Here is a 230686-nt window from a genome sequence, read left to right on the forward strand (position 1 = left end):
CACCTCCAGCGTGTTCAATACCGACCTGCTTTATACCATTGAGTTGGGTCATGGCCTGAACGTCGCTGAATGCATGGCGCACTCAGCCATCGCTCGTAAAGAGTCCCGCGGCGCGCATCAGCGTCTGGATGAAGGCTGTACCGAGCGTGACGATGTCAATTTCCTTAAACACACGCTCGCTTTTCGCGATGCTGATGGCACCACGCGCCTGGAGTATGGTGACGTAAAAATCACCACTCTACCACCAGCAAAACGTGTGTACGGTGCTGAAGCGGAAGCAGCCGAGAAGAAGGAGACGACGAATGGCTGATATGAAAAATATGAAAGTCGAAGTGGTGCGCTACAACCCGGAAGTGGACATTGCACCCCATAGCGCTTTCTATGAAGTTCCCTACGATGAGCAAACCTCGCTACTTGATGCCCTGGGCTACATCAAAGATAACCTTGCGCCTGACCTGAGCTACCGCTGGTCCTGCCGCATGGCGATTTGCGGCTCCTGCGGCATGATGGTGAACAAAGTGCCAAAGCTGGCCTGCAAAACCTTCCTGCGTGAATATACCAAAGGCATTAAGGTTGAGGCGCTGGGCAATTTCCCGGTTGAGCGCGATCTGGTGGTCGACATGACCCACTTTATTGAAAGCCTGGAAGCGATTAAGCCGTACATCATTGGTAACCCGCGCACAACTGACCAGGGGCCCAACAAGCAAACCCCGGCGCAAATGGCGAAGTATCATCAGTTCTCCGGCTGCATCAACTGCGGTCTGTGCTATGCCGCCTGCCCGCAGTTTGGTCTGAATCCGGAGTTTATCGGCCCGGCGGCGATCACCCTCGCCCATCGTTATAACGAAGACAGCCGAGACCACGGTAAAAAGGAACGTATGGCGCAGCTTAACGGTCAAAATGGCGTCTGGACATGTACCTTCGTGGGCTACTGCTCCGAAGTCTGCCCTAAACACGTCGACCCGGCGGCCGCGATACAGCAGGGTAAAGTAGAAAGCTCGAAAGACTTTCTTATCGCCACCCTGAAACCACGCTAAGGAGTGCAGTATGACGACTAAACGCAAACCCTACGTGCGGCCAATGCCGTCCACCTGGTGGAAAAAGCTGCCGTTTTATCGCTTCTATATGCTGCGTGAAGGAACAGCAGTACCCACGGTCTGGTTCAGCATTGTGCTGATTTACGGGCTATTCGCACTGAAGCATGGCGCAGAGAGCTGGGCGGGCTACATCGGTTTTCTACAAAACCCGATAGTGGTGATCCTGAACTTGATTACGCTGGCGGCCGCATTGCTGCATACCAAAACCTGGTTTGAATTGGCGCCGAAAGCCGCCAATATTATCCTGAAGGGCGAAAAAATGGGGCCAGAGCCGGTTATCAAAGGGCTTTGGGTGGTGACCGCAGTGGTCAGCGTGGTGATTCTGTTTATCGCCCTGTTCTGGTAAGGAGACTGGCATGATTAACCCTAATCCAAAACGTTCCGATGAACCGGTATTCTGGGGACTGTTTGGCGCAGGCGGCATGTGGAGTGCGATTATCGCACCAGTAATGATACTGCTGGTCGGTATTTTACTGCCGCTGGGCCTCGCACCCGGTGACACCTTCAGTTATGAACGCGTACTGGGCTTTGCCCACAGCTTTATTGGTCGCGCATTCATCTTCTTGATGATTGTTCTGCCGCTGTGGTGCGGACTCCACCGTATTCATCATGCGATGCATGATTTAAAAATTCACGTTCCCAACGGTAAGTGGGTATTTTACGGCCTGGCGGCGATTCTGACCGTCGTGACTCTGGTCGGTATCATATTCATTTAAAACCGAGAGTCGACTCCGCGTTCACCTCGACTCCGGCAAGCCCGGTAGCATTATGTTACCGGGCTCTCTTCTCAAGAAAATTCTTCCGCACTTTTCCTGCCGAAATCTACACTTAGCTTAAAAGCTGGCAAGGAAAATATTATGCGTCTGCTTCCCGTCATTGCAGTTGTTGCCGCTTCATTTCTGCTTGTTGCCTGTAGCACGCCCACGCCTCCACAAGGCGTGACTGTTGTGAGCCCATTCGCCACACAGCGATATCTGGGGACCTGGTATGAGATTGCTCGCTTTGACCATAATTTTGAGCGTGGCTTAGAGAAAGTCACCGCAACTTACAGCCTGCGCGAAGACGGTGGACTGGATGTAGTCAATAAAGGATATAACCCCGATCGGGGCATATGGCAAAAAACTGATGGCGTGGCTTACTTTACAGGTGAACCCACACGCGCCGCGCTGAAGGTCTCATTTTTTGGCCCCTTCTATGGCGGCTATAACGTGATTGCGCTGGACAAAGATTACCGTTACGCGCTGGTTTGCGGCCCAGACCGCGATTATCTCTGGCTACTGGCACGCACGCCGAAAATCCCACCGGAAGTGAAACAGCAAATGCTGGATATCGCTACCCAGCAGGACTTCGACGTGAGTAAATTGCTATGGGTCAATCAACACTATTAATGGGCGCTGATTTTCAAGCCAATAATGCCAATGACAATACACGCCAGGCTGGCAATGCGCATCGGGCTGGCGGATTCACCTAATAGCAGAATGCCGGTTATCGCCGCACCAACGGCGCCAATTCCCGTCCACACCGCATAGGCTGTCCCTACGGGCAGGCTTTTCATCGCCCATGACAGCAAGGCCATGCTGACAACCATCGCAACAATGGTAATCACGCTTGGCACCAGACGGCTAAAACCGTGGGTATATTTCAGTCCGACGGCCCACACAACTTCCAGCAGACCAGCGATAAACAACACTATCCAGGACATATGGCTCCTTGATGGGGCCGTCCCCAGATGTGAAACGCTTACGGGTCGTCCCGTAAGGTGGATGATAACTCGCAGAGAGTATACACAACGAGGATGAGTCGAGGAAGAACGGTACGACCGCTGGCCGTACCGTCATGGTCTATTGCTGAGCTTTGGTCGCGGCACCGGAAATCGCATCACCGCCATCGGAAATATCCTGACCTACACCGCGCGTGGTGTTACATGCAGTCAATACAGAAGAGAGAGCCAAAACCGTAAAGAACGCTGCAATCGCTTTTTTCACCATAATGTCATCCTTATTTACCAGTTTTAGTTATCGTGCTCTATAAGCATAGACAACCTGGCCCAGGATGAGGGGAGCTCAACGCTTTTTAAGAGAAAAAGAGATTACAGAAGTGAAGTAAGGAGGTTACAGAGATATGAATAAGAATTGCCTGATGAAATCAAATTAACCAGCAGCGTGAGAAATCGCATGTCCCAAACTCTGGATATCTTCACCAACGCCACGAGCCGTATTGCATCCAGCCAACAGCGAGCTACCGAGAGCTAACAGTACCAACAATTTGAGCGCACGATTCATCTACCCTACCAGCTATGTCGATTCGTAGAGGGCGCAGCCTAACGCTGCGCCAACCATCTCATTGCAGAATTACTTCACGCGGGATACGTATTCGCCGGAACGAGTATCCACCTTGATGACTTCGCCAATCTGCACGAACAGCGGAACTTTAACGACTGCGCCAGTGGTCAGAGTCGCTGGTTTACCACCAGTACCTGCGGTATCACCTTTCAGACCTGGGTCAGTTTCCACGATTTCCAGCTCAACAAAGTTCGGCGGAGTGACGGAAATAGGCTGACCATTCCACAGGGTTACGATGCACTCGGCCTGATCCAACAGCCATTTAGCGCTATCACCAACTGCTTTTGAGTCCGCAGCCAGCTGTTCGAAAGTGGAGTTGTTCATGAAATGATAGAACTCACCGTCGTTGTACAGATAAGTCAGGTTCATATCGACAACATCTGCACCTTCAGCAGAGTCCGTTGACTTGAAGGTTTTCTCAACGCGGGTACCAGTCAGCAGTCGGCGCAGCTTAACGCGCGCAAAAGCCTGGCCTTTACCAGGCTTAACGAATTCACTGGCTTCAACTGCATAAGGTTCGCCGTCCATCATGATTTTAAGACCGGCACGAAAATCGTTGCTATAGTAAGTCGCCATAAGGCCCTCTGAAATTTTGTTAATTGGTAGCTAAGCCACAAAATGGCGCATATTGTAACCCTAAATACCCCATCCAGAGAAGATTGGTTAGCGCAACTTGCAGATGTTGTGACCAGTCCAGATGAACTGCTGCATCTTTTAAATGTAGACGCTGATGCGAATCTATTAGCAGGACGTGATGCAAAGCGCCTGTTCGCACTACGTGTTCCACGAGCATTTATCGCTCGCATGGAACCAGGAAACCCTAGCGATCCTCTTCTTCGTCAGGTACTTACCTCTCAAGAAGAGTTTATTACTGCCCCCGGATTCTCCACCGACCCGCTGGAGGAACAGCACAGCGTCGTGCCTGGTCTGCTGCATAAATACAGTAACCGTGCGCTCCTGCTGGTTAAAGGCGGCTGCGCGGTAAATTGTCGCTATTGTTTCCGTCGTCATTTCCCCTACGCCGAAAATCAAGGCAATAAGCGCAACTGGCAGGCGGCACTGGAGTATATCTCAGCCCACCCGGAGCTTGATGAGATCATCTTTTCCGGCGGCGACCCGCTGATGGCGAAAGATCATGAGCTTGATTGGTTAATAACGCAGCTGGAATCTATTTCACATATAAAGCGTCTACGAATTCACAGTCGCTTACCCATTGTCATCCCAGCGCGTGTTACCGATGCGTTAGTTGCACGTATTTCTACATCATCGTTACAGGTGCTGTTAGTGAACCATATCAACCACGCCAACGAAATAGATGCAGAATTTCACGCAGCTATGAAGCGGCTTCGCATAGCGGGTGTCACGTTGTTGAACCAAAGCGTACTGCTACGCGGCGTAAACGATAACGCTCAGACCCTGGCAGACCTGAGTAACGCGTTATTCGATGTCGGAGTCATGCCTTATTACCTGCACGTTCTGGACAGAGTTCAGGGTGCAGCGCATTTTATGGTTAGTGATGATGAAGCCCGGTCGATCATACGAGAGTTACTCACCCTGGTATCCGGTTATTTGGTGCCAAAGCTAGCGCGGGAAATCGGCGGGGAGCCTAGTAAAACGCCACTAGACTTAGGTTTAAAGCAATGCTAGTTACATTCTCTGCCGAGCATCGCCCGGCAGAGATTGCCAATTAATCAGTTCATATCTGATCTAATGTACAGATATTTAATAAATGTTACATAACTACCAGAAAGTGAACCCAGTGGTATATTAGGTGTAAATATAAAAGAAAGTTATAAGCTTATTCATTAGTTATTACTTACAAAAAGAGAGAAAGTATGTTAGCTGCTGTCATCAACAATAGCAAAGGCAGGAGCCACTTAGGTAACTTAAACGCCGTATCAACATTTTTCATTTTATCCTCCTGAGCAAGCAAATTATTAACTTTATTTCTCTCTATCGGGGGCAAAGAGGCATTATTTATTACTTGAATATTTGAAGTATTTCCCGAGTCTTCCTCTTCCGTTTTGAAGAACGACGCGATATGCGATCCTGAAGCGAGAACAAACCCACGCTGCCTTACCGTCACTATAATATCTTGCGATAGTCCCGCCTTAAGTAACGATTTTCTTAGTAAGGATATATTTTGATAAAAGGTGTTTTGAGATACAACAACACCTCTGGTTTTCCACACCGTATCCAGAAACTCCTCTCTGGATATAATTTTTCCATTACTTTCAAGTAAAAGCTGGAGACAGCGTGCAGTAGGAGCGTTTAAGCTCACACCTTCCCCATTCTCACCCAGGGGCTGCAACTCATTCACATTTACATTAAAAATAACTTCATTATTAATGATATATTCATTGAATATCATAGTCCCTTTCCGCCCTCATTAACTATGTGAAATAACGATGAATTAAATTCAATTTCATCTTTAGAAATCAGGATACATCCCTATAAACCAACCAGATTAGATAATTTCAAGTATAAATTAACAACTCCAGACCTGGAGCAAAGATAAGATTATCATGATATTTGAATCGAATGGAAGACCGATTTTATCACTATCCATTTTATCCATAAACATTATTATCAACGTAATCATCATGTGAATTCCCCACCTTCAAAAAACAAGCTTTAAATTCAAACAAAATTCACATGCATTTTATCTGTCCTCGTTTTAGATTTGTCGTCGCTCCTGCCCATTAAGCCAGATGTATACAGATGTATGTACAACAGCACTGGCAGGAGAAAGAAAACGATAGAGCTCAGGCATAGATAGCGGAATGTTAGTTATTACCCACACAACTAATTAACAGCCGAGCCAAGCATCTATTCAGGACTTTAGTATCTATAAATGGATTAAATAAATGAAAAAAACAATCGTAGCTGTAATGGTCGCTGCATCTGCAGTTCTGAGCGCTCAGGCTTTCGCGGCAGGGAACAGTTCTCAACTAACAATTCTGGGCAACGTAACTGACACCGGTGAATCCTGTAACGTTACACCGTCGGCTCTGATCCTGGGTGGTTCATTAACTCTGGATGATGTCAAAGCCTCCGTACTGGATGCACTGGCAATTAACACCCCTTATATGGCTACAGCAAAAGACATCGAGTACAAAATCGAAGATTGCCAGAAAGGTGCAACCGCTTACACCGGTAATATCAACATTACCGTCACTGGTGACTATATCAGCGGTCAGGATAACATCCTGACTAACACCGCAGTTAGCCCGGCAACCAACGCAGCTGTGACTGTTGTTAACACCGATGGTTCACGTGTAAGCTTCACCGGCACCACACCTAAAGTTGTCGCTTATACCGCAGGTACCCCGTCTTTTATGCGCTACAAAGCAGCCTATGTTAAAACTGCTGCTGGCGTTACCGATGGCGCAGTTAAAGGTGTCGCTACCTTTACTATCAGCTACTAATACTCAATAGGGCTTGCCTCAGGCAGGCCCTATTTTTATTCAGGGAATGAATTATGTTGAAGTCATTATTAAAAATAGTGGCAGTTTTTTCGTTTTCAGTAAGCTTTGCCGCCTATAGCGGTGTGGTTGTTGACTCCACACGACATCTTTATAAAGAGGGAGCGCGTGAAATTAACGCTAACCTGGAAAACAAAGATAATATCCCTTATTTAATAAAGTCATGGGTTGAGCCTCGTGAAGGCAGCCAAACGTCCTTTTTTATGGTGACCCCTCCTCTTTTTCGCCTGGAAGCAAAACAGAAAAATACTGTGCGTATATTTCCTAATGCGAACATAACTAGCGCACCTAAAGACAGGGAAACTGTTTATTATTTCAACGTAATGTCGATCCCACCGACCAGTGATGCAGACTCGGATAAAAACAAAATCCAACTGGCTGTACGTCATAGAATGCGTCTTATCTACCGCCCAAAATCCTTACAGGATCTTTCGATCAACCAGGAAGCCAAGAAATTAGAATGGCGTAAAAGCGGTAATAAAATCACGCTAAAAAATACAACACCATTTTTCATCTATTTTAAGTCAATCAAAATCAATAACACAGAAGTGAGTAGTTTCATTAACAATATCGATGCATTCGCCACCAAAGAATTTACATTACCAGCGGGTGTAAATGGCTCAGAAATAGTATGGAAAGTCGCAACTGACAACGGAGGCATGGGTTCTGCCTACTCGTCATCAATATAATTTTTTGTTCTTTTTTGACCGACCAGGGTGAAAAGTATGTCTATTTTAATAAAAAAAAGGGATGGTGTTCTTTCTGGTGTGTCCCACACATTTTTCGTTCTTGTTCCTGCGTTAGCCCTCGGTTTTTGTAACAATGCCCTGGCGCGTGATTTTTTTGACCCTGATTTTATTAAATCAGTTGGTCAAAGCGACCCTTCCTCAATACCGGATTTATCGCTGTACGCAACGAAAGATGCGCAGGCCCCGGGAGAGTATCGTATTGATGTGGTGTTAAATAATAATCTGCAGGAAACAACTGATATTCGGTTTATCGAAAAAAAAGATCCGGCTACTGGCGATCTGAAACTAGTCCCCTGCCTGAGTATCGCTAAACTAACCAGCTATGGTTTACGTTCAGAAGCATTTCCTCACTTAAAAGAAGATGCTAATGGATGTGCTGATACCAGTGGGATACCCAACTTCACAACAGATTTTAACTTCAATACTCAGCAACTACTGATATCTATACCACAGGCTGCGCTATCAACTATTGCTCAAGGGTTAGTCCCACCTGAAGAGTTTGATGATGGAATTAACGCACTACTGACTAATTACCAGTTCAGCTCAGGGAAGGACTATGAGGCAAACAACGAATACTACAACCTTAACTTACAGTCCGGCCTGAATATTGGACCATGGCGTCTACGTAACCTGAGTACCTGGAATAAATCAGCCGGTAATCAAAGCGATTGGGAATCAGTATACCTTTATGCACAGCGCAGTATTATCCCGTTGAAAAGCACTCTGGTGATGGGGGAAAGCACCTCACTATCGAGTATTTTTGATAGCGTACCTTTCACCGGGATTCAGCTTGCAACCGATACCGACATGATTCCAGAAAGCCTACGCGGCTTCGCACCAATTGTTCGCGGTATCGCCCGGACTAACGCCCGCGTTGTTATCAAACAGAACGGCTACCAGATCTATCAAGCCTTTGTCGCTCCTGGTGCCTTTGAAATTACCGATCTCTACTCAACCGGCGGTAATGGTGACCTCTATGTCACTGTCGAAGAAGCCGACGGTTCCCGGCAAAACTTCGTTGTACCTTACGCCTCCCTGCCGCTAATGCTCAGAGAAGGTCAGATGGAATACGAAATCACCAGCGGTAAATATCGCCCATACGATGGTGATGTTGATGAAAAACCGTTTACTCAAGCGACCATCAGCTACGGCGTATTAAGCAACACGACTTTTTACACCGGCCTACAGGCCGCCTCCAATTATCAGGCACTGGCTTTAGGTGTTGGGCAAAACTTGGGCGATATCGGCGCGGTTTCAGCCGACGTCACCGGAGCCTGGTCGAAAAAGAAAGATCTGGATAAAACGTCGGGTCAGTCCTGGCGCATTCGCTATGGTAAAAATATTCTTGAAACTGGTACGAATATCACCGTCGCGGGCTATCGCTACTCCACCTCTGGGTTCAATACGCTTACCGATGTAATGAATACTTATAATAATAGCTACGGTAGTTATACCTCCCGTTCCTTACGTAATAGAACCAATATCACCGTAAGCCAAAGTCTGGGTTCAGGGCTCGGGAGCCTGTCCGTCTCCGGTATATTTGAAGACTACTGGGACAGCAATCGCCGTAACAATTCATTAAATATTGGCTATAACGGCGGGTTCCGTCGCTTTAACTATTACGCAGGTTATAGCTACAGCCGCTATTCTTGGGGTAGTAATGGCACAAGCCGCACCGTCGAAGACGATCACGTCGTTTCATTTAACATCACAGTGCCATTAGGCGACTGGATACCGAATACCTACGCAACGTATAACGTCACCAACAGCAGCCCAGGCTCTACCGACCAGTATGTTTCTCTCAGCGGCGTTGCGCTAGAAAACCATAATCTGGACTGGAACGTACAGCAAGGTTATAGCAATCGGGAAGATGCCAGCGGCGGGGTATATAGTAACTATCGTGGTTCAATGGGTTCCGTTAACGGCGGCTACAGCTATAGCAAGCATAGTCAGCTCATTAACTATGGTATGAGCGGCGGAGTCCTGGTTCACGCTGATGGTATTACACTGGGACAAGAAATGTCTGAAACTGCCGTCCTGGTTAAAGCGCCGGGCCTAAATAACGTCCGCCTCGAAAATGACGCGACGATTGAAACTGATTATCGCGGCTACGCCATTATTCCTTACGTAACACCTTACCATCGCACCAGCGTGGCATTAGATAACACCACTTTGAGCGATAATATGGAACTGCCGAATACCACGCAGAAAGTGGTGCCCACTCGTGCCGCAATTGTACGGGCAAATTTTGAAGGAAATATTGGTCGCCGCGCATTCCTGATCCTGAAAAGATCGTCGGGTGAGAACGTTCCTTATGGTGCGACGGTAACCTTAACCACGGATAAAAATGCTCAGGCCAGCATCGTATCCGACGGCGGCATGGTTTATATGTCCGGGCTGAAAGATAACGGTGAAGTTTATGCCCAGTGGGGAACTAAAAGCGGCCAGCAGTGTAAGGCAACTTATAGCTTAGCTGCGACAACCGAAGGCATTGCGCAGGCCACTGCGGTTTGCCGTTAACAGGGAAGTCAAATAATGAAAAGAATATTCGCTTTTGTTAGCTTACTCTTTATTAATCTGCCCGCGCTTGCAGACTGTAATTACGACGGAACTCATGCGGCAGTTAATGTTACATTCAGCCCAGCCAAAATTTTATCCGACACTAGCCTGGCTGCCGGCAGCGTACTGGCGGTAAGAACAGTAGGCGGTGCGGTGGCTGGCGCTAAAACTTTTTATAATTGTAAAGCCAATGATGTTTACGCCATTATTGCAACACCCAGCGTAAACCTGGCTGCTGGCGTTACTGGGGTCCTGGGCGGGCCAGTTTATGAAACCGGAATACCGGGTATTGGTTTTGAAATTTCAGAGGCAATAGCCGGTGCCAACGGCAGACCAGTTCCAGCCACGCTAGGCACTGTTTCCGCTTATGGCCTTAGCGACCCAGGCGTCAACCAGCTCACCGTGTGGCTGATAAAAACCAGGGACAATATTGATACTAGTTTCTCCGGGACAAAAGAAATTGCCGTATCATACCGGGCGGGGAGTGTTAACCAGGTAAATGCTAATTCATCTACCGCCCGACTGCTGCAAGCAAACCTTAAGATTGGGCCTTTTAGCTACAGAGAAACCTCTTGTAATGTGAACCCAAGGGGCGGTAGCACTATAAATTTATCCAATATTGAAGCTTCACAGCTCAAAGCCGTTTCCCAGGGAGGCGTCACAGGCAAGCAAAAGGACTTTACGCTGGACATTACCTGTCCTGACTCGTCCGTTGGAACTAAGTATATCTACTGGTTTAACCCGATAACCGACAACTCGCCATCAAAAGATGGCGTACTGCTTAACTCTATTCCTGATACCGCCGGGGGGGCCAAAGACGTTGGGTTTATTATTAAGAAAGGTTCCAGTCCCATTGTATTTTTTGATTATAAAAATTACACCATAGCCAGAGTGCAAAAAAGCCAGTCACTGACTTTTACGGCAGATTACTATAAATTTTCTGATAGATTAATGCCTGGCAGCGTTCGGGCCATATTTGAGATTATACTTCAGGAAGAGTAAATATCTGACATTATATATTTGGCACCATCTATCTTTTATGATGGTGCTAACTTCTCTTATGCACACCTCTCTGCCAACATGCCATTTACATACCTAAATAAAAAATACCTCTGCTGATATGCATCTAAACTCACATGCTCATGAAAAATTATTACATGAAGCACTAAAATTCAACATGAATTATAAAAAAGGATATTGCCAAATAGATTCCAATGATTAAAATCCTCATCGAACTTATGTTGTGAGCAGTTCTTTTATGCAAGCAATTTATTTCAAAACAAAATAACACACACTGAAAATAATCAAATAACATTGATTATTACGGATAATTATTATTAAGGAAAATACATGAAACAATTAACTGTTTTTGAAATGGAAGAGATCTCTGGTGGTTCTATCGATTTAATGGGTGCACTTGATTTTATTGTAAAAGAAATCGGTGCGATTGGATTGGGTGCATCACTTGGTGCAGCTTTCGGCTCGGGATATGCGGGTCGCTGGGGGGGAGTAGGTGGCGGTATCCTGGGCTTTGGCGCACTTGGTCAAGGTGTTGGCATGATCGCTGGTCTTTTCATTGGTGGCATAGGTTTTGGTGTTGCTGCTGGTATCGCTGGCTGGGATAAAACCTACGAACTCGCGCAGAAAGCTATTAACTCTATTTTAGATGGTACATTTAACCTCTGGAGCGACAACTAAGTTTCCTTGTAGAAAGTTCATTTTCTGAATTCAACATCAAAGAAATAAGCAAGGCCTGGATTTTCCGGGCCTTTATATCTCTTCAATAAAAAATATGGTTTTCTATGTTAAAAAAAATCTATCGCAAGGAAGCGATTGAGTACAAAAAACATTACTGGAGAGGAAAGGCCCTTCTATTAGCCGGTCTTCCGACATGGCTTATCTTTGCTTTATCATCCATATTTCTTTTATGCCTGATAACCACGGTAATTTTTTTTACTTTCACCCAACGTATCGATGTACGTGGTGAAGTTATCACCCTCCCACACTCTGTTAACGTCTTCGCCCCGCAGCAGGGCTTTGTTGTTAACCAGCACGTCAAAGTGGGTGATATCGTTCATAAAGGCCAACCGCTTTATGAACTGGATGTTTCACGTAATACCATTAATGGCAATGTCAGCACCGCACAGATTGAGGTCATCAATGAGAAAATAGCCAATGCTCAGGATATCATCAACAAGCTTTCGCATAATAAGGCTGAAACGCTAAGCGCTCTGGATAAACAAATAAAAACCACTCGTGACTCACTGGCCGAAACTAATCGTATGCTGGCAAATACTCAGGTTGGCTTGAAAAAAATGCATAATAACCTGGCCAGCTATGATAAATACCTGAAAGATGGTATGATCACCAAAGATCAGTATAACTATCAGCATTCGTTATATTTCCAGCAGCAAAGCGCTTATCAATCTCTGGTGAGCCAAAAGATGCAGCTGGAGTCCCAACTTACGCAAACGAATAGTGACAAAGTTACTAAAGCGGCGGATTTTGACAATCAGGTATCCAGCCAACATAACCAAATTAATGATTATAAAAACCAGCTAGTGGAGTCAAATGCTAATGGTAATATCATTATTAAAGCCACTACCGATGGAAAAATAGAATCACTAGCCGTTACCAAAGGTCAGATGGTCGAAAACGGCAGCAGCCTAGCCCAAATAAAACCGACCGGGGATATTGAATATTACCTTATCCTTTGGCTGCCCAATAATACCATTCCCTACGTAAGGCCAGGTGACACGATAAATATTCGCTATGATGCATTTCCGGCGGATAAGTTTGGTCAGTTCCCTGGAAAGGTGCTAAGCATCTCGTCAGTTCCGGCATCACGTCAGGAGATGGCCGAATATACTAACGTTAATAATGGTACTAATCAGCAGGAACTGGCGCTGTACAAGGCCATTATAAAAATTAAAGATAAAACGTTTAGTTACAATGGAAAAACGCTCACCCTCTCTAATGGCCTTAAGGCTCAGGCGGTCGTTTTCCTCGAAGAACGCCCGCTTTATATGTGGATGTTTACCCCTTTCTATAAAATGACGCAAAGCGTGAGTGGTCCGATCGATGAATAAAGTACTGTTTAAAACCATTACGGATAAACTCAATTTTTCGCTCCGCCATAAAACACCGGTCATTTTACAGTCAGAGGCTGCCGAATGCGGCATCGCCTGTCTGGCAATGGTGTGTGGCTTTTACGGCCTCAATATCGATCTATTTAACTTCCGTCATCGCTACGGCAGCCCCTCTCAGGGCGTCACGCTGATGTCATTAAGTAAAACGGCGGAACATGCCGGACTAAAAAGCCGGGCACTTTCTCTCGACCTCGATGAAATAAAACAGCTAAAGCTCCCCTGCATTATCCACTGGGGTATGAACCACTACGTTGTACTGACTAAAGTACGTAAAAGTAGCTTTATCGTTCATGATCCGGCGTTGGGGAAACGGGTTATTGGCATTCAGGAGATGTCCAATAACTTTACCGGCGTTGCGCTGGAACTGTGGCCAGATCAAAACTTCCAACAGGAACAGGCAAAGTCACGCCTGCGCCTACTGGACCTGATGCGTAACATTGTCGGTCTCAAATCCGTCCTGCTAAAGATCTTTGCCTTTTCAGTAGTTGTTGAAGCCATTGGTTTGTTACTACCTATTGGTACGCAACTGGTAACTGACCATGTCATCATGGCCCACGACCAGAGCCTACTTTCGGTCATCTGTATTGGCCTGGTGTTCTTTACGCTCTTTCGCACCTTTATCAGTATGCTGCGGGCATGGACCTCATTAACGTTAAATACCCTGACCAATATTCAATGGAAAACCACGCTGTTCGATCATCTGGCGAGCTTGCCGCTATCCTTTTTTGAAAAGCGCCATTTAGGCGATATTCAGTCTCGTTTTTCATCACTGGATACTATTCGCTCGACGTTTACCAATAGCATTGTTACCGGCATTATCGACTCAATCATGACGATTGGTCTGCTGGTTATGTTAACCCTATACGGCGGCTGGCTGGTTTGGGTCGTGGTAGGCTTTACGTTATGCTACGCCATCATGCGTTTTGCCACCTACAGCTTCTACCGTCGCGTTGCCGAAGAGCAGGTTATCAAAGGCGCGCGCTCCAGTTCGCACTTTATGGAGTCGCTGTATGGTATCTCAACGATTAAAGCACTGAACTTAAAAGAGCGTCGCTCGCAGCACTGGTTAAATATTAATATTGACGCCTGTAATGCCGGGATTAAACAAACCCGCTTCGATATGATGTTTGGCGGTATCAATACCTTTATTACCTCAATCGACCAGGTCGCCGTACTCTGGCTGGGTGCGATGATGGTTATTGATAACAATATGACCCTCGGTATGTTTATGGCCTTTAACGCCTATCGCGGGCAATTCTCGCAGCGTGCATCTAGCCTGATCGACCTCGTCATGCAGCTACGTATGCTGTCGTTACATAATGAGCGTCTTTCCGAAATTGTCTTTAGCGAGCCAGAAAAAGAGCTGCCTTCACGGCGCGTTTTTGCTGAAAATTCTGGCGTTAAATTAGAAGTGAAGAATCTCAGCTATCAGTACGATCCGTTCTCACAGCCTATTTTTTCTAATTTAAACATTACCGTTGAACCAGGGGAATCAGTGGCACTGATCGGCCCTTCAGGCGTCGGTAAGACCACCCTGTTGAAAGTGATGTGCGGACTGCTCGCTCCGACTAGCGGCGATGTAATAGCCGATAACCTCGATATTCAAAAAATTGGCCTTAATAACTTCCGTCTTGGAACGGCCTGCGTCCTCCAGGAAGACCGCCTTTTTTCTGGCTCACTTATCGATAATATCAGCGGTTTTGAAGATAACGCCGATATGGATTTCATCATCGAATGTGCGCGCAGGTGCAATATTCATGATGAAATTATGAAAATGCCCATGGGTTACGAAACGATTGTCGGTGAACTGGGTTTAGGTATCTCCGGCGGGCAAAAACAGCGAATCTTAATCGCCCGCGCGCTCTATCGTAAACCCAGCATTCTGTTTATGGATGAAGCCACCAGCCATCTCGACCTTAAAAATGAATCGGTCATTAACCAATCTATATCTGGTTTAAGTATTACCCGCATTATTGTTGCTCATCGGCCATCCACCATTGCCTCAGCCGATCGCATCATTGATTTATCTCAGCCCAGAACATTAGCAACAGCGTAATCACCCAGGAAAAGGAGAACCATATGCAAGGAACATTTATTGGTTTTAATACCGCAGGGATAAAATATGAAGATAGTTTTTTAGCTTTAATGCTTAAAACTAAACAGCAAGATCATCTCTGCCAGACCTATTATCTCCAGGCTCAGGTGCTTGCTGACCTACTGCTAGTGCTGCAACACAGAATGATGATCGTACTGCAGCGCTTAAAGAATGAAGGTGAAAGCTATCAGGCTGAGCTGGTTGCATTCAATGAACAACTTCTCGCCAATACGCCAACGGTTGAAATGTCAGAACTGGAGCAACCCAATCCAGAGCGGCGTATTATGTCGATCACGCTAAAACCCGGCGAGAGCTGGTCAATGCTTATTCTTGTTCTACAAAACGAACAAATCGCCTCGCTGCGCATTGACGACATGCAAGTTGAAGCGCTGCTGATTGGAATTCAACAGGCGTTAAAAAACACCGGCGATGATGCAGTAATTGAGTATTTAGGCTCATCGCTGGATTTTCTGATGTTGTATGCCGTGGATTTAACTAATACCCAGAGCGTCGATTACCAACAATACATTCAGGATGAGTGGAAACTGAATCTCTTTTCGCACTATCTGGGCGTACTATTCTGTTGTGATACAGATGAAGGTAAGAAGATTGTCTCCGGAGCAGTCATTAAAACCAGCGTTCCGCATCCATCAGAATATGAAAATAGCATCGTGATGCGCTTAATCGAGAGAAGTCCAAAACTAAAAGAAATTCATGCACAACATCAACCCAGCCAAATATTTAGCCAAATCATTCCGTCTCAGCCGGGGAAAATGATGACGCTGGAAGAGTGTTTACGTCCTTTGCATGCCTTCTACCTTGAAACCAAGGCACAAATCAACGCTTAGCCCTGAAAGCAGTGCCTCACTTCACGAAAGAGAGGCACCTGTTAAATCAGTTCGGGCACTTATAAACCTGGCCATTCATTTGGCTATCGGTCGGGACAAAGCTCGACAGCAGGTTCTGCGTCGGGCTGCTGACACCGTAAATCACGTTGCCGCCCATTTCTGCCGCCTGGTTACGCAGGGCGTTTGCTGCACCGCGCATAGAGCCGCCTTCATCGCCATTCTGCCCGGATAACCAGTTACTTTGCGTACCCGTCGCGGTTCCTAACAGCTGGCATTCCGAACCCGGTTTATCTTCGACGAAGCGGACGTTCTGGCCCCCAGAGCTCAGTTCGTTGCTGGAGCTGCAACCTGCTAACAATAATGCTGCGCCGACAATCCCTGCTAAATATTTTACCTGCATGTTATTCCCCACGATCAATGAGCTGGACGCGCTGGCCCGGATGTACAACCTTATACTAAAAAGTCGACAAAAAGAAAAACCCCCGAGCATTTCTGCCCGAGGGTTTCTTGGTATCTAAGGGGTATAGCGCACGATTACATCATGCCGCCCATACCACCCATACCACCCATACCGCCAGCGCCACCTAAATCAGGTGCGTCGCTTTTCGGCAGGTCAGTGACCATGCACTCGGTGGTGATCATCAGACCAGCAACAGAGGCCGCGTACTGCAGAGCAGAACGGGTCACTTTAGTTGGGTCCAGGATACCCATGTCGATCATGTTGCCGTATTCTTCAGTTGCAGCGTTGTAGCCGTAGTTGCCATCGCCCGCTTTCACGGTGTTAGCCACTACAGACGGCTCTTCGCCACAGTTCAGCACGATCTGACGCAGCGGAGCTTCCATTGCGCGCAGCGCAACTTTGATACCCACGTTCTGATCTTCGTTCTGGCCACGCAGTTCGCTCAGTTTGCTTGCCACGCGAATCAGCGCAACACCACCACCGGCAACCACGCCTTCTTCTACCGCAGCACGGGTCGCATGCAGAGCATCGTCAACACGCGCTTTTTTCTCTTTCATTTCAACTTCGGTAGCAGCACCGACTTTGATTACCGCAACGCCGCCTGCCAGTTTAGCAACGCGTTCCTGCAGTTTTTCACGGTCGTAGTCAGAAGTTGCTTCTTCGATCTGCTTACGGATCTGAGTCACGCGACCCTGAATTGCAGCTTCCTCACCCACGCCATCAATAATGGTGGTGGTGTCTTTGTTGATCAGAACACGTTTCGCCTGACCCAGGTCTTCCAGCGTCGCTTTTTCCAGCTCCATACCAATCTCTTCAGAGATAACGGTACCGCCGGTCAGAGTTGCGATGTCCTGCAGCATAGCTTTACGACGGTCGCCGAAGCCCGGTGCTTTAACTGCTGCCACTTTCACAATGCCGCGCATGGTGTTAACCACCAGAGTTGCCAGCGCTTCGCCTTCAACATCCTCAGCAATGATAACCAGCGGTTTGCCAGCTTTTGCTACTGCTTCCAGAACCGGCAGCATTTCGCGGATGTTGGAGATTTTTTTATCAGCCAGCAGGATGAACGGGCTTTCCAGCTCAACAGCGCCAGTTTCCGGCTTGTTGATGAAGTACGGGGACAGGTAGCCACGGTCAAACTGCATACCTTCAACTACGTCCAGTTCGTCTTCCAGACCGGTACCGTCTTCAACGGTGATCACGCCTTCTTTACCGACTTTATCCATCGCTTCCGCGATCAGTTTACCTACGGTTTCGTCGGAGTTAGCGGAGATGGTACCAACCTGAGCAATAGCTTTAGAGTCGGAGCACGGTACGGACAGCGTTTTCAGTTCTTCAACAGCAGCAACGACAGCTTTGTCGATACCACGTTTCAGATCCATCGGGTTCATGCCCGCAGCAACGGCTTTCAGGCCTTCAGCGATGATAGCCTGCGCCAGTACGGTTGCGGTGGTGGTACCGTCGCCAGCAGCGTCGTTCGCTTTAGAGGCAACTTCTTTCACCATCTGTGCGCCCATGTTTTCGAACTTGTCTTCCAGCTCGATTTCACGTGCTACAGAAACGCCATCTTTAGTGATGGTCGGCGCACCGAAGGATTTGTCCAGAACCACGTTACGGCCTTTCGGGCCCAGGGTTACTTTAACTGCGTCTGCCAGTACGTTTACGCCGCGCAGCATTTTCACACGAGCGTCGTTACCGAATTTTACGTCTTTAGCTGCCATTTTAATCTTTCCCTTAAATTCGTATGTTCAGTGTCGTTCGCGGATTACGCTTCAACAATTGCCAGGATGTCGCTTTCGGACATGATCAACACTTCTTCATTGTCGATCTTCTCAGATTTCACGCCGTAGCCATCGTTGAAAATCACGATATCGCCAACTTTAACGTCCAGCGGCTGCACGGTTCCGTTTTCCAGGATGCGGCCCTTACCGACAGCGATGATTTCGCCACGAGTTGATTTGGCTGCCGCAGAACCGGTCAGAACGATGCCACCAGCAGATTTGGTTTCAACTTCTTTACGTTTGACGATCACACGATCATGTAACGGACGAATACTCATTTGATAGCTCTCCTTTGAGAAAGTCATTATCAGTTATGGATGACGCCGGTCCGCACACTGTTTTCCGGCTAGTGCCCTGAGAGATGGGGATGGGGATTTCCCGCTTCAAGGGGAAAACTAAAAAAAAATTTGCCGTCGTGCTCTTACGCACACAAAAATGCGGCTGCAGCCAGCCGTCATAAGCAAAAGCGATTGTGATACCATTCATTTTTTGCCGGGCGCAAGGTTGAATCATGAGTGGTTTGAAACAGGAGTTGGGGCTTGCTCAAGGAGTAGGGTTACTTTCCACATCATTACTGGGAACCGGTGTCTTTGCCGTTCCGGCACTGGCCGCGTTGGTCGCCGGTGACAATAGCCTGTGGGCCTGGCCTGCGTTGATCCTTCTGGTGTTCCCGATAGCTATCGTCTTTGCCATCCTTGGTCGCCATTTTCCCAGCGCAGGCGGCGTCGCGCATTTTGTTGATACGGCCTTTGGCCCGCGCCTGGCTCGCGTTACCGGCTGGCTATTTTTATCGGTGATCCCGGTAGGACTGCCTGCTGCGCTGCATATTGCCACCGGCTTTGGTCAGGCGCTTTTTGGCTGGCATGATAGCCAGTTACTGCTGGCCGAGCTGGGAACGCTGGCGATTATCTGGTGGGTCGGCTCACGCGGTGCCAGCTCCAGCGCCAATCTGCAAACGTTGGTTGCGGTCCTCATTGTCGCGTTAATCGTCGCTATCTGGTGGCGTGGCGGAATCAACCCAACGCAGATCCCCTTTCCTGCCGCTGCTGATATCGACAGTTCACAGCTTTTCTCTGCGCTCTCGGTGATGTTCTGGTGTTTTGTCGGCCTTGAGGCTTTCGCTCATCTGGCGTCTGAATTTAAGCAACCGGAACGTGATTTCCCTCGCGCGTTGATGATTGGCTTATTGCTCGCAGGTTCCGTCTACTGGGCCTGTACCGTACTGGTTCTGCATTTTCATGCCTTTGGCGAAGAGATGGCCGCCGCTGCGTCATTGCCCAATATCGTCGTGCGTCTGTTCGGCGTTCAGGCACTGTGGATTGCCTGCGTTATTGGCTACCTCGCCTGCTTCGCCAGCCTCAACATTTATATTCAGAGCTTTGCCCGCCTGGTCTGGTCGCAAGCGCAATACAAACCAGATAGCTATCTGGCCCGGTTGTCGCCACGGCAAATTCCGCACAATGCATTGAATGCGGTGCTGGGCTGTTGTGTGATCAGCGCTCTGTGCATTTATGCACTCAATATCAATCTCGATGCCCTGATCGTCTACGCTAACGGCATTTTCATCATGATCTATCTGTTGTGCATGCTGGCGGGCTGTCGGTTACTTCAGGGGCGTTATCGCGTACTGGCGGCGATTGGCAGCGTGCTGTGCCTGCTGCTGCTGGCGATGGTTGGCTGGAAGAGCCTGTACGCATTTATCATGCTGGCGGTGCTGTGGCTGTTTTTACCAAAGCGCAGATTAGCCGAGAGGATACGATAGGCCGGGGCTGCCCGGCCTGAGGAATCTTAGTCGCGGCGATCGTCTTTATGATCCAGACGGTCGCGCTCGTCGTCTTTACGCTGATACTCACCTTCAAAAGTATCACCGCCGCCCGTTCCGGCGCTAAATCCACCGCCCGGCATCCGGCTAAAGCGCAGGTGCGGCATCAGCTTCAACGTCAGGTGTTTCTGTACCGGCGGCAACAGCAGCAGCAGACCCAGGAAGTCGGTGAAGAATCCCGGCAACAGCAGCAGCAAACCCGCGATAATCAGCGATACGCTTTTGATCATCTCAGCAGCCGGACTCTCCCCTGCCGCCATTTTCTGCTGCATCAGCATGAGGTTTTTAAAGCCCTGGTTTTTCACCAGCGATATCCCCACCACCGAGCTAAAGATCACCAGAATCAGCGTCAGCAGTACCCCAAGCACATGGGCGACCTGGATAAAGATCGATATCTCAATGTAAACGTATAAAAAAACGGCAATTAACGGAATCCAACGCACCGGCGTCTCCTTCATTAACAGACGCCGATGTCGGCGCCCGTAGTCATAGATGTGCTATTCGCATTGGTAAGATGTTGGGCCAAAGCGCCATTTTTCAATCGTAAAAAAAGCTTATTTTTTTCAAGAATGGAAAAGCGGTGATTCATTTCACAAATTAATAATTCTTATAGAATTCACTACATAATAAGTGATCAGGATGACTGATATTCGCTATCATCAGCATATGATCGTGGGCACCGGGCCGGTTAAAGAAATAATCTGCGGCTAGAAAATGCGCGAGATCTCATAAATTCTGCGTATTGGGTGAATTCATATAGCAGCTTGAAAAGAAGGTTCACATGTTAAACAACATTCGTATCGAAGAAGATCTGTTGGGTACCAGGGAAGTTCCAGCTGACGCCTACTACGGCGTTCATACTCTGAGAGCGATTGAAAACTTCTACATCAGCAACAGCAAAATCAGCGACATCCCTGAATTTGTCCGGGGCATGGTGATGGTGAAGAAGGCCGCAGCGCTGGCTAACAAGGAACTTCAAACTATCCCCAGGAGCGTAGCGAACTCGATTATCGCCGCCTGCGACGAGGTGCTGAATAACGGTAAATGCATGGACCAGTTCCCGGTTGACGTATTCCAGGGCGGCGCAGGTACCTCCGTTAACATGAACACCAACGAAGTGCTGGCGAACATCGGCCTTGAGCTGATGGGTCACCAGAAAGGTGAATACCAGTACCTCAACCCTAACGATCACGTTAATAAATGCCAGTCCACCAACGATGCCTACCCGACCGGTTTCCGCATCGCGGTCTACGCCTCAATCCTCAAACTGATCGATGCCATCAACCAGCTTGGCGAAGGTTTCCAGCATAAAGCCGTTGAATTTCAGGACATTCTGAAAATGGGCCGTACCCAACTGCAGGATGCGGTACCGATGACCCTCGGCCAGGAATTTCATGCATTTAGCGTTCTACTGAACGAAGAAACCAAATGCATTCTGCGCACTGCTGAACTGCTACTGGAAGTGAACCTCGGCGCGACCGCCATCGGTACCCGCCTGAACACCCCGGATGGCTATCAACAGTTGGCGGTACAAAAGCTGGCAGAAGTCAGCGGCCTACCGGTTGTACCGGCAGAAGATCTGATTGAAGCCACTTCAGACTGCGGTGCCTACGTGATGGTACACAGCTCCCTGAAGCGTCTGGCGGTCAAAATGTCCAAAATCTGTAACGACCTGCGCCTGCTCTCTTCTGGCCCACGCGCTGGCCTGAACGAAATCAACCTGCCAGAACTGCAGGCGGGTTCTTCCATCATGCCAGCCAAGGTTAACCCGGTGGTGCCGGAAGTTGTGAATCAGGTCTGTTTCAAAGTTATCGGCAACGACACCACCGTCACCATGGCTTCCGAAGCCGGTCAGCTACAGCTGAATGTCATGGAACCAGTCATTGGCCAGGCAATGTTTGAATCTATCCATATCCTGACCAACGCCTGCTACAACCTGCTGGAAAAATGCGTGAGCGGCATCACCGCCAACAAAGCGGTATGTGAAAGCTACGTCTATAACTCGATTGGCATCGTCACCTATCTCAACCCGTATATCGGCCACCACAATGGCGATATCGTCGGCAAAATTTGCGCCGAAACGGGCAAGAGCGTCAGGGACGTGGTGCTTGAGCGCGGACTACTGACCGCAGCCGAGCTGGATGACATCTTCTCTGCGCAGAACCTGATGCATCCGGCCTATAAAGCGAAGCGATACACCGATGAAAGCGAACAGTAAGCTTTCAGATTAAACTAACCACAGGCATGTCAGCGATGACATGCCTTTTTTGTTCTTACAGCTCCACCAAATTACAACAATCCAATATCAACTTGTTAATAAAACAAGGAAGGCATATATGTTTAGTGCAGAACTCGTTATTGTCCTGCTGGCTATTTATCTGGGAGCCAGACTCGGGGGCATCGGCATTGGTTTTGCCGGTGGCCTGGGCGTCCTCGTCCTGACCCTCGTCTTTCAAATTCAACCCGGCGCGATACCCTTCGACGTCATCGAAATCATTATGGCGGTCATCGCCGCTATCGCTGCCATGCAGGTCGCCGGGGGGATGGACTATCTGGTCAGCCTCGCCGAACGAATGCTCCGGCGTCATCCTAAATACATCACCTTTCTCGCCCCGTTGGTCACCTGGTTTATGACCGTGCTGGCGGGAACCGGGCATACCGCATTCTCCACTCTGCCGGTTATCACCGAAGTGGCGAAAGAGCAGGGTATTCGTCCCTCACGCCCGCTCTCTATCGCCGTGGTGGCCTCGCAGATTGCGATTACCGCCTCGCCGATTTCCGCGGCAGTGGTGTTCTTTGCCGGGATCCTCGAACCGCTGGGTGTGAGCTACCTGACCCTGCTGGCGATCTGTATTCCGGTAACCCTGGTTGCCGTCATGCTCACCGCCATCGTGTGTAACTTCCTCGGCTGTGAGCTTAAAGATGACCCTGTCTACCAGGAGCGTCTGGCAAAAGGGGAAGTCAAACTGCGCGGTAGCCAGGTGTTTGAGCTTAAGCCACACGCCAGACGCTCCGTATTGCTGTTCCTGGTCGGTATCGTGGCGGTGATGTTCTACGCCACCGCCATCAGCGATACCGTTGGCCTGATTCAAAACCCGGTCCTGCCGCGTAATGAAGCGATTGTGGTGTTTATGCTGACCATCGCCACGCTGATTAGCATCACCTGCAAAATCGATACTGGTGAAGTGCTTAACGCCAGCACGTTTAAATCAGGGATGAGCGCCTGCGTCTGCGTGCTCGGCGTCGCCTGGCTGGGGGATACCTTCGTCAAAGCGCACATTAGCGATATCCAGACCGTCGCGGGCGACCTGCTGCACAACTATCCGTGGCTGCTGGCGGTGGTGTTATTCTTCGCCGCGACGCTGCTTTACTCTCAGGCCGCCACCACCAAGGCGCTGATGCCCGCCGCGCTCCTGCTCGGCGTGACGCCGCTAACCGCCATCGCCTCGTTTGCCGCCGTCTCCGCGCTGTTCGTCCTGCCGACTTACCCGACGCTGCTGGCGGCGGTCGAAATGGATGACACCGGCTCGACCCGCATTGGTAAATACGTCTTCAACCATGCTTTCCTGATCCCCGGCGTGATCGCCATTACGCTGTGCGTGATCCTCGGGTTTATCTTTGGTGGCATCATGCTGTAAATCTCTTCAAATTCGGGCCAGATCCTGGCCCGTTTCGTTAATCCCCTTTATCTTGCGTGCTATAGTGCCTCTTTTCGCTGATACGAGGTTCGCGATGACTACGCCTGATGCTGTTGTTGTACTCTGTACCGCGCCGGATGAAGCAACCGCCCAGGATCTGGCGGCCAAGGTGCTGGCGGAAAAACTCGCCGCCTGCGCCACTCTCCTGCCGGGAGCGACTTCGCTCTACTATTGGGAAGGGAAACTGGAGCAGGAGTATGAAGTGCAAATGCTGCTGAAAACCGACCTCGCCCACCAGCAGGCGTTGCTGGACTGCCTGAAGTCCCATCACCCGTATCAAACCCCTGAACTTCTGGTTCTGCCCGTCATTCATGGAGACAACGATTACCTCTCATGGCTCAACGCATCATTACGCTGATCCTGCTGCTTTGCAGCACATCAGCCATTGCCGGACTGTTCGACGCACCTGGCCGTTCGAACTTTGTTTCTGCTGATCAGGCTTTCGCCTTTGATTTTCAGCAGAACCAACACGACTTAAATCTGACCTGGCAAATCAAGGATGGTTACTATCTCTATCGCAAACAGATCAAACTGACGTCCGCCGATGCGACGTTTACCGAACCCTCCCTGCCGCCAGGCGAATGGCATGAGGATGAGTTCTACGGCAAAAGTGAAATTTACCGCCAGCGCCTGAGCGTACCAGTAACGCTGACTCAGGCAGCCGCAGGCGCAACCCTTACCGTGACTTATCAGGGCTGTGCGGATGCCGGTTTTTGCTATCCGCCAGAAACTAAAATCGTGCCGCTCGGCAAGGCGCTCGCACTCTCCAGTAGCGATGCTGTAGCCCCGAAGCTAAACCCGCCTCTGCCACTGGAAACTATCCCGGCGCTAACGGTAAAGTCGCCGTCTGATCTTTCTCCCCCGGCCCCAGATAACAAAGACTCCGACCTGCCCTTTACCGCGCTATGGGCGCTGTTAATTGGTATTGGCATCGCGTTTACCCCCTGCGTGCTGCCAATGTACCCGCTGATTTCCGGCATCGTGTTGGGCGGTAAGCAGCGGCTTTCCACTGCCCGCGCCCTGCTGCTGGCGTTTATTTACGTTCAGGGGATGGCGTTAACCTATACTGCGCTGGGACTGGTGGTCGCCGCCGCAGGCTTACAGTTCCAGGCCGCGTTGCAACACCCTTATGTGTTAATCGGCCTATCGGTGGTATTTATCCTGCTGGCGCTATCGATGTTTGGTCTGTTTACGCTGCAACTCCCTTCGTCGCTGCAAACGCGTCTGACGCTGATGAGCAACAAACGTCAGGGCGGTTCGCCGGGTGGCGTGTTCGCTATGGGGGCGATTGCCGGACTCATCTGCTCGCCTTGCACGACCGCCCCGCTGAGCGCCATTCTGCTGTACATTGCTCAGAGCGGTAATCTGTGGCTGGGCGGAGGAACGCTGTATCTCTATGCGCTCGGTATGGGACTACCGCTGATCCTGGTGACCGTATTCGGCAACCGCCTGCTGCCAAAAAGCGGCCCGTGGATGGCTCACGTCAAGACCGCCTTTGGTTTTGTGATCCTCGCCCTGCCAGTATTTTTACTGGAACGTATCATCGGCGATCTCTGGGGCCTGCGGCTTTGGTCTCTGCTTGGTGTCGCCTTCTTTAGCTGGGCGTTTATTACCTCGCTTGGCGCCACCCGTCCATGGCTGCGCATTGTGCAGATTGTGATGCTTGGAGCCGCGCTGGTCAGCGCTCGTCCGTTACAGGACTGGGCTTTCGGCACAGCGGTCGCCCAACAGCAGGCGCATCTGGAATTTACCCGCATCAATAATATCGCCGAGTTCAACCAGGCGCTGACGCAGGCCAAAGGCAAACCGGTGATGCTCGATCTGTATGCCGACTGGTGCGTGGCCTGCAAAGAGTTCGAGAAATACACCTTTAGTTCGCCTGACGTACAGCAGGCCCTAAAAGATACCGTTCTGTTGCAAGTGGATGTCACAAAGAACAGCGCTGAAGACGCGGCTCTGCTGAAGCACCTGCAGGTGCTCGGCCTACCCACGATTCTGTTCTTCAACGAACAGGGAGAGGAACAGCCCGCACAGCGCGTCACGGGTTTTATGGATGCTGCGGCATTCAGCGCCCATTTGCGCGATCGACAACCGTGAGCGACACTTTAGGAGGAAAAATGGAGGAGAAGACCGTGCAACGTGAAGATGTCCTGGGTGAAGCCATCCAAATCCTCGAAATCGAGGGTATCGCCAACACCACGCTGGAAATGGTCGCCGAACGCGTGGCTTACCCGCTCGATGACCTCAAACGTTTCTGGCCCGACCGTGAAGCGCTGCTGTATGACGCGCTACGCTACCTCAGCCACCAGGTTGACGTCTGGCGCCGCCAGCTATTGCTGGACGAATCGCTAAGCGCGGAGCAGAAACTGCTGGCACGTTACGCTGCGCTGACCACCTGCGTGAGCAATCATCGCTATCCGGGCTGCCTGTTTATTGCCGCTTGCACGTTCTATCCGGACGCCCAGCATCCGATCCATCAACTGGCAGAGCAGCAAAAGCAGGCTTCACTGGCCTATACCCATGAACTGCTTAGCCAGCTCGAAGTTGACGATCCGGCAATGGTCGCGAAGCAAATGGAGCTGATCATCGAAGGCTGCCTGAGCCGCCTGCTGATCAAACGCAGCCAGACCGATGTTGATACCGCACGCCGCCTGGCGGAAGACATTTTGCGTTTTGCTCAGTGTCGAATGGGCGGGGCTCTAACCTGATTCCGATATCTTAACCGATACATCACGCATATAATTTCCCCCTCATCGATATGCTGACAGGGTTTTATATGCGTTCTCTTCTTTGGGTTGCCATCATGGGGCTGTGTTCGACACCGCTTCTGGCAGCTTCCCCGCAAGGTTTTTCTTTCGCGCACAAAGACTGGGAACTTGCCTGCGACAACACCGGCACCTGTCGGGCTGCGGGCTATGGCACGACAATGGGTGAAGTCAGCGTCTTGCTGACCCGTAACGCGGGCGAGGCACAGCACGTCATCGCCCTCGCCACCTTCGCCCAGACCGAGCACGATATTCCGCCCGATGCGACGGTGAATTTATTCATCGACGGTCAGGATAACGGCGGGCTTGATGCCAACGACGAGAGCCATTTTCGCTTTGACGATACCCAGACCGCCGCGCTAATTCAGGCTCTGGAGCACAGCGGCAAAATTGAGCTGGCACTTAACGACGAGCGCAAGCAGCTCTCCAGCACAGGCAGCAGCGCAGTATTTCTGAAAATGGATGAGTTCCAGCAACGTCTGGGCACCGCCGATGCGCTAGTGCGTAAAGGCGATGCCGGTGATGATAACATCCTGGCGGCAACGCCTGCGCCGGAAATTATCGCCGCGCCTGTCATTCACAATGCAGCCTCCACGGCGCTCACGACAAAGCTACGGGAGAAACTCCTGCCACAATTGACGCCAGCGCTTAACAGCCATTGTGATGACTGGCAAAACGCAGATATCCCGGCGACGGAACGACAACTTACCTCAACTCCATTGGATAAAAGTCACATGCTGATTGAGGCACTGTGCTGGCGCGCGGCCTATAACGACGGCTACGCCATGTGGGTCGTGGATAAAACGCTGCTAACCCAGCCTCAACTGGTAACCACCGACGCCTCCAGCTATGCCGATGGCGTTATCACCTTTTTCCACAAAGGCCGCGGTATCGCCGACTGTATTAGCGGAGAAGAGCGCGTTTGGGATGGCAAAACGTTTGTCCAGAGTCTGAAATACACCACCGGCGACTGCCGTGAAATCGCCCCCGGCGGTGCGTGGATGCTACCAACGTTCGTTAGCCAGGTGATCCCAAAGCAGCAGAAAGATATCGATAATAGCGCACTGAAGGCGTTGTACAGCGCCGTGTTAAAAGAGCAAAAGGCCAACCCGGAACTGGATCTAAATAAAATCGCCGAACAGTTTCCCCTCAGCGGCCATGTCAACCATTTTACGCTGGCCTACGCGGATGACTCTCTGGTCTCGACGACGAAGCCTTCCGCCGATATCAGCGATGATGAGTGGCAGGTGTTTCTCCAGTCCGATATCAGCGCCGACTCCGAAAACGGCAAAGTCAGCTTTACGCTAGTGGACCTCGACGGCGACGGCAAACGAGATTTAATCATCGACAGCTACGTCGGCGGCACGGGCCTCTTTAGCTACACCGGCGTATTAAAACGCGGGGATGATGCTTTTGATGCGGTCAATAACGACGACAGCGGCAACGGCGATGACTTTGACGCAGGCGTCCCTGGCGCGCTCTATTCCCTGAACGGCCGCGGCGCGAACCAGTGGAGCCACTGGGTAAGAATTAACGGCCAGGTTTACGCGCTTTGGTACAACGGCCAGTTTGGCGAAGATAATCTCTATCTATTGCGCCCTTTTAGCCCCTCCAGCAGCACCCCGGCGGTGACAATTCGCTATCGCTACACCCTCGACGACATCAGCTCGCCGGAGAAAGATCAGCCGCTGACGCCTGCACTGAGCGACGGGGAAAAGTCAGATCTGCTGAAGTCGCTGGAAGTGATGCAGAGCAGCCTGCTGAAGGATAAGCCACAGAGCGACAGCGACGCGCCGATTTGCCCTATTCCCCCAGGTACGTCAGCCGACGATGCGGATAACTACTACAGCGGCGTGGCATCTAATTATATTTATGAAACCGTGGCTTACATTCCGGTTTGGCTGAACGAAAAATGTTTTATCGGTACCATCTTTAGCCACCACGGTGCATACCGTCACGGCGTTGATGCGGAAATCACCATCAGCTCGCCGCGCGATGATGAAGAGGTCATTGGCGACTACACGATATCCGGATTACGCCACGCCATCTCGGTGACCAGCGGCTGGAAAACCCGCGAAGGCGATAACGGCATGATGTGATTTTAAGCAAAAAAGCGCCTTCGGGCGCAGAATTGCCGCAAAGTTAAGCAACCAGTAGATAAATCGAGAAATTTGATTGACGGAGCGTACGGATTACGGTTTAATGCGCCCCGTTGCCCGGATAGCTCAGTCGGTAGAGCAGGGGATTGAAAATCCCCGTGTCCTTGGTTCGATTCCGAGTCCGGGCACCAAATTCATATCAACGGACCTCCACGGAGGTCCGTTTTTGCATTCTAAGCCCTCAAAAATCAACACTTCTACAATCCCTTAACTCCACCCAACTCAATCAACTTCAACCCGCATCAAGTCCCTTGTGAGGGTACAACTGAGGGTATAGTCTGATTCGATAAAATTTATACCCCTTTTACTATCAGGAGATACCGCCAATGGCGCTCACTGACGCTAAAATCCGTGCAGCTAAACCGGATGAAAAACCTTATAAACTTGCCGACAGCGGCAACATGTTTTTGCTTGTTCACCCTAACGGTTCCCGCTACTGGCGGCTCCGCTACCGGTTTCTGGGCAAAGAGAAAACGCTCGCTCTGGGTGTTTACCCTGAAGTCTCGTTATCAGAAGCAAGGGAAAAACGCGATGCGGCAAGGAAGCAGATAGCTGAGGGAACTGACCCGTGCGAACAGAAACGTATCAAAAAGTCTGTACCCGAAACAGCTCAGACATTTGAAGGCATCGCAAGACAGTGGCATAAGAGCAATAAAAAATGGTCTGCCTCACATAGTGAGAAGATACTGAAAAGCCTCGAAACTCATGTGTTTCCCTTCATCGGCTCACGCGATATTACCTCACTCAGGACGCCAGATTTGCTTATCCCCGTTAAAGCAGCCGAAGCCAGAGAGATATACGAGATAGCCGCCCGCCTTCAGCAACGTATCACTGCAATCATGCGCTATGCTGCCCAGTCCGGCATCATCAGCTATAACCCCGCTGTCGATATGACTGGTGCATTAACAACAGTGAAACGACAGCACCGCCCCGCCCTGGCCCTCAACCGCATTTCAGAACTCCTTGAACGCCTGGATACATACCGGGGTCAGCCTCTGACACGGCTGGCAACAAAACTCACCCTGCTTATCTTCATCCGTTCCAGTGAACTCCGTTTCGCCAGATGGTCTGAGATCGACTTCGAAAAAGCCATGTGGACGATCCCTCCGGAGCGGAAACCTATTGACGGGGTCAAGTACTCGCATCGTGGCTCCAAAATGCGGACAGAACATCTGGTACCACTCTCTACTCAGGCGCTGGATATTCTGAAGCAGATCCACACTATCAGTGGAGAGCATGAACTGATTTTCACCGGCGACCATAATCCATGGAAACCCATGAGTGAAAATACGGTAAATAACGCACTGCGGCTTATGGGTTACGATACGAAGGTCGAGGTCTGTGGCCACGGCTTCCGGACAATGGCCTGCAGTTCATTGATTGAATCAGGATTATGGTCGAGAGATGCGGTTGAACGTCAGATGAGCCATCAGGAGCGTAATGGCGTACGGGCGGCTTACATTCACAAGGCGGAGTTTCTGGATGAACGAAGACTGATGCTGCAATGGTGGGGGGATTTTATCGACGCAAACATTCACGAGGTTGTTTCTCCTTTTGACTACGCCAGAGTCAATAATCCACTGAGATAATCAGGATTTCACTTATAAGCCCCGTAATCAGCCATCCAGCCTTTACGGTTGGCTGGCTTCACCTTCTGGATTTTTTTTTGTAAAGACTGACGGCAAACCGTACGAAACAGAATCAGATAAATACCCGGCTTTCCATTAACCATTTAACCAATTAAATTAAAACAACAAACATATAATGTTACATTTACAGAATTTTATAATTTAGTAAAATTTGTAAATTGTGCAGTATCTGATATCAATCCAGAGGCTACTGACCATGAAGATCCCCGTTTATCTGAAACATAAACCTGTCATTACTGTCGAAAATTATGATCGTATTGATGGTCCATACGCTGACGACAGTGATGCCAAAGGCCTGTCAGTCGGCATCGCGCAGTGGAATTCCCCCGGCTGGACAGAGTTGTCAGCTAAAGTCTGGCGCAATACCGGAGAAAAATGGTCAAGGCAGTCAGAAGAACTTCCTCTGCACAGGGTGATAGACCTTGCAACCCTAGTCTGTATCGTGATGGATTACAGCAGGAATGGGCGTCTGTCTTCTGATGATGATTTTCCGGTCAGTCGGGCGGGAGATAACCCGGACCTGGAACATCACACGGAACTAATGAAAAAAGAGCTGAAGCAGAATCACAGATATCTGGATGAGAGTCTTAAACGACTTGCTGTCGAATTAAAAAGGGCCGGCTACTGACCGTTGTGGAAGCATCCGGCTGGTTAAACACCTTCCCGGTTGTCATCAAATATTGGTAAGATGTGAGTTTCCCCCACAGGTTAGGAGGTAAAATGACCCCAAGGCTGCCGTTTGCGTTTGCTGTATTTCTGGGCTCATATTTGCCACTTAGTATGATCCTGCTCATTCAGGATTTTGATGACAGTAAATATAAAAGGCATCTTTGCTTTGATTTATTGACATCTGACTCCTGTAACCTGCCGTTTAAGGAACCATTACTGTCCGTCAGTTTATTTCTCATCTGCCTGGTATGTTTTCTTCTTTCATGGCTTATATTAAAACTGGCTAAAAGCGATGAGCAAAAAATCAGGATTCTGGAAGTAAAGTATACGCCGTCAGACCTGATGAACTATGTTCTCCCTTACATTGTTTCGTTCATGAGCATTAATTACCAGGAGACCAACAAATTTTTGGGGTTTATTGTATTTCTTCTCTGGCTCTTCTGGCTGTCTTATAAGACCGGACAAATAATACTTAACCCTATACTTATCGTATTCAACTGGAAAATGTATGAAGTAACTTATCGACATCCAGGTAGCAAAAAGACACACTCAGGTGTGGTATTATCAAACCTGAGTATTTCCCCTGATTCTGATTACGAATATCAGACAATACAGTCTGTCATTATTATTAGTGGAGATAAGGATGAAACTTAAAGAATTACAGGATTTTGATATCCAGAGTGCAACACTTTCTGTCTGGGTGTTCAGGAAACAGACAGTAAAAAGTAACTCGGTATACAGGGGGAAATGGATCACTGTTGTTCCTGAACTCAAAACTGAACTGACGGAATTTATTTGTGCTGAAAGAGGAAAATACACGGAGACTATTGAGTATTCACTGCTGGCCCAGAACAATGAAGCCAGCCTGATGCTGATTGGTTCCGGAGAAACCTCTGCGGTTGCAATTACAGCACTATCTGCGGACCAGACACAGGCCAGAAAAGTAAAAGAAATCAAAGAACTGGCGAACTGTGATTTTTACTCTGTGAAACTGGTGTCCGGAGATACTGTACTACATTGTGTCAAAAAAACAGATCCATCATGGGCAACGAAAAAACAATCCGGATTACGATCTGTTGTTTTCAAAAACAATAAATTAAAAATAGATGACACCCCTCGTTTTAACATAGCAAAAGATTTTGATTTTTATATTCTTGGTGACAATGTTTTCATCAAAAACAAAAAAACGTTTGAATCCCTTCTGAGTTATAAAAAAGCTCACCTTACTAACTTTAACGATCTCGTTGATGAACCAGAATTCAGTCAGCTCTTTACCGATGCCGAGCCACTAAAAAGATATGTCGGAACAAACGCAATGCAGCTAAGAAGAGCATCGGCCATAAAAGAAAAAGGATTCTATAAGTTACCGGAGTTTATGGCAAGCCTCAGGGAACATGCCTCGCGGTTCCGGCTGAATCTTCAGTTTGATGAACAGGGCAGGATTATTGCCAGTGATGCCTGCTGTGCCGATATATTTCAGGCCCTGCTTGACCATCGCCTGCAGTCACACTTTGCCGCACATATCTACGATGTTCCGAATGCGTCACCAATTCAGTAAAAAAGTCAGGGATGAATTTTCCATCATCCCTGATTCAATACCTGCTAAATCAACCCCCACCTCATTTTTCTGCGGATATATCAGTTATAATACCTGTCTCAGCCTCACGGAATCCTTCCTGTATAATTCTTTTATATCTGGCCAGTGCCCTATCCCTGCGTTCTTCTTTACTCAATGTGGGAACGCCATAATGAATAACATCGCCATCAAACCGGAAATCTTCCAGGTCTTTCCAGGCAAATTGAGTCCAGAAAGTAACGACAGAACCATGGACAACCCCCACCTCTCCCAGGGTCTTTTTAAGAGGGACTTTTTTGCCATCAAAGACCAAAGAATGATTAAGCGATACCTGAATGTTTTCGTCTGAAAATGTCGCTGGTTTCGGAAGGCGGAAAAAATTCCGCAGAATGTTGATTACATCTCCCGCAGTAAAGCTCCCCGCCACAGGGATCCGAAACACGGAATCCTGTCGACTGGAATACAAAAAAATATCAAAAGGTGAATCTTCCAGTTGTTGCCGGAGCTCTTCGGTATAGCGTACTGAAAAGGTATTACTAATGGCTGAAACAAATCTGTTTTGAGGAACATCGAGAAGCTTTCTGAAATTACGTTCAACGTCAAGGGGATGCTTTTCACACAGAGACAACCATACCGATTCGCTCATGACATCAATGTCAGGCAGGACCTCTTTCAGCCTCTTTTCCGCCCCCCCGGTAACAGGGACGTTGACGCACAAAACATACTTTTCCCAGCCCAGCACATGCCGGGCCGCTTTGGCTGATATGACTGACTCAATAGCTTTTGTAACATTGAAATCACCAGCCTTACCGGATTCCACACACTTGCACTGATAAGCTATTCGGGCGGAGGGATACCAGAGATCAATCCCCTGCTCAGGAGGATTTCGGACATAAATTTCACTGGTACCATGCTGAAGATTCAGCAACTTACAACAAAAATGCTCCCAGACATCCGGAAAATTATGCTTTTCAGGAACACAGAGGAATGGTGGATACAGGCGATAATGTGTGCTCATTAGTCAGAAGACCCTGGGTAAAAAGAATATCGACCCATGGTCTATCATGAACAGCACTGAACTGACAACTCTCCCCCCTGAAAAACACCGTTATTCGGCGATCCAGCGAAATGTTATCAGCCGTACTTCGGTAATGTTATTAGGCGGTCTCTGTGAGTGGTAATACGCAATAGGTGTTTTCATAAGAAATGCCACTGCCATTTTTTTAATTTTCACATCTCAGACTTAAAAAATCCCCCTACAAGAAAATAGAATTATATTTAAAGTGATAATTAAACAAGCAGGTATCATCATAACCAATGAGGCCTGCCTATTTTTACTCCGATCACCTGCGTATTTTCATGAACGGAGATCACCCAATAACATCCATCGAGATCGGGTAATAACATTTGAGCAGATCGCTGAATAACATCGATGGAGATCACTTTTGACTCACTTTGTTATTCGGTGATCTCCATCAATGTTATTGGAACTTCACAGGTGTGTTGATCTGTATCTTTTGCCATTCCGGTGAAGGATACCTATGCCGACAGCTCCAATCTCTATGAGAAAACTCAAAGAAATACTTAGACTTAAATATGGTGCCGGACTCAGCCATCGTCAGATTGGCCGGAGTCTGGCGATCTCACCTTCTGTCGTATCCCGCTACGCCAATCGGGCGGCTCAGCTTGGTATTAAACAGTGGCCGTTGCCCGCAGAATGGGATGATGCAGCGCTAATGCATACGTTCCTTCAAACGCAGGTGAAGATGAAGAAACACTCCCTGCCAGACTGGGCTACGGTATACAAAGAGCTGCGTAATAAATGCGTGACGCTTCAACTGCTCTGGGAAGAGTACGGAGAACGCAATCCTGGCGGCTCTTACAGTTATAACCATTATTGCCGGATGTATCGCGAATGGCTGAAAACCACCTCGCCATCAATGCGCCAGGTCCATAAAGCTGGCGAAAAACTCTTCGTTGATTACTGTGGGCCAACCGTTGACATTACCAACCCTGATACCGGGGAAATAAGAACCGCGCAGATCATCGTGGCCGTTCTCGGGGCGTCAAGTTACACATGGGCAGAGGCCACCTGGTCCCAGCAGCTTGAGGACTGGGTTATGAGCCATGTTCGTTGCTTCCGGTGGCTTGACGGTGTTCCTGAGCTTGTTGTTCCGGACAATCTGAAAAGCGCCACGTCACGGGCCTGTAAATATGATCCTGACGTTAATCCAACCTACCAGCAGATGCTTGAGCACTACAATGTTGCCGTGATACCAGCGCGGCCGCGTAAACCAAAAGATAAAGCCAAAGCAGAAGTGGGCGTTCAGATCGTCGAACGCAGGATCCTGGCCCGGCTCCGTCACCAGGTCTTCTTCTCGCTTGCTGAGCTGAACCACTGTATCCGTACGCTGGTAACCGGGCTCAACGAACGTCCCTTCAAAAAACTGCCGGGCAATCGCCGTGAGGCCTTCGAAAGGCTGGACAAAACTGTGCTCAGGCCATTACCGGTGCAGCAGTGGCGCTACCGGCACATCAAAAAAGCGAAGGTGAATATCGATTATCACGTGGAATATGAACAGCATCACTACTCAGTCCCCCATCAGCACGTCGGTAAAACTGTGGAGCTTCATGCCTTCGACAACCAGCTTGAAGTCTGGTCTGACGGGCAGATGATCGCCAGTCACCCGCGGCGTCTTCATCCGGGCAACAGTACGGCAGCAGAACATATGCCGGAGCGCCATCGTCATCATCAGCAGTGGACGCCAGAGCGGCTGAAAAGCTGGGCGGCCGGTGTGGGCTCCGACACCTTCACGTGGGTCAGCGAGCGTCTGGCTGAAAAAGCGCATCCGGAACAGGCCTATCGCCTGTGTCTGGGGCTGCTGAGCCTGACGCGTGAATATCCTTCTGAGCGCGTCAATAACAGCTGTCGGCTGGCCAATGCAGAGGGATTAACCCGGCTGAAGCAGATAAAGTCGATCCTGAAGAATAACCGCGACCTGGTTCCGGCGGACAAAGATCTGCACCCGTCCCAGGAGCTTCCTCAGGAACATGAAAACATCCGTGGCCCACGCCACTTCCACTGAAACAAGGGATCCGATAATGCCACATACGCTGATGAAACAGCTGACAGAAATGAAACTGACGGGAATGGCGGCCGCGCTGTCCTCACAGATGTAGCAACCCGGCACTTACGAAGAGCTCTCCTTCAGGGAAAGACTGGCGTTGCTGGTCACGCGCGAATCACTCGAAAGGGATCAGCGTAAACAGAAACGTCTGCTACAAAAAGCCCGCCTGAGGCTTGAAGCCTCGGTCCAGGACATCGACTACCAGCCAGCGAGAAACCTAGAACGTTCTCGGATCGCTCAGCTAAGCCAGAACGAATGGGTGGTCAGGGGGCAGAACCTGCTGATAACCGGCCCCTGCGGTTGCGGCAAAACCTATGTGGGCTGCGCCCTTGGCAACAACGCCTGCCAGCAGGGTTACAGCGTACAGTACTGGAGACTGAACCGGTTGCTGGTTGAACTGACGCACAGCCGCGCAGACGGTAGTTACCGAAAGCAGCTGGCTCAGCTGTCAAAAACGCAGCTGCTTATCCTGGATGACTGGGGCCTTGAGCCGTTGCTGCCAGCGCAGCGTAACGATCTGCTGGAACTGATGGATGGCAGATACGGAAAGAACGCCACGGTGATGATAAGCCAGCTGCCAACGGATGAGTGGTATGGCTGCGTTGGCGATAACACGCTGGCAGACGCGATCCTTGATCGTCTGATGCATAACTCCCACCGGCTGGAAATGAAGGGTGAGTCGATGAGAAAACGACTGGCACAGGTTGACTGAAAGTGAACGGTCGGTGTAATAAAAAGAAGTTAGGGCGCGTTAGGGAATAACGCGTTCACGTTCCTCCGGAATAACCGTTCAACTTCGCCAGAATACGCACGCGTACTTAATCAGTAGCCATAACATCATAAACCCTCACTAATCCTGTAAGTTAACTTGCCCTGCACCGACCTATCTCCCCAGCGCAATCCCGGTTTCGCGGTGTCTGTTACGGCCGTATTTTCTCATTTCTCGTCAGCCACGGTGAGGCTCTTTCAAGAGCTGGGTTGTATGAAAACGACAAAAACACAGCCGACAATAATTTACAAAATAACTTGTTGACCCTGTATTTACCACAGGGTTTTTAATACACATCAACAGGTGAGACGGCGATGACGCCGGTATCACCAGATGACCAGATAACCCAAGGAATATGACCATGAAAAACATCAAACTGCTTGCTGCTGCCGGTATGCTCTCCGTAGTTTCTTTCTCCGGCTTCGCCCAGTCCGTCAGCGTTACTGCTGACACCCTGAACAACGCGGAAGCGAAAATTGCCGCTATCGCCCAGGAATCCGGTGCTTCGTCCTACCGCATCACCAGTGCTGACCAGAAAAACGTTGCCCGCGTGACTGCAGTACTTGATAAGTAATCCGGGACGGTATTACCCTGAACCTGAGCAGTAAACGCGTGAGATGGTCGCAGAGGGAACTGCCGGACTGACTGCCACTATAGTGGGGGTCACCTCCGGTTCCGCCGGCGACCTCACATGCGGACACACCCTCCAGGACAACCCTATCCCTGTTGTCCGTTTTCCTTGATGACTGTTTTAGTCAGGTTACCCCCAGGTAGCCTTTTTTTTGTCCTTATCCCACCAGAAAAAACAGCGTAAGGGTGTTGACCCTGTATGAACCACAGGGTTTTTAATACACATTAACAGGTGAAACGGCGATATCTGATGAAGAGGAATATACAGATGAAAAAATTTAGCGTGACTGCAGTACTGATTCTGAATGGCATGCTCTCATCCGGAGCTATGGCAACCTCGTTCCTGCCGGAAACTTGCTCGGATATGGACATCTCTGTCCGGACAGACTATGTCAACCATGAAGACGTGAGCCACGTCTTTGACTGTCAGCCAGTGATCTGATGTAAAAAAACGGTCGGATTAATTTTCCTTTTAAGTGCGTTAGTGCCTTTGAATTTTTTTCGGGTCCAGAACTTCACCGCGGTCAGACCCAGCGGGAGCCCTGATGTCGTCACTGCCAGGCTCGAATGCATCAGGATCCCACAATTGACACCTGCATCATTCCCCGTCTTGATTAGGTGTGATTGCCTGCAAATCCTACTGCATCAGGGTTATCCCGGTGGTAGCCAAATGTTGTGGTGTCCTGAAGCAGTAGAATCTTCTCACCTTGCAGCGCATATATCCTTTGACTGGTAGCCTCGGAATGTCCCTGCAGCAGGTGCTGCTCATCAATCCTGTCACTGGAAAGGAACCGGTAAGCGGCTTTTGTTGCTGCATTATCCTGGCAGGCAAAAGGGAGGCTGTTGCCCATCCCCCGCCAGAGTTTTTGCATGAGACTTTTAAAACGACTGGCACGGCGGCGATCGCTAAAGACAGAAGAATTAATTTCCTCATCGAGCCATGAAAGCGAAGTCTGTTCCTGATTAATCATTCAACCATCCCTGAAAGTAATTTAGCTGATTATCATAATGATTACCTTAATATAATTGTGGGTAGTTGCAAGTCTCGCTGGACGCTTACAATTAACCCAATTCGCTTGATACATCAGATTGATTCCCTCCCTGAAAACAGTGCCGGTCTAAACGGAAGTCTCCTGTCTTACAACCAGCAGAAACACGGTGCATAGGGCCAATCCATGGTATAAGCAGTCAGTCTGAAAAAAAGTCTTGACCCTGTAGCCACTTCATGGTTTTTGATATGAAATGGATTCGTACTTAGTGCAGCGGTAAACAAATACCTCATTATTTTCTGCCATTTTCCCTTCGTGTTACCGCGTATATTGATATCAGGCAAGCTAAAGGAATTACCTGAATGAGAATAGTTACACTCGTAATATCTGCTGTAGCTTTGATGCCGGGAGTTACAGTCCCTAATGCGATAGCCGGTTTTATTGAAGACAGTAAGGCCAATCTCACACTCCGCAATTTCTATATTAATACAGATAATCGCAGTGGGGACGGGTTCAGTAAACAGGAAGAATGGGGACAGGGGTTCATCCTCAATTACGATTCAGGTTATACTGAAGGGCCAGTGGGATTCGGACTGAGCACTCTGGGGCTACTGGGCATCAGACTTGACGGAGGAGGTAAAGCAGGCTCACCGGCGTCAGGTCGGCAACCCGGTACAGTATTTCCGCTAGACAATGATGGCAGAGCGGTTCATCAGTTCGGTAGCCTGGGGGTTACCGGCAGGGCAAAAATATCTGATACGGAACTCCGTTATGGAACGCTTCAGCCCAAAAATCCCGTCGTTATATACAACGATGCCCGCCTTTTGCCCATGACATATCAGGGAGGACAAATATCATCAACAGATATCGACGATCTGAGTCTGACCGGCGGCGTTCTCACACATACAAAAGGACGTAACTCCACAGATATGCGCGGAATGTCCATTGCCGGAGCCAATGGAAGTGGTCCCACTTCACGGAGCAGTAATCGTTTTTATTTCGCCGGTGGTGACTATACTCTTATGAAAGACATGACTCTCTCATACTATTACGGTGAGCTGGATAATTTTTACAGGCAAAACTATATCGGACTGGCACATAACCTGAAAATCGTTTCCGGGAACCTGAAATCAGATATTCGTATATTCATCAGCGATGCAGACGGAAAGAACGGAAGTGCTGCAGGACGGAGTGCCGGATATGTAAGTACTGGTTATTACGGAAATAATCGCACAAAGGGAGAAGTGGACAACAATGTTTATAGCGGTCAGTTGACATGGTCTTCTGGAAGTCACAGTGTGAGCAGTGGTTATCAGTGGCTGACGGGGAAAAGTGACTTTCCATATCTGAATCGTGGTGATGGAGAAGGAACAAGCACCTGGTTAATTACTGATGCACAATTGCTAAAATTCAGCAGGGCGGGGGAGCGAACCTGGCTGGCACGGTACGCCTATAATTTTGCTGATGCAGGGCTCAAAGGGCTGAATCTAAGTATCCTCTATCTGAACGCCGATAATATTGATACCGGGGATGGGCGAAAGGGGGAATGGGAACGGGATATTGCCCTGAGTTATACTATCCCCGAGGGAATACTTAACGGACTTGGCATCTCCGTAAAAAATGCCACAATGCGCAGCGCTCTGCCTGACACAAGTAGAAAAGGCTCTGCTGGACAGCGTGACCAGGATGAAACCCGGGTTACAGTCAGTTATACCCTTCCTCTTCTCTGATATAGTGTTTCCGGTCTTTTGTGCTGTTGAGCAGGACAGACCGGAATGACGTTCGCAGGCAGCAGAAAATTTATATCTGGCTGTCAGTCCAGTAGTTATTTCTGTCCCGGTTCTCCACTCAGGTCCGACTTAAAACATATCGTTTTTACTGCCATTTAAATAAAGAGTAGCCTTGCATGTCATTATTATCAGTTTTAAAGTATCCGGATCCCAAATTGAAGATCATTGCAATGCCCGTCGAACATATTTCACCGATAACCCGGCAATTTATTAAGGATATGATTACCACTATGTACGGTACATCCAGTGTAGGTTTAACAGCAACCCAGGTTGGTGTTCACCAAAGGATTGCTGTAATTGATGTCCCTGAATCGCTGGTGCAACCAATAGTATTAATTAATCCGGTAATTGCTGAGAGTAAGGAAGAAAAAAATATCACGGAGGAAAAATGTCTTTCTATACCAGGAACCAGTCGTTTTGTATACCGTGCAGAGAAAATAAATGTCACCGCTCTTGATGCTTTTGGGAATACAATAAATTTTAGTGCAAGTGGTACTCTCTCGATCTGTATACAGCATATGATAGACCATATGAACGGAATTCTATTAACTAAGAGCCTATCTCAATAGGACTTTATTCCAGACGATAAGACCACAGGCAAAATGCAACATAGCCTCGTAATTTTCGGCCTTCTTTTTCCATCGGGTCAGAACCCGGCGAAAGCGATTCATCCAGCTATGAGTCCTCTCAACGCCCCAGAGAGGGGCTTTGAAGTCCCTGTTTTTAGTGGCGTCAGACTCCTCTTTACGGGACTGAATATGTGGCTCGTAACGGCGACTCTGCAGATACGTTTTCAGCCATCCAGCTTCGTAACCTTTGTCCAGACAGAGCCTGAGTTTCCACCCGGATGCCCCGTCTGAAGGGCATCGAGCGTATCCGCAACCAGTTTGATGTCGTGCGTGTTCGCTGCTGCGACGACCAGCGACAGAGGAAGCCCCCTGGCGTCCGTCAGCAGGCTGCGCTTTACGCCTTGTTTCCCTCTGTCCTTAGGATTGCGACCTGTTTTTTTGTTCCTGACAGCGGCGATTTGGTCATACAACCGTCCATCGACAACCAGGACCAGTCAATGCTGTCCAGATGCTCGCAGGCAAGCAAACCGTTCTGCCAGAAGCGCTCAAAGATGCCTGAATCGTGCCACTCCTTAAAGCGCCGGTGTGCAGGACTCGATGAACATATCCCGGTGGCGTTCAGACAACCAGTCCTGAGGAAGAAGAATATGGCATCCATGGCAGCGCGGTTATCAACGCGTTTCCGGTATGTATCGAGTGGATGGCTGGTTTTGTGCTCAGGGATACCCGGTCATTTTTTTAGGCTCGATGCAGAAAAACAATGAAGTTTCAATTTTATCATTGCAAGCCTTTCATTCACTAAAACTCTTCGGCCAATCCGAAACTGGTGACTGTAGTAATTTCTTACAGGCTAAAACTTGCAGTAACTTGAAGGTAAGGGGGAGGATGATAAAAATTCATGAAGATCGCACTGAAATAATTCATTAAATCGGTTATTGAGTTGGATTGGCGCAAAATAATTAAAAATGTCTTTAAAACATAGCGTTATCCATTGAATAACATCAGACCACTAAAATGGCCTGATGTAAAGGATGCTAATACCTATCTCAGGCATCAATAGTGATATCACCGGCAGGAATACACTGGCATGTCAAACATGCACCCTCATCAGAGGGTTCCACACCATTCAGATGCTGCACGTTCCCGGCAATCACCTTAGTTGAACAGCTTTCACATTGTCCAACACGACAACCACTAGGCATTTTAATCCCAAGTTTTTCTCCAAAATTCAGCAGAGTACCTTTATCCGTGGTCCAGGTCTCTTCTCTTCCTGATTTTGCAAAAATTACTTTATGACGTAATGAGGGATCATTATTTATTTTTGTCGGAGAACGAAATATCTCGTAGAAAATAGCAAATGCAGGTACACCTCTCTCCTGAAGCCCTCGGGATATCGCATCCATCATAGGCTGCGGACCACACATGTAATAACGAGCATTATTCTCAATAAGATATGCCTCGACATCTCCCGCACCAACATAACCAGCTCTATCATAATCCAATCCTGGAATATCACAGTCGAGGGGCTGGTTGTAGATATTAATTACTTTAAGCCTGTCAATAGACGCATTTAGCTCCGCAATTCTTTTCTTAAACGCATGTAGCCTACTATTTTGATTAGCATAGAAAAGCCAGATTTCCGGACCTTCCGCTTGGGGGTTAATAGACTCCAGATAGGAAATGAATGGAGTAATTCCAATACCGCCAGCAAATATTACGACAGGCTGGACGGCATTGAGCGGGACAATGAAATTCCCCCCAGGAGGCGTAAGTTCAACATCCTTGCCTATCTGCAAATGCGTGTTTATGTAGGATGACATTATTCCTTCTACATATTCACCTTTCTCATCAGTCGCTTTCTGATGACGGACAGAAATGGAATAGGTTTTACGGTCATGAACAAACGCAGGGCCTGTCAGCGAATACGCCCGGGTAACGATCTCTTCAGAATCGCTCATCGGACAACAGCTAACAGTGATATGCTGGCCCGGTTCATAATCAGGTAAGTAGCCTTCACTATTCGATTGGAAGGTAACTGTCGTAACATTATCTGCTTCTTTTTTCAGTTCAATGACTTTGAATGTTTTACGACCTTCCCAGGGGCGTCTTATCAGCTCAAAATCATTCAAGCGGCGAATGCGGCAGCGGAATGAACGCAAAGGTAAAGCACCGCTGACTGGATCATAGCTATCACCGCTGATTAAGCTATTGTAATTGCTACTGTACTCACCTTTAACCGGGTATGAAGGTTTGCCAAAATCAGGACAAGACTGCCACCACCCAAACTCAGCAATTACAGTTTCATGAGAGAGTTTGGCTTCCACTTTTGCTCTAAATCGAGCAAGACCTGCTCTCGTTTCAATTTCTACCCAATCCCCCGTCTTGATACCTTCTTCGTCAGCCAGAGCTGCCGAAATGTCTACCGTTGGATAAGGTGCTTTTTTTCGTAGGCTAGTCAGGCTTCGATGTTGGCTATGACAGAAGAATCCGCTTTTAACGGATGTCAGCATTAGTGGATAATCAGGATCGTTGCGCTGGTATTCTTGCGGCTGTACATACTCAGGTAAAGGATTGTAACCATAGCGATGAAGGATCTCAGAGTAAAACTCTGCACGTTTTGTTTCTGTATTGAAACCTGCCAGATATCCGCTATTTGGGTCTCTGAAAGCATATTTTCTGACTTTATGCTCAAGCGGGATATCGTAACCTTCTGGCTTATTTCTGAGCATCTCAACAGTCAAACCTAATGGTTCTAGTTGATAATTCCAGGCTGCCTCAATATTGCCGTCGAAGAACGCTTCATTCATTCCTAACCGGCATGCAAGATCGAAAACAATCTCAAGGTCGGAACGGCTTTCACCGCGCGGAGAGACCATTTTTTTTCTCAACTGAATGTGGTCCTGAGCAGCAGCACTACTTTCAAACCCGGTTCTTAGGCCTTCGCGCTCCCAGGCAGTGTTTACTGGCAGAAGGATATCAGCATACTTTGATGTAGGCGTTTCAAACAAATCTACATGGGCATAAAACTCAAGTGCCTCAAGCGCCTGTTGTCCGAGAGAAGTATCACTTTGTGAAAGTAATATGTTGGCACCAAAGCCAATTAACCCGCGAATTTTATAGGGTGTACCTTCTAATACTGAATGCCAGATATCCTGAGAATGAACCCAACCTTGTGAAGGCGGCCCGATAGGCCTTTCTTCAAGACCTAATGCTTTATCCCATTGTGATTTTGGCATCAGTGTCGGTGAATTAACCACATTCACCGGGTGGCTGGCATAGATTCGATTACATCCTTCCTGATCGAAACAACCGGTTAAAGCATACAGTGTCGCAATCGCACGTTCTGTTTGGGTGGCATTAGTGTGTTGTGCCACTCCAGACCAGCTGTGGTAGGCGATTTTCTTGGCCCCGGCAATCAAACTCGCAGCGGCTTCAATTGATGCAACAGATACCCCGGTGATACGGCTTACGTTTTCTGGGTCATAATTAGCCAACATATCTTTAAAAGATGAAAACGCCGTTTGGCAGGAAATTTTTGCACCATCAGCTATTGCAACTTCAACATTACCCTCAAGTGCAGCTGTAGGCGTCAGCGTTTCTTCAGTTCGAGTCTCGGAATCGATAAATGTGACTTGCTGGTTGTGTTCGTCCCAAACTGTATAGCGATTACTGATGGCAAGTGGGTTAATATCTTTTTCCCGAAGAAAATAACCATTATCATTTCGAACCAACAAAGGACCATTAGTCCAGTTTCGAACAAACTCATGATTAAACAGGTTTCTTTCTACCAGGAGATGGCTTAACCCCAAAGCTAATGCACCGTCAGTCCCAGGATTGACATCAAGCCAGGCATTTGCTTCTTTCGCTAAAGGTGTCGGGCGAGGATCCACGACGATCAGTTTTGCACCGTTATTTCGACCAGTACCAATCGCACTAGCCTGGGCAAGCCAAGTATTCGCGGGGTTATGCCCCCAAAGAAGGATAAGATCGGCATGGGAATAGTCAGCAACAGGGATGCCGCAGCCAAAGGTCCATCGATGTGCAACGTCTTTATGCCAGTTACATATTTCAGTTCCATAGCTGGTGTTTGGGCTGCCATAGATACGAACAAATCGCTCTAACCATTCAATTGCATCGCTGAGGGGGGTACCGCTTGGGCTCGTAAAACCGAAAGCGACAGATTCAGCTCCGTTCTCTCGTTTAAATTTTTCCAGTTGTCCGGCTATCGTTGACATAGCCTCTTCCCAACTTATACGTTTCCAGCCCGGGTTCTCGGCACCTTTAGGATGGGTTCTCTTCATCGGGTACAGAATTCTATTTGCGCTGTCCACCAGCTCAGGTGCCGCTTTGCCCTTCATACACATGGCCTTACCATTAGGATGTTCAGGGTTGGCCCGTACCTTGATCAGGTGGTCATTTGCTACTTCATTCAACGTCCCGCAACGCGAACGGCAAAGTGTGCAATATCCGGGAATAATATCTGACATTGTAAACCTCACTACTAAAAACAGTTAATATATTTTAAAAACCACATTGCTTTCTTTTCACCCAAGAATTACTAACCCAATTAATGTTAATATCATCTTGTTTTGTGGGCGTAATTTCAGTTGAAATTACTGTCATATATGGGTAGCGGCTAAGTAATTTCAGGGCCAGAATCTGATTCCTGCAAACCGTTAACATCTGCAAGATACAGTGCACGCAAAATAGGGCATTCAGGCTTATCATCCCCTGCACAGCAATCAGAAAGCGTTGTAAGTATTGATGCCATACGCTGAAATTCTTGAATTTTTACAGTCAACTCGCGGATGTGTGACTCGACTAATTTTTTCACATCAGCGCTTTGGCGCGAATGGTTACCCCAAAGACAGAGAAGTTCTCCTGTTTGCGCCAGAGAGAAACCTAACTCCCGACATCGGCGTATAAAATGCAATTTGTACACATCAATATCGCTGTACATCCGATACCCGGCTGCAGTTCTTGCAACTTCCGGTATTAATCCCGCCTCTTCGTAATAGCGGATCATTTTGGCGGAAACTCCGGATAACCGGGCAGCATCACCAATGTTCATCCTTACCTCCCAAAATGTATTCTGTTAATATCAGATCCAGTTTCAAATGACGTCGTTTCTGACACTCTTACCTTGCATACGTAGTGATACGGTTACCGTTTGGCTCATCAAGACTTAGTCGATATCCAGCCTAGACCTTCCCGTGGTGGTAAGGTCAAGAAAAAAATCATCAAGATAAGCTGTGTAAAAAACCAGATGTGACGAACATACTCATATCCCTTATGACCACATACTTAATGACTCAAAACACTCTTCTTTGGGTTTAGAAAGGATGGTTTCTCTAGTGGCATCATTTTTATATTCACCAACACTCACTAATTCCCATGATTCGACATCATTCAACAGTGCAAGCATCAACTTATTATTTAATGCATGCCCTGACTTATAAGCATGGTAGGCGCCAATAATATTATGGCCTGATACAAAGAGGTCTCCAATCGCATCCAGTGTTTTATGTCGCACAAGTTCGTTATTAAATCGCAGACCTTCCGGATTCAGAACGCTATATTCATCAAGCCCTATCGCATTGTTCAAACTTGCCCCTAACCCAAGACCTTTTTGTTGTAGAAGTTCTACATCACGAACAAATCCGAAAGTTCTGGCATCAGCAATCTCGCTAATATAGTTTTCTTTCGACACTTCAATATTTAATCTATTAGTCTCAGCAGAAATCAAGGGATGCTTAAAATCAATCATAAAATCGATCGAGAACTTTGAGTCTGGATGCAAAAGAGCCCATTTGTCGCCATCTTTTACGGAAACCGTTTTTTTTATCAGAAGATATTTTTTTAGCGCACACTGCTCTATCAAACCAGCGTGCATTATTGAGTCTATGAATCCTCTGGCACTCCCATCGAGAATGGGAAGTTCTGGAGCATCGAGCTCCACCAGGAGGTTATCAAGCCCCATGCTGGACACCGCAGAAAGGAAATGCTCGATTGTTGAAACTCGAACTCCCTGAGGGTTGATAATGCTTGTTGCCAGCATAGTGTCATGAATCTGATCGGCACGGAGCTGAATATCAACAACAGGAGTTACATCTGTTCTACGGAACCGTATGCCACTATCGGCACCAGCAGGCATGATTTTCATGTTAACGGTTTTACCGCTATGCAAGCCAATACCGTTTAATTCAACAATATTCTTGATAGTTTTTTGCTTGATCATGGAGACCTCTATTTGCTCTAGCGACTCGGCAGAACGTCCGCAACAAGGCTCCATTGATGATTTCCCCTATTGCTCTGTTCATCGTCCTCGCTACTCTCGACTTGGTTCCATTAAAAACCATGAAGTTGATATAGGGTCAAGCTTTTATACGATATACACATCAAGCATCTTGCATGAGTCGCACTGACTGACCCGGGTTAGTTACCATCATATTCTTTATGGTTGAGACCATACGGAAATCAGTGAATTAATAATATTTATTCATCCAAAACACAAATGGTTTTAAGAAAGCCTAATCCCCTTCATGTAAAATCATTCAAGATAGTCAAGTATGTTTTTTATATTGTCAATTAAGGCAACATGCAGGTCAGGGTCATCACATTCATCTGAATGGCAATAGGAAATATGTTGAAGTATAATTCTTTTTTTGAATTCTCTAACTGTACACTCCAACTCATACACCGACCGTACGATATCAATACAAGGTTCATCATCGATTAAAAAATCCTGCATTTTATTATAGTTATCAGCCAGCTCTTCTATCATAGAAATTAATACGGGGTCATTAACTAACATTGGCATATCTCTCCTCATCGTCTGAAAGTAAAGATGGACACAGCGCTGATAAATTCCAATCCCCTTGCTTGCGGTACCGACCGGGAGGAAGATGAAACTTGTTTTTAAAAGCTCTCGTGAAAGTTTGTTGCGAATTAAAACCATACTGAAGTGCAATGTCCAGGACTGTTCTGGAAGTCAATTTCAGATCAATCGCAGCACATGATAATCGACGAGCACGAACATATTCTCCCAGCGCAACACCGGTCGCCTGTTTAAACAAACGTTGAAAATGCCATCGTGAATAACCAGACTTATCAGCAATGAATTCTACTGGCAAGGTTGTATTCAATGAACTTTCAACCCATTTCAAAATATCTTTGACAACACTTTCAGAATATTTCCTGGTGTCCATCATCTCCCCCTCAAACCATATTCTATGAATATGTTCAAACCAGAATACGGTCTCTGAGTCTGTCGTCCATGAAGAACTCAGAGACCCAACTCTTTATTTTCGTAATAACCTCAGGCCATTTGCCACAACCAGAAGACTGGCACCAACATCAGCAAATACAGCCATCCACATAGTTCCCATTCCCATGAGCGTGAGTACAAGGAATACGGCTTTAATACCTAGAGCGAGGCTGATATTTTGCACGAGTAAGCTGTACGTTTGTCGGGATAATTTTACAAAGGCTGGGATTTTACGCAGGTCATCATCCATTAAGGCTACATCTGCAGTTTCAATCGCCGTATCAGTACCCATTGCGCCCATAGCAAAACCGATATCTGCTGCAGCCAGAGCCGGTGCATCATTGATACCATCACCAACCATCCCAGTGATTCCAATCCGTGAATGCTCTTCAACTGCACGATGTTTATCTTCTGGCAATTGATTCCCTCGAGCCTCATCGATTCCAACCTGAGATGCGATTGCTTTAGCTGTATGTGGGTTATCACCAGTCAGCATAATAGTTTTAACGCCAAGTTCATGAAGTTGTTCAATCGCTTCACGGCTGCTGTTTTTAACAGTATCAGCAACAGCGAACAACCCAAGCACTTGCTTACCATCATTGAGTAAAATAACTGTTTTACCTTGGCTTTCCAGCCTTTGTACTGTTGCTTTAATCTCTGATGGACAATTAAAGTGTTCTTCAGTCAAACGCAGGTTACCAAGGTAAAAATCCTTACCTGTAATCGCGCCATGCACACCTCGCCCAACAATCGCTTCAAAGCTGTCAACATCCTGCTTTTTCAAATCAGCAGAAGCATTCACAATTGCCAGTGAAACAGGGTGATCAGAGTAACTAGCGAGACTAGCTGCAGTAGTACGAACTTCACGCTCGCTCCACCCATTGAACACCATTACGTCGGTTTGTACTGGTTTCCCATGGGTAATAGTTCCTGTTTTATCCAGCGCAAGGGCTTTTAGCTTACGTCCCTGCTCAAGATAAACACCGCCTTTAATGAGAATCCCTTTGCGAGCAGCTGCAGTAAGTCCACTAACAATCGTTACTGGCGTAGAAATAACCAGGGCACATGGACACGCAATGACAAGCATAACTAAAGCTTTATAGATCCATTCCTGCCATGTTCCTGCCCCAAACAATGGTGGCAATACAGCAACCGCAACAGCAATACCCATAACGACTGGGGTATAAATCTGGGAAAAGCGGTCAACAAAACGTTGTGTAGCTGCTTTGGCGCCTTGCGCCTGCTCAACGGCATGAATGATGCGAGCAAGGGTTGTATTATTTGCAGCTGCAGTGACTTTATATTCAAAAGAGCCTGACTGATTTATTGTTCCAGCAAATACAGCATCGCCCGCAATTTTATCGACAGGCATACTTTCACCTGTAATTGGAGCCTGGTTAATGGTGGTTTGGCCTTTGACGATTTCTCCGTCGAGACCAATTCGTTCACCTGGTTTTACCCTGACAATACTGCCCAGTTGTACGCTACTGGCGTCAACTTCCTGCCATGTTCCATCAGCTTGTTGGACCATTGCAGTTTCAGGAGTCAGGTTCATCAGGGAACCTATTGCATTTCTGGCTCTATCAAGTGATTTGGCTTCTATCAGCTCGGCAATGGTGAATAACACCATAACCATCGCCGCTTCTGGCCACTGCCCAAGGACCAAAGCCCCAGTAACGGCAATACTCATTAGTGCATTGATATTCAAGTTGCCATTGCGAATCGAAATCCAACCTTTTTTGTAGGTTGTCAGACCGCAAGAAAGCACTGCTATCAAAGCCAACCCGGCTTCGAGCCAGTCAGGCATATCAGCCCAGTGCATCACTTCGGCTGCAAGAGCAGCTACGCCAGCAAGAGCTAATGGCCACCAGGGCTTTTTTTTCTCCTGGGTATTTTTCTTGCCGCTAGTATTATCAGAGACTTCTGGCGCGAATCCCAACGAGCGAATTGCAGCCATGATAGCTTCAAGCGAATCCGGTGTATGGGTTACAGTCAAAACACGCTGCATCAGGTTGAAATCAAGCTCTTTAACAGCGCTCATTCCACCCAGTTTCTTTTTGATAAGATTTTCTTCAACAGGACAATCCATCTGCATAATGCGAATTTCTGTCCGTAATCCACCAGCCACAACCTGCGAGCCCCCCAGGCTACTCAATTGTTCTGGAGCAGCGGAGCAACAATCCCCCCCATGGCCGTGATCGTGGCCTTCATGAGAATGCTCTTGCGCGGTATGAGCATGGTTACATCCCTTATGATTATGCTCATCATGCGAATGCCCTTCGCCGCCATGGCTATGGGCATCATGATTATGGCCTTCATGGTTATGACCTTCATGGTTATGACCTTCATGGGAATGATCATCACTGCATTTCTTGTGATTATGAGCCTGCTGATCATGTGCATGATCATTTGCTTTATGTGATTCACCAGTATTCTTAACCCGGAGTCCTGTCCCTAAATTGAACGTTTCACAGCAACTAGCCGCTTCGTCTCCTGCAGGGTTTTTGCTATTTTTTACACCACCACTCATTTTCATTGCCTCATCTGTTAACTATACTGACGATTAAAGACCCTAATCTAACTACAGGGTCAAGCGCATAAGGGGGGATGCATGAAAATTGGTGAATTGGCCCGTAAGGCGGGTTGTCCGGTGGAAACTATTCGGTACTATGAGAAAGAAGGATTACTTCAGGCTCCATTAAGAGATATTGAAAATAACTATCGCCGTTACAACAATACTCATCTGGAAAAGTTATTATTTATCCGACGCTGCCGCTCTCTTGATATGACCCATGAGGAAATACGTGCATTGCTACTGGCAATGAATAATCACGGTAAAGACTGTGGCCCCATTGATGCAATAATCAGTGCCCATCTCACTCATGTTCAGCATCGTATTAAAGAATTAATAGCCCTGGAAATACAACTCAAAGAACTTAATAACTATTGCAGCTCAGACCGGAGCGTGGACGAATGCGGGATAGTACAGAAATTGACTGCTGATGAAGAGAATGGTGATCTTCCTTTAACCGTACCAACTGACCACTTGGGGGGGGGGCATTAGTGGTGTGCGCTTATAAGTTGATTAGACTGATGGCGTAACACAAGCCCATACAGCTTTGTGTTACGCCATCTTGCCCTTAAAATAAGGGGTCAGGCTTTTTCCATTTCGTTACCACGAGAACGACGTTGCACTGCCCCTTCTCTCTTACCGGGATGGCTTTTAGCGTCAGCGGTCATTAATGTCTGGAGTATTGGGCATTCAACTCGCTCATCCCCAGCACAGCTTTTGATCAGAGCTCTGAGTGTATCTGCCATTCGTCGCATATTTTCCATACGTCGCTCTAAATCATCCATATGCTCTTGTGCCAGACGTTTAACATCGGCGCTCTGGCGAGATTTGTCATTCCATAACTTGAGCAAATCGGCTATCTCTTCAAGAGAAAAACCAAGATCGCGCGCACTGCGGATAAAAATCAGACGATGGACATCATTGGGTGCATAATCACGGTAGCCCGCTTCGGTACGGCCAGTAGCAGGAATCAGACCAATTTGCTCGTAATAGCGAATCATCTTTGCGGAGATTCCTGATTCGTTCGATGCTTTACCAATGTTCATAGCTCCCCTTTTCTTAGTGCTCAGAGTCTTCTGCCAGCGGAGGCTGGAACCGACGCAAACGAAGTGCGTTGCCCAGGACAAATACACTGGATAGCGCCATCGCGCCTGCAGCAAAGATTGGTGAAAGCAGCAATCCATAGGCAGGGTACAGCAGGCCTGCTGCTACAGGGATCAATGCGGCATTATAACCAAACGCCCAAAAAAGATTTTGCCTGATGTTACCTATGGTTGCCTTAGACAATCCAATAGCATTAGGCACACCCTGTAGGTTGCCGGACATTAAGACAACATCAGCAGATTCCACCGCTATATCGGTACCTGTACCAATTGCAAGCCCAATATCTGCCACGGCTAAAGCTGGGGCATCATTAATGCCATCACCAACATAAGCGACCTTACCGTAAGACTCCTTCAACCGACGAACTGCTTCAACTTTCCCTTCTGGCAACACTTCGGCAACCACTTCATCAATACCAAGCTGTCTCGCAATCGCATTTGCTGTATTGGCATTGTCACCGGTAATCATTGCGACTTTGAGCCCCAGTTGGTGCAATGCATTTATGGCAATCGGCGTACTTGATTTAATAGGGTCAGCGACTGCGATAATGGCAGCCAGACGTCCATCAATAGCAACATAGAGTGGCGATTTTCCTTCGTTTCCAAGGCGTATCGCAGTCTTTGAAAAATACTCGATATCCAAGCCTAACTCACGCATAAATCGATCGGCCCCGACCTCTACGCGCTCTCCGTCTACGGTAGCCCTGACGCCCATCCCAGTAATTGAATCAAACTCAGTCAACGCTGGCAGCGATATCTCTTTTCCTAGAGCAGCTTCAACGATAGCGCGGGCAATAGGATGTTCCGAACGTGATTCAACAGCGGCAACTTTTGCTAATACTAAGTCAAGCTCAAACCCTTCGGCCAACTCCAGGTCTGTCATTACTGGGCGCCCTTCAGTCAAAGTACCTGTTTTGTCTACAGCGACAACCCTGGCATCTTTAAGCAACTGCAGAGCTTCTCCCTTACGGAACAAGATCCCCATTTCTGCACCACGCCCAGTACCTACCATGATAGAGGTTGGGGTAGCCAATCCCATTGCACATGGGCAGGCAATGATCAATACAGCCACGGCATTAACCAGTGCGAAAGACAGGGCCGGTGATGGCCCAAATGTTAACCAGGCAAGGAAAGTTAACAACGCTGCCAGCATCACCACAGGAACAAACCATAATGTCACCTTATCGACCACGGCTTGTATAGGTAGTTTAGAGCCCTGGGCTTGCTCTACCATTCTGATTATTTGTGACAACATCGTCTGGCCACCAACGGCTGTTGCACGCAACCTCAATGCTCCTTTCTGGTTAACAGTCCCGCCAACCATTAAGCTTCCGGGAACTTTCTCTACGGGGATAGGCTCCCCCGTTATCATCGATTCATCGACAAAACTTGTTCCTTCACTCACCTCACCATCAACAGGTATCCGCTCACCTGGTCGAACTTCGATAATGTCATCAAGGGCTACATCACTAATGGGAATATCGATGACAATGCCGTTACGCAGCACATGCGCCTCTTTGGCCTGCAATCCAACCAAACGCTTGATAGCCTCAGACGTTCGACCTTTAGCCCGCGCCTCCATAAATCGTCCTAAAAGAATAAGAGCGACGATTACCGCAGCAGCTTCGTAATACACATTGACGGTACCTTGAGGCAAAAGACCTGGAGCAAAGGTCGCAACCATTGAATAACCGAACGCAGCGAGAGTCCCGACGGAGACGAGAGAGTTCATGTCTGGGCCAAGTCTTAATAACGCGGGAATACCTTTCAGGTAAAAGCGCCGCCCCGGAATAGCCAACACCAGCAATGTTAATACAAACTGGAGATACCAGCTTTCCTGGAGCCCAATGGTATCCATTATCCATTGATGCATTCCCGGTATCACATGCGACCCCATTTCCAGAATAAATACTGGTAACGCAAGTACGGTCGCCAGAACTAAATCTTTCTTCAACGCAACCTTTTCAGCATCTTTTTTTTCTGCGGCACTATCATTATTCTGGCTTTGGTTATCAACCAGGCTGGCTTCATAACCGATTTTTTCGATAGCAGTTATGAGGTCATCAGCTCCAGCGGTTCCACGTACAGTGGCTCTTTCAGTAGCTAAATTAACAGTGGCTTCTTTTACGCCTTTAACCGCTCGGAGCGACTTTTCGACACGCCCTACGCATGATGCACATGTCATGCCCTGAACTGATAACTCTACAGAAGCTTGAGGAACCTCATAACCAACCTTTTCAACTGCTTCAACCAACGCCATACGATTAACTAATGCATTTAGGCGGATATCTGCACGCTCTGTTGCAAGGTTAACGCTTACGCTTTGTACGCCTTCAACCTTAGCCAGAGCGGCTTCAACTCGTCCAACGCAGCTTGCACAAGTCATTCCCTCAATGGGCAAGCTGACTTGAGTTTCACCATCATTAGAATGCTGTTTTTTTTGAATGCTCATGATGTATTTCTCATCGTTATGGTCAGATAAAGAACAACCTTAAGGCTTACCATCGTGGGAAGGTCAAGCGCATTATTTTGAACATGCCGATGCCGTGGAAGGAATGGATATAAAAACCCTTTACATGAACACATATTCATATGTTATATTGAAGGCATCATGTATAACCAACCGCTTGAGGCCCTATGTCACAATCACATGATCACGAGCATGACCATACTCCAGCAGTAACCAGTGCAAACGAGCGTAAAGTCCTTATCTCCTTCCTCATGATATTCACATTTATGGTGGTCGAAGCTGTTGGAGGGATACTTTCTGGCTCATTAGCATTGCTGGCAGATGCAGGCCACATGCTTACAGATGCAGTAGCTTTGGCGCTGGCTTATGCGGCATTCCGTTTTGGCCGTCGAGCTGCTGATAGCAAACGAACCTTTGGATATTTGCGATTTGAAGTCATCGCGGGATTCTTTAATGCCCTGACACTCTTCGCTATTGTGGCGTGGATTGCATATGAGGCATGGGAAAGGTTACAAGCTCCACCAATTATACTGGCAGGCCCAATGCTGATCGTTGCCATTGCAGGATTGTTGGTCAACATATTGGTATTATGGATCATGACCCGTGGTGAGACCGATCATGTTAATGTCAAAGGTGCTATTTTACATGTGATGGGTGATCTATTGGGTTCTGTTGGCGCTATTGTCGCCGCTATTGTCATTTACTATACGGGCTGGACACCGATTGACCCAATACTTTCCGTTCTTGTCGCAGCACTGGTTTTACGTAGTGCCTGGAAATTATTAGCAAAATCGCTGCACATCCTGTTAGAAGGAGCGCCTGAAGATGCCTCCCCAGACAAGGTGGAACAGAGACTAATCAGTTCTGTTAAGGGCTTAGCAGCCGTAAGTCATATTCATGTCTGGCAAATAACCTCAGGTCGGACGATGGCAACACTGGAAGTAAGAGCCAAGGAAGATGTGGACGTAAAAGACGTTGTGAAGCTTGTAAAACAAGAACTTTATGAGCAGTTCAAAATAGAACATGCAACTGTGGGAATCGACTGGAATTACGATCAAAACGATAATACATGCAGCCTTTCACCGACAAAACTGCGTAACGAACACGAACACGAACACGAACACGAACACGAACACGAACACGGAAAAAAGCATAACCATTCTAGTCCAGGCCACAAACATTAATCAGGCCTCTGGTGATGCACTATCAATTTAGGAGGGAGAATCATAATGTCCAGCACATCAGATTGCGGCAACATACAAGACTGTTCCGCGACAGATCATGTCGCGGAGCCAGATCTATCAATGCTCTCGCAAAACGACATTGGGCAACTTTCCGAGATTTTCCATCTACTGGGGGACCAGTCAAGACTACGAATCCTGCTTTACTGTATGCGTGGTTCGGTCTCTGTAGGCGACATTGCTGAGTCGCTCCAGTTATCACAATCTCTGGTCAGTCATCATCTGAGGTTGTTACGAAGTGCAAGGCTTGTTCGCGGAGAGAGAAAGGGTAAGTACATATTTTATAGCATAATGGATCACCATGTAAGTCATGTTCTTCAGGACATGGTATTTCACATAGCTGAAGAATAACCCGAATAAATTTTGATAAGTAGAGCTTCTGTAATTCCAACTCACCTTAGTTTTTCATTACTTTGGTGAGTTGTTTCATCATTAATTTATTAAAACCTTAATAATAAACTTTTAACAATGAAACCGGCCCCCTTCCCTTGTATGCAATAAATACATTATGGTTCGCTACTACCAGATAAAGCGAAGTGAGCAGGCCACCTCCCGAAGGAAAAACCTTGCTTTGCAAGATTATTGATTAGCCACGGATAATCTAAATAGCTGCGCCGAATAGTAGATCACTTTGAGGGAACTCAGCCCGGATTGTGCGATCTGATCAATCGCCAAATCAAAAAAATCACCAACCGGACTGAGCAATGCCGATCATAGCACCCATTCCCCGCAGCGAACGACACCTGATGCAGAAAACCATCCATAAAACGTGCGTTAAAATTATGCCCGCAGACTGACCGCCATGCTGATGTTGCACCGGGGAGACCGTGTCAGTGATGTCGCCAGAACACTCTGCTGCGCCCGTTCATCTGTAGGGCGATGGATTAACTGGTTTACCCAATCGGGTACTGAAGGTCTGAAATCATTACCCGTCGGGCGTTCCCGCCGCTGGCCCTTTGAGCATATCTGCACATTGTTACGTGAACTGATAAAACACTCTCCCGGTGATTTTGGTTATCAATGTTCACGCTGGAGTACGGAGTTACTGGCAATAAAAATCAACGAGATAACCGGATGCCGGCTACATGCCGGAACGGTGCGTCGTTGGTTGCCATCTGCCGGGCTGGTATGGCGGAGAGCTGCGCCGACACTGCGTATCCGTGACCCACACAAAGAAGAAAAAATGGTCGCTCTCCATGAGGCACTGGCGAAATGCAGTGCGGAAAACCCAGTGTTTTACGAAGATGAAGTGGATATTCATCTCAACCCGAAAATCGGAGCTGACTGGCAGTTACGCGGGCAGCAAAAACGCGTTGTCACACCGGGCCAGAATGAAAAGTACTATCTTGCCGGTGCGCTGCACAGCGGTACGGGAAAAGTCAGCTACGTGGGCGGTAACAGCAAAAGCTCAGCCTTATTTATCAGTCTGTTAAAGCATCTTAAAGCGACATACCGGCGGGCAAAAACGATTACGCTCATTGTCGATAACTACATCATCCACAAAAGCCGTGAAACGTTGCGCTGGCTGAAAGCAAACCCAAAGTTCAGGGTCATTTACCAGCCGGTTTACTCGCCGTGGGTCAATCATGTCGAACGGTTGTGGCAGGCACTTCATGAGACAATAACCCGAAATCACCAGTGCCGTTCAATGTGGCAACTGTTGAAAAAGGTCCATCACTTTATGAATACCGTCAGCCCATTCCCCGGGGGAAAACATGGGCTGGCTAATGTGTAGCGGTATTAGGATCAGTTATTTAGATAATGAATGTAAGTAGGAAAATAATGACCCATAATATAAAAAAGCGAGCTCCAATACAGGCAGCTCGCAAAAGTCACTCAAGGAAAAACAGAGGGACATACCTACTATGTAGATATGGTACTGCTGCGACATGCTACATTCTTTGATTACTGTGATAGCGTTAAATTTTCAATAAGGAGAAAATTTACAAATAGTTTGGTTCTATTTATATACGACAGCGGTAGCGTATGAATTATCTTGAACTCTAAGTGATGAAATTACGAAATGAGTTCCACCAATCATATCTGCTTTTTTAGATAGCGAATTAATAATCTCCGATTGGGTTGCACTACCGGTTTTAAAGAAATTAATCTCTCCGACACGAATTGCGTTTATCGGAGTTGGTTCGTTATAAGTAATTTCTGTCGCCGCGTAACTACTGAAAATGGGGAATAGCAATGCTAATACAAGTATACTTTTCATGAACACCTCTTTAACTAAATAGTGGGTATAATAATAACTCAAAATTTATAGAATGGATTAACTTAAAAAGACAATAGATAAACAAAAACAGACAAAGTTATAATATTAAAAGTGGTTGCGTCTAATGGTTTAGTTTTTTGATTTTTTTTGATTTTTTTTGATTTCTTTTGATTTATAGTATGTTGGAGGAACACCAAAAATGGATTTGAAAGTTCGGCAAAATGATGCTTGTGAACTGAAATTATAATCAATGACGACATCAATTATCCTATTGTGTTCATGTGACCTGCTCCCCGTTGATTAGTACACCCCGATGTTAGTAATGTCTTCATAAGCCACATGAGGACATCCCCATGAAGAAGCGTTTTTCCGACGAACAGATCATCAGTATTCTCCGCGAAGCCGAAGCTGGGGTACCCGCCCGTGAACTCTGCCGCAAGCATGCCATTTCCGATGCCACGTTTTACATCTGGCGTAAGAAGTATGGCGGTATGGAGGTGCCTGAAGTTAAGCGCCTGAAGTCGCTTGAGGAAGAGAACGCCAGACTCAAGAAGCTGCTTGCCGAAGCCATGCTGGATAAAGAGGCGCTTCAGGTGGCTCTTGGGCGAAAGTACTGACGACAGACCAGAAGCGGGAAGCCGTGATGTTGATGTGTGATGCGACCGGTCTGTCGCAACGTCGTGCCTGCAGGCTTACAGGTTTATCCCTGTCGACCTGCCGCTATGAGGCTCACCGTCCGGCTGCTGATGCGCATTTATCAGGGCGCATCACTGAGCTGGCACTGGAGCGCAGGCGTTTTGGCTACCGTCGTATTTGGCAGTTGCTGCGCCGTGAAGGGCTTCATGTTAATCATAAGCGCGTGTACCGGCTTTATCACCTCAGTGGCCTGGGCGTAAAACGCAGAAGACGTCGTAAAGGGCTGGCAACAGAACGTCTGCCGCTGCTCCGTCCGGCGGCGCCCAATCTGACCTGGTCGATGGATTTCGTCATGGACGCACTTTCCACCGGTCGCAGGATCAAGTGTCTTACCTGCGTCGATGATTTCACAAAGGAATGCCTGACGGTCACTGTTGCCTTTGGGATTTCAGGCGTTCAGGTCACGCGTATTCTGGACAGCATTGCACTGTTTCGAGGCTATCCGGCGACGATAAGAACTGACCAGGGGCCGGAGTTCACTTGCCGTGCACTGGATCAATGGGCCTTTGAGCATGGTGTTGAGTTGCGCTTAATCCAGCCGGGCAAGCCAACGCAGAACGGATTTATTGAGAGCTTTAACGGACGATTTCGCGATGAATGTTTGAATGAGCACTGGTTCAGCGATATCGTTCATGCCAGGAAAATTATTAATGACTGGCGGCAGGATTATAACGAATGCCGCCCGCACTCCACGCTGAATTATCAGACACCGTCTGAATTTGCAGCGGGCTGGAGAAAGGGTCATTCTGAGAATGAAGATTCCGACGTTACTAACTGAGTGTTGTATCTAATCGTGGGGGCAGGTCACATACATCGTGCCAAAATTTAGAGTGCTTCACAAATACCATGCATACAACATAAAAAAGATAGCCTTGAATCATTATCCTGAATATGTATGGAAATGACATTCCGAATACAACCATATCTGCCATTTAAAACTCTTTCCAATATATGATAATGTTATTATTATTTCATGTATATTTAAAATTAGATAAACAAAAACAGACAATGGATAAACAAAAAAAGACATTATTATTGAATAACAATGATTGTTATATGGTTTATTTAGGCAGCTTGGGCATTTCATGTCACGTGATTTAAGATCTAGGTATTTATTCTTTTGATTCAGAGTCAAGCTAGAGTTGTTTGAAGGGAAGGGGATGGGAATGCGTGAGTTTCAGCCTCCAACTACCTGTAAAGACATATTTTGAAACCTATATAAATGGGATAAGAAAAAATATCTTCAGTGTAAAACGATAAAAAAATCGCTATATCTTATTGATCATATGTGAATTTTCTTGTCTAAGAAAAATTTCTCGATAAGTGGATGTTCAAGACAGTCTGCGCTATACAAATAAATACAATAAAAAGTGTTGACCCTATAGTAGTTACAGGGTTTTTAATGGTCATCAACAGGAAACGAGCAATATGCTCTTATGATGAACATTAACTTTATTAGGATTATCACTATGAAAAATATCAAACTTCTCGCAGCAGCTGGTCTTCTCTCTGTTGTCTCATTCTCTGGTATGGCGCAGACTGTCAGCGTAACTGCTTCCACTCTTGACAGTGCAGAAGCAAAAATTGCTGCTAAAGCAAAAGAAGCACAAACGTCATACAAAATTCTTTCTGCTTCTACTGGCAATAGAGTTCACATGACCGCTATTCTAGGAGAGTAGCGATGTAACTGCTTGAAATAGCAATGTTTTTATTTATCCATTGTGATTCAAATATAATGTGCCGATTTATACAAGCATATTACCTTCCTTTATCTTGAGTGATGTTTTAGGGCTGCCTGTTGTTGGAGCCCTTTTTTAACTTCTCGATGTTAGAGTCTTTCCTATATATCAATAATTACAAAGGAAATCATTAAATTGAAATATTTGTATTTATCAGAACTACGGAGGTTATTTTTTAAGTAAGGCTGTTTTTGGAGTTTCTAAAATTATCGTTTCAGCTAGCTCAGCTTTGATTTTATAATCTGTTCGACTGCTGTTCTTGCTTTAACCGCTGCTTGTAAATCTCTGAGTATGTGAGCACGAATAATAGCTCCTTCAAAGAGCATTGAAACGGATTCTGATATTTCGAACACAAATTTTTCGGAGGAAATAACCTTCGACACATGGTGCCTGATTAATACATCCATTTCTATTTTATTACGAGCACACCTTTGATGTATCAGATGAGTGGGATCGCTAAATTCAGCACTGACATTGATAAAATAACAACCATGAAAAGATGACGATGTGATGTCTCTGCTATTTATAGAATCATCGAGTGTATTGAAAAGCTCGCTAATAGATGGGTAACCATCCTCTACTTGAGATAAACGAGAGTTTAAAGATGCGAAATATTGTTGGTTGCAATAGTCAATGGTAGCCGCAATAAGCTCTTCTTTGCTTGAAAAATAGGTATAAAGCGTCTTCTTCGCTACACCCGATTCAGTCAATACCTGGTTTATACCAACAGCATGAACTCCATATTGATAAAAAAGTTTAAAAGCAGTTGAGATTAATAGTTCTTTCTTGTCCATAGAAGCTAAGACCTGGTTGTTGTACGGATTGAATATTGACATCAGTAGACTGACTTGTCTACTCTTAGATGAGGGAGACAGATCGGTCTCCTTTACTTTGCCGGTACTTAATTAAGAGGTTTTTACATGAAAAGTACTCCCCGTGCTCCGCATGAAATGTTTCATAAAATCTATGACTTAGTGACTATTGGCTCAGGCTCTGCTGCAAGGGCAGCGGCTAATGAAGCACGCAGATTAGATAAATCAGTAGCAATGATTGAGCAGGGGGTTGCGGGAGGCACGTGTCTGAATGTTGGCTGTATCCCGTCCAAAACCTTATTGGCGGCGGCTGCAATTCGTTTTTCTGCGCTTCAAAAGAAATTTTCTGGCATTGATACCTCGGCTGCTCCTGTTGACCTGGCATTGTTGGTTTGGGATAAAGATCAGATGATTGGCCAATTTCGAGAGACCTATCATGTACAGGGACCTTCTGAAGCCGGTATTGATGTGTTTCGAGGGGCTGCCGCTTTTACGTTATCTCAGAATCAGGAATATGTGAGTTTAAATGTTCATGGAATTGATGGCATCACTCAAGTACATGCAAAGAACGTAGTCATTGCAAGCGGGGCGAGTCCGTTCATTCCTGAAATTCCAGGGTTGAAGGACGTAGATTATCTGACGTCTTCCACGGCTATGTCGCTTACTAAAGTTCCTGAATCTTTACTGGTTATTGGTGGGAATGCTATTGGCCTTGAGCAAGCTCAGTTGTTCTCTCGTTTAGGGTCAAAAGTCAAAGTTATTGAGGTTGCCACCAGAATAGCTCCTTTCGAAGATCATGAAATATCTGCTGTCTTGGCGAAATCACTCAATAATCAAGGTATTGAATTTTTAACTGGTGCAAATATCACACAAGTAAAAGCAATGGGAGATTTAGTTAGCTGCACAGTCAAGATTGGTGAGAGCACTTATATTCTTTCTGCTGAGAAGATTATGATCGCAACCGGGCGCCGCCCATTTACCGAAAATCTTAATCTTAATGCTGTTAATATCTCGACTGGTCCACGTGGGCAGGTGATTGTGGACGAGAATCTTAAAACGTCAAATTCACGAGTCTGGGCTGCTGGTGATGTTACAGGCGGTGCTCAATTTGTTTATGTTGCAGTTGAGCAAGGTAAATTAGCAGCGAGTAATGCTCTTGGTGATAAGCTAGATTCTCTGGATTATAATGTCCTTCCTCGTGTAACTTTCACTTCTCCGGAGCTAGCTTCTGTAGGTTTGACTGCATTACAAGCTGAGGAAGAAGGAATTCCATATGAAGTCCGAGAACTGCCTGTCGCGTTTGTATTGCGTGCAATTGTGAGTCGTCATACTGATGGTTTGGTAAGACTGATCTCGAATAGTGAAACAGGGAAGATACTCGGCATTCATATGGTAGGGGAATCTGCAGGTGATGTTATTGGTGCGGCTACCTATGTCCTTTCAGCTAATATGACAGTACAGCAACTTGCTAAACTATGGTCCCCTGAATTCACAATGACAGAATCACTAAAGAATGTGGCGAAAACCTCCCCAATTAGGTAGCACAACCTACCAACCTTAAATCCATAGTCAGCTTAATGCTGACAATGGCGGCCTAGTCCATTCGCTTATTGGGATTTTCCTATGAGTATATTACCTATCCTTCAGTTTCCCGACCCTCGATTACGTACCGAAGCAAAGACGGTTCTATGTATAGATGAGCAGGTTCATTTTCTTGCTCAAAATATGTTAGCAACAATGTATGATGCAAACGGGATTGGTCTTGCTGCTACCCAAGTAAATACCCATGAGCGCGTCGTCGTGATTGACGTGTCTGAGACGCGCGATCAGCCAATGGTAATCATCAATCCTGAAATAGTTTGGGCTAGCGACAATATTTCTAAAGGAACAGAAGGCTGTCTTTCGTTGCCGGGTATTTACTGCGATATTGAGCGTTCAGAGGTAGTGAAGATCAAATACATGGATAAATATGGGAAAACCCAGGAAATTCACGCGGATGGACTTCTTGCTATGGCTTTGTTGAATAAATCGAACTTTTGCTGAGTTGAAGGATCAGATCACGCATCTTCCCGACAACGCAGACCGTTCCGTGGCAAAGCAAAAGTTCAAAATCACCAACTGGCCCACCTACAATAAAGCCCTCATCAACCGTGGCTCCATAACTTTCTGGCTGGATGATGAAGCTATTCAGGCCTGGTATGAGTCGGCAACGCCTTCATCACGGGGAAGACCTCAGCGCTATTCTGACCTTGCCATCACGACTGTGCTGGTCATTAAACGCGTATTCAGGCTGACCCTGCGCGCTGCGCAGGGCTTTATTGATTCCATTTTTTCTCTGATGAACGTTCCGCTACGCTGCCCGGATTACAGCTGTGTCAGCAGGCGGGCAAAGTCGGTTAATGTCAGTTTCAAAACGCCCACCCGGGGTGAAATCGCACACCTGGTAATTGATTCCACCGGGCTGAAGGTCTTCGGTGAAGGCGAGTGGAAAGTCAAAAAGCATGGCCAGGAACGCCGCCGTATCTGGCGTAAGCTGCATCTCGCCGTTGACAGTAAAACACATGAAATCATCTGCGCTGACCTGTCGCTGAACAACGTTACGGACTCAGAGGCCTTCCCCGGGTTAATCCGGCAAACCCACCGGAAAATCAGGTCAGCCGCCGCCGATGGCGCTTACGATACCCGGCTATGTCACGATGAACTGCGGCGTTGACCTGCCCCCACGATTAGATACAACACTCAGTTAGTAACGTCGGAATCTTCATTCTCAGAATGACCCTTTCTCCAGCCCGCTGCAAATTCAGACGGTGTCTGATAATTCAGCGTGGAGTGCGGGCGGCATTCGTTATAATCCTGCCGCCAGTCATTAATAATTTTCCTGGCATGAACGATATCGCTGAACCAGTGCTCATTCAAACATTCATCGCGAAATCGTCCGTTAAAGCTCTCAATAAATCCGTTCTGCGTTGGCTTGCCCGGCTGGATTAAGCGCAACTCAACACCATGCTCAAAGGCCCATTGATCCAGTGCACGGCAAGTGAACTCCGGCCCCTGGTCAGTTCTTATCGTCGCCGGATAGCCTCGAAACAGTGCAATGCTGTCCAGAATACGCGTGACCTGAACGCCTGAAATCCCAAAGGCAACAGTGACCGTCAGGCATTCCTTTGTGAAATCATCGACGCAGGTAAGACACTTGATCCTGCGACCGGTGGAAAGTGCGTCCATGACGAAATCCATCGACCAGGTCAGATTGGGCGCCGCCGGACGGAGCAGCGGCAGACGTTCTGTTGCCAGCCCTTTACGACGTCTTCTGCGTTTTACGCCCAGGCCACTGAGGTGATAAAGCCGGTACACGCGCTTATGATTAACATGAAGCCCTTCACGGCGCAGCAACTGCCAAATACGACGGTAGCCAAAACGCCTGCGCTCCAGTGCCAGCTCAGTGATGCGCCCTGATAAATGCGCATCAGCAGCCGGACGGTGAGCCTCATAGCGGCAGGTCGACAGGGATAAACCTGTAAGCCTGCAGGCACGACGTTGCGACAGACCGGTCGCATCACACATCAACATCACGGCTTCCCGCTTCTGGTCTGTCGTCAGTACTTTCGCCCAAGAGCCACCTGAAGCGCCTCTTTATCCAGCATGGCTTCGGCAAGCAGCTTCTTGAGTCTGGCGTTCTCTTCCTCAAGCGACTTCAGGCGCTTAACTTCAGGCACCTCCATACCGCCATACTTCTTACGCCAGATGTAAAACGTGGCATCGGAAATGGCATGCTTGCGGCAGAGTTCACGGGCGGGTACCCCAGCTTCGGCTTCGCGGAGAATACTGATGATCTGTTCGTCGGAAAAACGCTTCTTCATGGGGATGTCCTCATGTGGCTTATGAAGACATTACTAACATCGGGGTGTACTAATCAACGGGGAGCAGGTCAGCGTAAGAAAATCAGCGCGCTTATCCCTCCCCGAAAAGGTGCGGGTTACTGGCCCGGTGAATATGCAGACCGTAACCGTGCAGTGGCTAATCAGCGAATGACCGGGAGTAATGCGCGGTGGAAATGGACAACAGATTACAACCGTCGCTCGATAGCGGAAACGGCGATGTACCGGGTAAAACAGCTGTTCGGGGGTTCACTGACGCTGCGTGACTACGATGGTCAGGTTGCGGAGGCTATGGCCCTGGTACGAGCGCTGAACAAAATGACGAAAGCAGGTATGCCTGAAAGCGTGCGTATTGCCTGAAAACACAACCCGCTACGGGGGAGACTTACCCGAAATCTGATTTATTCAACAAAGCCTCTTGCTATCTGTATCCAGCATGAAATGGATCATCTAACAGGAAAACTCATTATTGACTACCTCTCTCCCTTAAAGAAAGAACGAGTTCAAAGAAAATTATCGAAACAGAGAAACCGTCGGAATAAAAGGAAGTAATTTTGTATCTAACTGTTTTATAAAAAGAAAACCGCATGCAAAAAATACAATAAAAAGTATTGACCCTATAGTAGTTACAGGGTTTTTAATGGTCATCAACAGGAAACGAGCAGTATGCTCTTATGATGAACATTAACATTATTAGGATTATCACTATGAAAAATATCAAACTTCTCGCAGCAACTGGTCTTCTCTCTGTTGTCTCATTCTCTGTTATGGCGCAGACTGTCAGCGTAACTGCTTCCACTCTTGACAGTGCAGAAGCAAAAATTGCTGCTAAAGCAAAAGAAGCACAAACGTCATACAAAATTCTCTCTGCGTATACTGGTGATCGAGTGCACATGACCGCTAAATTAGGGGATTAATAGATAATCATTTTAGGGTATCTATAGGAATATATACCTTGATAAAATCTGCCACCATATACTAATTTTTATTATTTGATATATCACATGTTTTTCCTTGAATAGACTTTAGCGGACTGCTGATAAAGAGTCCGCATTTTTTTAATATAATACTAATAGTTAAGTATAGTTTTTTATCCGTGCAAATATTTTAGCTCCACGCCCTCTTTGATACTTTCAGTTTTTGTGATCCATTCTCAATACCGATGCTTGGTTAAAACAGAGAACCATTCATCATCAGCTAGCAACCGGTGCTTTTACGATTTAAGGGGTTAAGACGCCGCTCACTATTCTATTCCGTTAGCCTGACTCTGTGATTTCCCGAACATAGTTCAGTGTTCTGAACAGATAAAACCAGCATATTTGTGTCCGGAGCGTCAGACAAGATTGTCTGATAAAGGGTGACCGCATTGTACAAATCATCATCGTACTAGTCGGTGTTATTTGAATTTCCCGACAATTCAAAGCAATCCGCCTGGAGTTCGCCTACTAAGTCCTTGATGTAATCGTCCTTAACGAATCCGCCAAAGTTCGCCTGATGCTCTTCATCCGCGTCATAAGGACCGCCATAAATATACGCATATCCACCTTCCCGGGAGTTATAAGGATAGGCATTCACTAGGTCTTCGTAGTGTTCATAAAACCAGTTGCGCATCACTTCCAGCTGATTCGCTTTACTGTTGTATTGCAGTGACTTAAGCGGGACTTTCTTATGATTAATCATAAAGGTTTCTGACATAGTTTTATGTCTCCCAGACTAGACTAGGGGTCTGAAGCCCAACCGTACGAAAACGGACGCTAAGTACGTTTTGTGAACAGATGATCATCAAGCCCTGAGACAATATGATCGTCACAGAGTCCATTCATCCGTTTCTTCCGCTTGCTTCAGTGGCCGTAGCTGGCCTTTTGTTACCTGCTCAGCAAGTGTGAACGTGTAATGCCCCAGCATATTGATATCGCGTGCTTCAGTGGCGAAAGTCTGGCTTCATCCTCTTCATTTATGGTTTCACCTTCATTACGTAAATGATCCAATGCTGCCTGCATATAGATGCTATTCCAGAGAACGACTGCATTGGTCACCAGTCCGTGCGCACCCAACTGATCCTCCTGCCCATCCTGATAGCGTTTCCTTATTTCACCTTTTTGTCCGTGGCAAATCGCTCTGGCTACAGCATGTCGGCTTTCTCCCCGGTTAAGTTGGGTCAGGATGCGGCGGCGATAATCTTCATCACCAATATAATTAAGAAGGTATAAATTGCTTCATTTGGCGCACTATCGTAAACGTTTTTGGCGGGACAGGATGTACTTGTGTGTACGAAACCGAGGGCCAACAATAAATATTGATTTAATGCAAAGGCCCATATAAGATTGATTTACAAGGTGATGGTGCTCCACCTTTCCCAACCGCCGGTTTTTCAACACCGGATGATGGCGCCTGATATACAGATGAAGTTGTCCTCTTATAGGCATGTATGTCAGGTATCGCTATGCAAAATAAAACCACATTACCGCTTACCGCAGAATCTCTCTCTTTTCAAAGAGATAATCCGATTTATGTCTTCGGTCATCGAAATCCTGACAGCGATGCTATTTGCAGCGCGCTGGTTGTGGCTGACTGGCTTAATTACACCGGTCGTCCCGCAACGCCCTGGCGCCTGGGGGATATCACCCCGGAAACCCGTTATATCCTCAACGCTGCGGGTGTTTCACAACCCGATTTACTCACCGTCGATCTGACAGATAAAACCGTATGGCTGGTTGATTTTACGGATGCAGAGCAGGGACCGTCTTCGCTGATGGACAGCAACGTCATCGGCATCATTGACCATCATCGTATTGGTACCCTTGTTACCCGCAATCCACCGGATGTCTGGGTGCGGGCGGTAGGATGCTGCGGAACAGTAATTCTCTCAATTCTCATGCATGACATTCCGATGCCGCTGACTGCCGCTCAGGCTGTGTTGCTGATGGGGGCGATCCTCAGTGATACCGTTGCGCTGACGGGTCCCACCACCACCACTCAGGATCAGGAATCCGTGGCTGTTTTGCGGGAAATCGCCGGTATCGATTATGACCAGTTTGTGACAGGGCTGCTGCGAGCCAAAACAGATATAACCGGGCAATCCGCGTCGGTTTTACTCAATCGTGACGCCAAAAATTACCGGATCCATGATGTGCCGCTGTTGTTGTCACAAATTGAGGTCCGCGACATGGCTGATATTACTCCCCTGTTGCCTGAGCTACTGCAGGAAATGGATAAAACCTGCAAGGACAGCGTGCTGGACATGGTGATCCTGATGGTGACAGACATTACCAGCCGGAACTCCGTTTTGCTTTTTTCAGACAGCAGCCTGACAGGCTCCCGCCAGGTATCGCTGCCCGGCATGACAAGCCGGAAAAAAGAAATCCTCCCCTGGCTGACCAACCGCTTCGCTTCTTATAAGAGGTGATTTATGCAAATTTACCGGCATGCCTTGTTACTTGTACAGAATGAAACCGATGGTCTGCTGTTGCTTGAGCAGGCAGAACGTCTGGCAAAAGAGATGGGCACCCGTATTACTGTCGGGCATCTCAGTGCTGACTATAGGGAACTGGATTATACCAGTGACTCATTAACCAAAGACCGTCAGTCCCGCGAAGTTATTGATGCAAAGGCAATGCTTAGCCGTCTGGTGGAGTCCAGCAGTATTGATATCAACGTCAGGTCCATCGTCAGCATCCATCGTTTCCGGGACGTTGAGGCCGTTGTTCAGCATGAAGATATCGATCTGGTCATGCTGGGGCATGAAAACCGCCTGTTCAGGGTTTTTTCCTCCTTTTCTTTCGAATTCATCAATCACCTTTCTGTTGATGTTCTGATTAAACATATTCCAGCCCCTTAAAAGAAGGTCAAACTTATGAGCTTTGAAATTGAATGTATCATCGCAAGAGAAATTCTGGATTCCCGCGGTAACCCGACCGTAGAGGTTGAAGTGACTTCTGTAGGGGGCAGTATGGCCCGTGCCTCCGTTCCTTCCGGTGCCAGCACCGGCTCCCGTGAAGCCATCGAGCATCGCGATGATGACAAGACACGTTTTGGCGGTAAAGGTGTTCAGGATGCGGTCCGGTGCGTCAATACCGAAATTAACGATGCCCTGCAGGGCTACGATGTACGCCGCCAGAAAGAAATCGACAACTGTCTGATTGCCCTTGATGGCACAGAAAACAAAGGCCGGCTGGGTGCTAATGCGATCCTTGGCGTATCGCTGGCAGTATCCCGCCTGGCGGCACAACTATCCTCTACCCCGCTCTACCGCTATCTGGGTGGCGTCGGCGCGAATCTGCTGCCGGTTCCCTGTATGAATATCATTAACGGCGGAGTTCATGCCCGCTGGCAGGGCGCTGATTTTCAGGAGTTTATGATTGCACCATGGGGAGCCTCTTCCGTACGCGAAGCTATTCGCTGGGGCAGTGAGGTCTACCAGGCCCTGCGTCAGGTCCTGCTGGAAAAAGGTTTATCCGCCGGCGTGGGCGATGAAGGCGGTTTTGCACCGGCCGTTTCCTCAAACCGTCAGCCGCTGGAGCTTATCGTGGAGGCAATTAGCAAGGCGGGATACCGCCCAGGCGAAGATATCGTTATTTGCATGGATCCGGCCTCCAGTGAATTCTACGTCGATGGGAAATATACCCTGCGTACCGAAAATACCCGGCTCAGCGCCGACGAAATGACCCGCTACTATGAGCAACTGGTGAAGGATTTCCCGATAGTCCTGATTGAAGATGGCCTTGCGGAAGACGACTGGGCCGGCTGGCAGCTCCTGCACCGCGCGCTCGGCGATAAAGTTGAGCTGGTTGGCGATGATATCTTTGTGACCAATGTGAAATATATCCAGCGAGGTATCGATGAAAACCTGGCCAATGCCGCATTGATCAAACTGAACCAGATAGGCACCCTGAGTGAAACCATCGAAGCCGTCCAGTTGTGTCAGGATAACAACTGGGGAACCTTTATTTCGCACCGGAGCGGGGAAACCGTGGACAGCTTCATTGCAGATATGACCGTCGGCCTGCGGGCTGGTCACCTGAAAACCGGTGCACCCAGCCGTGGGGAGCGCATTGAGAAATACAATCAACTGATGCGTATTGAAGATGAATTAGGTGATGCCGCCATCTTCGCCGGTAAAGCCGCCTTCAAAAAACGCTGATTCCGTCACCCTTCCCGTATGCTCAGATACGGGAAGGGGTAGGGTGGTTCTGTGAACGGAAAAATACTCATACTGTCAACAGCAACGGGGATCCAGGCAAACTGTCTGGTTTTCCTGATCGCTGATGCCTTTTTTAATATACTGCCGGATGATACCAGTGCCGTTGTAATCGCGCTGTTCATCGGTAGCGGTGCCCATCTTCTGATGCATCACCTCCTTGACCGGAGTCCAGGTAAATCCGGGTAATCAGTACAAACAACTCAACGGGTTCAGGTCCTTCCGGTTCAGTTGTGGGTGACAGACAGGTAGTTGTTATGGGGAAAATTATTTTACTCCGCCATGGCGAAAGTTAGTTGAATCGCAAAATCGTTTTACCGGATGGGAAAATGTCCCGCTGATGCTGAAAGGAGTGGAGGAAACCCGGCGCGCAGCAAACCTGATAAAACGGTCCGGGATCAGTGTGCCACTACAATCATAGATGGAGCCTGCACATCCGTTCTGAACCGGGCAATTCATTCGCTCTGGCTGATAATGGAAGCGCTGAATCAATTGTGGTTACCGGTGGACAAATCATGGCGGTTAAATGAACGTCATTACGGTGCGCTTCAGGGAATGAACAAAGATGAAGCCACTCAACAGATTGGCCAGAAAATCGTTTATCACTGGCGGAGGAGCTATCGTGGTATCTCCCTTCCGTTGCCGGAAGCACCTGCTTCACTTCATCGTGAGGCACGTTATCGTCATGTGTCCCTGACGGATTTGCTGGGGGGAGAAAGTCTGGAAATAACGCAACGAAGGTTGTTGCCTTACTGGCACCACGTCATTGTCCTGCGCGTCGCCAGTGGCGAAACCATGTTGCTGGTCAGTCATGCTAATACACTGCGTGCGCTGACCATGTTTATTGAGCAGATTGATGAAAATAAGGTTCCCGATCTGCATGTCCTGACGGGAATCCCCGTACTGTATGAAATGAATGAAAAACGGGCCATCACCGCACGTTATTCCCTTGAATGACGGTCTGATGGTGCCCTGATTTCAGCGAGGTGGTATGTACAAATCATTATTCGCGGTGGTGATAGGCGGATCGATCGGCTGTGTGATCCGCTGGATCGATCGGCTGTGTGATCCGCTGGATACTGTCCATGCGTCTCAATGCACTTTTCCCCAATCTTCCACCTGGTACCCTGGTGGTTAATCTGGTTGGCGGATTTATCATCGGTATGGCACTGGCCTTTTTTGTCCGGCAGCCTCACCTTGATCCCGCCTGGAAGTTTTTTATTACCACCGGCATATGTGGCGGTATGACAACCTTTTCCACCTTTTCTGCTGAGGTGGTGGTGTTACTTCAGAATGGCAATTATGCATGGGCTGTCATTTCCGTACTGACGCACGTAACTGGCTCGCTTCTGATGACTGCCACTGGTTTCTTTGTGATGACACTGCTGTAAAAGCATATGCGCCATACACTTAACCGCGCCATGTCTCCGGCAGATTTTCATTTTATCGCCATAACAACATACCTGACCTGCCGGGTCAGGTATTTCCGGAGAAGGGTGTATGGAGATGCTCCCTGAGAATATCGTGAAGGGACTTTCCGAGGCCGAGGTGCAGACCCGGCTGGGTCAATGTGGCTATAACGAAGTGCGTGAACAGCCTCCGGACCAGGTGCGTGCTATCCTCAAACGTCTGCTGGGTCCCATCCCCTGGATGCTCGAAATTGCGCTGGTACTTGAAGTGGTTCTGGGAAAGACGACTGAACCAGTGCGCGCTCAGACAACGACGAACCATCCATTCACCTCATTCGGAGGTCACAGATAGTCGCTGTCTCACACGCCGAATCCCCTCCTGAGTTCACCACGATCCAGCAGGTCATGGCGGCGTCCGGCGCCATGATCCTAGCAGTCGCAACCGGCAGCGACGGTCATCCCCATATCCGCGGGTTGCAATCATTAGTCGAAGCATAGGCGATGATACGGCAGGACTCGTCAGGGATACGGTTTCCAGTGAAAGATTAGACTTATTGCTGCCGGCAGTAGTGTCAGCGTTGCCAGTGTGGCTGAAAGCAGCCCACCAATAATGGCAAATGCCATCGGTCCCCAGAAAACATCCCGGGCAATCGGCAGCATCCCGAGAATGGCCGCCGAAGCGGTCAGCATGATGGGGCGTGAACGGTGCAGCGCGGCGACTTTGATCGCCTCATCCGCAGTGAAACCATTTTTCATCCCCACATCCACTTCGCTAATAAGAATGACGGCATTACGGATGATCATCCCGGCCAGTGCAATGATCCCCAGCAGCGCTACAAAGCCCATCGGTATGCCAAAAGGCAACATAGCCATAACAATCCCCGGCAGACCAAAGGGTGCCATCAGCAGGGCCAGCAACATCGAGGAAAAACGCTGTAACTGGATCATCAGCAGTAACAGCATCACCATCAGCGTGACAGGCAATACCGCATACACTGAACTGTTCCCTTTGTCCGACTCCACAACCACCCCGCCTTCCTCCACGCCGTAACCCGGCGGCAGACTCTCCCGGAAACCGGCAACGACAGGAGACAGTGCCGATGATAGCCTTTCTGCACGCACCCCGGGCGCGGTATCCGACTGGGCCGTGATAAACGGCAGCCGCTGCCGGCGCCAGATAACCGGGTCATCGAGCGTCCATTCTGGCGTGGCGACCTGTCCCAGGGGAACTTTATTCCCGGTCGATGATGTCAGCATCAGAGCATTCAGTAACGCCGGGTTTTGTCGTGAGGCTTCATTTCCCCGCAGCACCACATCAATCTGGCGGTTACGGTCGCGCAGGGTGGTCACGGTGGTTCCGGAGAACAGCGTGGCAAGCGTTCCTGCCAGTGACTGAGACGTCATGCCGGTGGCACGCGCCTGCGTCTGATCCACCCGCAGACGGATGACCCGCTCCGGTTCACCGGACGTCAGATTGACACCCCGAGTATCGGGATTGCGGGCAATCATCCCTGCCAGTTGCGTGGCCAGTTCACGTACACGGGTATTATCCGGCCCGGATACCCGATATCTGATCGGCCAGCCTACCGGGGGGCCCAACTCCAGTGTGGATACCCGGGTTGTGAGCGTACTGAAATCTTTCGACAGGATCTGCTCAAGCTGTTTCTGCAGCCGGTTTCTCGCCGCTTCATTTTTCGCCACTACGACCAGCTGGGCAATGTTCTCTTTCTGCAGCAGAACATCCATCGGCAGATAAAAACGTACAGCGCCGGAACCGATGTAGCTTGAGTAATGGTCAATATCAGGATTATCGCGCAATTTCGCTTCAAACTTCAGGACGTCGTGGTGTGTCTGTGCCTGGCTGACATTCTGCGGTAGAGTCAGGCTCACCAGTAGCTCCGGGCGATCGGACGCCGGGAAAAACTCACCCTGCATCAGAAGGGCCCCGCCCCCGGACAATATCAGTATCGCCAGGGCACAACCGAGTGTCTTGCGCCGGTGCTGCATCACCCGGTCGAGCAGGCGGGTATAATGACGGTGAAAGAAACTGTGCTTATGTGACTGATGTGAATGCTGTTCCGGCAGTAACCAGACGCCGGTAAGCGGCGAGAAAAGAACCGCAACCAGCCATGAGCTCAGCAGCGCTGTCAGTACCACCACAAACAGGGAGTAGCAGTATTCTCCTGCGCTCGATTCCGCAAATCCCACCGGTATAAATCCGGCAATCATCACCAGTGTTCCCGTCAGCATCGGGAACGCGGTGGTACGAAATACCTGCGTGGCGGCCACACTCAGGGCATCGCCAGCCTCAAGCCGCGACACCATGGCTTCTACGGTGATCATGGCATCATCAACCAGCAGTCCCAGTGCAATAATCAGGGCACCGAGGGAGATTCGCTGCAGCCCTATCCCGGCCAATTCCATCCCGGTAAATGTCATGGCCAGCACCAGCGGAATGGCCACAGCGACCACCAGACCTGCCCGGCTGCCCAGCGAAAAAAAAGAAACGGCCAGCACAATAATAACGGCCTCAACCAGCACCTGGACGAATCCTCCCACCGCGTCACTGACTACGGCCGACTGGTCTGCCACCTTCTCCACACTGATCCCGTAAGGAAGATGCGTGCGGATCCTGTCCATCGTCGCGTTCAGCGCCCGACCAAAATCAATAATATTTCCACCGCGAGCCATCGAAATCGCCAGCCCGAGTGCCGGTTTACCGTTAACCCTAAACTCCGGTGAGGGCGGATCTGCCTGCTGCAGTGTGACCGTGGCCAAATCGGTGAGGGGGATAAAACGGTTTCCGGTATGCAGCACAATTTGCCGCAGGCTGTCCACGGATGTGAAGGCGCCACTGACTTCCACCGACATATTTTCCTGTGATGTCCGGATACGTCCGGCGGGCGTGACGGCATTCTGTGCCTGCAGAGCCGCCGTCACCTGCTGAAGATCGAGTCCCATTCCCGACAGTTTCAGTGGATCAAAAGCAATCACCACCTGTTGTTCGCTGTCACCCAGCGGCGTAACTTTCCCTGTTCCCGGAACAGCCAGCAGAGATGCCCGGATATCATCGACGGTATCGCGTAACTGCCGGGGAGTGAAGCCGTCCGACGTGAAGCCATAAATTGTGCCGTATGTATCATCGAATTCATCATCCACGGCCGGGGTGGTGGTGCCGTCCGGCAGGGATGCCCGGATGTCGTCCATCTTTTTCCGCACGCTATACCAGATACCCGCAACCTCTGACGGCGGTGTGTCATCACGCAGGTTCACAAAAATCACCGACGAGCCCGGACGCGTGTAACTCTCGATATAATCCAGATGTGGGATTTCCTGGAGCTTCTTCTCCAGCGTGTCGGTGACGAAACTGACGGTATCTTTTACCGTTGCGCCCGGCCACTGTGCCGACACCACGGCGGTCTTAATGGTAAACGCCGGATCTTCGCTGCGCGGCAGATTCAGAAAGCTCATGACGCCTGTCACCGTGATCATCAGCATCAGAAAAGCCACCAGTTGTCGGTGGGCCAGTGCCCAGGCAGAAAGATTAAAACCGACGGAAGCGTGCATAACATTTTTCATTTTTGGTCCTCCGTCAGCACGTTTTCCCCGTCACGTAACTGACTGACCCCGGCAGTGACCACCTGTTCACCAGCTGTCAGCCCTTTTCGGATGAGCACCGAATCGGTCATATAGGCCGCAATGTCAACGGGTGTCAGGCGCAGGCGATTTTTGTCGGTGTCCACCACGAACACTGCCGGCTTCTGTTCTTTCCTCGTCAGGGCAGATGCCGGTACCTGAAACACATCACTGCCGCCCATTGGTAATGACCCGGTGACCGTCGCCCCCATAGCCATTACTGCGGGTGCATTCTCAAGGTCATAGCGTACCCGCCAGGTCCGGGTCTGTGTATCTGCCTGCGGGCTGATGTCACGCAGCGTTCCGGTTACCGACACCGACGGGTTATCCGCCATACGCAGGGTGAGTGTCTGCTGCTGTTTCAGGGTGTCAGCCAGAGCCCCCGGTACGCTGAAGACCGCATCACGGGCCCCTGACTGCGCCACCCGCAGGATTTCCTGTCCGGTGGTCACTACCTGTCCCGGACCGGCGCTGACGGTGGTGACCACCCCGGTAACCGGTGAGACCAGTCGCGCATACCCCAGACGGTCCGTTGCACTGCTCAGGTCGGCCTGAGCGCTCTGCAGTTTTGCTGTTGCCGTGTCGCGGTTTGTGCGGGCCTCGTCAAGCTGAACCCGGGCAACCGCACCCTGCGGGGCAAGCAGCGTCATGCGTCGCAGGTTTATCTCAGCAAGCCTGACGCTTGCCCCGGCTTCCTGTACTACCGCCTGAGCACTGCGGTACTGATTACACAAATCGGTATCATCCAGTTCAGCCAGTACCTGCCCGGCAACCACTGACTGCCCCACATCCGTGAGTCGTTTCACCATCCGGCCATCGGTACGGAAGCCGATAATCGTCTCTTCATGGGGCAATATTTCACCGGTCATAAGCGTCTGCCCACCATGATTGCCGGCAGATACCTCCGTGGTCATCACCGGTCTTGGTGGGACATGGCGGGATACCGGCTCATTATCACAGCCGGTCAGTTGCAGGGCGAGGGCGAAAACCAGGGCTGAGCCCCGTCGCCAGAAAGGCAAAGATGCTATCAGGGGGATGAATGAATATGATGGCATGGCAGCCTCCGGAAAAAATGCTGCCATGAGTAAACCGCAGGTGTGTCCAGATACGTTCGACGAACCATCAAGATTTGGTCAAGAAAAGTGAAAAAGAAAACTCATACGGGCAGTTTCACCTGAAACAGGAGTCCGTTCCCCTCTTGCGGGATACTGGCGGTCAGCGTTCCGCCGTGAGACTCACAAATGGCTCTGGCAATCGACAGACCCAGTCCACTGCCTCCTGAATGACGGGAACGGGAAACATCAGAACGGGTAAACCGGTCAAACATCACCGGCAGAAAATCCGGTTCGACGCCCGCGCCGTAATCCCGGAAGGAGAACGTCCAGTAGCCTGACTGAACGTACCCCTGTATCGTTTGCTTCCCGCCTTCCGTCGCGTAACGCAGAGCGTTCTCCATTAAAATGGTAAAGACCTGTCCGATTCGCAGCGGGTCCGCACAACATTCTCCCGGAGGGATATCCGTGTCGTAACCGAAATGCCCGGCGGTAGCCTGTGGCCGTAGCCAGGCAATCTTTTCCTGCAGTAATCCGGCGGGTGAGAAGCGTTGTTTATTCAGCGTGAGTTGCCCTGCATCAGCCAGTGAGAGCAGGTGCAAATCATCAATCAGACGGCTGAGGCTCTGCAGCTGGTTCATCACCATATTCATCTGCGCCTTATCAGGCGGGAATACGCCGTCCATCATTCCCTGCAGACGGCCCACCGCGGCCGTCAGTGGAGAGCGCAGTTCATGCGCGGCCGCAACATGAGATGCCCGTAATTCCCGGTCATAACGTTCAAGTCTTTCGGCCATGGTATTGAAGTTCTGCGTAAACAACATCAATTCAGAGGGCGCACTTGCATCCAGTTTTGAGCGAGTGGTAAAACGCCCCTGCGCTATCGCTGCGGAGGCCCGCGTCAGCAGACCGAACTGCCGGGCGAGAGGTCGGGCGGCCAGCAAACCGAGCATAATTATCAGCGGCGTCACAAACAGGACCAGCCCTCCCAGCGTCAGCCAGTCTGTTGACGCAATGGACGGGTCTGAGAACTGCAGTCCGTACCAGTCATCAATAATTTCATGGTAACGGATGCGGTTAAGATCGGGATTTTCCCGCAGATGCAGAAATTCCTGTCGTACCGGCTCCGGCATCCGATTCTGTACCCAGGCATCCAGCAGGGCAAAACGCAGCCACATGCACAGGGCGATAAGCACGACACTGCCGGCCGCCAGCGACAACACCCTGACGCAAATCCAGCGCCATAATGAACGGGACTCTCTTTTATTCATGGCTGCAAATACCGGTAACCGACCCCTCTCACGCTGGTCAGCACACCGCTGACCCCCGCTTTTTCCAGTTTGCGGCGCAGGTTATAGATGTGTGTATCAACCACCCTCTCCAGGGCATCACTCTCCGGCAGACAGTGTTCAAGCAGGGTCTGACGGGAACAGACGCTCCGGGGGCGGGTCATCATCATGTCCAGCAGTGAAAACTCGGTGGGGGTCAGCTCAAGGTGCACCCGGTTTTCATCGTGAATAATAGCGACTGACATGGTGTCCCGGTTGAGTTCAACGGCCCCCACCCGGCGATAATTTTCAGCGTCAGTATGCGCTGCCGCCCCACGCCGTAACACCGCCTGCACCCGGGCCACGACCTCACCCGGATGATAAGGTTTGACGACATAATCATCCGCACCGAAGCGTAAGGCCCCGATACGGTCCGGAGCCTCGCCCATTGCGGTGACCATTATCACGGGAACATCGGATTCGCGGCGCAGCCGGCTGAGTATTTCTGTTCCGGTCATACCCGGCAGCATGATATCAAGCAGAATAAGTGCAGGATGCTGGGTAAGGGCGGCTTCAAGTCCTGCTTTTCCATCATGGGCCAGTATGACCCCGAAGTTTTCACGGCGAAGATAGGCTTCGAGAACATTCGCCGCATCCCGGTCGTCCTCGATAATCAGAATACGTTTTGTGTTCATTCATTCTGCCTTGATGGTTTCTTGATGGTTTCCACGCTGAGTCTTGATAAAGCATCGTCATAATCCACTGCGGTTTGCCGGGCGGTTACAGCTTACCGTAATGCATAAACATAAAACGAGGGATATATGATGGCAACGTGTTCGTCTGTAACAGGGTGTACTATGATCCTGCTGGCAGCGACCTGCGGGTCCGCTATTGCCGACAGCGGCAATCAGGATGGAGTGACGGTGGGGATAATAGGAGAAAACGCCCCCCGCTACAGTGGCGCGGATAAGCAGCACTGGACAGTGATGCCTTCCCTGCAGGCCCGTAAAGGCGCGTTTTTCTTCGGCTCAACAAAAGGTATCGGTTATGACCTGCAGACGGATAATGGGCTCTATTTTGAAAATGCGTTCGGATACAGTTTTGGCCGTGCCGATCAAAATTCATCGTGGCGCGATGGTTCTGACAAACTGAAAGGAATGGGAAACATCCGTGGTGCACTGAACACGCAGGTTGCTGTTGGCTGGCAGGTGAACAGCTGGTTTACCCCGGAAATCCGTGCAACTCTGCCGCTGACGGATTCACAGGGGGTACAGTACCAGGCCTCGCTGACGCTCGTGCCCTGGCAGAACGACACAGATACGGTTGCCTTGCAGGGCGCGGCACTTTTTGGTGATGCCCGGTACATTAATACCTGGTACGGCGTTAATGCTGCCCAGAGCCGCACAACCGGTTTTCGGGAATACAACCGTAGCGCAGGATTTTACGCTACGCAGACCACCCTGAGCTGGCAGCATCAGTTTAATGAACACTGGGGCACCCTACTGGGCGCTTCATATGCCTGGCTTGCGGATAAAACCAGTGACAGTCCTGTTGTGTCAGCGCGAGACAATATCAGCGGTTTTGCTGGTATCAACTGGACATTCTGACGCGCCTGGAACTGGCAGAGTCTCCGAAAAGTGGACTATCAGAAACATATATTTGAATGTTGATATCAGATGATGTTTTGCGAGTCATCTATTGGCTTGGAAATGGCCTCAAGCCCTGAGTGATATATCACCGGAAGATTACGAGCAGGAACATGTACTATTACACTTTCAGTGGGGTGGATTATAAGCGCAGGATAATAGCATATGAGGACAGCATTAAAATTCATTACCTTTCCAAATCCTTTATCTATATTCTCGGTAGTATAAAACCATGTATAGCGAAAGAAAACCTTAGCATATTAAATAAGACTGCACGGACTATATTCCCGCCGTGGTTCTTCTGCCCCCATAAACAATGACCACGAAAATATCAGAAAAACCACGACATCACATGTTGAATGGGCCGAATCCCTGCGTGACCAGAATTGACGAGTGAAGACTTGAAAAGTTTGACATAAATTGAATATCGTCATCCCATAATAGTATGGATATAGTACGCACTGCCAGCTAATTTGTTCCGTCCGTTGAGTCTCTAACTGACTATTATTTTAAGACTGATATATCAGTCTCTTTGATTTTTAGATGGCAATAATATTTTCTGACATTACTTCATTGAGTACTTTTACCACCATACTGGCATCAAGATTCTTGACCGACACATAGACCTTTATATGAGCCTCCACGCTATCGAGAATTATATCGAGCGTACGGTCAAGCTCTTCTGGACAGTAGTTCATCACGCTGTCGAACACGCTATTGTACGATGCCCTGACAATCCCATTACATACCGTAAGGAATAAGGCGATATTTCTCATTCAGAACTGAATCACATGCGGCAGCAGGAGGATGAAAATCAGCGACTGAAGAAACAGGTGGCTGGCCTGAGTGTGGACAAGGAGATGCTTCAGGAGATGCTGAAGCAAAAGTTCTAAGGCCGGCACAGAAATACCAGTCGGTGCATTCTCCGCAGGAAGCATATCGTATCAATGCCCACCGGGGACGCGGGTTACTAATGCAAAGCAGAGCTGTTTAACCGCCGCTATCGGACATAAATACTGGATTTTAATCTATTTAGAACTCAGAATGAGGTACGGGAGAATTACATTATGCTGGCTGAGGTAATACAATAACGAGCGGCCTCATGAATCTCTGAATAACCTGATACAGGAAGAGGTATCGGCTGATGACTGAAAACCCGGAGCTATCAAGAAGTGCATGGAACAAAAATGGCATGCTTAAACTTACAGCGTTTGGTTTACGTATACTTCGCTCTTCTTACTTTTTATGATGATAAATTTGGCATACCACCCTGTTCTTAATATATTTAAAAAAAACCAAATACCCCCTCCACAAATACTTGACGTCACATGATACATTAATGAGGCCTTAAAAGAAAAAACCGATGATTTAGTAAATCACACATAAATATTGAACACAATACATTTAACATAGAGAAAAAATTAGTGAGTTAAGTAATAGACATATTAAATCAAAACTACAACTCAAGACATCTAAACACCCCACCATGGTGCATAATAATAACAGAAATACTTCTAACCGTAAGGATACATGATAAAAAATGGTTACCACAGCGGGGAGGTAACCATTTTTAGTTAACTACTCTCTCGGAGGAAAACCTGCCTCACGTAAAGCATTAGCAACTTGTTCAGTAGATAAAGAAGTTTTCACTTCGATCTTACGAGTCGGTGGATCAGTTATGATACTTGCTTCAGGATCAATATTTTGAATCACTTTAGTCACTGTCCGGGCACATCCGCCGCATGTCATATTTTCTAGATGTAATTGCATATATATATCCTATTTAGTTGTAGTAACTTCAATGATAGAACTTGCCACCGTTGTAAGGTCAAGCCCTATCGCCAAAAATTTTCGTGCTTATATTCTCTGACTAAGCGTTTCACCTGAGGTGGGGATATATACTGCCCCAAAGTATTTCAAGTAAACCGTTCAGTTGTGCTTTCTGCCGGCTGTCGGGCAACAAGACGAAGACGTAGCAGTCCTCGCAGTAAAAGAAGTGGTTGCCGCGCCGTAACCCCTTATCCCTACGACAATGCAATACGCGGGCGGTTTTATCCCTCCACCCACGTATTGCCGACCTTATCGCCAGACAGTGGCGTTAACCTGCCCGGAGAGTTATGGCTTAGCCGGAGAGCTTTCTGTCCATCCGCCCCCTAGCGCTTTATACAAATTGACCAAATTGCTCATTCGCGCCAGTCGGGTTTGAACCAGAGTTTGTTGCGCACTGAACAGAGCTCGTTGTGCGTCAAGCTCCGCCAGATTATCGTCAATACCGGCCCGGAAGCGCTGTGAGGCCAATTCATAGTTAGCCTGGCTGGCCTGCACCAACAATTGTTCTGAACGGAATTGATCATCCAGGGTTTGTCTGCCCGCCAGGCCATCAGCCACCTCGCGGAAAGCAACTTGAATCGCCTTCTCGTAATTCGCAATTTCGATGCGCTTTTGTACCTGGGCCAGGTCCAGATTGGCGCGCAGCGCGCCCCCCCGGAAAATAGGCAACGAGATTTGCGGAACAAAACTCCAGGCCGCTGACCCCGGATCGAACAACCCGTCCAGACTCGAACTGGCCGTACCAGCCGATCCTGTCAAACTGATTGCCGGGAAGAATGCCGCGCGAGCGGCCCCGATATTGGCATTAGCTGCACGCAGTTGCTGCTCTGCCGCACGGACATCCGGACGACGCACCATCAATTCGGCCGGCAAGCCCGCCGGCAACGCTGAAGGGATGATGTCATCGGGCAAGGTATTCGCTTTATCCAGGCTGGCCGAGAGTTCGGCCGTCAATGGCTGCCCTAAAAGCAGAACCAGTGCATTGCGATCCTGCGCCGCCACCCTCGTATAAGCCGCCTGACTGACTTCCGCAGTACGCAACGCAATATCTGCACGCCGCAAATCGATTTGCGTTGCATTACCCGCATCAAACAGCGCCTGGGTCAATGCGTAAGTCCTCTTTTGCGTGGTCAGCGTATCGTGAGCCAGTTGCAGCAACTCCTGATCCGCACGCAACGTCAGATAAGCGTTTGTCACCTCAGCGAGCAGGCTCAGCCTTGCCGCAATCCGTGTTTCATCCAACGCCAGGTAAGTTGCCAGCGCCCGATCGCTGAGGCTACGAACCCGTCCCCACAAATCCAGTTCCCAGGCTGACACTGCACCATTAACGTCATAACTCCGCGTTATCTGAGTTGAACCACTCGGGCTGACATCTGCGGGCAGACGCTGCATAGCAGAGCCCGCATCCACATTCAGTGTTGGCAACATATCGGCACGACGGATCCGGTACTGGGCCCGCGCGGCCTCAACATCCAGCACCGACTTGCGCAGATCGCGGTTGTTTGCCAACGCGACCTCAAGTAATTGCTGCAACAACGGATCACGATAAAAATCGTGCCAACCGATATCAGCCACGGCAGTCTGAACCCGTGAAACCGTGCCCTGAGCATAAGCCGCTCCCGAAGGATAGCTCGAGCTCGTTGGTGCAGAAGGCCGTTCGTAGTCCGGCGCCATAGTACAACCGGCCAATACCACCGCCATCACCAGCACCTGGAGTTTATTAATACGATGGTTCATTTCATACTCTGCTTTCATTATTCTCGCTCCGCCCGTCATGGTCGTGAATCACTGATTGCCCGCTGTGCCTGCTTGATTTCCCGGCGAATAACCAGCTTACGTACCACGACATAGAACACTGGCGTCAACAAGAGTCCGAACAGCGTCACCCCCAGCATCCCGGCAAACACGGCAATCCCCATGGCATGACGCATTTCCGCACCGGCACCGCTCGCGATCACCAAAGGCACAACCCCCGCAATAAATGCCAACGAAGTCATCAGTATCGGGCGCAGACGCAGGCGAGCGGCCTCCAGGACGGCAGCCAGAGGATCGACGCCTTCACTCTCTCTGGCACGAGCGAACTCGACTATCAGGATTGCGTTTTTCGCCGCCAGGCCCACCAGAACCACAAAACCAATCTGCGTGAAGATGTTGTTATCTCCATTCGATAGCCAAACCCCGGCGATCGCGGAAAGTAATGCCATTGGGGCAATTAATAGCACCGCAAACGGCAGTGACCAGCTGTTGTATTGTGCGGCCAGGATCAGGAACGCCAGGAATACCGCCAACGGGAAGATATACAGCGCCGAGTTGCCAGCCTGCTTCTCCTGGTAAGTCAGATCGGTCCATTCGAATGTCATCCCCTCAGGCAGCGTTTCACTAACGATCTTCTCAATAGCTGCCGTTGCCTGTCCGGAGGAGTAGCCTGGAGCTGGGCCACCCGTAATATCTGCCGACGGATAACCGTTGTAACGCATAACACGGTCTGGTCCAGAGGTACGGGTAATGTTCACCAGCGTTCCCAGTGGGATCATTTCACCCGTGGCATTACGCACTTTAAGCAACCCGATATCTTCAGGCTGCATACGGAATTGCGCATCTGCCTGAGTGATCACCCGATACGTACGACCGAAGCGGTTAAAGTCATTCACATACAGCGACCCCAGATTCACCTGTAATGTATCAAAGATATCGGTCAGTGCGACGCCCTGAGACTTGGCTTTCACGCGGTCGATATCAACCTGCAACTGAGGTGCGTTAGTCTGGAAACTGGCCATCATCCCTGCCAGTTCAGGGGCCTGCATGGCCTTAGCCATGACCATCCCTTGAACACGGGTCAGTTCTTCAAAGCCAAGCCCTGCCCGGTCTTCGATCTGGAGTTTAAATCCTCCCATACTGCCCAGCCCCGGTACCGGTGGTGGGGGGAAGATCCCAACAAAGCCGTCAGGTATCTGGCTAAATTTCCCCATCAGACTACCGGCAATAGCTGCTGCGGACAGCGAAGGGTCCTTACGTTCACTGAAGGGCTTCAGCATTGTAAACATCAATGCGGAGTTAGGCATGTTTGGGCCGTTTACCGACAACCCAGGAAACGCCACGACGCTTTCCACTCCAGGTTCTGCCAGCGCAATTCTGGACATTTCTTTCACTACGGCTTCCGTGCGATCCAACGAAGCGCCGGAAGGTAATTGAGCAATCCCAACCAGATAGTATTTATCCTGAGCGGGCACAAAACCGTTAGGAACCTGCTGGAACCCCAACAATGTCAGGCCCAGGAAACCGGCATACAGCACCAGCACGATGATACTACCGCGTACGGCCCGGCGGACTGCACCAACGTAGTTGTTCGACAATCTATCGAAGAAAGCGTTAAAGCGACGGAAGAAACCACCGAATACGCGATCCATGACGCGCGTCAACCTGTCGGCCTGCGCCATATCCTGATGAGGTCTAAGCAGCACTGATGCCAGAGCCGGCGATAACGTCAACGAGTTGATCGCAGATAAGATCGTCGAAATGGCGATGGTCAGCGCGAACTGGCGATAGAATTCCCCCTGCAATCCTGACAGGAACGCTGAAGGAATAAACACAGCTGCCAAAACGGAAGTAATGGCTAAAATAGGGCCGGTAACCTCGTCCATGGCCCTTCTTGCCGCTTCTTTCGGAGAACGGCCCTGCGCAATATGTCGTTCGACGTTTTCAACCACCACAATGGCATCATCGACAACGATACCTATCGATAACACCAGACCAAACAACGACAGCGTGTTGAGCGAAAAGCCGAACAAATACATGAGGGCGAAAGTACCGACCAACGAAATAGGTACCGCGACCAGAGGGATGATAGAAGCCCGCCAGGTTTGCAGGAACAGCATCACCACCAGTACCACCAACACCGTTGCCTCCAGCAACGTCATTGCCACTGATTTCAACGAGGCGCTGACAAACACTGTCGGGTCATAAGCGATACGATATTCGATACCTTCCGGGAAGTTGGCCTGCAACCTCGCCATCGTCGCCCGAACCGAGGCAGAGACGTCCAGCGCATTGGCGCCAGGCGTCATAACGATGTGCATACCCACGGCATTTTTATCATCCAGCAGGCTGCGCAGGGAATAGTTGTCCGATCCCAACTCCAGACGCGCAACATCGCGCAGGCGGGTAACCTGGCCATCAGCGCCAGCTTTGATCACAATATCGCCAAACTGCTCAACGGTGGTCAGACGCCCCTGGGCATTGATACTGACTTCAAAGGCAGAAGAGCTGTTCGGCTGTTGACCGACAGAACCGGCCGCGACCTGGACATTCTGCTCACGAATTGCAGCAGTCACATCACTGGCCGTTAAACCACGGGAAGCGACTTTGGTCGGATCCAGCCAGACACGCATCGCGTATTCACCCTCGCCTCCAAGCGTGACGCTGGCAATACCTGGCAAGCGTGATAGCTCATCACGCACGTTCAACATGGCATAGTTGGAAACATAAAGCGGATCGTAGCGATCGCCCTGCGCAAATATATGCACAACCATGAGGATATCCGGTGACGTTTTCTCCGTCACGACACCGATCTGCTGCACCTCAGGCGGCAAGCGCGGCAAGGCCCGAGAAACCCGGTTCTGCACCTGAATCTGCGCAATATCGGGGTCGGTTCCCTGCCGGAATGAAATCGTCAATACCATTCGACCGTCGGCAGACATCTGGGAACTCATGTACAACATGCCTTCCACCCCGTTGATTGCCTGTTCCAGTGGAGCAGCAACGGTGTCAGCAATCACTTTAGGGTTAGCACCAGGGTAGCTTGCCGAAACCTGCACGGTAGGCGGTGTTACCGATGGGTATTCACTCAGCGGAAGCTGAAAGAAAGCCAGAGCGCCAGCTATCAGCATAAACACCGATAACACAATCGCGAAAATAGGCCGCTGGATGAAGAAGTGTGGGAATTTCATTATTGGCCTCCCCCTTCAACGGAGCCGGCTTTTTCCCCCTCGCTAACCGACGCGCCAGAAGCCTGCATCGGGGTCAAACGCGGCGTCACCGCCATACCGGGACGCACCAGCCCCTTGATAATAATGTTCTCACCGGCTTTCAGGCCACTCTTGACCACGCGCAAACCATCAACCACCGCGCCCAGCTCAATCGGGCGATACTGCGCCTTATTATCCGCACCCACCACCAGGACATAGTTGCGTCCCTGATCGCTCCCTATCGCCTGATCGTCAATCAGAATCGCCTGATGTGCTGCACCGGTGGCCAGCTGCACGCGGGCAAAGGCGCCTGGCGTCAGTTTCCCATCTTCGTTAGGGATTACGGCACGTACCCTGACAGTACCGGTACTACGGTCGATCTGATTCCCGACAAAATCGAGCGTTCCCTGATGCGGGAAACCTTTTTCTGTCGCCAGCCCAACATGTACAGGTAAACGCTCTTCAACCTTATTTGCGGCGTCAGGACGTGCCTTGCTGACCGAATTAAGGAACGTCGCCTCGTCAATATCAAAGTAAGCGTATAGCGGATTGACGGAAACAATCGTTGTCAATAGCGTCGCAGATCCCGTACCACCGCCGCTGACCAGATTTCCCTCGGTCACCAGCATGCGATCCACACGGCCGGTAATCGGTGCCGCCACGCGCGAATAAGACAAGTCCAGTGTCGCCGCCGCAACCGCGGCCTTTGCAGCTTGCACCTCAGCCTGACGAGCATGACGTGTAGAAGTTGCGTCATCGTAATCTTTCCGGGATACCGCGCCATTGTTCACCAGCCGGCCAACTCGCTCAAAATCGCGATTGGCCTGGATAGCCAGCGCTTCTGCCTGCTTGAGTCGTGCTTGCGCGCTGTTAAGAGCCACCTGGAATGGACGAGGATCAATTTGGAACAGCAACTGCCCCTGACGTACTATGCTGCCTTCAGGTACGCTGACAGCGTCGATAGCACCGCCAACGCGTGGGCGTAGCTCTACGGTTTTTGGGGCCGCCAATGAACCGGTAAACTCTGCCGAAGGGACTATCTGACGCGAGAGCACTTCGGCTACGGGAACCTGGGGAGCCATAGGTGCGGCCGCTGCGGCCGGCTCATCGTTGCCGCCACTATCCCGGGCAAACGCAATCCCGGCAGTGGCGATGATTGCGGCCGACACAATCAGAACCCCAATTTTCATTTTCATAACAGTGATCCTTTCATATGCCACAGGCAGCCCCGGCCCATCCGAAAACGGCGCTGTAGCAATTTCTTACAAGGCTAAAGGTTGATGTTACTGGAAGGTCAAGCACACCAATTAAAAAAAATGAAAAACATCCAATCAGGCTTAATTAATATTTAATGTGTAAGCGTTAAACGAGCGCCGTATTGACGATTATTTATCGGGAAGAACCACGTTCCATGGAAGTAGTTCGGCCACTTTGTTGCTGGACTACTCCGGTAGTATGCTCAAGATATGGCGAAGGTAGTGACCCATGCAGCAATTGAGCTCACCGCTGAAGACTCACGCCAGACCTTCCCCCTTCTCCCGGGATAGCCGCCTGCGGCAGCATGTCATTCGTCATCGCGCTGCCAACCTGACCATTCAGAACCAGCGGCACAACATGCCGCATTTCTTTACGCAACTGGCTGATTTGATAGCGGGGGACCAGCAGATGATTGGTAGGTGCTTGGCTGTCCGCGTGTCTCCGGGGTCAGACACTGACCTTTACTGACAGCTGGCGGCCCCCATTAAGGTCGGAACCACAGTACTTGGCGGGCTGTGCTGCAGGCGCTGATACTGCCCCAGTACCAGTTCGGCGCTGTTCAGAACATTTAGCATCCAGAACGGGGACATGTCTGCCATGCGCTCGTTACTATAGGGCAGGATCGTCTACCGGGGTGGGGTCAGTCCATCAACGGCTCGGAAGTGTCTAGATTACCCGTGGCGATTCAAGAAGGTTGAATATGATTCCCGACTCATTAATGGAACGCTGCATGATGTTATGCATTACGGGTTGACATTACGATGTGACGGGCCGGGTTAGCTGTATGGAGCCTGTACACAAGTTTGTGTAATTGCCTGATTTTGATATGTTCAATTCAACATCAAAAGCAGGTTACTTTATGGACGAAAAACAGTTGTAGGCTCTGGCTAACGAACTGACCAAAAATCTCAAAACCCCTGACGATCTCACCCAGTTCGATCGCCTGCTGAAAAAAATCAGCGTTGAGCGCCGCCTCAACGCCGAAATGCTCCATCACCTCGGCTACGGTAAACATCAGTCTAAACCGGGTGCCAACTCCCGCAACGGCTATTTCACAAAAACCGTTACCACCGGCGATGGCCCGCTGGAACTGCGTACGCCGTGCGATCGTGACGGCTCCTTCGAGCCCCAACTGGTGAAGAAAAACCAGACCCGGATCACCGGGATGGATAACCAAATCCTGTCACTGTACGCCAAAGGGATGACCACCCGTGAGATAGTGGCTGCGTTCAAAGAGTTGTATGACGCGGATGTCTCACCGACGCTGGTAGTCCTTCATGCTCCGGAAGGTCAGACTGATGTTGTCTTCACTGCCATCATCAGCAAGCGTGTTTTTAACGGTAAGATTGACTTTTGGGGAATATTCAGAAATGACAGAATCACAATTATTTTTATTCAAATCAACTTTTTTGCGCTCAGACAAGGGGCAGACTCCTGACCATTACTGAAGTCGCCCGCCACGAGCAATTTCAGGGGGAGCTCCGTTTTCTTGCTCGCACCACCGGTATGCAAATCAAGTTTTAAATTAATACGCGCTTTAGGGATTTCGGACTGAAAGGAAGAATTAGACATGGCTGTCCCTGTTCTATGGAGTGATAGAAACGGTCAATGCCAGTGAAAAATAAATAAGAAAAAATTACCCAGCCAGAACAACTTTCCGGTTCGCGTCATCCGACGTAAATAAAAATCCCGGAACCAAAAAAAGCGGGCGCATTCCATCCACCAGCATGTCGACACTGTATTTTCTGGGTATTTGTCTGAAATGAAAAATTTCGGATAAGGCCCAATGGCTGGAGTTTGGGAACGTTCCCTGCCAGATCGAAAATGAAAAAATGTAACAAAGATTTACACTCCTGGCTTTTAACAAAAAAATATCATCTTTCTGATTTATAAGAATTTTCCACCATAACCCTTCAGGCCCCGCGGGATAAGGATGTACAGAAAATGATCAATTTGGCTTAGGGTGTATATTTGTACAAAATATCACCAGTCACGTGAAATATCTGATTTTGTACTTTTATCAGAAATTGAGAAGCTGGACGTGACTGAGCATGTGAAAAACTGGCGACAGTTTCAGGTTTCCATCATTTCTTATTATTCACGTAAACCGGGCTTATTTATTTTTTTCAGATTAAAGGAATTGCAACGCCCGGACTTTACGCATATCTCATACCTGTACCAGCGATATGAATATCTCAGCCGCCGGTGCATTAGCGCGACCAGGAACAACACCCGTTCGGTTTACAGAAAGACAGACGTGGACAGTGATGAGCTTTGCTGCGGGTTGAGAACGGTTGTTTTACTGCTCAAGGTTGTAACACGATCCGATTCGACTCCAGCATGACAGCCGACAGTGTATGAGCCGCAAAAACAGCCATACAGGCTGACAAGTCGCCATTCACAAGAAACTCAACCGGCGCAACGAGTTTCCCTCCATCCGAAAATCCGCAGGTCAGTGCCGACTTCCTTACCAGCAGTGCATTCGCATCGCTGTATTCCAGGACCAGAAGCGTTTCATTGTCCCAGTCCCTGTCACTCACCGCTGCATTGACCCAGCCCCGCGATTTAAGCTGTTCAATTGCGTACGTCAGCCGATACAAATCCGACTGCGCTGACACCGGTCCGGTGCACGAAGACCACAGATATTCCAGACGACTGAATAAGCTGGCGGCAAGGCCTTTGTTACGCCCCAGCGTCAGCAATCCCTCAATATCAGATGCGATTGCACGTGGAAACCGTTTTTGCTTATACGCCACCGTTAACCAGCGCAGTATAAATGCATGCGTGCTGAGTGGCGACAATGCCTGACCATCCTGCTGAGCGGTACGTAAGGCGACAAGGGCGCACCAGGCGAAATGCGCAAGTGCTGTGACGGTTTGTTCCGGGGGTAAGGTATCGTGAGCTTTTTTCATTCAGGGATTATATCGGCGCTGCAGACACCGGGGAAGACCTGGATAACTCCCCCATTAATTAGAGAAGCTATTACTTTCACGGACAAATCATCCCCGTTCTGGCCGTTGCTATTGGCTCTGACATGGCCTTAACATGCACGGTAAGCTGGTTAAAGGGTGTTGCGAAGACTCCCTGAGCGACGCGGTTAATAATGATCTGCGTCATACTCGTTACGCCGTCAGTGCAGGCGGTACCGGTCACCTTTTGCCATGCGTCGGCGATGATGGCGTTAAGCCCCGGAGGCGCACTGTCGGTCAGTTGCAGGTTTCGCCCTGTACCCAGCGTATCGAGATTGAGCAGCAGCACCATTTTGCACTCCGGTGCGCTGGCCGTCTCCCATATCCAGCGTAACAGCGTCGGGAGTGAACGATGTCGTGCCTGCTGACGCTGGCGCGAATATTCGCCGGTGCGCTGCCAGACTTCAGAGTGAAAACGCAGAATCAATGACCGGTATTCGCTCATGGCTTCACGATACGGTAGCGCCAGCGTAAAGCTGAATGCCGCCAGTCGCGGGTAATGGTCAACGGCCTGTTGCAGAAATGCACGCGTGCTGACGGCATCCGCGCTGACAGCATCAGACGCCCGTATGTAAGAATGATTCATAATGCAGACTCTCTTTAGGTTAAATCAGGGAGGACACCGCCTCTACGGCGGTATCTGGTTCATAAAGACGGGGAACTATCTGGTACTGCAGCAGTAGTTTCTCTGCCAGTGCGCTTCTTCGATGCTGTAGATACCAGTCAGACACCGGGGACAGTGCTTCACGCCCTGGTAATGGTCGCCGCACCACACGCAGTACCAGGAGAGCACCATTACCGTCGCTTCCAGCCCGTTGATGAGACTGCGCAGCTTTCGGTGCCGGGCTTCGGTTTTCACTTCCGGGTCAAGGTGGGCGCAGGCCATCAGCACATGCCGGGCCACGCTCTGCTGGTCATGTTCAAACCACGGCGGCTCCCCGTATGTCCCCGCATGGAGCACCAGTCGACAGCCGCAGGACGCGCAGCTCCATATCTGCCCCGGCGCACTCACGGCCTCCCCGGCTGTCGCGAAGTGGCCTTCGCGGTCATTGGCCAGATAACATTTCAGCATGCGCATGCCGTCACTTCCTCTATCCGGTTGGTATCAGCACGCACATCACTGTGCTCGCCCGTCCGGCAGGTGAGGCAGTAGCGCTCACCGTGGTAATCACTGCCGCAGCCGTGACAGTGCCAGTCTGCGTAGAAAACCAGGGGACGGGCTTCCGGTACATAAGACTGCAGTTGCCGGATATGGCGGGTCTCCCTCACCCCGGGCTTTACATACGGGCAGTGCTGTCGACCGTTCTCCGAAAGCTTTGCTGCATGATGTTCAAACCACGGACGTTCGGTGTCGTATTCAGGATGGTACTGCAGGGCACTGGCACACAGATGGCAGCTGTAGCGGTCATACGGCGCGGTCTGCGCGGTTATGGCTCCCGTGAGACGGCCGTTGCCGTCCAGAGCCATAAACGATTTTGCATACATAGTGGTACTCTCCTTACCGCCAGACGACACGCAGGCGTCAGCCGTCCCGGTACGGGCAGCGTGGCAGGGTGAATGGCGGTTCAGTTATGCGTTAGCGGGTCGGTACGGTTGGTGGTCGGCACCGGAATACAGAAAGGTTACGGTTGCGCAGGTGCGTCGGTGGGTCTGAAACAAACGGGACAGGGTCTGGCGCCACAGTACTGTCGCCGGCAACGGGGACACGTCCAGCGAACCGGGATGGCCTGTGGCTGAGTGCGGCGTCGTTTTTCCATTCAGATATCCTCCCTGCTCAGACGCCACGGGAATCAGCAATACGCTGCTGCATCCAGGCTTCCACCTCGCTTCTGCGCCAGCGGGAGCTGCGCCCCAGCTTGATGGGTTTCGGAAACAACCCGTCGCCAATCAGTTTGTAAAACCATTTGTCGGTCATCCCGGTAAACGTGGTGATAAAGGTCATGTCGATAAGCGGGTCCTGAGCTGAAAGCAGTGTGTCAGGGCTGGCATTAATATTCGTATTCAACGTGGTCATGGTATTTTTCTCCCTCTGAGGATATGGCTATCGGGAGACGTCCGGTGGAGGTTGAATCATGGGGTTACCGGTTCGCCTCAGAGGATAGGGGAACGTTGTAAAAAATTACCCGGCCCGTACGGTCAGGCCTGGTGAATCGATGTATGCCTGGCTCAGCCGCGGCTGCAACCGAAATTACGTTCACCATCACCGGTGACTTTGGTTTCGCGTTTGGCAAGATAAGCGGCCTGCGCCAGCGCCTGTTGAAGCTCTGTGGTATTACCACGCGTCAGCCAGGACACCGGGCTCTTAGGGAAGCGGGCCAGAACGGCATGCGCCTGTGCATCCACCTTCAGGGCACTGCACCACGCCTGTTTAATCATACCTGCAAGCGAATCCGGGTCTTTGTAATCTCCCGGTCCGCACCACGTATCGCGGTTCAGCAACAGCACCGCGTGGTAATGCTTCTTCCCTTTGATTTCACCAAACTCCCGCGCCCAGACAAAACGTAGCGTGGTCGGCCAGACGCGTTTGCCCTCGCGACGTTGCCGCGCCTGAAGGGCATCAATCCGGGCTTTCAGGGAATCGGTGAAACGGGAGATAACGGCCGCATCGGTGGCCGCTGGCGTATCCGGCAGACGGAGGTCAACACGCAGGGCCAGTAATCGGGTGTAAGCGTTAAGTGCACAACTGAAGGTATCGGCGATGCGTTGCTGCCAGAAAGGGTCGTATGTGTAACTCATTAAAATGGACTCCGGTGGGTTATCGTTCATAACCATTACCGGTGCCGTTAAAAAATACTTTTCGGGAAGCCTGCCATCGTAGTACCGGACCAGATTGCCGTGTACCACATGAAAATATCGTCACCCTTCACGGTACTGTTCGCTTAAATCCGGAGATAAATCAAACAGCCGTCAATAAAAATGTTCATCTGCCCGGTAAAATAACGGGCAGTTCAACTGAGCTGTTTCAGCAAAAGGGAAAAGACATGCGACTGAAAAGTGTGGCAGTTAAAAATTTTCGCTGTTATGCACAGGAAGTAAGTGTGGAGTTTGATGACCTGACAACCTTTGTCGGACGCAACGACATTGGCAAATCGACGATCCTTGAAGCGCTGGAGATCTTCTTCAACAACAGCGTGGTATCAATCGAAAAAGGCGATGCCTGTATTCACAGCGGACAGGACAATGTGGAGATCACCTGCGAGTTTATCGATCTTCCCCCTTCCCTCACGCTGGATTCCGGCGCGGAAACCACGCTCCAGGAAGAGTTTCTGCTGACGGGGACCGGCTCACTGAAAATCCGCAAGATCTTTAACTGCAGTAACAAAAAACCGACCGCAGAGATTTTTGTCATTGCAAACCACCCTGCTGCTGCCGGTTTTCAGAATCTCCTGGAACTGAAGGAAAAAGAGCTTCAGGCCAGGGTGAAAGAACTGGGACTCGATGTTTCGCTTAAGGGGAATCCCGGGATGCGAAAAGCCATATGGGCGGCATCATCAGATCTGCAACTGACAGAAACAGGACTCCTCATAAGCAAAGCCAAAGAAGACACAAAACGCATCTGGGACCAAATCGAGAGCTGGTTGCCCATGTTTGCTCTTTTCCAGAGCGACAGAAGCAGCAGGGATTCCGACGATGAAGTACAAAGCCCGATGAAAGCCGCCATTACGGCTGCACTGGCCGAAGTCCAGGACGACATTGCCAGGATCCAGTTGCGTGTCCAGCAAAAGGCTGAAGAGATTGCCCGAAACACACATGAGGCGCTGAAAACCATTGAACCCGGCCTGGCGAGAGAACTTACTCCCGAGTTTACACCTCCCACTCCGGCAAAATGGCAGGGGCTGTTCTCCGTTGGTCTCAACACTGACGGAGGGATCCCGCTGAATAAACGTGGCAGCGGCGTCCGTCGTCTGGTGCTGGTGAGCTTTTTTAAGGCCGAAGCAGAACGACGACTTAAGTCCAGCAATCGCCGCAGTATCATCTACGCCATTGAAGAGCCCGAAACTTCACAGCACCCTAATTACCAGCGGATCCTGATTGAGTCATTTAAATCCCTGTCTCTCGAAACCGGCTGCCAGGTTATCCTTACCACGCACAGTCCGGGCTTTGCTGCAGAGCTACCGGGTGACAGTATTCGCTTTGTTTCCCGTAATGCTGAAACGGGTCAACCAACCATTCAGGCTGGCGCTGATGTTTTCGGCATCGTCACGGATACGCTGGGCGTCACACCAGACAACCGGGTCAGACTGCTGTTCTGCGTGGAAGGGCCGACCGATGTCGCTGCCTTTAAGGCTCTCAGTAAAGCGCTGCATGCAGAAGACAACACCCTTCCTGACCTGGAGAATGACGAACGTGTGGCGTTTATCGTACTGGGTGGCGGAACGCTCAAGCACTGGGTCAATGAAAATTATCTTCGTGCCCTTAACCGCAGGGAGATTCATATCTACGACCGTGATGTGCCTGCTTATGCTGACGCGGTGAATGCCGTTAATGCACGAGCCAACGGATGCTGGGCGGCTCAGACGCTAAAACACGAGGTCGAAAGCTATCTTCATCCCGATGCCATTCACGAAGCCTTTGGTGTGATGATCGACGTCACCGACCATCCTGTCGGCGGTAAGGCTACCCCTAAAGTGTTTGCGGAAGCGTATTCACTGGCTCAGCGATTTGATGGCGTGATGAAAGATAACGCCGCCAAAGCCCGTCTCGCAGAGCGGGCATTTCCCTTAATGACAGCAGCACGTATCCATGAACGCGATCCGGAAGGTGAAGTGATCGGCTGGATGCGCAGGATACGTGACATGATCCAGTGACAAAGGCCAGCCCGGCTCATACCAAAACGCCGGTCTGAAGGTTAGCAGGCAACGATAACCTGGAGAGGCACACTGCATAATCCTGATCCCCAGGACAAACGGTGCGCCTCCAGAAACGATGGATGATTACCTGGCCACTGTTCATCCATCGTTATTTTCACCCTATTGCATTTCTGGCTTTCGGTACAGACTCCCCTGACCGGAGGCTGCCCGCGCCCACAGTTCCTCATCGCTGAGCGAGGTTTCAATCAGCTCAATGGGCACACCGCAATCATCGATGACCGCCACCTGATAATCGTCGATAGGTTCATAAGGCCCCAGAATAACTGTTTCACCCGCAATCGCCTCAGCCAGACTGTTGACCTTAAACGCCACATGCGGAACCGTTTTCAGTAACGGATGCAGGGGTGAGTCATCGGTAAAGCGATGCCACTGCACCCGAAACTTACCTGGATTATCGGTGGTATACATCCCGGCTTTCGCACTGAACTTGCCTGCGGTGTCACCGTCCTGAACCGGTATACCGAAATGATGAAATTCATACTCTACATTTGCTTTCATGAAATGGTTTTGTCCTTAGCTGATTCAGTACCAGGTAAATTACCCGAACAATACGAAACGCAGTAGCAACCAGCATCAGTTTAAACGCGCTGTAACGCATCAGGAGCGACGTATTCATTCTATCTACAGATTTCCACTACCGTGTTATTCAATACGGTTATATAGCCTTACAGAAAGCCTCAAAGACATACATAATCATAAGACTCCGTCGTTTTAGCCAATAACGCAAAATCAGTGCGTTAGTTATTCTTCGTAAAGATACCCGTCAGCCATTTTTAATAATTCACTGCAGGCATTCCCTTTGGCGAATTAATTAAGTCAGGAGTACCAGCCCGGGCTATTACTCCCGTTACAGGCTACAGCCTCTACTGTATAGTTAACTGACGTAAACAATATCCGGATACGCACCACAATGATTAGCACAGTCCACTCAGTGATTACTGATGAACGTATTACCGGCCATAGTCAGCCAGGGTAGAAGAACGTTATGCCTGCCGGATAGCGCTAATAACGTTAATAACGCTCACCAGATACTGAGTGCGGGTTAACTGCCAGCACATACACGGACTCATCTGATAACCGCCATATCCTGCTTAATGAAGGTTTACGCACCAGTGACAATATCTCCCGGTCTGATGATTGCCTGCTAACGTATTGGAATACCCCGCTACCACAGACATCGAATAAACGACAATGCTGTTATCACGTCGTTATTCTCACTTTATAATCCTTACACCTTTAACGCTTCCCGACTCAGTTACAGTCATCATAAGTGCTCCCACGATTAAGACTGTTCACTGATTCAGTACCTTTCAACATCGGTAATCGTTACCATCTTCTCTCAGACAGTATATCGACTAAACAGCATTACTTACCTCTTACCCTTAAGTAACCTTTGAAGTTAATCCTTAAGATAATAATCTCTTCTTTAATATATTAATACCAATCCAACACACTACACCTGACAGTAATACCAGAGCCAGCGGCACCAGGCGGTGGCCACACGAGATAAAAGCGATGTTACATTCACTCTGGAATTATCTCTTCAACAAGAAGAATAAAAAAAACCGAGACATCACATGACCTCAACCTGTTAATACCCTGCTCCAAAGAAGCCCTCACTCCTGCTACTGAGCCACAAATTATAAATACGAAGGGTGAATCCTGTGTGATGCCGTCAATACGTCCTGAGTTAAAACAGACATCACTGATGGAGGTGAAAACGATAGCGTGCAGGAAGATGAACAGGAGAATAGATAAACCTGCAGATAGCTATGTAAGCATGAAAAAGACAGAAAAACAGAGACAGAAAAGAGATAAAACATTAAAAACAACGACGATAGCAACGTAGTAAAACCATTAACCAACCCGCATCAAACCAGCATATCACTTCACGATGACTACCAGATGTATTTTTCAGTGACGATAAAACCATCATCATGCTACTGTGTAACCACGATAATCACTACAACAACTACTACTGTGTAGTTTAGTTTATGAGGTATTGGATAATGGCTGTAAATTATGATGATGGCAGGCGAGGACTCATAACGAGTCGGGACCTGAGAGTTTGCGCGTTTTATGCCGGATGGTTGAATGCCAGCAACAAAATTAACACCAACAATGTTCCCAGGCAGGATGCAGAAAGCTGCCGACAGGCGTTAAACCAGCTAATTAATCAGGCCATCCCGGATAAAAACCAGCAGGCAGGACTGCTGTCTGAAATGGAAATAGCCCGTGATGAAAATGTGCTTCCACTGGATTGTTTTGACTGGCTTCGTCAGAATGAGCGGGCCACGTTCTGGCTATGGGCGTATCTCTGTAAGGCCGGGGATTATGAGTTTGGCATTGGCCCGCCAGCAAATGCTGAATTCGGGAAAAACTGGTATCAGCGAATAAACCTGAGTTTATCCCCGGCAAGTCATCAGGAGAGAATGCATATTCTCATCGCCTTCTTTGACAACATATACATTTCCACACCCCCAGTGAATCACCTTAAGAAACAGGTGATGGAAAAACTCAAAGACCGGTGGAAAATCATATACAGTAAACCGCTACCGTTAAAATGGCTGCCAGATGAAGAAGACGCAGTATTATGGGCCTGGAACAACCTGCAAAAAGTTCAGCAGGAGAAAGCCGGTAATCTCGGCGGACTCTATATGAGTCTATCCACGCCCGGATTAACGACCTGGCTCACGCCACTGAGTCATTCTGAGCGCAATTTAGCCCTGCGAGCGGCGATCGATTTATGGGACGATGCACCAGATACAAAGCGTTTATTCCTGCTGAATCTTAATAAAGCCTGGAATCAGCAGAAACTGCGTCAGTCCCGCACCGATAAAAAAGCACTCAATACGTATCTGAAGAATGAAACCAAAACACGACTGGACTTTATGGCTGAACGCAGCGGGGTTCGTATCAGCGATATGCTGGAAACGCTGATTAATGACCATTACCGGAAAACCTGTGGTGGTGAGTAGGGGTTCTGCGCTGAAAATAAAGTGAATGGAGACAGCAATACAGACCAGAAGGGACATTCAAAAAAATTTTAGACCTATATTACCAATGTGAGAACGGCAGCAGAAATGTTGCCGTTTTTTTATTTTACTCATGGAGGTTAATGTGTCTGATAAGAAAAAACGGGGTTCTGATGCCCTGCCGCTCCCCTTGTTCCGTCTCCCCAGTGAACTGCCCTGCAAAATACCCGCGTGCATGCTTCCCCCGTTCCGGCGCTGCCATCGCCACATTCCCTGTTCCGGTATCAGGGCCGTTTTTATACACGGCCCGCCTGTTTATTCAGGCGGCTTTATTGCCAGTAACAAGGGAAAAGAAATGCATTGTCCGAATTGCGGTTCGCAAAACATACGACTGCGCCATGTGGGTAAAAAGACTGGTGGGGTCATTGGCGCAACAGCCGGAGGTCTTGCCGGGCTTGAAGGAGCCTCCACCGGTGCGCTGATAGGTTCAGTCATTCCGGTTGTCGGTACGATAGCCGGAGGCCTCATTGGTTTTCTGTCCGGCGCCTGTGCTGGTGCGGTGGCAGGCTCTCTGGCCGGAGAACAACTGGACGGTACCGTCTTTGATGAATACGGCTGCACGCAGTGTGAGCATATCTTCAGTGCACCGTAACGTTACCCATCCTGCACAAAGCCTGGGCCGCTGACCGTACTCGCGAGAACACGACTGATGACAGGGCGTGTCAGCATGCTGTCGTCATTTCAGCTACCTGGCACTAACCCTTTGTTAATTCTTCTGTTTACTGAAAGGTAAATTTTCACTTTTTCTTTTCCGCCATTACGGGGGACGGACATAACGTGTCCCTCCCCTCCCGCATAATAACCGCATGAAATATCAACCTATTTATCGCACACGGAGCGTCCATGCAACGACCCGATGAAGAGGCCCGCTACGACCGGCTGGCCGTCAGATTGTCGGTCATTATCAGCCGGTTAATGGCCGGAGAAACGCTGACCCTTCAGACACTGTCTGGTGAGTTTGGTGTATCGATACGCACCCTGCGTCGTGACTTACATCAACGGCTGGTCCACCTCGACATTATCGGGGAGAACGGCACGTATCGGCTCAGTGAGAGCGCCACGCGTGATCACTCTCCGGGGGCCGTTTCCTTTGCCCGCAGTACCGGTATCGCACGCATTATCCCGTCGCAGAACCGGCAACTGATGCACCTGCTGATGAATGAAACGGGCACCTCACCCTGCTTTATCTGGCACGACTTACCGTCAGCATGGACACAGGCTGACAGTTTTCATCGTCTGGCCGAAGCCATTTGTCATCACCGGGTGGTCAGTCTGCTGGTCGGCGGTGTCCGTCACGATGAGCAGGAGCCTTACCGCCTGATTTACCGGCATCAGCACTGGTATCTGGTCGTCTGTTGCCGGGGGAGCCTTCGGGTGTTCCGGCTGGAAGACATTATCTCGGCCTCACTCTCAGAGCAAACCTTCCGTCGCCGGAGCGAAATCAGTTCGCTCATTACTGAAGAGGGATTTATCAGCGCACTGCCCCACTTTCGCTTTATCAGTGATGTCATTCACACCTTCAGGGAACAACACCCTGAACATCCATCCAGACCCAAAGGAGTCAAATCGTGAAACCTGTCGCAGGCCCTCTGCTGCTCTTCACCCTGCTGTTGTCTGCCGTAACCCTGAGCGGCTGTGGCGACAAAAATGAACGCGAGTTTATCCAGGGATGCAAATCAGGCGGCGGTACTACCGCCGTCTGCGGATGTATCTGGGATGACCTCAAAACGAAATATACGCACGGGGAGCTGGAGAAAATGAACCAGCAATACGGTTATGTCCCCCCGCGCTTCATGGACAACATGCTGAGCGCTGCTCAGCAGTGCAGAAAATAAGGAAATCTGAACATGGCGCTTGTCATTAAATATTTCGCGATTGCCTTCGCCATCGCGCTTGTGGTCGTGCTGTTTAACGTGTTCGGGAGTACCGGCGAGATACGCAGTTTTGGTCAGGGAATGGGATATCTGTTCTGGATGACGCTTGGGCCCGGAGCCGGTATGACGGTCGGTGCTGCTCTTCGACAATGGCTGATGCCGGATGCGGTATACACCCGCGAAGGAATGACCGGATTACTCAAGGCCCGTCTGTTCTGGCTTGTGGGCCCACAGTGTATCGGCTGGCTGGCCGGACTTATCGTCGTGGGTAAACAACTCATGTAACACGGCTGCCCCTCAACAACATTTTTGACTCAGAAGGAAAAACACCATGCGATTCATGCACGCCATCCTGTCAGCAGGATTACTGACCTTTGCCATCACGGCACAGGCGGTCCCCAATATGTGGAGCAGTGGCTTCGGTATGGGCGTCACCGAGTACATCATCACCAGCCCCGAAAAGGTGATGCTGAATCTGAACTGCACCGGCAACCCTGACGACCAGAATATCCTGCAACATCACGTCATGCTCACCCTGCCTGACGGCAGCGGTGCCGATTCACAGGATGAGAAAACCACCATCACCATGGTGACGGACGACCAGACGTTCCCGTTGCCGTCATCCCTCGGCTGGCGTAACGGCGACAATGCCTGGCTGTCGTTCATTGATGCCATCAGAAAGGCAACGTCATTTGACGTTTACGTCAACGACAAACAGGTGGGGCACTTTACCCCTTCGGCCGGAAACGTCCACAAGGTTCTGGCTGATATGCCCGAATGCACGACACTGACCGCCGGGTAACCCGGCGCATCCCCTGTTTACAGCAAAATCAATCAAGGACAATACGATATGACCGACATTTCGACACTCAGCCAGCGACTGGCGACGCCGACCCTGAACTTCGTGCTGCTCACCGTCGCCACCTGCGGTATCTGGCCGCTGCTCTGGCTGTATAAAAAGCAGGATATTATGAGCGACACCACCGGGTATCCGGTTTGCGGCAACCTGTTTATCATCTGGCTCTCCGTCTGTTTTGGGCTCGGACGACAATTCGGCGTGATGGCCTCACCGGACCTCGCCGGCTACGACACGGGCAGCGATACACTTCTGGCCTTAAGCGGCATTCTGTCGCTTGCCTGCGGCGTGATGTACATCGTCTGGGCCTTTAAGGCCAGGGCTGCACTGCGACACTATGCGCTGAACACCTTCCGTTTCGACCTCAGAATGAATGCGTTCTACACCGTGCTGTTCAACGTCTTCTACATCACCTACTGCATCAACGACATGCCACAGGCGCTGGCGAAACACCGGATTATTCATGGTCAGGGCCCCGTGCCGCCGGAGTCTCCGTCACCGCAGTAACGCAGCTCTCCTCTTATTATCCGGCAGGGGCATTCCCATGTGCCCCTGATTCATCCGGATCGCCCACTGAGATATGACCGAATGACATTACTGAAAATCGTGTTCAACACCTTATGTCAGGTGCTGACGTGGTGCGCCAGCAACAGGGCACAGCAGTTTGTGGAAGACCACTTTCGCGAAGAAGATTACGGCGAAGACAGCATTTATATTGCCAGACAGACGGCAGCCCTGCTGACTGGTGCCTTAATCGCAGCGCTGATGGAGCAGATACTGCAGATTATTACCACACACTTAACACACTGATGCCCTGCTCACTGAGCGGGGCATTTTGTTTTATGACGCTAATAAGGAGATGACGATGCACACGTTACTGCCCGCAGACACATTTACCCGCAGGCAGGCTGAGGTCGTCGTGATGTCGCACCAGAACGTCGCTATTGAAGATGACCAGGGCACGCACTTTCGGCTGGTCATTCGCGACAGCGAGAGGCACTTGATCTGGCGTGCGTGGAATTTTGAAGCCAGTGCCGGGGGATGGCTTAACCGCTATCTGCTCAGCCACGGTATCCCCCACCAGGTCTGACTCAGCACGCCCCTCAGCCAATTACCCGTCACACGACTAACAGGCCATGTTCCCTTCGGGGCACATGGCTTTTTTGTTTATACCGTTTCATTTACTACAGAGGTACTCACCATGAGACTTGCCAGCCGCTTCGGGCGGACAAACCAGATCCGCCGCGACCGCCCGTTAACCCGCGATGAACTGGTGCACTATGTGCCCAGCGTATTCAGTGAAGAGAAACATGAATCTCGTTCAGACAGATACACGTACATCCCGACCATTACCCTCCTCGATAACCTGCAGCGCGAAGGCTTTCGTCCGTTTTTTGCCTGCCAGACCCGCGTGCGCGACCTGAATAAACGTGACCACACGAAGCACATGCTGCGCCTGCGTCGTGAAGGCCAGATTACCGGTAAACAGGTCCCCGAAATCATCCTCCTCAACAGCCATGACGGCTCCAGCTCATACCAGATGTTGCCGGGGTTGTTTCGCTTTGTCTGCCAGAACGGACTTGTCTGTGGCGAAACCTTTGGTGAGGTGCGCGTGCCACATAAAGGCAACGTGGTTGAGAAGGTCATTGAAGGGGCTTATGAGGTGCTGGGGATATTTGACCGGGTGGAAGAAAAGCGGGACGCCATGCAGTCACTGCTACTTCCCCCACCGGCACAGCAGGCTTTTGCCAGAGCCGCGCTGACGTATCGCTTCGGGGAAGAGCACCAGCCAGTGGCGGCATCCCAGATACTGACGCCCCGACGCTATGAAGACCGTCAGGACGACCTGTGGTCAGTGTTCAATCGTTGCCAGGAGAACCTGCTGAAAGGGGGTCTGCCAGGACGTACCGCCAAAGGCAAACGCAGCCATACCCGGGCGGTTAAAGGCATAGACGGCGACGTTAAGCTCAATCGCGCCCTCTGGGTGATGGCGGAAGAACTTCAGCAGGCGCTGAGCTGATGCCACCGCTACCTGATAACGCCCACCAGGCAACCCTTTATCCGACCGCCCTGGAGAACAATCCCTGCAGCCGCTCCATCTCCGATGACGACCTGTGCGCCTGGTGCTCACACCTTCTTTATCGTCCCGGCGAACTCAGCCTGTGCAGCTTAAGCCTCCCGGAGGGCCACTGGCCGTCACGCTGTGATGAGGACGGCTATGCGCAGTCCTGCCCGTCACTCCGGCTGAACCAACATCCCCAACCCGATAAATAAACAAGGAAAAACCAGCATGACCGATATTATTAACCTTAACGATATCCTCCCGTTACCGCCACAACCTGCCAGTTCTTCGCCAGCGCTGACCGCCACACTCGTACAGGACGAGCAGCGCATCAGCTTCTGGCCGCAGCACTTCGGCAGCATCCCGCAGTGGATAATCCTCGAACCGACAGTCTTCGCGTGGATGGACCGCTTCTGCACAGACTACCACGGCGGTATCTGGCAGTTTTACACGCTCAGCAACGGCGGCGCGTTTATGGCCCCGGAAGCGGAGAGCGATAAACTCTGGTCGCTGTTCAACACCCTGAACGGTAACGGCGGTGAGCTCAGCGCCGGGGCTGCCGGGATCGCGGTCTGCCTGATGACTTACAGCCACCACGCCATGCGCACCGAATGCGACGCCATGACGGAGCACTATTACCGCCTGCGGGACTACGCGCTCAGCCATGCGGAATGCAGTGCGATCATGCACATCATCGACTGAGGTCAGCCGCCATGGAACAACAGTTACCGCTGTTTGCCCGTGAATTACCCTCTGCCGACCAGCTGACGGTCAGGGAAGCCTTAACCCTGCTGGAAGGGCAGCTCCGTGAACCCGGTGCGTCATTTACGTCCGGCAATGCCGTGCGCGACTGGCTGCGCCTGCATCTGGCCACGCAGGAGAGGGAGTCGCTGATGGTGCTGTGGCTGGACAACCAGCACCGCCTCATCGCCTGCGATACGCTTTTTCTCGGCACCATCAACAGCATTACCGTCCATCCACGGGAGGTCGTGAAGGCCGGACTTCACCACAACGCTGCCGCCGCGCTACTCGCGCACAATCATCCTTCCGGAGAGGCTGAACCCAGTCAGGCCGACCGGCTGATTACCGGACGCCTGAAACAGGCCCTGGAGCTGGTCGATATTCGCCTGCTGGACCACCTGGTGGTTGGCGGGATGGATATAGTGTCTTTTGCCGAACGCGGCTGGCTGTAAGGAGAAAAACAACGATGAAGATTATCAGCAAACGCCAGGTGATGGCGATATACCGCCAGCATCCGCAGTCGCGGCTGTTCCGCTTCTGTACAGGGAAATACCTGTGGTCCGGTAGCATCTGCCACTATGCCGGACGGGAGGTGCAGGATATCTGCGGTGTGCTCGCCGTATTCGCTGAACGCCGCCAGGACCGCAACGGCCCGTATGTTGTCCTGCGCAGCGTTACCCTGAATTAACACCTAGTTAAGGATTACTTAAATGCAAAGCTCAACAAATGTAGCAAATCACGATATTGCCGCCCCCTGGTGGGGACTTAAGCCTGCAGCTATCCCGTGTTTTGGCGCACGACTGGTACAGGAGGGCAACCGGCTGCATTACCTGGCTGATCGCGCCAGCATCACCGGTACCTTCAGCGAATCAGACCTGCGCCATCTGGACCAGGCATTTCCACTGCTGTTGAAACAACTTGAGTTAATGCTCACCAGCGGTGAACTCACTCCCCGACATCAGCACGGCGTCACGCTCTACGCAAAAGGACTGACCTGCGAGGCAGACACCCTCGGCTCCTGCGGATACGTTTATCTTGCGATTTATGCGACGCCACCTGTGGCACAACCCGGAGGAGAATAGCCATGCCACACGCCTGTAAAATCAGCGAGGTCATTGAACTGCTGAAACAACATCAAAATGACGACTTCGTATTGTGTTCACTCTGATACGAAGACGATGTACGCAATGTGGATGACTCTGTGACGGCAGAAGAGGCCAGAGCGGCATTATGCCATGCAGCCAGCCATCACGACGCAGAACAGGGCATTAACTGGTTCACACTGGAGGCCGCACCTGACGCCATCAGACAGTAAGTGGATTACCTGAAAAACACCGTGACTCACCATCCCCCTTCACCGTTATCCCCCCGACCATCAACATCTTATTTATTTAACAGAGATCAACTTTATGCAAACCTTACCCACCATCCCGACGAGGAAGGTATCGTCACACCCGTCGCCGGTAGAAATCTGGCAGCAACTTCTTACTTATCTGCTGGAAAGGCATTACGGCCTTTCGCTTAACGACACACAGTTTGGTGATAGTAATGTGATTCAGCAGCATATTGACGCCGGGATTTCACTGGCAGATGCACTCAATTTTCTCGTTGAAAAATCTGAACTGGTTCGAATTGATCGCCCCGGTTTCTCCATTCAGCATCAGTCTCCGTTCATCAGCGCTATTGACATACTCCGGGCCAGAAAGGCCACCGGCCTGATGCAACGTACCGGCTATAAGGCGGTGACTTGCGCCATCAGTGGGCAGTCATCCAGGGGGCAGCAATGAAGCTGTCCCTGACGGTGGAAGCCGATACCGTTAATGTACTGGCCCTTAATGGGGGCCGGATCGCCGTCGATCTCGATGGTATTGAGCTGGCTGCGCTGATTGATGTGGTCAATGATAACGGTTACTCGCTTCGTATTGCTGATGCCCCCGGGAAGTTGGTTGTTGAAGATCAGCTACCACGTACCGCCCGTCTGAATGGGATCCAGTGCAGTACCGCTCATATCACGTGTGAGGATAACGCTATTCTCGACCAGGTCACTCTTCAACGCCACGAAGGCGGCAACAGTGACTGGATACTGTACACCGGCTACGGTTACCTGCTCAGACTTAATGCTCGCTTATACCCAGTGCTGGAACTAAAGAGATTGGGGCTTTCAAAGGGCTGCCGTCGGTTAGTGACCACACTGATACGACGTTACGGGATCGATATGCTACATCTGGATGCAGCGGGTGACCTGTTGCCGGGTTTTAGCACCTTCGACGGGTAGTCTCTCCTTCCGACATGCTCAGTCTCTGCAACACATCCGCTCAGAATAATCACAGCCCTGTATTTACCACACGCATAAACGCCAGCCCTCACCGACTGGCGTTTTGCTTTATACAAAGGATATAAACTATGTCAGAACTCACCATCACCAGACCCGAAGTTTTAACCGACCATACCGATATAATTTGCTCCACCAGCATTGAACGTATCGTCACCGGACGTAACGCTGCGCTGGAGCAGATTAAGACACTGATACGCCAGCTTGCCGACATCTCGACGCTGACCAGCAGCATCGGTGGTGGGGATGCAAAGGACTGGGGAATGCGACAATACCGTTATGACTGCTGGCTGATGGAGGACACTGATACGGCTATGAAAGCCATTACCCGCAGCATCGATCGCGATATCTGGCGAGAGCTGATGCAACGGTCCGGAATGCTCTCACTTATGGACGCTCAGGCGCGCGACGAGTGGCACAACAGCCTGGAGAAAGACGATATTCCTGCTATCAGCGAAGAAAATATCCTTAGCACTTTTAAACAATTACATCTGAATAAAGGTGAAGTTTTTGAACGTGGCGTGATTAACGTGTTTAAAGGTCTGAGCTGGAATTTTAAGACAAACAGCCCTTGTAGGTTTGGCGGGAAAATCATCGTGACGGGACTGGTCAAATATGACCGGTGGGGATTTGGTTTGAACTGGGGGTGGCAGCGTGATCGCCTGGCTGACCTTGAGCGCATGCTGATGCTTCTCGATGGAAAACCTGTCCCCGACAACCGCGACGATGTTACCCGTCGACTGGGAGACCATATCCATGAAAATAGGCACGGCAATCATTATGAGGATGAGATGTTTACTATTAAGTACTTTCAGAAGGGAACAGCGCATATCAGCTTCAAAAGGCCAGAACTGCTTGATAAAATGAACGACATTGTCGCGAAGCATTTTCCTTCGATGTTACCCGCTCGTTCCTGAGTTTGAATCCCCCAATCCAGCACCAAAAAGGACTGAGGGTACAAATGAGGGCACAAAAACAATCAAACAAAAAATAAACAATAAAATTCAATAAGTTAACTGATAAAGTCGATTCCGAGTCCGGGCACCACTCATTTAGAAACGGACGTCTACTGACGTCCGTTTTGCTTTATAAAGTCAACAAGTTATCCCCTTCCAGTTGTCTACTACTGTCCGTTAAAATCTACTGGCAGCTCCCTCTATTTGTTGGTAAAAATGTTGGTAATCTCAGTTCGATGGGATTTTTACCAACATTTGCACAGGAGGCTTGTTATGCGCTTAACTGATATTGCTGTAAAAAACGCCAAGCCTTCCGACAAGCCAACTAAAATTTCTGATGGCAAAGGGCTGTATCTGCTCGTTCATCCTAACGGCTCGAAGTATTGGCAAGCGGCTTATCGCTATGATGGTAAGCAAAAAGTCTTCTCAATTGGCACCTACCCTTCTGTTTCGCTCTCAGAAGCTCGTACAAGCCTCTTAGCGATGAAATCTCTGTTAGCCAGTGGTATCGACCCACTTCAACAGAAAAAAGCTGTAAAGGCCGAAGAGCGAGGAGATTTTACGTTTGAAGCCGTAGCTCGTGATTGGCACAAAAAAATGTCTGTTAGTGAGCGGTGGATACCTCAGCATAGTGAGCGTATTTTAAACAGTCTTATTAATCATCTTTTCCCTGCTATCGGCTCAAAAGATATTACCAAGTTGACTACGCGCGATCTGTTGCTACCTCTGCGTAAAATTGAGGGCAAGGGCCAACACGAAACCGCTTCACGTTTAAAACAGCGTATTACCGCTATTATGCGTTATGCTGTCCAAGAAGATATGATTACCCATAATCCCGCTAATGAACTTGGCGGCACGTTAATCACACCTAAAAGAACGCATTATCCAGCGCTTGAACTTGAGCAGATACCTGATCTTTTAAGTCGTATAGATGCGTATAAAGGCCGTAGGCTCACTGTATTAGCTTTAAAACTCACTTTATTAGTTTTCATTCGGTCGAGTGAACTACGCTTCGCTCGCTGGCCTGAAATAGATTTTAAAAATGCCTTATGGGTTATTCCGCCAGAAAGAGACGAGATCGAGAACGTTAGATTTTCTGAAAGAGGATCTAAAATGCGCATACCTCATTATGTACCGTTAAGTCATCAGGCCATTGAAATATTAAAAGAGCTAAAAGATATTAGCTATGATATTAGCAATGGTGAGGGTTTGATATTTATCGGTTGTCATGATTATCGTAAACCTATGAGCGAGAATACCGTTAATAAAGCATTGCGACTTATGGGCTATGACACTCAAACTCAAATTTGTGGGCATGGTTTCCGCACAATGGCCTGTAGTTCTCTTGTTGAGTCAGGTATATGGACTGAAGACGCAATTGAAAGACAAATGAGTCATAAAGAGCAAAACAATGTTCGTGCTGCTTATACTCATAAAGCAAAACATATTACGCAGCGTCGTTTGATGATACAATGGTGGGCTGATTATTTGGACGCAAACAAAGAAAGACATATTATGCCGTTTGACTTCGCTAAAATGTTATAGGGGGATTTATGGATACTGTGATTTTCAATAACAATGAAGATGCGTACAAAAAGTGGTTAAACGATAATCCAGAAGGATACGTTGTTAACCTGTTAGAGAAAGCCAAAGGTACGGCAAGTAAATCTGACATAAATAGCACATGCCTCCACCATGTGAACTGTTTCGCTATAAATCCTTTAGTGTCAGATAAAGAAAAAACTGGATTTACAACAGGCCAGTATCAAAAAATATGTTCTGTATCAGAGGAGTCTGCTTATAACAAAGCTAAAGAACTTACAGGACTAACGACCATTAAACGCTGTTCTTTTTGTTTTAAGCATGTAGATATATAACAATTTAATACTAAAAAATAAAAGAGGTTTCAAGCCTCTTTTATTTTGGTTTAAAGGTTGGATATTTGACACTCTGTTCTGCTTCCTGCTGTTGTAGTTTTAATGTTTCTTTTTTTAAGTTTGATTTCAATTTGGATTTAAATCTATTTTCATAATCAAACATATATAATGGTTTTTTCTTTATTTCTTCTTTAATCACTTTTTCTTTATTTTTGGGCTGAATAACAGGTTTTCTAATATTTAACCTTTCTCTTATCTCTTCGATCTTAGTTGCTCTACTATTGAAACTGCGACGGCCTTTGAGTCTAAAGTTATTCGTGGCTGTTGTGGCTGTTTCTGCATGATCAAGTATCCTACTGATAGAACCGCTGCTAAGTTTAGAACTCCTACTATTGAAGCCACCTTGATTATAAGTTTTGATTGGTTCTTTATTGTATTGTTTTTTAACTCTGTTGAGTACTTGTGCAGCTTTTTGTGTTGTTCTTCTAACTTTTGGGCCTGTTGGTCTATTATATTTTTCGCTGAGTTTAAAGCTGTTGTGGTTGCTTCTAACGAGTTGTTTACCCTCGTAAGTGTCTGTTGTGTCTGGTTTAATGCTGTACTGACCGACTCCGATAATATCATCATCGTTTCTGATAATGGTTCTACCGTCATTGATATTTGGTTCAATAGGTGATCGTCCAATACTATTTTCGTCATCTGTTTTTCTTGCTGCGAATCTTCTAATGAGTTCATCATCTCTATTTTTGTCATATTTCACCTTGCCTTTAATAGTGTTCCAACTGTATTTTTTACCTAACTGTGAGCCTTTAAAATAAATATTTTTTTCATTATTTTTGATACCAAACGACACTCCGGCGACGTTGCCAGTGCTTGCAACGTTGAAGGCCGGATCGATGCCTACAGCCTGCAGTCTGTCTATGAATGTCTCAAGGTCTGGTTTTCCTACCATAGCCGCCTGTAATGCGTTCTGTAGAACGATACGAGCTGGTTTCTCACCTTTGCGTAGGGCTTGCTCGATCTCGTTCTTGGTTGGTGCTGATACCTCTGATTTTTGCCCTTTGAGACTTTGTGTAATGGTTAAGCCGTGCTTTATCTCCAAACGTTCACAAGCTGCTATTGTGTTAAATGCTGAGTGCTGACCATGCCATACAGAACCGTCTAAACCAATCCTATTGGCTACAATATGGATATGTTCTTTATCTGTATCGTTATGACGCACACAAATATATTGATGCTTTTCTATATCAATATTCATTTCTTTCAAATAGTCTTTTGCTATCTCCTGCCATTGTTCATCTGTTAAATGTTCATTTTTTGGAAGAGATAAAAACGCATGAAAAACAGGTTTTTTTATATCTTGTCTAAAGCTGCTTACAGTTTTAAACTCATCAGTTAAATCACTAACATTATTATAATCACTTGCCATGTTGCTACATATGAAATCGTGATCATCTTTTAATATATACTCAACTCTATTTTTAAATGATCTCCCTGTTTTAGCTACGTTTCCTTTCATACAGTATAAACCTCACAAGCCTTTAATATTCTTTTCATAAGTTGCTTTATAGCAAAGTTAGCTTCTGCGGCTACAGATTGTTTAAAGTCTTCGTTGGTATTTAGTTTTTTAGCAATCTGATTTATATTATTACCTTGATGCTGTATTTCCTTAAACAAGGATTGTTCAAAATCCGGCATTTTTCTTTTAACAATAGGTTCAGAGTTTAAAATCTCTTTTCTAATGTAATGGCCTCTTTCAAGGCCGGAGGCTTCCACAAGTTCTTTTAAATAGTCAAACTCTGCTTTGTTTAATCTAAACTGTATAGATATATCTCTACGTTCTGCGTGATTTAAACCCTTGCGGCCTCTTTTTCTATCTGTATCCATATTTACCACCTCCATAAACATAATCTTTCATTGCTTTGATATAATCTTCATCTTTTTGATCTTTCAAAGCATCAATAAGATCTTGAGTTTTATTTTCTTTAATATAGCGATAAGCTACAAAATAACATAAATCTTGTTCATCTTTATTTGCTTCAAGAAATGCTGTATTTTCTTCATTTGGGTCTATATAATAAAAATATCTTGCTAATAGTTCTAGCAAGGACTGATCTATATCATTCTCATTCATTTTAAACACTCCTATATATATTTATAAAAACTACCGGATTTTACCGCCTCCCCTTTGATAAGGGGAATAGGCGGAAGGGTAGATATTTTTCAACCCTACGAGCAAAGCGAGATAGGGCCAATCGAAGATTGGGGTATAATACCGGCTACGGGATTACACCTTGCCTCAGTTTCCGAAAAGCTAAAAATAAAGCTGAACTCAACTTATATTTAAATAAATAACCGATAATAAGATCTAGTCAATAGCGGCTACATAAATAAATACACTTCACGCCGAATAAAAAGCAAATAAAAGATAGGGTAAATAATATACTGTCTATTGGTAGCTGTGCGTAATAGGTAGCTTTGCGTAAAAAATGCCGCTGCTTTTGATCGGCGGCGACAGAAAAGTAGAAAACTTGTTTTTCTGCTTTTGCTGGCGTCCATGTATTACAAACAACAATAAAATCAATAACATAAAAACAACAAACCAATTGCCGAATTAAAGATTTCAATAAAAACTCCAATATGCTATTTTATAAACATCAATACCTTAAAGGATCTATGATGAAAATAAATAAATTTACCTTAGCCATTTTATTTACATTATCCACACAATCTATAGCATGGGCTGATAATATTAATCATGGTTTAGATGAATACGGTAAAAAAGTATCGACGACTTCCGAAAAGGGAGCAATAAAATATATTAAATCATATCGAACAACTGAAAAACCATTAAATGCGTATAGAATGGATTTTGATACCTCTGAAAAAAATCTTTTGAGCGTGCCAAATGCTGCTCATGATAAAACAGCTAAATTGCAAAACTTAGCAATAACTAAAGCATGGGAAGTTAAATTTTGTCAGCCAGATCTGATTAACTTCATGTTAAAAAATAATATTGATATGGTCAGCGGTGCTCTAATAAGTAAAGGTGATATACAACGAATGGCAGTTTGCTTTAAAAGTATGCAATTACCTGAATCAGTATCAGATAAAAGCGATAAAGATATTGTTATAGGCTCATGGTATGACGACGTTGGTTCGCCTGAATTTTTGGATGCAACATTTACAATAACAAAAACATCACAAGGATATTTTTTAAAACGATTAAATGGTGATGGTAGTAGTGGGACCTATAAAATAACAAAACTTGATAATAAATATAAAAAGAACAATGATAAGTTCGGTTCTTATTATATAATAGATACTGAAGGATTAAAGATTTATGACAAGGATGGGTATATAAGAACAGCAAGGAAAAAATAATATCTTTAGTTTATATTTATTGGTGCCTGATAAAATGGCACCTTACTATTTTATATTTCCCGCTCTAGTTTTCCATTCCATTTTTATTTATTTTTTGTACTAGTAGTACTAGAATTTTATCAGCTTAGGTTCTGGGGTTTTAGATGGCGACTTTCAGTCGTAGTAGTTTTCCGTCAGGAAAACTTAGTTTTTCTTTAAGCATTCCCCCCCTACCCCCCACGCCAAAAATGGAAAGATAGAAGATGCTCATTGCGTCTTGAAAATATTCAGAACGTTTCCATTCTGATACTTCCCCCACGACCCACGCAAACAATACCATTGTTATTTTAAAACACTTCTCGTTTTACTAAAGAAGCTATACTAATGTTCTAAAAAACTTTAGGTATTGCGATTCAGGTTGGCAGCTACGTATCACCCGGCACTGCCACAATAACATAAGAACCGCCAATCACTTGAGGAACCTTCATTCTTATACCTGATACAGCAGGTTTTAACGTTATTGCTTTTGAGGATTAAAAAGGGTTCTGGAAATGGTATTTAAAAGACTTGTAAAAAGTTGGGATTTAGATTTGACAAATATAAGTTGATTAGATAATACTTTATTTATATTTGTAATCACGTTCTCGTATAACTGATTACAAGACTTAAAAAAGTCAGCGAAAACTTTTTTAGTCCTTAAAAAGTCAGATTTAATATCTGGCTTTTTTTGTATCTTTATTCTTTATAGATCTCTATATATTACCTGTCAATATAGAATGAAAAATATTTTAAACATCATGATCAATTAGATAAAAGAAAACAAAAAAGGCTGGATTTTATCCGGCCTTTACTCGAAGTATTTAATATTTTCCATATATAGCCTTAAAACGCTCTGTATGCGATTTTAGACGTTTTACACTATAAATAGTGTAATCATATTCAAGATAACAAATAGTAAGTGAGAGTGTTTTTACGCAGCCTGATTACGTGAATAAAAAATCTTTTCATCAATCCACGCATCGATTTCACTTTCAATAAATGCGATAGATCGTTCACCTGTTTTTACGGGAGCCGGGAAACTATTATTTTTAATCAGTCGATAAATCCAAGCTCTGCAAAATCCTGTGCGATCGATTACCTCAGAGATACGGATTAGTTTTGTTTTTTCTTTCATATATTTTTCCTTTTGTTATTTGATGGAATGTATTATTCGAATATCGCTTATGACGATCAACACCTATTTTTGGCATTTTCATGGCTTTTAGAGTGGAAACGGAGATAAAAGAAGATAACTTAATTAAAAACAATTAGTTATCCTTTTTAGCAAAAAGTGCTTTTTTATTTGACAACACGATGTTTACACTATCTAAAAACCGATGTTTACTGATGTCTACTAACGAATAATAGCGTAACTTATTGATTTAAATTGACAACACCTATGATTTGTTGGTAAATATACGTTGGTAAAAAACACTACATACTTATTTTTATTCGATAAAACATAGGATTGTATACATGTTCGATTCCGAGTCCGGCACCACTATTTAAAGAACCCAGCCTATGGCTGGGTTTTTGCTTTTCTGCTTTCAGCTAAACATCGTCCTTCCAAGCTGATGCCCCGCTTCCAGATGAGCTTCCGCCGTTTCCAGTTCCGGCAACAACATCATCTGAGAACTCACCACCGTAGCTCCGCAATAGTCAAAAATTCCATGGGAGATTTGTGCATTAAACGCATCCGTAAACCCATGCTTATCATACGTTTTCTGATTCGCTGCGCCTAAGGCAACCAGATGCACCCGCAGGTGGCCCAGCTTCTTCACTACGTTACCATCGGCGGTCTCCTCATAAGCCCAGCCATTTGAGAACACGCGATCGATCCATCCTTTTAGCAGCCCTGGCATCGACCACCAATAAATAGGGAAAACCAGCACCAGCGCATCGGCGTTGTCGATCCGGGCCTGTTCAGCAATCACATCTGCCGGCGTGACGTCGGTTTGCAGGAAAGCTGCGATATCCGGCGCAGCAAAAACGGGGTTAAAACCTTCCTGAGTTAAATCAGCGAGTTCAGCAGTATTGTGCGGGTTAGATTCAGCGACCCCTTGGGCAATCGCCGTGGCGACGCTATGCGTCAAAGAAGTGTTGAGGGGGTGAGAAACCACGATTAATGCATGCATGACGGAGACTCCAGTTGCCATATGACGATATCGGACGTAGTCTTATATACTAACAGTAACCTACCAATGGTAAGTTACCTTTGGTATATAAGCTTGTCAACGGGAGAATGCTCTATGTCTGAACCACTCGTACGGCAGCGTTTATCGCGAGAAGAGCGGCACAAGCAACTGGTTGATGTCGCCTGGCATATTATTCGTGAAGAAGGGACCGAAGCCCTGACGCTAGGCTACCTGGCGACACAGGCGGGCGTCACCAAACCGGTGGTTTACGATCATTTTGACAGCCGTTCGGGACTTTTCGCCACACTTTATACCGAGTACGACCAACGCCAGACGGTGAAGATGGATGAGATATTGCGCAACACCGAGCCTGATGCGGAAAAACTGGCCTCGGCGATAGCCAACGCTTACATCGAGTGCGTGTTACATCAGGGACGGGAAATGCCGAGCGTGATGGCCGCGCTGGCCGGGACGCCTGAGCTGGAGAAGATCAAACAAGAGTGCATCGCCACATTTACCGCAAAATGCCGGCAATACTTTTCACCGCTTTGTGGGAGCGATAATCTCAGCAAGGCCGCCATTCTTGCCATGCTCGGCTCCGCTGACGGGCTAGCGGCCGCGGTAGTGAACGGCGTCATCACAGAACAACAGGCTAAAGATGAGCTATTTCAGGTGATTATGTCGATGTTGCAGCGCTGCTGCCGTGGTTAAGAAGCGTCCGCTGGCGGCGGACGCTTTGCTTATCAGCCGCCTGCTTTCTTAATCGCCGCATCCAGCGAGGCTTTATCCGCCAGTCCTGGGAACACGGTAATCGTCGCTTCCGTGGCACCCGTTGTTGGCATCACGATAACCCCGGGCGTGCCGCTCAGGCCGATTTCCTGCGCCAGTTGATTCGTGCCATCCAGCACCGCTCCAACATCCGTCGCTTTTTTCGCGTCGAAATTCACTTTCTTCGCCTGCTGCTGGATGTCGGCAGCCGTCAGCTTGCCTTCGTTATGCCCGGTGGAATAGATCCCGTTGTGGTAGGTCAGATAGGCCTCTGCGCCCTTCTGCTGGTAAATCTGCAGGCCGGTTTTCGCCGCTTCCAGAGAGGTTTCCCAACGGCTGCCGAAAATAGGCCACTCTTTGAAAGCGAAGCGGGTTTGCGGATTCTCTTTGATCACCTGCTCCATAACCGGCGCCAGACGACTGCAGTAAACGCATTGATAATCAAAGAACTCAATGACCGTCACTTTGCCCTCTTTAGGGCCATAGGTCGGCGTATTTTTATCCTGAGTCAGTGCGGCGGCGTTCTTCAGTACCGCCTGAGTTGCGGCGCTGGCCTGCTGCTGCTCCTGAATCTGTTGCAGCTTCTGGCTGGCCTGCAATAGCACTTCAGGATGCGCGACTAAATATTCTGCGGCAATTTTGCCAATACGGGCTTCCTGTTCGGGCGTGAAGGTTGGCGCATCAGCGGCATTCGCCATCACCGGAAGCAGAGCGGCGCCAATAAAGGCGAGTGTCAGTAAATTCTTATGGCCGGGCATGTGGGTAGTCCTTGCGATAGGTAAATGGCAGGTGAGTCTTACGCACAAAATATCATCCTTTGCCGGCGAATCATCACCAGACAGGGCAATGATTGGTAACTATATTTTTCAATAACCAGATACGCTCCAGCTTTCCGCCCGGTGGTCAACGCAACCGAACGGGAGTACGCTTCGCCCCCTGCTTTTCCCGGTGGGATCCTTTTTTAGTTAGATGAGTTGGGTATGAACGAGTTTTTCAGTCAGTGGGACGTGGCGGTTATTCTGCTGCAAATTATTGCTATCGACCTGCTATTAGGCGGCGACAACGCGGTGGTGATCGCGATGGCCTGCCGTAAGCTGCCGCCACATCAGCGAACCAAAGCCATTATTGTCGGCACCTTCGGCGCGATAGTCGCGCGAGTGCTGCTGCTGGCAGTGGCTATCTATTTGCTCTCGTTACCGTGGTTAAAAGTGGTCGGTGCGCTGATGCTGCTGTGGATTGGCATCAAGCTGGTCACTAACCAGGAAGAAGAGAGCGAAGTCAGCAGCTCCAGCAGCCTGTGGCGCACCGCGGTCACCATTACCGTCGCCGATGTGATTATGTCGCTGGATAACGTACTGGCGGTTGCCGCAGCCGGGAAAGGCCACCTGGGGCTGGTCGCGTTGGGTGTACTGATCAGCATCCCGATTATCGTCGCAGGCAGTAAACTGGTGCTGGCGATCCTTAACCGCTTCCCGTCCGTGGTGATGCTGGGCGGCGCGCTGATTGGCTGGATTGCCGGTTCGATGATGGTGACCGACGTGACCATCGTACATCTGTTCCCCAACGCGCCCGCGGCTCTCACTTTGATTAGCGGTGCCATCGGCGCCGCTCTGGTGCTGCTGGAAGGGTTGCGCAGAAACCGCAGGCCCTCCGCCGAATAGCGTCCGCTCCGACGCCGTCAATCCCGACGGCGTCAAGTTTGCGCCACTTTTCCCTCCCATCCGCTCTCATTTGCCCTACGCTTATTAAAGACACCTGATCCAGAGATCTGTAACCGTAATATTGCGCATATACCCTAAATAATTCGAGTTGCAGGAAGGCGGCGACGCAGGGAATCCCCAGGAGCTTACTCCAGTAAGTGACAGGGGTGAGCGAGGAAAGCCAACGCACATGCGACTTGAAGCATGACGGGTAAAAATGAGATAACATCATGGAATTAAAGGATTATTATGCCATTTTAGGGGTTCAGCCAACGGACGATCTGAAAACCATCAAGACCGCCTATCGCCGTCTGGCACGCAAATATCACCCCGATGTCAGCAAAGAAACCGAGGCCGAAGCCAAATTCAAAGACCTCGCCGAAGCCTGGGAAGTGCTCAAAGACGACCAGCGCCGCGCCGAATATGACCAAATCTGGCAGCACCGCAACGATCCGCAGTTTGGTCGTCAGCAGCAACACTCCCACGAGCAGAGCTACAGCCAGCAGGACTTCGACGATATTTTCTCAACCATGTTTGGCCAGCAGGCACACCACAGCCGCCGCCAGCACGGCGTCCGGGGGCACGATTTAGAGATCGAAGTCGCGGTATTCCTCGAAGAGACTCTGGCCGAGCAGACGCGCACCATCAGCTATAAGCTGCCGGTTTATAACGTCTTTGGCATGGTTGAAAGCGAAACGCCGAAAACACTGAACGTGAAAATTCCTGCGGGCGTGGTTGACGGTCAACGCATCCGCCTCAAAGGCCAGGGCACCCCCGGCGAAAATGGCGGCCCGAACGGCGACCTGTGGCTGGTGATTCATATCGCTCCGCATCCACTATTTGATGTCGTCGGCCATAATCTTGAAATCGTCCTGCCGCTGTCGCCGTGGGAAGCTGCGTTAGGTACCAAAGTCACCATCCCGACGCTGAAAGAGAGCATTCTGCTGACTATCCCACCGGGCAGCCAGGCCGGGCAGCGCCTGCGCGTGAAAGGTAAAGGGCTGGTCAGTAAAACCACCACCGGCGATCTGTATGCGGTGATTAAAATCGTTATGCCGCCAAAACCAGATGAGAAGAGCCGCGAACTCTGGCAGCAGCTGGCCGATGCGCAAGCCAGCTTCGAGCCGCGTAAGACATGGGGGAAAGCCTGATGGCTAAGATAACAGTGACGTTCACGATTACCGAGTTTTGTCTCCACACCAGCGTTTCCGAAGAGGAGCTGAACGAAATCGTCGGCCTCGGCATGATTGAACCACGCCAGCCGCAGCGGGAAAACTGGCTGTTTGATGATAGCGCGGTGACGCTCGTTCACCGCGCCCTACGCCTGCGACAGGAGCTGGAACTGGACTGGCCGGGCATCGCCGTCGCCTTAACGCTGCTGGATGAGAACGCGCGCCTGAGCCGCGAAAATCAAATCCTGCAGCATCGGCTGGCGCGCTTTCTGACGCACAGTTAACGTCCGCAGACGGCGGTGAACCCGTAGCCCGGCTAAGCGCAGCGCGAGCCAGGAGAAAAACTCAAAGCCGCCATCCGGCACAAATACCGCACAATAATTAACCACGCACCCACGCCGGCAGCCAGTCGCCGTGGCTGTCAATCAGGTCATCTACCAGGGCGTAAATCTCTTCAATACCTAGCACCGCCGCCGTATGCGGGTCCATCATGGTCGCGTAATAGACGTAGTCACGGTTCTCGGTGAGGATCGCCTCCGTCAGCAGGGTCTGAACGTTGATATTGGTTTGCATCATCGCCGCCAGATGGGCGGGCAGCTTGCCCACTTTGGTCGGCTGAATGCCGTTAGCATCCACCAGACAGGCCACTTCCACGCAGCACCCCTGCGGCAGATTGTCGATAAGATTATCGTTGCGCACGTTGCCGTACACCACGCTCGGCTCACCGGTCCAGATGGCGTTCATAATGGTGCTGGCGTATTCGCGCGACGGCTTCACCTCAATACGCTCGCTGGTTTTATACAGCTCCAGCTCCTTGTGCCAGTTTGCCACTTGCTCCACGCAACGTTTCGGGTATTCGTCCAGCGGTATCTGATAACGCTCGATAAGGTCCTCACGCCCCGGCTTGATAAACCACGGCGTGTATTCCGCGAAGTGCTCGGAGGATTCCGTCACGAAGTAGCCGAGCTTTTTGAACATCTCGTAGCGCACGATATTCTGGCAGCGCGAATCCTCGCGGTGCTTCGGCGCGCGGCCCTCAGCAAACGCCTGCAACATCTCCGGATAAATACTGACGTAGCTGCCGTCACCAAGCTTTTTCTCCAGCGACAGGTAAAAAGCCATATGGTTGATACCGGCGCAGCGGTAGCGTAAATCCGCCGGGTCGAGGTCCAGATCGTGGGCCAGCTCCTCCGCCGTCCCCTGCACCGAATGACACAGCCCAACCTGCTTAATATGTGGATAGCGGGCATACATCGCCCAGGTATTCATCGCCATCGGGTTGACGTAGTTAAGCATCGTGGCGTTCGGGCAAACTTCAGTCATGTCGTCGCAAATGCGCCACAGATGCGGAATGGTACGCAGCGCGCGCATGATCCCACCCGGGCCAAGGGTATCGGCAATGGTTTGCTCCAGGCCATGCAGCTTACAGACTTCAAAATCGGTCACCGTGCAGGGCTGATAGCCGCCGATCTGGAAGGCCACCACCACGAAATCCGCATCCTGTAGCGCCGCTTTCTGGTCGCGATAGCAGCTGATTTCGCCGTCAGCACCGAGTGAATCCATCAGTTTACGCACCACAGTATGTGACTCTTCCAGACGGGTCGCATCCCGATCCATCAGGGCGATATGCGCCGATTTCAGAGCCGGACGTTGAAAAACATCACCAAGAATATTTTTGACGAACACCGTCGAACCGGCACCGATAAAGGTAATTTTTGGGGCAGACATAGGGCTCTCTCCATAAGGTCATTGAACGGTGACAGAGTGGCACGCCGGGCCTTTGCCGCGCTGCCCTCTTCCCCCTGGAGCATTCCCGGAAACTCAGATCGACTATCCACAAGCATAAAATATGAGTTTTTGGGAATGAATCGGCGGAAAAGAAGAGAAAACGGGCCGTTATTTCGACTAAGATGAGGACTCACTGGCGCAAAAAATCGGCAAGTATGATGATTCAGGAACCCACATCATGATTGATAAATCCCACGCGGCGCAGCCTGCCGACTCCTATATGAGCAGTAGCGATGAGCATCAGCCCCGCAGCCCGCTGGCGCTCTACTCTGAATATCAGCGGATGGATATCGAACTGCGCACGCCTTATGCGATGACTGCCAGCCACTGGCACGGTCAGGTGGAGGTGAACGTACCCTTCGATGGCGATGTGGAATATCTGATCAACGATGAAGTGGTACGCATTAAGCAGGGCTATATCACGTTGTTCTGGGCCTGTACGCCTCATCGGCTGACCCGCCCCGGCGACTGCAAACAGATGGCTATCTTTAACCTGCCGATGCATCTGTTTTTGTCCTGGCCGCTGGACCGGGAGCTTATCAACCACGTCACGCACGGGATGGTGGTGAAATCGCTGGCCGCCCAACAGTTGAGCGTGTTTGAAATCCAGCGCTGGCAGCAGGAGCTGAATAGCGACAATGAACAAATCCGCCAGCTAGCCATTGATGAGATTGCCCTGATGCTCAAGCGTCTGAGCCTCTCCGGTTGGCAGCCGATTCTGGTGAACAAAACCTCGCGTACACACAAGAACAGCGTTTCGCGCCATGCTCAGTTTTACGTTAGCCAGATGCTGGAATATATCGCCGCCCATTACGATCAGGCGCTCACCGTTGACGACGTCGCCGAACATGTGAAGCTGAATGCCAACTACGCGATGGGGATTTTTCAGCGGGTGATGCAGCAGACCATGAAGCAGTACATTACGACGATGCGCATTAATCACGTTCGCGCTCTGCTCAGCGACACCGATAAAACCATCCTTGATATTGCCCTGGCCGCCGGTTTTCGCTCCAGCAGCCGCTTCTACAGCACCTTTAACAAGTATGTCGGCATGCCGCCGCAGCAGTATCGCAAGCTGAGCCAACAGCGTCGCCACAGCCTGCCGCCCGCAGAGGCATAAAAAATGCCGCCGGGGAAAGCCCGCGGCGGCATGATTCACAACGCTAACAGATTAGTCGTTAATGCGCGGGTGCTGCTGCACCAGGCGAGAACGTTTTTCCTGCAGATCAGAGATTTCCTGATCGATATCTTCGATTTTATGCTCGATGTTATCGTAGTGCTCACCGAGAATTTCTTTCGCTTCCTGGATATCGGACGCCGCTGGCGTCGCCCCTTTCAGCGGGCGGTTGGCGGTCTCTTTCATCGTCAGGCCAGTCAGCAGACCGATGACCGCAATCACCATCAGATAGTAAGCTGGCATCATCAGGTTCTGCGTGGTTTCCACCAGCCAGGCGGCCAGGGTTGGCGTCAGACCCGCAATCAGCACCGAGATGTTGAAGGCGCTGGCCAGGGCGCTAAAGCGAATATGGGTCGGGAACATCGCCGGCAGCGACGAAGCCATCACCCCGATAAAGCAGTTCAGGATCACCGCCAGCAACAGCAGGCCGGCAAAAATCAGGCCGAGAACGTTACTGTTAATCAAGATAAAGGCCGGAATCGACAGCGCAAACAGCGCAACGCTACCCACCAGAATAAACGGGCGACGACCAAAGCGGTCGCTGAGCATACCGATAACCGGCTGCACGAACAGCATCCCGACCATAATCGCGATAATAATCAGCACCCCGTGGTCTTCCGAATAGTGCAGGTTATGCGACAGGTAGCTCGGCATGTAGGTCAGCAGCATGTAGTAGGTGACGTTAGTGGAGATCACCAGACCGATACAGGTCAGCAGGCTGCGCCAGTGTTTGGTGGCGATTTCTTTAAACGAGACTTTTGGTCCTTCCTGCAGGCCTTCACGATCGCCCTGCTCCATGCTATCAACATGCTGCTGGAACGCCGGGGTCTCTTCCAGCGCGTGGCGCAGATAAAGACCAATAAGCCCTAACGGCAGCGCCAGGAAGAACGGGATACGCCAGCCCCAGTCGAGGAAGTTCTCTTCGCCCACCACGCTGGAAATCAGCACCACCACGCCTGCACCCATGACAAAACCGGCAATCGAACCGAAGTCCAGCCAACTGCCCATAAAGCCACGCTTGCGGTCAGGCGAATATTCAGCGACGAAGATGGATGCACCGGTATATTCCCCGCCTACCGAGAAGCCCTGCGCCATTTTACACAGCAGCAGCAGGATCGGTGCCCAGATACCAATGGTGGCATACGAGGGAATAAGACCGATACAGAATGTACTTATCGACATAATGACGATAGTTATCGCCAGAATCTTTTGTCGACCATATTTATCGCCCAGCATCCCGAAGAACAGGCCGCCTAGCGGACGAATTAAGAAGGGAACGGAGAATGTACCGAGTGCGGCAATCATCTGCACGCTGGGGTCTGCACCGGGGAAAAAGACTTTACCTAAGGCATACGCAACAAAACCATAAACCCCAAAATCAAACCATTCCATCGCGTTACCCAGCGACGCTGCGGTAATCGCTTTCTTCAGTTTGCTGTCATCAATGATGGTCACATCCCGAAGCGTGATGGGCTTTACTTTTTTCCTTTTAAGCATAATTTTCCTCTTTTGCTCTCGCCTTGAGCGCACGAATCTCCGCCGAATGACAAGGTCATTCGCGTCATGCGTTGGGAGCGGCGAATTGCTGTGCTCCACCTTTCAAGCGTAGCAGGTTTGCCTGCACTGTCTGCTGACAGTCTGTACAACCGAACCTGTTGACGCCTGCTCTGGCCATAAATGAATAAACGGAGTCGCTATAAGTATGGTGAATTTGCGATCTCGCCTTTTTACCCTAACAGTGTTTAATTATGGGATCAACTTCACAAAAATTTACCTACCCTTAAACAGAGTCACCCGAAACCAATAAGTTCAATGAATATTGGAAGTTAACGATACATTTCCGGAAATATCTGGCGGATTTTATGGAAATAACCCGGCGGTTTTTCGCGATATATATTTGCTTTCTTCTCCGAGAACGCCCGTAAAAAAGGCCCGACAAAAGTGCGGGATTGCGTTATAATCAGCGTTACTTTCGGCTATCAGCCACCATTTAATGGACCAACGTCCTGTTTTACCCAGTAATCGCGAGGAACGTCATGTCACTGCCACACTGCCCAAAATGCCATTCTGAATACACTTATGAAGACAACAGCATGTTTATCTGCCCAGAATGCGCCCATGAATGGAACAATGCCGAGCCTGCGGACGATAACGACGCGCTGGTCGTCAAAGATGCCAACGGTAATTTACTGGCCGACGGCGATAGCGTTACCGTGGTGAAAGATCTGAAGGTTAAAGGTAGCTCTTCTATGCTGAAAATCGGCACAAAAGTGAAGAATATCCGCCTCGTTGAAGGCGATCATAATATTGACTGCAAAATCGATGGTTTTGGCCCGATGAAGTTAAAATCTGAATTTGTTAAAAAGAACTGATTTATTTCCTGCCCGGCGTCGCTATTATTCCCCAGCGCACGCCGTCGGGCGGGAATATATTTCTCGGTAGAAAAATCTGAAAAGTGGTCATTATTCCCCGGTCACCCTGCGCTTACCTGCTGGCCGTATCTGGTATTCCGCCGCTGCCGCCTGGCTTAATTTTGCAATCCCCTTCTACGCTTAATGAGATATTCGTTACCTGAGGTAATGGTTATGCCCTTAAGTCCCTACATCGCTTTTAGCGGCAACTGCGCCGCAGCCATCGCGTTCTACCAGCAGGCATTGGGTGCTGAGCTCATCCACCAAATCACTTACGGCGAAATGCCGCAGGATATACAGGACGCCGAAGACGGTTGCCCTTCGGGCCAGCATCTCGCCGCCGACGGTATCGCCCACGCCAGCCTGCGCGTGGCGGATAGTATCCTGATGCTCAGCGACAGCCCCTCCAGCAAAACGGAGCGCTACGCCGGGTTTACCCTCGTGCTGGACCCGAAAGATATTGAGGAAGGTAAACGCTGGTTTGACGGCCTCGCCGATGGCGGACAGATAGAGATGGTCTGGCAGGAAACCTTCTGGGCTCACGGTTTCGGTAAAGTGACCGACCGCTTCGGCGTCCCGTGGATGGTCAACGTGGTGAAAGAGCCTTGAAGCCTATATTTCCCCCCTCACCCTAACCCTCTCCCCAAAAGGGAGAGGGGACCGCCTGGCGCTGTTTTTTTATTACTCAGCCGTTCTACAAACTGCCGACTCCGAACCCGCTTTTCTCCCTCTCCCCAAAAGGGAGAGGGGACCGTCTGGCGCTGTTTTTTTATTACTCAGCCGTTCTACAAACTGCCGACTCCGAACCCGCTTTTCTCCCTCTCCCTCCGGGAGAGGGCCGGGGTGAGGGTCAGCGCGCAGATATCCCCTCGCCTTGTCATCCCACTGGCACCCACTCTTCATCCTCCGGTCATCATGTTTTAACCGAAATGTAACAATAATCCGTCAGGATCGGCCCACGCTCAGAGGGAAAAACCTTCTTGTCCTTAGTGAGGCTCGATTGACATGTACTTATCCAGACATCCGACCAGTTACCCGACACGATATCAGGAAATTGCCGCCAAACTTGAGCAAGAGCTTCGCCACCACTACCGCTGCGGCGACTATCTTCCCGCTGAGCAGCAGCTGGCGACCCGCTTCGAAGTCAACCGCCATACCCTGCGCCGGGCTATCGATCAGCTCGTTGATCGCGGCTGGGTCCAGCGCCGTCAAGGCGTCGGCGTACTGGTGCTGATGCGCCCGATTGATTATCCGCTCAATGCCCAGGCGCGCTTTAGCCAGAACCTTCTCGAACAGGGCAGCCATCCGACCAGCGAGAAGCTGCTGTCGGTCCTGCGCCCGGCCAGCAGCCACGTGGCCGAAGCCTTTGCCATTAACGAAGGCGATAACGTTATTCACTTGCGCACCCTGCGCCGCGTTAACGGCGTCGCACTGTGCCTGATTGACCACTACTTTACCGACCTGCGCCTGTGGCCGGTGCTGCAAACCTTTACCCACGGCTCTCTCCATGACCTGCTACGCGACCAGCTTGATATCGAGCTGACCCGCGTACGCACCAAAATCAGCGCCCGCCGCGCGCAGGCTAAAGAGAGCAACATTCTCGGCATTCCCAACATGGCGCCGCTGCTGTGCGTGCGCACGCTGAATCATCGTCAGAACGAACAGAGCGCGACGGAGTACTCCGTCAGCCTGACCCGCGCCGACATGATTGAATTCACGATGGAGCACTGAATGCACTTTAATACCGCTACCCGCCAGCGCTGGATGTCCGTGCTGGCCCACAGTGAACCACAAGAACTTGCTGCGCGGATGCAAACGCTAAACCTCGCGCCGCAGTATGAGCTGATTCGCACCCCGGAAACCGGCCTGGTGCAGCTACAGGCGCGCATGGGCGGCATCGGCGATCGTTTCTTTGCTGGTGATACCACATTAACTCGCGCCGCGATTCGCCTGGCCGACGGAACGCTCGGCTATAGCTGGATCCTGGGCCGCGACCGTCCGCACGCCGAACGCTGTGCGGCTATCGATGCCCTGATGCAGTCGCCACACCATTTTCACACCCTGATGGAAACCCTGATAACCCCGCTGGAAGAACAACGTAGCGCGCGCATTGAAGCCCGACGCGCCGAAGTCAACGCCAGCCGGGTCGACTTCTTTACTCTGGTTCGCGGAGATAACGCATGACATTACAACCCGCTTTTACCCTGGCTGTGCAGGACGCCCAACACAGTTTCCGCCGTCTGCTGAAAGCGATGAGCGAGCCGGGGGTGATCGTCTCCCTGCAACAGCTCCAGCATGGCTGGCAGCCGCTAAACGTCGCCTCCACCAGCCTGTTGCTGACGCTGGTCGATCACGACACGCCGGTCTGGCTGGCTCCAGCGCTGCGTAACGACCTCGTCGGGCAGAATCTACGCTTTCATACCGGCGCGCCGCTGGTTGAACAGCCGCAGCAGGCGACCTTCGCCATCGCCAACGACAGCATCAGCGCCGAACAGTTGAACGTGCTTTCTGCCGGAACCGTCGTCGCCCCTGAAACTGGTGTGACGCTGATTGTCCAGCTTGCCAGCCTTAGCGGCGGACGCATGCTGCGTCTGACCGGCGCGGGTATCGCCGAAGAGCGCATGATCGCCCCGCAGTTGCCGGAATGCATTATTGAAGAGTTGACCGAGCGCCCGCACCCGTTCCCGCTGGGCATCGACCTGATCCTGACCTGCGGCGAACGGCTGCTGGCCATCCCGCGCACCACCCATGTCGAGGTCTGCTAATGTACGTAGCCGTCAAAGGCGGTGAGAAGGCAATCGTCGCCGCTCACGCCCTACAGGAACATAAACGCCGGGGCGATGGACGGCTTGCACAAATCAGCGTTGAACAGATTACCCAGCAGCTCAATCTGGCGGTGGACCGGGTGATGACCGAAGGCGGCATCGCCGACCGGGAGCTGGCAGCGCTGGCGCTGAAGCAGGCCAGCGGCGATAACGTTGAAGCCATCTTTCTGCTGCGCGCTTACCGCACCACGCTGCAAAGGCTGGCGGTCAGCGAGCCCATCGATACCGCCAATATGCGCCTTGAGCGCCGAATTTCGGCGGTCTATAAAGATATCCCCGGCGGCCAGATGCTCGGCCCGACCTACGATTACACCCATCGCCTGCTCGATTTTACCCTGCTGGCTAACGGCGAAACGCCGCCGCTGGCAGCCAACAGCGCACCACAGGAACCGACGCCGCACGTCTTTAATCTGCTGGTCCAGCAAGAACTGGCAAAAGCCGAGCAAGATAGCAACGCGCAGCCCGATGATATCACCCGTAATCCGCCGGTTTATCCCTGCTCGCGCTCGTCGCGCCTACAACAGCTGGTGCGCGGTGACGAAGGCTATCTGCTGGCGCTGGCCTACTCCACCCAGCGCGGCTACGGGCGCAATCATCCGTTTGCTGGCGAAATCCGTAGCGGCTACGTCACGGTGGAAATTACCCCCGAAGAGCTGGGATTCACTGTCAATATCGGCGAACTGCTGATGACCGAATGTGAAATGGTTAACGGCTTTGTCGACCCGCAGGATGAGCCGCCGCACTTTACCCGCGGCTACGGCCTGACGTTTGGCATGAGCGAGCGCAAAGCGATGGCGATGGCGCTGGTGGACCGCGCGCTCCAGGCGCCGGAGTACGGCGAAGAGGTGGCGGGCCCCGCCCAGGACGAGGAGTTTGTGCTGGCTCATGCCGATAACGTCGAGGCCGCCGGTTTTGTTTCGCATCTCAAACTTCCCCACTATGTCGATTTCCAGGCCGAACTGGCGCTGCTCAAACGCCTGCAACGGGAGAATCCACGTGGCTAACGCGCTGACCGGTTACAACTTTGCTTATCTCGACGAACAGACCAAACGCATGATCCGCCGCGCTATCCTCAAAGCTGTGGCGATCCCCGGTTACCAGGTGCCGTTCGGCGGACGCGAAATGCCGATGCCCTACGGTTGGGGAACCGGCGGTATTCAGCTTACCGCCAGCGTCATTGGTGAAAACGACGTGCTGAAGGTCATCGATCAGGGGGCCGACGACACCACCAACGCGGTGTCGATTCGCCAGTTTTTCAAGCGCGTCACCGGCGTCGCCACCACCGAATGCACCGAAGACGCCACGCTGATCCAGACTCGTCACCGGATCCCGGAAACGCCGCTGGCTGAAGATCAGATCCTGATCTTCCAGGTGCCGATCCCGGAGCCGCTGCGCTTTATCGAGCCGCGCGAAACTGAGACCCGCACCATGCACGCGCTGGAGGAGTACGGCGTGATGCAGGTGAAGCTGTACGAGGACATCGCCCGTTTCGGCCATATCGCCACCACCTACGCCTATCCGGTAAAGGTCAATGGCCGCTACGTGATGGACCCGTCGCCGATTCCTAAATTCGATAATCCGAAGATGCATATGATGCCTGCGCTACAGCTGTTTGGTGCCGGGCGCGAAAAACGCATCTACGCTGTGCCGCCCTATACCCCGGTGGAAAACCTCGATTTCGACGATCACCCTTTTACCGTTCAGGAGTGGGATGAGCCGTGCGCCATCTGCGGGTCGCGCCATAGCTATCTTGATGAAGTGGTGCTCGACGACAGCGGCAAACGAATGTTTGTCTGTTCCGATACCGACTATTGCCGCCAACAGAGCGAGGCGCAGAAAAAATGAGTCATCCATTACTGGCGGTCAATAACCTGACCCACCTTTATGCGCCGGGCAAGGGCTTCAGCGATGTGTCGTTTGAACTGTGGCCGGGCGAAGTGCTGGGTATCGTCGGCGAATCTGGTTCGGGGAAAACCACTCTGCTGCAGGCGATTTCCGCCCGCTTGACGCCGCAGCAGGGCGAAGTGCTGTATCAGAGTCGTTCGCTGTACGCGATGAGCGAAGCGGATCGCCGTCGCCTGCTGCGCACCGAATGGGGCGTAGTGCATCAGCATCCGATGGATGGCCTGCGCCGCCAGGTGTCGGCGGGGGGCAATATCGGCGAGCGCCTGATGGCGACCGGCGCGCGGCACTACGGTGATATTCGCGCCACCGCCGAGCAGTGGTTGCAGGAGGTAGAGATCCCGCCTTCACGCATTGACGACCTGCCCACCACCTTTTCCGGCGGCATGCAGCAGCGTTTGCAGATCGCTCGCAATCTGGTGACCCAGCCGAAGCTGGTGTTTATGGATGAGCCTACCGGCGGGCTGGATGTTTCGGTACAGGCACGCCTGCTCGACCTACTGCGTGGCCTGGTGGTGGAGCTGAATCTGGCGGTGGTGATTGTCACTCACGATCTCGGCGTCGCCCGCCTGCTGGCTAACCGCCTGCTGGTAATGAAGCAGGGTCAGGTGGTGGAAAGCGGCTTAACCGACCGGGTGCTCGACGATCCGCATCACCCCTACACCCAGCTGCTGGTGTCGTCGGTATTGCAGAACTGAACGTATATCACTCCCCGGTCGCGCTGCGCTTACCGGGGCTACAGGTTCCGGGCCATCTGCGGGCCGGTAGCCCGGACGGGCGCACCGCGCCGCCTCCGGGAATTCCCCGGTCACGCGGCGCTAACTGGAACCACTGAATCGGTAGCCCGGATAAGGCGTTTACGCCGCTATCCGGGGAAACTCAGGCACGATGAGGCAACAAATGAACGCCATCCGCGTTGAAAACGTATATAAAACCTTTGTTCTGCACCAGCAGCACGGCGCTCATCTGCCGGTTCTCGCCGACGCCTCGCTGACCGTCAATACCGGTGAATGCGTGGTGCTGCACGGCCACTCCGGCAGCGGAAAATCAACCCTACTGCGCTCGCTGTACGCCAACTACCTGCCTGATAGCGGCCACATCCATATTCGCCACGGCGACGAATGGGTCGATCTGGTCAGCGCCTCGCCGCGTAAAGTGCTGGAAGTCCGTAAAACCACCATCGGCTGGGTCAGCCAGTTTTTGCGGGTGATCCCGCGCATCTCGGCTCTCGACGTGGTGATGCAGCCTCTGCTCGAACTGGGCATTCCGCGCGAAGAGAGCGCCTCACGGGCTGCCCGCTTGCTGACGCGCCTGAACGTCCCTGAACGCCTGTGGCACCTGGCTCCTTCCACCTTTTCCGGCGGCGAACAGCAGCGCGTCAACATCGCCCGCGGCTTCGCTGTCGATTACCCGATTTTGCTCCTCGACGAACCTACTGCCTCGCTGGACACGAAAAACAGCGCTGCGGTAGTGGAACTGATTAACGAAGCCAAAGCGCGCGGCGCGGCCATCGTCGGCATTTTTCACGACGAGGCAACGCGTAACCAGGTCGCCGACCGCCTGCACCCGATGGGGATTTCAGCATGATTATCAATAATGTAAAGCTGGTCCTCGAAGATGAGGTGATCAACGGCTCGCTGGAAGTGCAGGATGGCAGGATTTCTGCCTTTGCCGAAAGCCAGAGTCGCCTGGCAGAAGCGATTGACGGCGAAGGCGGCTGGCTGCTGCCGGGGCTTATCGAGCTGCACACCGATAATCTCGACAAGTTTTTCACCCCGCGCCCCAAGGTGGACTGGCCCGCCCACTCGGCGATGAGCAGCCACGACGCGCTGATGATCGCCAACGGCATTACCACCGTGCTGGATGCCGTCGCCATTGGTGACGTGCGCGACGGCGGCGACCGTCTGGAAAATCTGGAAAAGATGATCAACGCCGTGGAAGAGACGCAAAAGCGCGGTCTCAACCGCGCCGAGCACCGACTGCATCTGCGCTGCGAGCTGCCGCATCACACCACTCTGCCACTGTTTGAGAAGCTGGTTAGCCGCGAGCCGGTAAGCATGGTCTCCCTGATGGATCACTCACCGGGCCAGCGCCAGTACGCCGACCGCAGCAAATATCGCGACTACTACCAGGGGAAATATCATCTGACCAACGAAGAGATGGATAAATTCGAAGAGGAGCAAATGGCGCTGGCGGCAACCTGGTCGCAGCCGAATCGGCAAACCATCGCCGCCATGTGCCGTGAGCGCAATATCGCGCTGGCCAGCCACGACGACGCGACCCATGAACATGTGGTCGAATCGCACCAACTTGGCAGCGTGATCGCCGAATTTCCCACCACATTAGCCGCTGCGCAGGCATCGCGTCAGCACGGGATGAACGTCCTGATGGGCGCGCCAAATATCGTACGCGGCGGCTCGCATTCAGGCAATGTCGCCGCTCATCACCTGGCGAGCAACGGCCTGCTGGATATTCTCTCTTCCGACTATTATCCCGCCAGCCTGCTGGATGCCGCTTTCCGCATCGCCGATGACGACGGCAACGCGTTTACCCTCGCCCAGGCTATTCGTCTGGTGAGCAAAAACCCCGCGCAAGCGCTGGGACTGCACGATCGCGGCGCAATTGCCGAAGGTAAACGCGCGGATCTGGTGCTGGCACATCGCCGCGGCGAGCATGTCCATATCGATAGCGTCTGGCGTCAAGGTAAGAGGGTCTTCTAATGACAGGGAAATTGATTTGGCTGGTCGGCCCATCCGGCTCCGGCAAAGATAGCCTGCTGGCGGCGCTTCGCCAGCGCGAGCACCCGCAGCTACTGGTGGCGCACCGTTATATTACTCGCCCGCACAATGCGGGCTGTGAGAACCATATTGCCCTCAGCGAGCATGAGTTTTTCACCCGCGCCGAGCAGCATCTGTTTGCGCTTAGCTGGCACGCCAATAACAATTACTACGGTATTGGCATCGAGATTGACCTGTGGCTGCACGCCGGGTTTGACGTCGTCGCTAACGGCTCCCGCGCTCATCTGGCGCAGGCAAAAACGCGCTATGCTGACGCCCTGCTGCCCATCTGTTTGCAGGTTTCGCCAGAAGTACTACGTCAACGTCTGGAGCAGCGCGGGCGAGAGAACGAAACGGAGATCGCTCAGCGGCTGGAGCGCGCCGCCCGTTATACGCCGAGCGCGTGCCTGCCCCTCAACAACGATGGCCGTCTGAGCCAGTCGGTGGATGCCCTGGTGTCGCTGATCCGCGTTCACGGCAACCAACACGAACAGCAGCTTGCCTGAATGACGCGAGGTGAAAACATGAGCCTGACTATCCGCTTAACCGGCACCGGCAGCGCGCAGTTGGTGCCGGTTTTCGGCTGCGATTGCCCCGCCTGCCGCCGCGCCCGCAGCGACGAAGCGCATCGCCGTCGCCCCTGTAGCGCGGTGGTCAAATTCAACAGCGCGGTAACGCTGCTCGATGCCGGGCTGTCGGATCTGATGGAACAATGGCCCGCCGGTAGCTTTCAGCAGTTTTTGCTCACCCATTATCATATGGATCATGTTCAGGGCCTGTTCCCGCTGCGCTGGGGCGTGGGCAAGCCTATTGCGGTCTACGGCCCGCCTGATGAACAGGGCTGCGATGACCTGTTTAAGCATCCGGGGCTGCTCGATTTTAGCCACACCGTCGAGCCGTTTGTCATGTTTGAGCTGCAAGGACTACGCGTGACCCCGCTGCCGCTAAACCACTCAAAACTGACTTTCGGCTATCTGCTGGAATCAGCCCATAGCCGGGTTGCCTGGCTGTCCGACACCGCCACTCTGCCGGAAAAAACGCTGAAGTTCCTGCTCAACAACCAGCCGCAGCTGATCATCATCGACTGTAGCCACGAGCCGAGCCCGCAGCCGCCGCGCAACCACTGCGATCTCAACACCGTGCGGGCGATTAATCAGGTGATTGGCTGTCCGCGAGTGATACTCACCCATATCAGCCATCGGTTCGATGCGTGGATGATGGCACATTCTCTGCCTGCGGGATTTGAAGCGGGGTTTGACGGCATGGAAATTGTGCTGGATTAAGATCCTATCCCATTAGGGCTATTTTGAACCAGGGCAGTGCTCAGACAAAACTCACTAAATTTTGAAAGTCCTTCAGGACGGTCCGAAGAGGGAGCGTAGCGAATCATCCTCACGAACTACGTAGGCCTGTTAGCCGGTCTTGTCATGGGAGGGTTAATACCTTATCTGCCGGGAATGAAGTCGGAGGAAAACGCTGGATAAACGGTCCCCGACAGCGTTAACATAACAGCGTTTTACTCTCCGTATTATCGCGGCTGCTGAACCCCGATTAATCTGAGAGAGAAAATACAATGGAAACAACCCGTAACCGGGATTGGCGCATTGCGCAAAAGCAGCGCAATAAGTCTCGCGATGCTCACTCCGCCCTTTTACGTTTTCGTAGTGAAAAAAACTGGAAGCTGCTCTATATGCGTTCAGAAAAATTGCTACGAGCCGTGCAGTTGGGAATGGAATATCCCCGTAAAACCCGTCGCCAATTGGCGCAACAAGGAATAGAAGAGCTGTTATCAAATTGATCAACGTGCTTTTTGTTTGTAGCCGCAATCAATGGCGAAGCCCTACGGCGGAACAAGTGTTCCGCCGCTATCCCGGTATGAACGTTCGCTCTGCGGGCACTAGCCGGAACGCCAGAAAACCCCTTTCCCCTGAACTCCTCCATTGGGCGGATATCATCTGCGTGATGGAGCAAAAACATAAAAATCGTCTTGTCGCCGAATATCGTCGCCTGGTCGAGAATAAACCACTTTACGTGCTGGATATCCCCGACGACTATAGCTATATGGATCCCGAGCTCGTCGCGCTGCTGGAAGAGGTTGTCCCCACCCTGCCCGAACTAAACTCGCGTTGTACCGCCACTTCACCCTGACTTCATTCTCACTTCACAATAATGAAATACTTTTCCTGAAGGACAAAAAGAACCCAGGGAAAGGAAATGACCACAACACGACGAGTTCTTCACCATGCAGGCTGGTTTGCATTGCTGGGGCCATTAGCGGGTATACCGGTTGCGATGATAGCGATAGTCGCCATTGCATTGCAGTATCACGATTTTCCGGACCGCTTTCTGTGGCAGATTGCCATCATATTGCCAATCGTCACATGGTTAGTTGGTGCCACCCCAGCGCTATTGGCGGGTATTGCCGTTGCCTGTCTGCCTGCGGAAATTTATGCGTTTCACTATCGGCGCATCCTCGCCAGCGCGGCGATCGGCCTGGTCATTAGCGTGGCAATTACGCTATCAAGTGTGCTGTTTTTCACCGATAAAAATCTTATGCACTTTATCCTGCGTGAAGAGATTTTCTGGGTCATTGCTGGCGCGGGTCTGCTTGCCGGTGTGGTTATGGGGTGGTTGATACCTTATCTGCCGGGAATGAAGTCGAAGGAAAACGCCTGATGAATAAATTTCTGCACCATATTTGCTGGTACGTGGGGCTTGGGCCGTTTATCCCGCTGCCATTGATCCTCTTTTTTCCCGGCGGAGGTTCGATAACCGGACTCTTAGGGCAGCTTCCTGAGATATTATCCCTCACCTGGATTGTTGCCGCGCTGCCCGCACTGCTTTCAGGCGTTTTTATGGCTATCCTGTCAGGGCAAGTTTATCGCATCTGGTTTTGGCGTTTATTGACCGGGGGAATCGCGGGCGTTGTGATAACGGCTATTTGTTGCGGCATCATTGGCGCATTTATCCCGATGCTTTTCTATTTAATCCCGCTGTTACTTATCTCAGCGCTGCTGTCCGGCATCGTTATGGGGCTGATCATCCCCTGGCTACCACCGCGAGTCGCCCCACATCAGTAATCGTCATCCAGCCGACGCTGATCGCTCTCCAGTTGCCGACGATCCTGGTCCAGCTGGCGCTGACGATCGTCAAGCTGGCGGCGGCGATCCTCAATTTGCCGCTGCCTGTCGTCATACTGCCGCTGGCGATCGCTATTTTGCTGGCGGCTGCCCTGATAGCGCCCGTCATCATAATCATCATCCGAACGGCTATCACTGGGGTGATAAGCATCATTAATTGCCTGCTGAATATTGCCGATCGCGTCGTCAATAATATCAGCGTGCGCCAGCGGGTTGGCCAGCGCCAGGGTGCAGAAAAGCAAAGCGGTAGAGTAACGTTTCATAAAGCCAGTCTCATCGGTGGGCTGGCTCTACGTTAATCAACGGCTATCATCGCGAGTAGCGGAGGAATCTCAAATCCGCTGCTGCTCAATCGCGCCGATAGCGTCCACCCGGCCCTGATGACGCCCGCCTTCAAACTCGGCTGCCAGCCAGGCATCGACGATCATTTTCGCCAGCTCAAGACCAATCACCCGCGAACCAAAAGCCAGGATATTGCTGTCATTATGCTGGCGTGAAAGCTGCGCGGAGTAAGGCTCGCTGCACACGACGGCACGAATACCGGGGTGCTTATTGGCGGCGATAGAGATACCGACGCCGGTACCGCAGATAAGAATTCCCCCATCAACCTCGCCGGCGGCAACGGCCTGGGCGACGGCGCTGGCGTAGCGCGGATAGTCGGTGCGCTCCGTTGACCATGCACCTTTATCCACGACCTCAATACCGCGCTGGCGCAGGTGCGCCAGAATATCGTCTTTCAGGATAAACCCGACGTGATCGCAGCCAAATGCAATCCTTTTCATACATAGCCTCGCCTGTTATTAACTTTACGAACATAGGTTGTCTTGTGATTTAAACGGCAATACTTGCCGATTTAAACAGCAAACCCACCGTCATCTGCGCTTGTTCTACACGGCGTCATTTCACAAATCAAGTCTAAAAATCATTTACCTCGAGTGTTTTCAATTTTAATTGCGTTAAAATAAATAACATAAATAGATGATTTTTATACAGTTAAATCACAAATTCACTTTTTGAAGACTCAACAAAACTTCACAGAATACAAAACTTTATAAAAATACATTTTTTGTGAAGTTGATTGTATCTTTTCTGTTTTGCCTGTGGTGATATAGTGGCGTCTTCATTTTATGGACAAAGAGAAAGCGATGAGTCAGTCAGAATCCAGTTCGCTCCCCAACGGTATCGGCCTCGCCCCCTGGCTTCGCATGAAGCAGGAAGGTATGACCGAAAACGAAAGCCGAATCGTCGAATGGTTGCTTAAGCCCGGCAATCTGAGCGATGCGCCGGCTATAAAGGATGTCGCGGAAGCGCTGTCGGTATCCGAAGCCATGATCGTGAAGGTTTCTAAACTGCTGGGCTTTAGCGGTTTTCGTAACCTGCGCAGCGCGCTGGAAGCGTATTTTTCGCAATCTGAACAGGTCCTCCCGGCAGAGCTCTCTTTTGATGAAGCGCCGCAGGACGTGGTGAACAAGGTCTTTAACATCACCCTGCGCACCATTATGGAAGGCCAGTCGATCGTCAACGTTGATGAGATTCACCGTGCGGCACGCTTCTTTGCCCAGGCCAATCAGCGCGACCTGTACGGCGCGGGCGGCTCTAACGCCATCTGTGCTGACGTGCAGCACAAATTTTTACGCATCGGCGTGCGCTGCCAGACTTATCCGGACGCGCATATCATGATGATGTCCGCGTCGCTGCTGAAAGAAGGCGACGTAGTGCTGGTGGTTTCCCACTCCGGGCGCACCAGCGATATTAAATCGGCCGTGGAACTCGCGAAGAAGAATGGGGCGAAAATTATTTGTATCACCCACAGCTACCATTCGCCGATTGCCAAATTATCTGATTTTATTATTTGTTCGCCAGCACCAGAGACACCTTTATTGGGACGAAACGCCTCAGCGCGTATATTACAACTGACACTATTAGATGCGTTCTTTGTTTCAGTCGCACAACTAGATATTGAGCAAGCGAATTTAAATATGCAAAAAACCGGCGCGATTGTTAATTTTTTTTCACCAGGCGCGCTGAAGTAAATAAAAAGCCGATCCCACATCAGTGGGATCAATAAAACTGTACCTTACACCGAGAGTATTGATATGAATAAATATCTGAAAATTTTCAGCGGTACGCTCATGGGCGTCATGTTATCCACCAGCGCCTTTGCCGCCGCCGATTACGCTGTCGTATTAAAAACATTATCCAACCCATTTTGGGTTGATATGAAAAAAGGTATTGAAGACGAAGCGAAAACGCTGGGTGTGAGCGTCGATATTTTCGCCTCCCCTTCGGAAGGCGATTTCCAGTCGCAGCTGCAGCTATTTGAAGATCTGAGCAACAAAAACTACAAAGGTATCGCCTTTGCGCCGCTCTCCTCCGTAAACCTGGTGATGCCGATGGCTAAAGCCTGGAAAAAGGGCATCTATCTGGTCAACCTCGATGAAAAAATCGATATGGATAACCTGAAGAAAGCCGGCGGCAACGTGGAAGGGTTTGTCACCACCGACAACGTGGCGGTCGGCGCGAAAGGTGCAGACTTTATCATCGACAAGCTGGGCGCTGAAGGCGGCGAAGTCGCTATTATCGAGGGCAAAGCCGGTAACGCGTCCGGTGAAGCTCGCCGCAACGGCGCCACCGAAGCCTTCAAAAAAGCCAGCCAGATCAAGCTGGTTGCCAGCCAGCCCGCCGACTGGGACCGTATTAAAGCACTGGATGTTGCCACTAACGTGTTGCAGCGTAACCCGAACGTCAAAGCGATTTACTGCGCTAACGACACCATGGCAATGGGCGTCTCGCAAGCCGTCGCTAACGCAGGCAAAACCGGCAAGATTCTGGTCGTCGGCACCGACGGTATTCCGGAAGCGCGCAAGATGGTCGAAGCCGGGCAGATGACGGCTACCGTCGCGCAGAACCCGGCGGATATTGGCGCAACCGGTCTTAAGCTGATGGTCGAAGCCGAGAAGAGCGGCAAGGTGATCCCGCTGGATAAAGCCCCGCAATTTAAGCTGGTGGATTCTATTCTGGTGACGAAATAAGGCTGTAAAATCCCCCTCACCCCGGCCCTCTCCCCACAGGGGAGAGGGGGAAAGGCGAACCGCGTACGTACTAACCGGCAACGCCGATCTGTCCCCTCTCCTTTTGGGAGAGGGTTAGGGTGAGGGGAAGACCGCACGTTCCCAGTAATAGGTAATAAAGGAAATTCTCTATGCTCACGCCATATATTTCAATGGCGGGGATCGGCAAATCCTTTGGTCCGGTTCACGCATTAAAATCGGTTGATTTAACTGTTTACCCTCACGAAATACATGCGTTATTAGGGGAAAATGGTGCCGGTAAATCAACGCTGATGAAAGTTCTGTCGGGAATACATGAACCGACCAAAGGCACCATTACCATTAATAACGTCAACTACGATAAGCTGGACCATAAATTAGCGGCCCAGCTCGGCATCGGTATTATTTATCAAGAACTCAGCGTTATTGATGAATTAACGGTGTTGGAGAATTTATATATTGGCCGTCACCTGACGAAAAAAGTCTGTGGCGTCCAAGTTATCGACTGGCGAGAAATGCGCGTGCGGGCGGCAATGATGCTACTGCGCGTTGGATTAAAAGTCGGCCTGGACGAGAAAGTAGCGAACCTGTCCATCAGCCACAAACAGATGCTGGAAATCGCCAAGACGCTGATGCTCGACGCTAAAGTGCTGATTATGGATGAACCCACCTCTTCGTTGACCAACAAAGAGGTGGATTACCTGTTTCTGATCATGAACCAACTGCGCAAAGAGGGCACCGCCATCGTGTATATCTCGCACAAGCTGGCGGAAATTCGCCGCATCTGCGACCGCTACACGGTGATGAAAGACGGCAGCAGCGTGTGCAGCGGGATGGTCAGCGAAGTGAATAACGATGACATCGTGCGCCTGATGATCGGTCGCGAGCTGCAAAACCGCTTTAACGCCATGAAAGAGAGTACCGGCAACATCGTGCGCGAAACGGTCTTCGAAGTGAAAAATGTCACCAGCCACGACAAGAAAAAAGTTCGCGATATCTCCTTTAGCGTCAATCGCGGCGAAATTCTCGGCTTTGCCGGACTGGTGGGCTCCGGGCGCACTGAATTGATGGACTGCTTGTTCGGTGTCGATAAGCGTGCAGGCGGCAAAATCTACCTGAATGGCAAAGAGATCTCCCCTCGCTCGCCGCTGGACGCTTTAAAGAAAGGTATGGGCTACATCACCGAAAGTCGCCGGGAAAACGGCTTTTTCCCCAATTTTTCCATCGCCCAGAATATGGCGGTTAGCCAGAGCCTTAAGCGCGGCGGTTATAAAGGGGCAATGGGGCTATTTCACGAAAGCAGTGAACACAAAACGGCTGAAGAGCAGCGCCAGCTGCTGGGGCTGAAGTGTCATTCAGTCGATCAGAACATTGGCGAACTCTCCGGCGGAAACCAGCAAAAAGTGCTGATTTCCAAGTGGTTATGCTGCAATCCCGAAGTGATCATTTTCGATGAGCCAACGCGCGGCATCGACGTTGGCGCGAAAGCCGAAATTTATAAAGTGATGCGCCAGCTGGCCGATGACGGAAAAGTCATCCTGATGGTGTCGTCTGAACTTCCTGAAATTATCGCCGTCTGCGACCGCATTGCCGTGTTCTGCGAAGGGCGACTGACGCAAATCCTGACCAATCGCGACGATCTGAGCGAAGAGGAGATTATGGCATGGGCACTACCACAAGAGTGAAAGGCGACATGGACGAGAAAAAACCGTTTAACTTCGCGCTGTTCTGGGATAAATACGGCACCTTTTTTATCCTCGCCATCATCGTCGCGATATTTGGCACCCTGTCGTCGGAGTATTTCCTGACGACTAATAACATTACGCAGATCTTCGTGCAGAGTTCGGTGACCGTGCTGATCGGCATGGGCGAATTCTTCGCGATCCTCGTCGCCGGGATCGATCTGTCGGTCGGAGCGATCCTCGCGCTCTCCGGGATGGTCACCGCTAAGCTGATGCTGGCGGGCGTCGATCCTTTCCTGGCGGCGCTGATTGGCGGCGTACTGGTGGGCGGCGCGCTGGGGGCGATTAACGGCTGCCTGGTCAACTGGACCGGCCTGCATCCGTTTATTATCACCCTTGGCACCAACGCTATTTTCCGCGGCATTACGCTGGTGATTTCCGATGCCAACTCGGTGTACGGCTTCTCATTTGGCTTCGTTAACTTCTTTGCCGCCACGCCGTTGGGCATTCCAGTACCGGTCATTTTCTCGCTGATTGTGGCGGTTTTGCTGTGGTTTTTGACCACTCGCACCCGGCTGGGACGCAACATCTATGCGCTGGGCGGCAACAAAAACTCCGCGTTCTACTCCGGTATCGACGTCAAATTCCACATGCTGCTGGTGTTTATTATCTCCGGAGTTTGCGCTGGCCTTGCGGGCGTGGTTTCTACGGCGCGTCTCGGCGCGGCGGAACCGCTGGCGGGCATGGGCTTTGAAACGTACGCCATCGCCAGCGCCATTATCGGCGGCACCAGCTTCTTCGGCGGCAAGGGACGCATCTTCTCGGTGGTCATTGGCGGCTTAATCATCGGCACCATCAACAACGGCCTGAACATTCTGCAAGTACAAACCTACTACCAACTGGTGGTGATGGGCGGATTAATCATCGCGGCTGTCGCTCTCGACCGTCTTATCAGTAAGTAAGGAATTTATAATGAAAATTGCTCCCTCTTTAATGTGTATGGATCTGCTGAAATTTAAAGAACAGATCGAGTTTATCGACCAGCACGCAGACTATTTTCACATCGACATTATGGACGGCCATTTTGTGCCGAACCTGACGCTGTCGCCGTTTTTCGTCAGCCAGGTGAAGAGACTGGCCAGCAAACCGCTGGACTGCCACCTGATGGTGACCCGCCCGCAGGATTACATCAGCCAGCTGGCGCAGGCGGGCGCGGACTTTATCACTCTGCATCCGGAAACCATCAACGGCCAGGCCTTCCGCCTGATTGAGGAAATCCGTCGCCACGGTATGAAAGTAGGGCTGATCCTCAACCCGGAAACTCCGGTTGAGACCATGAAGTACTACATTCATAAAGCCGACAAAATCACGGTGATGACCGTCGATCCAGGCTTCGCCGGACAGCCGTTTATCCCGGAAATGCTGGAGAAAATCGCTGAGTTGAAAGCCTGGCGCGAGCGCGAAGGACTGAGCTACGAAATCGAAATTGACGGATCCTGCAACAAAGCCACCTACGAAAAACTGATGGCGGCGGGCGCAGATGTCTTTATCGTCGGCACGTCCGGTCTCTTTAACCATGGTGACAACATCCATGACGCGTGGCAGGTGATGGTGGAGCAGATCCTGGCGGCGAAAAACGAGGTACTGCCTCATGCAAAAACAGCTTAACGTCGTCGCGGGCGTGGATATGGGGGCGACCCATATCCGTTTTTGCCTGCAAACGGCGCAGGGCGAAACGCTGCACTGCGAAAAGCTGCGCACTGCGGACGTTATCGCCGCCGATGGCCTGGTCAGCGGTATTCAAAGCCTGCTACAGCGGCAGCTTGCCAACCACTCTGCCCACTGTTGTGGGCTGGTGATGGGCTTTCCGGCGCTGGTGGCGAAAGACAAACGCACGATTATCTCTACCCCCAATCTGCCTCTGACCGCCGACGATCTGTATAACCTGGCCGATCGGCTGGAAGCAGCATTAGGCTGCCCGGTGGAGTTTTCCCGCGACGTCAATTTACAGCTCTCGTTTGACGTCCAGGAGAATGGTCTGCAAGAGCAGGAGGTGCTGGCGGCTTATCTCGGTACCGGAATGGGTTTCGCTATCTGGCTGAACGGTGCGCCGTGGACCGGGGCGCACGGCGTGGCGGGCGAACTGGGGCATATTCCGCAGGGCGATGACGCCCTCACCTGCGCTTGCGGCAATCCCGGCTGCCTGGAAACCGTCTGCTCCGGTATCGCGCTTAAACGCTGGTACGAACAGGAGCCGAGGGCTTATGAACTTGGCGAGCTGTTTATTCACGCCGTACAAGAACCGTTTGTCCAGACGTTGCTGAACCACGCCGCTCGCGCCATCGCCACCAGCATCAACCTGTTTGACCCGGACGCGGTGATCCTCGGCGGCGGCGTGATGGATATGCCCGCCTTCCCGCGCGACGCGTTAATCGCAATGGTCAAAACCTACGTTCGCCGCCCGCTGCCGTATCAGGCGCTGCGCTTTGTTGCGGCATCCTCATCGGCCTTTAACGGCGCGCAGGGCGCGGCGGCGCTGGCCCGCAGCTGTTATTTAGCATAAATTTTTCCGGGTTGTGGCCTAAACGCCTTACCCGGATTTCCCTTCCCCCGTCACATCCTTCCACTTCGACACGTCAAAACTGACGATAGCCTGTTTTTCGTCAGCATTTTGCCCAAAAAAACGACGTATCATCAGTCGATACCCATAATGAAAACATGGCATAGAAGATGCATAGTGGCCGTGCGATAGCGCGTATGCGCCAATTGATTAACTGGAGCAAGACCGATGAAAAAAGTCGTCACGGTTTGCCCATATTGCGCATCAGGTTGCAAAATCAACCTGGTGGTCGATAACGGCAAAATCGTCCGGGCTGAGGCGGCGCAGGGGAAAACCAACCAGGGTACCCTGTGTCTGAAAGGCTATTATGGCTGGGATTTCATTAACGATACCCAGATCCTGACCCCACGCCTCAAAACCCCAATGATCCGTCGCCAGCGTGGCGGCAAACTGGAATCCGTCTCCTGGGATGAGGCGCTCGACTACGTCGCCACCCGTCTCAGCGCCATTAAAGAGAAGTATGGCCCGGACGCAATTCAGACTACCGGTTCGTCCCGCGGGACGGGTAATGAAACTAACTATGTGATGCAAAAATTCGCGCGCGCCGTTATTGGTACTAATAACGTCGACTGCTGCGCTCGCGTCTGACACGGCCCTTCGGTTGCAGGTCTGCACCAATCGGTCGGTAACGGCGCTATGAGTAATGCCATCACTGAGATCGACAACACCGATCTGGTGTTTATCTTCGGGTACAACCCGGCAGATTCACACCCTATTGTGGCGAATCACGTAATTAACGCCAAACGCAATGGGGCGAAAATTATTGTCTGCGATCCGCGTAAAATCGAAACCGCGCGCATTGCCGATATGCACATTGCGTTGAAAAACGGCTCGAACATCGCGCTACTCAACGCCATCGGGCACGTCATTATTGAAGAGGATCTCTACGATAAATCTTTCGTCGCCAGCCGTTCTGAGGGCTTCGAGGAATATCGCAAAATCGTCGAAGGCTATACGCCGGAGTCGGTGGAAGAGATTACCGGCGTCAGCGCTCAGGAGATCCGCACCTGCGCCCGCATGTACGCCAGCGCGAAATCCGCCGCCATTCTGTGGGTATGGGCGTCACCCAGTTCTACCAGGGCGTGGAGACCGTGCGTTCACTGACCAGCCTGGCGATCATGACCGGCAACCTCGGCAAGCCGAGCGTTGGCGTCAACCCGGTGCGTGGCCAGAACAACGTTCAGGGCGCCTGCGATATGGGTGCGCTGCCGGATACTTATCCCGGCTATCAGTACGTCAAGTTCCCGGAAAACCGCGAGAAATTCGCCAAAGCCTGGGGCGTTGACAGCCTGCCGGAACATACCGGTTATCGCATCAGCGAACTGCCGCATCGCGCGGATCACGGCGAAGTGCGGGCAGCGTACATTATGGGTGAAGATCCGCTTCAGACCGACGCCGAACTGTCCGCCGTGCGTAAAGCGTTTGAACAACTGGAACTGGTTATCGTCCAGGATATTTTCATGACCAAAACCGCATCGGCGGCTGATGTCATCCTGCCGTCCACTTCGTGGGGCGAGCATGAAGGTGTCTATACCGCAGCGGACCGCGGCTTCCAGCGCTTCTTTAAAGCGGTAGAGCCGAAGTGGGACCTGAAAACCGACTGGCAGATTATCAGCGAAATCGCCACCCGGATGGGCTACAAGATGCATTACAACAACACCCAGGAAATTTGGGACGAGTTGCGTCATCTGTGCCCGGATTTCTACGGTGCCACCTACGAGAAAATGGGCGAGCTGGGCTACATCATGTGGCCATGTCGCGACGAGTCCGACGCCGACCAGGGGACCTCTTATCTGTTTAAAGAGAAGTTCGATACCCCGAACGGTCTGGCGCAGTTCTTCACATGCGACTGGGTCGCGCCGATTGACAAGCTCACCGAGCAGTACCCGATGGTGCTGTCGACGGTGCGTGAAGTCGGCCACTACTCGTGCCGCTCGATGACCGGTAACTGTGCTGCGCTGGCCGCGCTGGCGGATGAACCTGGCTATGCGCAAATCAATACCGCCGATGCCGAACGTCTGGGCATTGAGGATGAAGCGCTGGTGTGGGTTAACTCGCGTAAAGGCCGCATCATCACCCGCGCGCAGGTTAGCGATCGCCCGAACAAAGGGGCGGTCTATATGACCTATCAGTGGTGGATTGGCGCCTGTAACGAGCTGGTGACCGAGAACCTGAGTCCGATAACCAAAACGCCGGAGTATAAGTACTGCGCCGTCAACATTGAGCGGATCACTGACCAGCGTGCCGCCGAGCAGTACGTGATTGACGAGTACAACAAGCTGAAATCCCGCCTGCGCGAAAGCGCGATGGGTTAATCAAGCCGCCTCCCCGGAGGCGGTGCTTCGCACCTGTCCGGGCTACCGGACAGCAAACGGCTGTGATTCTGTAATCCCGGATGGCGGCTAACGCTTTATCCGGGCTGCCGGACCGCAAACGGCTGTGAATTTGTGGCCCGGGCAAGGCGCGTTAGCGCCGCCCCCGGGAAACAGACGGCACTCTTGTTCGGGTAAAGCATGAGGACTCCCCACGAGTTCCCGTCGTTTTCTTCTTCTTCGCCTCCCTTTATACTGCTCACTATGTCCTCTACTGATAATAAAAAATGAAATACCTCTATTTACTGTTGGTGATGGTAAGCCTCACCGCAGGAGCCATGGAACCTGGCAGCCAATACAAACAGCAAGCCGAAGCTGGCGATCCGCGCGCACAATATTACCTGGCGGATACTTACGTTAGCTTCGGCGATTTTCCGCAGGCCGAATACTGGGCGCAAAAAGCAGCTGACAAGGGTGACGGCGATGCGCTGGCGCTGCTGGCACAGCTTAAGATTCGCAATCCGCAGCAGGCCGACTATCACCAGGCCAAAGCGCTGGCAGAACAATCCGTGCAGGTTGGCAGCAAGGCGGGTGAAATTGTTCTCGCCCGCGTACTGGTAAATCAGCAGGCCGGAACGCCGAACTATCCGCACGCCATTACGCTGTTGCAGGATGCAGCTCGGGACCCGGAAAGCGACTCCGCCGTCGACGCCCAAATGCTGCTGGGGCTGATTTACGCCAGCGGCGTTCACTCACCGGAAGATGACGCAAAGGCGACGCAGTACTTTAAAGAGAGCTCCGCCCTCTCCCGCACCGGCTATGCCGAATACTGGGCCGGAATGCTGTTCCAGCAAGGGGAAAAGGGCTTTATCGAACCGAATAAGCAGAAAGCGCTGCACTGGCTCAACGTCAGCTGTCAGGAAGGGTTTGATACCGGGTGCGAAGAGTTCGACAGGATAAGCAAAAGATAAGAAAAAACCCGGTGCAATGTCACCGGGCTTTTTATTTGGACAAGCCTGCTTTAAACATTGTGCCCGCATTTCTGCCGGGTGGCGGCTAACGCCTTACCCGGCCTACGAAACCCACAATATCAAACGCTGGCGCAAGTGAAACGCATTTCATTGCGCCGTTTTATCAAATTTGCCCAACACTTCACGCTCATACGCCAGCGCTTTTTTGCGGTCAAACTTGTGTTCCCATTTGGCAATAACCAGCACCGCCAGCGCATTGCCCACCACGTTCAGCGCGGTACGCGCCATATCAAGGATACGGTCAACGCCGGCAATAAAGGCAAGACCTTCCAGCGGAATCCCCACGCTGCCCAGCGTCGCCAGCAGCACCACGAAGGAGACGCCCGGCACGCCCGCAATCCCTTTCGACGTCACCATCAGCGTCAGCACGAGGGTAATTTCCTGCCAGATTGACAGGTCAATACCGTACAGCTGGGCGATAAAGATAGCCGCGATGCTCTGGTACAGCGTTGAGCCATCAAGGTTAAACGAGTAGCCGGTCGGCACCACGAAGCTGGTGATCGCCGCCGGTGCGCCATAGGCTTCCATTTTCTCAATAATACGCGGCAGCACGCTCTCGGAGCTGGCGGTGGAGTACGCCAGAATCAGCTCGTCTTTCAGAATGCGAATCAGGATCCAGATACTTAGTCCGCATACACGCGCCACCAGCCCCAACACCACCAGCGCGAAGAACAGAATGGCAAAGTAAACCAGAATCACCAGTTTCGCCAGCGGCCACAATGAGGCAAAACCGAAGGTTGCTACTGTCACCGAGATCAGCGCGAACACACCGATCGGCGCATAGCGCATCACCATGTGCGTCACTTTGAACATCGTTTCAGAAATGGAACGGAACACCGTGACCAGCGGTTCACGATGGGTGGCGGGCAGCGAAGATAACCCTAAACCGAACAGCACCGAGAAGAAAATAATCGGCAGCATGTCGCCTTTCGCCATCGACGCTACGATGTTAGTCGGCACCAGCGAGAGGATCGTGCCCATAAAGCCATGCGCGTGGCTCTGCACTTCCGCCGTGGTGCTCTGATATTTTGAAATATCCACCGCCGCCAGCTGCGACATATCAATCCCGGTACCCGGCTGGAAGACGTTAGCCAGTGTAATCCCCAGCACGATAGCCACGGTGGTGATCACTTCAAAATAGATAATGGTTTTCGCACCGATACGGCCCAGTTGCTTCGCATCGCCCACCCCCGCAATACCGACCACCAGGGTCGAAATCACAATCGGTACGACGATCATTTTAATCAGGTGGATAAAGATATCGCCGGCAGGCGTCAGGAGATTCGAGATTAACCAGTCGCGACTTTCGGCATGGTAATGCAGGTAACTGCCCAGAAGTATGCCCAGCACCAGGGCCAGCAAAATTTGCCAGGCCAGGCTGACTTTTGTTTTTTTCTTCACTACAGACTTCCTCAATGAAAGGCACCATTCCAGAAGGTAATGGCACCCACTGAAAGGGGTATGAATTGTGTTGCGTTGCTCTGTGGGGTTATTTAACGCGCAGTATCAGTATCATTTGCACGGCATGCTACGCAAGTCTTTAAGAACAGGGGTTTACTCTGGTTTTATGCATAAACTCGCTAATATGGTCGCCTTACGTTGCATAAGTATTTGTTATAAAAAATATTTAATATATTCAATTTCTATAAATACACTTCAGAAATTATTTCACCTCAAAGTTTCATTTGATTGATTTTCATTCAGTTCAATTAATGCGTGATCTGCCCCCCAAATAGAAAACAAAGCCGTCAAAAGCCCTACTATTAACGTTTATTTGACATATATTTAACAACCTACAGGAGAAAAAAAGCCATGAGCCAAATACATAAACACTCTATTCCCGCTAATATTGCGGAACGCTGCCTGATTAACCCGGAACAGTACAAGGCGCAATATCAGCAGTCCATCACCGACCCTGATGCCTTTTGGGGCGAGCAGGGCAAAATCCTCGACTGGATCAAGCCCTACACTCGCGTGAAAAACACCTCTTTCGCGCCGGGCAACATTTCCATCAAATGGTACGAAGATGGCACCCTGAACCTGGCCGCTAACTGCCTCGATCGCCATCTGGCGGAACGCGGCGACCAGACGGCGATCATCTGGGAAGGCGACGACGCCAGCCAGAGCAAAAATATCTCTTATCGCGAACTGCATCATGACGTCTGCCGCTTTGCCAACGTCCTGCTCGACCTCGGTATTAAAAAGGGCGATGTCGTTGCTATCTATATGCCGATGGTGCCGGAAGCGGCGGTGGCAATGCTGGCCTGCGCTCGCATCGGCGCTATCCACTCGGTAATTTTCGGCGGCTTCTCGCCGGAAGCGGTCGCCGGTCGCATCATCGACTCGAACTCCCGTTTGGTTATTACCTCTGATGAAGGGCTGCGCGCCGGTCGCGCGATCCCGCTGAAGAAAAACGTTGATGACGCATTGAAAAATCCAAACGTTAAAAGCATTGAGAATGTGGTGGTCTTCAAACGTACCGGCGGCAAAATCGACTGGCAGGAAGGCCGCGACCTGTGGTGGAGCGATCTGATTGAGAAAGCCAGCGCAGAGCATCAGCCGGAAGAGATGAACGCCGAAGATCCTCTATTTATCCTTTATACCTCCGGCTCAACTGGTAAACCCAAAGGCGTGTTGCACACCACCGGTGGCTACCTGGTCTACGCGGCCTCGACCTTTAAATATGTCTTCGACTACCATCCGGGCGATATCTACTGGTGTACCGCCGACGTCGGTTGGGTCACCGGCCATAGCTACCTGCTGTACGGCCCGCTGGCCTGCGGCGCGACGACGCTGATGTTCGAAGGCGTACCCAACTGGCCAACCCCGGCGCGTATGTGCCAGGTGGTGGATAAGCATCAGGTCAGCATTCTCTATACCGCCCCCACGGCGATCCGCGCTTTGATGGCGGAAGGCGATAAAGCGATTGAGGGCACCGACCGCTCCTCCCTGCGCATTCTCGGCTCCGTCGGTGAGCCAATTAACCCGGAAGCCTGGGAGTGGTACTGGAAGAAGATCGGCAACGAGAAATGCCCGGTGATGGATACCTGGTGGCAGACCGAAACCGGCGGCTTTATGATCACCCCGCTGCCGGGCGCGATTGAGCTGAAAGCCGGCTCCGCTACACGTCCATTCTTCGGCGTCCAGCCGGTGCTGGTGGACAACGAAGGAACGCCGTTGGAAGGCGCAACCGAGGGCAACCTGGCCATCGCCGACTCCTGGCCGGGCCAGGCGCGCACCCTGTTTGGCGATCACGAACGCTTCGAGCAGACCTACTTCTCCACTTTTAAAAATATGTACTTCAGCGGTGACGGCGCGCGCCGTGATGAAGACGGTTATTACTGGATCACCGGTCGCGTGGATGACGTGTTGAACGTTTCCGGGCACCGTCTGGGCACTGCCGAAATTGAATCCGCGCTGGTGTCACATCCGAAAATCGCCGAAGCGGCGGTGGTGGGCATTCCGCATAACATCAAAGGCCAGGCCATCTACGCCTACGTCACGCTCAATCATGGCGAAGAACCCTCGCCGGAGCTGTACGCCGAAGTACGCAACTGGGTACGTAAAGAGATTGGGCCGCTGGCCACGCCGGACATCCTGCACTGGACCGATTCCTTACCGAAAACCCGCTCGGGCAAAATCATGCGCCGTATTCTGCGCAAGATTGCCGCGGGCGATACCAGTAACCTCGGCGATACTTCAACGCTCGCCGATCCTGGTGTGGTGGAAAAACTGCTCGAAGAGAAGCAGGCCATCGCTATGCCATCATAAAAGACCGATCCCCTACACCCTCTCCCCACCAGGGGAGAGGACATAAATACTACTCCCCCAAGGATTTCAGGTAGCAGGAAAGCGGTAAACAGGCTGATTCCCGACAGTTAACTGCCGGGCGGATGAGTGTTGCCGGCAGATGGCGCGTGGATGACGAAAAGGGAACCTCTGGAGACGCTACGATGAACGATCAGATTTGTCAGCGGATAGAAAATAGTGCGCATTTTAGGGAGCTTGTTGCAGCCCGGCAAAGGTTTGCCACCATCCTGTCACTGATTATGTTGGTGATTTATGTGGGTTTTATTTTGCTTATCGCCTTCGCTCCCGGCTGGCTGGGCACGCCGCTGCATGCGGGAACCAGCGTCACCCGGGGTATTCCGATTGGTATCGGCGTAATCGTTATCTCTTTCGTACTAACCGGAATTTACGTCTGGCGGGCAAACGGTGAATTTGACCAGCTGACGAAGAGCATTCTCAGCGAGGTTAAAGCATCATGAAGAAAGTTCTGACGGCGCTCGCCGCCACGCTCCCTTTTACCGCCAACGCCGCAGACGCCATCACCGGCGCGGTACAGCGCCAGCCGACCAACTGGCAGGCGATTATCATGTTCCTGATTTTCGTCGCTCTGACGCTGTACATCACTTACTGGGCGTCAAAACGCGTGCGTTCGCGTAGCGATTACTACACCGCGGGCGGCAATATCACTGGCTTCCAGAACGGGCTGGCAATTGCCGGTGACTTTATGTCGGCGGCCTCGTTCCTCGGGATTTCCGCGCTGGTCTACACCTCCGGCTACGACGGTCTGATCTACTCCCTCGGCTTCCTCGTCGGCTGGCCGATTATTCTGTTCCTGATCGCTGAACGCCTGCGTAACCTCGGGCGCTACACCTTCGCCGACGTCGCCTCTTATCGTCTTAAACAGGGGCCGATTCGTATCCTTTCCGCCTGCGGTTCGCTGGTGGTGGTGGCGCTGTATCTGATTGCTCAGATGGTTGGTGCAGGCAAACTTATCCAACTGCTGTTCGGCCTCAACTACCACATTGCGGTGGTGCTGGTCGGCGTGCTGATGGTGCTCTATGTCCTGTTCGGCGGCATGCTCGCCACCACCTGGGTACAAATTATTAAAGCGGTGCTGCTGCTGTTCGGCGCAAGCTTTATGGCCTTTATGGTGATGAAGCACGTCGGCTTCAGCTTCAATAATTTGTTCACCGAAGCGATGGCGGTCCATCCTAAGGGCTCGGCGATTATGAGCCCCGGCGGGCTGGTGAAAGACCCGATATCAGCGCTGTCGCTCGGTCTTGGACTGATGTTCGGTACCGCGGGGCTGCCGCATATTCTGATGCGTTTCTTCACCGTGAGTGATGCCAAAGAAGCGCGTAAGAGCGTGTTCTACGCTACCGGTTTTATGGGCTACTTCTACATTCTGACCTTTATCATCGGTTTCGGCGCCATCATGCTGGTGGGGGCGAATCCGGCGTTTAAAGACGCGGCCGGACAGCTTATCGGCGGCAACAATATGGCGGCGGTACATCTGGCGGATGCGGTCGGCGGCAACCTGTTCCTCGGCTTTATCTCAGCGGTCGCCTTCGCCACGATTCTGGCGGTGGTGGCTGGCCTGACGCTAGCGGGCGCATCGGCGGTGTCTCACGATCTTTACGCTAACGTCTTTAAGAAAGGCGCAACCGAACGCGAAGAGTTGAGAGTGTCGAAGATTACCGTGCTGATTCTGGGCGTGGTGGCGATTCTGCTGGGCATTCTGTTCGAGAATCAAAATATCGCGTTTATGGTCGGCCTGGCGTTCTCTATCGCTGCCAGCTGTAACTTCCCGATTATCCTGCTGTCAATGTACTGGTCGAAGCTGACCACCCGTGGGGCGATGATTGGCGGCTGGCTGGGCCTGTTGACCGCGGTGATTCTGATGATCCTCGGCCCGACTATTTGGGTGCAGATCCTCGGTCACGAAAAGGCGGTATTCCCGTATGAATATCCGGCGCTGTTCTCTATCGCCATTGCCTTTGTCGGTATCTGGTTCTTCTCCGCCACCGATAACTCTGAGGAAGGATTACGCGAGCGCGAGCGGTTCCGCGCGCAGTTTATCCGTTCGCAGACCGGTATCGGTATTGAGAAGGGTCAGGCGCATTAACTATGACTCACTCCCCGGTCGGCTGACCGGGGAATCTTTATACGCTAGTTGTAGGTGAACGTTATCGTTCCGCTCGCGTTGGCGGTTCCGGGTGTCACTTCAGAACCCGTTTTGTAATAGTTAGTCGTAAACGTCAGCGAGTTTGATGCCGCCGCCCCGCCACGGTTAGCAGGATCGGTGAATTTCGTATAGCTCGCCTCAGCACCAGAGTTCGTCACCGTCGTTCTGTTAACCGGGTCGAATACCCTGTAGGTGGAGGTATTCATAGATAGCGGCGCGCCATTAATATTCAACTGAACCCCTACACCGGTCGCCACGTTTTCGCCGGGCGTTAGAGCAATCACGGTGTGGTCTGGATTATCACCCTCCGCTTCTGTCGCCGTAATACGCATCGTCACGTTAGTTCCGGGTTCACAGGATAATGTCAGCGTCTGCTGGGCAGAACCGGCCTTAGCGGAGAGATTAAATTCACTCGTTTTAACCGAGCCCATTGGGAAATTCAGTGCGGTCGAACTTGCCGTGCAGCCCATCGGCGTCAGCTGGATTTTTGTCGTACCGGTCACGTGCAGTTGGGAAATAACCATCGTTCCAGAACTATCTCTAATCGAAACCGAGGAGACGGGATCCTTCAGCGTCAGGGAACTATTGCTGGCAATCGCTCCGCCGGTGGCGACAAGTTGTAGCTGGTACATCGGGGTATAATATGTGCCAGCCCAGTAATCAAGAAGCCCGTTTGGTTTACCCAGGTAAAAGTCCGCATCACCGATATAATGTTGGCTATAATCCGCATTGAAATCATTAGTATCACCATCATATTCCCCGGTAACATTCAGCCAAACCTTAACTCTGAGACCGATACCAGGCACGCTAGTTGTATATATTCCATCGCTAACAGATGAGACCGTATTTCCGGAAGACCATGCAAATTGTGAATATATATTACCCTGACAGTTAATAACATAGGTTTGTGAACGAGAAATCTGGCCTGAATCATAGAGAACAGTTCCTGCCGAGTAACTTCCCGCATTAATCAATATTTGCTCAGGTAGATTAGTCATCGACACGTCACCATAATTAGTGCCCGTCTCACATGACCAACCATAAATTGGGAAGACTAACGCCAGTAGTAATAAAATATTCTTAAACATATTCTTCTCTGCACGTTACTTGTTATTTATAAGACACGTTAAATGTGGCGGTAAAAAGCACATTACCGGCAGTTATCTGGCCATAAGGTGTATACATTCTGGCAATCATATCAAAAACGTGCCCCCTTGCTTCATCGCTGAAAGTATAGGTATATTGATCGCCTGGCCCTAAAGATTTAGCACCGTTAAGGCTAAGCAACTGTAACCCAACACCTTTCGCCCCAGAACTATCGGTCTGAGAATTTTTGTATATCATCGAATATGTATTATCAAAATAAGCGCCACTAAATGTAATGGTGACCGATGCAGTATCTTTCGAGCAATTATCAAATTCGAGTTGAACAGGGACACTTTCACTGTTAGCCCCCGGTTTCCCGGTCATATGTTGATAAGATACCGTGCCTAAATCTATATTTTCAGAAGGTTTTACCAACACCTCACAGGAGGGCTCCTCAATCATACCGGTAACATTAAAATTAACAGTGCTATTAGCATCGTAGGCCCAAGCGGTAGAGGTCACAAACAGTTGAGTGATACAACATAACACCAACAGACAGGTATTCCTCAGAAGAGAAAAACACATATTGTTCGTGATCATTTTAACCGCCCACATAGGGTATCTGTTCATATTTTGCTCACTGACAATTTGCCTGATAAAAAACAATGTCGTCGGTTGATTTATTACTTGATAAATCATAATTGAAACGGCACTGGGAGCTATTTTCATCTCCCCACTTAACCAACAATAGGCCTTTTGCCGGTAAACCCGTCAGATATACTTGCCCGGCATCGCCCACAATTGAGCTTTTGTTCTCTTTTGTATCCTGGCCTTCATCATTAAGTGAAACAATCGCGCCAAAGGGGACTTCTTTGTTACGAAAGTGCAGAGTCATCATCGCCTTATAGCCAATCCAGGTATCGTATTTTACCTTAACGATAGCGCTGCGCGTCGGTACCACTGTTCTGACGATATTATCGATTTCCGCCCCCGAGACCTGCTGCTCATCAAGGGAGAGATTATTTTCATGATAGGGTCGAACATAGGGCACGACGGCATAGCCTGCAGAATCGGTCATCACGTTAGTCTGTCCACGCACTGCGACATCGCTGACGCCGGGTGCTTCAACCAGCGCCACGCTTTCGCCAAGATAGCGTGAAAAAGTGACGCCACCGGAGTGGGCAACCATCCCGCCGCGCAGCGAATAATTATAATGAGAGCTATAGCTGTCATAACCGTATCCAGCCGCCACTTCACCTTTTGAACCCTGATAGTTCAGGTTGACGTTCCCCGAGGTACTTCTGTCGTTTGCGTTATATCCTTCCTGCACGTTCCAGTTCAGGGAACGGTCCGTAAAGGCTGTACCATTTAAACCAAGGCTATGCGTGGTGTCGCCCTTCCGACTACTGTTCATATTGTAGTTAGCCGACATATCTGCGCCGAAAGGTACGCTCACGGTGAGGGAAATAATGTTATCGCTGGACGGTGAACTATCACTGTTCTGACTAGTGCTCTGCACATTTCGGTTATAGGAGTAGTTGATGAAATATGACACCCGGCCAAAGGTGTTGCTATAACTCACGCCCAGAGACTCCATACGTGAATTATCCCAGTAGGACTCACTGACCAGTGAAAGGGAGAGCGAACCGTACCCTGAGAAAACCTGAGAAGCTGAAGCGTCAAATCGGTCTTTCGTCCGCCCGGTTGACGAACAACAGCCGCTGTAAGAATTCGCGTTATCAATGAAATTTTGCAGCGAGTAGTAGCCATGCGTTGAATAACGATAGCCAGCGACGGAAAAGTTGGTTCCCGTCAGCGGAAAATCTTTACTAAAGCGCACGCGATAAGACTGCCCTTCACTGGATGACGTTTTATCCGATGCAGGATTTTCTTTTATATCAGCCACAGACTGGGAAGCATCAAATGAGAGCGCGCCGACAGAACCCAGATTAAACCCGGCTCCCAGGAGCAAATTACTATATTTATCTTCTAATTGCTGGAAACCACTGTATAGCGTGACGTTACTCAGTGCACCCCAGGCGACTGTAGATTGCAGGAAGTTATACTCCTTTCCTCCTGAACTCCCCGAGCGCGTTTTACCACTGCTGAAAGAGTAATCGACCTGTCCCTCACGCTGTAAAATCGCCAGCGAAGCGAAAGGCACAACAAAGCTCTGCTCGCTGCCATCGGATTCTTTTACCGTCACATAGAGATCGCCCGCGCTCCCGGTTGGGTAAAGGTCGTTTATTTCGAATGCGCCAGGAGAGACCGTGGTTTTATAGATGCTGTATCCGTTCTGATAAACCGTCACGTCGGCGGTCGTGCGCGCGATCCCTTTAATGACCGGAGCAAAACCATTCATGCTATCCGGGAGCATCTCTTTATCTGAGTTCAGTTGCAGACCGGTGAAGCTGATACTGTCAAACACGCCTGATGAGGTATAGGTCTGCCCCATTATCATCTGGCCTTTCAGGGCGTGAATATCACGTGAAATATAGCTGTAGACGGAGTCCCACTGATTACCATCATTATTATGATTGAGGGTGCTGTAATTTCGTAAACGCCATGGTCCAACGTTCACACCCGGTTGCAGGCTGACAAACTGGCTGGACGTCGATTCGCCGCCGTGTCGCGGATCGGTTTTTTGCCCGGAAAGATTATAATTAAACAGCCCGGCCGTAATGCCCTGCTGCCATCTGTTTTCGGGAACATAACCCTGCGGACGGTGCAGCATGGCGACCTGAGGCAAAGTGAAATCGACCCGCTGATGCGAAAGCTGTACCGCCGTCTCCCATCCGGGGATCGCGGACAGCTTTGCGCACCCGGAGCCAGCCACCGTGAGTTCGGGATAATCTTCGGTTTTGATCGACCACTCTTTCAGTTGCGCAACGCTGATACACGGCTGAGCAGAAGACTCATCACCTTCATTTTGCGGCTTGAAAACGATGGATTCAGAAGTAATAAACTTGTCGTTAAGATAGACATCGAGATTGTATTTACCCGGAGGTACGGTTTCCTGGGAGATATAGGATAAATCTACGGCTGTCGCACCCGTTTCATTCACTTCAAGTAAGTGTGGGTTAAAGTATTCCCCAGCGAGAGTCGGTAATGAGATTGTGCCAAGACAGCAGAGAATAGCAATGTAGCTGCTTTTCAATACAAATGTATTATTACACTCAATATCACTGAATGATGGCAGTATATTTCGGTCCTGACATACCATAATCATTGATCACGCTCCATGTGACTTCTCTTTTCCCAGATGAAGATGCGCTTGCTACCGGTATTTTTATCGTTGAGTAAGGTGCAATAAACCACGCTTCAGGTACTGCCTTGCCATTAATAAATATCCCTGAGAAATTCATATATAGTGGAGAGTCATTTTTCACCTTCACCTCTCTTCCTTCACTGGACCATCGCAGTTTCTCAGCGTAGTTTTCTGGAATGGCTTTTTTTAAGGCTGCGGGTCGGTAAATAAGTTTAATTCGGGAATTGATAGCAAATTGCACCATGTTCTTGTCTGGTGCGTTTTCCATTGCAGGAATTCCTTTAACGTTCAGCCAAAACATCGACTCCCGATCTTCCGGCAGAGGTTTACCTGAACGGAGAATGCGCACAAATCCTTGTTCACCCGCCTTCAATCGGAACAGAGGAGGGGTAGTAATAAATGAATCTTTCGCTGGCGATGTATCATCAACGATAGAGATCCAGGACTGTACTATATTTGTTACATTATCTTTGTTTTGAACAGACACTGTCGTTGTCTTTTGTGTGCCATCGAAGATCACGCGTGTGCCGCCAACAACCACACTTGCCTGCGATACTGAAATACAGGAAAATAAAAAAACATAACATAATAATAATCTGTTCATAGCATTGTCCAAACAGGGAAAGCAAACCGCTTTCCCTTTATATATTTATGACTTAATTAATAATAGGTAACGTTATAAGTTACTGTCGTACTTACCGGGCCTTTAGTTGGGGCAGCAGCTCCAGACTTAGCCATTTTTACGGTAAACGGAATGGTTGCTGAACCGGAGGTGATATTAACGTCAGAGCCTTCAGTATTGTTCTTCTGTAAAGCTCCGGCGTTATCAAAAATAGCGATAGCGACATTGGTAGCTGGAGTCCCTGAAGCCTGGTTTTTAAAATAATCACTATTAAATGTATCCGCTTCACCACCAAAGGTCACTCTGGCTTTAGTCAGTGAATCTTCGTCCGTAGGGCAACCGGTCAGATTGAAAGTGAAACTCTTCGCCGCGCTATAGGTATTAGCGCTCAAATCGGCTACCGAGACAGTCCCCATCTCAATAGAGGAAACGCCGCCATCAATAGTGGCGGTACACGTCGTATCGGAAACCGTTCCGGTGAAAGTAATAGTGTTATCCGCATGAGACATTGCAACCAGAGAGCAGCCCGCAGATAAGGTCAGAATTTTAGCTAAAGTTTTTACATTGGTTTTCATTGGTATTCCCCTATTTATCCAGATTAACAATCAATCCATCAATTGTTTATGACGATATATTAGAGAATGGGATTGGATACCAACTTGATATAAATGTTGATATACTTTCTGGGAAATGAATCACTTGCATATAATATTGATTACAAATACCAACACAAGAGCTTTAGCTCCACATGAATCCATTCAATAATAAAAGCTCACGTCGCCAAGATAACCGAAAGTAGGAAAGTTCTCAACAAGGTTAGGATGCCTCTCTTAAGGAGATAATTACTCACCATCAATAATGACAATGTATAATTTAAAAATAAACAAGAAAAATCATGATATTATAAAACAAATACATTCACACAAAAAATATAAAATATAAAACACATACGTAAAACAACTATAAATCCACTAAAAAAAGAAACATTTAGTTACAATTAAAACGTAAAGCAATTAAGAATGTTCGCGAAAAAACCAATAAAAAGCTCACCTAATCTCTATTTAACATTAATATCGCAACTAATTTAATCATCAATTACATAAGTATACATATGTAGCGTTAATTAACATTTTCTATTAAAAATACTTAATTCCCCATTATATCTCCCGGCCAATCCGCAAGGATAATAATCGTGATGATGGTTAAATGATTATCAAAACATGACCCAACGTACCAACGGCGCGGCCAGTACCATCACCACACCGGAAAGCATCATCACCAGGCTGGCGACCACGCCCTCTTGCGGGCCTAACTCGTAGGAGCGGGCCGTTCCGGCACCATGAGACGCCGCGCCAAATCCCGCCCCTTTCGCCATCCCCTCTCGGATGGAAAGACGCAGAAACAACATATCCCCCACCGCCATACCAAATACCCCGGTCACAACCACAAATAGGGCGACTAAATCAGGCTGACCGCCCAGCGGTTTGGCAGCCGCCAGAGCAAAGGGCGTCGTCACCGAACGTACCGCCAGGCTTCGCTGGATTTCATCGGGCAGCGTAAATAATCGCGCCAACCAGACGGAGCTGGTCACCGCCACTACCGACGCGGTGGTCACGCCAGCGGTCAGCGACATCCAGTGGCGCTTAATAATCGTCAGATTATCATACACTGGAACGGCAAAGGCGATGGTCGCTGGCCCCAGCAACCACAGCAGCCAGTGGGTTTCCCCGATATAGCTTTGATAGGAGATATGGCCAAATACCAGGATCAGTACCAACAGGACTGGGGTAAAAACCAGCGGCATCAGCGGGAGCTTATGAAAGCGTCGATAGAGACGTTTGTTGGCAAAATAGAGCCCCAGCGTAACGATAAGACACAGGACGCTCAGTTGAAAATCACTCATGTTTCATCCTGCTCACTTCATAGCGATACACTTTATCGACCACCCACGCCGTCGTGCCCAGTACCATGGTGGTGCTCAGCCCAATAACCAAAAAGATGCGCCAGCCATCAACCATCAGCAGTTGGGCGTAGTTCACCACCGCAACCACTGCTGGCACGAAAAACAGCAACATCTCCGCCAGCAGCCAGCGAGCCCCGGCGCGAACCCAGTTTAAGGGGATAACCCGACAGACAATCAGCGCCAGCAGCAGCAACATGCCGACTAAATTTGCCGGAAGCGGCAGGTGCAACCAGTTAACCAAATATTCAGCGCAGACAAACAATCCGGCATAGATCAGTACCTGAATCGGTACCTGAAGGCGTTGCATGACGAAGGGCGTCACGCGAGCTGGCGCGAAGGCCATGAGCGGAATTCCTGAAAAAGATGACAGGCGTGCAGTATAGAGAGCCACCAGGCCCGGTAGAAATGAATTAAAATCATCACAGGTATAGTCTCAGGGAATAATTTTGACACCCTCCCCCACCTTCTCGCTATGCGAATCAGGAGGGGGATCCCTTTTCAGGTAGCAACACGTTACCGCATTGCCCGGTTCCACGCTTAACGGCTTACGCCGCCTTACGGGCGCGTCCAGGGTTTGCCCCAGACAACACGGCATGTCCTGCCGCGAGAATATGACGAGCGCCGTTTATGTCGGCGTTCGCTTCATAACCACACGCCATGCAGACAAATACTGCCTGCGATTGACGGTTTTCCTTCGCTGTATGACCGCAGCACGCGCATTTTTGGCTGGTGTATGCCGGGTTTACGGCCTGCACTTCTCTGCCACGCCAGAGCTGCTTATATTCGAGCTGACGGCGCATTTCGTGCCAGCCCTGATCGAATCGTTACCTTTGCTCTTGCGCTTGAATACCGGCTTTTCAGCCGCCAGACGCCTGTCAAAGCAACGTTTCCATGCCCCGTGCAGGTCTTTCAGTTTCTGCTCTAGGTTGTCGGTATACGCTTCGGAAAGGAAGGCCAGATCAGGTAAGCCCTTCCACGCTGTAAGCATTTTATTCAGCTCAAAGGCAGTAGGCAGTTTCTGACCAGCCTCAAGAATGCGCTGTGTTTCTGCCAGGCCATAATTCCAGACGAAACGGGCACAGCCGCACATTTAATTCAGTATGCATTAAAGCAAGGTATATAAATTAACCACAAGAATTGCCCGGGTTCAAGCGATGCAGGAAATCAAAAGAAGCAGGTATAGTACCTATTTGCTGCATGTTCACATCGTCTATGTGACGAAGTATCGCAGAAAGGTTTTCGGGGAATTACACCTCGAAAAAATCAATCAGTATGTATCCGGGGTATGCGGTGATTTCGGCGCGGAACTGAAAGAGTGTGACGGGGAGGCGGATCATATTCACATGCTGATCGAATACCCGCCGACAGTGCAGTTGTCAAAGTTGGTTAACAGCCTGAAAGCCGTCACCAGTCGGCGACTACGGAATGAGTTTCTGGATTTGCGGGCTGCGTACAGTAAGCCCGTGCTATGGTCACGCAGTTACTTTGTTGGCTCATGCGGTGGAGCGCCGCTGGAAGTTGTGAAGAAGTACATACAGCACCAGCGTGGCTAACGAATCTTTTGACGCTGGCGCGTCAATTCAAATTCCCCTCCCACCTCCCCGGAGGGAGTACCCTTTGAGGCAAAAGATGGATATCCGAACGCTGCGTTATTTTGTTGAAGTGGTCCGCCAGCAGAGCTTTACCCGTGCGGCGGAGAAGCTATTCGTCACGCAGCCCACGATCAGCAAGATGCTCAAAAATCTGGAAGATGAACTGAACTGCACTTTGCTGATCCGCGATGGGCGCAAGCTATTGCTGACGGATACCGGACGGGTGGTCTTCGAGCGCGGACAGGCTATTCTTGGCGAGTTTCATCAACTGGAGTCGGAGCTGAGCGATATTAATCATCTGCACAAAGGTGTGCTGCGTCTGGGGATCCCGCCGATGGTAGGGATGCTGATGGCGGAACCGATTAGCCACTTTCGCCAGCGCTACTCTGGCGTTGAACTAAAGATTGCCGAGTTTGGCGGATTGACGGTGCAGCAGGCGGTAAGCAACGGCGAACTGGATTTGGCGATGACGGCACTCCCTGTTGATGAGGCCAGCGGCCTGAGCACGCTGTCGTTGTTTAATCATCCACTCTGCGTGCTGACCCCGAGAACAGCGCAATGGGAAAGCATATCGTCACTGTCTCCGAAGGCGCTCGCCGAGCATCCTCTGGTGATTTACAACGAAGATTTTGCCCTCAGTCAGCAGTTGATGCAGCTTTTTACCCAGCATGAGGTTAAGCCGCGTATTGCGGTGCGTAGCGGGCAGTGGGATTTTCTGGCCGCGATGGTGCAAGCGGGGATTGGGATAGCGATTCTGCCGGAGCCGATTTGCCAGCGTCTCGATCCGCAAAGCTTTTGCTGGATACCGTTGCAGAGCGAACTGCGCTGGGAGCTGGGGATGATTTGGCGGGAGGGCGTGTATATGTCGCACAGCGCGCGGGCATGGCTGGAGTGTAGTAAGGCGTTCTGGCTGGAGTGAGTTCCCGGAGGCGGCGCGTTGCGCCTGTTCGTATATGGACACCTCCCGTGATGCAAGCTATTTTTTGTGTGAGTCACCAGGGTAAGTTGCGTTCGTATATCCGGCCTCTCTTTCGGTACCGTCGTACCCGGGCCATGATGTGTTCTGCGCACCTGCTTCCTTTCGGGCTATCGGCTTTGCTTCGCAGGGAGCCTTCGGACAGGCCGGATTTCTCAGGTGCTGGTCTTACCGGTTACTCATCACGCTAAATCGCTTCGCAATCTCACGACAGGGTTACTGCTCTTTTTACTGCATGGTTCACGGGGTGTCGGTTAACCGGCGACCCGTGAACCATGGTAATCTTCTCCGCGACTCATCACCGCCCACGCTATCCGCACATTCTTGTTCGCCAGCGCCACCGTCGCGATATTCCGGTTCCGTCTTTCCGCCACCGACTGCAGCCACTGGCTCCGCCGGTCTTCTTTGCCTGCACATGTCTTCAGAACTGACCGTGCCCCGTGGATGACCAGCGTACGCAGGTAGCTGTCACCCCGCTTGCTGATATGCCCCAGCTGCTGCTTACCGCCGCTTGAGTGCTGCCGGGGAACCAGCCCCACATAAGCCGCCATCTCCCGACCGTTCTTAAACTGCGTCGCGTCACCCAACAACGCCACCATCGCGCTGGCGGTTATCACGCCGATACCTTCTATTTTCATCAGCCGCTGGATGCAGATATCTTCCCGCGCCGCCTCTGCGAGCCGCCGGTCATGCCCCGCCACCCGGTCATCCAGCATCCGCAGCTCTTCGGCCAGCTCGCACAGCAGGCGCATAAACCGGTCATCCCACTGCTCCTGCTGTGACAGTATCTCCGGCAGCGCCTTACGCAACTGGCTGATGCCGACCGGCAGCACCACGCCGAATTCGCCCAGAAAGCCCCGTATCTCGTTGCACAGCGCCGTGCGGCTTTTTATCACTCTGGCCCGCACGCGATGCTCAGCCTGAAGAGTCTGCTGGCGCTCTGTCTTAACCGCGACGAAGCGCATGGCGGGGCGGCTGATGGCTTCACAGATGGCTTCGGCATCGTTGGCATCATTCTTGTTGCCCCTGAGGTAGGGCTTAACAAACTTCGGGGGAATAATGTGCACGGTATGTCCCATGCGGGTGAGTTCGCGGGCCCAGTAGTGGGATGACGCGCAGGCTTCAATCCCGACGGTGCAGGGAGCCAGCTGAGAGAAATAAGCGTGCATGTGGGCGCGGCGGAGAGATTTCCGCACGACGACATGTTCATGGTGATCCACAGCATGGATCTGAAAGACATTTTTTGCCAGGTCAAGACCGATACGTTTAATATTCATGGTGGACACCTCCTCCTGTGGACTGCAGGTAACACTTCCAGTCTGGCACGTTCTGATGCCGTAAGGTGGGAGGTGTCCATCACATCGGGCTACCAAAACCATACGATGCTAGCGGCGGCTTCGTCCCGGGTCGCGGTTAACGCCTTACCCGGGCTACAGATTCCCAATCGTCTGAGGGACGGTAGCCCGGACAAGGCGCATCAGGCGCCGCCTCCGGGAAAATCACACCTCGAAAATCCAGGTCAGCACAGCGCCTCCGGGGAACAGGTACGGAGTTACTGATCTTCGATTAACAACGCTTCCAGCAGGTCGAGATCGTGCAACATCTTCTGCAGCGTCTCGTTGCTGATCTGCCGGGTGGCACGCAGGTGGTATAGCTCCCCGCGCTCTGAACGCAGCGCCGCCAGGCGGAACCGGCGTTCGAGGCTCTCTTCCAGCATCGACGTTTCCACATCGTTACGTCCATCGACCCGACGACGCAGGTTACCAATTACCCGCGAACTGACCTCGGTCAGCAGCTGATTATCGATATTCTCTTTGGTGTCCGATGCCAGGCGCTCTTCCATTTTCTGAATCGCGACAATCGCCACGTCCGCCGTTGCCGCCCGTGCCAGACGCTCTTCTTTGCGCTGCTGAACATGGTCGCTCGACTCGATATGGCGCAGCAGAATCGGCAGCGCAATCACACCAACAAACAGGGAAAACAGAATCACCCCGGCGGCAAGGAACACCAGCTCATAGCGCGCCGGGAAGACGTTACCGTCCGGCAACAGCAGAGGAATCGACAGCACACCGGCAAGAGTAATCGCCCCACGCACCCCGGCGACGGAGGAGATCAGCAGCTCACGCGTGGTCCAGGAGCCAAACTCCATCGGTTTCTTTTTCAGGAAGCGCTGGCTCAATTTACGCATCGTCCACAGCCAGCCAAATCGCACCAGCATCAGGGCGGCGTAAATCAGGATGATATCGGTAAACAGCATCCAGGTTTCAACGTTCGGATCCGCTTCTGCCGCCACCAGCGAGCTCGACAGAATATCCGGCAACTGCAGCCCCAACAGCAGGAAAACCATGCCGTTAAACACGAACTCCAGCATCGCCCAGGTGCTGTTAGCACGCAGGCGCATCGCCAGCGGTGCGCTGCGCATCACGCCGGAACGGGTGATGGTCATCCCCGCAGCAACCGCCGCCAGGATCCCGGAAAAACCGATATGTTCAGCAATCAGGTAGGAAGCGAACGGCAGCAGGAATAGCAGGACAATCTGCGTTGCCGGTTCATCGCCGCCCCAACGGCTAAGAAAGCGCATTGAGCGCCCGTACAGCCAGCTGACCACGAAGCCTGCAAGAATGCCGCCCACCGCCACTTTGAAGAACTCTACCGTCGCTCCGCCGACGGTAAAGACCATCGTGCCCATCGCTACCGCGACGGCAAACTTCAGGGAGACCAGGCCGGAGGCGTCGTTCATCAGCGCCTCACCCTGCAAAATACCCATAATTTTTTTCGGGATGCGCCCTTCACCAACAATCCCGGAGAGCGCCACGGCATCGGTTGGCGACAGCACCGCCGCCAGCGCGAAGGCCGGTATCAGCGGAATGCCCGGCACGATCCAGTAGATGAGGTAGCCAATACCGACCACCGTCACCAGCACCAGCGCTAGCGCCAGACCAAATATTTCTCGCCCATGCTCAATGAACTCGCGGGTCGGCGTCTTCCAGCCATCAGCAAATAGCAGCGGCGGGATAAACAGAACCAGAAAGAGTTCAGGGTCGAATTCGACGTGTAGTCCAAAGGTAGGCCAGGCCAGCATCGCGCCAATGCCTATTTGGATTAAAGGTAGTGGAACCTGAAAGGGCAGTACGCGTGTAACTACCCCGGAGAGAGAGACCACGAGGGTCATGATGAGTATGGTAAAGAATATTTCCATGTGTTCCCTGTTTGCTGCGTTTTCTTTTTTTACATCTGAGGCGTCATGTCTCGAAATAGTACGCTACTCAGATTAACGCAAAAGGAAACAGGATGTGGCTTAAAAATAAATCGGGCGGCCAAAGCCGCCCGTGATTAGCAGAAAAAGTTAAATCGCCCAGCCGCCAGCGTAGAAAATAACCAGCGCCGCCGCGATGATCACCGTCCCCAGGTTCAGCTTGCGCCACTCCCCGGACACCAGACGACCAATCACCAGTGAAGCAAAGCCAATCATGATGCCGGTAACGATGTTACAGGTCAGTACGATAAAGACCGCCGTAATCAGGCCCGCCATCGCATCGACAAAATCGTTAAAGTCGATTTTCGCCACATTGCTCAGCATCAGCAAACCAACGTACATCAGCGCCGGAGCCGTCGCGTACGCCGGTACCAGATAAGAGAGCGGAGAGAGGAACAGGATCAGCAGGAACAGCACGCCAACGGTTACCGCAGTCAGGCCGGTTTTACCGCCCGCGGCAGTGCCTGCGGCTGACTCGATATAGACCGCTGCCGGAGCCGCGCCGACCAGACCTGAGAAGACGCTGCTCAGGGAGTCAGTGGTCAATGCTTTGCCGCCGTTGATAATCTGCCCGTCTTTATCCAGCAAGTTTGCCTGACCGGCTACCGCGCGGATGGTGCCGGTAGCATCAAATACTGCGGTCATCACCAGCGCCAGCACGCTCGGCAGAACGATGGGGTTCAGCGCACCCACGATATCCAGGCTGCCAATCAGCGAGTTGCCGTGCTCGTCGCTCAGCGACGGCATAGCGAAAACACCAGAGAAGTGAACGTTAGGATCGAAAATCAGACCGATAATCGACACGCCGATAATCGTCAGCAGGATACCGCCCGGCACTTTGAGTTTTTCGAGGCCGATAATCACCGCCAGCCCCACCAGCGACATAATCACCGGGAAGCTGTCGAAATTACCCAACGCCACCGGCAGGCCGTCCAGCGGGTTTTTAATGACCAGACCAACGCCGTTGGCAGCGATCAGCAGCAGGAACAGGCCGATACCAATCCCCGTGCCGTGCGCAACGCCCTGCGGCAGATTACGCAAGATCCAGCTACGAATACCGGTTGCGGAAATCACGGTAAACAACACGCCCATCAGGAACACGGCACCCAACGCTACCGGAATACTGATCTGTTGGCCCAACACCAGGCTAAAGGCGGTAAAGGCGGTCAGCGAAATCGCGCAGCCAATTGCCAGCGGCAGGTTCGCCCACAGTCCCATCAGCAGAGAGCCAACGCCCGCCACCAGGCAGGTGGAGACAAAGACCGCCGCCGGTGGGAAACCGGCTTTTCCGAGCATACCCGGCACCACGATGACGGAATACACCATCGCCAGAAAGGTCGTAAGACCGGCAACGATTTCCTGGCGCACGGTGCTGCCGCGAGCAGAAATTTTAAACCAGGCGTCCAATGAACCGCCGGTACGCGCTGAAGGCGTAGACATAGAAAACTTCCCCTGAGAATTTTTATCGTTCGTTTGGATGCGAGGTGGACCATCCACTGCCAGTTAAACGCGATCTCCTTGTGCTACATCGCAGCGCCAGGGGCTGTGAAAAGCAAACGTTTAACTCCGCGCATACAATACGGTGTGAAGAATGACTTTGCTCCCCCCTGTTAGCAGAGGGAATGATGAGCAAAATAAAAAGGCAAACGATTATCCAGCCTTTAGATGGGCCTTTTCAACTGAAGATTGCCGTATTTCGCTAAATTTCGCTTATGACGTTCAGGAAATAACCAGCCGATGCGCAAACGTTATCGTCCATGCGCAATCCGGTAACATTTTTGCATTGCACTGATAGCAACTTTTTCCAGTCATCGGCTTTAGTAATGCTTCACCCACCGGGTAAGGTAAAAGGACCACCGCGCTCAATCGCCCTCTGCCACGCCGGGCGCTGCTCTATACGCTGTACCCACTGCGTCAGATGAGGTAAATGGTCCACACCGCCACGCCCCAGCAACGCCATCGCCGGGAAGCTCATCTGGATATCCGCCATACTCAGTTCGGCTCCGGCAAACCATCGGTGTCGGGAAAGATGCTCTTCAATAAAACGGGCGTGCGTTTCCACTTGCCGATCAAGCCAGGCTTTTTGTACACCTTTGCCTAACGCATTGCCCAGAGTGCGCATGCCAAAAGGAACCGGCGGCTTACCCAGACTGGCGAACACCAGTTTCATCAGCAGCAGCGGCATCAGCGAACCTTCGGCGTAGTGCAGCCAAAAGCGGTATTGCAACTTATCTTCTATCGACTGCGGCCTGAACCGCTGGATGCTGTCATAGGTCTCCTGCAAATATTCCAGGATTGCGCCGGATTCTGCGAGGATGTAGCCGTTATCTTCCACCACCGGCGATTTACCTAGCGGATGAATATCCTTTAACTCCGCCGGGGCGAGCATATTTTTCCCCCGCTGATAAGAGACTATCTGGTAAGGCAGTTGCAGCTCTTCAAGCGCCCATAACACGCGCTGCGATCGCGACTGATTAAGATGATGTACCGTCAACATGGGCTTCTCCCGCTGTTTGTTCAAATTAACTATAGGAACAGGCGGCGAATGACGGAAATTTTCCGGCAAACCAAAGAGGAAAAATCAGCGGGAAGTGCCACACTTAAGTTGTCGGCACAAACCGGAACCTCAATCAACACATTGCGCAATACCGAGGGGAGCCGACGTCGGGGGAAACCCTCCTGCGAAGCAGCGGGATAGTGCGAAAGACCAAGACCGGAAAACAACTAAAGCGCCCTGTTGTGGCGCTTTAGTTTTTTTACTCCTCTTCCAACAGCCGCGCGCCAGTCCCCTCTTCGCCCAGCTTATCGCCAGGGTTACGTAACGGGCAGTCGCGACGCGACAGGCAGCCGCAGCCAATGCAGCCATCCAGCTGATCGCGCAGTGCGGTCAGAGTGTGAATGCGCCGATCCAGCTCTTCCCGCCACTGGGATGACAGCATCTTCCACTCTTTGGCGCTGAGGTTATGCCCTTCCGGCAACACGCCGAACGCATCGCCAATCGTCGACAGCGGAATACCAATACGTTGCGCAATTTTAATGATCGCCACCGCGCGCAGGACATCACGCCGATAGCGCCGCTGATTACCGGCGTTACGCTGGCTGTGAATCAGCCCCTTGCTTTCATAAAAGTGCAGCGCGGAGACAGCAACACCGGTTCGTTTTGCCACTTCGCCGGGGGTCAGCAGCATTTTGATGCGAGGGGATTTCTTTTCCATAAAGCGCTTTACCTCAAGTTAACTTGAGGAATTATACTCGCCCACAGACAAAACGACGAATCGAGAATTGAGAGAGGCCGCAATATGTCCCATCACGATATTATCCAAACACTTATTGAATGGATTGATGAACATATCGATCAACCACTTAACATTGATGTAGTCGCCAGAAAATCGGGCTATTCGAAATGGTATCTCCAGCGGATGTTTCGCGCAGTGATGCATCAAACCCTGGGGGATTACATTCGCCAGCGCCGCCTGCTGCTTGCCGCAGAAGCGCTAAGAACCACCCAGCGCCCTATTTTTGATATCGCGATGGATCTTGGCTACGTATCGCAGCAAACATTTTCGCGGGTTTTCCGCCGCGAGTTCGACCGCACGCCCAGCGCCTATCGCCATCAAATCTCCGCGTGAAGATGTTGTTGATGCGGACAAAGGCTGGTGCGGGCGTTAGCCAGCCACTGCATAAACTCCAGCGGTGGCATCGCTTTCGCAAAGTGCCAGCCCTGGCAGTATTGCACGCCGTGCTTTTGTAACCACGCCACCTGGTCGGCCGTTTCAACCCCTTCGGCAACGATCTTTAAATGCAAGCTGTTAGCCATCTGAATAATATGTTCAGCAATCAGGTGGCTGGTGCTGTTGTTCGTTAGCGCATCAACGAAGGATTTATCAATCTTGAGGATGTCTACGTTCAACGAATGGAGGTTGTGCAGGTTGGAGTAGCCGGTACCAAAATCATCAATCGCAATTTCATACCCCGCGTCGCGGAAGGCCTGAATCACCGGGGTGGTTTTCGGCACATCGATAAACCCGCGCTCAGTCACTTCGATTTTAATCTGCTCCACGCTAACTGCATGGCGGTGGACCTTTTCGTTGATGTGCTCAATCAATCTCGCGGAGTGGAAATCCGAAGCCGAAAGGTTGATTGCCACGTATAAATGCGGGTGCCGGGCCAGAAACTCGCCCATATCGGCGAATACCTCATCCACCACATAGTCCGTGACCTGCGCAATCATCCCCTCATTTTCCGCCAGCGGGATAAACTCAGCCGGGCTCATCACCGGGCCATCAAATCCAGGCCAGCGCAACAGCGCCTCGGCACCCACGCAGCAGTTATTTTTGATATCAATGATCGGCTGGTAGTGCAGGCACAGTTGGCGACGGTTTAGCGCTCGCTGCAGCATGCTGCGTGGAGAATGATACTGCTGTCGAGTGCGTGACCACACCAGCAAAAGCAAGATGCTGCAAATCAGCCCTAGCGGCAGGGTCAGCGTTACCTGATTATAAAAATTCTGATAATAGCTCACCCGCGAAGTGGACATAATGACGGCTATCGGGCGAACGGTGGAATGGGCAATGGTATAAACGCGTCCATCCTGATGAAAAAACGCCTCTTCATCACGGATCAACCGATGCAATTGGCCGGGGTCTGCATTCGTACTGACGGAAAAAAACTGGTTGGTTTTGGTATCAAAAACGCCCCATGCCAGATCGCGGTCGCTGGTTATCAACGCGCTAAAGGAAAGCGGATGAATCACCGCCACATAATGACCGCGCTGCATATAGTTCATGGCATAGCTGGGATAAAAAGGGGTTTCGCGGTAGTAGTAAATCGCAATATCCGGCTTTTTAGTATACGTCGCAGCCGGAATGCGCCATCCGGCCTGGCGACGTACCGAAGTCGAGCAGAAAAAATGCGTGCCATTGGCATAGATTAAATCGTCGATATAGAGCAGGCCGCGAACAATACTCAACATATGTTGCTGATGTTGTGGCGAGCATAGCTCCCCCTGATATAACCTGGCTTTATCGCGCGCCTCATCGGCTTCACGAATGACCACCTCAGTTTTTTGCAGCGCCAGCTTAGAAAACACCCGTAGCTGATCGGTGGTTTCCGCTTTGGCGCGTATTTGTGCAAACCACAATGCCAGCATCACTGGTAGCAGAATAACCAGCACGATGCCAAATACTCTTAACGCCTTATGTGGCGAGCTATGACTCATTTCCGCTTTTTATCCATGCGATACGCCTTAATCAAGGTGAAAGGCCCCGATGACTCTGCTTACTGTGATATGAATCAGGGCAATTCAGCAACCCACGCTTTGACGTAAAAACCTCATGACTATGAATCATGAATAATACTGACTTATAGAAGGCTGGAGAAACATTCTTAACATAATGAGATTAGCTCCACTATCTCATTCGGTTTATCCGTATAATTGGCGGGAATAAGTAATAAAATCCGCAGAACATAAACGCTAATAAAAAAGAATTGCGGCTGGCTATCGTTTATAATCGCCTTCTGAATGAAAGATACATCCCTCCCTCTCTTATTAACCACTCAAACAAAGTGGTTAATAAGCGCAAGAAAAGTACTTTTTTTGGCTGGTGAATAAAAGAACAATTGTGATATAGTTCACATTAGTTGATGAAACAAGAACGTTGTTTCATTACTCTCTTGTTTGCCTGTAGATAGCCAGAGCACCACGTCATCGTTAGTCTCGTCAGGTTGTCAAAGGCTCCCGCATTTCTTTGAGGAAAGGTTGATGGCTACCATTACTACCAGTGTCGTACTTTTGCGCTGGCCACTCGTGAGCGCAGTGCTGATGTTCCTGGCCAGCTCGATGAATATTCAGCTGCGTAAAAGTGATTATGCCGGTTTAGCGGTTATTTGTAGCTGTGTAGGCCTGGCCGCAGCCTGCTGGTTTGCCACCGGTCTGTTAGGTATTACGCTGCTGGACGTTGCAAAGATCTGGGGCAATATCAAAGATGTCATGATTGAAGTCATGAGCCAGACCCCGCCGGAATGGCCGATGATGATGACCTGATGTTAAAAAAGCTTCCCAACGGGAAGCTTTTTTTACCGCTATTTGCCCATCTTCGACAGCATCTCCGGGCGCATAAATTTATGAATCACCAGCATAAACAGCAGCGATGGCACCAGTAAAATCAGCGCCGTAATTGACGATACTTGATAGTTGCCCGACATACTGGCGTTATACAGCAGCAGCGGCAAGGTGGTGATATCCGGCGCGCCGACAAAAAAGGTGCCGGTAAATTCGTCCAGCGACTCCAGAAACACAAAAATGCTGGCGGCGATAATTCCCGGCGAAGCCTGCGGCAGCACAATATGCCAGAAGGTATAAATCGGTCCGGCCCCCAGATTACGCGAAGCCCTCGCCAGTAGCGGATCAACCGCCGAAAAGGCCGCCACGCAAATCCACACCGAATACATCAACCCATGTACGCTGTGCACCAACACAACCCCCGCTACCGTGCCGTTAAGCTCCCATTGATAGAAAAGCCGGGCGATATTCATGTACACCGTCAGATTGGGAAACGCCTGCGGGATCAGAAACAACAGCATAAACAACACCCGTAGCGGCATCCCGCGCCTTGAAAGCGCGTAGCCCGCCGGAATGGAGATCAGCAGACATACCAGCACCGATAGCAGCGCAATCAGCACGCTGGTCAGCAACGAGCCGGACACATCGCTGTAGGGGCTGAATACCTGATACCAGTATTTCAGCCCCCATTGGCTGGGCAGCGAATGCGGGAAAAACCAGCTCTCCGCCACCGTCCAGATGAGCAAGTTCAGCAGCGGGCCAAACATCGCCAACAGCATAAAGACCAGCAGTAACGTTTGTAGCGGCAGGCTGGCGCTCAGCTTTCTGCGGCCTTTCGCCAGCAGCGTTCCCGGTCGTGTCATGATTGCCTCTTTCATTATTCGCTCCCTTTTTGCTGCAAACTATGGCGCAGATAAAACCACGACAGCGCCCCGCAAATCAGCAACGACACCACGCCAAGCGCATTAGCGACGGCGTAGTCGCCATAGGAATTAACGCGAAAGGCCATATCCACGGTCATCATCGTCGGCGAGCCGACGCCTATCATCAGCGGGACCGACAGCACCGACATCATGGTGACGGTGGAGAGTACCAGCGCCACGCCGATTGCTGGCAGCACCTGCGGCAAAATAATGTCGAACAGAATACGCGGACGCGACGCACCAAGATTACGCGCCGCCAGAATTTGCGATTGCTCAAGCGCGGCCATTGCCCCACAGATAAGCAACGTGGCAAACGCCAGTTGCTTCCAGACAAAAGTGATAATGATCCCCTTCCAGCCCAGCCAGGAGATGGTCTCCAGCGGAGTGATGAGGTCAGTTGCCACCAGCGCGTTGTTCATCAAGCCGTTTTTGGCCAGAAAGGTACGCATCATCTGCGCGGCGACGATAAAAGGGATGAACAGCGGCAGGCGATACAAAAAACCCAGCATGCGGACAATAGGCCGACAGGGCGAGAGCGTGATCACCGCCGAAAGAGTAATGGAGAGAACCGCCAGCAGCGCCACCGAAGCCAGCACAATAATCAGTGTAAACAGAATATCGCTGGAATAGAGCGCATATACCTTACGGAAATGAGCCAGCGTGAGCCGCTGCGCATCGTCGGTAAAGGCGGCGATTAGCGAGAAGCCCAGCGGATATAAAAAGAGTACGGCGATCATCAACGCGGCCGGTGAGACCAGCAGCAAGTATTTCAGCGAAGTACGCATAGCAAACCTGGTGTCAGCAACAAGAAAAAGCTCAGGGCGACGTCACGCCGCGCCTGAGCATCAGCAGTCAATTAATTGGCGACCTGGCTTTCATAGCCTTCTTTGATGTCGTCAAAATATGGCGTAATCGGGAAGCTCTTACCGTATTCCGCCAGCGCCTGCGGTGAAATTTCAGCAAACAGTTTTTGCCAGGTTTGCGCATCAAGCTTCGGCTTCACCTGTTCAGCGTCGATCCCCGGATACCAGTTAAACTGCTTCACGATCCCCTGCGCCTGCACTTCCGGGCTGGTCGCCAGTTCGATAAACTCACGTGCCAGCTGCGGATTCGCCGCCTTCGCCGGGGTAACGTAGTACATCGGTTGGCCCGGCATTCCCGGCGCTAACAGCGACAGCTTAATCGACGGCGGCAGCTTGCCCTGATCTTTCCAGCTATAGAACATATCCACCCACACCGGTCCCATCATGATTTCGCCACGGCTCAGCATATCGAGCGTCCCGGCGTTACCCGGCGTGAAGGTGACGTTCTTATTAAACGCTTTCAGCTTCTCGTAAGCCTGACCCCAGTTTTTTTCAACGCCTTTATCGTACGGCAGAGAAGACAAACGCTGGGCATCGGTGCCGTAGGCGTAGATCCAGCCCACCACAAAGCTGACGCCGGACATGCCGTTCTTAATGCCGTTGTAGCCAAAGGCCTGCGGATTTTTTTGCGCCCAGCTCACCAGCTCATCGTAGGAAGCCGGAGGCGTTTTAATGGCATCGCTATTCCAGGCAATGGCGGTCTGGCTTAAAAACATCGGCATAACGTAGCCGTCAACGTTCACCCCAAGGGCGTTCTTTGCGTTGTCGGCGCTCACCATTGAACCGGTCTTAATCTGCTGGCGATACTTCTCCAGTAGCCCTTTCTCCACCAGCTCACCGCCGGCTTTCTGATGCACCACTGCCACATCAATATCCCAGCTCTGCGCGCCGCTCTCTTTTTGCGCCGTCAGCTTTTCAATGATTTTATTCGACCCCGCGTCTCCCGGACCGGTACCGACCACCTGCACTTTGACGCCCGGATGCGCCGCTTCAAACTTCGGCCCCAGCCAGGTTTTGACATAATCCACCATATTCTGATCCCCCGCCGTAGCGACGTGAAGAACGGTGTCTGCCTGCGCGCCGTAGCTCAGGAGTAATGCAGTCACTACCGCGGCTTTCGTTTTCGTAAACATGGTCTATCCCCAGAATGAACACGATGAAGTTAATGGGCTTGTGATGAAGGAAAAATATGCAGTGCGGGCGCCGGAACATGTAGCCTGACCGGCGTGCTGGCTGGCCAGCAGTGCGCAGAATCCGCCAGCAGGACTCGGTCATGACAGCGCACACTATGGCGATATAAGTTGCCGAGAAAAGCACTTTGTTCAACCACGCCGCTCAGCGTTAACCCTTCTGGCGTGGCACTCTCGGATAATTCATCAAGCGCGGCATCGGCGCTGCGAAAATAAATAATATGGTCGTGAAAATGCTCAGCTGAATATTGCCCGACGGCGCGTAGATAAATACCCTCTGCGGCAAAGAGTTCGCTGGCGGAAATTTTATTATCCGCGCCCATAAAATCGGCAACAAAAGGCGTAGCCGGGCGCTGATAAATATCCTCTGGCGAACCTATTTGCTCAATACGGCCATTATTTAATACCGCGATGCGGTCGGCCATCACCAGCGCCTCCTGCTGATCGTGAGTAACGATTAACGAGGTAAAGCCGAGTCTTTTTTGCAGCGCTTTGATTTCGTGGCGTACGTTAAGTCGCACTTTCGCATCAAGGTTTGAGAGCGGTTCATCCAGTACCAGAACATCCGGTTCTATCGCCAGCGCCCGCGCCAGAGCCACCCGCTGGCGTTGACCACCGGAAAGTTCAGTCACCTTCACATCAGCCAGACCGTTGAGATTGACGATATTGAGCAACTCCGCCACCCGGCGATCAATGTCGTCGCCCCGCAATTTGCGTAGCTTCAGGCCATAGCCAATATTACGTGCCACCGTCATATGCGGCCACAGGGCATAGCTTTGGAAGACCATGGTGATATTGCGCTGCTCCGGCGCGCTGCGGGTAATATCGCGTCCGGCAACGGCAATCTCTCCCGTCTGCGTCGGAATAAACCCGCAAAGCGCGTTCAAAAGCGTTGTTTTCCCACAACCAGAAGGGCCCAGCAGGGCAATCATTTCCCCTTTCTCAACGCTCAGATCGATATTATGCAAAACGACTTTATCGCCGTAGCTAATCTTTAACCGGGAGATCTGTAAATAGCTCATATTCGATACCCAAAAATCTCTGTGCCTGCATTTTTATCGTTTTGATGAACACGTGTTCATTTGAATGTAAAAAAAATGCAACGTTGACTCGACATGATGTGGGCCTACTTTGTCGGGTATTTGTGACAATTTAATTAAGCACCCTAAAATTTCGGCGAGGGAAAATGAAAATAGATGTTCTTGGCTGCGGCAGCGCTTTCTCCAGCGAACAAAATACCTCTGCACTACGGGTTATCGACGCCCAAAACCGACAGTGGCTGATTGATTGCGGCCCCACAATCCCCCGGGCGCTGTGGCGGCGCGGCGGCGATATCAACGAGATTGACGTTATCTATTTCACCCACGTTCACCCGGACCACTGCACCGGCCTCACGGCGCTGCTCAACTACTGGAAGAGTTTTTCCCGCCAGAAGCCGCTGATTATCTACAGCCAGCCGCAGCAGCGCCCGGTCCTGATGCAGTTGGCAGCGCTGGCAAACTGGCCGCAAACAACCTTGTGTTTTGCCATCGACTGGCGTGACAGCGCAGAGGCCTGGACGTGGCATGACTGGCATATTCAGACTGCACAAACGCAGCATGAGCTGACCAATCGCGCCATTCGTATCACCTTCGGCGGGCAAACCCTGTTCTACAGCGGTGATGGTCGCCCGACGCCGGATTCCATTGCGCTGATGGCAGGGGCCGATTTGGTATTTCAGGAGTGCGCCTCGCTGACCGCGCTGGCCGATGACGCCTCGCACGGCGATTTCCCTTCATGCCTGGCGCTATTCCAGCAGCTCAATTTGCGTACGATGGGGCTCTATCACTGCTACGACGCGATATTGCCCGCGCTGAAATTCGCCTGCCTGCCGTGGGAAGGCTTGTTCGTTAGCCACGACGGCCTGCAGTATGAGCTCCAACATTCGGAACGCCCGATATGACTTCATCGCCGCGTAAACAGAGTATTACCGCGCAGGATGTCGCCCAGCGTGCGGGGGTCTCACGGGCGGTGGTTTCCCGCGCCCTGAGCAATAACGGCAGCATCTCTCCCGATACCAGAGAACGCGTACTGCGCGCGGCCGAAGAGCTGGGGTATCAGGTTAATTTCCTCGCCCAGGGGTTAAACCGACGGCGCAGCCATCTGATCGGCGTGATCGTTTCGCGCATCAGCGATCCGTTTCGCAGCAGCCTGCTTGACGCGCTGCTCAGCGAGATCCAGCGCCGCGGTTTTCAGGCGCTGGTGAGTGAAATCCGTAGCGAACAGGATCTGGCGCAAACCCTGCGGCGCTTCGCCCAATTTCGCGTTTCCGGCGTTATCGTCACCTCCGGGCAACCACCGGAATCGCTGGTTAACGAGTGCGTTCAGCAGCAAATTCCGGTGCTTGGCATCAATCGCCAACCCAATATCCCCTGCGTCGATTACGTTTGCTCGGATAATGTCGCCGGAGCAACCCTTGCAGCCGAGCAGTTGGTTCGCGCTGGCTGTCATCGATTCGGTTGGCTCAACCATCATCACTCAACCTGGGCCGGACAAACGCGCGGCGCGGCGTTTTCTCAGGCGCTGCTGGCACTCGGCGTGGATACTCAACGTGACCTGCACGCCCTTTTCGCACCGGTTGAGGACTACGACGGCGGTTTTCAGGCCGCCACCAGCGCCGACGACAGGCTACAGGGTATTTTCTGCGCCAATGCCCAGCTGGCCTGCGGTTTCCTTGACGGCATGCGCCGACGCGGCAAGCAGGCTCCCGAAGATTTTCAGCTCATTGGTTTTGACAATACGCCGCAAACGGCGCAATACAGTTATCAGCTCAGCACCTTGCACCAGGACGTCGCGGAGATTTCCCGCCAGGCATTAATGCGCCTGCTGGAGCGGGCCAGCGATCCTTTACAGCCTTCGCGCACCACGTGGGTGGGGGTGCAGTTAATTCATCGGCGTACGTCGCCATCAACCGATAAGAGCAGGATATGACGGAAGAACAACAGCAGTCATTATGCGAATTGATTCGCCAGTTGGGTGCGCAGGCACAAGCGCTGCGCGATACGGGGCTACAGATAGATAAAAAAGCGCGTCAGGATTTTGTCTCGCAGGCCGATCTGTTCGTAGAAAAAGAGATCAAGGACTGGCTGAAGATCCACTGCCCGCAAGATGGTTTTCTCGGCGAAGAGAGCGGCCTGGAAAGCGGTGAGCAAGGAACCTGGGTGCTCGACCCTATCGACGGAACCACTAACTACATTCAGGGGATGGACTACTGGTGTATTTCTCTGGCTTACGTTCTGCACAATACGCTTGAACTGGGGATTATTTACGCCCCTGACCGAAATGAATTTTTCTTTGCCCGCCGCAGTAAAGGTGCCTTTCTTAACGATCAGCGCCTGACGTTACGCGAACCGGATCCGGAAACGGTGGTGATTGGGATGGGGCGTTCCAGCCGCGCGCCCGCAGAAAACTATACCCGAGCCCTCACTCGTGTCATCAACGCGGGAATGGAGTACCGTCGCTTTGGCGCAGGAGCGTTAATGCTGGCCCACGTCGCCACCGGGCAGGTGCACGCCTATTACGAAGAACATATGAATAGCTGGGATGCGCTGGCAGGAATGCTGCTGATCGTCGAAGCGGGCGGTGCCAGCAATGACTTTTTAGCCGACGATGGCTTGCTGCGCGGTAACCTGGTGCTGGCCGGGTGTGTCGATGTACAGGCCCGGCTTTCCGCTCTGCTGCCCGTATAAATCAGGCGTCATGTAGATTTGGCTGTCCGGACTACCGCCATATCGCCCCACGCGGGTAATTGTTCGGGCAGCGTTTAATCGCGCAGTGAGCCTGGTAAGAGCAGGATTCTGCCGCTACCGCCGTGGAGTGATACGGACAGGAAGGTCGTTCCCGCAGCCTCTCCCACTGCGCTTCGTCATAGCGCGTGATGTTGTAAACTTTTAATGAATGATACTGATCATTAATTAAAACGCTTGAAGAGTAGAGTTTCATTGACTCCCCTGGCAACAGTAAAATATCGGCTTCGTACCAAAGGATAAACTTTAAAAACCGCAGGCTGGAGATCGAGGAAAAGGCCACACCGGAGTGTGGACAGACAAGAGTATTATGAATAGTCCATTTCATTTTCTATCCGTGTATCTGTTACTGATAAATAACGTTTTATATATTGATAGCACTCATCATAAATACCCGCAAGGTTATCACACAACAATGTGACATAAGACAATACTCAAACACCAACCATACTTATTTAGATGTATAGAAAATGCTAACTTCTAATAATTAATAACTAATTCTCATGATGAAAGCCAACGTATGCACGGGCTCATGTATACCCGTCATACTTCAAGTTGCTTGTGCGTTGGCTACGCTCGTTCGCCCGAATCACTTACTCAAGTAAGCTCATCGGGACTTTCTCCCTTGCCGCCTTCCTGCAACTCGAATTATTTTTGGTATATAAACCAAAATATATTTACAATAAATTACAGGCTGCCGTTCAGGGCAGCCTGTACTCGTTTTTGGGTAAGCCGCAGGCGTTATTACCAGGTTTTTCCGATATTAAACTGGAACTGCTCGGATTTATCACCATCATATTTTTTAAACGGCTCGGCCCATGAGAAAACCAGCGGGCCTAGCGGCGACATCCACTGCACCGCAATCCCGGCGGACATGCGAATATGCGACGGATCGCCATAGTCTGGGATCCCCGCGGCCAACGTCTGGCCGGTATTTTGCCAGGAGGTACTCCATACCGTCCCCGCATCGAGGAATAACGACGTGCGCAGGCTGTCGGCGTATTTGTCATTCACAAATGGCGTTGGCACAATAAACTCGCTGTTTAGCACCGCCATCGCGTTACCGCCAACCGCATCGGACGAGGAGTCCAACGGGCAGGTGCTGTAGCTACTTTCAGAACCATTACAACGATAGTAAGCCGCTTTTGGGCCAATCGTATTCGAGGAAAATCCGCGAACCGACGTCGAGCCGCCGGCGTAGAAGTTATCGTAAAACGGCACCGATTTGCCGTTCAGGCCGCCCGCGTAGCCTGCACGCAGGTGCTCCATCCACACCCAGCTTTTGTTTTCGTTCAGCGGCAAATATTGCGTGGTATCAAAAGTGACTTTGTAATAGCTGTTATCCGAACCGGGTACCGTGACCTTGCCGGTCAGGCTGCTCTTATTCCCTGCACGCGGGAAGAAGCCGCGGTCCAGATCGTTATAGCTCCAGCCGAGGCTGACAAAATAGTCATTAGCGCTGTAGGTTGCGCCGCTATCACCATCCTTGGTCACCACGTCGGGGTAAATACCTCGTGAGTTAAGATAGCTCCAGGTCGTCAGTTCCGGGTCCATATTAGTCAGGCGGTTATGGACATAATCCACGCCCAGATTGAGGGAGTTGTTCTCGCTGATCGGGAATCCAAGCGTACTGCCAACGCCGTAACTTTGCTGATTGTAACTACCGCTATCGGCATCAGAGGCATCGTAGCTGTTATAGAAAATTTTCCCCCCCAAACTCACGCCGTCGACGGTGAAATAAGGGTTCGTCGCCCCCAGTTCAAGATAAGACTGGTAGCTATTGCGCGTGCCGTTGAAGCTAACGCTATTGCCGGTGCCCAGCCAGTTATCCTGGGTGACGCCAAGCTGGTAGCTCACGCCGCTGTCGGTACCGAAGCCCAGACCAACGTTGAAAGAGCCGGTATTGCGTTCCTTCACCTTATAGACCACGTCCACCTGATCCTGGCTACCGCTTACCGGGATGATTTGCTTATCAACAGTTTCAAAAAATCCGCTGCGATCCAACCGCGTTTTTCCCTGTTCGACTTTTTCATCGTTCAGCCACGCGCCTTCCATCTGGCGCATCTGACGCCTCAGCACCGCGTCACGCGACGTATCGTTACCCTCAAAACGGATCTGTCGTACTGAGTAACGGCGTCCGGCATTAACGTTGATATGCAAAACCACACTTTTTTTCGCATCATCAATATCCGGTGCGGTGTTAATCTGCGGCCAGGCATAGCCATATTTCCCCAACAGCGTCTTAATACTATTTTCTACCGTCGTAATTTCCGCGCCGCTATACCATTTATTCGTTAACGGCTTTACCAGCGCCTCAATCTCTTTATTGTGCTGCGCCATATCACCAGTCAACATCGTGCTGGCGATTTTATAACGTTCACCTTCTGCAAGATTAATGGTGATATACAGAGATTTTTTATCCGGTGTCATACTGACCTGACTGGAGTTAATCACAAACCGCGCATAGCCGCGATCGAGATAATAACTACGCAGCGTTTCTAAATCCGCCGCCATCTTTTGCTTTTGATATTTTTTATCGCCGATCACGTTCCACCACGGTACGGTATCGCGCAACTGCAGCTGGTCCAACAATGTTTCTTCACTAAAAGCCTGGTTGCCAATAATATTAATTTGCGCGATTTTTGCCGAGACGCCTTCCTGAAAAACAAAGGTTAAATCAACGCGATTGCGCGGCAACGGTGTGACAACTGCATGAACCTGGGCGCTGTATTTACCCACACTGTAATAGAAATCCTGTAATCCTTTTTCGATTTCCGTAAGCGTGTTGCGATCCAGCGCGCTGCCTTCTTCGATACCCGTGGCGGCCAGGTTCTCTTTCAGGGCATCATCCTTTACGGACTTATTGCCAGAAAAGCTGATTTTGGCGATGGTTGGTCGCTCTTTCACCTGCACCACCAGCGTGCGGCCATCCCGCAGGATCTGCACATTCTCAAAGTTTCCGCTGGCGTACAGGGCACGAACCGAGTCGCTGATATCCTCGTTCGAGACCTCTTCTCCCGTATGAACGGGCATGCTTAACAGCGCAGCGCCGACGGTAACGCGCTGCAACCCCTCAAAACGAATATCATCAACGGTATATGAGGTTGATGCATAAAGCGTTAAAGGAGAAATCAATAGCCCGGCGATGATACTCGTTTTTTTTAGCATGGAGGTGTCGTCTAAAAGATATTTGGCAATAGCAGATATCTGCTGGGAATAACAGTGTTCTTTCCGGCGGACAGAATATGACGCAACCTGAAATAACCTGAACGAGGCGCAGAATTGCACGCAATTATGACGAGAAAATGGAGAAAAAATGGATGTTAGAGAATGTTGAAAAAATTGTTTTTGGGTTGAACTTTCTTCCTGACCGTTAGTCATATAAGCGTTTACTGACACTAGCAAAACCATTTAATTATTTTGTTTTTTTAATTAAAAAAACAAAAAGCCCCCTTTCTCATTAGTTGAAAGGGGGAAAAGATCTTGTTAGGAATGATGCTCTCTGGGATAGACCAGGAACAGGGAGAAATTAACCTATAATCCCGTAGATAAAATGAAGAAATATTGAATATACCCTAAATAATTCGAGTTGCAGGACAAGGCACTCGTGCTTTGAACAGCGCTTGCGCTGGCCCCGAAGGGGCGAGGCCGCAGGCCGAGTAACGCGGCGACGCAGTGAGTCCCCAGGAGCTTACTCCAGTAAGTGACTGGGGTGAGCGAGGAAAGCCAACGCACAAGCAACTTGAAGTATGACGGGTATAAATTATGCAGCCCGGTTCCCATAGTGATAAAATGAGTAGATAACATGCCGCGAAATGAGATCCAACAATCCGTACTCAACGAATTAGTACAATGGATAAAAAAAAATCTTGAAAAGAAGCTCACCATGCATGCTCTGAGCCTCTTTTCCGGCTATTCCGAGTGGCATCTGTTTCGCCTATTCCGCCACTATTTTAACATGTCGCCAATGGAGTATATTCGCCAGCAGCGAATGCAGCTATGCCTTAATCTGTTACAGATGCAACCCGCCTTTCGCATTGTCGATATTTGTATTATGGCTGGTTATGAGGATATCAGCGCTTTTAACCGTACTTTCAAGAGATATTATACCGTTACTCCAAGCCAATATCGTAAAAATCTGAATACGCACCAATAAGGGATTCCCCCTCCTCCGCATTGCTGCGGTTGGGAATGGAAGGGGGAAGAGGAACAACTTTAGAATGGAAATGGCAGGATGCCACTGTTAATCGTTTCCGGGATCAAGCAGACCCGATCAACAGAGACGAGTATAAGCTGCTAAGTTGAATTAATTGTGTAGAGGCAGTGGAGATTTTGTCATCATTTATATCAGCGACACATCTTTCAAAAATAAAAAAGCCGGAATAATTAAATATCCCGGCTGGTGATTAACGAATAATTAGAAGTGCGTATTCACGCTGACATAAAACGTCCGTCCTGACTCGTTATAGGTCTCCGCGCCTGCACCATACAGATAAGCACCGGTCGTTGAGTTCCCCGTCGTCTGCGCATTCCCGGCACGATAGTGGCGAATATCAAACAGATTATCCACTCCGCTGGTCAGGCTCAGGTTTTTGTTCACATCCCAGGTCGCACTAAGGCCGACAATGCTATACGGACTGACTTCGTTCAGCTCGCTGCCGGACACCGCTTCACCTTTATAGTTAAAGCGCTTCGGTTTCTGACGACCATACCAGGTGAAGGTGCTCTGCAACGAAAGATCGTCGCGCACCTGCCAGCTTAGGGTTGAGTTAAGCGTAAACTGCGGGATCACCGACAGACGATCGCCGGTGGTTTTGTTCTTACTCTGCAACATCCACGTCAGGTTGTTGCTCCAGTTTACCGTTTCACTCACCGGCAGGTTTAACGAGCCCTCCAGCCCTTCGACCAGCGCCTTCGGTACGTTTTCCCACTGATAAATATTGGTGGTGCCGTTGCTGGCGGTACTGACCGCCGAGTAGCCGGACTCTATCTTGTTGTGGTAGTCGTTACGGAAGTAAGTCAGCCCAGCCTGATAGCCATCATGCTTGTACTCCAGGCCAATCTCTTTATTGACGCTGGTTTCTGCCTTCAGGTCGCTATTGCCCATCAGATAACAGGCGGAGCTGCTGGCGTAGCAACCCTGTCCGTTGCTGTACAGAATATAGTTCGGATTGAGCTGATAGAGGTTCGGCGCTTTATAGGCGCGAGCAATCCCCAGCTTCAACGTCCAGTCATCCGACAGCCCCTGCGAAAGGTTCAGCGACGGACTCCAGTTATTGCCGACGATGCTGTGATGGTCAAAACGCAGAGCGGGCGTCAGCATGGTGCTATCGGTCAGTGCAATATTGTCTTCGGTAAACAGCGAGAAAATCTCAGCGCTGGAATACGGACTACGGCCGGTTGCCGAGATGCCGTCAATAGAGCCATAAGAGAGAGACTGGGTCGTCGACACGCCATCTTTCATCCGCTGCTGGTTCCACTCGGTCCCCAGCGTCAGGTTTTGCTCAAACCCGAAGGTAAACGGAATATTCACCTCGCTGTGCAATAGCACATCCGACAGGTCGATATCGGAGAATTCGCTTCCGGAGAAGATCCCTTCCGTTCCGCCCGCCAGCCCCTCGTTCATGCGCGAGTTACGGGTGTGCTCGTACTGAGCATAGGTATTGCTGGTCACGCCATTATCCCAGCCGCCGGTCCACGTCACCCCGTAAGTCTGCCGATATAGGCGGTTAGTCTCTTTGCCGTACATACTTTTCACCAGCGTGCTGGTGTTGGTATTTTGCGTGTCGCCAGCATACAGATTACCCTGGCGGCTGTAGCCGGTTTCGAACTCCAGCGCCTGCATCGGCGCAAACTCCCAGCGCAGTTTGCCGTGGATATCTTTGTTCTCTACGCCTTCACGTCCCGCTGGATAAGAGCCCGCATAGGTACCGGTTCGTGCCGCTTCGTGGCCGGAGTTAATATCCTGGGCGTCGGCCTGCGTTTTGCTCAGGTTGCCCCATAAATTAAAGCTAACCTCATCCGACAGCGGACCGTTGAGGCTAAAGTTCGTGCGCTTCGTCGATCCCTCTTTACGGTGCTGAGGAGCGTTCATATAGGTATTCCAGGCACCATGCCACTCGCTGGTCGCCGGTTTAGTGACAATATTGACCACCCCGCCCATTGCGCCATTACCGTAGCGGGCCGCCGCAGGGCCGCGAATGACATCGATATGGTCGATCATTTCTGCCGGAACCCAACTGGTATCACCGCGCGTATCACGGTCTCCGCGCCAACCATAGCGCACGGAGTTACGGCTGGTCACCGGTTTACCGTCTACCAGAATCAGCGTGTTCTCCGGTCCCATACCGCGAATATCGACCTGGCGGTTATTACCGCGCTGGCCGCTGGTGGAGTTGCCGGTAAGGTTGACGCCCGGTTGGGTTCGAATCAGTTCTGAAACGTCGCGAGCCGGTGGATGCTTGCGGATTTCATCGGCGGTAATAGTGGATACGCCGGGGGCTTGCAGGTTCTGCGTTGCCGCGGTCACGACCATCGTTTCATCATGATTTTCTGCGGCAATCGCCGTATCGGATTTCTTTGTTTCGCCTGAAGTGTTGCCCTCGGCGGCCAGCGCTGGCAGCGCCACCCCCAGGATAGCCATGTGGATCAGCACGGCCAGCGAGTAGTGCGAAGAGTGTTTCATGGAATATGCCCTGTTTTCTTTTATTGCTGTCGGGGCACGCCTTCTTCATCAGTCAGATAAACAACGGCAGTGACTTCCATGCATAGGGCAACGTCTCTGGTTTTGGCGTAAGCAGAGCCCTCCCGATGCAATACCGGGATATCGATTCAAAATTTACGCCAAAAATAGAAAATTTTGCCCTGGCAACACGAAGAAATAAACGCGCCACGCTATTCTTTGATAGTGTTTGCCGATCAGCACGCAATAGGATTATTGTGCCGAACCACGTTATTAGAAATGAGATTTATTATCAAGTTTATAGTTATTCACCATGCAAATAAATTAAAATACAACAGTAAAAACAGATAGATAAAAAACATTAAATCTATTTAAGACCATGACCAAATTAAACAAATGAATTGTATCTACATTAAAAAAACACAATTCATCCATATTATTTCCACAATTATTTAAGTAAGATCGATTTTATTATTGCAATATAAATACTGATTTTGTTAATTAATAAAATAATTAACATACGGATTTGTAGTCCCTCGTACATGCTTGCCATGCATGCTAACTGCGCAGGATTGACTAGAATAAAACAATCCCCCTGCGGAGCACCGCGCCATGAACACCCTGTCGTCATATCGATACCTTATCGGCTGGCTGACCTGCCTTGCCGCCCTGCTATTTTTCAGTTCGGTTAACGCGGCCTCAGAAAATAAACGCGCTGAGCCAGACGAACGCGAGGTCCTTGAAGTTAACGTCGAGGATATGTTGCAACCATGGCAGGGCGATTTGCCGGGTATGCTCGACCGACGAACAATCCGGGTTTTAACCACCTACAGCAAAACCTTTTTCTTTATCAACAAAGGCACCCAGCGCGGCGCCACGCACGATATCTTTATGGAGTTTGAACGCAGCCTGAATCAAAAATTAGCGAAAGAGAAGAAGCTTAAGCATCGCCATCTCAAAGTGCGGATCATTTTTGTTCCCGTTGCCCGCGACCAGCTCATCAGCGCGCTTAACGCCGGTAAAGGGGATGTTATCGCCGCTAACCTGACCATCACACCGGAACGTCAACAGCAAATGACGTTTACCGCGCCTATCTATTCCCACGTTCAGGAGCTGCTGCTTTCTGGCCCTGGCTCTCCTAAAGTGGAAAATCTGCAACAACTCTCCGGCAAAACGGTATTTGTGCGCTCATCGTCGAGCTATTACGCAAGTCTGGTTGCGCTCAATGCGCGCTTTGCGCAAGAGTCCCTGCCACCCGTGATTATTAAACCAGCCCCCGAAGCGCTGGAGGATGAAGATTTAATTGAGATGCTCAGCGCCGGACTTATCCCGCTGACCGTGGTCGATCGCCATAAGGCGATGTTCTGGAAACAGGTTTTTCCAAAAATTCAGGTTCACCAGGACATCATTCTGCGTAACGAGGGCAATATTGGCTGGGCAGTACGCAGCAACAGCCCGCAGCTCCTCGCGTTACTTAATCATTTCATCAAAGAAAACAGCCAGGGCAGCAAGCTGGGTAATACGATCCTGCTGCGCTATCTGAAAGATGCTAAATACGTTAAAAACGCGGCGGCGCAGAGGGAGCGACGTAAGTTTCTCACGATGGTGGAAATTTTCCGTAAATATGGCGATCGCTATGACGTCGACTGGCTGCTGATGGCCGCACAGGGGTATCAGGAGTCGCGGCTTAATCAGTCGGTACGGAGCCACGTTGGCGCAATTGGCGTCATGCAGGTGATGCCGAATACCGGCAGGGAGCTGAAGGTCGGCGATATTAAGCTGCTCGATCCCAATATCCATGCTGGGGTGAAATATATGCGCTGGATGATAGACCACTATTATGGGGATGAATCGATGACTCAGCTTGATAAGGCGTTGTTCTCATTTGCTTCTTATAACGCCGGTCCCGCGCGCATCGCCCGACTGCGCACCGAGACCAAAAAGCGCGGCTTTGACCCCAACGTTTGGTTTGGCAACGTCGAGTATCTGGCCGCCGAAAAAATTGGTTCCGAGACCGTGACCTATGTGAGCAATATTTATAAGTACTACATCGCTTACCGGCTGATCGTCGATGAAATGGCGCGTAAGCAGCAGGCGACAACGGAATCAAAAAACCAGACGGCTCCGGCAACAAACGCTCAGACCGCGCCAGCGACTCAGTAAACCACTGTAGTTGACCTGCTTTTTAAAATAGAAAAAGCCCCAAAAAATGGGGCTTTTCAGAGATGCCTTCACAACATTTAATCGCGTACTTAGAACGGGATATCGTCGTCAAAGTCCATCGGCGGTTCATTGGAAGGTGCTGCCGGAGCCTGCTGCTGCGGACGAGACTGCGCGCCGCCGCTGAACTGGTTGCCGCCCTGCGGCTGCTGAGGTTGACCCCAACCGCCCTGCTGCTGGCCGCCCGTGTTGCCGCCTGCCGGAGCACCTGCGCCCTGCTGACGGCCGCCGAGCATTTGCATCGTGCCGCCAACGTTAACCACGATCTCGGTGGTATATTTTTCCTGACCGGATTGATCGGTCCATTTACGGGTACGCAGCTGGCCTTCGATATAGACCTGGGAACCCTTACGCAAGTATTCACCAGCCACTTCTGCCAGTTTACCGAACAGCACCACGCGGTGCCATTCAGTCTGCTCTTTCATCTCACCGGTCGCTTTGTCACGCCAGGATTCGGAAGTAGCCAGCGTAATGTTGGCAACTGCGCCACCACTAGGCATATAGCGTACTTCCGGGTCCTGGCCCAGGTTACCGACGAGAATCACCTTGTTTACGCCTCTGCTGGCCATGTTTGTCTCTCCTGAATGCGTTTATTAATAAATAGTGTAAACGCGCGAGTGTACCATTTCCAGGTGGTATTTTGATAGCTGCGAAGAAGCTTCCAGATATCACGCGCGACCTGACATTTTTACACAGCCCGTCGGAAAATGCATTCCAATACTGTATATTCAAACAGGTTAAATTGTGTCATAATTAGCCGTTTCTGCCGTTTGTCCTTCAAGCAAATCAGGCAATCCGCGTATCTACCGGGAAAGGTGAATGGATAAGATCGAAGTTCGGGGCGCCCGCACCCACAATCTCAAAAATATCAACCTCGTTATCCCACGCGACAAACTCATTGTCGTCACCGGGCTTTCGGGTTCAGGCAAATCCTCACTGGCTTTCGACACCTTGTATGCCGAAGGACAGCGTCGTTACGTTGAGTCGCTCTCCGCCTATGCGCGGCAGTTCCTGTCGCTGATGGAGAAACCTGATGTTGACCACATCGAAGGGCTGTCGCCAGCGATTTCCATTGAACAGAAATCAACGTCCCATAACCCCCGCTCAACGGTAGGTACTATCACAGAAATTCACGACTATCTGCGTCTGCTGTACGCTCGCGTCGGTGAACCTCGTTGCCCGGATCACGACGTCCCGCTGGCGGCGCAAACCGTCAGCCAGATGGTCGATAACGTGCTCTCTCAGCCGGAAGGTCAGCGTCTGATGCTGCTGGCGCCGATCATTAAAGAGCGTAAAGGTGAGCATAACAAAACGCTGGAGAACCTCGCCGGGCAAGGATACATCCGCGCAAGGATCGACGGTGAAGTCTGCGATCTCTCCGATCCGCCGAAGCTTGAACTGCAAAAGAAACACACCATCGAAGTGGTAATCGACCGCTTCAAGGTGCGCGAAGATCTCAGCACGCGTCTGGCCGAGTCCTTTGAGACCGCGCTGGAGCTTTCCGGTGGGAGCGCCATTGTCGCCAATATGGACGATCCCAAAGCGGAAGAGCTGCTATTTTCCGCTAACTTCGCTTGCCCGATTTGCGGCTACAGCATGCGCGAGCTCGAACCGCGCCTGTTCTCCTTCAACAATCCGGCAGGCGCTTGTCCAACCTGCGACGGCCTGGGCGTGCAGCAATATTTCGACCCTGAACGCGTCATTCAGAACCCGGAGCTATCGCTGGCGGGTGGCGCGATTCGTGGTTGGGATCGGCGCAATTTTTACTATTTCCAGATGCTGAAATCGCTGGCGGAACACTATGAATTCGATGTTGAAGCACCGTGGGGCACGCTGAACGCCAACGTACAGAAAGTCGTTCTCTACGGCTCAGGCAAAGAGAATATTGAATTCAAATACATGAACGATCGCGGCGACACTTCCGTTCGCCGTCATCCGTTCGAAGGCGTTTTACATAATATGGAACGCCGCTACAAAGAGACCGAATCCAGCGCCGTGCGCGAAGAGCTGGCGAAATTCATCAGCAATCGCTCTTGCACCAGCTGCGGCGGCACGCGTCTGCGTCGCGAAGCACGTCACGTATTCGTGGAAAATACGCCGCTGCCGACCATCTCGGATATGAGCATCGGCCACGCGATGGATTTCTTCAACAATCTGAAGCTCTCCGGTCAGCGCGCGCAAATCGCCGAAAAAGTGCTGAAAGAGATTGGCGATCGTCTGAAATTCCTCGTTAACGTCGGCCTGAATTACCTGACGCTTTCCCGTTCGGCGGAAACTCTCTCCGGCGGTGAAGCCCAGCGTATCCGCCTCGCCAGCCAGATCGGCGCAGGTCTGGTCGGCGTGATGTACGTGCTGGATGAACCCTCTATCGGCCTGCACCAGCGCGATAATGAGCGTCTGCTCGGCACCCTGATCCACCTGCGTAATCTCGGCAACACCGTTATCGTTGTCGAGCACGATGAAGACGCCATTCGCGCCGCTGACCACGTTATCGATATTGGCCCTGGAGCCGGTGTGCACGGCGGCCAGGTCGTGGCTGAAGGTAAGCTGGAAGATATTATGGCGGTACCGGAGTCGCTGACCGGCCAGTTTATGAGCGGCAAGCGCAAAATCGAGGTGCCAAAACAGCGCGTTCCGGCCAATCCGGAGAAAGTACTGAAGCTGACAGGTGCGCGCGGCAACAACCTGAAAGATGTCACGCTGACGCTGCCGGTGGGCCTGTTTACCTGTATTACCGGCGTTTCTGGTTCGGGTAAATCAACGCTGATTAACGACACGCTGTTTCCGATTGCCCAGCGCCAGCTCAACGGCGCGACCATCGCAGAACCGGCACCGTATCGTGACGTACAGGGACTGGAACATTTCGACAAAGTGATCGATATCGACCAGAGCCCCATCGGCCGTACGCCGCGTTCTAACCCGGCGACCTACACCGGCGTCTTTACGCCAGTGCGTGAACTGTTTGCGGGCGTGCCTGAATCACGTTCACGTGGCTATACGCCGGGCCGCTTCAGCTTTAACGTACGCGGCGGGCGCTGTGAAGCCTGCCAGGGCGACGGCGTGATCAAAGTCGAAATGCACTTCCTGCCGGATATCTACGTGCCGTGCGACCAGTGTAAAGGCAAGCGCTATAACCGCGAAACGCTGGAGATTAAGTACAAAGGCAAAACGATTCATGAAGTGCTGGATATGACCATTGAAGAAGCGCGTGAGTTCTTTGATGCGGTTCCGGCGCTGGCGCGTAAGCTCCAGACCCTTATGGATGTCGGTTTGACCTATATTCGCCTTGGTCAGTCGGCGACCACGCTCTCCGGCGGTGAGGCCCAGCGCGTCAAGCTGGCCCGTGAGCTGTCCAAGCGCGGTACCGGGCAGACGCTGTATATCCTTGATGAGCCGACCACCGGTCTGCACTTTGCCGATATCCAACAGCTGCTGGAAGTTCTGCATCAGCTGCGCGACCAGGGCAATACCATCGTGGTGATCGAACACAATCTGGACGTTATCAAAACGGCTGACTGGATTGTCGACCTCGGCCCGGAAGGCGGTAGCGGCGGCGGTGAAATCCTCGTTTCCGGAACGCCTGAAACCGTCGCCGAGTGTGAAGCTTCATATACGGCACACTTCCTCAAACCAATGCTGAAGTAAGTTCATCTGCCTCTTCTCTGCGGGGAAGAGGCATCATTTAATCTCATTTCACCTCATTTTTTCCTGCTGAGCATTTGTGATTTGCGACCGTTCGTCATCTGGCATGACGATAGCTGCATAACCACTACTTGCAGGAAGCATCATGTCTTTAAAACACGGATTTTATCGATACGCCCTCGCCGCTGCGTTATTTGCGCTGACCGCCTGCAGTTGGGTGGATAGCTACAGTAGCTCAGCGCATCAGCAGTTGCTTATGCTGGAACAACTTCATCTCCAGTTCATCACCGATGCCGCGGTAACGCCTGTTGATCGGCCGCTGCTCAGGCAAGAGGATAGCCAGATTCGTCAGCTATTCAGCCAGGCGTTAAACAATAGCGATACGCTGCGGCAGGATAATCTGCTCGTTCTGAAGCAAAACTACCAGCGGCTATACGCGCAAGTATCCAGCCAGGATACCGCACTGACGCCTTTCGCTGCCTCGGTTCTAACGAAACAAACGGAAAACCTTTACCAACAGGCCATCAATGGCGAACAACAACGTTCAGGGAAATAGCGATGTCTACCCTAGAGGAACTCAGCACCCAGTTCACTGACGCCGGAGTCAATACGGCGGAGTGGTTACAGCTAATAAAAGACATCATTAACGATGATGACAGCGGCATCCGCGACGCCGGAACGCTAACGCTTCAGGCCTTACAGGAAAAGGCGCGGGGCTGGTTGACCCAGGACGATCTGATTCTGCTGCTGCAAGGGCAGCGTGATATTGCCGCCATTCGTGCCAACAACGAACGTATCGCGATGCAGACGCATCTTCAGTCCACGCTGCTTCGACTCTTTGATATCACGCTGCTGGCGCTATTAGGCGGCCTGTAGTTTTTATGACAACAACTTGCGCTTACTATCAGGGAGCGCATCAAGCGCCTGCTGGTAAGAAGCATCGACCAGGTAGTAAATCTGCGAATCCGGCAGGGAGCCGTCAAGGAACACCGTACTCCAGTGGGCTTTATTCAAATGTCTACTGGGACGAACATCGTGATGCTGCTCCCGCAACAGCTGAGCAAGCTCCGGGCTGGCCTTTAACGATACCGCAGGCCGATTGTCTTCCACCTCTTTTACCATCGCAAACAACACGTCTGCCACTTTGATCTGCGTGGCTTTCCAGTCGCTATGCACGCTTTGCTCCGCACCCGATTTCGCCATGCAGTAGCGCAATAACTCCGAAATTGTCATCTTTATTCCCCTGTGAGCGTCGCGATGATATGGCGCGATCCGCCGTGAATACGGTGCTCCCCTAGCCAGATACCCTGCCAGGTCCCCAGTCTGACGCGCCCGTCCTGAACAGGTAGCATCAGCGATACGCCAAGCATCGACGACTTAATGTGCGAGGGCATATCATCGGGACCTTCATAATCGTGTTCATACGGCGCGTTGTCCGGCACAGCATTGAGAAAATGCTGTTCCATGTCGTAGCGAACGGTCGGATCGCAGTTTTCGTTTAGCGTCAGGGAAGCCGATGTATGTTGGAGCAGCAGATGCAGCAGGCCGGTCTTAACGCGCGACAGCTCGCGAATTTGACCCAGAACTTCATCAGTGACCAGGTGAAAGCCCCGAGATTTCGGCCCTAAGGTCAGAGTTTGCTGATGCCACATGAACGACTCCTTTTACCAGTGAATCTTCCTAAGTGTGCAGCAATAAGCGAAAAGGTAAAACCTTTGACGCTTTATTTTGCACAAAAAAACGGCAGTCTGCGGGCTGCCGTTTTTACGATAAATGATTAAGCTATCGGGCGGCTTAATATTCTGAATTCACAATCACCTCTTCGCCCTGAGCTCCCGCCATCGGCAGTGGCTTATAGGACGAGTTTGAAGCCCGCATGATGCGGATACCACGAGCACCGACGTCGCGAGCAGCGGCAATATCATTATCTGAATCACCGTAGAAGACTTTGATGTCCTTCTCCTGCAACCATTGCGTCTTTGTATTCTGTCCCGGCTTGTCGCCGGCAAAAATAACCGGATTCATATTCGTGGCGGGGATCAGGAAATCATCCTGCAAGGTTTTTGATACCGTTTCTGTTTTGGTCTGGCTGCGGCCGGTGACAAAATAGATGCTATCGCCACGTTTAACATGCATCGCGATCAGCTGGCGAGCGACCTCTTTCGGCATGCTGAATTCATCCCAGCCATTGTTCATTTTTTCCCAAAACTCCGGGTTTTTCAGGTAATCATCGCTGCCGGGTGAATAGGTTTTCTGCCCGCGCCAGAATCCTGGGCTGGAAAACAGGACCGTATCATCAATATCAAAACCGACGGCCATCGGCTGGCGTCCCAACAGGCTATTTTCAATCTGAGCCACGGAAACCCAATGGATAGGTGCCTGTTCGGCGAGTTTCGCCATATTAGTGCCCGTCCACAGCGGTTGCGGTGTGGAAGCGCGGGCAACGACGGAGCTATTTAGTGCGAACAGTAAGCAGACGGCCCCAAAGGCCAGGGTAATCTTGCGCATATTTTTCCCTAAATAATCGAATCGTTATAGTTTTCAATAATGTGTGTGCTTATTAATGCACCAAAACCTTACCCCCGACGAGCCCGGATAGAAAGGTTTTTCTGCTTTGATGTCATATAAAAAGAGAATGATCACACTTCAGGAAGGGAGTTGCCCCACCAAAACACTGGCAAGGGCAACAAGTCAGGCAAAGACTTATATTACAGCTGCAAATGCCTGCGCCACGCGCTGAACATTGCGTGAATTCAGCCCGGCCACGCACATGCGGCCGCTGGCGATCAGGTAGACGCCAAATTCATCGCGTAGGCGATCAACCTGAGCCGCGCTGAATCCGGTATAGCTAAACATTCCGCGCTGCTTAAGCAGGTAATCAAAGTTACCTCCGGGCACCGTATCTTTGAGCACGTTAACCAGTTCCTGACGCATAGCCAGAATACGGGTACGCATCCCTTCAACTTCCGCCAGCCATGAGGCTTTCAGCTCCGTATCGTTCAATACTGCCGCCACAACCTGCGCACCAAAATTCGGTGGGCTGGAGTAGTTGCGACGCACGGTCGCTTTTAATTGTCCCAGTACGCGCCCCGCGGTTTCCGCATCTTCGCAAACCACCGACAAACCGCCAACGCGCTCACCATACAGGGAGAAGATTTTTGAGAAAGAGTTGCTGACAAGCATCGGTATTCCAGAGCTGGCGATCGCGCGGATAGCGTAGGCATCCTCTTCCATTCCGGCGCCGAAGCCCTGATAGGCGATATCCAGGAAGGGGATCAGATTGCGCGTTTTCAGCACCTTAACCACCTCATCCCACTGGGCGTTGCTCAGATCGGCACCCGTTGGGTTATGGCAGCACGGATGCAGCAGCACGATATCGCGCTCCGGCAGGGTGTTGAGTTTCTCCAGGAAAGCCTCGAAACGCACGCCGTTGGTCTCATCATCAAACCAAGGGTAAGTACTTACTTCGAAGCCAGCCCCTTCAAATATTGCGATGTGGTTTTCCCACGTCGGGTCACTCACCCATACGCGCGAGTCAGCGAAGTAGTATTTCAGGAAATCAGCACCCACCCTCAGCGCACCGGAACCGCCCAGAGTTTGAATGGAAGCGACGCGATTCTGCGCCAGAACCGGATGGTCAGCCCCGAACAGCAGCGGTGCAATCGCGTGACGGTAGGTATTCAGCCCTTCCATCGGTAAATACAAAGAAGCACCGTGCGGCTGAGCATTAAGGCGCGCTTCCGCCTCGGCAACCGCCTGTAGCTGCGGGATAATTCCATCTTCGTTGTAATAAAGACCGATGCTGAGGTTTACTTTGTCACTACGCGGATCTTCTTTGAAACGCTCCATCAGGGAGAGAATGGGGTCGCCAGCGTAGGCGTCAACTTTCTGAAACACGTGATGTTTCTCCAGGTTTACATAAGGCAGGTTATTACACAATAAACCGGATGCGCAGGAAGATCGAGAGGATGTTGGTGGATAAAACAGAACAGGTTGGATTTGGAGCAATGAAGTGAACGCCCTTCCCGGATTGCGGCGTAAAACGCCTTATCCGGGCTACCGGCCCGCAGCTGGTAGTGAACCCGTAGCCCCGGTAAGGCCTTAGCCGCCACCGGGGAAAGAACGATGGCTGAAGTTAATCCACGTACTTCATCGACACCCTTGAAGTCAGGCGCGTGATAAGTTCGTAAGCACTTACTTTTGTGATCTCAGCAATACGTTCGACGGGCAAGCCTTCACCCCAGAGCACGACCGGGTCGCCAGATTTATCCTGCGATTCGGGCCCGAGATCGACGCAAATCATATCCATCGCCACGCGTCCGACAATCGGCACCTCGCGGCCATTGACCAGCACCGGTGTTCCGGACGGCGCAGCGCGCGGATAACCATCGCCGTAGCCCATCGCCACCACACCTAAACGCGTATCGCGCTCGCTAATCCAGGTACCGCCGTAGCCAACCGGTTCACCGGTTTTATGCTCACGGACCGCGATCAGGCTCGAAGTCAGCGACATCACTGGCTGGCAACCAAAATCCGCACCTGTCGACTGGTTTTCCAGCGGCGATACGCCGTAAAGAATGATCCCCGGACGCGCCCAGTCGAAGTGCGACTGCGGCCACAGCAAAATTCCACCCGAAGCAGCGATGGAACGCAGCCCCGGTTTACCTTCCGTGAAGGTGGTAAAGATATCCAGCTGACGTTCGGTGGCACCGCATTCCGGTTCATCGGCACGGGCAAAATGGCTGACCACGTTGACCGGCTGGCGGACGTTTTTGCACTGGCTCAGGCGCTGATAAAACGCTTCCGCTTGTTCCGGCAGGACGCCTAATCGATGCATCCCGGTATCCAGCTTCATCCATACGGTCACTGGCTCGGGCAAATCAGCCTCTTCCAACGCCGCCAGCTGTTCCGGGCTGTGTACCGCTGTGTGCATGCGCTGGGCGGAGATCACCGGCAGATCGGCGGCCTCAAAGAAACCTTCCAGCAACAGGATCGGCTGGGCGATACCGCCTGCGCGCAGGCGTAGCGCTTCTTCGAGACGGGCGACGCCAAAAGCATCGGCGTCAGGGAGCGTTCGCGCGGTCTCCAGAAGACCGTGTCCGTAGGCGTTCGCTTTCACCACCGCAACCAGCTTGCTGGCAGGAGCCAGTTCGCGTAGACGTTGCAGGTTGTGTCGCAGAGCGCGGCGGTTAATCACTACAGTTGCCGCTTGCATTTAAATTCCTTAATAAAAGAATCTCCTAAATCATTCGTGTTGCAGGAAGGCGACAAGCCTGAGAATCCCCGGGAGCTTAGTAAACTAAGTGACTGGGGTGAACAGGCGTAGTCAACGCATCTGCGGCATGAAGGATGACGGAGATTTACTCGTCGTCATATTGTGGACCGGCATAGTTATCAAAACGCGACCACTGACCGTTAAACGTCAAACGTACCGTCCCGATGGGGCCGTTACGCTGTTTACCAATAATAATTTCGGCGATGCCTTTTAAATCACTGTTCTCGTGATACACCTCGTCACGATAGATAAACATGATTAAGTCAGCATCCTGCTCGATAGAGCCGGATTCACGCAGGTCCGAGTTGACTGGGCGCTTATCCGCACGCTGTTCCAGAGAGCGGTTAAGCTGCGACAGTGCGACCACCGGGACATGAAGTTCTTTGGCCAGCGCCTTCAAAGAGCGGGAAATTTCGGCGATTTCCAGAGTACGGTTATCGGAGAGCGACGGCACGCGCATCAACTGCAGGTAGTCGATCATAATCAAGCCGATACCGTCATGCTCGCGGGCAATACGGCGCGCGCGGGAGCGCACTTCCGTCGGCGTCAGACCGGAGGAGTCATCAATATAGATGTTGCGTTTTTCCAGCAAGATCCCCATGGTGCCGGAGATACGCGCCCAATCTTCGTCGTCAAGCTGACCAGTACGAATGCGGGTCTGGTCAACGCGCGACAGCGAAGCCAGCGTACGCATCATAATCTGTTCCGAGGGCATCTCGAGACTGAAGATAAGAACCGGCTTATCCTGCAACATCGCTGCGTTTTCGACGATGTTCATCGCAAAGGTTGTTTTACCCATCGACGGACGGGCTGCGACAATAATCAGGTCTGACGGCTGGAGACCCGCCGTCTTTTTGTTCAGGTCGTCATAGCCGGTGTTCACTCCGGTGACACCATCATGCGGTTGCTGGAACAACTGTTCGATACGCGCGACGGTGGCATCCAGCACATCGGCGATATTTTTGGGGCCTTCATCTTTATTGGCGCGGCTTTCGGCGATCTTGAAGACTCTGGATTCAGCCAGATCGAGCAGATCTTCACTGGTGCGGCCCTGGGGGTCGAAACCGGCCTCAGCGATTTCATTCGCCACCGAGATCATTTCACGCACAACTGCACGTTCACGAACGATATCGGCATAAGCGCTAATGTTCGCTGCGCTTGGCGTATTTTTAGACAATTCAGCCAAATAGGCGAAGCCGCCGACGCTGTCCAGTTGTCCCTGACGCTCCAGCGATTCCGCGAGCGTGATCAGGTCAATCGGGCTACCCGATTCTTGCAGGCGCGCCATTTCGGTAAAAATATGGCGATGCGGGCGAGTATAAAAGTCTTCTGAAACCACGCGCTCAGCGACATCGTCCCAGCGTTCGTTATCCAGCATTAAACCACCCAACACCGACTGCTCCGCTTCAATCGAGTGCGGCGGGACTTTCAGCCCGGCGACCTGATAATCGCGGTCACGGGGTTCAGTCTGTGGTTTGTTGAAGGGTTTATTTCCTGCCATAGTGAATGGAGTTACCGAGATAGTGAATGGGTCGAAAGATTACCACATTTATGGAGGAAGCATGGCAACACGTATTGAATTTCACAAGCACGGAGGGCCTGAAGTTCTGCAAGCGGTGGAGTTCACACCGAAGGATCCGGCGGAGCACGAAATTCAGGTAGAAAACAAAGCCATCGGTATCAACTACATTGATACTTACATCCGCAGCGGCCTCTATCCGCCCCCCTCTCTACCGAGCGGGCTGGGCACCGAAGCCGCAGGCGTAGTGAGTAAAGTCGGCAGCGGCGTGAAGCATATTAAAGCGGGCGATCGGGTGGTTTATGCGCAATCCACGCTGGGGGCCTACAGTTCGGTGCATAACGTACCTGCCGATAAAGCCGCCATTTTACCTGACGCTATCTCTTTCGAGCAGGCGGCAGCCTCATTCCTGAAAGGGTTGACGGTCTATTATCTGCTGCGAAAAACCTACGAAATTAAAGCGGGTGAACCGTTCCTGTTTCACGCGGCGGCCGGTGGCGTAGGATTGATTGCCTGCCAGTGGGCAAAAGCGCTGGGCGCTAAACTGATCGGTACCGTCGGCAGCGCGCAAAAAGCTGAGCGTGCTAAACAGGCCGGAGCCTGGGAGATCATTAACTACCGCGACGAGAATATCGTCGAGCGCTTAAAAGAGATAACCGGCGGTAAGAAAGTTAACGTGGTCTATGACTCGGTAGGCAAGGATACCTGGGAGGCGTCACTCGACTGTCTACAGCGCCGGGGACTGATGGTTAGCTTCGGCAACTCGTCCGGTCCGGTGACCGGCGTGAACCTTGGGATACTCAACCAGAAGGGTTCGCTATATGTGACCCGCCCTTCGCTGCAAGGCTATATCACCACTCGTGAAGAGCTGACGGAAGCCAGCAACGAGCTGTTCTCGCTGATCGCCAGCGGCGTGATAAAAGTGGATGTGGCGGAGAGCCAAAAATATGCATTAACCGATGCCAGACGCGCACATGAGGTGCTGGAAAGTCGGGCAACGCAGGGTTCGAGTTTGCTATTACCGTAATGGCCGGAGCACAAAAGTTTAGGGCTTCCACATGGGAAGCCCTTACTTTTTTTGTTCGGCTGTATGTAGGGTACAGCTCGATGAATTCGTTAACGCGCTAATAGTGACAGATTTAATAAGCAAAGCCTACGCTGCTTTATGCAAAAATCTTCAGGTTGTGACATACCGCTCAATACCTTAGTAACGCCAACGGTTATTACGGCGATAACGACTTTCAGTTGGCGATTTTATCGCCCGAATCACCCAGACGACGGCAACGGCCAGCAGCAACCATGGCAACAGTTTAATCATTAATGCAAACAGGCCGCCGACAAACATCAGCGCGGTTGCGACGACTATTGCGGCGATAATTCCCAGCAGCGATACGCCGGTAACCAACAGCATGACAAAAAAGCCAATAACAAATATGAGTTCCAGCATCGTCTTCTCCCCAAAGAATTTCTGTATGTCTTCCCGGATATTACAAAAAACGTGCCAAATTTAACTTATTGAATTTAAAGCAAAACGCCCTGCGTAATTAACGCAAGGCGTGGTGAATTTGACCAGGTTTTAGTGAAAAAATTAACGCTTGTCGGCAACCAGCTGCAACGCCTGCTCCAGCACATTAATATCGGCACCGGCTTTATGCGCATTCTCACTCAGATAGCGACGCCATTGACGTGCGCCCGGGATCCCCTGAAATAGCCCCAGCATATGACGCGTCACATGGCCCAGGTAAGTGCCGCTACTCAGTTCACGTTCGATATAAGGATACATCGCGCGAACCACGGCAACCGGATCGGGATCGATGCCTTCAATGCCGAAAATTTCCCGGTCAACCGAAGCCAGAATACCCGGATTCTGGTAAGCCTCACGCCCCACCATCACCCCATCCATATGCTCAAGGTGCAGCTTTGCCTCTTCCAGCGACTTGATGCCACCGTTGATGGACATGGTCAGGTGCGGAAAATCGCGCTTGAGCTGGTAAACGCGTGGGTAGTCCAGCGGCGGGATCTCACGGTTCTCTTTCGGACTCAGGCCGGAAAGCCAGGCTTTACGCGCATGGATGATAAACATCTCGCACTCGCCTTTTCCGGAGACCGTTTCGATGAAATCACACAGAAACTCGTAGCTATCCTGGTCGTCAATGCCAATACGGGTTTTAACCGTCACCGGGATGGACACCACGTCGCGCATCGCCTTGACGCAATCGGCCACCAGTTGCGCGTTGCCCATCAGGCAGGCACCAAACATGCCGTTTTGCACGCGATCGGAAGGGCAGCCGACGTTGAGGTTTATTTCATCGTATCCGCGCGCTTGCGCCAGCTTCGCGCAGTGCGCCAGCGCTGCCGGATCGCTGCCGCCCAGTTGCAAAGCAACCGGATGTTCTTCTTCGCTATAGGCCAGATAGTCGCCTTTACCGTGGATAATCGCGCCGGTGGTCACCATTTCGGTGTACAGCAGCGTATGGCGCGACAGTTGACGCAGGAAGTAACGGCAGTGTCTGTCGGTCCAGTCGAGCATCGGCGCGATGGAAAAACGGTGAGCAGCAAAAGCAGTAGGCGTTGATTCTGACATCATGGCGAATAAATAAGCATCCGGGTAAAAAGGGGCGCTACTATAGCACAAAGATAAACCACTGGCGCATCGCGCCAGCGTTCACAGCTTCTATCCGGCAAGAAGCGCTATTTTCTCCGCGGCTTCCCGTCGTGCGGGCCAAAAAACTGCGGAGGATGATCGACCCAGCGATCCTGACGCGTGGCGGCATAGCCGGGGTTAAGCGGATAGTAAATGCGATTAAATTTTTTGTTCGCCTCCCCCACCACTAACAGGCGAACTTCCTGTTCGGTGTTGTTAAGGAAAGTGTGGCAAACGCCGGTTCCGGCAGGAAAACCGACGCTATCCCCCGGCTCCAGCTTCCAGAGATAGCCGTTGATCCACACTTCAGGATAACCATCCAGCACGTAGATAAATTCTTCTTCATCGCTTTCCGCATGCGGATAAGAGGTACGACGCCCGGGCAGCAAGCGCTCGTGATGAATCCCTAAGCGGTTCAGGCGCAGGCCGCGCGCCAACGGTGCGCCAATAGAGAAAAGCTCCGTACTGTCGGGATAGGTGGAATCGTCCGCACCTTCCAGTTCGCGCCAATGTCGAATGCAATCAGGTCGTTTCATCGTTTTTTCCCGAAAATGAGATGCATCATGTATAGCACACCTGGTGAGTCTCGGTGTTTTACTGGGATCGTGATAAAGTAACAGCTTCGAATTCACGCAACCAGAGGACGCTCATGGATAAGACCACTTCGCAACAAATGTTAGCGCATGCTGAAAAGCTCTGCGCGCAGCGTGGCGTGCGCCTGACCCCGCAGCGCCTTGAAGTGTTGCGTCTAATGAGCCTGCAAAAAGGGGCTATTAGCGCCTATGACCTGCTCGATCTGCTGCGCGAAAAAGAACCTCAGGCTAAACCGCCGACGGTTTATCGGGCGCTGGAGTTTCTGCTGGAGCAAGGGTTCGTGCATAAGGTGGAGTCCACCAATAGCTACGTACTGTGCCATCTTTTCGATCAGCCAACCCACAGCTCGGCGATGTTTATCTGCGACCGCTGCGGCAGCGTCAAAGAAGAGTGTGCGGAAGGTGTAGAAGATATTATGCATACGCTGGCGGCAAGAATGGGTTTTGCCCTGCGTCACAATGTGATTGAAGCACACGGCCTGTGCGCCGCCTGTGTGGAGGTGGAAGCGTGCAGTACGCCAGGGCACTGCCATCATGACCACACCATCCAGATCAAAAAGAAAGCCCGCTGAGGCGTTAGCCGCAGCGGGAATCAAGGGTATCGGTACCTCCATGTACCATTCGGGCAGGCAATAACCACGGGTTAAAACACGAACGTTAGTCACTACCAGCGATAATCGTTTTTAGTTTCCCAATCCTTCACTTCTTTCTCGGCCTGGTCTTTGGCGTATCCATAGCGTTCCTGAATTCTGCCAACCAGCTGGTCGCGCTTACCCTCGATGACGGTCATATCATCGTCGGTAAGTTTGCCCCATTGTTCTTTCGCTTTACCTTTCAACTGTTTCCAGTTACCGCCGATTTCATCTTTATTCATCATGTCATCCTCATCGTTCGGTGATCGTTCGGTGAATGAACAGCCCGCTGTGTGCCGGACATGACTTAACTATAGATGAGTATTCTGAGTAAGATTTATTATTCGGAATCTTTAACCACCATCTGAACAATGCACGCTATGAAAACCAGGTGCCGCGCTGCCAGTGACGCCGCCAGACAATCGCCAGTGAAGCCCCGCGCAGGGCAAGAAACACCGCCAGCGCTAACCATAGACCATGATTACCAAGAACCGGCACCATCAGCAGCGTCAGGGCGAATCCCGCCGCCGCTACCGCCATGCTGTTACGCATCTCTGCCCCGCGCGTTGCGCCGATAAACATACCATCCAACAGGTAGCACCAGACGCCAATGACCGGCAGTATTGTCTGCCAGATGAGATAGCGGTCGGCAAGCTGCTGCAGAGAAGGGAGCGACGTTAACAAGGCGATAATCTGCTCGCCAGCAAGGCTGTAAATCAGCGCAAACGCCAGCGCTACCATGCCAGACTGACGGCAGGCCGCACGCCATACCTCAAGCAGTTGGCTGCCGTCGCGGGCACCGTAAGCCTGCCCGGAGTGTGCCTCCACGGCGTAGGCGAAACCATCCAGCGCGTAGGCGGTAAAGGTCAGCATCGTCATCAACACCGCATTGACCGCTACAACATCAGCGCCGAGCCGGGCACCGTATACCGTCATCGCCCCAAAGCATAGCTGTAGCAGCAGCGAGCGCAGCATAATGTCGCGGTTCAGCGCCAGGAGACGACGCACATCGCCGCGCCAGGCGTTTTTCAGCATCGATAGCGAAACGCCCCGTAGTACCAGCACGCGTTTCGCCATAACGAGTCCGATGAAAAAGGTGGCGTATTCTGCTGTTACGGTCGCCAGAGCTGCGCCCTGCACGTTCATATGCAGGCCCATCACCAGCCATAAATCAAGCACGATGTTGAGTACATTGCCGACAACCAGCAGGATCACCGGTGCACGGGCATACTGCACGCCCAACAGCCAGCCCAGCAGCACTAGATTCGCCAGAGATGCCGGAGCGCTCAGCCAACGAATCTCGAGGAAACGGCGGGCCTGTTCAAGTACCGCATCACTGCCGCCGACGATGTGCAGCGCCAGATTAATTAACGGCATTCTGAATAGGACGATGGCTATCCCGGCAGCCAGTGCCAGCCCCAGCGGCTGCACCAGCGCACGCGCCAGCCGTTGCGGATCTTTCGCGCCGAATGCCTGAGCCGTCAGGCCCGTAGTACTCATGCGCAAAAACAGGAGCAGCATGAAGAGAAAGCTGGTCGCCATCGCGCCAACCGCAACGCCGCCCAGATAAACCGGACTATCAAGATGACCAATAACGGCGGTATCCACCAGCCCCAGCAAAGGAACGGTGATATTGGAGAAAATCATGGGCAGCGCTAAGCGCCACAGGGCTTTATCGGCGGCGTTAAAAAGCATGAGGAAGAGCCCAGATGAAGAAGGAAAACAGCGCAGCACCATGCATCAGATGATGCTGCGAGATGAAGAGGTTACTGCCAGTTGCCGTTGCGGATAACGCCGACAGCCAGACCTTCAATAGTGAAACTTTGCTGGCGTAAATCCACCACGATCGGGGTAAATTCGCTGTTTTCAGGCAGCAATTCGACGACGTTACCCTGTTTTTTCAGACGCTTCACGGTGACTTCATCGTCAATGCGGGCCACAACAACCTGGCCATTGCGCACATCCTGAGTTTTATGTACCGCGAGCAGGTCGCCATCCAGAATACCGATGTCTTTCATCGACATTCCGCTTACGCGCAGCAGAAAATCGGCATTCGGCTTAAACATTGCCGGATCGACCTGGTAGTGGCCTTCGATGTGCTGCTGTGCGAGCAGTGGTTCACCTGCTGCAACGCGGCCGACAAGCGGCAGGCCGCTTTCTTCTTCCGTCAGCAGACGGATACCGCGGGAGGCACCGGAAACGATCTCGATTGCGCCTTTACGCGCCAGCGCTTTCAGGTGTTCTTCCGCCGCGTTTGGGGAACGAAACCCCAAGCGCTGAGCAATCTCCGCACGCGTCGGCGGCATGCCCGTCTGGCTGATATGATCCCGAATGAGATCAAACACCTCTCGCTGCCTGGTCGTTAACGCTTTCATTCCGCCCCCTGGGTGTATATACAGTTATGCTGTGAGTATATACAGCTAACGGTGATTTTGGAACCACATTTCACACAAAAATCAGGAGTTTCTTTCCGTTTTGCGAGCCGTCATGGCAAGACTTAGCGGTAGTTTGCCCACAACAGCGTTCCCCATGTGATCAACGCGATAATAATCGCCAACAGGACCGCCGCAGAGCCCATATCTTTCGCGCGGCCAGACAACTCATGATGTTCAGGGCCAATACGGTCAACGACCGCTTCAATCGCGCTGTTGATAATTTCAACTATCATCACTATCAGGACCGAGCCAATCAGCAAAACGCGCGTGATGGCATCGACATCCAGCCAGCAGGCTATCGCCACGGCAATAATGGCAGCGATGCCTTCCTGACGAAATGCGGCCTCATTGATCCACGCCGCACGGAATCCTTTCCAGGAATACCCCGCTGCTTTAACGATTCGAGTTAACCCAGTGGTATTATTGGCCATCAAACAAACCTTTTTATGTAAATGACGTCAATGAGTGTACGCGTTTGCCGCGTTACAACGGAAATTTTGCGCACTTTCTGTTATTCTTGCGGCGCATTTGCATGATTAACCAGAGGCTTCACATCGTCTATGTCTGGCTGGCAACGAATTTACTATAAATTACTGAATTTACCATTAAGGGCACTGGTAAAAAGCAAGTCAATTCCGGCACAACCTGCTCAGGAATTGGGCCTGGATACCTCACGTCCCATCATGTACGTCCTGCCCTACAATTCGAAGGCGGACCTGCTGACGCTTCGCGCTCAATGTCTGGAACATGAATTACCGGACCCGCTTGAGCCGCTGGAGATCGATGGTACCCTGCTTCCCCGCTACGTGTTTATTCACGGCGGGCCGCGTGTTTTCACCTACTACACGCCAAAAGAAGAATCCATCAAGCTGTTCCATGATTACCTGGATCTGCACCGTAACCATCCCGATCTTGACGTGCAGATGGTGCCGGTTTCGGTGATGTTTGGTCGTGCGCCAGGCCGTGAAAAAGGCGAAGTAAACCCGCCGCTGCGTATGCTAAACGGCATTCAAAAATTCTTCGCCGTTTTGTGGTTGGGTCGCGACAGCTTTGTGCGTTTCTCGCCTTCGGTCTCTCTGCGCAAAATGGCAGACGAGCACGGTACCGATAAAATTATCGCCCAAAAGCTGGCCCGCGTAGCGCGTATGCACTTCGCCCGTCAGCGTCTGGCGGCGGTCGGCCCGCGCCTGCCTGCGCGCCAGGATCTGTTCAACAAGCTGCTGGCGTCAAAAGCCATTGCCCGCGCGGTCGAAGACGAAGCGCGTAGCAAGAAAATCTCCCACGAGAAGGCCCAGCAAAACGCCATCGCCTTGATGGAAGAGATCGCCGCAAACTTCTCTTATGAAATGATTCGTCTGACCGACCGCGTACTGGGTTTCACCTGGAACCGGCTGTATCAGGGCATTAACGTCCACAACGCCGAGCGCGTACGCCAGCTGGCGCATGAAGGCCACGAGATAGTCTATGTTCCATGCCACCGCAGTCATATGGACTATCTGCTGCTCTCTTACGTCATCTATCACCAGGGTCTGGTGCCGCCGCATATCGCCGCCGGTATCAACCTGAACTTCTGGCCTGCCGGGCCGATTTTCCGTCGTGGCGGCGCGTTCTTTATTCGCCGCACCTTCAAAGGGAATAAGCTCTATTCGACAGTGTTCCGCGAATATCTCGGCGAGCTGTTCAGCCGCGGTTACTCCGTGGAGTACTTCGTTGAGGGCGGTCGTTCACGTACCGGACGCCTGCTGGACCCGAAAACCGGCACCCTGTCGATGACGATCCAGGCGATGCTGCGCGGCGGTACCCGCCCTATCACCCTGGTGCCGATTTATATCGGCTACGAGCACGTGATGGAAGTCGGTACCTACGCCAAAGAGCTGCGCGGGGCGACGAAAGAGAAAGAGAGCCTGCCGCAGATGTTGAAAGGCCTCAGCAAACTGCGCAACCTCGGCCAGGGCTACGTCAACTTCGGCGAACCGCTGCCGTTGATGACCTATCTCAACCAGCATGTCCCTGACTGGCGCGAGGCTATCGATCCTATCGAAGCGGTCCGTCCGTCATGGTTGACGCCGACGGTGAACAATATCGCCTCCGATCTGATGGTGCGTATCAACAATGCCGGCGCGGCAAACGCCATGAACCTGTGCTGTACCGCGCTGCTGGCCTCGCGTCAGCGTTCTCTGACCCGCGAGCAGCTCACCGAACAGCTGGAGTGCTATCTCGCCCTGCTGCGCAACGTGCCTTATTCGCCGGATGCCACAACACCTGAGACCTCCGCCAGCGAGCTTATCGACCACGCGCTACAGATGAACAAGTTCGAAGTCGAGAAAGACACCATTGGCGATATCATCATTCTGCCGCGCGAGCAGGCAGTGTTGATGACCTATTACCGCAACAACATCGCCCATATGCTGGTGATGCCGTCGCTGTTAGCCGCCATTGTGACCCAGCATCGTCGCATTACCCGCGCCGAAATATTGCGTCATGTCGAGATGTTCTACCCGTTCCTGAAAGCTGAGCTGTTCCTGCGCTGGGAAAAAGCTGAACTGGCAGGCGTCGTCGATGCGCTGATTGCTGAGATGCAGCGTCAGGGGCTGATCGCCCTGAGCGAAGACGAAGTGAGCGTCAATCCGTCTCACGCCCGCTCTCTGCAACTGCTGGCCGCAGGCGCGCGTGAAACGCTGCAGCGTTATGCCATCACTTTCTGGCTGCTGAGTGCCAACCCGTCCATGAACCGCAGTTCGCTGGAGAAAGAGAGCCGCACCGTGGCTCAGCGTCTGTCCGTGCTGCACGGTATTAACGCGCCGGAGTTCTTCGATAAGGCGGTATTCAGTACTCTGGTGTTGACCCTGCGTGACGCAGGCTATATCAGCGATACCGGGGATGCCGAGCCGGAAGAGACGTTGAAGATCTACCGCATGCTGGCAGACCTGATTACTTCTGATGTGCGTCTAACGATTGAAAGCGTTACCCAGGATGAAGCGTAACGTTTAAAGAAAACTCCCGGCTTGCGCTACGCTTAGCCGGGCTACCAGAACAATGCGGTTTTGTAGCCCGGCTAAGGCGTTTACGCCGCAAGCCGGGTAAACCACAAAACTACTGCATATACCCCATCGCCAGACCGAGAAACAACACCAGTCCCACGTAGTTATTGTTTAAAAATGCCTTAAAGCAGTCATCGCGTTCACGTTTGAAAATCAGCTTCTGCTGCCAGACAAACAGCGCTGCGGCGATAAACAATGACCAGTAATACTCCCAGCCCAGACCGCTCAGCCAGCCCACCGCCGCCATCAGCGCCAGTACAGCTACCTGTAAGATCCCGATAATTAAGCGGTCGTTGTCACCAAACAGAATCGCCGTCGACTTAATGCCGATCTTCACGTCGTCATCGCGGTCGACCATCGCATACTGGGTGTCGTAGGCCACCGCCCACAGAATATTGGCGAGAAACATCAGCCAGCAGCTCAACGGCAGAGATTCGCTCACCGCTGAAAAGGCCATCGGAATCGACCAGCCGAACGCCGCGCCTAGTACCACCTGCGGCAGGTGGGTGTAGCGTTTCATAAACGGATAGACCCAGGCCAGCGCCAGCGCAGCGACCGACAGCAAAATGGTCATGGTGTTTAAGGTCAACACCAGCAGAAATGAGAACAGCACCAGCACAACAAACAGCGTTCGCGCCTCTTTTTCGGTGACGTCGCCGCTTGGCAGCGGGCGGCGGGCGGTGCGCTTAACGTGGCCGTCAAACTTACGATCTGCATAGTCATTCACTACGCAGCCGGCAGCGCGCATCAGCCAGACGCCCGCGACAAAAACGGCGAGGATCCACAGCGGTGGTATCCCCGGCGTTGCTACCCACAGCGCCCACAGCGTCGGCCACAGCAGCAGCAGCGCGCCGATCGGTTTGTCAGTCCGCATCAGGCGGTGAAACGCCAACAGCTTGTTCTGCGTCAGACTCCACTCCATTTTCTCTTCCTCTTAATACAACGGCGATGCAGGCAGAAACAATTCTGTCAGCAGCAGCGGTTTGCCACTCAGCCGAAGGCGGGAACGACGCCCCCAAAGCTCTGCATGACGACCGATTTCAATAAAATCACGGGTTAGCGTAGACGACGTAAACAGATAGCGGCCCAGCGGCGTCTGCCCAAGCTGTTGCAGCGCCAATTCCGGACCATTGAGCGTCGACTCCGGCACGATAGTCCGACCGGCCAGCCAGGGTTCATCATCGGCACAAAGGATAATTTCCCGCAGCCAGTAGCGCGGTTCATCCGCGAGCAGGGTCTCTTCACCCGCCAGCGCTTCGCGTCCAACAAAACCTTCGTTCACCATGATGACGCTGATTTTTTTCCCTTGTTGCTCAAAACGTTTGGTCATTGAGTCTTCAAGCAATAACCAATCGCGCAGATGCGCGTCCAGCGGGGGCTGAGTGGCAAAATAACGCAGCGCACGCAGTTGCGTCAGCGCAGGATGTGACATGCCTGATTCTCCGGAACATAACGAGAAACTATTGTATCGCAGAATGGGGCGGTGGGGGCGGGCAAACGTCAATATACGATCATCCGCGCAACAGCCATGCAACAGCGGCTATCGCGCGATAAAAAAAGGTGCGCCCAGGCGGACGCACCTAAAGGCTGTGCCTAAACATCAGCATTGTGGGGAGACGATCACCCCTTGCCTTTTACACTGCTGATAAAGGTGGAACGAGCAGATTTCGAGCCGAGACGTTCAGCTTCGTTCATCAATTTCAGAGCCTTGTCGATATCGCCTTTCGCGACAGCCTGCTTAATACCGTTGTTAAAGTAGGTTTCGGTGTCATCAAGCATCGGCTCGCTTTTCGCCGCCGGAGCTGGGGCAGCTACCGGTGCAGCAACAGGCGCCGCCGTATTACCGACGGTTACAGGGCCAGGGCCGGAAGAGCCAAACAGCGGGCCGACCAGCACGCTAGAGCCGCTATTGGTTTTCACTTTTAGCTTCAGCACGCCATCAGTGGTGTGCCTGGCAATCGGGTCTGGAATATCAGGTATGGCATTGCCTGCGCCTTTAGCGTAAGCCTTCGCCGGATCCATCAGCGTTGTGGTTTGCTGTAAATCTTTTTCCGTTGTAAAGACCAGCACATACAGCTTCTGCTGTCCTAATGCCGGAGTCAGGCGCATCACGCCCTCAAGCCGATCTGCGGTCATCACGCCAGGCTGCTGATAGGTAAAATAGCTGCTGGGGAAGAACGCAGCTGGCGTCATATTCTGGTCAAGAATCAGTACGTTCGGGGCAAAAATTTGTTTTTGCTTATTCACTTCGCTAGTGAGCGTCAGGGTCAGCTCGCCAATATTCGCCGGAACGCTCCAGGCGGCAACCGGGCCAGTGATACCAGCAACATCTAAACGTTGCCCGCCAGTGAGTAAATCAACGGACTGCGTCTTAGATTGATCAACCGGAGTCCAGACTAATTGCTGCAGGGCAACGCCAGGTATGGAGGGGGCTGAACTGGTGTTTTGCGGGACGAAGTTGACATCGGCAAAGCTAATCCCCGGCACGCATGCCAACATCCCTGCGGATAGATACAGGGCGACGAGAGTTTTCTTCATTTTCATTGTTCTCACCTCGGATTGCATAGGTTTAGCGGTGGCCAGGCAATAGCGCGCTAATCCTGAATAATCAGGAGGGGCATAAGCCCCTCCGTGTTACGACATATTGACTACTGAATTACCACCAAACTTCCATCTGCGCGCCGAAGGTGACTTCGCTATCGCTACCGCGGCTATTAGTCAGGAGACCATTACCGCTGCTGTCTTTAGTCTGCAGACCGGAGGTGTTGCTGTTACCCCAGTTTTCATCCCATTTCGCGTAGGTGGCGAAAATACGGATTGCCGGGCGGGACCAGACGCTGTTACCTGCCTGCCATTGCTGGGCCAGAGTAATTTTGTACTGGTTGTTGTTTTCGCTGGTGCGCTGAGATTTCACGTTGTCGTAACCGACTTCCAACTGGGTGCTCATGATCGGCGTCCATTTGTACATCGGACGAACACCGACGGTGTACCAGGTAGAACCGTTGTTGCTGTCCAGATCCACATCCTGGTACATCGCAACGTACATCAGGCCCCAGTCATCGTTGAAGTCCATCGCGCCGTGATCCAGAACGCGGATCATGCTGCCTTTGTTATCAATGCTGGTGCCTTGAGAGTGGCCGCTGTTCCAGGAAGTCATCGAGTCGGTTGCATACTGAACAACAAACTTGTTGAAACCGCCCCAGATAGACTGAGTATGTTCACCAGTCAGCATCACGCCGTCTTTCGACGCGCCATCAGCCAGACGGTAGTCATCCTGCGGGTTAGCACGGCCATAATCCACGCCTAACTCCAGTACGCCGCCTGGGTTAATTTCCATACCGGCCAGACGCACGTCGAAGACGTCATTCGCGGTTTTAGAAGCATATTTCTTGGTGTCATCGCTGGAGAAAGTGTAAGAACCGCCGCTTTCAGAGTTACGTGTAGCTGCCAGAGAGAGTTTACCGAAGCCGACATCCACGTTTTCCAGACCCGCACCCGGACCAGAGATATCCCAGTAGTAGAAGTCGATCATATGAACGTCATGACGCTGGTAGAAGCGCTTACCGGCCCACAGGGTAGAACCCGGTAACCAGTCAATCAGGTTTTTACCCTGGATGTTAGCTTCACGGAATGCCGGAGAGGTACTTTCCCAGTCATCCTGTTGGTCTACGGAATACGCGACGTTAGTATCGAAATAAAAACTCTTGTCACCCTCTTTCCATAATTCCTGGCCCAGCTTCAGTTCCGCATAGGTTTCACATTCGTTACCGAGACGGTATTTACTTTGAGCACCTGTTGCTTTGAAACATTCCTGTGAACCACCGCTACCGGTCCAGCCGATACCAGAACGAGCATAGCCATGGAAATCAACGGCCAGCGCCTGAGCAGACATAACGCCTGCTGCAACGGCGATCGCCAGTGGAAGTTTGCGCAGAGTAATCATCATTCTATCTCCTGAGATCATTGCTTTTCTTTGAACACTTCACCCTTCGGGCTGCCTCTTTGTTGGCTGCGCTCACTCACCCTGGTCACGTACTTTTGTACGCTCCCAGGGATTCATTCCCTTGCCGCCTCGATGCAGCGCGAATGGTTTTGTGTTTTTTTTTAGTTAGAAGCCTTACACGCCCGGCTCTTTATGCAGCCGACGACAAGCGGTGCCATCCTCACGGAATAAATGGCAACGCTCCGGCGGCAAGCCGATGGCGAATGTGGCTCCCTCTTCGACCAGCACCACGTCGTTCTGGCGGTAAACCAGGTTTTGACGGATGGCGGGGATCTGGATATGAATTTGTGTTTCGTTACCAAGCTGTTCCACCACCTGAATCACGCCTTCGAGGGTGACGTCAGCGATATCGCTGGGCAGCAGATGTTCCGGGCGAATCCCTAAGGACATATTCGCGCCGACCTGAACGCGGGCGCTGTCCACCGGCAGCCAGATTTGCTGGCGGTTAGGCAGTTCCACCTGAACCTGTTCAATGGCGGTAGCGGTGACTTTAACCGGCAGGAAGTTCATCTTCGGCGAGCCAATAAAGCCCGCGACGAAGCGATCCGCCGGGTAGTGATAAAGCTCAAGCGGTTTCCCGACCTGCGCGACGCGACCGGCATCCAGTACCACGATTTTGTCAGCGAGGGTCATCGCCTCGACCTGATCGTGGGTCACGTAGATCATCGTGCGCCCAAGGCGCTTATGCAGACGGGAAATCTCGATACGCATCTGTACGCGCAGCGCGGCATCAAGGTTAGAGAGAGGTTCATCAAGCAGGAAAACGCGCGGTTCGGCCACCAGGGTACGGCCAATCGCCACACGCTGACGCTGACCGCCGGAAAGCGCTTTTGGTTTACGCTCCAGCAGATGAGCCAGTTGCAGGACTTCTGCTACCTGGGTGACGCGTTGATTAATCAGGTCTTTTTTGGCACCGGCCAGCTTCAGGCCGAAAGACATGTTTTCCGCGACGGAAAGGTGGGGGTAAAGCGCATAAGACTGAAACACCATCCCGATACCACGTTCGGCGGGCGGGACATCGTTCATTCGGGTATCGCCAATCATAAGATCGCCGCTGGTCACCGTTTCCAGCCCGGCAATCATACGCAGCAGGGTGGATTTGCCGCAGCCCGATGGGCCAACAAACACGACGAACTCCCCATCCTGGATCTCGAGATTGATATCTTTCGATACCACCACGTCGCCCCAGGCTTTCGTTACATTTCGCAGCTGTACGCTCGCCATGCCCTTCTCCCTTCGTTACAACCAGTCACTTAACGACACATTCAAGATGGGCTGACTATGCGGTATTCATAGATATGGTAAATCCTCCACCCCCGGCTTTTTTATGGGGGAGGAGACGGGAGGATGAGAGATGACGTCTCGCCTCCGGGGGGGACGGGCTGATACCGATTTCGTGATGCAGGCGACAAAAATGGCCTCGTTTTTATGTGCTCCAGGGCTCATAACCGGCGATTCTGCAATGGAGATCACACAAACGATGGGTGGGGCGTAGACATAGGGAGGATGGAAAGAGGTTGTTAAAAAAGGAAACTCATCACCGTTAAGCCATCCAAGTGTATCCACGAGCACATCACCAAATAGGACGGGTATATGAAAATCAAAACTGGCGCTCGCATCCTCGCGCTGTCTGCATTGACCACGATGATGTTTTCCGCCTCTGCCCTCGCGAAAATAGAAGAAGGTAAGCTGGTTATCTGGATTAACGGCGACAAAGGCTACAACGGCCTCGCTGAAGTCGGTAAAAAGTTCGAAAAAGACACTGGCATTAAAGTTTCCATCGAGCACCCGGACAAGCTGGAAGAGAAATTCCCGCAGGTTGCTGCAACCGGCGACGGCCCGGACATCATCTTCTGGGCCCATGACCGTTTCGGCGGCTATGCCCAATCTGGCCTGCTGGCAGAAATCACCCCGGACAAAGCCTTCCAGGACAAACTGTATCCATTCACCTGGGACGCCGTACGCTATAACGGCAAACTGATTGCCTACCCGGTCGCGGTAGAAGCGCTGTCGCTGATTTACAACAAAGACCTGGTACCAAACCCGCCGAAAACCTGGGAAGAGATCCCTGCGCTGGATAAAGAACTGAAAGCGAAAGGTAAGAGCGCGCTGATGTTTAACCTGCAAGAACCGTACTTCACCTGGCCGCTGATTGCTGCCGACGGCGGTTACGCGTTCAAGTTTGAAAACGGCAAATATGACGTGAAAAACGTTGGCGTTGATAGCGCTGGCGCGAAAGCAGGCCTGACCTTCCTGGTCGACCTTATCAAAAACAAACACATGAACGCCGACACCGACTACTCCATCGCTGAAGCGGCATTCAACAAAGGCGATACCGCGATGACCATCAACGGTCCGTGGGCATGGTCTAACATTGATAAGAGCAAGGTTAACTACGGCGTTACCCTGCTGCCAACCTTTAAAGGCAACGCGTCCAAACCGTTCGTTGGTGTTCTGAGCGCCGGTATTAACGCCGCCAGCCCGAACAAAGAACTGGCGAAAGAGTTCCTCGAAAACTACCTGATGACCGACCAGGGTCTGGATGAAGTGAACAAGGACAAACCGCTGGGTGCCGTTGCGCTGAAATCCTTCCAGGAGAAACTGGAAAAAGATCCGCGTATCGCCGCCACCATGGCGAACGCCCAGAAAGGCGAAATCATGCCGAACATCCCACAGATGTCCGCTTTCTGGTATGCCGTACGTACCGCGGTTATCAACGCAGCTAGCGGTCGTCAGACCGTCGATGCCGCGCTGAAAGATGCACAGGCTCGCATCACCAAGTAATACAGTTTCCCTTATTTCTAAGGAAATAAGGTTTATTGAATACGTTGTTACACGAAATCATTCGCGCTACATCGAGGCGGCAAGGATGCAAATCCCCAGGAGCTTACATCGGTAAGTGACTGGGGTGCGCATCCGCAGCCAACAAAGAGGTAGCGCGAAGGATAAAGTGTAAAGAGGATGATCCCCATGGATGTCGTGAAAAAGAAACACTGGTGGCAAAGCCCGCAGCTCACATGGTCTGTGATCGGCTTGCTGTGCCTGCTGGTGGGTTACCTTGTTGTTTTGATGTACGCCCAGGGGGAGTACCTGTTTGCCATCATGACGCTGATTTTAAGCTCGGTTGGCCTGTATATTTTTTCCAATCGCAAGGCCTATGCCTGGCGCTATGTTTATCCGGGTGTTGCCGGGATGGGACTGTTCGTTCTGTTCCCGTTGATCTGCACCATCGCTATCGCTTTTACCAACTACAGCAGCACCAACCAGCTGACCTTCGAACGCGCTCAGCAAGTGCTGATGGACCGCTCTTTCCAGGCGGGTAAATCCTACAACTTCGCACTCTATCCGGCTGGAGATGAGTGGAAGCTGGCGCTGACCGATGGCGACAGCGGCAAAAACTACCTTTCCGATGCGTTTAAATTCGGCGGCGAGCAGAAGCTGGCCCTTAAAGAAGCCGATGCGCTGCCGGAAGGTGAACGCGCTAACCTGCGCGTCATTACGCAAAACCGTACCGCCCTGAACCAGCTGACCGCGATACTGCCCGACGAAAGCAAAGTCATCATGAGTTCGCTACGCCAATTCTCCGGCACCCAACCGCTGTATGCGCTGGCGGATGACGGCATGCTGACCAACAACCAGAGCGGCGTGAAGTATCGTCCGAATGCTGATGTTGGCTTCTACCAGGCCATTAACGCTGATGGCAGTTGGGGCAGCGAGAAGCTGAGTCCTGGCTATACGGTGACCATCGGCTGGGATAACTTCACCCGCGTGTTCCAGGACGAAGGTATCCAGAAACCGTTCTTCGCGATCTTCGTCTGGACGGTAGTGTTCTCCATCCTGACAGTCATTCTGACCGTCGCAGTGGGGATGATTCTCGCCTGCCTCGTGCAGTGGGAAGCCCTAAAAGGCAAAGCGATTTACCGCGTACTGCTGATTCTGCCTTACGCCGTACCGTCGTTTATCTCGATTCTGATTTTCAAAGGGTTGTTCAACCAGAGCTTTGGTGAGATCAACATGATGCTCAGCGCGCTGTTCGGCATTAAACCGGCCTGGTTTAGCGACCCGATTACCGCACGTACCATGATCATCATCGTCAACACCTGGCTCGGCTATCCGTACATGATGATTCTGTGCATGGGCCTGCTGAAAGCGATTCCTGACGACCTGTATGAAGCCTCGGCAATGGACGGCGCAACCCCGTTCCAGAACTTCTTTAAAATTACGCTGCCGCTGCTGATCAAGCCGCTAACGCCGCTGATGATCGCCAGTTTCGCGTTTAACTTTAACAACTTCGTGCTGATTCAGCTGTTGACCAACGGCGGGCCGGACCGACTCGGCACCACCACGCCAGCGGGCTATACCGACCTGTTGGTGAGCTATACCTACCGTATCGCCTTCGAAGGCGGCGGCGGCCAGGACTTCGGCCTCGCGGCGGCTATCGCTACGCTGATCTTCCTGCTGGTAGGCGCGCTGGCGATTATTAACCTGAAAGCCACACGTATGAAGTTTGATTAATTGGAATAACCAGGCGTCATTGGCGCGGGCAGTTTGGGCTCGGCCAGCGCGGAAGAACCGGAGCGTACACGTAGTACGTGAGGATTCTGAGCTCTGCCCGAGTTCAAAATGGCAAGCAAAATAGCCTGGAGCGGTATCAAGGGGAGTAAAAATATTATGGCTATGGTTCAACCCAAATCTCAGAAGCTGCGTCTACTGACGACGCACCTCCTGCTGCTGATTTTTATCGCGGCGATTATGTTCCCGCTGCTGATGGTCATCGCTATCTCGCTGCGCGAAGGTAACTTCGCCACCGGTAGCCTGATCCCTGAAAGTATCTCCTGGGAGCACTGGCGACTGGCATTAGGCTTTAGCGTTGAACACGCTGACGGTCGCGTCACGCCACCACCCTTCCCGGTCCTGCTGTGGTTGTGGAACTCCATCAAGGTGGCGGGCATTACCGCGATTGGTATCGTCGCGCTCTCTACCACCTGTGCTTACGCTTTTGCCCGTATGCGTTTCCCGGGTAAAGCCACGCTGCTCAAAGGGATGCTGATTTTCCAGATGTTCCCGGCGGTTCTGTCGCTGGTTGCTCTGTATGCCTTGTTTGATCGCCTCGGCCAGTACGTGCCGTTTGTCGGCCTGAATACCCACGGCGGCGTAATCTTCGCCTATATGGGCGGTATCGCGCTGCACGTCTGGACGATTAAAGGGTATTTCGAAACCATTGACGGCTCGCTGGAAGAAGCAGCGGCGCTGGATGGTGCGACCCCGTGGCAGGCTTTCCGCCTGGTGCTGCTCCCGCTGTCGGTGCCGATTCTGGCGGTCGTGTTTATTCTGTCGTTCATCGCCGCAATTACCGAAGTGCCTGTAGCCTCGCTACTGCTGCGCGATGTGAACAGCTACACCCTGGCGGTCGGAATGCAGCAGTATCTCAACCCGCAGAACTATCTGTGGGGCGACTTTGCCGCTGCGGCAGTACTCTCCGCTATCCCGATTACCGTAGTGTTCCTGCTGGCCCAGCGCTGGCTGGTTAACGGCCTGACGGCAGGCGGAGTGAAAGGTTAAGTTTCATCGTTAGATACTCTAAATAATTCGCGTTGTCGAAAGGCGACAAGCCCGAGAATCCCCGGGAGCATAGATAACTATGTGACTGGGGTGAGCGGGCGCAGTCAACGCATCAACAACGTGAAGTATGACGAGTATACCCGCCCCAAATTTCAGAGGAGGGATGACGGTTTCGCGGCAATGCACGACCCCAACCGGGTATTGCCGCTGTCACCCTCAGCTGAAAAAGTAAGGCAAATGCCACTGCTATCCTCAACTGGACCCTACATAAATTATATTTGTGACTGTTGGTCAGCGGCCCTGGAGGCCGCTTTTTTTTATTCGCGTTTCAACAGTGATGCCCTGTCAGTCGGCGCGCAACAATGGACGATCGCTTGCAAACCTCGACTGATATTATCGCAACCTGTAATGATGACTAAGCCTTCTTTAAATGATTATCATTATGTTATTTTACATTACCGTTACGATTATTTTCTTTCGTGTCCCCCATCACAGCAATTCTATTTATCCTCGACCCGAGGGAAATTAATCAGAGTTAAGATCACAGAAAAGACAAAACGTAATTGAAATGTAAAATTTGATAATTGCCTGACCTGCCGCGGAAATACACCATCATTGGCACCGATAAAAAGGACTGGATCATCTAAGGCAGGTTTAAATGAACACCCAATATAATTCCAGCTATATTTTTTCGATTACGTTAGTTGCAACATTAGGAGGACTATTATTTGGCTACGATACTGCAGTCATATCCGGCACGGTTGAATCCTTAAATACTGTTTTTGTTGCCCCGCAAAATCTAAGCGAATCTGCCGCCAACTCATTGTTAGGGTTCTGTGTTGCCAGTGCACTGATTGGCTGCATCATTGGCGGCGCGCTTGGCGGCTATTTTAGCAACCGTTTCGGCCGCCGTGATTCGCTAAAAATCGCCGCGATCCTATTCTTTATCTCAGGTATAGGTTCTGCATGGCCAGAACTCGGTTTTACCGATATTAATCCGGAGAGCACTGTCCCGATCTATTTAACTGGATACGTACCTGAGTTTGTTATTTATCGCATCATTGGCGGTATTGGTGTTGGTTTAGCATCAATGCTCTCGCCAATGTATATTGCAGAACTGGCTCCGGCACACATTCGAGGGAAACTGGTTTCCTTTAACCAGTTTGCGATTATTTTTGGACAGCTTTTGGTGTACTGCGTAAACTATTTCATTGCCAAATCCGGAGACGCTAACTGGCTGAATACTGATGGCTGGCGATATATGTTTGCCTCAGAGTGCATTCCCGCACTGCTATTTTTAATACTGCTATATACCGTACCGGAAAGCCCGCGTTGGCTGATGGCTCGAGGTAAACAAGAGCAAGCGGAAGGCATCCTACGCAAAATTATGGGCAGTACGCTCGCCGTTCAGGCGATGCAGGAGATCAATCAGTCATTAGAACATGGTCGGAAAACGGGCGGTCGTCTACTGATGTTTGGCACAGGAGTCATTGTTATCGGCGTTATGCTTTCGATATTCCAACAGTTCGTCGGCATCAATGTCGTTCTCTATTACGCTCCGGAAGTCTTTAAAACACTGGGTGCCAGTACGGACGTGGCGCTGCTGCAAACCATCATCGTTGGCGTTATCAACCTGAGTTTCACCGTGCTGGCCATCATGACGGTCGATAAATTTGGCCGCAAACCGCTGCAGATTATTGGCGCTCTCGGTATGGCGGTTGGCATGTTCAGCCTCGGAACCGCGTTTTATACCCAGGCTTCCGGCCTGGTGGCACTGTTGTCTATGCTGGTTTACGTCGCCGCATTTGCGATGTCCTGGGGACCGGTTTGCTGGGTGCTGCTGGCAGAAATCTTCCCCAATGCGATTCGCGGCAAAGCGCTCGCCATTGCGGTTGCTGCCCAGTGGCTGGCGAACTACTTTGTCTCCTGGACCTTCCCAATGATGGATAAAAATTCGTGGCTGGTTTCCCATTTTCACAACGGCTTCTCCTACTGGATTTACGGCTGTATGGGAATTCTGGCTGCGCTATTCATGTGGAAGTTTGTGCCGGAAACTAAAGGCAAAACGCTGGAAGAACTCGAAGAACTATGGGAGCCCGTAGAGGAGAAAGTGCCGCAATCTTCTGCGCAATAATTAAAGTGCAAGCACGCTGCAGCTGATAGCGGCGTGCTGTCTTTTATTCGCGTTTCAGTCGGTTGGAGTTACACAGCCAGAGCGTAATCACCAGAATCAGGATCGCGGCGGAGTAAATCAGCACCGCCATCGGCGAGTCATGATCGATAATAATCAGGCGCACGATAGCGGTAATGCCGATATAGACAAAATAGCGTAGCGGGAAGTGAAATCCCGATTCGAAGTACTTCACAATCAGCGCAATAAACTCAAAATAGAGGAAGTAAACCACCAGCCCTTCCACCAGCTTGTACTTGCTGACTGGCTCCGGGGTAAACAGCACGTGCGCCAGATGCAGCGTCTCTTTGCCCAGAAAAACAATCAGAATAACCCCCAGGCACAGCAGGCCGAGGTTCAAAACGGTTTGCATTGCGGTTGCGATAAAACTCACCAACGGACGATAAACCGGCGGCATAGATACACCTCATAATCATCATTATTTGTGACCTGTATAACGCAAAAGTGTGATCCAGATCGACATTATTCGTTAACTTTTTGCCACCGGCGGCGTAGATGTAACAATCACTTGCCACACTGACAGGTTAAAAAGGAAACAACCATGTTCAAAATTCGTATTGCAGGGCCAGAAGATGCAGCCTTGCTCAACGAAATGGGTAATGCCAGCTACCGCCACCACTTTGCTCACCTCTGGCATAACGCCGACGAGATGGAACTCTACCTGCGACAAGAGTATTCCATGGCCTCTCTGGAACGCAGCCTGGCCGATACGCAGTGCTGCTGGTTAATTGCTGAAGCCACGCACCCGATTGGCTTTGCTAAATACGCCTGCCGCCAGGATATCAACTCCGATGGCCCGTCCGGCACGCTACTGCATAAGCTCTACCTGCTGCCTGACGCAACGGGGCATCGCTACGGCGAGCAGTTTTTTAACGCCGTTGAGACGCGAGCAAAAGAGGCCGGTGAAAGCTGGCTATGGCTGGAAGTGCTCGACGCCAATACCCGCGCCCGTCGTTTCTATGAGCGCCAGGGGATGCGGCACGTTAAAGACGTTGAATTTCATTCCGCCACCCAACAAAGCACATTACATATTCTGGCCAAACAGATCTGAGAGGCAGCATGCATACGCTTCGAGAAACTGCTATTCGCAACGTCACCAGCGGCGAGAACGTGGTGATTTACCAGCCCGCAAATCTCTACAACTGCACGCTTGGCGATAACGTCTTCGTCGGGCCGTTCGTTGAAATTCAGGGCCATACCCGTATCGGCAACAGCAGCAAAATTCAGTCTCATACCTTTATTTGTGAGTATGTGACTATCGGTGAACGCTGTTTTATCGGTCATGGTGTGATGTTCGCCAACGATATGTTCCGCGACGGTAAGCCCAACGCAGACCGCGAAAGCTGGGGGAGAATTGTAATTGGCGACGATGTGTCTATCGGCAGCGGTGCGACTATTCTGGCCGTGAACATTTGTGATGGTGTGGTGATTGGTGCGGGCAGCGTGGTGACGAAGTCGATTACCGAGAAAGGCGTGTGGGCGGGAAATCCGGCGAAGCTGTTGCGGCGGTTAGAATAAAAAATGCCGACCACGTGGGTCGGCATTGTGCTCGCATTTTTGCCGAGCGGCGGCTAACGCCTTGCACGGCCTACAAAACAATCTACCATCCGCAGGCCCGCTCAGACACCAGTCTAATTATGCACGCCAGGACTTATAGCGGTTAATCAGACCGTTGGTAGAGCTGTCGTGGCTGCTCACTTCGCTGCCATCTTTCAGTTCCGGCAGGATGCGGTTAGCCAGCTGTTTGCCCAGCTCAACGCCCCACTGGTCGAAGGTGAAGATGTTCATAATCACACCCTGAGTGAAGATCTTGTGTTCATACAGGGCAATCAGCGCGCCCAGGCTGAACGGAGTGATTTCACGCAGCAGGATGGAGTTGGTCGGACGGTTGCCTTCGAACACTTTAAACGGCACCACGTGGTCCAGGGTTGCTGGATCTTTACCCTGATCACGATATTCCTGCTCAACCACTTCGCGGGATTTACCAAACGCCAGCGCTTCGGTCTGCGCGAAGAAGTTAGACAGCAGCTTCGGATGGTGATCGGACAGCGGGTTGTGGGTAACCGCCGGGGCGATAAAGTCGCAAGGCACCATTTTGGTCCCCTGGTGAATCAGCTGGTAGAACGCATGCTGACCGTTGGTGCCCGGCTCGCCCCAGATGATTGGGCCAGTCTGGTAATCCACGGCGTTACCGTTACGGTCAACGTATTTACCGTTGGATTCCATGTTGCCCTGCTGGAAGTAAGCGGCAAAGCGGTGCATATACTGGTCGTACGGCAGAATCGCTTCGGTTTCAGCACCGAAGAAATTGTTGTACCAGATACCAATCAGCGCCAGCAACACCGGCAGGTTTTTCTCCGGCGCGGTGGTGGAGAAATGTTTGTCCATCGCATGCGCGCCGGACAGCAGCTCAACAAAGTTGTCGAAACCGACGGACAGGATGATCGACAGACCGATGGCTGACCACAGTGAGTAACGACCGCCGACCCAGTCCCAGAATTCAAACATGTTGGCGGTGTCGATACCGAATTCGCCCACCGCTTTACCGTTGGTAGAGAGCGCGGCAAAGTGTTTCGCCACGTGCTTTTCATCGCCAGCGGTCGCCAGGAACCAATCGCGCGCGCTGTGGGCGTTGGTCATGGTTTCCTGAGTGGTAAAGGTTTTAGAAGCGACCAGGAACAGGGTAGTTTCCGGGTTCACGCCTTTCAGCACTTCGGCGATGTGGGTGCCATCGACGTTAGACACAAAGTGCATATTCAGATGATTTTTGTACGGGCGCAGCGCTTCGGTCACCATGAACGGGCCAAGGTCGGAGCCGCCGATACCGATGTTAACCACGTCGGTAATCGCTTTGCCGGTATAGCCTTTCCAGTTACCGGAGATAATGGCTTCAGAGAAGGATTTCATCTTCTCAAGCACCGCGTTCACTTCCGGCATCACATCTTTGCCATCAACCACAATCGGAGTATTGCTACGGTTACGCAGCGCAACGTGCAGTACCGCACGGTCTTCAGTACGGTTAATCTTTTCGCCGGAGAACATGGACTTAATGGCGTCTGCCAGGAAGGTCTCTTTGGCCAGATCCTGCAGTTTTGCCAACGTCTCTTCGGTGATGCGGTTTTTGGAGAAATCCACCAGCATCAGATCGTCGAACGTTGCGGAAAACTTAGTGAAACGGTCGCTATCTTTCGCGAACAGGTCCGCGATGGTAACGTCTTTCATTTCATCAAAGTGTTTTTGTAGTGCCTGCCAGGCAGATGTCTGCGTTGGATTGATGTTTTTCATTAGCAATACTCTTCTGATTTGAGAATTGTGACTGCGGTCGATTGTAGCGCCGGTGGCGGAAAATTGTGATGATTTTTGTGTTATGCCGATGATACGTGTCAGAAATAGGGGCAATTTTGGGCAAAACGTCCCTGATAGTATAGCCATCATAAGGCTTTTTTCTTTCAGCCACTCGTGTATGAAAAATCCGCATAACCCTGACGTTGACATAGTTCACCTGAAGCCTTTATATAACGGCAATACCTATACATCCACGTAGGTATGTTGCTCGCGCATTTCACGCTACAGCGAAAGGGTATTGCAGGGGGGTATAATGACCCGCGTCCCCCCAGGCAAAGTGAAAGACGTCGGTAATTGCCAGAAGAGGTGCGTTGCCCAGGTAACCGTATTGGAGGAGCCAGTCCGGGGAAAATACGTGAGGGGGAGCAGCGCCGAGGTGAATAAGCGTCTGGTTACGCTCATCACCGGCCACAGAGGCTGAATCCTCTGGGTTGTCACCAGAAACGTTCGCAGTCGGGCGTTTCATACTCGCCAAATGGTGCAATGCATCAGGAAGCGGGTCTACAAGGTGGAGCACTTCTGGGTGACATCGTAGTTTGTTTATCGCTCTGCGCCCACCCTGTTTTTCGCTCTTCCCTTGTGCCATGGCTGAATAATTTGGCCTGGCTTATTAAGACATTTTATTGCAATCCGGATGCGTCCAGCCTTACCAGGATTGGTTGTCAGGAATCGTTTTAATAAGTCAGGCCCCCTGACACGAGGTTGTTATGACAGACTTAGTTATCGCCAAATTTGGCGGCACCAGCGTTGCCGATTTTGATGCCATGAACCGCAGCGTAGACGTCGCGCTGCTGGATGCCAATACCCGCGTGGTCGTGCTTTCCGCTTCTGCGGGCGTGACTAATCTGCTGGTTGCTCTGGCGGATGGGCTGGAACCTGGCGAACGCTTCGAGAAACTCGATGCCATGCGCCAGATCCAGTTCAATATCCTGGAGCGCCTGCGCTATCCGAACGTGATTCGCGACGAGATTGAGCGCCTGCTGGAAAATATTACCGCTCTGGCAGAAGCTGCATCGCTGGCGAGCTCAACCGCATTGACTGATGAGCTGGTCAGTCACGGTGAGCTGATGTCCACCCTACTGTTTGTCGAAATCCTGCGCGAGCGTGGTATCGCCGCCCAGTGGTTTGACGTGCGTAAAATTATGCGCACCAACGACCGCTTTGGCCGCGCGGAACCGGATATCGCCGCACTTTCTGAACTCACCCAACAGTTGCTGGCTCCGCGCCTTGCAGAAGGCCTGGTGATCACTCAGGGTTTTATTGGTAGCGAAGCCAAAGGCCGCACCACCACGCTCGGTCGCGGCGGCAGCGATTATACCGCCGCTCTGCTGGGCGAAGCGCTGCATGCGACTCGCGTTGATATCTGGACCGATGTTCCCGGCATCTATACCACCGACCCACGCGTTGCTCCGGCGGCCAAACGTATTGACGTCATCGCCTTTGAAGAAGCGGCGGAAATGGCGACGTTTGGCGCGAAAGTTCTGCATCCGGCAACTCTGCTTCCCGCCGTGCGTAGCGAGATTCCGGTATTTGTTGGCTCCAGCAAAGAGCCGAAAGCGGGCGGTACGCTGGTATGCAACACGACCGAAAATCCACCGTTGTTCCGCGCGCTGGCGCTGCGCCGCAAGCAGACTCTGCTGACCCTGCACAGCCTGAATATGCTGCACTCTCGCGGTTTTCTCGCCGAAGTGTTCGGCATCCTGGCGCGACATAATATCTCCGTGGATCTCATCACTACTTCAGAAGTGAGCGTGGCGCTGACCATGGACACCACCGGTTCCACTTCCGCAGGCGACACCTTGCTAACCCAGGCGCTGCTGACCGAGTTGTCTTCCCTGTGCCGCGTAGAGGTCGAGCAAGATCTGGCGCTGGTCGCGCTAATTGGCAATGATTTGTCGAAAGCGTGCGGCGTCGGTAAAGAGGTGTTTGGCGTACTGGAGCCGTTCAATATTCGTATGATTTGCTACGGCGCATCCAGCCATAATCTGTGCTTCCTCGTACCTGGCGCGGATGCTGAGAAAGTGGTGCAGAAGCTGCATCATAATCTGTTCGAGTAATTGCCAATAAAATGGCCCGGTACATATATCCCGGGCCATATTTATTTTCCCATCACCGTGGTCATCAGCAGCTTGTCCAGCTCTCTGGCATCGCCCGTCCGGCTATCCGGCAGCATCGGCGGAACCTCACCCCTTACCAGTTCTGACTGAATAAACGCATGCAACAGTGGGCGACGCGGGCCATACTCAGCTTCCCCAGCACGTTGTTTACGCTCCAGCAGCTCGTCTATTTCCTGACGTAACCCCGCTTCCAGTTCGCTCCCCGCCAGCAGTTCAGCAAAGCGCATCGGCGGCACGCCTTTTCCCGCCTCAACCCAGCGAACGGCCAGCAACGGACGCAGCACGTAGAAGTACTTTTTCAATCGCACATCGTCACCTTGCAGATAACCGCGAAAGTTTTTCCGCGCCATCGAGTAGTAGTGCCAGCGCGCACGAACCGGGGAAAACCATTGCGGAACCAGCGCCTTAAGCGCTGATATCGTCGCTGCATCTTGTTGATAAACTACCGGCGAATCCAGCCACTCGATAAGCGTCGGGTTCGCCCCTTTCAGCAAGCCCAGCGCCTTACGCCACTCCCAGCCGCAAACGTCCAGCTCATCGTCTATCGGCAATTCAATGACATCCCGCGGTAGCTCTACCCGCAGATACCATTCCGGTGGATGCACATAGAGAAATCGTACGTCATAGTCGCTGTCCGGCGAGGCAAAGCCCCAGCCCCGACTGCCGGACTCGCAGGCGTAGAGCACCCTGACGCCATAGCGTTTCTCTATCTCTTCCAGTTGCCGCTGCACCCGCTGGCGCATGGCGGTATCCACTCCGTTACACGTCATTTTCGTTATCCTTTTATATTGACCAGACCATGCAGCACCTGGTCCAGGCCGCCAAAGACTGAGATTTTATCGATACGCTCCGCGACTCTTTCCAGCGTTTCCAGCTCTTTTAAGCGCAGCGCCACCGGGTTGTTTTCCATCACCTTCGCGGTGTTCAATAGTGAGCGGGTGGCGGCGGTTTCTTCACGCCGACGGATCACATTCGCCTGCGCCGACTTTTCCGCCTCGACCAGCTGCGACAAAATCGCTTTCATATCGCCCGGCAGCACAATATCTTTCACCCCCAGGGACGCGACTTCGATACCAAAGGGCGTCATGCGGGATTTCACCTGCGCGCTCACCACTTCATCAATCACCTGCTTATCTTCCAGCAGCTCGTCCAGCGTGCGCGTCCCTACCGCTTCACGCAGCGCAAACTGCAGCTCGCGATACAGATGGTCCAGCGGCTTCGTCAGCTGGCAGTAAGCCTGCAAAACGTCGTTGTAGCGCCAGTTCGCCGCCAGATTCAGACGCAGATTCACTTTATCTTTGGTCAGGATCTCCTGTCCGCCGACCTCCAGTACCTGTAAACGGGTATCGACCACTTCGGCTTCGACCAGATGATTAACCTTCCAGTAAGCAGACAGGCCCGGCGGCAGTAACGGCTGCGTCTCACCATCGATTTTCAGCACCCCGACGTGCCATGCAGGGACCGACACGGTGAGGATCGACTCACGGCCTTTTACCGCGCCGCTACGTCGAGGCTGCAATACGGCATTCATCACCGCAGTCGGAACCTGAACCTGCTGAGTGTCCATGCGTATCAGCTTCATATCCTCACTGGCGGGCCAATATAGACGACGCGTAGAGGGCGACAAAATTTCCTGCAACACACCGTTGTTGTACAGCGCCCCGGTTTCGGTATCCGTCAGATCCGCCGCCAGGCAATAACGTTCAACCCACACAGGCTGAAACTGACGTAAATACTCCGCCAGCGCTTCCGGCACTTCGCTACCGTCCATGTTGACGATCAGCACCTCAGGGACGTTAAACCACGGCAGGCGGTGCGTACCCGCTTCCAGAACCTGATAGTAGTCACCCTCACGGGATAAAAGACCCAGTTGACCTTTGCGTATCGTAACTTTCTTCGTCATTTTTTATTCCTTTAAAAGTTAATCAGGCGCGGATGCAGGGGCGAAGCCGCAGGGGAATTCCCTTTTGCCTGCGGCCCGGCGTCTTTACCGGCGGCCTGTTTTGGGGGTTGCTGACAGCTCAACGCCCCGTTTTATTTCTATGATTAACAACCAGTTTTCATTCGGAGATGAAATTGGGAATCGAACCCGTGGTGGTCATCGGCTGACGGAACACTTCCGGAAAACAGCCTCTGCCGTTCCTGAGGTGCCGGCGGGGTTTAACCCCCTGCGTTTTCAGCGTATTGACGAGAGAGTTATTGCCAGATGCGTGCCAGAAAGAAAAAATGGCGAAATTATTTTTTATCTGATTGATTTTAATTGTTTTATTTTAAATCTCATTTTTAAGCATTGCCGCCAGAAAGTAATTTTTTTATCTTTAAATATCGACACTTATCTTTTGGGATAATCATGAAGAAGCGGCGGGTAGTGATTGGCGTACTTGGAACGGTACTGGACAAGCGCGGTAAGCGGGCAAATCGATTAAAAAAATGGCGGCCCACCGTTGGACTATGCCAGCAGGCAGATTTTCCCGTCGACAGGCTGGAACTGCTCCATCAGCCGCGTGATGAAAGCATGGCGCAAAGGTTGATTGAAGATGTGGCTCTGCTTTCACCCCATACCCAAGTGCGGCCACATACGGTCGAGATTAACGATCCGTGGGATTTTGAAGAGGTCTACGCCGCCTTCCTCGATTTCGCTACCCATTACGAGTTTGATACCGAGAACGAAGAGTATCTGGTGCATATCACCACCGGGACTCACGTGGCGCAGATTTGCTGGTTTCTACTGACGGAAGCCCACTATCTTCCCGCCAGCCTGCTGCAAACCAGCCCTGCACCGAAAGGTTCGTCAGATGAGCTGATCGCGGCTGGCACCTGCTCGGTTATCGACCTTGATTTAAGCCGCTACGCCACGCTCACCAGCCGCTTTCAGCGCGAGCAGCAGCAGTCAGTCTCCTTCCTGAAGGCCGGTATTGATACGCGCAACCCGACGTTTAATAAACTTATCGATCGTATTGAGCGCGTGGCGATCCGATCGACCGATCCGATCCTTCTCACTGGCCCAACCGGTGCCGGTAAGTCTTTCCTTGCCAAACGTATTTTTCAGCTTCGTCAGTCACGCCATCAGGTTGCGGGCAGTCTGGTGGCAGTAAACTGCGCCACCCTGCGCGGAGACAACGCCATGTCCACGCTATTTGGTCATGTAAAAGGCGCGTTTACCGGTGCGCTGACGCCGCGAGCGGGCCTGCTGCGCGAGGCCGATGGCGGAGTGTTGTTTCTCGACGAAATCGCCGAGCTGGGGCTGGATGAGCAGGCTATGCTGCTAAAAGCGATTGAAGAGAAAACCTTTTTCCCGTTTGGTTCCGATAAAGAGGTCTACAGCAATTTCCAGCTAATTGCCGGTACCCATCGCGATATGCAGCAATGGGTGGCGGAAGGTCGTTTTCGCGAAGATCTCTATGCGCGCATCAATATGTGGCGCTTTGCCCTGCCGGGCCTGGCGCAGCGGCGGGAAGATATCGCACCGAACGTAGAGTATGAATTACAGCGCTTTGCAAACGAACGGCAAACGCAGATTCGTTTCGATAAAGACGCCCGCGAGCGCTATCTGACTTTTGCCTGTTCGCCGCAGGCGCAGTGGCGGGGTAACTTTCGCGAACTTGGGTCGTCCGTCGCGCGAATGGCAACCCTGGCCGAGCAAGGGCGGATTACGCTCGCTCTTGCACAAGAGGAGATGGCGCTCTTACAAGAGAGCTGGCAGCTCACCACATCTTCTCCTGATATCGAAATGGAAATCGATCTGTTCGATCGCCGCCAACTGGAAACCGTTCTGGAGGTGTGCCAACGCAGCGCTTCGCTGTCCGAAGCCGGACGCGAGCTGTTCGCCGTCTCCCGTCAGAAAAAGGCCAATCCCAATGATGCCGACCGCCTGCGCAAGTATTTAGCCCGCTTTGGGCTGAGCTGGGAGAGTATCCGCAGTGGAACATGAACATAATTAGTTTGAATAATATTCCTTAGCACGATAAACAATAGCTATGGCCGGGCTCGATCCCGGCCTGTTTATACCCGTCATACTTCAAGTTGCATGTGCGTTGGCTGCGTTCGTTCACCCCAGTCACTTACCAGAGTAAGCTCCTGGGGATTCGCTCACTTGCCGCGTTACTCGGCCTATGGCCTCGCCCCTTCGGGGCCAGCGCAAGCGCTGTTCAAGGCACAAGTGCCTTGTCCTGCAACTCGAATTATTTAGGGTATATAACAAGCAAACACAACATACGTGCAAGGAAAACAACATGCTCGCCACGCTTACGCGGCTGTTCCCATTATGGGCGCTGCTGCTCTCGGTTATCGCGTATTACACGCCATCCACTTTCACTCCCATTGGCCCCTGGGTCCCGACGCTGCTGATGCTGATTATGTTCGGCATGGGCGTTCACCTGAAGGTGGACGACTTTAAACGCGTCCTTTCCCGCCCGGCACCGGTAGCTGCGGGGATTTTTCTGCACTATCTGGTGATGCCGCTCGCCGCCTGGCTGCTGGCGCTGATTTTCAATATGCCGCCGGAGCTCTCCGCCGGGATGGTGCTGGTCGGCAGCGTTGCCAGCGGCACGGCATCCAACGTCATGATCTACCTGGCTAAAGGCGATGTGGCACTGTCGGTCACCATCTCGTCGGTTTCCACGCTGGTCGGCGTGGTGGCAACGCCGCTGCTGACGCGCCTTTACGTCGATGCACATATTCAGGTGGACGTGATGGGAATGTTGCTCAGTATTCTGCAAATCGTGGTGATCCCGATTGCGCTGGGACTGGTGGTTCATCACCTGCTGCCAAAAGTCGTAAGGGCGGTAGAACCGTTCCTCCCGGCCTTCTCAATGGTTTGTATTCTGGCGATTATCTGCGCCGTGGTAGCCGGCTCCGCTTCGCATATCGCCTCCGTGGGCTTTGTGGTAATCATCGCGGTTATCCTGCACAACACCATCGGCCTGCTCGGCGGCTACTGGGGCGGACGACTGTTTGGTTTTGATGAATCCACCTGCCGTACGCTGGCGATTGAGGTAGGGATGCAGAACTCAGGTCTGGCTGCCGCGCTGGGGAAAATCTACTTTGGTCCGCTGGCTGCGCTGCCAGGCGCGCTGTTCTCAGTCTGGCACAACCTGTCCGGCTCGCTGCTGGCCGGTTACTGGTCAGGGAAGCCGATTGCGGATGAATCGCGTAAAACGGGAAAAGAGAACTAGCAGCCCGTAATCTTCCCGGCTTGCGCTGCGCTTAGCCGGGCTACAGGTTTACCGCCGTCTGCGGTCCAGTAGCCCGGGTAAGGCGTTTACGCCGCGACCCGGGATTTCCGCAGTCTGCGGTCTGGTAGCCCGGACAGGTGCACAGCACCGCCTCCGGGATTTTCCTGGAGGCGCAACAATTTACCGTGAGACGTCTGCCCCTTTACCGTACACTGAAGTCATCGGCTAACTGAGGGCACCACTATGGCACTCCCCCGCATTACCCAAAAAGAGATGACCGAGCGCGAACAGCGCGAACTGAAAACCCTACTTGATCGCGCGCGCATTGCGCATGGCCGTCCGCTGACTAACGCGGAAACCAACAGCGTGAAAAAAGAGTACATCGATAAACTGATGGTTTTACGCGAAGCAGAGGCAAAAAAAGCCCGCCAGTTGAAGAAAAAGCAGGCTTATAAACCGGACAGTGAAGCATCGTTTTCCTGGTCGGCAAGTACGCCGACGCGCGGCAGGCGTTAGCGCCCTTTCTTTTTGCGCCCCGGCTGAACAAAACGTTTACCGTTCGACGCCGGGCGTGATTTCTCGGCCGTCTTTTCGATTGCCACCACCGGGCGTTTAATCCCCGCCGTTTTCGGCTTCGCTTTTGCCTTCGGTTTCGCTTCTGAAGAAGACCCTTCAATCAGCTTAAACAGATCGATCAGCTCATCATCCGTCAGATCGCGCCATTCCCCCAGCGGGATCCCCGTCAGGCTGACGTTCATAATCCGCGTACGTTCAAGCTTCATCACTTCATAGCCAAAGTGTTCGCACATGCGACGGATCTGGCGATTCAGCCCCTGCACCAGAGTAATGCGAAAGACAAACGGCGCTTCTTTTTTGACTTTACACTTCTTCGTGACCGTCCCGAGGATCGGCACGCCCGCGCCCATGCCGCGGATAAACTCATCGGTCACCGGCTTATCGACGGTAACCAGGTACTCTTTTTCGTGATCGTTACCAGCGCGCAGGATCTTGTTAACCAGATCGCCATGATTGGTCAAAAAGATCAGCCCCTGGGAATCTTTATCCAGACGACCAATCGGAAAAACGCGTTTGCTGTGGTTAACGAAATCGACGATGTTGTCGCGCTCGCCGTCTTCGGTGGTGCTGACAATGCCAACGGGTTTGTTCAGCGCAATCAGCACTAAATCATCCGCTTCACGCGGCTCAATCAACCGGCCATTGACCTTCACCACGTCGCCAGCTTTGACCTGGTCGCCAATGGTGGCGCGCTTGCCGTTGATAAAAACGTTGCCTTGTTCGATAAAGCGATCGGCCTCGCGGCGCGAGCAAATTCCGCTTTCGCTGATGTATTTATTGAGTCGGGTTGACGAGTCGGGCAGCATAACTTCTCCTGAAACACTTCATCCTTCAAGTTGTTCGGGCGCTCACTCTCTTGCCGCCTTGATAAAACTTGAATGCTTTTATGTTTAAAAAGCGAAATATACCCTACCTTGCGAACGATAAAAAATAATCGCGTACTCGCTGCCTGGCACTAAATGTGATCTATCGCGCCTTTCAACACAAAAGTGTTCATTTAAGACCTCTGCAACTTTGACCGGCGAAATAAAGCAGAATCAGGCCTTTAGCACCACCAGCACAAACGTGCTGTAAACCATCTACTCACACATCAAATGTGCAACAGAAACCGCCAGTACATCGTCATGAAATAGATGAAAATTGCTTTGAAGTACAGCATCGATAGGGTTATATCAGATCAGAACAGCAAATATGTGATTTGCACAAATGTGCAGGAGTCGAAAGATGACGATGGAAAATAGCGACGATATCCGCCTGATCGTGAAAATCGCCCAACTCTATTACGAGCAGGATATGACCCAGGCGCAGATTGCCCGCGAACTGGGGATTTATCGCACCACCATCAGCCGTCTACTGAAACGCGGTCGCGAGCAGGGCATCGTCACCATCGCTATCAACTACGACTACAACGAAAACCTGTGGCTTGAGCAGCAGCTCAAACAAAGATTTGGCCTCAAAGAGGCGGTAGTCGCCACCTGCGACTCTCTGCTGGAAGAGGATCAGCTCAATCTTATCGGTCAGCACGGCGCACAGTTGGTCGACAGGCTGCTGGAGCCGGGTGACATCGTCGGATTTTCCTGGGGACGCGCGGTGCGCTCACTGGTCGAAAATCTGCCGCAGGCCAGTCAGTCGCGCCAGGTTATCTGCGTACCGATTATCGGCGGCCCGTCCGGCAAACTGGAGAGTCGCTACCACGTTAATACGCTGACCTATGGCGCGGCGGCGAAGCTAAAAGCCGAATCGCATCTCGCCGACTTTCCGGCGTTGCTTGATAACACATTAATTCGCAACGGTATTATGCAGTCCCAGCACTTTAAAACGATTGCATCGTACTGGGATAACCTCGACGTCGCGCTGGTGGGGATTGGTTCTCCGGCGATCCGCGATGGCGCTAACTGGCACGCGTTTTACGGCAGCGAAGAGAGCGACGATCTCAACGCCCGCCAGGTGGCCGGTGATATCTGTTCACGCTTTTACGACATTGATGGCGGGATGGTAGAAACCGCCATGAGCGAAAAAACGCTCTCTATTGAGATGGCGAAACTTAAGCAAGCACGTTATTCCGTAGGTATCGCGATGGGCGAGGAAAAATACTCCGGTATTCTTGGCGCATTAAACGGGAATTATATTAACTGTCTGGTGACGAATCGAGAAACCGCTGAGTCATTACTGAAGTAAATTTCAAGAATATGATTTCACGCAGCGCTGCTGCGGGGGATCCCTTTATCTAAAGAAAACAGGAGTCGATAATGGAAACGTGGTTAAATTTAAAAGACAAAATTATTATTGTTACCGGTGGCGCATCAGGAATTGGCTTGGCCATTGTCGATGAGTTGTTAGCCCAGGGCGCAAATGTGCAGATGAGCGATATTCACGGCGGTGATAAACATCAGGACGGTGAAAATTATACTTTCTGGCCGACCGATATTTCCAGTGCCAGCGAAGTGAATAAAACCATCGACAGTATCATTCAACGTTTTGGCCGTATTGATGGTTTGGTAAATAACGCGGGCGTTAACTTCCCACGCTTATTAGTCGATGAGAAAGCCCCGGCCGGTCGTTATGAATTAAATGAAGCCGCATTCGAAAAAATGGTCAATATCAACCAGAAAGGCGTGTTCCTGATGTCGCAAGCGGTGGCTCGTCAGATGGTCAAACAGCGCGACGGCGTGATCGTTAACGTCTCGTCGGAAAGCGGGCTGGAAGGCTCCGAAGGCCAGAGCTGCTATGCCGCAACCAAAGCCGCGCTGAATAGCTTTACTCGCTCCTGGTCGAAAGAGCTGGGCAAACACGGCATCCGCGTTGTAGGCGTTGCGCCCGGCATTCTGGAAAAAACAGGACTGCGTACGCCGGAATACGAAGAAGCGCTGGCCTGGACCCGCAGCATCACCGTTGAACAGCTACGCGAAGGCTACACCAAGAACTCAATTCCGATTGGTCGCTCAGGTCGCCTCTCTGAAGTCGCTGATTTTGTT

The 230686-nt window shown here is 51.2% G+C and carries 220 protein-coding genes, 1 tRNA gene, 13 pseudogenes and 2 riboswitches (2 of these 236 only partly in view); of the genes and pseudogenes, 134 read left to right on the forward strand and 100 right to left on the reverse strand.

From position 1 onward, the window contains the following. The 5 genes from frdA to HV213_RS26480 form a co-directional block, all read left to right on the forward strand. A protein-coding gene (gene frdA / locus HV213_RS26460) for a fumarate reductase (quinol) flavoprotein subunit (RefSeq protein WP_181483937.1) crosses the window boundary here: on the forward strand, positions 1-310 show its 3' end. The gene continues 1481 nt to the left of window position 1, outside the view; the window shows 310 of its 1791 coding nt (coding positions 1482-1791); the start codon falls outside the window, past its left edge; its stop codon occupies positions 308-310. Further along, positions 303-1037 (forward strand): succinate dehydrogenase/fumarate reductase iron-sulfur subunit, encoded by a 735-nt coding sequence (locus HV213_RS26465; protein ID WP_181483938.1) that lies wholly within the window; start codon positions 303-305, stop codon positions 1035-1037. Before frdA ends, HV213_RS26465 begins: the two co-directional genes overlap by 8 nt. A gap of 10 nt (positions 1038-1047) precedes the next feature. Next, positions 1048-1443 carry a fumarate reductase subunit FrdC gene (frdC, locus tag HV213_RS26470; RefSeq protein WP_112216222.1) on the forward strand — a complete coding sequence of 132 codons (396 nt, stop codon included), beginning with the start codon at positions 1048-1050 and terminating at the stop codon, positions 1441-1443. Positions 1444-1453: 10 nt separating this feature from the next. Further along, positions 1454-1813: a fumarate reductase subunit FrdD gene (frdD, locus tag HV213_RS26475; protein ID WP_181483939.1), complete on the forward strand. Its 360-nt coding sequence runs from the start codon at positions 1454-1456 to the stop codon at positions 1811-1813. A gap of 141 nt (positions 1814-1954) precedes the next feature. Beyond that, positions 1955-2485, forward strand: coding sequence for a lipocalin family protein (locus tag HV213_RS26480; RefSeq protein WP_181483940.1), 531 nt, complete (start codon positions 1955-1957; stop codon positions 2483-2485). Here the strand turns inward: HV213_RS26480 and sugE are convergent. From sugE to efp, 4 genes are all read right to left on the reverse strand, one after another. Further along, positions 2482-2799 carry a quaternary ammonium compound efflux SMR transporter SugE gene (sugE, locus tag HV213_RS26485; protein ID WP_110274491.1) on the reverse strand — a complete coding sequence of 106 codons (318 nt, stop codon included), beginning with the start codon at positions 2797-2799 and terminating at the stop codon, positions 2482-2484. The two genes, HV213_RS26480 and sugE, sit on opposite strands and share 4 nt — an antisense overlap. A gap of 139 nt (positions 2800-2938) precedes the next feature. Next, positions 2939-3085: a lipoprotein toxin entericidin B gene (ecnB, locus tag HV213_RS26490; protein WP_110274492.1), complete on the reverse strand. Its 147-nt coding sequence runs from the start codon at positions 3083-3085 to the stop codon at positions 2939-2941. Positions 3086-3247: 162 nt separating this feature from the next. Then, entirely contained in the window at positions 3248-3379 is a 132-nt protein-coding gene (locus HV213_RS26495) for an entericidin A/B family lipoprotein (RefSeq protein ID WP_181483941.1), read from the reverse strand. 69 nt (positions 3380-3448) lie between these two features. After that, entirely contained in the window at positions 3449-4015 is a 567-nt protein-coding gene (gene efp, locus HV213_RS26500) for an elongation factor P (protein WP_110274494.1), read from the reverse strand. 42 nt (positions 4016-4057) lie between these two features. Between efp and epmB the strand changes: the two genes are divergently transcribed. Further along, positions 4058-5086 (forward strand): EF-P beta-lysylation protein EpmB, encoded by a 1029-nt coding sequence (epmB, locus tag HV213_RS26505; RefSeq protein WP_181483942.1) that lies wholly within the window; start codon positions 4058-4060, stop codon positions 5084-5086. Between the two features lie 169 nt (positions 5087-5255). Here the strand turns inward: epmB and HV213_RS26510 are convergent, their stop codons facing one another. Continuing rightward, positions 5256-5810 (reverse strand): winged helix-turn-helix domain-containing protein, encoded by a 555-nt coding sequence (locus HV213_RS26510; protein ID WP_181483943.1) that lies wholly within the window; start codon positions 5808-5810, stop codon positions 5256-5258. A 496-nt stretch (positions 5811-6306) separates the two neighbouring features. On the opposite strand from HV213_RS26510, the gene HV213_RS26515 reads away from it, so the two are divergent. The 8 genes from HV213_RS26515 to yjeJ all read left to right on the forward strand — a co-directional run bounded on the left by HV213_RS26515 (position 6307) and on the right by yjeJ (position 16324). Further along, the gene (locus tag HV213_RS26515) at positions 6307-6867 is read left to right on the forward strand and encodes a fimbrial protein (RefSeq protein ID WP_181483944.1); all 561 of its coding nucleotides are present in this window, start codon (positions 6307-6309) and stop codon (positions 6865-6867) included. A 53-nt stretch (positions 6868-6920) separates the two neighbouring features. After that, entirely contained in the window at positions 6921-7613 is a 693-nt protein-coding gene (locus HV213_RS26520; RefSeq protein ID WP_181483945.1) for a fimbrial biogenesis chaperone, read from the forward strand. Between the two features lie 36 nt (positions 7614-7649). Beyond that, positions 7650-10193, forward strand: a complete 2544-nt coding sequence (locus HV213_RS26525; protein ID WP_181483946.1) for a fimbria/pilus outer membrane usher protein — start codon at positions 7650-7652, stop codon at positions 10191-10193. A 15-nt stretch (positions 10194-10208) separates the two neighbouring features. Next, complete coding sequence (locus tag HV213_RS26530; protein WP_181483947.1) at positions 10209-11234, forward strand: fimbrial protein; 1026 nt, start codon at positions 10209-10211, stop codon at positions 11232-11234. 348 nt (positions 11235-11582) lie between these two features. Then, positions 11583-11930, forward strand: coding sequence for a hypothetical protein (locus HV213_RS26535; protein ID WP_181483948.1), 348 nt, complete (start codon positions 11583-11585; stop codon positions 11928-11930). A gap of 104 nt (positions 11931-12034) precedes the next feature. Continuing rightward, positions 12035-13321 carry an HlyD family secretion protein gene (locus tag HV213_RS26540; protein WP_181483949.1) on the forward strand — a complete coding sequence of 429 codons (1287 nt, stop codon included), beginning with the start codon at positions 12035-12037 and terminating at the stop codon, positions 13319-13321. Continuing rightward, on the forward strand, positions 13314-15437 hold the full coding sequence (locus tag HV213_RS26545; protein ID WP_181483950.1) for a peptidase domain-containing ABC transporter: 2124 nt from the start codon (positions 13314-13316) through the stop codon (positions 15435-15437). The genes HV213_RS26540 and HV213_RS26545 overlap by 8 nt, the downstream gene beginning before the upstream one ends. Positions 15438-15460: 23 nt before the next feature. Further along, positions 15461-16324 (forward strand): YjeJ family protein, encoded by an 864-nt coding sequence (gene yjeJ / locus HV213_RS26550; protein WP_181483951.1) that lies wholly within the window; start codon positions 15461-15463, stop codon positions 16322-16324. Between the two features lie 46 nt (positions 16325-16370). On the opposite strand, the gene HV213_RS26555 is transcribed toward yjeJ, so the two are convergent. The 3 genes from HV213_RS26555 to HV213_RS26565 all read right to left on the reverse strand — a co-directional run bounded on the left by HV213_RS26555 (position 16371) and on the right by HV213_RS26565 (position 18843). Continuing rightward, positions 16371-16724, reverse strand: a complete 354-nt coding sequence (locus HV213_RS26555) for a DUF4156 domain-containing protein (RefSeq protein ID WP_139529761.1) — start codon at positions 16722-16724, stop codon at positions 16371-16373. 134 nt (positions 16725-16858) lie between these two features. Beyond that, positions 16859-18505, reverse strand: coding sequence for a chaperonin GroEL (gene groL, locus HV213_RS26560; protein ID WP_110274507.1), 1647 nt, complete (start codon positions 18503-18505; stop codon positions 16859-16861). A 44-nt stretch (positions 18506-18549) separates the two neighbouring features. Further along, on the reverse strand, positions 18550-18843 hold the full coding sequence (locus HV213_RS26565; RefSeq protein WP_003855929.1) for a co-chaperone GroES: 294 nt from the start codon (positions 18841-18843) through the stop codon (positions 18550-18552). Between the two features lie 233 nt (positions 18844-19076). Here HV213_RS26565 and yjeH point away from each other — a divergent pair, with 233 nt between their 5' ends. Beyond that, positions 19077-20327 carry an L-methionine/branched-chain amino acid transporter gene (gene yjeH / locus HV213_RS26570; RefSeq protein WP_181483952.1) on the forward strand — a complete coding sequence of 417 codons (1251 nt, stop codon included), beginning with the start codon at positions 19077-19079 and terminating at the stop codon, positions 20325-20327. Between the two features lie 26 nt (positions 20328-20353). Here the strand turns inward: yjeH and HV213_RS26575 are convergent, their stop codons facing one another. Then, complete coding sequence (locus tag HV213_RS26575) at positions 20354-20830, reverse strand: FxsA family protein (RefSeq protein WP_004097899.1); 477 nt, start codon at positions 20828-20830, stop codon at positions 20354-20356. Between the two features lie 338 nt (positions 20831-21168). Between HV213_RS26575 and aspA the strand changes: the two genes are divergently transcribed. The 11 genes from aspA to HV213_RS26630 all read left to right on the forward strand — a co-directional run bounded on the left by aspA (position 21169) and on the right by HV213_RS26630 (position 32885). Then, positions 21169-22605, forward strand: a complete 1437-nt coding sequence (gene aspA / locus HV213_RS26580) for an aspartate ammonia-lyase (RefSeq protein ID WP_181483953.1) — start codon at positions 21169-21171, stop codon at positions 22603-22605. 118 nt (positions 22606-22723) lie between these two features. Then, positions 22724-24025 (forward strand): anaerobic C4-dicarboxylate transporter, encoded by a 1302-nt coding sequence (locus HV213_RS26585; protein ID WP_181483954.1) that lies wholly within the window; start codon positions 22724-22726, stop codon positions 24023-24025. Positions 24026-24119: 94 nt separating this feature from the next. Beyond that, the gene (gene cutA / locus HV213_RS26590; RefSeq protein ID WP_112216238.1) at positions 24120-24443 is read left to right on the forward strand and encodes a divalent cation tolerance protein CutA; all 324 of its coding nucleotides are present in this window, start codon (positions 24120-24122) and stop codon (positions 24441-24443) included. Next, a complete protein-coding gene (locus HV213_RS26595; RefSeq protein ID WP_181483955.1) occupies positions 24419-26182 on the forward strand; it encodes a protein-disulfide reductase DsbD in 1764 nt (587 codons plus the stop codon). Before cutA ends, HV213_RS26595 begins: the two co-directional genes overlap by 25 nt. A 35-nt stretch (positions 26183-26217) precedes the next feature. Then, complete coding sequence (locus tag HV213_RS26600; RefSeq protein ID WP_442788173.1) at positions 26218-26793, forward strand: transcriptional regulator; 576 nt, start codon at positions 26218-26220, stop codon at positions 26791-26793. Positions 26794-26861: 68 nt separating this feature from the next. After that, complete coding sequence (locus HV213_RS26605; protein WP_181483957.1) at positions 26862-28949, forward strand: DUF1176 domain-containing protein; 2088 nt, start codon at positions 26862-26864, stop codon at positions 28947-28949. A 115-nt stretch (positions 28950-29064) separates the two neighbouring features. After that, positions 29065-29140, forward strand: a tRNA-Phe gene (locus HV213_RS26610). Between the two features lie 195 nt (positions 29141-29335). After that, complete coding sequence (locus HV213_RS26615) at positions 29336-30598, forward strand: tyrosine-type recombinase/integrase (RefSeq protein ID WP_023336677.1); 1263 nt, start codon at positions 29336-29338, stop codon at positions 30596-30598. A 256-nt stretch (positions 30599-30854) separates the two neighbouring features. Then, positions 30855-31286: a DUF6530 family protein gene (locus HV213_RS26620; protein ID WP_005123253.1), complete on the forward strand. Its 432-nt coding sequence runs from the start codon at positions 30855-30857 to the stop codon at positions 31284-31286. Positions 31287-31378: 92 nt separating this feature from the next. Beyond that, on the forward strand, positions 31379-31981 hold the full coding sequence (locus HV213_RS26625; protein ID WP_023336676.1) for a hypothetical protein: 603 nt from the start codon (positions 31379-31381) through the stop codon (positions 31979-31981). Beyond that, a complete protein-coding gene (locus HV213_RS26630; RefSeq protein WP_023336675.1) occupies positions 31971-32885 on the forward strand; it encodes a Kiwa anti-phage protein KwaB-like domain-containing protein in 915 nt (304 codons plus the stop codon). Before HV213_RS26625 ends, HV213_RS26630 begins: the two co-directional genes overlap by 11 nt. A 61-nt stretch (positions 32886-32946) precedes the next feature. Here the strand turns inward: HV213_RS26630 and HV213_RS26635 are convergent, their stop codons facing one another. Further along, a complete protein-coding gene (locus HV213_RS26635) occupies positions 32947-33921 on the reverse strand; it encodes a hypothetical protein (RefSeq protein ID WP_023336674.1) in 975 nt (324 codons plus the stop codon). Between the two features lie 523 nt (positions 33922-34444). Between HV213_RS26635 and istA the strand changes: the two genes are divergently transcribed. The 4 genes and pseudogenes from istA to HV213_RS26655 all read left to right on the forward strand — a co-directional run bounded on the left by istA (position 34445) and on the right by HV213_RS26655 (position 37872). After that, on the forward strand, positions 34445-35989 hold the full coding sequence (istA, locus tag HV213_RS26640) for an IS21 family transposase (protein WP_023336673.1): 1545 nt from the start codon (positions 34445-34447) through the stop codon (positions 35987-35989). 16 nt (positions 35990-36005) lie between these two features. After that, positions 36006-36743 (forward strand): annotated as a pseudogene (istB, locus tag HV213_RS26645) (IS21-like element helper ATPase IstB). Between the two features lie 418 nt (positions 36744-37161). Beyond that, positions 37162-37374 carry a YdgH/BhsA/McbA family protein gene (locus HV213_RS26650; protein WP_016154425.1) on the forward strand — a complete coding sequence of 71 codons (213 nt, stop codon included), beginning with the start codon at positions 37162-37164 and terminating at the stop codon, positions 37372-37374. 306 nt (positions 37375-37680) lie between these two features. Continuing rightward, the gene (locus HV213_RS26655) at positions 37681-37872 is read left to right on the forward strand and encodes a hypothetical protein (protein ID WP_125387074.1); all 192 of its coding nucleotides are present in this window, start codon (positions 37681-37683) and stop codon (positions 37870-37872) included. Between the two features lie 172 nt (positions 37873-38044). Here HV213_RS26655 and HV213_RS26660 read toward each other — a convergent pair whose 3' ends face one another. Continuing rightward, positions 38045-38401: an IS4/Tn5 family transposase DNA-binding protein gene (locus HV213_RS26660; protein WP_016154428.1), complete on the reverse strand. Its 357-nt coding sequence runs from the start codon at positions 38399-38401 to the stop codon at positions 38045-38047. A 380-nt stretch (positions 38402-38781) separates the two neighbouring features. On the opposite strand from HV213_RS26660, the gene HV213_RS26665 reads away from it, so the two are divergent. Together HV213_RS26665 and def (HV213_RS26670) are read left to right on the forward strand one after the other, a co-directional pair. Continuing rightward, entirely contained in the window at positions 38782-40149 is a 1368-nt protein-coding gene (locus tag HV213_RS26665) for an OprD family outer membrane porin (RefSeq protein WP_023336670.1), read from the forward strand. Between the two features lie 215 nt (positions 40150-40364). Continuing rightward, entirely contained in the window at positions 40365-40778 is a 414-nt protein-coding gene (gene def, locus HV213_RS26670; RefSeq protein ID WP_052702687.1) for a peptide deformylase, read from the forward strand. Here def (HV213_RS26670) and HV213_RS26675 read toward each other — a convergent pair. From HV213_RS26675 to HV213_RS26705, 7 genes and pseudogenes are all read right to left on the reverse strand, one after another. Continuing rightward, positions 40767-41502: pseudogene (locus HV213_RS26675) on the reverse strand (IS5 family transposase). The gene def (HV213_RS26670) and the pseudogene HV213_RS26675 overlap by 12 nt on opposite strands. A gap of 322 nt (positions 41503-41824) precedes the next feature. Then, on the reverse strand, positions 41825-45265 hold the full coding sequence (locus tag HV213_RS26680; protein ID WP_023336668.1) for a molybdopterin-dependent oxidoreductase: 3441 nt from the start codon (positions 45263-45265) through the stop codon (positions 41825-41827). A 149-nt stretch (positions 45266-45414) separates the two neighbouring features. Continuing rightward, a complete protein-coding gene (cueR, locus tag HV213_RS26685) occupies positions 45415-45849 on the reverse strand; it encodes a Cu(I)-responsive transcriptional regulator (RefSeq protein ID WP_023336667.1) in 435 nt (144 codons plus the stop codon). Positions 45850-46068: 219 nt separating this feature from the next. Continuing rightward, positions 46069-47016 carry a UDP-3-O-acyl-N-acetylglucosamine deacetylase gene (gene lpxC / locus HV213_RS26690; RefSeq protein WP_023302364.1) on the reverse strand — a complete coding sequence of 316 codons (948 nt, stop codon included), beginning with the start codon at positions 47014-47016 and terminating at the stop codon, positions 46069-46071. 312 nt (positions 47017-47328) lie between these two features. Continuing rightward, positions 47329-47598, reverse strand: coding sequence for a hypothetical protein (locus HV213_RS26695; protein WP_224788372.1), 270 nt, complete (start codon positions 47596-47598; stop codon positions 47329-47331). Further along, positions 47582-47989: a helix-turn-helix domain-containing protein gene (locus HV213_RS26700; protein WP_080396553.1), complete on the reverse strand. Its 408-nt coding sequence runs from the start codon at positions 47987-47989 to the stop codon at positions 47582-47584. The genes HV213_RS26695 and HV213_RS26700 overlap by 17 nt, the downstream gene beginning before the upstream one ends. A 90-nt stretch (positions 47990-48079) precedes the next feature. After that, entirely contained in the window at positions 48080-50575 is a 2496-nt protein-coding gene (locus HV213_RS26705; RefSeq protein WP_023336665.1) for a heavy metal translocating P-type ATPase, read from the reverse strand. 81 nt (positions 50576-50656) lie between these two features. Between HV213_RS26705 and HV213_RS26710 the strand changes: the two genes are divergently transcribed. Beyond that, on the forward strand, positions 50657-51109 hold the full coding sequence (locus HV213_RS26710; protein WP_023336664.1) for a Cd(II)/Pb(II)-responsive transcriptional regulator: 453 nt from the start codon (positions 50657-50659) through the stop codon (positions 51107-51109). Positions 51110-51198: 89 nt separating this feature from the next. On the opposite strand, the gene cueR (HV213_RS26715) is transcribed toward HV213_RS26710, so the two are convergent. Both cueR (HV213_RS26715) and HV213_RS26720 read right to left on the reverse strand, forming a co-directional pair. Continuing rightward, positions 51199-51663, reverse strand: a complete 465-nt coding sequence (gene cueR / locus HV213_RS26715) for a Cu(I)-responsive transcriptional regulator (protein WP_016154433.1) — start codon at positions 51661-51663, stop codon at positions 51199-51201. 13 nt (positions 51664-51676) lie between these two features. Next, entirely contained in the window at positions 51677-54172 is a 2496-nt protein-coding gene (locus tag HV213_RS26720; RefSeq protein ID WP_023336663.1) for a heavy metal translocating P-type ATPase, read from the reverse strand. A gap of 185 nt (positions 54173-54357) precedes the next feature. Here HV213_RS26720 and HV213_RS26725 point away from each other — a divergent pair, with 185 nt between their 5' ends. From HV213_RS26725 to HV213_RS26735, 3 genes and pseudogenes are all read left to right on the forward strand, one after another. Next, positions 54358-55374, forward strand: a complete 1017-nt coding sequence (locus tag HV213_RS26725) for a cation diffusion facilitator family transporter (protein ID WP_023336662.1) — start codon at positions 54358-54360, stop codon at positions 55372-55374. 207 nt (positions 55375-55581) lie between these two features. Next, positions 55582-55782 (forward strand): ArsR/SmtB family transcription factor, encoded by a 201-nt coding sequence (locus tag HV213_RS26730; RefSeq protein ID WP_425267832.1) that lies wholly within the window; start codon positions 55582-55584, stop codon positions 55780-55782. 353 nt (positions 55783-56135) lie between these two features. Continuing rightward, a pseudogene (locus HV213_RS26735) lies at positions 56136-57166 on the forward strand (IS630 family transposase). 225 nt (positions 57167-57391) lie between these two features. Here the strand turns inward: HV213_RS26735 and HV213_RS26740 are convergent. Further along, positions 57392-57652 (reverse strand): YdgH/BhsA/McbA family protein, encoded by a 261-nt coding sequence (locus HV213_RS26740; RefSeq protein ID WP_023336660.1) that lies wholly within the window; start codon positions 57650-57652, stop codon positions 57392-57394. A gap of 353 nt (positions 57653-58005) precedes the next feature. Between HV213_RS26740 and HV213_RS26745 the strand changes: the two genes are divergently transcribed. Both HV213_RS26745 and HV213_RS26750 read left to right on the forward strand, forming a co-directional pair. Next, positions 58006-59126, forward strand: a protein-coding gene (locus HV213_RS26745) for an IS3-like element ISSen4 family transposase (RefSeq protein WP_096147877.1) whose coding sequence is annotated in 2 segments (ribosomal slippage) — positions 58006-58264 and positions 58264-59126 — 1122 coding nt in all. Because the reading frame shifts where the segments join, the coding sequence is not laid out codon by codon here. A 691-nt stretch (positions 59127-59817) separates the two neighbouring features. Then, positions 59818-60027: a YdgH/BhsA/McbA-like domain containing protein gene (locus HV213_RS26750; protein WP_032645162.1), complete on the forward strand. Its 210-nt coding sequence runs from the start codon at positions 59818-59820 to the stop codon at positions 60025-60027. Positions 60028-60305: 278 nt separating this feature from the next. On the opposite strand, the gene HV213_RS26755 is transcribed toward HV213_RS26750, so the two are convergent. Continuing rightward, the gene (locus HV213_RS26755) at positions 60306-60881 is read right to left on the reverse strand and encodes a TetR/AcrR family transcriptional regulator (RefSeq protein WP_023336659.1); all 576 of its coding nucleotides are present in this window, start codon (positions 60879-60881) and stop codon (positions 60306-60308) included. A gap of 126 nt (positions 60882-61007) precedes the next feature. Between HV213_RS26755 and HV213_RS26760 the strand changes: the two genes are divergently transcribed. The 3 genes and pseudogenes from HV213_RS26760 to HV213_RS26770 form a co-directional block, all read left to right on the forward strand. Further along, a complete protein-coding gene (locus tag HV213_RS26760) occupies positions 61008-62441 on the forward strand; it encodes a dihydrolipoyl dehydrogenase family protein (protein WP_023336658.1) in 1434 nt (477 codons plus the stop codon). An 81-nt stretch (positions 62442-62522) separates the two neighbouring features. Further along, complete coding sequence (gene def, locus HV213_RS26765; RefSeq protein WP_181483959.1) at positions 62523-62942, forward strand: peptide deformylase; 420 nt, start codon at positions 62523-62525, stop codon at positions 62940-62942. 1 nt (position 62943) lies between these two features. After that, a pseudogene (locus tag HV213_RS26770) lies at positions 62944-63609 on the forward strand (IS5 family transposase); the annotation flags it as partial. Between the two features lie 29 nt (positions 63610-63638). Here the strand turns inward: HV213_RS26770 and HV213_RS26775 are convergent. Beyond that, positions 63639-64759, reverse strand: a protein-coding gene (locus tag HV213_RS26775) for an IS3-like element ISSen4 family transposase (protein ID WP_096147877.1) whose coding sequence is annotated in 2 segments (ribosomal slippage) — positions 63639-64501 and positions 64501-64759 — 1122 coding nt in all. Because the reading frame shifts where the segments join, the coding sequence is not laid out codon by codon here. 69 nt (positions 64760-64828) lie between these two features. Here HV213_RS26775 and HV213_RS26780 point away from each other — a divergent pair. The 3 genes and pseudogenes from HV213_RS26780 to HV213_RS26790 all read left to right on the forward strand — a co-directional run. Beyond that, positions 64829-65137: pseudogene (locus HV213_RS26780) on the forward strand (transposase); the annotation flags it as partial. 57 nt (positions 65138-65194) lie between these two features. Then, positions 65195-65329 (forward strand): annotated as a pseudogene (locus HV213_RS26785) (peptide deformylase); the annotation flags it as partial. A 155-nt stretch (positions 65330-65484) separates the two neighbouring features. After that, positions 65485-65694, forward strand: coding sequence for a YdgH/BhsA/McbA-like domain containing protein (locus HV213_RS26790; RefSeq protein ID WP_023336656.1), 210 nt, complete (start codon positions 65485-65487; stop codon positions 65692-65694). 472 nt (positions 65695-66166) lie between these two features. Here HV213_RS26790 and HV213_RS26795 read toward each other — a convergent pair. Together HV213_RS26795 and HV213_RS26800 are read right to left on the reverse strand one after the other, a co-directional pair. Next, a pseudogene (locus tag HV213_RS26795) lies at positions 66167-66472 on the reverse strand (hypothetical protein); the annotation flags it as partial. Between the two features lie 111 nt (positions 66473-66583). Further along, positions 66584-66987, reverse strand: a pseudogene (locus tag HV213_RS26800) (Tn3 family transposase); the annotation flags it as partial. Positions 66988-67103: 116 nt separating this feature from the next. Continuing rightward, a riboswitch (Fluoride riboswitch) is annotated at positions 67104-67178 on the forward strand. Positions 67179-67220: 42 nt separating this feature from the next. Here HV213_RS26800 and HV213_RS26805 point away from each other — a divergent pair. The 3 genes from HV213_RS26805 to eno are packed head-to-tail and all read left to right on the forward strand — an operon-like array spanning position 67221 to position 69917. Further along, entirely contained in the window at positions 67221-68183 is a 963-nt protein-coding gene (locus HV213_RS26805) for a DHHA2 domain-containing protein (RefSeq protein WP_009652407.1), read from the forward strand. A 3-nt stretch (positions 68184-68186) separates the two neighbouring features. Then, positions 68187-68615 (forward strand): universal stress protein, encoded by a 429-nt coding sequence (locus HV213_RS26810; protein ID WP_023336653.1) that lies wholly within the window; start codon positions 68187-68189, stop codon positions 68613-68615. Positions 68616-68630: 15 nt separating this feature from the next. After that, complete coding sequence (gene eno / locus HV213_RS26815; protein ID WP_023336652.1) at positions 68631-69917, forward strand: phosphopyruvate hydratase; 1287 nt, start codon at positions 68631-68633, stop codon at positions 69915-69917. Between the two features lie 75 nt (positions 69918-69992). On the opposite strand, the gene HV213_RS33615 is transcribed toward eno, so the two are convergent. Then, positions 69993-70127 (reverse strand): hypothetical protein, encoded by a 135-nt coding sequence (locus tag HV213_RS33615; protein WP_023336651.1) that lies wholly within the window; start codon positions 70125-70127, stop codon positions 69993-69995. A gap of 168 nt (positions 70128-70295) precedes the next feature. Between HV213_RS33615 and HV213_RS26820 the strand changes: the two genes are divergently transcribed. The 3 genes from HV213_RS26820 to HV213_RS26830 all read left to right on the forward strand — a co-directional run bounded on the left by HV213_RS26820 (position 70296) and on the right by HV213_RS26830 (position 71735). Beyond that, positions 70296-70931: a 2,3-bisphosphoglycerate-dependent phosphoglycerate mutase gene (locus HV213_RS26820; protein ID WP_224788374.1), complete on the forward strand. Its 636-nt coding sequence runs from the start codon at positions 70296-70298 to the stop codon at positions 70929-70931. Between the two features lie 128 nt (positions 70932-71059). Next, positions 71060-71365: a fluoride efflux transporter CrcB gene (gene crcB, locus HV213_RS26825; RefSeq protein ID WP_009652450.1), complete on the forward strand. Its 306-nt coding sequence runs from the start codon at positions 71060-71062 to the stop codon at positions 71363-71365. 109 nt (positions 71366-71474) lie between these two features. Beyond that, positions 71475-71735: a cation-transporting P-type ATPase gene (locus HV213_RS26830; RefSeq protein ID WP_016154443.1), complete on the forward strand. Its 261-nt coding sequence runs from the start codon at positions 71475-71477 to the stop codon at positions 71733-71735. A 167-nt stretch (positions 71736-71902) separates the two neighbouring features. On the opposite strand, the gene HV213_RS26835 is transcribed toward HV213_RS26830, so the two are convergent. The 4 genes from HV213_RS26835 to HV213_RS26850 all read right to left on the reverse strand — a co-directional run bounded on the left by HV213_RS26835 (position 71903) and on the right by HV213_RS26850 (position 78034). Then, on the reverse strand, positions 71903-74962 hold the full coding sequence (locus HV213_RS26835; protein ID WP_023336649.1) for an efflux RND transporter permease subunit: 3060 nt from the start codon (positions 74960-74962) through the stop codon (positions 71903-71905). Then, the gene (locus HV213_RS26840; protein ID WP_023336648.1) at positions 74959-76074 is read right to left on the reverse strand and encodes an efflux RND transporter periplasmic adaptor subunit; all 1116 of its coding nucleotides are present in this window, start codon (positions 76072-76074) and stop codon (positions 74959-74961) included. Before HV213_RS26840 ends, HV213_RS26835 begins: the two co-directional genes overlap by 4 nt. A 101-nt stretch (positions 76075-76175) precedes the next feature. Then, positions 76176-77342 carry a sensor histidine kinase gene (locus HV213_RS26845; protein ID WP_023336647.1) on the reverse strand — a complete coding sequence of 389 codons (1167 nt, stop codon included), beginning with the start codon at positions 77340-77342 and terminating at the stop codon, positions 76176-76178. Further along, complete coding sequence (locus HV213_RS26850; protein ID WP_023336646.1) at positions 77339-78034, reverse strand: response regulator; 696 nt, start codon at positions 78032-78034, stop codon at positions 77339-77341. Before HV213_RS26850 ends, HV213_RS26845 begins: the two co-directional genes overlap by 4 nt. Before the next feature lie 162 nt (positions 78035-78196). Here HV213_RS26850 and HV213_RS26855 point away from each other — a divergent pair, with 162 nt between their 5' ends. Continuing rightward, entirely contained in the window at positions 78197-78946 is a 750-nt protein-coding gene (locus tag HV213_RS26855; RefSeq protein WP_058660965.1) for a MipA/OmpV family protein, read from the forward strand. Positions 78947-80563: 1617 nt separating this feature from the next. On the opposite strand, the gene HV213_RS26860 is transcribed toward HV213_RS26855, so the two are convergent. The 5 genes and pseudogenes from HV213_RS26860 to HV213_RS26880 form a co-directional block, all read right to left on the reverse strand. Beyond that, positions 80564-80755, reverse strand: a complete 192-nt coding sequence (locus tag HV213_RS26860) for a heavy-metal-associated domain-containing protein (RefSeq protein ID WP_016154448.1) — start codon at positions 80753-80755, stop codon at positions 80564-80566. 345 nt (positions 80756-81100) lie between these two features. Next, on the reverse strand, positions 81101-82570 hold the full coding sequence (locus HV213_RS26865; protein ID WP_023336642.1) for an efflux transporter outer membrane subunit: 1470 nt from the start codon (positions 82568-82570) through the stop codon (positions 81101-81103). Positions 82571-82587: 17 nt separating this feature from the next. Next, positions 82588-85761: an efflux RND transporter permease subunit gene (locus HV213_RS26870; RefSeq protein WP_023336641.1), complete on the reverse strand. Its 3174-nt coding sequence runs from the start codon at positions 85759-85761 to the stop codon at positions 82588-82590. Beyond that, positions 85761-86975 carry an efflux RND transporter periplasmic adaptor subunit gene (locus tag HV213_RS26875; RefSeq protein ID WP_023336640.1) on the reverse strand — a complete coding sequence of 405 codons (1215 nt, stop codon included), beginning with the start codon at positions 86973-86975 and terminating at the stop codon, positions 85761-85763. Before HV213_RS26875 ends, HV213_RS26870 begins: the two co-directional genes overlap by 1 nt. A gap of 546 nt (positions 86976-87521) precedes the next feature. Next, a pseudogene (locus tag HV213_RS26880) lies at positions 87522-87647 on the reverse strand (hypothetical protein); the annotation flags it as partial. A 272-nt stretch (positions 87648-87919) separates the two neighbouring features. On the opposite strand from HV213_RS26880, the pseudogene HV213_RS26885 reads away from it, so the two are divergent. Beyond that, positions 87920-88306, forward strand: a pseudogene (locus HV213_RS26885) (transposase); the annotation flags it as partial. On the opposite strand, the pseudogene tssB reads toward HV213_RS26885, so the two are convergent. The 7 genes and pseudogenes from tssB to HV213_RS26920 form a co-directional block, all read right to left on the reverse strand. Next, a pseudogene (gene tssB / locus HV213_RS26890) lies at positions 88304-88608 on the reverse strand (type VI secretion system contractile sheath small subunit); the annotation flags it as partial. The pseudogenes HV213_RS26885 and tssB overlap by 3 nt on opposite strands. A gap of 734 nt (positions 88609-89342) precedes the next feature. After that, positions 89343-89948, reverse strand: coding sequence for a DUF2913 family protein (locus HV213_RS26895; RefSeq protein ID WP_023336638.1), 606 nt, complete (start codon positions 89946-89948; stop codon positions 89343-89345). 76 nt (positions 89949-90024) lie between these two features. Continuing rightward, on the reverse strand, positions 90025-90591 hold the full coding sequence (locus tag HV213_RS26900; protein WP_009652434.1) for a YagK/YfjJ domain-containing protein: 567 nt from the start codon (positions 90589-90591) through the stop codon (positions 90025-90027). 75 nt (positions 90592-90666) lie between these two features. After that, positions 90667-91083, reverse strand: coding sequence for a putative zinc ribbon protein (locus HV213_RS26905; RefSeq protein ID WP_009652429.1), 417 nt, complete (start codon positions 91081-91083; stop codon positions 90667-90669). Further along, positions 91071-91490, reverse strand: coding sequence for a putative zinc ribbon protein (locus tag HV213_RS26910; RefSeq protein WP_016154451.1), 420 nt, complete (start codon positions 91488-91490; stop codon positions 91071-91073). The genes HV213_RS26905 and HV213_RS26910 overlap by 13 nt, the downstream gene beginning before the upstream one ends. Positions 91491-91779: 289 nt before the next feature. Continuing rightward, on the reverse strand, positions 91780-92019 hold the full coding sequence (locus HV213_RS26915; RefSeq protein ID WP_009652493.1) for a helix-turn-helix transcriptional regulator: 240 nt from the start codon (positions 92017-92019) through the stop codon (positions 91780-91782). A 152-nt stretch (positions 92020-92171) separates the two neighbouring features. Further along, positions 92172-92741: an inovirus Gp2 family protein gene (locus tag HV213_RS26920; RefSeq protein WP_023336637.1), complete on the reverse strand. Its 570-nt coding sequence runs from the start codon at positions 92739-92741 to the stop codon at positions 92172-92174. Positions 92742-93043: 302 nt separating this feature from the next. Here HV213_RS26920 and HV213_RS26925 point away from each other — a divergent pair, with 302 nt between their 5' ends. Then, positions 93044-94813, forward strand: coding sequence for an ATP-binding protein (locus HV213_RS26925; protein ID WP_232935412.1), 1770 nt, complete (start codon positions 93044-93046; stop codon positions 94811-94813). A gap of 162 nt (positions 94814-94975) precedes the next feature. Here the strand turns inward: HV213_RS26925 and HV213_RS26930 are convergent, their stop codons facing one another. Then, positions 94976-95374 (reverse strand): VOC family protein, encoded by a 399-nt coding sequence (locus HV213_RS26930; RefSeq protein WP_023336635.1) that lies wholly within the window; start codon positions 95372-95374, stop codon positions 94976-94978. Positions 95375-96885: 1511 nt separating this feature from the next. Between HV213_RS26930 and HV213_RS26935 the strand changes: the two genes are divergently transcribed. The 20 genes from HV213_RS26935 to HV213_RS27030 all read left to right on the forward strand — a co-directional run bounded on the left by HV213_RS26935 (position 96886) and on the right by HV213_RS27030 (position 108609). Then, on the forward strand, positions 96886-97854 hold the full coding sequence (locus HV213_RS26935; RefSeq protein WP_023336634.1) for a hypothetical protein: 969 nt from the start codon (positions 96886-96888) through the stop codon (positions 97852-97854). Between the two features lie 352 nt (positions 97855-98206). Beyond that, positions 98207-98503: a hypothetical protein gene (locus tag HV213_RS26940; RefSeq protein WP_071849719.1), complete on the forward strand. Its 297-nt coding sequence runs from the start codon at positions 98207-98209 to the stop codon at positions 98501-98503. Positions 98504-98754: 251 nt separating this feature from the next. Next, positions 98755-99483: a helix-turn-helix transcriptional regulator gene (locus tag HV213_RS26945; RefSeq protein ID WP_023336632.1), complete on the forward strand. Its 729-nt coding sequence runs from the start codon at positions 98755-98757 to the stop codon at positions 99481-99483. Further along, the gene (locus tag HV213_RS26950; protein ID WP_023336631.1) at positions 99480-99746 is read left to right on the forward strand and encodes a hypothetical protein; all 267 of its coding nucleotides are present in this window, start codon (positions 99480-99482) and stop codon (positions 99744-99746) included. Before HV213_RS26945 ends, HV213_RS26950 begins: the two co-directional genes overlap by 4 nt. A gap of 12 nt (positions 99747-99758) precedes the next feature. Then, positions 99759-100070 carry a hypothetical protein gene (locus HV213_RS26955; RefSeq protein ID WP_023336630.1) on the forward strand — a complete coding sequence of 104 codons (312 nt, stop codon included), beginning with the start codon at positions 99759-99761 and terminating at the stop codon, positions 100068-100070. A gap of 46 nt (positions 100071-100116) precedes the next feature. Further along, positions 100117-100587 carry a hypothetical protein gene (locus HV213_RS26960; protein ID WP_023336629.1) on the forward strand — a complete coding sequence of 157 codons (471 nt, stop codon included), beginning with the start codon at positions 100117-100119 and terminating at the stop codon, positions 100585-100587. 48 nt (positions 100588-100635) lie between these two features. Further along, on the forward strand, positions 100636-101148 hold the full coding sequence (locus HV213_RS26965) for a DUF4234 domain-containing protein (RefSeq protein WP_023336628.1): 513 nt from the start codon (positions 100636-100638) through the stop codon (positions 101146-101148). Between the two features lie 81 nt (positions 101149-101229). Then, positions 101230-101451 (forward strand): hypothetical protein, encoded by a 222-nt coding sequence (locus HV213_RS26970; protein ID WP_023336627.1) that lies wholly within the window; start codon positions 101230-101232, stop codon positions 101449-101451. A gap of 49 nt (positions 101452-101500) precedes the next feature. Beyond that, positions 101501-101731, forward strand: coding sequence for a DUF905 family protein (locus HV213_RS26975; RefSeq protein WP_032645134.1), 231 nt, complete (start codon positions 101501-101503; stop codon positions 101729-101731). A gap of 111 nt (positions 101732-101842) precedes the next feature. Then, positions 101843-102661, forward strand: a complete 819-nt coding sequence (locus HV213_RS26980; protein WP_023336625.1) for a DUF932 domain-containing protein — start codon at positions 101843-101845, stop codon at positions 102659-102661. Continuing rightward, positions 102661-102915, forward strand: a complete 255-nt coding sequence (locus HV213_RS26985; RefSeq protein ID WP_023336624.1) for a hypothetical protein — start codon at positions 102661-102663, stop codon at positions 102913-102915. The genes HV213_RS26980 and HV213_RS26985 overlap by 1 nt, the downstream gene beginning before the upstream one ends. 16 nt (positions 102916-102931) lie before the next feature. Next, positions 102932-103405: an antirestriction protein gene (locus HV213_RS26990; RefSeq protein ID WP_023336623.1), complete on the forward strand. Its 474-nt coding sequence runs from the start codon at positions 102932-102934 to the stop codon at positions 103403-103405. An 11-nt stretch (positions 103406-103416) separates the two neighbouring features. Further along, positions 103417-103896 (forward strand): RadC family protein, encoded by a 480-nt coding sequence (gene radC / locus HV213_RS26995; protein ID WP_023336622.1) that lies wholly within the window; start codon positions 103417-103419, stop codon positions 103894-103896. A gap of 14 nt (positions 103897-103910) precedes the next feature. Then, positions 103911-104132, forward strand: a complete 222-nt coding sequence (locus HV213_RS27000) for a DUF987 domain-containing protein (protein WP_023336621.1) — start codon at positions 103911-103913, stop codon at positions 104130-104132. A gap of 22 nt (positions 104133-104154) precedes the next feature. Continuing rightward, entirely contained in the window at positions 104155-104526 is a 372-nt protein-coding gene (locus tag HV213_RS27005; RefSeq protein ID WP_023336620.1) for a type IV toxin-antitoxin system YeeU family antitoxin, read from the forward strand. Between the two features lie 327 nt (positions 104527-104853). Beyond that, positions 104854-105231 (forward strand): TA system toxin CbtA family protein, encoded by a 378-nt coding sequence (locus HV213_RS27010; RefSeq protein ID WP_023336619.1) that lies wholly within the window; start codon positions 104854-104856, stop codon positions 105229-105231. After that, a complete protein-coding gene (locus HV213_RS27015) occupies positions 105228-105719 on the forward strand; it encodes a DUF5983 family protein (RefSeq protein WP_023336618.1) in 492 nt (163 codons plus the stop codon). Before HV213_RS27010 ends, HV213_RS27015 begins: the two co-directional genes overlap by 4 nt. Positions 105720-105847: 128 nt before the next feature. Beyond that, a complete protein-coding gene (locus HV213_RS27020; protein WP_023336617.1) occupies positions 105848-106693 on the forward strand; it encodes a DUF4942 domain-containing protein in 846 nt (281 codons plus the stop codon). A gap of 312 nt (positions 106694-107005) precedes the next feature. Further along, positions 107006-108277, forward strand: coding sequence for a tyrosine-type recombinase/integrase (locus HV213_RS27025; protein ID WP_016240326.1), 1272 nt, complete (start codon positions 107006-107008; stop codon positions 108275-108277). Positions 108278-108285: 8 nt separating this feature from the next. Beyond that, on the forward strand, positions 108286-108609 hold the full coding sequence (locus HV213_RS27030; RefSeq protein WP_016240325.1) for a hypothetical protein: 324 nt from the start codon (positions 108286-108288) through the stop codon (positions 108607-108609). Between the two features lie 40 nt (positions 108610-108649). Here HV213_RS27030 and HV213_RS27035 read toward each other — a convergent pair whose 3' ends face one another. The 3 genes from HV213_RS27035 to HV213_RS27045 are packed head-to-tail and all read right to left on the reverse strand — an operon-like array spanning position 108650 to position 110743. Next, positions 108650-110128, reverse strand: coding sequence for a relaxase/mobilization nuclease domain-containing protein (locus HV213_RS27035; protein WP_049109143.1), 1479 nt, complete (start codon positions 110126-110128; stop codon positions 108650-108652). Further along, positions 110125-110496, reverse strand: coding sequence for a plasmid mobilization protein (locus HV213_RS27040; protein ID WP_044352151.1), 372 nt, complete (start codon positions 110494-110496; stop codon positions 110125-110127). Before HV213_RS27040 ends, HV213_RS27035 begins: the two co-directional genes overlap by 4 nt. After that, entirely contained in the window at positions 110483-110743 is a 261-nt protein-coding gene (locus HV213_RS27045) for a hypothetical protein (RefSeq protein WP_063617446.1), read from the reverse strand. The genes HV213_RS27040 and HV213_RS27045 overlap by 14 nt, the downstream gene beginning before the upstream one ends. A 542-nt stretch (positions 110744-111285) precedes the next feature. Here HV213_RS27045 and HV213_RS27050 point away from each other — a divergent pair. Further along, complete coding sequence (locus HV213_RS27050) at positions 111286-111993, forward strand: hypothetical protein (protein ID WP_130939267.1); 708 nt, start codon at positions 111286-111288, stop codon at positions 111991-111993. Positions 111994-112942: 949 nt separating this feature from the next. On the opposite strand, the gene HV213_RS27055 is transcribed toward HV213_RS27050, so the two are convergent. Both HV213_RS27055 and HV213_RS27060 read right to left on the reverse strand, forming a co-directional pair. Continuing rightward, entirely contained in the window at positions 112943-113146 is a 204-nt protein-coding gene (locus HV213_RS27055) for a helix-turn-helix transcriptional regulator (protein WP_016240318.1), read from the reverse strand. A gap of 412 nt (positions 113147-113558) precedes the next feature. Continuing rightward, the gene (locus HV213_RS27060; RefSeq protein ID WP_181483961.1) at positions 113559-114146 is read right to left on the reverse strand and encodes an NAD(P)H-dependent oxidoreductase; all 588 of its coding nucleotides are present in this window, start codon (positions 114144-114146) and stop codon (positions 113559-113561) included. A gap of 114 nt (positions 114147-114260) precedes the next feature. On the opposite strand from HV213_RS27060, the gene HV213_RS27065 reads away from it, so the two are divergent. Beyond that, the gene (locus HV213_RS27065; RefSeq protein ID WP_181483962.1) at positions 114261-114857 is read left to right on the forward strand and encodes a TetR/AcrR family transcriptional regulator; all 597 of its coding nucleotides are present in this window, start codon (positions 114261-114263) and stop codon (positions 114855-114857) included. A 32-nt stretch (positions 114858-114889) separates the two neighbouring features. On the opposite strand, the gene HV213_RS27070 is transcribed toward HV213_RS27065, so the two are convergent. After that, a complete protein-coding gene (locus HV213_RS27070) occupies positions 114890-115672 on the reverse strand; it encodes a DsbA family protein (RefSeq protein ID WP_181483963.1) in 783 nt (260 codons plus the stop codon). A gap of 222 nt (positions 115673-115894) precedes the next feature. On the opposite strand from HV213_RS27070, the gene HV213_RS27075 reads away from it, so the two are divergent. From HV213_RS27075 to cbpM, 3 genes are all read left to right on the forward strand, one after another. Further along, positions 115895-116575: a TerC family protein gene (locus HV213_RS27075; RefSeq protein WP_181483964.1), complete on the forward strand. Its 681-nt coding sequence runs from the start codon at positions 115895-115897 to the stop codon at positions 116573-116575. Positions 116576-116844: 269 nt separating this feature from the next. Beyond that, the gene (gene cbpA, locus HV213_RS27080; protein WP_181483965.1) at positions 116845-117765 is read left to right on the forward strand and encodes a curved DNA-binding protein; all 921 of its coding nucleotides are present in this window, start codon (positions 116845-116847) and stop codon (positions 117763-117765) included. Continuing rightward, a complete protein-coding gene (cbpM, locus tag HV213_RS27085; protein ID WP_181483966.1) occupies positions 117765-118070 on the forward strand; it encodes a chaperone modulator CbpM in 306 nt (101 codons plus the stop codon). The genes cbpA and cbpM overlap by 1 nt, the downstream gene beginning before the upstream one ends. A gap of 97 nt (positions 118071-118167) precedes the next feature. Here the strand turns inward: cbpM and HV213_RS27090 are convergent, their stop codons facing one another. Further along, positions 118168-119514, reverse strand: a complete 1347-nt coding sequence (locus tag HV213_RS27090) for an alpha-glucosidase/alpha-galactosidase (RefSeq protein WP_181483967.1) — start codon at positions 119512-119514, stop codon at positions 118168-118170. Between the two features lie 238 nt (positions 119515-119752). Here HV213_RS27090 and melR point away from each other — a divergent pair, with 238 nt between their 5' ends. After that, positions 119753-120694, forward strand: coding sequence for a transcriptional regulator MelR (gene melR / locus HV213_RS27095; protein WP_181483968.1), 942 nt, complete (start codon positions 119753-119755; stop codon positions 120692-120694). Between the two features lie 51 nt (positions 120695-120745). On the opposite strand, the gene proP is transcribed toward melR, so the two are convergent. Further along, entirely contained in the window at positions 120746-122248 is a 1503-nt protein-coding gene (gene proP, locus HV213_RS27100) for a glycine betaine/L-proline transporter ProP (RefSeq protein WP_181483969.1), read from the reverse strand. 539 nt (positions 122249-122787) lie between these two features. Between proP and HV213_RS27105 the strand changes: the two genes are divergently transcribed. The 16 genes from HV213_RS27105 (at position 122788) to HV213_RS27180 (ending at position 133746) form a co-directional block, all read left to right on the forward strand. Then, on the forward strand, positions 122788-123123 hold the full coding sequence (locus HV213_RS27105; RefSeq protein WP_110274523.1) for a zinc ribbon domain-containing protein YjdM: 336 nt from the start codon (positions 122788-122790) through the stop codon (positions 123121-123123). A 213-nt stretch (positions 123124-123336) separates the two neighbouring features. Further along, on the forward strand, positions 123337-123771 hold the full coding sequence (yjdN, locus tag HV213_RS27110; RefSeq protein WP_181483970.1) for a VOC family metalloprotein YjdN: 435 nt from the start codon (positions 123337-123339) through the stop codon (positions 123769-123771). Between the two features lie 396 nt (positions 123772-124167). Next, a complete protein-coding gene (gene phnF, locus HV213_RS27115; protein ID WP_181483971.1) occupies positions 124168-124893 on the forward strand; it encodes a phosphonate metabolism transcriptional regulator PhnF in 726 nt (241 codons plus the stop codon). Further along, positions 124894-125346, forward strand: a complete 453-nt coding sequence (gene phnG / locus HV213_RS27120; RefSeq protein ID WP_181483972.1) for a phosphonate C-P lyase system protein PhnG — start codon at positions 124894-124896, stop codon at positions 125344-125346. Further along, the gene (phnH, locus tag HV213_RS27125) at positions 125343-125927 is read left to right on the forward strand and encodes a phosphonate C-P lyase system protein PhnH (RefSeq protein WP_181483973.1); all 585 of its coding nucleotides are present in this window, start codon (positions 125343-125345) and stop codon (positions 125925-125927) included. The genes phnG and phnH overlap by 4 nt, the downstream gene beginning before the upstream one ends. After that, positions 125927-126991: a carbon-phosphorus lyase complex subunit gene (locus HV213_RS27130; protein WP_181483974.1), complete on the forward strand. Its 1065-nt coding sequence runs from the start codon at positions 125927-125929 to the stop codon at positions 126989-126991. The genes phnH and HV213_RS27130 overlap by 1 nt, the downstream gene beginning before the upstream one ends. Continuing rightward, the gene (locus HV213_RS27135) at positions 126984-127832 is read left to right on the forward strand and encodes an alpha-D-ribose 1-methylphosphonate 5-phosphate C-P-lyase PhnJ (protein WP_181483975.1); all 849 of its coding nucleotides are present in this window, start codon (positions 126984-126986) and stop codon (positions 127830-127832) included. Before HV213_RS27130 ends, HV213_RS27135 begins: the two co-directional genes overlap by 8 nt. Further along, positions 127829-128587, forward strand: coding sequence for a phosphonate C-P lyase system protein PhnK (gene phnK / locus HV213_RS27140; RefSeq protein ID WP_181483976.1), 759 nt, complete (start codon positions 127829-127831; stop codon positions 128585-128587). Before HV213_RS27135 ends, phnK begins: the two co-directional genes overlap by 4 nt. A 202-nt stretch (positions 128588-128789) precedes the next feature. After that, positions 128790-129476 carry a phosphonate C-P lyase system protein PhnL gene (gene phnL, locus HV213_RS27145; protein ID WP_181483977.1) on the forward strand — a complete coding sequence of 229 codons (687 nt, stop codon included), beginning with the start codon at positions 128790-128792 and terminating at the stop codon, positions 129474-129476. Further along, entirely contained in the window at positions 129473-130609 is a 1137-nt protein-coding gene (phnM, locus tag HV213_RS27150; RefSeq protein WP_181483978.1) for an alpha-D-ribose 1-methylphosphonate 5-triphosphate diphosphatase, read from the forward strand. The genes phnL and phnM overlap by 4 nt, the downstream gene beginning before the upstream one ends. Next, the gene (phnN, locus tag HV213_RS27155) at positions 130609-131172 is read left to right on the forward strand and encodes a ribose 1,5-bisphosphokinase (protein ID WP_181483979.1); all 564 of its coding nucleotides are present in this window, start codon (positions 130609-130611) and stop codon (positions 131170-131172) included. Before phnM ends, phnN begins: the two co-directional genes overlap by 1 nt. An 18-nt stretch (positions 131173-131190) precedes the next feature. Next, a complete protein-coding gene (gene phnP, locus HV213_RS27160; protein ID WP_181483980.1) occupies positions 131191-131949 on the forward strand; it encodes a phosphonate metabolism protein PhnP in 759 nt (252 codons plus the stop codon). 290 nt (positions 131950-132239) lie between these two features. Continuing rightward, a complete protein-coding gene (locus HV213_RS27165; RefSeq protein WP_181483981.1) occupies positions 132240-132464 on the forward strand; it encodes a hypothetical protein in 225 nt (74 codons plus the stop codon). Beyond that, positions 132464-132814 (forward strand): low molecular weight protein tyrosine phosphatase family protein, encoded by a 351-nt coding sequence (locus tag HV213_RS27170; protein ID WP_181486509.1) that lies wholly within the window; start codon positions 132464-132466, stop codon positions 132812-132814. The genes HV213_RS27165 and HV213_RS27170 overlap by 1 nt, the downstream gene beginning before the upstream one ends. Positions 132815-132880: 66 nt before the next feature. Next, on the forward strand, positions 132881-133342 hold the full coding sequence (locus HV213_RS27175) for a hypothetical protein (protein ID WP_228288577.1): 462 nt from the start codon (positions 132881-132883) through the stop codon (positions 133340-133342). Continuing rightward, positions 133342-133746, forward strand: coding sequence for a hypothetical protein (locus HV213_RS27180; protein WP_181483982.1), 405 nt, complete (start codon positions 133342-133344; stop codon positions 133744-133746). Before HV213_RS27175 ends, HV213_RS27180 begins: the two co-directional genes overlap by 1 nt. On the opposite strand, the gene yjdP is transcribed toward HV213_RS27180, so the two are convergent. Both yjdP and rpiB read right to left on the reverse strand, forming a co-directional pair. Further along, positions 133740-134069 (reverse strand): DDRRRQL repeat protein YjdP, encoded by a 330-nt coding sequence (gene yjdP / locus HV213_RS27185; RefSeq protein WP_181483983.1) that lies wholly within the window; start codon positions 134067-134069, stop codon positions 133740-133742. The genes HV213_RS27180 and yjdP overlap by 7 nt on opposite strands. A 69-nt stretch (positions 134070-134138) precedes the next feature. Further along, positions 134139-134588, reverse strand: coding sequence for a bifunctional allose-6-phosphate isomerase/ribose-5-phosphate isomerase RpiB (rpiB, locus tag HV213_RS27190; protein ID WP_181483984.1), 450 nt, complete (start codon positions 134586-134588; stop codon positions 134139-134141). Between the two features lie 363 nt (positions 134589-134951). Between rpiB and HV213_RS27195 the strand changes: the two genes are divergently transcribed. From HV213_RS27195 to HV213_RS27230, 8 genes and pseudogenes are all read left to right on the forward strand, one after another. Next, complete coding sequence (locus HV213_RS27195; RefSeq protein WP_110274538.1) at positions 134952-135839, forward strand: MurR/RpiR family transcriptional regulator; 888 nt, start codon at positions 134952-134954, stop codon at positions 135837-135839. A 63-nt stretch (positions 135840-135902) separates the two neighbouring features. Further along, on the forward strand, positions 135903-136838 hold the full coding sequence (gene alsB, locus HV213_RS27200; RefSeq protein ID WP_181483985.1) for a D-allose transporter substrate-binding protein: 936 nt from the start codon (positions 135903-135905) through the stop codon (positions 136836-136838). Positions 136839-137008: 170 nt separating this feature from the next. Then, entirely contained in the window at positions 137009-138541 is a 1533-nt protein-coding gene (gene alsA / locus HV213_RS27205; RefSeq protein WP_181483986.1) for a D-allose ABC transporter ATP-binding protein AlsA, read from the forward strand. After that, a complete protein-coding gene (gene alsC, locus HV213_RS27210) occupies positions 138520-139500 on the forward strand; it encodes a D-allose ABC transporter permease (RefSeq protein WP_110274541.1) in 981 nt (326 codons plus the stop codon). Before alsA ends, alsC begins: the two co-directional genes overlap by 22 nt. Positions 139501-139510: 10 nt before the next feature. After that, positions 139511-140206, forward strand: coding sequence for a D-allulose 6-phosphate 3-epimerase (alsE, locus tag HV213_RS27215; protein ID WP_181483987.1), 696 nt, complete (start codon positions 139511-139513; stop codon positions 140204-140206). Then, a complete protein-coding gene (gene alsK, locus HV213_RS27220) occupies positions 140190-141101 on the forward strand; it encodes an allose kinase (protein WP_181483988.1) in 912 nt (303 codons plus the stop codon). The genes alsE and alsK overlap by 17 nt, the downstream gene beginning before the upstream one ends. A 225-nt stretch (positions 141102-141326) precedes the next feature. Beyond that, positions 141327-143473, forward strand: a pseudogene (gene fdhF / locus HV213_RS27225) (formate dehydrogenase subunit alpha). Between the two features lie 284 nt (positions 143474-143757). Next, entirely contained in the window at positions 143758-144441 is a 684-nt protein-coding gene (locus HV213_RS27230) for a tetratricopeptide repeat protein (protein ID WP_181483989.1), read from the forward strand. A gap of 147 nt (positions 144442-144588) precedes the next feature. On the opposite strand, the gene gltP is transcribed toward HV213_RS27230, so the two are convergent. Beyond that, entirely contained in the window at positions 144589-145902 is a 1314-nt protein-coding gene (gltP, locus tag HV213_RS27235) for a glutamate/aspartate:proton symporter GltP (protein WP_110274546.1), read from the reverse strand. A 411-nt stretch (positions 145903-146313) separates the two neighbouring features. On the opposite strand from gltP, the gene acs reads away from it, so the two are divergent. The 3 genes from acs to actP all read left to right on the forward strand — a co-directional run bounded on the left by acs (position 146314) and on the right by actP (position 150415). After that, positions 146314-148272, forward strand: a complete 1959-nt coding sequence (acs, locus tag HV213_RS27240) for an acetate--CoA ligase (RefSeq protein ID WP_181483990.1) — start codon at positions 146314-146316, stop codon at positions 148270-148272. A 182-nt stretch (positions 148273-148454) separates the two neighbouring features. Then, a complete protein-coding gene (locus tag HV213_RS27245; protein ID WP_110274548.1) occupies positions 148455-148769 on the forward strand; it encodes a DUF485 domain-containing protein in 315 nt (104 codons plus the stop codon). Further along, positions 148766-150415 (forward strand): cation/acetate symporter ActP, encoded by a 1650-nt coding sequence (gene actP / locus HV213_RS27250; RefSeq protein ID WP_181483991.1) that lies wholly within the window; start codon positions 148766-148768, stop codon positions 150413-150415. The genes HV213_RS27245 and actP overlap by 4 nt, the downstream gene beginning before the upstream one ends. Positions 150416-150459: 44 nt before the next feature. On the opposite strand, the gene HV213_RS27255 is transcribed toward actP, so the two are convergent. From HV213_RS27255 to HV213_RS27295, 9 genes and pseudogenes are all read right to left on the reverse strand, one after another. Next, positions 150460-151563, reverse strand: coding sequence for a type 1 fimbrial protein (locus HV213_RS27255; RefSeq protein ID WP_181483992.1), 1104 nt, complete (start codon positions 151561-151563; stop codon positions 150460-150462). A 22-nt stretch (positions 151564-151585) separates the two neighbouring features. Next, positions 151586-152146 (reverse strand): fimbrial protein, encoded by a 561-nt coding sequence (locus tag HV213_RS27260; protein ID WP_228288640.1) that lies wholly within the window; start codon positions 152144-152146, stop codon positions 151586-151588. 52 nt (positions 152147-152198) lie between these two features. Further along, on the reverse strand, positions 152199-154790 hold the full coding sequence (locus HV213_RS27265; protein ID WP_181483994.1) for a fimbria/pilus outer membrane usher protein: 2592 nt from the start codon (positions 154788-154790) through the stop codon (positions 152199-152201). Further along, positions 154744-155433 (reverse strand): fimbrial assembly chaperone, encoded by a 690-nt coding sequence (locus HV213_RS27270; RefSeq protein WP_181483995.1) that lies wholly within the window; start codon positions 155431-155433, stop codon positions 154744-154746. Before HV213_RS27270 ends, HV213_RS27265 begins: the two co-directional genes overlap by 47 nt. A gap of 56 nt (positions 155434-155489) precedes the next feature. Further along, positions 155490-156026 (reverse strand): fimbrial protein, encoded by a 537-nt coding sequence (locus HV213_RS27275; RefSeq protein ID WP_181483996.1) that lies wholly within the window; start codon positions 156024-156026, stop codon positions 155490-155492. Positions 156027-156664: 638 nt separating this feature from the next. After that, positions 156665-157354 carry an LrgB family protein gene (locus HV213_RS27280; RefSeq protein ID WP_181483997.1) on the reverse strand — a complete coding sequence of 230 codons (690 nt, stop codon included), beginning with the start codon at positions 157352-157354 and terminating at the stop codon, positions 156665-156667. Beyond that, positions 157347-157757 carry a CidA/LrgA family protein gene (locus tag HV213_RS27285; protein WP_181483998.1) on the reverse strand — a complete coding sequence of 137 codons (411 nt, stop codon included), beginning with the start codon at positions 157755-157757 and terminating at the stop codon, positions 157347-157349. Before HV213_RS27285 ends, HV213_RS27280 begins: the two co-directional genes overlap by 8 nt. 202 nt (positions 157758-157959) lie before the next feature. Beyond that, a pseudogene (locus tag HV213_RS27290) lies at positions 157960-158232 on the reverse strand (RNA-guided endonuclease InsQ/TnpB family protein); the annotation flags it as partial. Next, positions 158157-158504: a helix-turn-helix domain-containing protein gene (locus HV213_RS27295; protein WP_181483999.1), complete on the reverse strand. Its 348-nt coding sequence runs from the start codon at positions 158502-158504 to the stop codon at positions 158157-158159. The pseudogene HV213_RS27290 and the gene HV213_RS27295, both read right to left, overlap by 76 nt. A 64-nt stretch (positions 158505-158568) precedes the next feature. On the opposite strand from HV213_RS27295, the gene tnpA reads away from it, so the two are divergent. Together tnpA and HV213_RS27305 are read left to right on the forward strand one after the other, a co-directional pair. Beyond that, positions 158569-158967 carry an IS200/IS605 family transposase gene (gene tnpA, locus HV213_RS27300; RefSeq protein WP_181484000.1) on the forward strand — a complete coding sequence of 133 codons (399 nt, stop codon included), beginning with the start codon at positions 158569-158571 and terminating at the stop codon, positions 158965-158967. A 76-nt stretch (positions 158968-159043) separates the two neighbouring features. Further along, entirely contained in the window at positions 159044-159925 is an 882-nt protein-coding gene (locus HV213_RS27305; protein ID WP_181484001.1) for a LysR family transcriptional regulator, read from the forward strand. A gap of 311 nt (positions 159926-160236) precedes the next feature. Here the strand turns inward: HV213_RS27305 and HV213_RS27310 are convergent, their stop codons facing one another. The 5 genes from HV213_RS27310 to soxR form a co-directional block, all read right to left on the reverse strand. Further along, positions 160237-161259 carry an IS110 family RNA-guided transposase gene (locus HV213_RS27310; RefSeq protein WP_181482372.1) on the reverse strand — a complete coding sequence of 341 codons (1023 nt, stop codon included), beginning with the start codon at positions 161257-161259 and terminating at the stop codon, positions 160237-160239. A 275-nt stretch (positions 161260-161534) separates the two neighbouring features. Beyond that, a complete protein-coding gene (locus tag HV213_RS27315; RefSeq protein WP_112215868.1) occupies positions 161535-163181 on the reverse strand; it encodes a Na+/H+ antiporter in 1647 nt (548 codons plus the stop codon). Between the two features lie 147 nt (positions 163182-163328). Further along, positions 163329-164678: an NCS2 family permease gene (locus tag HV213_RS27320; protein WP_181484002.1), complete on the reverse strand. Its 1350-nt coding sequence runs from the start codon at positions 164676-164678 to the stop codon at positions 163329-163331. A gap of 388 nt (positions 164679-165066) precedes the next feature. Beyond that, positions 165067-165735 carry a glutathione S-transferase family protein gene (locus tag HV213_RS27325; RefSeq protein WP_181484003.1) on the reverse strand — a complete coding sequence of 223 codons (669 nt, stop codon included), beginning with the start codon at positions 165733-165735 and terminating at the stop codon, positions 165067-165069. Between the two features lie 259 nt (positions 165736-165994). Beyond that, a complete protein-coding gene (gene soxR, locus HV213_RS27330) occupies positions 165995-166453 on the reverse strand; it encodes a redox-sensitive transcriptional activator SoxR (protein WP_110274561.1) in 459 nt (152 codons plus the stop codon). Between the two features lie 84 nt (positions 166454-166537). Here soxR and soxS point away from each other — a divergent pair, with 84 nt between their 5' ends. Beyond that, a complete protein-coding gene (gene soxS, locus HV213_RS27335; protein WP_110274562.1) occupies positions 166538-166867 on the forward strand; it encodes a superoxide response transcriptional regulator SoxS in 330 nt (109 codons plus the stop codon). On the opposite strand, the gene HV213_RS27340 is transcribed toward soxS, so the two are convergent. Further along, positions 166852-168456: an EAL domain-containing protein gene (locus HV213_RS27340; protein WP_181484004.1), complete on the reverse strand. Its 1605-nt coding sequence runs from the start codon at positions 168454-168456 to the stop codon at positions 166852-166854. The two genes, soxS and HV213_RS27340, sit on opposite strands and share 16 nt — an antisense overlap. Positions 168457-168999: 543 nt before the next feature. On the opposite strand from HV213_RS27340, the gene HV213_RS27345 reads away from it, so the two are divergent. Then, positions 169000-169281 (forward strand): YjcB family protein, encoded by a 282-nt coding sequence (locus tag HV213_RS27345; protein ID WP_181484005.1) that lies wholly within the window; start codon positions 169000-169002, stop codon positions 169279-169281. Positions 169282-169319: 38 nt separating this feature from the next. Here HV213_RS27345 and HV213_RS27350 read toward each other — a convergent pair whose 3' ends face one another. The 4 genes from HV213_RS27350 to HV213_RS27365 form a co-directional block, all read right to left on the reverse strand. Beyond that, entirely contained in the window at positions 169320-170177 is an 858-nt protein-coding gene (locus HV213_RS27350) for an ABC transporter permease (RefSeq protein ID WP_181484006.1), read from the reverse strand. Then, on the reverse strand, positions 170177-171007 hold the full coding sequence (locus tag HV213_RS27355) for an ABC transporter permease (RefSeq protein WP_181484007.1): 831 nt from the start codon (positions 171005-171007) through the stop codon (positions 170177-170179). The genes HV213_RS27350 and HV213_RS27355 overlap by 1 nt, the downstream gene beginning before the upstream one ends. 71 nt (positions 171008-171078) lie before the next feature. Continuing rightward, positions 171079-172218, reverse strand: a complete 1140-nt coding sequence (locus HV213_RS27360) for an ABC transporter substrate-binding protein (RefSeq protein ID WP_181484008.1) — start codon at positions 172216-172218, stop codon at positions 171079-171081. Between the two features lie 29 nt (positions 172219-172247). Continuing rightward, positions 172248-173297, reverse strand: a complete 1050-nt coding sequence (locus HV213_RS27365) for an ABC transporter ATP-binding protein (protein ID WP_181484009.1) — start codon at positions 173295-173297, stop codon at positions 172248-172250. 164 nt (positions 173298-173461) lie between these two features. Here HV213_RS27365 and HV213_RS27370 point away from each other — a divergent pair, with 164 nt between their 5' ends. Genes HV213_RS27370 through HV213_RS27380 form a run of 3 tightly spaced genes read left to right on the forward strand, consistent with a single transcriptional unit; the run spans position 173462 to position 176003 of the window. After that, positions 173462-174217 (forward strand): MBL fold metallo-hydrolase, encoded by a 756-nt coding sequence (locus HV213_RS27370; protein WP_181484010.1) that lies wholly within the window; start codon positions 173462-173464, stop codon positions 174215-174217. After that, positions 174214-175245 carry a LacI family DNA-binding transcriptional regulator gene (locus HV213_RS27375; RefSeq protein WP_181484011.1) on the forward strand — a complete coding sequence of 344 codons (1032 nt, stop codon included), beginning with the start codon at positions 174214-174216 and terminating at the stop codon, positions 175243-175245. Before HV213_RS27370 ends, HV213_RS27375 begins: the two co-directional genes overlap by 4 nt. Next, the gene (locus HV213_RS27380; protein ID WP_181484012.1) at positions 175242-176003 is read left to right on the forward strand and encodes an inositol monophosphatase family protein; all 762 of its coding nucleotides are present in this window, start codon (positions 175242-175244) and stop codon (positions 176001-176003) included. The genes HV213_RS27375 and HV213_RS27380 overlap by 4 nt, the downstream gene beginning before the upstream one ends. 31 nt (positions 176004-176034) lie before the next feature. Here HV213_RS27380 and iraM read toward each other — a convergent pair whose 3' ends face one another. Together iraM and bamA are read right to left on the reverse strand one after the other, a co-directional pair. Next, on the reverse strand, positions 176035-176388 hold the full coding sequence (gene iraM / locus HV213_RS27385) for an anti-adapter protein IraM (RefSeq protein ID WP_181484013.1): 354 nt from the start codon (positions 176386-176388) through the stop codon (positions 176035-176037). A 416-nt stretch (positions 176389-176804) separates the two neighbouring features. Beyond that, the gene (gene bamA, locus HV213_RS27390; protein WP_181484014.1) at positions 176805-179228 is read right to left on the reverse strand and encodes an outer membrane protein assembly factor BamA; all 2424 of its coding nucleotides are present in this window, start codon (positions 179226-179228) and stop codon (positions 176805-176807) included. Positions 179229-179865: 637 nt separating this feature from the next. Here bamA and HV213_RS27395 point away from each other — a divergent pair. After that, positions 179866-180216, forward strand: a complete 351-nt coding sequence (locus HV213_RS27395; RefSeq protein WP_181484015.1) for a helix-turn-helix transcriptional regulator — start codon at positions 179866-179868, stop codon at positions 180214-180216. Between the two features lie 261 nt (positions 180217-180477). On the opposite strand, the gene HV213_RS27400 is transcribed toward HV213_RS27395, so the two are convergent. Continuing rightward, positions 180478-182745 carry a TonB-dependent siderophore receptor gene (locus HV213_RS27400; RefSeq protein WP_181484016.1) on the reverse strand — a complete coding sequence of 756 codons (2268 nt, stop codon included), beginning with the start codon at positions 182743-182745 and terminating at the stop codon, positions 180478-180480. Positions 182746-183354: 609 nt separating this feature from the next. Between HV213_RS27400 and HV213_RS27405 the strand changes: the two genes are divergently transcribed. Continuing rightward, positions 183355-184905: an MltF family protein gene (locus HV213_RS27405; protein WP_181484017.1), complete on the forward strand. Its 1551-nt coding sequence runs from the start codon at positions 183355-183357 to the stop codon at positions 184903-184905. A gap of 89 nt (positions 184906-184994) precedes the next feature. Here HV213_RS27405 and ssb1 read toward each other — a convergent pair whose 3' ends face one another. Then, positions 184995-185531: a single-stranded DNA-binding protein SSB1 gene (gene ssb1 / locus HV213_RS27410; RefSeq protein WP_181484018.1), complete on the reverse strand. Its 537-nt coding sequence runs from the start codon at positions 185529-185531 to the stop codon at positions 184995-184997. A gap of 250 nt (positions 185532-185781) precedes the next feature. On the opposite strand from ssb1, the gene uvrA reads away from it, so the two are divergent. The 3 genes from uvrA (at position 185782) to HV213_RS27425 (ending at position 189480) form a co-directional block, all read left to right on the forward strand. Continuing rightward, complete coding sequence (gene uvrA, locus HV213_RS27415) at positions 185782-188607, forward strand: excinuclease ABC subunit UvrA (RefSeq protein WP_181484019.1); 2826 nt, start codon at positions 185782-185784, stop codon at positions 188605-188607. Between the two features lie 142 nt (positions 188608-188749). After that, positions 188750-189160, forward strand: coding sequence for a hypothetical protein (locus HV213_RS27420; RefSeq protein WP_181484020.1), 411 nt, complete (start codon positions 188750-188752; stop codon positions 189158-189160). A gap of 2 nt (positions 189161-189162) precedes the next feature. Continuing rightward, complete coding sequence (locus HV213_RS27425; protein ID WP_181484021.1) at positions 189163-189480, forward strand: hypothetical protein; 318 nt, start codon at positions 189163-189165, stop codon at positions 189478-189480. Positions 189481-189483: 3 nt separating this feature from the next. Here the strand turns inward: HV213_RS27425 and HV213_RS27430 are convergent, their stop codons facing one another. The 6 genes from HV213_RS27430 to dnaB all read right to left on the reverse strand — a co-directional run bounded on the left by HV213_RS27430 (position 189484) and on the right by dnaB (position 195380). Then, on the reverse strand, positions 189484-189837 hold the full coding sequence (locus HV213_RS27430; protein ID WP_181484022.1) for an MmcQ/YjbR family DNA-binding protein: 354 nt from the start codon (positions 189835-189837) through the stop codon (positions 189484-189486). A gap of 2 nt (positions 189838-189839) precedes the next feature. Further along, complete coding sequence (locus tag HV213_RS27435; protein ID WP_181484023.1) at positions 189840-190256, reverse strand: secondary thiamine-phosphate synthase enzyme YjbQ; 417 nt, start codon at positions 190254-190256, stop codon at positions 189840-189842. Positions 190257-190398: 142 nt separating this feature from the next. After that, positions 190399-191112 carry an acid phosphatase AphA gene (aphA, locus tag HV213_RS27440; protein ID WP_181484024.1) on the reverse strand — a complete coding sequence of 238 codons (714 nt, stop codon included), beginning with the start codon at positions 191110-191112 and terminating at the stop codon, positions 190399-190401. Between the two features lie 195 nt (positions 191113-191307). Then, the gene (gene tyrB, locus HV213_RS27445) at positions 191308-192501 is read right to left on the reverse strand and encodes an aromatic amino acid transaminase (RefSeq protein WP_181484025.1); all 1194 of its coding nucleotides are present in this window, start codon (positions 192499-192501) and stop codon (positions 191308-191310) included. A 238-nt stretch (positions 192502-192739) separates the two neighbouring features. Then, on the reverse strand, positions 192740-193819 hold the full coding sequence (alr, locus tag HV213_RS27450; RefSeq protein ID WP_181484026.1) for an alanine racemase: 1080 nt from the start codon (positions 193817-193819) through the stop codon (positions 192740-192742). A gap of 145 nt (positions 193820-193964) precedes the next feature. Further along, positions 193965-195380 carry a replicative DNA helicase gene (gene dnaB, locus HV213_RS27455; protein WP_181484027.1) on the reverse strand — a complete coding sequence of 472 codons (1416 nt, stop codon included), beginning with the start codon at positions 195378-195380 and terminating at the stop codon, positions 193965-193967. 61 nt (positions 195381-195441) lie between these two features. On the opposite strand from dnaB, the gene HV213_RS27460 reads away from it, so the two are divergent. Next, positions 195442-196425 (forward strand): quinone oxidoreductase, encoded by a 984-nt coding sequence (locus tag HV213_RS27460; RefSeq protein WP_181484028.1) that lies wholly within the window; start codon positions 195442-195444, stop codon positions 196423-196425. A 177-nt stretch (positions 196426-196602) separates the two neighbouring features. On the opposite strand, the gene pspG is transcribed toward HV213_RS27460, so the two are convergent. From pspG to HV213_RS27475, 3 genes are all read right to left on the reverse strand, one after another. Further along, positions 196603-196845, reverse strand: a complete 243-nt coding sequence (gene pspG, locus HV213_RS27465; RefSeq protein WP_181484029.1) for an envelope stress response protein PspG — start codon at positions 196843-196845, stop codon at positions 196603-196605. A gap of 141 nt (positions 196846-196986) precedes the next feature. Beyond that, positions 196987-197985 (reverse strand): tRNA dihydrouridine(20/20a) synthase DusA, encoded by a 999-nt coding sequence (gene dusA / locus HV213_RS27470; protein WP_181484030.1) that lies wholly within the window; start codon positions 197983-197985, stop codon positions 196987-196989. Positions 197986-198089: 104 nt separating this feature from the next. Next, on the reverse strand, positions 198090-198578 hold the full coding sequence (locus tag HV213_RS27475) for a cupin domain-containing protein (protein WP_110274587.1): 489 nt from the start codon (positions 198576-198578) through the stop codon (positions 198090-198092). 113 nt (positions 198579-198691) lie between these two features. On the opposite strand from HV213_RS27475, the gene zur reads away from it, so the two are divergent. Next, positions 198692-199207, forward strand: coding sequence for a zinc uptake transcriptional repressor Zur (gene zur, locus HV213_RS27480; protein WP_110274588.1), 516 nt, complete (start codon positions 198692-198694; stop codon positions 199205-199207). 92 nt (positions 199208-199299) lie between these two features. Here zur and HV213_RS27485 read toward each other — a convergent pair whose 3' ends face one another. From HV213_RS27485 to HV213_RS27500, 4 genes are all read right to left on the reverse strand, one after another. Next, the gene (locus HV213_RS27485) at positions 199300-199509 is read right to left on the reverse strand and encodes a CsbD family protein (protein ID WP_110274589.1); all 210 of its coding nucleotides are present in this window, start codon (positions 199507-199509) and stop codon (positions 199300-199302) included. Between the two features lie 136 nt (positions 199510-199645). Then, the gene (gene dinF / locus HV213_RS27490) at positions 199646-200962 is read right to left on the reverse strand and encodes an MATE family efflux transporter DinF (RefSeq protein ID WP_181484031.1); all 1317 of its coding nucleotides are present in this window, start codon (positions 200960-200962) and stop codon (positions 199646-199648) included. 71 nt (positions 200963-201033) lie between these two features. Continuing rightward, positions 201034-201642: a transcriptional repressor LexA gene (lexA, locus tag HV213_RS27495; protein ID WP_112215896.1), complete on the reverse strand. Its 609-nt coding sequence runs from the start codon at positions 201640-201642 to the stop codon at positions 201034-201036. A 122-nt stretch (positions 201643-201764) separates the two neighbouring features. Beyond that, on the reverse strand, positions 201765-202133 hold the full coding sequence (locus tag HV213_RS27500) for a diacylglycerol kinase (protein WP_181484032.1): 369 nt from the start codon (positions 202131-202133) through the stop codon (positions 201765-201767). 129 nt (positions 202134-202262) lie between these two features. On the opposite strand from HV213_RS27500, the gene plsB reads away from it, so the two are divergent. Next, positions 202263-204686 (forward strand): glycerol-3-phosphate 1-O-acyltransferase PlsB, encoded by a 2424-nt coding sequence (gene plsB / locus HV213_RS27505; protein ID WP_181484033.1) that lies wholly within the window; start codon positions 202263-202265, stop codon positions 204684-204686. Positions 204687-204795: 109 nt separating this feature from the next. Here plsB and ubiA read toward each other — a convergent pair whose 3' ends face one another. The 5 genes from ubiA to malK form a co-directional block, all read right to left on the reverse strand. Continuing rightward, on the reverse strand, positions 204796-205665 hold the full coding sequence (gene ubiA / locus HV213_RS27510; protein ID WP_181484034.1) for a 4-hydroxybenzoate octaprenyltransferase: 870 nt from the start codon (positions 205663-205665) through the stop codon (positions 204796-204798). Positions 205666-205677: 12 nt separating this feature from the next. Further along, the gene (gene ubiC, locus HV213_RS27515) at positions 205678-206175 is read right to left on the reverse strand and encodes a chorismate lyase (protein WP_181484035.1); all 498 of its coding nucleotides are present in this window, start codon (positions 206173-206175) and stop codon (positions 205678-205680) included. Between the two features lie 188 nt (positions 206176-206363). Beyond that, positions 206364-207287: a maltose operon protein MalM gene (gene malM / locus HV213_RS27520; RefSeq protein WP_181484036.1), complete on the reverse strand. Its 924-nt coding sequence runs from the start codon at positions 207285-207287 to the stop codon at positions 206364-206366. A 112-nt stretch (positions 207288-207399) separates the two neighbouring features. Then, entirely contained in the window at positions 207400-208689 is a 1290-nt protein-coding gene (locus tag HV213_RS27525) for a maltoporin (RefSeq protein ID WP_181484037.1), read from the reverse strand. A 171-nt stretch (positions 208690-208860) separates the two neighbouring features. Further along, entirely contained in the window at positions 208861-209970 is a 1110-nt protein-coding gene (gene malK, locus HV213_RS27530) for a maltose/maltodextrin ABC transporter ATP-binding protein MalK (RefSeq protein ID WP_110277223.1), read from the reverse strand. Between the two features lie 369 nt (positions 209971-210339). On the opposite strand from malK, the gene malE reads away from it, so the two are divergent. From malE to xylE, 4 genes are all read left to right on the forward strand, one after another. Continuing rightward, positions 210340-211530 carry a maltose/maltodextrin ABC transporter substrate-binding protein MalE gene (malE, locus tag HV213_RS27535; protein ID WP_110277224.1) on the forward strand — a complete coding sequence of 397 codons (1191 nt, stop codon included), beginning with the start codon at positions 210340-210342 and terminating at the stop codon, positions 211528-211530. Positions 211531-211716: 186 nt separating this feature from the next. Further along, on the forward strand, positions 211717-213261 hold the full coding sequence (gene malF / locus HV213_RS27540; protein WP_181484038.1) for a maltose ABC transporter permease MalF: 1545 nt from the start codon (positions 211717-211719) through the stop codon (positions 213259-213261). 156 nt (positions 213262-213417) lie between these two features. Then, positions 213418-214308, forward strand: a complete 891-nt coding sequence (gene malG / locus HV213_RS27545; protein ID WP_004109572.1) for a maltose ABC transporter permease MalG — start codon at positions 213418-213420, stop codon at positions 214306-214308. A 658-nt stretch (positions 214309-214966) separates the two neighbouring features. Next, on the forward strand, positions 214967-216442 hold the full coding sequence (gene xylE, locus HV213_RS27550; protein ID WP_181484039.1) for a D-xylose transporter XylE: 1476 nt from the start codon (positions 214967-214969) through the stop codon (positions 216440-216442). 43 nt (positions 216443-216485) lie between these two features. Here the strand turns inward: xylE and psiE are convergent, their stop codons facing one another. Continuing rightward, entirely contained in the window at positions 216486-216896 is a 411-nt protein-coding gene (gene psiE / locus HV213_RS27555) for a phosphate-starvation-inducible protein PsiE (protein ID WP_181484040.1), read from the reverse strand. A gap of 144 nt (positions 216897-217040) precedes the next feature. Here psiE and HV213_RS27560 point away from each other — a divergent pair, with 144 nt between their 5' ends. Together HV213_RS27560 and HV213_RS27565 are read left to right on the forward strand one after the other, a co-directional pair. Next, positions 217041-217550 carry a GNAT family N-acetyltransferase gene (locus HV213_RS27560; protein ID WP_181484041.1) on the forward strand — a complete coding sequence of 170 codons (510 nt, stop codon included), beginning with the start codon at positions 217041-217043 and terminating at the stop codon, positions 217548-217550. 8 nt (positions 217551-217558) lie between these two features. Continuing rightward, positions 217559-218017, forward strand: a complete 459-nt coding sequence (locus HV213_RS27565) for an acyltransferase (protein WP_181484042.1) — start codon at positions 217559-217561, stop codon at positions 218015-218017. A gap of 117 nt (positions 218018-218134) precedes the next feature. On the opposite strand, the gene pgi is transcribed toward HV213_RS27565, so the two are convergent. Further along, on the reverse strand, positions 218135-219784 hold the full coding sequence (gene pgi, locus HV213_RS27570) for a glucose-6-phosphate isomerase (RefSeq protein ID WP_112215904.1): 1650 nt from the start codon (positions 219782-219784) through the stop codon (positions 218135-218137). Between the two features lie 353 nt (positions 219785-220137). After that, a riboswitch (Lysine riboswitch) is annotated at positions 220138-220371 on the forward strand. 180 nt (positions 220372-220551) lie between these two features. Here pgi and lysC point away from each other — a divergent pair. Further along, on the forward strand, positions 220552-221901 hold the full coding sequence (lysC, locus tag HV213_RS27575; protein ID WP_112215905.1) for a lysine-sensitive aspartokinase 3: 1350 nt from the start codon (positions 220552-220554) through the stop codon (positions 221899-221901). 41 nt (positions 221902-221942) lie between these two features. Here the strand turns inward: lysC and HV213_RS27580 are convergent, their stop codons facing one another. Together HV213_RS27580 and HV213_RS27585 are read right to left on the reverse strand one after the other, a co-directional pair. Beyond that, positions 221943-222731 carry a nucleotidyltransferase domain-containing protein gene (locus HV213_RS27580; protein WP_181484043.1) on the reverse strand — a complete coding sequence of 263 codons (789 nt, stop codon included), beginning with the start codon at positions 222729-222731 and terminating at the stop codon, positions 221943-221945. Between the two features lie 5 nt (positions 222732-222736). Next, positions 222737-223864: a slipin family protein gene (locus HV213_RS27585; RefSeq protein ID WP_181484044.1), complete on the reverse strand. Its 1128-nt coding sequence runs from the start codon at positions 223862-223864 to the stop codon at positions 222737-222739. A 100-nt stretch (positions 223865-223964) separates the two neighbouring features. Between HV213_RS27585 and HV213_RS27590 the strand changes: the two genes are divergently transcribed. The 4 genes from HV213_RS27590 to HV213_RS27605 all read left to right on the forward strand — a co-directional run bounded on the left by HV213_RS27590 (position 223965) and on the right by HV213_RS27605 (position 227651). Further along, positions 223965-224309, forward strand: a complete 345-nt coding sequence (locus tag HV213_RS27590) for a hypothetical protein (RefSeq protein WP_181484045.1) — start codon at positions 223965-223967, stop codon at positions 224307-224309. Between the two features lie 2 nt (positions 224310-224311). Next, entirely contained in the window at positions 224312-225892 is a 1581-nt protein-coding gene (rtcR, locus tag HV213_RS27595; protein ID WP_181484046.1) for an RNA repair transcriptional activator RtcR, read from the forward strand. Positions 225893-226193: 301 nt separating this feature from the next. After that, positions 226194-227135: a ketopantoate/pantoate/pantothenate transporter PanS gene (panS, locus tag HV213_RS27600; protein WP_181484047.1), complete on the forward strand. Its 942-nt coding sequence runs from the start codon at positions 226194-226196 to the stop codon at positions 227133-227135. 243 nt (positions 227136-227378) lie between these two features. Continuing rightward, the gene (locus HV213_RS27605) at positions 227379-227651 is read left to right on the forward strand and encodes a YjbD family protein (RefSeq protein ID WP_110277236.1); all 273 of its coding nucleotides are present in this window, start codon (positions 227379-227381) and stop codon (positions 227649-227651) included. Here the strand turns inward: HV213_RS27605 and rluF are convergent. Beyond that, positions 227648-228517 carry a 23S rRNA pseudouridine(2604) synthase RluF gene (rluF, locus tag HV213_RS27610; protein WP_110277237.1) on the reverse strand — a complete coding sequence of 290 codons (870 nt, stop codon included), beginning with the start codon at positions 228515-228517 and terminating at the stop codon, positions 227648-227650. The two genes, HV213_RS27605 and rluF, sit on opposite strands and share 4 nt — an antisense overlap. Before the next feature lie 424 nt (positions 228518-228941). Here rluF and HV213_RS27615 point away from each other — a divergent pair, with 424 nt between their 5' ends. Together HV213_RS27615 and HV213_RS27620 are read left to right on the forward strand one after the other, a co-directional pair. After that, positions 228942-229889 (forward strand): sugar-binding transcriptional regulator, encoded by a 948-nt coding sequence (locus HV213_RS27615; RefSeq protein ID WP_181486510.1) that lies wholly within the window; start codon positions 228942-228944, stop codon positions 229887-229889. Between the two features lie 71 nt (positions 229890-229960). Then, positions 229961-230686, forward strand: partial view of an SDR family oxidoreductase gene (locus HV213_RS27620; RefSeq protein WP_181484048.1) — the 5' portion only. The gene runs 78 nt beyond the window's last position; the window shows 726 of its 804 coding nt (coding positions 1-726); it begins with the start codon at positions 229961-229963; the stop codon falls past the right edge of the window.

This window comes from Klebsiella sp. RHBSTW-00484, from assembly GCF_013705725.1.
Classification (GTDB): Bacteria; Pseudomonadota; Gammaproteobacteria; order Enterobacterales; family Enterobacteriaceae; genus Klebsiella.

What these genes read in the sequence shown, in the direction of transcription:
- HV213_RS26465 (WP_181483938.1), top strand. Translation starts at nt 303, where the DNA reads ATGGCTGATATGAAAAATATGAAAGTCGAAGTGGTGCGCTACAACCCG.
- frdC (WP_112216222.1), top strand. Translation starts at nt 1,048, where the DNA reads ATGACGACTAAACGCAAACCCTACGTGCGGCCAATGCCGTCCACCTGG.
- frdD (WP_181483939.1), top strand. Translation starts at nt 1,454, where the DNA reads ATGATTAACCCTAATCCAAAACGTTCCGATGAACCGGTATTCTGGGGA.
- HV213_RS26480 (WP_181483940.1), top strand. Translation starts at nt 1,955, where the DNA reads ATGCGTCTGCTTCCCGTCATTGCAGTTGTTGCCGCTTCATTTCTGCTT.
- sugE (WP_110274491.1), bottom strand. Translation starts at nt 2,799, where the DNA reads ATGTCCTGGATAGTGTTGTTTATCGCTGGTCTGCTGGAAGTTGTGTGG.
- ecnB (WP_110274492.1), bottom strand. Translation starts at nt 3,085, where the DNA reads ATGGTGAAAAAAGCGATTGCAGCGTTCTTTACGGTTTTGGCTCTCTCT.
- HV213_RS26495 (WP_181483941.1), bottom strand. Translation starts at nt 3,379, where the DNA reads ATGAATCGTGCGCTCAAATTGTTGGTACTGTTAGCTCTCGGTAGCTCG.
- efp (WP_110274494.1), bottom strand. Translation starts at nt 4,015, where the DNA reads ATGGCGACTTACTATAGCAACGATTTTCGTGCCGGTCTTAAAATCATG.
- epmB (WP_181483942.1), top strand. Translation starts at nt 4,058, where the DNA reads ATGGCGCATATTGTAACCCTAAATACCCCATCCAGAGAAGATTGGTTA.
- HV213_RS26510 (WP_181483943.1), bottom strand. Translation starts at nt 5,810, where the DNA reads ATGATATTCAATGAATATATCATTAATAATGAAGTTATTTTTAATGTA.
- HV213_RS26515 (WP_181483944.1), top strand. Translation starts at nt 6,307, where the DNA reads ATGAAAAAAACAATCGTAGCTGTAATGGTCGCTGCATCTGCAGTTCTG.
- HV213_RS26520 (WP_181483945.1), top strand. Translation starts at nt 6,921, where the DNA reads ATGTTGAAGTCATTATTAAAAATAGTGGCAGTTTTTTCGTTTTCAGTA.
- HV213_RS26525 (WP_181483946.1), top strand. Translation starts at nt 7,650, where the DNA reads ATGTCTATTTTAATAAAAAAAAGGGATGGTGTTCTTTCTGGTGTGTCC.
- HV213_RS26530 (WP_181483947.1), top strand. Translation starts at nt 10,209, where the DNA reads ATGAAAAGAATATTCGCTTTTGTTAGCTTACTCTTTATTAATCTGCCC.
- HV213_RS26535 (WP_181483948.1), top strand. Translation starts at nt 11,583, where the DNA reads ATGAAACAATTAACTGTTTTTGAAATGGAAGAGATCTCTGGTGGTTCT.
- HV213_RS26540 (WP_181483949.1), top strand. Translation starts at nt 12,035, where the DNA reads ATGTTAAAAAAAATCTATCGCAAGGAAGCGATTGAGTACAAAAAACAT.
- HV213_RS26545 (WP_181483950.1), top strand. Translation starts at nt 13,314, where the DNA reads ATGAATAAAGTACTGTTTAAAACCATTACGGATAAACTCAATTTTTCG.
- yjeJ (WP_181483951.1), top strand. Translation starts at nt 15,461, where the DNA reads ATGCAAGGAACATTTATTGGTTTTAATACCGCAGGGATAAAATATGAA.
- HV213_RS26555 (WP_139529761.1), bottom strand. Translation starts at nt 16,724, where the DNA reads ATGCAGGTAAAATATTTAGCAGGGATTGTCGGCGCAGCATTATTGTTA.
- groL (WP_110274507.1), bottom strand. Translation starts at nt 18,505, where the DNA reads ATGGCAGCTAAAGACGTAAAATTCGGTAACGACGCTCGTGTGAAAATG.
- HV213_RS26565 (WP_003855929.1), bottom strand. Translation starts at nt 18,843, where the DNA reads ATGAGTATTCGTCCGTTACATGATCGTGTGATCGTCAAACGTAAAGAA.
- yjeH (WP_181483952.1), top strand. Translation starts at nt 19,077, where the DNA reads ATGAGTGGTTTGAAACAGGAGTTGGGGCTTGCTCAAGGAGTAGGGTTA.
- aspA (WP_181483953.1), top strand. Translation starts at nt 21,169, where the DNA reads ATGTTAAACAACATTCGTATCGAAGAAGATCTGTTGGGTACCAGGGAA.
- HV213_RS26585 (WP_181483954.1), top strand. Translation starts at nt 22,724, where the DNA reads ATGTTTAGTGCAGAACTCGTTATTGTCCTGCTGGCTATTTATCTGGGA.
- cutA (WP_112216238.1), top strand. Translation starts at nt 24,120, where the DNA reads ATGACTACGCCTGATGCTGTTGTTGTACTCTGTACCGCGCCGGATGAA.
- HV213_RS26595 (WP_181483955.1), top strand. Translation starts at nt 24,419, where the DNA reads ATGGCTCAACGCATCATTACGCTGATCCTGCTGCTTTGCAGCACATCA.
- HV213_RS26605 (WP_181483957.1), top strand. Translation starts at nt 26,862, where the DNA reads ATGCGTTCTCTTCTTTGGGTTGCCATCATGGGGCTGTGTTCGACACCG.
- HV213_RS26615 (WP_023336677.1), top strand. Translation starts at nt 29,336, where the DNA reads ATGGCGCTCACTGACGCTAAAATCCGTGCAGCTAAACCGGATGAAAAA.
- HV213_RS26620 (WP_005123253.1), top strand. Translation starts at nt 30,855, where the DNA reads ATGAAGATCCCCGTTTATCTGAAACATAAACCTGTCATTACTGTCGAA.
- HV213_RS26625 (WP_023336676.1), top strand. Translation starts at nt 31,379, where the DNA reads ATGACCCCAAGGCTGCCGTTTGCGTTTGCTGTATTTCTGGGCTCATAT.
- HV213_RS26630 (WP_023336675.1), top strand. Translation starts at nt 31,971, where the DNA reads ATGAAACTTAAAGAATTACAGGATTTTGATATCCAGAGTGCAACACTT.
- HV213_RS26635 (WP_023336674.1), bottom strand. Translation starts at nt 33,921, where the DNA reads ATGAGCACACATTATCGCCTGTATCCACCATTCCTCTGTGTTCCTGAA.
- istA (WP_023336673.1), top strand. Translation starts at nt 34,445, where the DNA reads ATGCCGACAGCTCCAATCTCTATGAGAAAACTCAAAGAAATACTTAGA.
- HV213_RS26650 (WP_016154425.1), top strand. Translation starts at nt 37,162, where the DNA reads ATGAAAAACATCAAACTGCTTGCTGCTGCCGGTATGCTCTCCGTAGTT.
- HV213_RS26655 (WP_125387074.1), top strand. Translation starts at nt 37,681, where the DNA reads ATGAAGAGGAATATACAGATGAAAAAATTTAGCGTGACTGCAGTACTG.
- HV213_RS26660 (WP_016154428.1), bottom strand. Translation starts at nt 38,401, where the DNA reads ATGATTAATCAGGAACAGACTTCGCTTTCATGGCTCGATGAGGAAATT.
- HV213_RS26665 (WP_023336670.1), top strand. Translation starts at nt 38,782, where the DNA reads ATGAGAATAGTTACACTCGTAATATCTGCTGTAGCTTTGATGCCGGGA.
- HV213_RS26680 (WP_023336668.1), bottom strand. Translation starts at nt 45,265, where the DNA reads ATGTCAGATATTATTCCCGGATATTGCACACTTTGCCGTTCGCGTTGC.
- cueR (WP_023336667.1), bottom strand. Translation starts at nt 45,849, where the DNA reads ATGAACATTGGTGATGCTGCCCGGTTATCCGGAGTTTCCGCCAAAATG.
- lpxC (WP_023302364.1), bottom strand. Translation starts at nt 47,016, where the DNA reads ATGATCAAGCAAAAAACTATCAAGAATATTGTTGAATTAAACGGTATT.
- HV213_RS26695 (WP_224788372.1), bottom strand. Translation starts at nt 47,598, where the DNA reads ATGCCAATGTTAGTTAATGACCCCGTATTAATTTCTATGATAGAAGAG.
- HV213_RS26700 (WP_080396553.1), bottom strand. Translation starts at nt 47,989, where the DNA reads ATGATGGACACCAGGAAATATTCTGAAAGTGTTGTCAAAGATATTTTG.
- HV213_RS26705 (WP_023336665.1), bottom strand. Translation starts at nt 50,575, where the DNA reads ATGAGTGGTGGTGTAAAAAATAGCAAAAACCCTGCAGGAGACGAAGCG.
- HV213_RS26710 (WP_023336664.1), top strand. Translation starts at nt 50,657, where the DNA reads ATGAAAATTGGTGAATTGGCCCGTAAGGCGGGTTGTCCGGTGGAAACT.
- cueR (WP_016154433.1), bottom strand. Translation starts at nt 51,663, where the DNA reads ATGAACATTGGTAAAGCATCGAACGAATCAGGAATCTCCGCAAAGATG.
- HV213_RS26720 (WP_023336663.1), bottom strand. Translation starts at nt 54,172, where the DNA reads ATGAGCATTCAAAAAAAACAGCATTCTAATGATGGTGAAACTCAAGTC.
- HV213_RS26725 (WP_023336662.1), top strand. Translation starts at nt 54,358, where the DNA reads ATGTCACAATCACATGATCACGAGCATGACCATACTCCAGCAGTAACC.
- HV213_RS26730 (WP_425267832.1), top strand. Translation starts at nt 55,582, where the DNA reads ATGCGTGGTTCGGTCTCTGTAGGCGACATTGCTGAGTCGCTCCAGTTA.
- HV213_RS26740 (WP_023336660.1), bottom strand. Translation starts at nt 57,652, where the DNA reads ATGAAAAGTATACTTGTATTAGCATTGCTATTCCCCATTTTCAGTAGT.
- HV213_RS26750 (WP_032645162.1), top strand. Translation starts at nt 59,818, where the DNA reads ATGAAAAATATCAAACTTCTCGCAGCAGCTGGTCTTCTCTCTGTTGTC.
- HV213_RS26755 (WP_023336659.1), bottom strand. Translation starts at nt 60,881, where the DNA reads ATGGACAAGAAAGAACTATTAATCTCAACTGCTTTTAAACTTTTTTAT.
- HV213_RS26760 (WP_023336658.1), top strand. Translation starts at nt 61,008, where the DNA reads ATGAAAAGTACTCCCCGTGCTCCGCATGAAATGTTTCATAAAATCTAT.
- def (WP_181483959.1), top strand. Translation starts at nt 62,523, where the DNA reads ATGAGTATATTACCTATCCTTCAGTTTCCCGACCCTCGATTACGTACC.
- HV213_RS26790 (WP_023336656.1), top strand. Translation starts at nt 65,485, where the DNA reads ATGAAAAATATCAAACTTCTCGCAGCAACTGGTCTTCTCTCTGTTGTC.
- HV213_RS26805 (WP_009652407.1), top strand. Translation starts at nt 67,221, where the DNA reads ATGCAAAATAAAACCACATTACCGCTTACCGCAGAATCTCTCTCTTTT.
- HV213_RS26810 (WP_023336653.1), top strand. Translation starts at nt 68,187, where the DNA reads ATGCAAATTTACCGGCATGCCTTGTTACTTGTACAGAATGAAACCGAT.
- eno (WP_023336652.1), top strand. Translation starts at nt 68,631, where the DNA reads ATGAGCTTTGAAATTGAATGTATCATCGCAAGAGAAATTCTGGATTCC.
- HV213_RS33615 (WP_023336651.1), bottom strand. Translation starts at nt 70,127, where the DNA reads ATGCATCAGAAGATGGGCACCGCTACCGATGAACAGCGCGATTACAAC.
- HV213_RS26820 (WP_224788374.1), top strand. Translation starts at nt 70,296, where the DNA reads ATGGGAAAATGTCCCGCTGATGCTGAAAGGAGTGGAGGAAACCCGGCG.
- crcB (WP_009652450.1), top strand. Translation starts at nt 71,060, where the DNA reads ATGCGTCTCAATGCACTTTTCCCCAATCTTCCACCTGGTACCCTGGTG.
- HV213_RS26830 (WP_016154443.1), top strand. Translation starts at nt 71,475, where the DNA reads ATGGAGATGCTCCCTGAGAATATCGTGAAGGGACTTTCCGAGGCCGAG.
- HV213_RS26835 (WP_023336649.1), bottom strand. Translation starts at nt 74,962, where the DNA reads ATGAAAAATGTTATGCACGCTTCCGTCGGTTTTAATCTTTCTGCCTGG.
- HV213_RS26840 (WP_023336648.1), bottom strand. Translation starts at nt 76,074, where the DNA reads ATGCCATCATATTCATTCATCCCCCTGATAGCATCTTTGCCTTTCTGG.
- HV213_RS26845 (WP_023336647.1), bottom strand. Translation starts at nt 77,342, where the DNA reads ATGAATAAAAGAGAGTCCCGTTCATTATGGCGCTGGATTTGCGTCAGG.
- HV213_RS26850 (WP_023336646.1), bottom strand. Translation starts at nt 78,034, where the DNA reads ATGAACACAAAACGTATTCTGATTATCGAGGACGACCGGGATGCGGCG.
- HV213_RS26855 (WP_058660965.1), top strand. Translation starts at nt 78,197, where the DNA reads ATGATCCTGCTGGCAGCGACCTGCGGGTCCGCTATTGCCGACAGCGGC.
- HV213_RS26860 (WP_016154448.1), bottom strand. Translation starts at nt 80,755, where the DNA reads ATGCAATTACATCTAGAAAATATGACATGCGGCGGATGTGCCCGGACA.
- HV213_RS26865 (WP_023336642.1), bottom strand. Translation starts at nt 82,570, where the DNA reads ATGAAAGCAGAGTATGAAATGAACCATCGTATTAATAAACTCCAGGTG.
- HV213_RS26870 (WP_023336641.1), bottom strand. Translation starts at nt 85,761, where the DNA reads ATGAAATTCCCACACTTCTTCATCCAGCGGCCTATTTTCGCGATTGTG.
- HV213_RS26875 (WP_023336640.1), bottom strand. Translation starts at nt 86,975, where the DNA reads ATGAAAATGAAAATTGGGGTTCTGATTGTGTCGGCCGCAATCATCGCC.
- HV213_RS26895 (WP_023336638.1), bottom strand. Translation starts at nt 89,948, where the DNA reads ATGAAAAAAGCTCACGATACCTTACCCCCGGAACAAACCGTCACAGCA.
- HV213_RS26900 (WP_009652434.1), bottom strand. Translation starts at nt 90,591, where the DNA reads ATGAATCATTCTTACATACGGGCGTCTGATGCTGTCAGCGCGGATGCC.
- HV213_RS26905 (WP_009652429.1), bottom strand. Translation starts at nt 91,083, where the DNA reads ATGCGCATGCTGAAATGTTATCTGGCCAATGACCGCGAAGGCCACTTC.
- HV213_RS26910 (WP_016154451.1), bottom strand. Translation starts at nt 91,490, where the DNA reads ATGTATGCAAAATCGTTTATGGCTCTGGACGGCAACGGCCGTCTCACG.
- HV213_RS26915 (WP_009652493.1), bottom strand. Translation starts at nt 92,019, where the DNA reads ATGACCACGTTGAATACGAATATTAATGCCAGCCCTGACACACTGCTT.
- HV213_RS26920 (WP_023336637.1), bottom strand. Translation starts at nt 92,741, where the DNA reads ATGAGTTACACATACGACCCTTTCTGGCAGCAACGCATCGCCGATACC.
- HV213_RS26930 (WP_023336635.1), bottom strand. Translation starts at nt 95,374, where the DNA reads ATGAAAGCAAATGTAGAGTATGAATTTCATCATTTCGGTATACCGGTT.
- HV213_RS26935 (WP_023336634.1), top strand. Translation starts at nt 96,886, where the DNA reads ATGGCTGTAAATTATGATGATGGCAGGCGAGGACTCATAACGAGTCGG.
- HV213_RS26940 (WP_071849719.1), top strand. Translation starts at nt 98,207, where the DNA reads ATGCATTGTCCGAATTGCGGTTCGCAAAACATACGACTGCGCCATGTG.
- HV213_RS26945 (WP_023336632.1), top strand. Translation starts at nt 98,755, where the DNA reads ATGCAACGACCCGATGAAGAGGCCCGCTACGACCGGCTGGCCGTCAGA.
- HV213_RS26955 (WP_023336630.1), top strand. Translation starts at nt 99,759, where the DNA reads ATGGCGCTTGTCATTAAATATTTCGCGATTGCCTTCGCCATCGCGCTT.
- HV213_RS26960 (WP_023336629.1), top strand. Translation starts at nt 100,117, where the DNA reads ATGCGATTCATGCACGCCATCCTGTCAGCAGGATTACTGACCTTTGCC.
- HV213_RS26965 (WP_023336628.1), top strand. Translation starts at nt 100,636, where the DNA reads ATGACCGACATTTCGACACTCAGCCAGCGACTGGCGACGCCGACCCTG.
- HV213_RS26970 (WP_023336627.1), top strand. Translation starts at nt 101,230, where the DNA reads ATGACATTACTGAAAATCGTGTTCAACACCTTATGTCAGGTGCTGACG.
- HV213_RS26975 (WP_032645134.1), top strand. Translation starts at nt 101,501, where the DNA reads ATGACGATGCACACGTTACTGCCCGCAGACACATTTACCCGCAGGCAG.
- HV213_RS26980 (WP_023336625.1), top strand. Translation starts at nt 101,843, where the DNA reads ATGAGACTTGCCAGCCGCTTCGGGCGGACAAACCAGATCCGCCGCGAC.
- HV213_RS26985 (WP_023336624.1), top strand. Translation starts at nt 102,661, where the DNA reads ATGCCACCGCTACCTGATAACGCCCACCAGGCAACCCTTTATCCGACC.
- HV213_RS26990 (WP_023336623.1), top strand. Translation starts at nt 102,932, where the DNA reads ATGACCGATATTATTAACCTTAACGATATCCTCCCGTTACCGCCACAA.
- radC (WP_023336622.1), top strand. Translation starts at nt 103,417, where the DNA reads ATGGAACAACAGTTACCGCTGTTTGCCCGTGAATTACCCTCTGCCGAC.
- HV213_RS27000 (WP_023336621.1), top strand. Translation starts at nt 103,911, where the DNA reads ATGAAGATTATCAGCAAACGCCAGGTGATGGCGATATACCGCCAGCAT.
- HV213_RS27005 (WP_023336620.1), top strand. Translation starts at nt 104,155, where the DNA reads ATGCAAAGCTCAACAAATGTAGCAAATCACGATATTGCCGCCCCCTGG.
- HV213_RS27010 (WP_023336619.1), top strand. Translation starts at nt 104,854, where the DNA reads ATGCAAACCTTACCCACCATCCCGACGAGGAAGGTATCGTCACACCCG.
- HV213_RS27015 (WP_023336618.1), top strand. Translation starts at nt 105,228, where the DNA reads ATGAAGCTGTCCCTGACGGTGGAAGCCGATACCGTTAATGTACTGGCC.
- HV213_RS27020 (WP_023336617.1), top strand. Translation starts at nt 105,848, where the DNA reads ATGTCAGAACTCACCATCACCAGACCCGAAGTTTTAACCGACCATACC.
- HV213_RS27025 (WP_016240326.1), top strand. Translation starts at nt 107,006, where the DNA reads ATGCGCTTAACTGATATTGCTGTAAAAAACGCCAAGCCTTCCGACAAG.
- HV213_RS27030 (WP_016240325.1), top strand. Translation starts at nt 108,286, where the DNA reads ATGGATACTGTGATTTTCAATAACAATGAAGATGCGTACAAAAAGTGG.
- HV213_RS27035 (WP_049109143.1), bottom strand. Translation starts at nt 110,128, where the DNA reads ATGAAAGGAAACGTAGCTAAAACAGGGAGATCATTTAAAAATAGAGTT.
- HV213_RS27040 (WP_044352151.1), bottom strand. Translation starts at nt 110,496, where the DNA reads ATGGATACAGATAGAAAAAGAGGCCGCAAGGGTTTAAATCACGCAGAA.
- HV213_RS27045 (WP_063617446.1), bottom strand. Translation starts at nt 110,743, where the DNA reads ATGAATGAGAATGATATAGATCAGTCCTTGCTAGAACTATTAGCAAGA.
- HV213_RS27050 (WP_130939267.1), top strand. Translation starts at nt 111,286, where the DNA reads ATGATGAAAATAAATAAATTTACCTTAGCCATTTTATTTACATTATCC.
- HV213_RS27055 (WP_016240318.1), bottom strand. Translation starts at nt 113,146, where the DNA reads ATGAAAGAAAAAACAAAACTAATCCGTATCTCTGAGGTAATCGATCGC.
- HV213_RS27060 (WP_181483961.1), bottom strand. Translation starts at nt 114,146, where the DNA reads ATGCATGCATTAATCGTGGTTTCTCACCCCCTCAACACTTCTTTGACG.
- HV213_RS27065 (WP_181483962.1), top strand. Translation starts at nt 114,261, where the DNA reads ATGTCTGAACCACTCGTACGGCAGCGTTTATCGCGAGAAGAGCGGCAC.
- HV213_RS27070 (WP_181483963.1), bottom strand. Translation starts at nt 115,672, where the DNA reads ATGCCCGGCCATAAGAATTTACTGACACTCGCCTTTATTGGCGCCGCT.
- HV213_RS27075 (WP_181483964.1), top strand. Translation starts at nt 115,895, where the DNA reads ATGAACGAGTTTTTCAGTCAGTGGGACGTGGCGGTTATTCTGCTGCAA.
- cbpA (WP_181483965.1), top strand. Translation starts at nt 116,845, where the DNA reads ATGGAATTAAAGGATTATTATGCCATTTTAGGGGTTCAGCCAACGGAC.
- cbpM (WP_181483966.1), top strand. Translation starts at nt 117,765, where the DNA reads ATGGCTAAGATAACAGTGACGTTCACGATTACCGAGTTTTGTCTCCAC.
- HV213_RS27090 (WP_181483967.1), bottom strand. Translation starts at nt 119,514, where the DNA reads ATGTCTGCCCCAAAAATTACCTTTATCGGTGCCGGTTCGACGGTGTTC.
- melR (WP_181483968.1), top strand. Translation starts at nt 119,753, where the DNA reads ATGATTGATAAATCCCACGCGGCGCAGCCTGCCGACTCCTATATGAGC.
- proP (WP_181483969.1), bottom strand. Translation starts at nt 122,248, where the DNA reads ATGCTTAAAAGGAAAAAAGTAAAGCCCATCACGCTTCGGGATGTGACC.
- HV213_RS27105 (WP_110274523.1), top strand. Translation starts at nt 122,788, where the DNA reads ATGTCACTGCCACACTGCCCAAAATGCCATTCTGAATACACTTATGAA.
- yjdN (WP_181483970.1), top strand. Translation starts at nt 123,337, where the DNA reads ATGCCCTTAAGTCCCTACATCGCTTTTAGCGGCAACTGCGCCGCAGCC.
- phnF (WP_181483971.1), top strand. Translation starts at nt 124,168, where the DNA reads ATGTACTTATCCAGACATCCGACCAGTTACCCGACACGATATCAGGAA.
- phnG (WP_181483972.1), top strand. Translation starts at nt 124,894, where the DNA reads ATGCACTTTAATACCGCTACCCGCCAGCGCTGGATGTCCGTGCTGGCC.
- phnH (WP_181483973.1), top strand. Translation starts at nt 125,343, where the DNA reads ATGACATTACAACCCGCTTTTACCCTGGCTGTGCAGGACGCCCAACAC.
- HV213_RS27130 (WP_181483974.1), top strand. Translation starts at nt 125,927, where the DNA reads ATGTACGTAGCCGTCAAAGGCGGTGAGAAGGCAATCGTCGCCGCTCAC.
- phnK (WP_181483976.1), top strand. Translation starts at nt 127,829, where the DNA reads ATGAGTCATCCATTACTGGCGGTCAATAACCTGACCCACCTTTATGCG.
- phnL (WP_181483977.1), top strand. Translation starts at nt 128,790, where the DNA reads ATGAACGCCATCCGCGTTGAAAACGTATATAAAACCTTTGTTCTGCAC.
- phnM (WP_181483978.1), top strand. Translation starts at nt 129,473, where the DNA reads ATGATTATCAATAATGTAAAGCTGGTCCTCGAAGATGAGGTGATCAAC.
- phnN (WP_181483979.1), top strand. Translation starts at nt 130,609, where the DNA reads ATGACAGGGAAATTGATTTGGCTGGTCGGCCCATCCGGCTCCGGCAAA.
- phnP (WP_181483980.1), top strand. Translation starts at nt 131,191, where the DNA reads ATGAGCCTGACTATCCGCTTAACCGGCACCGGCAGCGCGCAGTTGGTG.
- HV213_RS27165 (WP_181483981.1), top strand. Translation starts at nt 132,240, where the DNA reads ATGGAAACAACCCGTAACCGGGATTGGCGCATTGCGCAAAAGCAGCGC.
- HV213_RS27175 (WP_228288577.1), top strand. Translation starts at nt 132,881, where the DNA reads ATGACCACAACACGACGAGTTCTTCACCATGCAGGCTGGTTTGCATTG.
- HV213_RS27180 (WP_181483982.1), top strand. Translation starts at nt 133,342, where the DNA reads ATGAATAAATTTCTGCACCATATTTGCTGGTACGTGGGGCTTGGGCCG.
- yjdP (WP_181483983.1), bottom strand. Translation starts at nt 134,069, where the DNA reads ATGAAACGTTACTCTACCGCTTTGCTTTTCTGCACCCTGGCGCTGGCC.
- rpiB (WP_181483984.1), bottom strand. Translation starts at nt 134,588, where the DNA reads ATGAAAAGGATTGCATTTGGCTGCGATCACGTCGGGTTTATCCTGAAA.
- HV213_RS27195 (WP_110274538.1), top strand. Translation starts at nt 134,952, where the DNA reads ATGAGTCAGTCAGAATCCAGTTCGCTCCCCAACGGTATCGGCCTCGCC.
- alsB (WP_181483985.1), top strand. Translation starts at nt 135,903, where the DNA reads ATGAATAAATATCTGAAAATTTTCAGCGGTACGCTCATGGGCGTCATG.
- alsA (WP_181483986.1), top strand. Translation starts at nt 137,009, where the DNA reads ATGCTCACGCCATATATTTCAATGGCGGGGATCGGCAAATCCTTTGGT.
- alsC (WP_110274541.1), top strand. Translation starts at nt 138,520, where the DNA reads ATGGGCACTACCACAAGAGTGAAAGGCGACATGGACGAGAAAAAACCG.
- alsE (WP_181483987.1), top strand. Translation starts at nt 139,511, where the DNA reads ATGAAAATTGCTCCCTCTTTAATGTGTATGGATCTGCTGAAATTTAAA.
- alsK (WP_181483988.1), top strand. Translation starts at nt 140,190, where the DNA reads ATGCAAAAACAGCTTAACGTCGTCGCGGGCGTGGATATGGGGGCGACC.
- HV213_RS27230 (WP_181483989.1), top strand. Translation starts at nt 143,758, where the DNA reads ATGAAATACCTCTATTTACTGTTGGTGATGGTAAGCCTCACCGCAGGA.
- acs (WP_181483990.1), top strand. Translation starts at nt 146,314, where the DNA reads ATGAGCCAAATACATAAACACTCTATTCCCGCTAATATTGCGGAACGC.
- HV213_RS27245 (WP_110274548.1), top strand. Translation starts at nt 148,455, where the DNA reads ATGAACGATCAGATTTGTCAGCGGATAGAAAATAGTGCGCATTTTAGG.
- actP (WP_181483991.1), top strand. Translation starts at nt 148,766, where the DNA reads ATGAAGAAAGTTCTGACGGCGCTCGCCGCCACGCTCCCTTTTACCGCC.
- HV213_RS27255 (WP_181483992.1), bottom strand. Translation starts at nt 151,563, where the DNA reads ATGTTTAAGAATATTTTATTACTACTGGCGTTAGTCTTCCCAATTTAT.
- HV213_RS27260 (WP_228288640.1), bottom strand. Translation starts at nt 152,146, where the DNA reads ATGTGTTTTTCTCTTCTGAGGAATACCTGTCTGTTGGTGTTATGTTGT.
- HV213_RS27265 (WP_181483994.1), bottom strand. Translation starts at nt 154,790, where the DNA reads ATGATTATGGTATGTCAGGACCGAAATATACTGCCATCATTCAGTGAT.
- HV213_RS27270 (WP_181483995.1), bottom strand. Translation starts at nt 155,433, where the DNA reads ATGAACAGATTATTATTATGTTATGTTTTTTTATTTTCCTGTATTTCA.
- HV213_RS27275 (WP_181483996.1), bottom strand. Translation starts at nt 156,026, where the DNA reads ATGAAAACCAATGTAAAAACTTTAGCTAAAATTCTGACCTTATCTGCG.
- HV213_RS27280 (WP_181483997.1), bottom strand. Translation starts at nt 157,354, where the DNA reads ATGAGTGATTTTCAACTGAGCGTCCTGTGTCTTATCGTTACGCTGGGG.
- HV213_RS27285 (WP_181483998.1), bottom strand. Translation starts at nt 157,757, where the DNA reads ATGGCCTTCGCGCCAGCTCGCGTGACGCCCTTCGTCATGCAACGCCTT.
- HV213_RS27295 (WP_181483999.1), bottom strand. Translation starts at nt 158,504, where the DNA reads ATGTGCGGCTGTGCCCGTTTCGTCTGGAATTATGGCCTGGCAGAAACA.
- tnpA (WP_181484000.1), top strand. Translation starts at nt 158,569, where the DNA reads ATGCAGGAAATCAAAAGAAGCAGGTATAGTACCTATTTGCTGCATGTT.
- HV213_RS27305 (WP_181484001.1), top strand. Translation starts at nt 159,044, where the DNA reads ATGGATATCCGAACGCTGCGTTATTTTGTTGAAGTGGTCCGCCAGCAG.
- HV213_RS27310 (WP_181482372.1), bottom strand. Translation starts at nt 161,259, where the DNA reads ATGAATATTAAACGTATCGGTCTTGACCTGGCAAAAAATGTCTTTCAG.
- HV213_RS27315 (WP_112215868.1), bottom strand. Translation starts at nt 163,181, where the DNA reads ATGGAAATATTCTTTACCATACTCATCATGACCCTCGTGGTCTCTCTC.
- HV213_RS27320 (WP_181484002.1), bottom strand. Translation starts at nt 164,678, where the DNA reads ATGTCTACGCCTTCAGCGCGTACCGGCGGTTCATTGGACGCCTGGTTT.
- HV213_RS27325 (WP_181484003.1), bottom strand. Translation starts at nt 165,735, where the DNA reads ATGTTGACGGTACATCATCTTAATCAGTCGCGATCGCAGCGCGTGTTA.
- soxR (WP_110274561.1), bottom strand. Translation starts at nt 166,453, where the DNA reads ATGGAAAAGAAATCCCCTCGCATCAAAATGCTGCTGACCCCCGGCGAA.
- soxS (WP_110274562.1), top strand. Translation starts at nt 166,538, where the DNA reads ATGTCCCATCACGATATTATCCAAACACTTATTGAATGGATTGATGAA.
- HV213_RS27340 (WP_181484004.1), bottom strand. Translation starts at nt 168,456, where the DNA reads ATGAGTCATAGCTCGCCACATAAGGCGTTAAGAGTATTTGGCATCGTG.
- HV213_RS27345 (WP_181484005.1), top strand. Translation starts at nt 169,000, where the DNA reads ATGGCTACCATTACTACCAGTGTCGTACTTTTGCGCTGGCCACTCGTG.
- HV213_RS27350 (WP_181484006.1), bottom strand. Translation starts at nt 170,177, where the DNA reads ATGAAAGAGGCAATCATGACACGACCGGGAACGCTGCTGGCGAAAGGC.
- HV213_RS27355 (WP_181484007.1), bottom strand. Translation starts at nt 171,007, where the DNA reads ATGCGTACTTCGCTGAAATACTTGCTGCTGGTCTCACCGGCCGCGTTG.
- HV213_RS27360 (WP_181484008.1), bottom strand. Translation starts at nt 172,218, where the DNA reads ATGTTTACGAAAACGAAAGCCGCGGTAGTGACTGCATTACTCCTGAGC.
- HV213_RS27365 (WP_181484009.1), bottom strand. Translation starts at nt 173,297, where the DNA reads ATGAGCTATTTACAGATCTCCCGGTTAAAGATTAGCTACGGCGATAAA.
- HV213_RS27370 (WP_181484010.1), top strand. Translation starts at nt 173,462, where the DNA reads ATGAAAATAGATGTTCTTGGCTGCGGCAGCGCTTTCTCCAGCGAACAA.
- HV213_RS27375 (WP_181484011.1), top strand. Translation starts at nt 174,214, where the DNA reads ATGACTTCATCGCCGCGTAAACAGAGTATTACCGCGCAGGATGTCGCC.
- HV213_RS27380 (WP_181484012.1), top strand. Translation starts at nt 175,242, where the DNA reads ATGACGGAAGAACAACAGCAGTCATTATGCGAATTGATTCGCCAGTTG.
- iraM (WP_181484013.1), bottom strand. Translation starts at nt 176,388, where the DNA reads ATGAAATGGACTATTCATAATACTCTTGTCTGTCCACACTCCGGTGTG.
- bamA (WP_181484014.1), bottom strand. Translation starts at nt 179,228, where the DNA reads ATGCTAAAAAAAACGAGTATCATCGCCGGGCTATTGATTTCTCCTTTA.
- HV213_RS27395 (WP_181484015.1), top strand. Translation starts at nt 179,866, where the DNA reads ATGCCGCGAAATGAGATCCAACAATCCGTACTCAACGAATTAGTACAA.
- HV213_RS27400 (WP_181484016.1), bottom strand. Translation starts at nt 182,745, where the DNA reads ATGAAACACTCTTCGCACTACTCGCTGGCCGTGCTGATCCACATGGCT.
- HV213_RS27405 (WP_181484017.1), top strand. Translation starts at nt 183,355, where the DNA reads ATGAACACCCTGTCGTCATATCGATACCTTATCGGCTGGCTGACCTGC.
- ssb1 (WP_181484018.1), bottom strand. Translation starts at nt 185,531, where the DNA reads ATGGCCAGCAGAGGCGTAAACAAGGTGATTCTCGTCGGTAACCTGGGC.
- uvrA (WP_181484019.1), top strand. Translation starts at nt 185,782, where the DNA reads ATGGATAAGATCGAAGTTCGGGGCGCCCGCACCCACAATCTCAAAAAT.
- HV213_RS27420 (WP_181484020.1), top strand. Translation starts at nt 188,750, where the DNA reads ATGTCTTTAAAACACGGATTTTATCGATACGCCCTCGCCGCTGCGTTA.
- HV213_RS27425 (WP_181484021.1), top strand. Translation starts at nt 189,163, where the DNA reads ATGTCTACCCTAGAGGAACTCAGCACCCAGTTCACTGACGCCGGAGTC.
- HV213_RS27430 (WP_181484022.1), bottom strand. Translation starts at nt 189,837, where the DNA reads ATGACAATTTCGGAGTTATTGCGCTACTGCATGGCGAAATCGGGTGCG.
- HV213_RS27435 (WP_181484023.1), bottom strand. Translation starts at nt 190,256, where the DNA reads ATGTGGCATCAGCAAACTCTGACCTTAGGGCCGAAATCTCGGGGCTTT.
- aphA (WP_181484024.1), bottom strand. Translation starts at nt 191,112, where the DNA reads ATGCGCAAGATTACCCTGGCCTTTGGGGCCGTCTGCTTACTGTTCGCA.
- alr (WP_181484026.1), bottom strand. Translation starts at nt 193,819, where the DNA reads ATGCAAGCGGCAACTGTAGTGATTAACCGCCGCGCTCTGCGACACAAC.
- dnaB (WP_181484027.1), bottom strand. Translation starts at nt 195,380, where the DNA reads ATGGCAGGAAATAAACCCTTCAACAAACCACAGACTGAACCCCGTGAC.
- HV213_RS27460 (WP_181484028.1), top strand. Translation starts at nt 195,442, where the DNA reads ATGGCAACACGTATTGAATTTCACAAGCACGGAGGGCCTGAAGTTCTG.
- pspG (WP_181484029.1), bottom strand. Translation starts at nt 196,845, where the DNA reads ATGCTGGAACTCATATTTGTTATTGGCTTTTTTGTCATGCTGTTGGTT.
- dusA (WP_181484030.1), bottom strand. Translation starts at nt 197,985, where the DNA reads ATGATGTCAGAATCAACGCCTACTGCTTTTGCTGCTCACCGTTTTTCC.
- HV213_RS27475 (WP_110274587.1), bottom strand. Translation starts at nt 198,578, where the DNA reads ATGAAACGACCTGATTGCATTCGACATTGGCGCGAACTGGAAGGTGCG.
- zur (WP_110274588.1), top strand. Translation starts at nt 198,692, where the DNA reads ATGGATAAGACCACTTCGCAACAAATGTTAGCGCATGCTGAAAAGCTC.
- HV213_RS27485 (WP_110274589.1), bottom strand. Translation starts at nt 199,509, where the DNA reads ATGAATAAAGATGAAATCGGCGGTAACTGGAAACAGTTGAAAGGTAAA.
- dinF (WP_181484031.1), bottom strand. Translation starts at nt 200,962, where the DNA reads ATGCTTTTTAACGCCGCCGATAAAGCCCTGTGGCGCTTAGCGCTGCCC.
- lexA (WP_112215896.1), bottom strand. Translation starts at nt 201,642, where the DNA reads ATGAAAGCGTTAACGACCAGGCAGCGAGAGGTGTTTGATCTCATTCGG.
- HV213_RS27500 (WP_181484032.1), bottom strand. Translation starts at nt 202,133, where the DNA reads ATGGCCAATAATACCACTGGGTTAACTCGAATCGTTAAAGCAGCGGGG.
- plsB (WP_181484033.1), top strand. Translation starts at nt 202,263, where the DNA reads ATGTCTGGCTGGCAACGAATTTACTATAAATTACTGAATTTACCATTA.
- ubiA (WP_181484034.1), bottom strand. Translation starts at nt 205,665, where the DNA reads ATGGAGTGGAGTCTGACGCAGAACAAGCTGTTGGCGTTTCACCGCCTG.
- ubiC (WP_181484035.1), bottom strand. Translation starts at nt 206,175, where the DNA reads ATGTCACATCCTGCGCTGACGCAACTGCGTGCGCTGCGTTATTTTGCC.
- malM (WP_181484036.1), bottom strand. Translation starts at nt 207,287, where the DNA reads ATGAAAATGAAGAAAACTCTCGTCGCCCTGTATCTATCCGCAGGGATG.
- HV213_RS27525 (WP_181484037.1), bottom strand. Translation starts at nt 208,689, where the DNA reads ATGATGATTACTCTGCGCAAACTTCCACTGGCGATCGCCGTTGCAGCA.
- malK (WP_110277223.1), bottom strand. Translation starts at nt 209,970, where the DNA reads ATGGCGAGCGTACAGCTGCGAAATGTAACGAAAGCCTGGGGCGACGTG.
- malE (WP_110277224.1), top strand. Translation starts at nt 210,340, where the DNA reads ATGAAAATCAAAACTGGCGCTCGCATCCTCGCGCTGTCTGCATTGACC.
- malF (WP_181484038.1), top strand. Translation starts at nt 211,717, where the DNA reads ATGGATGTCGTGAAAAAGAAACACTGGTGGCAAAGCCCGCAGCTCACA.
- malG (WP_004109572.1), top strand. Translation starts at nt 213,418, where the DNA reads ATGGCTATGGTTCAACCCAAATCTCAGAAGCTGCGTCTACTGACGACG.
- xylE (WP_181484039.1), top strand. Translation starts at nt 214,967, where the DNA reads ATGAACACCCAATATAATTCCAGCTATATTTTTTCGATTACGTTAGTT.
- psiE (WP_181484040.1), bottom strand. Translation starts at nt 216,896, where the DNA reads ATGCCGCCGGTTTATCGTCCGTTGGTGAGTTTTATCGCAACCGCAATG.
- HV213_RS27560 (WP_181484041.1), top strand. Translation starts at nt 217,041, where the DNA reads ATGTTCAAAATTCGTATTGCAGGGCCAGAAGATGCAGCCTTGCTCAAC.
- HV213_RS27565 (WP_181484042.1), top strand. Translation starts at nt 217,559, where the DNA reads ATGCATACGCTTCGAGAAACTGCTATTCGCAACGTCACCAGCGGCGAG.
- pgi (WP_112215904.1), bottom strand. Translation starts at nt 219,784, where the DNA reads ATGAAAAACATCAATCCAACGCAGACATCTGCCTGGCAGGCACTACAA.
- lysC (WP_112215905.1), top strand. Translation starts at nt 220,552, where the DNA reads ATGACAGACTTAGTTATCGCCAAATTTGGCGGCACCAGCGTTGCCGAT.
- HV213_RS27580 (WP_181484043.1), bottom strand. Translation starts at nt 222,731, where the DNA reads ATGACGTGTAACGGAGTGGATACCGCCATGCGCCAGCGGGTGCAGCGG.
- HV213_RS27585 (WP_181484044.1), bottom strand. Translation starts at nt 223,864, where the DNA reads ATGACGAAGAAAGTTACGATACGCAAAGGTCAACTGGGTCTTTTATCC.
- rtcR (WP_181484046.1), top strand. Translation starts at nt 224,312, where the DNA reads ATGAAGAAGCGGCGGGTAGTGATTGGCGTACTTGGAACGGTACTGGAC.
- panS (WP_181484047.1), top strand. Translation starts at nt 226,194, where the DNA reads ATGCTCGCCACGCTTACGCGGCTGTTCCCATTATGGGCGCTGCTGCTC.
- HV213_RS27605 (WP_110277236.1), top strand. Translation starts at nt 227,379, where the DNA reads ATGGCACTCCCCCGCATTACCCAAAAAGAGATGACCGAGCGCGAACAG.
- rluF (WP_110277237.1), bottom strand. Translation starts at nt 228,517, where the DNA reads ATGCTGCCCGACTCGTCAACCCGACTCAATAAATACATCAGCGAAAGC.
- HV213_RS27615 (WP_181486510.1), top strand. Translation starts at nt 228,942, where the DNA reads ATGGAAAATAGCGACGATATCCGCCTGATCGTGAAAATCGCCCAACTC.